193 protein-coding genes and 6 pseudogenes (2 of these 199 only partly in view) are annotated in these 230,686 nt (G+C 62.5%); 109 read left to right on the forward strand and 90 right to left on the reverse strand.

Annotated features, from left to right (window positions below):
• Window positions 1-8,582: the 3' portion of an AIDA repeat-containing protein gene (locus tag P0D84_RS26365; RefSeq protein ID WP_408341591.1), read on the forward strand. Its footprint begins 4,009 nt before the window's first position; 8,582 of the gene's 12,591 nt are visible here — the last part of the coding sequence; its start codon lies beyond the left edge, outside the window; it ends in the stop codon at window positions 8,580-8,582.
• Window positions 8,583-8,619: 37 nt separating this feature from the next.
• On the opposite strand, the gene P0D84_RS26370 is transcribed toward P0D84_RS26365, so the two are convergent.
• Window positions 8,620-9,186 (reverse strand): helix-turn-helix domain-containing protein, encoded by a 567-nt coding sequence (locus P0D84_RS26370; protein ID WP_408341592.1) that lies wholly within the window; start codon window positions 9,184-9,186, stop codon window positions 8,620-8,622.
• 225 nt (window positions 9,187-9,411) lie between these two features.
• Here P0D84_RS26370 and P0D84_RS26375 point away from each other — a divergent pair, with 225 nt between their 5' ends.
• The 6 genes from P0D84_RS26375 to P0D84_RS26400 all read left to right on the forward strand — a co-directional run bounded on the left by P0D84_RS26375 (window position 9,412) and on the right by P0D84_RS26400 (window position 15,397).
• On the forward strand, window positions 9,412-10,782 hold the full coding sequence (locus P0D84_RS26375; protein ID WP_408341593.1) for an LLM class flavin-dependent oxidoreductase: 1,371 nt from the start codon (window positions 9,412-9,414) through the stop codon (window positions 10,780-10,782).
• A gap of 111 nt (window positions 10,783-10,893) precedes the next feature.
• Window positions 10,894-11,397, forward strand: a complete 504-nt coding sequence (locus P0D84_RS26380) for a flavin reductase (RefSeq protein ID WP_408346016.1) — start codon at window positions 10,894-10,896, stop codon at window positions 11,395-11,397.
• 13 nt (window positions 11,398-11,410) lie between these two features.
• Window positions 11,411-12,673 (forward strand): MFS transporter, encoded by a 1,263-nt coding sequence (locus P0D84_RS26385; protein WP_408341594.1) that lies wholly within the window; start codon window positions 11,411-11,413, stop codon window positions 12,671-12,673.
• A 191-nt stretch (window positions 12,674-12,864) separates the two neighbouring features.
• On the forward strand, window positions 12,865-14,199 hold the full coding sequence (locus P0D84_RS26390) for an amidohydrolase (RefSeq protein WP_408341595.1): 1,335 nt from the start codon (window positions 12,865-12,867) through the stop codon (window positions 14,197-14,199).
• Window positions 14,200-14,282: 83 nt separating this feature from the next.
• Entirely contained in the window at window positions 14,283-15,053 is a 771-nt protein-coding gene (locus P0D84_RS26395) for an AraC family transcriptional regulator (RefSeq protein WP_408341596.1), read from the forward strand.
• A 14-nt stretch (window positions 15,054-15,067) separates the two neighbouring features.
• Window positions 15,068-15,397 (forward strand): hypothetical protein, encoded by a 330-nt coding sequence (locus tag P0D84_RS26400; RefSeq protein ID WP_179740848.1) that lies wholly within the window; start codon window positions 15,068-15,070, stop codon window positions 15,395-15,397.
• A gap of 44 nt (window positions 15,398-15,441) precedes the next feature.
• Here the strand turns inward: P0D84_RS26400 and P0D84_RS26405 are convergent, their stop codons facing one another.
• The 3 genes from P0D84_RS26405 to P0D84_RS26415 form a co-directional block, all read right to left on the reverse strand.
• Window positions 15,442-15,702, reverse strand: a complete 261-nt coding sequence (locus P0D84_RS26405) for a hypothetical protein (RefSeq protein ID WP_408341597.1) — start codon at window positions 15,700-15,702, stop codon at window positions 15,442-15,444.
• A gap of 157 nt (window positions 15,703-15,859) precedes the next feature.
• Window positions 15,860-16,192, reverse strand: a complete 333-nt coding sequence (locus P0D84_RS26410) for a hypothetical protein (protein WP_408341598.1) — start codon at window positions 16,190-16,192, stop codon at window positions 15,860-15,862.
• A gap of 523 nt (window positions 16,193-16,715) precedes the next feature.
• Window positions 16,716-18,599, reverse strand: coding sequence for a bifunctional sugar phosphate isomerase/epimerase/4-hydroxyphenylpyruvate dioxygenase family protein (locus P0D84_RS26415; protein ID WP_408341599.1), 1,884 nt, complete (start codon window positions 18,597-18,599; stop codon window positions 16,716-16,718).
• 326 nt (window positions 18,600-18,925) lie between these two features.
• Here P0D84_RS26415 and aroQ point away from each other — a divergent pair, with 326 nt between their 5' ends.
• From aroQ to P0D84_RS26430, 3 genes are all read left to right on the forward strand, one after another.
• Window positions 18,926-19,381 (forward strand): type II 3-dehydroquinate dehydratase, encoded by a 456-nt coding sequence (gene aroQ / locus P0D84_RS26420; protein WP_408341600.1) that lies wholly within the window; start codon window positions 18,926-18,928, stop codon window positions 19,379-19,381.
• A complete protein-coding gene (locus tag P0D84_RS26425; protein ID WP_408341601.1) occupies window positions 19,378-20,283 on the forward strand; it encodes a shikimate dehydrogenase in 906 nt (301 codons plus the stop codon). The genes aroQ and P0D84_RS26425 overlap by 4 nt, the downstream gene beginning before the upstream one ends.
• A gap of 62 nt (window positions 20,284-20,345) precedes the next feature.
• Window positions 20,346-21,752, forward strand: a complete 1,407-nt coding sequence (locus P0D84_RS26430; protein ID WP_408341602.1) for an MFS transporter — start codon at window positions 20,346-20,348, stop codon at window positions 21,750-21,752.
• A gap of 114 nt (window positions 21,753-21,866) precedes the next feature.
• Here the strand turns inward: P0D84_RS26430 and P0D84_RS26435 are convergent, their stop codons facing one another.
• The 5 genes from P0D84_RS26435 to P0D84_RS26455 all read right to left on the reverse strand — a co-directional run bounded on the left by P0D84_RS26435 (window position 21,867) and on the right by P0D84_RS26455 (window position 26,563).
• Window positions 21,867-22,562 carry a TetR/AcrR family transcriptional regulator gene (locus P0D84_RS26435; RefSeq protein WP_408341603.1) on the reverse strand — a complete coding sequence of 232 codons (696 nt, stop codon included), beginning with the start codon at window positions 22,560-22,562 and terminating at the stop codon, window positions 21,867-21,869.
• A gap of 118 nt (window positions 22,563-22,680) precedes the next feature.
• The gene (locus tag P0D84_RS26440) at window positions 22,681-24,012 is read right to left on the reverse strand and encodes an NAD(P)/FAD-dependent oxidoreductase (RefSeq protein WP_408341604.1); all 1,332 of its coding nucleotides are present in this window, start codon (window positions 24,010-24,012) and stop codon (window positions 22,681-22,683) included.
• 186 nt (window positions 24,013-24,198) lie between these two features.
• Entirely contained in the window at window positions 24,199-24,987 is a 789-nt protein-coding gene (locus P0D84_RS26445; protein WP_408341605.1) for an anti-sigma factor, read from the reverse strand.
• Entirely contained in the window at window positions 24,987-25,556 is a 570-nt protein-coding gene (locus P0D84_RS26450) for an RNA polymerase sigma factor (protein WP_408341606.1), read from the reverse strand. Before P0D84_RS26450 ends, P0D84_RS26445 begins: the two co-directional genes overlap by 1 nt.
• A 74-nt stretch (window positions 25,557-25,630) precedes the next feature.
• Window positions 25,631-26,563 (reverse strand): dihydrodipicolinate synthase family protein, encoded by a 933-nt coding sequence (locus P0D84_RS26455; RefSeq protein ID WP_408341607.1) that lies wholly within the window; start codon window positions 26,561-26,563, stop codon window positions 25,631-25,633.
• A 154-nt stretch (window positions 26,564-26,717) separates the two neighbouring features.
• Between P0D84_RS26455 and P0D84_RS26460 the strand changes: the two genes are divergently transcribed.
• Together P0D84_RS26460 and P0D84_RS26465 are read left to right on the forward strand one after the other, a co-directional pair.
• Window positions 26,718-27,701, forward strand: a complete 984-nt coding sequence (locus P0D84_RS26460) for a LysR family transcriptional regulator (RefSeq protein ID WP_408341608.1) — start codon at window positions 26,718-26,720, stop codon at window positions 27,699-27,701.
• 195 nt (window positions 27,702-27,896) lie between these two features.
• Entirely contained in the window at window positions 27,897-30,977 is a 3,081-nt protein-coding gene (locus P0D84_RS26465) for a transglycosylase domain-containing protein (RefSeq protein WP_408341609.1), read from the forward strand.
• A 10-nt stretch (window positions 30,978-30,987) separates the two neighbouring features.
• Here the strand turns inward: P0D84_RS26465 and P0D84_RS26470 are convergent, their stop codons facing one another.
• The 8 genes from P0D84_RS26470 to P0D84_RS26505 all read right to left on the reverse strand — a co-directional run bounded on the left by P0D84_RS26470 (window position 30,988) and on the right by P0D84_RS26505 (window position 38,009).
• On the reverse strand, window positions 30,988-32,214 hold the full coding sequence (locus tag P0D84_RS26470) for an ROK family transcriptional regulator (RefSeq protein WP_408341610.1): 1,227 nt from the start codon (window positions 32,212-32,214) through the stop codon (window positions 30,988-30,990).
• Window positions 32,215-32,244: 30 nt separating this feature from the next.
• Entirely contained in the window at window positions 32,245-33,042 is a 798-nt protein-coding gene (locus P0D84_RS26475; RefSeq protein ID WP_408341611.1) for an ATP-binding cassette domain-containing protein, read from the reverse strand.
• Between the two features lie 77 nt (window positions 33,043-33,119).
• Window positions 33,120-34,106, reverse strand: coding sequence for an ABC transporter permease (locus P0D84_RS26480; RefSeq protein WP_408341612.1), 987 nt, complete (start codon window positions 34,104-34,106; stop codon window positions 33,120-33,122).
• 166 nt (window positions 34,107-34,272) lie between these two features.
• Window positions 34,273-35,277 carry a sugar ABC transporter substrate-binding protein gene (locus P0D84_RS26485; protein WP_408341613.1) on the reverse strand — a complete coding sequence of 335 codons (1,005 nt, stop codon included), beginning with the start codon at window positions 35,275-35,277 and terminating at the stop codon, window positions 34,273-34,275.
• Between the two features lie 539 nt (window positions 35,278-35,816).
• Entirely contained in the window at window positions 35,817-36,611 is a 795-nt protein-coding gene (locus P0D84_RS26490) for an alpha/beta hydrolase (protein WP_408341614.1), read from the reverse strand.
• Between the two features lie 111 nt (window positions 36,612-36,722).
• Complete coding sequence (locus P0D84_RS26495) at window positions 36,723-37,073, reverse strand: DUF4148 domain-containing protein (protein ID WP_408341615.1); 351 nt, start codon at window positions 37,071-37,073, stop codon at window positions 36,723-36,725.
• Window positions 37,074-37,137: 64 nt separating this feature from the next.
• Window positions 37,138-37,488 (reverse strand): DUF4148 domain-containing protein, encoded by a 351-nt coding sequence (locus P0D84_RS26500; protein WP_408341616.1) that lies wholly within the window; start codon window positions 37,486-37,488, stop codon window positions 37,138-37,140.
• Between the two features lie 377 nt (window positions 37,489-37,865).
• The gene (locus P0D84_RS26505) at window positions 37,866-38,009 is read right to left on the reverse strand and encodes a hypothetical protein (RefSeq protein WP_408341617.1); all 144 of its coding nucleotides are present in this window, start codon (window positions 38,007-38,009) and stop codon (window positions 37,866-37,868) included.
• 107 nt (window positions 38,010-38,116) lie between these two features.
• Here P0D84_RS26505 and acs point away from each other — a divergent pair, with 107 nt between their 5' ends.
• Both acs and P0D84_RS26515 read left to right on the forward strand, forming a co-directional pair.
• Window positions 38,117-40,090 (forward strand): acetate--CoA ligase, encoded by a 1,974-nt coding sequence (acs, locus tag P0D84_RS26510; RefSeq protein ID WP_408341618.1) that lies wholly within the window; start codon window positions 38,117-38,119, stop codon window positions 40,088-40,090.
• A 54-nt stretch (window positions 40,091-40,144) separates the two neighbouring features.
• Window positions 40,145-40,744 carry an acetate uptake transporter gene (locus tag P0D84_RS26515; RefSeq protein WP_408341619.1) on the forward strand — a complete coding sequence of 200 codons (600 nt, stop codon included), beginning with the start codon at window positions 40,145-40,147 and terminating at the stop codon, window positions 40,742-40,744.
• 80 nt (window positions 40,745-40,824) lie between these two features.
• Here P0D84_RS26515 and P0D84_RS26520 read toward each other — a convergent pair whose 3' ends face one another.
• From P0D84_RS26520 to P0D84_RS26535, 4 genes are all read right to left on the reverse strand, one after another.
• Window positions 40,825-41,385: a universal stress protein gene (locus P0D84_RS26520; RefSeq protein ID WP_408341620.1), complete on the reverse strand. Its 561-nt coding sequence runs from the start codon at window positions 41,383-41,385 to the stop codon at window positions 40,825-40,827.
• Between the two features lie 65 nt (window positions 41,386-41,450).
• On the reverse strand, window positions 41,451-42,170 hold the full coding sequence (locus P0D84_RS26525) for a Crp/Fnr family transcriptional regulator (RefSeq protein ID WP_408341621.1): 720 nt from the start codon (window positions 42,168-42,170) through the stop codon (window positions 41,451-41,453).
• A 237-nt stretch (window positions 42,171-42,407) separates the two neighbouring features.
• A complete protein-coding gene (locus P0D84_RS26530; RefSeq protein ID WP_408341622.1) occupies window positions 42,408-43,292 on the reverse strand; it encodes a sensor histidine kinase in 885 nt (294 codons plus the stop codon).
• Window positions 43,293-43,703: 411 nt separating this feature from the next.
• Window positions 43,704-44,576 (reverse strand): LysR family transcriptional regulator, encoded by an 873-nt coding sequence (locus tag P0D84_RS26535; RefSeq protein WP_408341623.1) that lies wholly within the window; start codon window positions 44,574-44,576, stop codon window positions 43,704-43,706.
• A gap of 199 nt (window positions 44,577-44,775) precedes the next feature.
• On the opposite strand from P0D84_RS26535, the gene P0D84_RS26540 reads away from it, so the two are divergent.
• The 5 genes from P0D84_RS26540 to P0D84_RS26560 all read left to right on the forward strand — a co-directional run bounded on the left by P0D84_RS26540 (window position 44,776) and on the right by P0D84_RS26560 (window position 50,693).
• Window positions 44,776-45,738 carry a sugar ABC transporter substrate-binding protein gene (locus P0D84_RS26540; protein ID WP_408341624.1) on the forward strand — a complete coding sequence of 321 codons (963 nt, stop codon included), beginning with the start codon at window positions 44,776-44,778 and terminating at the stop codon, window positions 45,736-45,738.
• A gap of 73 nt (window positions 45,739-45,811) precedes the next feature.
• Window positions 45,812-47,467 (forward strand): sugar ABC transporter ATP-binding protein, encoded by a 1,656-nt coding sequence (locus P0D84_RS26545; protein ID WP_408341625.1) that lies wholly within the window; start codon window positions 45,812-45,814, stop codon window positions 47,465-47,467.
• A 3-nt stretch (window positions 47,468-47,470) separates the two neighbouring features.
• A complete protein-coding gene (locus tag P0D84_RS26550) occupies window positions 47,471-48,472 on the forward strand; it encodes an ABC transporter permease (RefSeq protein WP_408341626.1) in 1,002 nt (333 codons plus the stop codon).
• 47 nt (window positions 48,473-48,519) lie between these two features.
• Window positions 48,520-49,452, forward strand: a complete 933-nt coding sequence (rbsK, locus tag P0D84_RS26555) for a ribokinase (protein ID WP_408341627.1) — start codon at window positions 48,520-48,522, stop codon at window positions 49,450-49,452.
• 137 nt (window positions 49,453-49,589) lie between these two features.
• Window positions 49,590-50,693 carry a nucleoside hydrolase gene (locus P0D84_RS26560; RefSeq protein WP_408341628.1) on the forward strand — a complete coding sequence of 368 codons (1,104 nt, stop codon included), beginning with the start codon at window positions 49,590-49,592 and terminating at the stop codon, window positions 50,691-50,693.
• Window positions 50,694-50,743: 50 nt separating this feature from the next.
• Here the strand turns inward: P0D84_RS26560 and P0D84_RS26565 are convergent, their stop codons facing one another.
• Window positions 50,744-51,655, reverse strand: a complete 912-nt coding sequence (locus P0D84_RS26565) for a LysR family transcriptional regulator (protein ID WP_408341629.1) — start codon at window positions 51,653-51,655, stop codon at window positions 50,744-50,746.
• 115 nt (window positions 51,656-51,770) lie between these two features.
• Between P0D84_RS26565 and gltP the strand changes: the two genes are divergently transcribed.
• The 3 genes from gltP to P0D84_RS26580 all read left to right on the forward strand — a co-directional run bounded on the left by gltP (window position 51,771) and on the right by P0D84_RS26580 (window position 54,953).
• Window positions 51,771-53,168 (forward strand): glutamate/aspartate:proton symporter GltP, encoded by a 1,398-nt coding sequence (gene gltP, locus P0D84_RS26570; RefSeq protein ID WP_408341630.1) that lies wholly within the window; start codon window positions 51,771-51,773, stop codon window positions 53,166-53,168.
• A complete protein-coding gene (locus tag P0D84_RS26575; protein WP_408341631.1) occupies window positions 53,165-54,436 on the forward strand; it encodes an aminotransferase class V-fold PLP-dependent enzyme in 1,272 nt (423 codons plus the stop codon). The genes gltP and P0D84_RS26575 overlap by 4 nt, the downstream gene beginning before the upstream one ends.
• Before the next feature lie 313 nt (window positions 54,437-54,749).
• Complete coding sequence (locus tag P0D84_RS26580; RefSeq protein WP_408341632.1) at window positions 54,750-54,953, forward strand: hypothetical protein; 204 nt, start codon at window positions 54,750-54,752, stop codon at window positions 54,951-54,953.
• Between the two features lie 65 nt (window positions 54,954-55,018).
• Here P0D84_RS26580 and P0D84_RS26585 read toward each other — a convergent pair whose 3' ends face one another.
• The 5 genes from P0D84_RS26585 to P0D84_RS26605 form a co-directional block, all read right to left on the reverse strand.
• A complete protein-coding gene (locus P0D84_RS26585) occupies window positions 55,019-56,638 on the reverse strand; it encodes an efflux transporter outer membrane subunit (protein WP_408341633.1) in 1,620 nt (539 codons plus the stop codon).
• Entirely contained in the window at window positions 56,635-59,868 is a 3,234-nt protein-coding gene (locus tag P0D84_RS26590) for an efflux RND transporter permease subunit (RefSeq protein WP_408341634.1), read from the reverse strand. Before P0D84_RS26590 ends, P0D84_RS26585 begins: the two co-directional genes overlap by 4 nt.
• 4 nt (window positions 59,869-59,872) lie before the next feature.
• Window positions 59,873-62,938, reverse strand: coding sequence for an efflux RND transporter permease subunit (locus tag P0D84_RS26595; protein WP_408341635.1), 3,066 nt, complete (start codon window positions 62,936-62,938; stop codon window positions 59,873-59,875).
• Window positions 62,939-62,950: 12 nt separating this feature from the next.
• Window positions 62,951-64,303: an efflux RND transporter periplasmic adaptor subunit gene (locus P0D84_RS26600; protein WP_408341636.1), complete on the reverse strand. Its 1,353-nt coding sequence runs from the start codon at window positions 64,301-64,303 to the stop codon at window positions 62,951-62,953.
• 158 nt (window positions 64,304-64,461) lie between these two features.
• On the reverse strand, window positions 64,462-64,623 hold the full coding sequence (locus tag P0D84_RS26605; RefSeq protein ID WP_408341637.1) for a hypothetical protein: 162 nt from the start codon (window positions 64,621-64,623) through the stop codon (window positions 64,462-64,464).
• 341 nt (window positions 64,624-64,964) lie between these two features.
• Here P0D84_RS26605 and P0D84_RS26610 point away from each other — a divergent pair, with 341 nt between their 5' ends.
• From P0D84_RS26610 to P0D84_RS26685, 16 genes are all read left to right on the forward strand, one after another.
• Entirely contained in the window at window positions 64,965-66,386 is a 1,422-nt protein-coding gene (locus P0D84_RS26610; protein WP_408341638.1) for a sensor histidine kinase, read from the forward strand.
• Window positions 66,371-67,723 (forward strand): sigma-54-dependent transcriptional regulator, encoded by a 1,353-nt coding sequence (locus P0D84_RS26615; protein ID WP_408341639.1) that lies wholly within the window; start codon window positions 66,371-66,373, stop codon window positions 67,721-67,723. The genes P0D84_RS26610 and P0D84_RS26615 overlap by 16 nt, the downstream gene beginning before the upstream one ends.
• A 1,090-nt stretch (window positions 67,724-68,813) precedes the next feature.
• On the forward strand, window positions 68,814-68,987 hold the full coding sequence (locus P0D84_RS26620) for a Flp family type IVb pilin (protein WP_408341640.1): 174 nt from the start codon (window positions 68,814-68,816) through the stop codon (window positions 68,985-68,987).
• 121 nt (window positions 68,988-69,108) lie between these two features.
• Window positions 69,109-69,642 carry an A24 family peptidase gene (locus tag P0D84_RS26625; protein WP_408341641.1) on the forward strand — a complete coding sequence of 178 codons (534 nt, stop codon included), beginning with the start codon at window positions 69,109-69,111 and terminating at the stop codon, window positions 69,640-69,642.
• Between the two features lie 163 nt (window positions 69,643-69,805).
• Complete coding sequence (gene cpaB, locus P0D84_RS26630) at window positions 69,806-70,642, forward strand: Flp pilus assembly protein CpaB (RefSeq protein ID WP_408341642.1); 837 nt, start codon at window positions 69,806-69,808, stop codon at window positions 70,640-70,642.
• Between the two features lie 50 nt (window positions 70,643-70,692).
• Window positions 70,693-72,585 (forward strand): type II and III secretion system protein family protein, encoded by a 1,893-nt coding sequence (locus P0D84_RS26635; protein ID WP_408341643.1) that lies wholly within the window; start codon window positions 70,693-70,695, stop codon window positions 72,583-72,585.
• 36 nt (window positions 72,586-72,621) lie between these two features.
• A complete protein-coding gene (locus P0D84_RS26640; RefSeq protein WP_408341644.1) occupies window positions 72,622-72,915 on the forward strand; it encodes a hypothetical protein in 294 nt (97 codons plus the stop codon).
• Between the two features lie 45 nt (window positions 72,916-72,960).
• The gene (locus tag P0D84_RS26645) at window positions 72,961-74,163 is read left to right on the forward strand and encodes a CpaE/TadZ family protein (RefSeq protein ID WP_408341645.1); all 1,203 of its coding nucleotides are present in this window, start codon (window positions 72,961-72,963) and stop codon (window positions 74,161-74,163) included.
• Window positions 74,164-74,188: 25 nt separating this feature from the next.
• Window positions 74,189-75,565 (forward strand): TadA family conjugal transfer-associated ATPase, encoded by a 1,377-nt coding sequence (locus tag P0D84_RS26650; protein WP_408341646.1) that lies wholly within the window; start codon window positions 74,189-74,191, stop codon window positions 75,563-75,565.
• Window positions 75,566-75,611: 46 nt separating this feature from the next.
• Window positions 75,612-76,589 carry a type II secretion system F family protein gene (locus P0D84_RS26655; RefSeq protein ID WP_408341647.1) on the forward strand — a complete coding sequence of 326 codons (978 nt, stop codon included), beginning with the start codon at window positions 75,612-75,614 and terminating at the stop codon, window positions 76,587-76,589.
• Window positions 76,590-76,668: 79 nt separating this feature from the next.
• Window positions 76,669-77,625, forward strand: a complete 957-nt coding sequence (locus P0D84_RS26660; RefSeq protein WP_408341648.1) for a type II secretion system F family protein — start codon at window positions 76,669-76,671, stop codon at window positions 77,623-77,625.
• A 35-nt stretch (window positions 77,626-77,660) separates the two neighbouring features.
• Window positions 77,661-78,509: a sterol desaturase family protein gene (locus P0D84_RS26665; RefSeq protein WP_408341649.1), complete on the forward strand. Its 849-nt coding sequence runs from the start codon at window positions 77,661-77,663 to the stop codon at window positions 78,507-78,509.
• Window positions 78,510-78,553: 44 nt separating this feature from the next.
• Window positions 78,554-79,063, forward strand: coding sequence for a TadE/TadG family type IV pilus assembly protein (locus P0D84_RS26670; protein WP_408341650.1), 510 nt, complete (start codon window positions 78,554-78,556; stop codon window positions 79,061-79,063).
• A 1-nt stretch (window position 79,064) separates the two neighbouring features.
• Window positions 79,065-79,706, forward strand: a complete 642-nt coding sequence (locus P0D84_RS26675) for a TadE/TadG family type IV pilus assembly protein (RefSeq protein WP_408341651.1) — start codon at window positions 79,065-79,067, stop codon at window positions 79,704-79,706.
• Window positions 79,707-79,735: 29 nt separating this feature from the next.
• Window positions 79,736-81,088 carry a TadE/TadG family type IV pilus assembly protein gene (locus tag P0D84_RS26680; protein ID WP_408341652.1) on the forward strand — a complete coding sequence of 451 codons (1,353 nt, stop codon included), beginning with the start codon at window positions 79,736-79,738 and terminating at the stop codon, window positions 81,086-81,088.
• A 7-nt stretch (window positions 81,089-81,095) separates the two neighbouring features.
• Entirely contained in the window at window positions 81,096-81,803 is a 708-nt protein-coding gene (locus tag P0D84_RS26685) for a methyltransferase family protein (RefSeq protein ID WP_408341653.1), read from the forward strand.
• 138 nt (window positions 81,804-81,941) lie between these two features.
• On the opposite strand, the gene P0D84_RS26690 is transcribed toward P0D84_RS26685, so the two are convergent.
• The 6 genes and pseudogenes from P0D84_RS26690 to P0D84_RS26715 all read right to left on the reverse strand — a co-directional run bounded on the left by P0D84_RS26690 (window position 81,942) and on the right by P0D84_RS26715 (window position 89,281).
• The gene (locus P0D84_RS26690) at window positions 81,942-83,138 is read right to left on the reverse strand and encodes an MFS transporter (protein ID WP_408341654.1); all 1,197 of its coding nucleotides are present in this window, start codon (window positions 83,136-83,138) and stop codon (window positions 81,942-81,944) included.
• Window positions 83,135-83,905: a DeoR/GlpR family DNA-binding transcription regulator gene (locus P0D84_RS26695; protein ID WP_408341655.1), complete on the reverse strand. Its 771-nt coding sequence runs from the start codon at window positions 83,903-83,905 to the stop codon at window positions 83,135-83,137. Before P0D84_RS26695 ends, P0D84_RS26690 begins: the two co-directional genes overlap by 4 nt.
• 212 nt (window positions 83,906-84,117) lie before the next feature.
• Window positions 84,118-84,567 (reverse strand): copper chaperone PCu(A)C, encoded by a 450-nt coding sequence (locus P0D84_RS26700; RefSeq protein ID WP_408341656.1) that lies wholly within the window; start codon window positions 84,565-84,567, stop codon window positions 84,118-84,120.
• Between the two features lie 36 nt (window positions 84,568-84,603).
• Window positions 84,604-86,193, reverse strand: a pseudogene (locus P0D84_RS26705) (PepSY-associated TM helix domain-containing protein).
• 229 nt (window positions 86,194-86,422) lie between these two features.
• A complete protein-coding gene (locus tag P0D84_RS26710) occupies window positions 86,423-88,801 on the reverse strand; it encodes a TonB-dependent receptor (RefSeq protein ID WP_408341657.1) in 2,379 nt (792 codons plus the stop codon).
• 83 nt (window positions 88,802-88,884) lie between these two features.
• Window positions 88,885-89,281: pseudogene (locus tag P0D84_RS26715) on the reverse strand (DUF2946 domain-containing protein).
• Between the two features lie 672 nt (window positions 89,282-89,953).
• Here P0D84_RS26715 and P0D84_RS26720 point away from each other — a divergent pair.
• The 7 genes from P0D84_RS26720 to P0D84_RS26750 all read left to right on the forward strand — a co-directional run bounded on the left by P0D84_RS26720 (window position 89,954) and on the right by P0D84_RS26750 (window position 98,455).
• The gene (locus P0D84_RS26720) at window positions 89,954-91,033 is read left to right on the forward strand and encodes a sugar ABC transporter substrate-binding protein (protein WP_408341658.1); all 1,080 of its coding nucleotides are present in this window, start codon (window positions 89,954-89,956) and stop codon (window positions 91,031-91,033) included.
• The gene (locus P0D84_RS26725) at window positions 91,030-92,031 is read left to right on the forward strand and encodes an ABC transporter permease (RefSeq protein WP_408341659.1); all 1,002 of its coding nucleotides are present in this window, start codon (window positions 91,030-91,032) and stop codon (window positions 92,029-92,031) included. Before P0D84_RS26720 ends, P0D84_RS26725 begins: the two co-directional genes overlap by 4 nt.
• The gene (locus P0D84_RS26730) at window positions 92,031-92,801 is read left to right on the forward strand and encodes an ATP-binding cassette domain-containing protein (RefSeq protein ID WP_408341660.1); all 771 of its coding nucleotides are present in this window, start codon (window positions 92,031-92,033) and stop codon (window positions 92,799-92,801) included. Before P0D84_RS26725 ends, P0D84_RS26730 begins: the two co-directional genes overlap by 1 nt.
• A gap of 33 nt (window positions 92,802-92,834) precedes the next feature.
• The gene (locus tag P0D84_RS26735; protein WP_408341661.1) at window positions 92,835-93,650 is read left to right on the forward strand and encodes a DeoR/GlpR family DNA-binding transcription regulator; all 816 of its coding nucleotides are present in this window, start codon (window positions 92,835-92,837) and stop codon (window positions 93,648-93,650) included.
• Between the two features lie 151 nt (window positions 93,651-93,801).
• Entirely contained in the window at window positions 93,802-94,704 is a 903-nt protein-coding gene (locus P0D84_RS26740; protein ID WP_408341662.1) for a LysR family transcriptional regulator, read from the forward strand.
• Window positions 94,705-94,808: 104 nt separating this feature from the next.
• Window positions 94,809-96,821, forward strand: a complete 2,013-nt coding sequence (locus P0D84_RS26745) for an aconitase family protein (protein ID WP_408341663.1) — start codon at window positions 94,809-94,811, stop codon at window positions 96,819-96,821.
• A 152-nt stretch (window positions 96,822-96,973) separates the two neighbouring features.
• A complete protein-coding gene (locus P0D84_RS26750; RefSeq protein WP_408341664.1) occupies window positions 96,974-98,455 on the forward strand; it encodes an MFS transporter in 1,482 nt (493 codons plus the stop codon).
• A 162-nt stretch (window positions 98,456-98,617) separates the two neighbouring features.
• Here P0D84_RS26750 and P0D84_RS26755 read toward each other — a convergent pair whose 3' ends face one another.
• Window positions 98,618-100,984 (reverse strand): DNA polymerase II, encoded by a 2,367-nt coding sequence (locus P0D84_RS26755; protein WP_408341665.1) that lies wholly within the window; start codon window positions 100,982-100,984, stop codon window positions 98,618-98,620.
• 267 nt (window positions 100,985-101,251) lie between these two features.
• On the opposite strand from P0D84_RS26755, the gene P0D84_RS26760 reads away from it, so the two are divergent.
• Window positions 101,252-101,677, forward strand: a complete 426-nt coding sequence (locus P0D84_RS26760) for a PRC-barrel domain-containing protein (protein WP_408341666.1) — start codon at window positions 101,252-101,254, stop codon at window positions 101,675-101,677.
• Window positions 101,678-101,955: 278 nt separating this feature from the next.
• Here the strand turns inward: P0D84_RS26760 and P0D84_RS26765 are convergent, their stop codons facing one another.
• From P0D84_RS26765 to P0D84_RS26790, 6 genes are all read right to left on the reverse strand, one after another.
• The gene (locus P0D84_RS26765) at window positions 101,956-102,966 is read right to left on the reverse strand and encodes a DUF2891 domain-containing protein (protein ID WP_408341667.1); all 1,011 of its coding nucleotides are present in this window, start codon (window positions 102,964-102,966) and stop codon (window positions 101,956-101,958) included.
• A gap of 10 nt (window positions 102,967-102,976) precedes the next feature.
• The gene (locus tag P0D84_RS26770; RefSeq protein WP_408341668.1) at window positions 102,977-103,927 is read right to left on the reverse strand and encodes a DUF979 domain-containing protein; all 951 of its coding nucleotides are present in this window, start codon (window positions 103,925-103,927) and stop codon (window positions 102,977-102,979) included.
• Window positions 103,924-104,634 (reverse strand): DUF969 domain-containing protein, encoded by a 711-nt coding sequence (locus P0D84_RS26775; protein WP_408341669.1) that lies wholly within the window; start codon window positions 104,632-104,634, stop codon window positions 103,924-103,926. Before P0D84_RS26775 ends, P0D84_RS26770 begins: the two co-directional genes overlap by 4 nt.
• A gap of 330 nt (window positions 104,635-104,964) precedes the next feature.
• A complete protein-coding gene (locus P0D84_RS26780) occupies window positions 104,965-106,167 on the reverse strand; it encodes an amidohydrolase family protein (protein ID WP_408341670.1) in 1,203 nt (400 codons plus the stop codon).
• 180 nt (window positions 106,168-106,347) lie between these two features.
• Window positions 106,348-107,670, reverse strand: a complete 1,323-nt coding sequence (locus P0D84_RS26785; protein ID WP_408341671.1) for an NAD(P)/FAD-dependent oxidoreductase — start codon at window positions 107,668-107,670, stop codon at window positions 106,348-106,350.
• Window positions 107,670-108,962, reverse strand: a complete 1,293-nt coding sequence (locus tag P0D84_RS26790; RefSeq protein ID WP_408341672.1) for an NAD(P)/FAD-dependent oxidoreductase — start codon at window positions 108,960-108,962, stop codon at window positions 107,670-107,672. Before P0D84_RS26790 ends, P0D84_RS26785 begins: the two co-directional genes overlap by 1 nt.
• A gap of 74 nt (window positions 108,963-109,036) precedes the next feature.
• Between P0D84_RS26790 and P0D84_RS26795 the strand changes: the two are divergent.
• Window positions 109,037-109,129: pseudogene (locus P0D84_RS26795) on the forward strand (agmatinase); the annotation flags it as partial.
• 68 nt (window positions 109,130-109,197) lie between these two features.
• Here P0D84_RS26795 and P0D84_RS26800 read toward each other — a convergent pair.
• From P0D84_RS26800 to P0D84_RS26810, 3 genes are all read right to left on the reverse strand, one after another.
• The gene (locus P0D84_RS26800) at window positions 109,198-110,394 is read right to left on the reverse strand and encodes an MFS transporter (protein WP_408341673.1); all 1,197 of its coding nucleotides are present in this window, start codon (window positions 110,392-110,394) and stop codon (window positions 109,198-109,200) included.
• The gene (locus tag P0D84_RS26805) at window positions 110,391-110,924 is read right to left on the reverse strand and encodes a MarR family winged helix-turn-helix transcriptional regulator (RefSeq protein ID WP_408341674.1); all 534 of its coding nucleotides are present in this window, start codon (window positions 110,922-110,924) and stop codon (window positions 110,391-110,393) included. The genes P0D84_RS26800 and P0D84_RS26805 overlap by 4 nt, the downstream gene beginning before the upstream one ends.
• 124 nt (window positions 110,925-111,048) lie before the next feature.
• On the reverse strand, window positions 111,049-112,068 hold the full coding sequence (locus P0D84_RS26810) for a VTT domain-containing protein (protein WP_408346019.1): 1,020 nt from the start codon (window positions 112,066-112,068) through the stop codon (window positions 111,049-111,051).
• Window positions 112,069-112,330: 262 nt separating this feature from the next.
• On the opposite strand from P0D84_RS26810, the gene P0D84_RS26815 reads away from it, so the two are divergent.
• Complete coding sequence (locus P0D84_RS26815) at window positions 112,331-112,936, forward strand: peroxidase-related enzyme (protein WP_408341675.1); 606 nt, start codon at window positions 112,331-112,333, stop codon at window positions 112,934-112,936.
• Window positions 112,937-113,063: 127 nt separating this feature from the next.
• On the opposite strand, the gene P0D84_RS26820 is transcribed toward P0D84_RS26815, so the two are convergent.
• The 4 genes from P0D84_RS26820 to P0D84_RS26835 form a co-directional block, all read right to left on the reverse strand.
• Window positions 113,064-114,314 carry an MFS transporter gene (locus P0D84_RS26820; RefSeq protein WP_408341676.1) on the reverse strand — a complete coding sequence of 417 codons (1,251 nt, stop codon included), beginning with the start codon at window positions 114,312-114,314 and terminating at the stop codon, window positions 113,064-113,066.
• Between the two features lie 221 nt (window positions 114,315-114,535).
• Entirely contained in the window at window positions 114,536-115,168 is a 633-nt protein-coding gene (locus tag P0D84_RS26825; protein ID WP_408341677.1) for a flagellar biosynthesis sigma factor, read from the reverse strand.
• Entirely contained in the window at window positions 115,165-116,178 is a 1,014-nt protein-coding gene (locus P0D84_RS26830) for a DUF2515 family protein (protein ID WP_408341678.1), read from the reverse strand. Before P0D84_RS26830 ends, P0D84_RS26825 begins: the two co-directional genes overlap by 4 nt.
• Before the next feature lie 226 nt (window positions 116,179-116,404).
• Window positions 116,405-117,340, reverse strand: coding sequence for a LysR substrate-binding domain-containing protein (locus tag P0D84_RS26835; protein WP_408341679.1), 936 nt, complete (start codon window positions 117,338-117,340; stop codon window positions 116,405-116,407).
• A gap of 403 nt (window positions 117,341-117,743) precedes the next feature.
• Here P0D84_RS26835 and P0D84_RS26840 point away from each other — a divergent pair, with 403 nt between their 5' ends.
• Complete coding sequence (locus tag P0D84_RS26840; protein ID WP_408341680.1) at window positions 117,744-118,472, forward strand: DUF899 family protein; 729 nt, start codon at window positions 117,744-117,746, stop codon at window positions 118,470-118,472.
• Window positions 118,473-118,565: 93 nt separating this feature from the next.
• Here P0D84_RS26840 and P0D84_RS26845 read toward each other — a convergent pair whose 3' ends face one another.
• Window positions 118,566-120,533, reverse strand: coding sequence for a putative bifunctional diguanylate cyclase/phosphodiesterase (locus P0D84_RS26845; protein WP_408341681.1), 1,968 nt, complete (start codon window positions 120,531-120,533; stop codon window positions 118,566-118,568).
• Between the two features lie 266 nt (window positions 120,534-120,799).
• Window positions 120,800-121,183, reverse strand: a complete 384-nt coding sequence (locus P0D84_RS26850; RefSeq protein WP_408341682.1) for a hypothetical protein — start codon at window positions 121,181-121,183, stop codon at window positions 120,800-120,802.
• A gap of 351 nt (window positions 121,184-121,534) precedes the next feature.
• Here P0D84_RS26850 and P0D84_RS26855 point away from each other — a divergent pair, with 351 nt between their 5' ends.
• Window positions 121,535-121,813, forward strand: coding sequence for an HU family DNA-binding protein (locus P0D84_RS26855; RefSeq protein WP_006049832.1), 279 nt, complete (start codon window positions 121,535-121,537; stop codon window positions 121,811-121,813).
• 269 nt (window positions 121,814-122,082) lie between these two features.
• Here the strand turns inward: P0D84_RS26855 and P0D84_RS26860 are convergent, their stop codons facing one another.
• From P0D84_RS26860 to P0D84_RS26870, 3 genes are all read right to left on the reverse strand, one after another.
• A complete protein-coding gene (locus tag P0D84_RS26860; protein WP_408341683.1) occupies window positions 122,083-123,201 on the reverse strand; it encodes a 3-deoxy-7-phosphoheptulonate synthase in 1,119 nt (372 codons plus the stop codon).
• 122 nt (window positions 123,202-123,323) lie between these two features.
• Window positions 123,324-124,130, reverse strand: coding sequence for a DUF72 domain-containing protein (locus P0D84_RS26865; protein WP_408341684.1), 807 nt, complete (start codon window positions 124,128-124,130; stop codon window positions 123,324-123,326).
• 1,239 nt (window positions 124,131-125,369) lie between these two features.
• Window positions 125,370-126,113, reverse strand: coding sequence for a TetR/AcrR family transcriptional regulator (locus P0D84_RS26870; protein ID WP_408346022.1), 744 nt, complete (start codon window positions 126,111-126,113; stop codon window positions 125,370-125,372).
• A 281-nt stretch (window positions 126,114-126,394) separates the two neighbouring features.
• Here P0D84_RS26870 and P0D84_RS26875 point away from each other — a divergent pair, with 281 nt between their 5' ends.
• From P0D84_RS26875 to P0D84_RS26890, 4 genes are all read left to right on the forward strand, one after another.
• The gene (locus tag P0D84_RS26875; RefSeq protein ID WP_408341685.1) at window positions 126,395-127,576 is read left to right on the forward strand and encodes an isovaleryl-CoA dehydrogenase; all 1,182 of its coding nucleotides are present in this window, start codon (window positions 126,395-126,397) and stop codon (window positions 127,574-127,576) included.
• A gap of 278 nt (window positions 127,577-127,854) precedes the next feature.
• Window positions 127,855-129,462 (forward strand): carboxyl transferase domain-containing protein, encoded by a 1,608-nt coding sequence (locus P0D84_RS26880; protein WP_408341686.1) that lies wholly within the window; start codon window positions 127,855-127,857, stop codon window positions 129,460-129,462.
• 29 nt (window positions 129,463-129,491) lie between these two features.
• A complete protein-coding gene (locus tag P0D84_RS26885; protein WP_408341687.1) occupies window positions 129,492-130,277 on the forward strand; it encodes an enoyl-CoA hydratase/isomerase family protein in 786 nt (261 codons plus the stop codon).
• Window positions 130,278-130,388: 111 nt separating this feature from the next.
• Window positions 130,389-132,425, forward strand: a complete 2,037-nt coding sequence (locus P0D84_RS26890; RefSeq protein WP_408341688.1) for an acetyl/propionyl/methylcrotonyl-CoA carboxylase subunit alpha — start codon at window positions 130,389-130,391, stop codon at window positions 132,423-132,425.
• Between the two features lie 124 nt (window positions 132,426-132,549).
• On the opposite strand, the gene P0D84_RS26895 is transcribed toward P0D84_RS26890, so the two are convergent.
• Together P0D84_RS26895 and P0D84_RS26900 are read right to left on the reverse strand one after the other, a co-directional pair.
• Window positions 132,550-133,341 carry a phosphate/phosphite/phosphonate ABC transporter substrate-binding protein gene (locus tag P0D84_RS26895; RefSeq protein WP_408341689.1) on the reverse strand — a complete coding sequence of 264 codons (792 nt, stop codon included), beginning with the start codon at window positions 133,339-133,341 and terminating at the stop codon, window positions 132,550-132,552.
• Window positions 133,342-133,359: 18 nt separating this feature from the next.
• Window positions 133,360-133,638, reverse strand: a complete 279-nt coding sequence (locus tag P0D84_RS26900; protein ID WP_408341690.1) for a hypothetical protein — start codon at window positions 133,636-133,638, stop codon at window positions 133,360-133,362.
• A gap of 248 nt (window positions 133,639-133,886) precedes the next feature.
• Between P0D84_RS26900 and P0D84_RS26905 the strand changes: the two genes are divergently transcribed.
• The 8 genes from P0D84_RS26905 to P0D84_RS26940 all read left to right on the forward strand — a co-directional run bounded on the left by P0D84_RS26905 (window position 133,887) and on the right by P0D84_RS26940 (window position 145,935).
• A complete protein-coding gene (locus tag P0D84_RS26905; RefSeq protein ID WP_408341691.1) occupies window positions 133,887-134,498 on the forward strand; it encodes a glutathione S-transferase family protein in 612 nt (203 codons plus the stop codon).
• Window positions 134,499-134,553: 55 nt separating this feature from the next.
• A complete protein-coding gene (locus P0D84_RS26910; RefSeq protein WP_408341692.1) occupies window positions 134,554-136,629 on the forward strand; it encodes a 2Fe-2S iron-sulfur cluster-binding protein in 2,076 nt (691 codons plus the stop codon).
• 127 nt (window positions 136,630-136,756) lie between these two features.
• Entirely contained in the window at window positions 136,757-137,653 is an 897-nt protein-coding gene (locus P0D84_RS26915) for a LysR family transcriptional regulator (protein WP_408341693.1), read from the forward strand.
• A gap of 165 nt (window positions 137,654-137,818) precedes the next feature.
• The gene (locus P0D84_RS26920; RefSeq protein ID WP_408341694.1) at window positions 137,819-138,994 is read left to right on the forward strand and encodes a GGDEF domain-containing protein; all 1,176 of its coding nucleotides are present in this window, start codon (window positions 137,819-137,821) and stop codon (window positions 138,992-138,994) included.
• Window positions 138,995-139,043: 49 nt separating this feature from the next.
• Complete coding sequence (locus tag P0D84_RS26925) at window positions 139,044-139,406, forward strand: translation initiation factor Sui1 (protein ID WP_408341695.1); 363 nt, start codon at window positions 139,044-139,046, stop codon at window positions 139,404-139,406.
• Window positions 139,407-140,095: 689 nt separating this feature from the next.
• Window positions 140,096-143,287 (forward strand): efflux RND transporter permease subunit, encoded by a 3,192-nt coding sequence (locus P0D84_RS26930; protein WP_408341696.1) that lies wholly within the window; start codon window positions 140,096-140,098, stop codon window positions 143,285-143,287.
• A complete protein-coding gene (locus P0D84_RS26935; protein WP_408341697.1) occupies window positions 143,277-144,470 on the forward strand; it encodes an efflux RND transporter periplasmic adaptor subunit in 1,194 nt (397 codons plus the stop codon). The genes P0D84_RS26930 and P0D84_RS26935 overlap by 11 nt, the downstream gene beginning before the upstream one ends.
• Before the next feature lies 1 nt (window position 144,471).
• Window positions 144,472-145,935: an efflux transporter outer membrane subunit gene (locus P0D84_RS26940; RefSeq protein WP_408346025.1), complete on the forward strand. Its 1,464-nt coding sequence runs from the start codon at window positions 144,472-144,474 to the stop codon at window positions 145,933-145,935.
• A gap of 28 nt (window positions 145,936-145,963) precedes the next feature.
• Here P0D84_RS26940 and P0D84_RS26945 read toward each other — a convergent pair whose 3' ends face one another.
• On the reverse strand, window positions 145,964-147,091 hold the full coding sequence (locus P0D84_RS26945; protein WP_408341698.1) for a porin: 1,128 nt from the start codon (window positions 147,089-147,091) through the stop codon (window positions 145,964-145,966).
• Between the two features lie 528 nt (window positions 147,092-147,619).
• On the opposite strand from P0D84_RS26945, the gene P0D84_RS26950 reads away from it, so the two are divergent.
• From P0D84_RS26950 to P0D84_RS27005, 12 genes are all read left to right on the forward strand, one after another.
• On the forward strand, window positions 147,620-148,651 hold the full coding sequence (locus P0D84_RS26950) for an ABC transporter substrate-binding protein (protein WP_408341699.1): 1,032 nt from the start codon (window positions 147,620-147,622) through the stop codon (window positions 148,649-148,651).
• Window positions 148,652-148,654: 3 nt separating this feature from the next.
• Window positions 148,655-149,488 (forward strand): ABC transporter ATP-binding protein, encoded by an 834-nt coding sequence (locus tag P0D84_RS26955; RefSeq protein WP_408341700.1) that lies wholly within the window; start codon window positions 148,655-148,657, stop codon window positions 149,486-149,488.
• On the forward strand, window positions 149,488-150,327 hold the full coding sequence (locus P0D84_RS26960; RefSeq protein WP_408341701.1) for an ABC transporter permease: 840 nt from the start codon (window positions 149,488-149,490) through the stop codon (window positions 150,325-150,327). The genes P0D84_RS26955 and P0D84_RS26960 overlap by 1 nt, the downstream gene beginning before the upstream one ends.
• Before the next feature lie 61 nt (window positions 150,328-150,388).
• Window positions 150,389-151,774 (forward strand): FAD-dependent oxidoreductase, encoded by a 1,386-nt coding sequence (locus tag P0D84_RS26965; RefSeq protein WP_408341702.1) that lies wholly within the window; start codon window positions 150,389-150,391, stop codon window positions 151,772-151,774.
• The gene (locus tag P0D84_RS26970) at window positions 151,771-152,952 is read left to right on the forward strand and encodes a CaiB/BaiF CoA transferase family protein (RefSeq protein ID WP_408341703.1); all 1,182 of its coding nucleotides are present in this window, start codon (window positions 151,771-151,773) and stop codon (window positions 152,950-152,952) included. The genes P0D84_RS26965 and P0D84_RS26970 overlap by 4 nt, the downstream gene beginning before the upstream one ends.
• On the forward strand, window positions 152,949-153,722 hold the full coding sequence (locus tag P0D84_RS26975) for an enoyl-CoA hydratase-related protein (protein ID WP_408341704.1): 774 nt from the start codon (window positions 152,949-152,951) through the stop codon (window positions 153,720-153,722). The genes P0D84_RS26970 and P0D84_RS26975 overlap by 4 nt, the downstream gene beginning before the upstream one ends.
• Complete coding sequence (gene fdxA, locus P0D84_RS26980; protein ID WP_408341705.1) at window positions 153,722-154,057, forward strand: ferredoxin; 336 nt, start codon at window positions 153,722-153,724, stop codon at window positions 154,055-154,057. The genes P0D84_RS26975 and fdxA overlap by 1 nt, the downstream gene beginning before the upstream one ends.
• Before the next feature lie 20 nt (window positions 154,058-154,077).
• On the forward strand, window positions 154,078-154,995 hold the full coding sequence (locus tag P0D84_RS26985; RefSeq protein ID WP_408341706.1) for a LysR family transcriptional regulator: 918 nt from the start codon (window positions 154,078-154,080) through the stop codon (window positions 154,993-154,995).
• A gap of 346 nt (window positions 154,996-155,341) precedes the next feature.
• Window positions 155,342-156,061 carry a FadR/GntR family transcriptional regulator gene (locus P0D84_RS26990; RefSeq protein WP_408341707.1) on the forward strand — a complete coding sequence of 240 codons (720 nt, stop codon included), beginning with the start codon at window positions 155,342-155,344 and terminating at the stop codon, window positions 156,059-156,061.
• A 109-nt stretch (window positions 156,062-156,170) separates the two neighbouring features.
• Complete coding sequence (locus tag P0D84_RS26995) at window positions 156,171-156,938, forward strand: SDR family oxidoreductase (RefSeq protein WP_408341708.1); 768 nt, start codon at window positions 156,171-156,173, stop codon at window positions 156,936-156,938.
• A 96-nt stretch (window positions 156,939-157,034) separates the two neighbouring features.
• Window positions 157,035-158,327, forward strand: a complete 1,293-nt coding sequence (locus P0D84_RS27000) for an MFS transporter (RefSeq protein ID WP_408341709.1) — start codon at window positions 157,035-157,037, stop codon at window positions 158,325-158,327.
• A gap of 52 nt (window positions 158,328-158,379) precedes the next feature.
• Window positions 158,380-159,627, forward strand: coding sequence for an enolase C-terminal domain-like protein (locus P0D84_RS27005; protein ID WP_408341710.1), 1,248 nt, complete (start codon window positions 158,380-158,382; stop codon window positions 159,625-159,627).
• Between the two features lie 90 nt (window positions 159,628-159,717).
• On the opposite strand, the gene P0D84_RS27010 is transcribed toward P0D84_RS27005, so the two are convergent.
• The 5 genes from P0D84_RS27010 to P0D84_RS27030 all read right to left on the reverse strand — a co-directional run bounded on the left by P0D84_RS27010 (window position 159,718) and on the right by P0D84_RS27030 (window position 164,770).
• Window positions 159,718-160,725 carry a fatty acid desaturase gene (locus tag P0D84_RS27010; RefSeq protein ID WP_408341711.1) on the reverse strand — a complete coding sequence of 336 codons (1,008 nt, stop codon included), beginning with the start codon at window positions 160,723-160,725 and terminating at the stop codon, window positions 159,718-159,720.
• Window positions 160,726-160,940: 215 nt separating this feature from the next.
• Window positions 160,941-161,717, reverse strand: a complete 777-nt coding sequence (locus P0D84_RS27015) for a CDP-diacylglycerol diphosphatase (protein ID WP_408341712.1) — start codon at window positions 161,715-161,717, stop codon at window positions 160,941-160,943.
• A 169-nt stretch (window positions 161,718-161,886) separates the two neighbouring features.
• On the reverse strand, window positions 161,887-163,341 hold the full coding sequence (iaaH, locus tag P0D84_RS27020; RefSeq protein ID WP_408341713.1) for an indoleacetamide hydrolase: 1,455 nt from the start codon (window positions 163,339-163,341) through the stop codon (window positions 161,887-161,889).
• A gap of 192 nt (window positions 163,342-163,533) precedes the next feature.
• The gene (locus tag P0D84_RS27025; protein WP_408341714.1) at window positions 163,534-163,749 is read right to left on the reverse strand and encodes a DUF6566 family protein; all 216 of its coding nucleotides are present in this window, start codon (window positions 163,747-163,749) and stop codon (window positions 163,534-163,536) included.
• A gap of 361 nt (window positions 163,750-164,110) precedes the next feature.
• A complete protein-coding gene (locus tag P0D84_RS27030; protein ID WP_408341715.1) occupies window positions 164,111-164,770 on the reverse strand; it encodes an NADPH-dependent FMN reductase in 660 nt (219 codons plus the stop codon).
• Window positions 164,771-165,236: 466 nt separating this feature from the next.
• Between P0D84_RS27030 and P0D84_RS27035 the strand changes: the two genes are divergently transcribed.
• Together P0D84_RS27035 and P0D84_RS27040 are read left to right on the forward strand one after the other, a co-directional pair.
• Window positions 165,237-165,917, forward strand: a complete 681-nt coding sequence (locus P0D84_RS27035; RefSeq protein ID WP_408341716.1) for a J domain-containing protein — start codon at window positions 165,237-165,239, stop codon at window positions 165,915-165,917.
• 300 nt (window positions 165,918-166,217) lie between these two features.
• Window positions 166,218-166,418, forward strand: coding sequence for a hypothetical protein (locus tag P0D84_RS27040; RefSeq protein ID WP_408341717.1), 201 nt, complete (start codon window positions 166,218-166,220; stop codon window positions 166,416-166,418).
• Window positions 166,419-166,628: 210 nt separating this feature from the next.
• On the opposite strand, the gene P0D84_RS27045 is transcribed toward P0D84_RS27040, so the two are convergent.
• Complete coding sequence (locus P0D84_RS27045; RefSeq protein ID WP_408341718.1) at window positions 166,629-167,933, reverse strand: MFS transporter; 1,305 nt, start codon at window positions 167,931-167,933, stop codon at window positions 166,629-166,631.
• 268 nt (window positions 167,934-168,201) lie between these two features.
• Here P0D84_RS27045 and P0D84_RS27050 point away from each other — a divergent pair, with 268 nt between their 5' ends.
• Window positions 168,202-168,702: an arsenate-mycothiol transferase ArsC gene (locus tag P0D84_RS27050; RefSeq protein ID WP_408341719.1), complete on the forward strand. Its 501-nt coding sequence runs from the start codon at window positions 168,202-168,204 to the stop codon at window positions 168,700-168,702.
• A gap of 106 nt (window positions 168,703-168,808) precedes the next feature.
• On the opposite strand, the gene P0D84_RS27055 is transcribed toward P0D84_RS27050, so the two are convergent.
• Window positions 168,809-169,135, reverse strand: a complete 327-nt coding sequence (locus P0D84_RS27055) for an H-NS histone family protein (protein ID WP_179741007.1) — start codon at window positions 169,133-169,135, stop codon at window positions 168,809-168,811.
• Between the two features lie 806 nt (window positions 169,136-169,941).
• On the opposite strand from P0D84_RS27055, the gene P0D84_RS27060 reads away from it, so the two are divergent.
• Entirely contained in the window at window positions 169,942-170,250 is a 309-nt protein-coding gene (locus tag P0D84_RS27060) for a hypothetical protein (RefSeq protein WP_408341720.1), read from the forward strand.
• Between the two features lie 418 nt (window positions 170,251-170,668).
• Window positions 170,669-171,916, forward strand: coding sequence for an MFS transporter (locus P0D84_RS27065; RefSeq protein ID WP_408341721.1), 1,248 nt, complete (start codon window positions 170,669-170,671; stop codon window positions 171,914-171,916).
• A gap of 30 nt (window positions 171,917-171,946) precedes the next feature.
• Here the strand turns inward: P0D84_RS27065 and P0D84_RS27070 are convergent, their stop codons facing one another.
• Both P0D84_RS27070 and P0D84_RS27075 read right to left on the reverse strand, forming a co-directional pair.
• A complete protein-coding gene (locus tag P0D84_RS27070) occupies window positions 171,947-172,363 on the reverse strand; it encodes a DUF4279 domain-containing protein (protein WP_408341722.1) in 417 nt (138 codons plus the stop codon).
• Between the two features lie 67 nt (window positions 172,364-172,430).
• Window positions 172,431-172,625: a hypothetical protein gene (locus P0D84_RS27075; RefSeq protein ID WP_408341723.1), complete on the reverse strand. Its 195-nt coding sequence runs from the start codon at window positions 172,623-172,625 to the stop codon at window positions 172,431-172,433.
• Between the two features lie 518 nt (window positions 172,626-173,143).
• On the opposite strand from P0D84_RS27075, the pseudogene P0D84_RS27080 reads away from it, so the two are divergent.
• Window positions 173,144-173,188 (forward strand): annotated as a pseudogene (locus tag P0D84_RS27080) (hypothetical protein); the annotation flags it as partial.
• On the opposite strand, the gene P0D84_RS27085 reads toward P0D84_RS27080, so the two are convergent.
• On the reverse strand, window positions 173,175-173,972 hold the full coding sequence (locus tag P0D84_RS27085) for a TetR/AcrR family transcriptional regulator (protein WP_408341724.1): 798 nt from the start codon (window positions 173,970-173,972) through the stop codon (window positions 173,175-173,177). The pseudogene P0D84_RS27080 and the gene P0D84_RS27085 overlap by 14 nt on opposite strands.
• Between P0D84_RS27085 and P0D84_RS27090 the strand changes: the two genes are divergently transcribed.
• Together P0D84_RS27090 and P0D84_RS27095 are read left to right on the forward strand one after the other, a co-directional pair.
• Window positions 173,911-174,492: a hydrolase gene (locus P0D84_RS27090; protein WP_408341725.1), complete on the forward strand. Its 582-nt coding sequence runs from the start codon at window positions 173,911-173,913 to the stop codon at window positions 174,490-174,492. The genes P0D84_RS27085 and P0D84_RS27090 overlap by 62 nt on opposite strands.
• A gap of 191 nt (window positions 174,493-174,683) precedes the next feature.
• Window positions 174,684-175,880: an FUSC family protein gene (locus P0D84_RS27095; RefSeq protein ID WP_408341726.1), complete on the forward strand. Its 1,197-nt coding sequence runs from the start codon at window positions 174,684-174,686 to the stop codon at window positions 175,878-175,880.
• A gap of 542 nt (window positions 175,881-176,422) precedes the next feature.
• Here the strand turns inward: P0D84_RS27095 and nudC are convergent.
• The 3 genes from nudC to P0D84_RS27110 form a co-directional block, all read right to left on the reverse strand.
• Window positions 176,423-177,382 carry an NAD(+) diphosphatase gene (gene nudC, locus P0D84_RS27100; RefSeq protein ID WP_408341727.1) on the reverse strand — a complete coding sequence of 320 codons (960 nt, stop codon included), beginning with the start codon at window positions 177,380-177,382 and terminating at the stop codon, window positions 176,423-176,425.
• 517 nt (window positions 177,383-177,899) lie between these two features.
• Window positions 177,900-178,766 (reverse strand): transporter substrate-binding domain-containing protein, encoded by an 867-nt coding sequence (locus P0D84_RS27105; RefSeq protein ID WP_408341728.1) that lies wholly within the window; start codon window positions 178,764-178,766, stop codon window positions 177,900-177,902.
• Between the two features lie 113 nt (window positions 178,767-178,879).
• Complete coding sequence (locus P0D84_RS27110; protein ID WP_408341729.1) at window positions 178,880-180,424, reverse strand: HAL/PAL/TAL family ammonia-lyase; 1,545 nt, start codon at window positions 180,422-180,424, stop codon at window positions 178,880-178,882.
• Between the two features lie 155 nt (window positions 180,425-180,579).
• Between P0D84_RS27110 and P0D84_RS27115 the strand changes: the two genes are divergently transcribed.
• The 3 genes from P0D84_RS27115 to P0D84_RS27125 all read left to right on the forward strand — a co-directional run bounded on the left by P0D84_RS27115 (window position 180,580) and on the right by P0D84_RS27125 (window position 182,288).
• Window positions 180,580-181,482, forward strand: coding sequence for a LysR family transcriptional regulator ArgP (locus tag P0D84_RS27115; protein WP_408341730.1), 903 nt, complete (start codon window positions 180,580-180,582; stop codon window positions 181,480-181,482).
• A gap of 147 nt (window positions 181,483-181,629) precedes the next feature.
• The gene (locus tag P0D84_RS27120; protein ID WP_408341731.1) at window positions 181,630-181,920 is read left to right on the forward strand and encodes a hypothetical protein; all 291 of its coding nucleotides are present in this window, start codon (window positions 181,630-181,632) and stop codon (window positions 181,918-181,920) included.
• A 221-nt stretch (window positions 181,921-182,141) separates the two neighbouring features.
• Window positions 182,142-182,288 (forward strand): Tar ligand binding domain-containing protein, encoded by a 147-nt coding sequence (locus P0D84_RS27125; protein WP_408341732.1) that lies wholly within the window; start codon window positions 182,142-182,144, stop codon window positions 182,286-182,288.
• Between the two features lie 94 nt (window positions 182,289-182,382).
• On the opposite strand, the gene P0D84_RS27130 is transcribed toward P0D84_RS27125, so the two are convergent.
• From P0D84_RS27130 to P0D84_RS27140, 3 genes and pseudogenes are all read right to left on the reverse strand, one after another.
• Entirely contained in the window at window positions 182,383-183,018 is a 636-nt protein-coding gene (locus P0D84_RS27130; protein WP_408346028.1) for a TQO small subunit DoxA domain-containing protein, read from the reverse strand.
• Window positions 182,998-183,476: pseudogene (locus tag P0D84_RS27135) on the reverse strand (TQO small subunit DoxD); the annotation flags it as partial. The pseudogene P0D84_RS27135 and the gene P0D84_RS27130, both read right to left, overlap by 21 nt.
• 20 nt (window positions 183,477-183,496) lie before the next feature.
• Window positions 183,497-184,057, reverse strand: a complete 561-nt coding sequence (locus P0D84_RS27140; protein WP_408341733.1) for a DsrE family protein — start codon at window positions 184,055-184,057, stop codon at window positions 183,497-183,499.
• A 554-nt stretch (window positions 184,058-184,611) separates the two neighbouring features.
• Here P0D84_RS27140 and P0D84_RS27145 point away from each other — a divergent pair.
• Window positions 184,612-184,890: a DUF4148 domain-containing protein gene (locus P0D84_RS27145; RefSeq protein ID WP_408341734.1), complete on the forward strand. Its 279-nt coding sequence runs from the start codon at window positions 184,612-184,614 to the stop codon at window positions 184,888-184,890.
• A gap of 373 nt (window positions 184,891-185,263) precedes the next feature.
• On the opposite strand, the pseudogene P0D84_RS27150 reads toward P0D84_RS27145, so the two are convergent.
• The 5 genes and pseudogenes from P0D84_RS27150 to P0D84_RS27170 form a co-directional block, all read right to left on the reverse strand.
• Window positions 185,264-185,686, reverse strand: a pseudogene (locus P0D84_RS27150) (cupin); the annotation flags it as partial.
• Between the two features lie 145 nt (window positions 185,687-185,831).
• Window positions 185,832-187,349, reverse strand: a complete 1,518-nt coding sequence (locus tag P0D84_RS27155; protein WP_408341735.1) for an efflux transporter outer membrane subunit — start codon at window positions 187,347-187,349, stop codon at window positions 185,832-185,834.
• Window positions 187,346-188,623, reverse strand: coding sequence for an efflux RND transporter periplasmic adaptor subunit (locus P0D84_RS27160; RefSeq protein ID WP_408341736.1), 1,278 nt, complete (start codon window positions 188,621-188,623; stop codon window positions 187,346-187,348). Before P0D84_RS27160 ends, P0D84_RS27155 begins: the two co-directional genes overlap by 4 nt.
• A complete protein-coding gene (locus tag P0D84_RS27165; RefSeq protein ID WP_408341737.1) occupies window positions 188,620-191,784 on the reverse strand; it encodes an efflux RND transporter permease subunit in 3,165 nt (1,054 codons plus the stop codon). Before P0D84_RS27165 ends, P0D84_RS27160 begins: the two co-directional genes overlap by 4 nt.
• A 365-nt stretch (window positions 191,785-192,149) precedes the next feature.
• Entirely contained in the window at window positions 192,150-193,220 is a 1,071-nt protein-coding gene (locus tag P0D84_RS27170; protein WP_408341738.1) for a DUF3300 domain-containing protein, read from the reverse strand.
• A 451-nt stretch (window positions 193,221-193,671) separates the two neighbouring features.
• On the opposite strand from P0D84_RS27170, the gene P0D84_RS27175 reads away from it, so the two are divergent.
• The 4 genes from P0D84_RS27175 (at window position 193,672) to lra1 (ending at window position 197,960) form a co-directional block, all read left to right on the forward strand.
• Window positions 193,672-194,424: an SDR family NAD(P)-dependent oxidoreductase gene (locus tag P0D84_RS27175; RefSeq protein ID WP_408341739.1), complete on the forward strand. Its 753-nt coding sequence runs from the start codon at window positions 193,672-193,674 to the stop codon at window positions 194,422-194,424.
• A 97-nt stretch (window positions 194,425-194,521) separates the two neighbouring features.
• On the forward strand, window positions 194,522-195,850 hold the full coding sequence (locus P0D84_RS27180) for an MFS transporter (RefSeq protein ID WP_408341740.1): 1,329 nt from the start codon (window positions 194,522-194,524) through the stop codon (window positions 195,848-195,850).
• Between the two features lie 48 nt (window positions 195,851-195,898).
• On the forward strand, window positions 195,899-197,077 hold the full coding sequence (rhmD, locus tag P0D84_RS27185; RefSeq protein WP_408341741.1) for an L-rhamnonate dehydratase: 1,179 nt from the start codon (window positions 195,899-195,901) through the stop codon (window positions 197,075-197,077).
• 100 nt (window positions 197,078-197,177) lie between these two features.
• Window positions 197,178-197,960, forward strand: coding sequence for an L-rhamnose 1-dehydrogenase Lra1 (gene lra1, locus P0D84_RS27190; RefSeq protein WP_408341742.1), 783 nt, complete (start codon window positions 197,178-197,180; stop codon window positions 197,958-197,960).
• A gap of 15 nt (window positions 197,961-197,975) precedes the next feature.
• Here the strand turns inward: lra1 and P0D84_RS27195 are convergent, their stop codons facing one another.
• Window positions 197,976-198,974, reverse strand: a complete 999-nt coding sequence (locus P0D84_RS27195) for a LysR family transcriptional regulator (protein ID WP_408341743.1) — start codon at window positions 198,972-198,974, stop codon at window positions 197,976-197,978.
• 132 nt (window positions 198,975-199,106) lie between these two features.
• Here P0D84_RS27195 and rhaM point away from each other — a divergent pair, with 132 nt between their 5' ends.
• The 7 genes from rhaM (at window position 199,107) to P0D84_RS27230 (ending at window position 206,048) form a co-directional block, all read left to right on the forward strand.
• Window positions 199,107-199,430 carry an L-rhamnose mutarotase gene (gene rhaM, locus P0D84_RS27200; RefSeq protein WP_408341744.1) on the forward strand — a complete coding sequence of 108 codons (324 nt, stop codon included), beginning with the start codon at window positions 199,107-199,109 and terminating at the stop codon, window positions 199,428-199,430.
• A gap of 42 nt (window positions 199,431-199,472) precedes the next feature.
• Entirely contained in the window at window positions 199,473-200,366 is an 894-nt protein-coding gene (locus P0D84_RS27205; RefSeq protein WP_408341745.1) for an amidohydrolase family protein, read from the forward strand.
• Window positions 200,367-200,499: 133 nt separating this feature from the next.
• Window positions 200,500-202,029, forward strand: coding sequence for a sugar ABC transporter ATP-binding protein (locus tag P0D84_RS27210; RefSeq protein ID WP_408341746.1), 1,530 nt, complete (start codon window positions 200,500-200,502; stop codon window positions 202,027-202,029).
• Window positions 202,026-203,084, forward strand: coding sequence for an ABC transporter permease (locus tag P0D84_RS27215; protein WP_408341747.1), 1,059 nt, complete (start codon window positions 202,026-202,028; stop codon window positions 203,082-203,084). Before P0D84_RS27210 ends, P0D84_RS27215 begins: the two co-directional genes overlap by 4 nt.
• Window positions 203,077-204,093 (forward strand): ABC transporter permease, encoded by a 1,017-nt coding sequence (locus tag P0D84_RS27220; protein ID WP_408341748.1) that lies wholly within the window; start codon window positions 203,077-203,079, stop codon window positions 204,091-204,093. Before P0D84_RS27215 ends, P0D84_RS27220 begins: the two co-directional genes overlap by 8 nt.
• A gap of 102 nt (window positions 204,094-204,195) precedes the next feature.
• Window positions 204,196-205,203: a rhamnose ABC transporter substrate-binding protein gene (gene rhaS / locus P0D84_RS27225; protein WP_408341749.1), complete on the forward strand. Its 1,008-nt coding sequence runs from the start codon at window positions 204,196-204,198 to the stop codon at window positions 205,201-205,203.
• 485 nt (window positions 205,204-205,688) lie between these two features.
• Entirely contained in the window at window positions 205,689-206,048 is a 360-nt protein-coding gene (locus P0D84_RS27230) for a host attachment protein (protein WP_408341750.1), read from the forward strand.
• A 23-nt stretch (window positions 206,049-206,071) separates the two neighbouring features.
• Here the strand turns inward: P0D84_RS27230 and P0D84_RS27235 are convergent, their stop codons facing one another.
• A complete protein-coding gene (locus tag P0D84_RS27235; RefSeq protein ID WP_408341751.1) occupies window positions 206,072-206,536 on the reverse strand; it encodes a DUF6566 family protein in 465 nt (154 codons plus the stop codon).
• Between the two features lie 96 nt (window positions 206,537-206,632).
• Here P0D84_RS27235 and P0D84_RS27240 point away from each other — a divergent pair, with 96 nt between their 5' ends.
• The 3 genes from P0D84_RS27240 to P0D84_RS27250 are packed head-to-tail and all read left to right on the forward strand — an operon-like array spanning window position 206,633 to window position 207,546.
• Entirely contained in the window at window positions 206,633-206,884 is a 252-nt protein-coding gene (locus P0D84_RS27240; protein WP_408341752.1) for a hypothetical protein, read from the forward strand.
• Window positions 206,885-206,928: 44 nt separating this feature from the next.
• Complete coding sequence (locus P0D84_RS27245) at window positions 206,929-207,126, forward strand: hypothetical protein (protein ID WP_408341753.1); 198 nt, start codon at window positions 206,929-206,931, stop codon at window positions 207,124-207,126.
• Window positions 207,127-207,165: 39 nt separating this feature from the next.
• Entirely contained in the window at window positions 207,166-207,546 is a 381-nt protein-coding gene (locus P0D84_RS27250; protein WP_408341754.1) for a TraR/DksA family transcriptional regulator, read from the forward strand.
• Window positions 207,547-207,615: 69 nt separating this feature from the next.
• Here P0D84_RS27250 and P0D84_RS27255 read toward each other — a convergent pair whose 3' ends face one another.
• A complete protein-coding gene (locus P0D84_RS27255; protein WP_408341755.1) occupies window positions 207,616-208,290 on the reverse strand; it encodes an HAD family hydrolase in 675 nt (224 codons plus the stop codon).
• Between the two features lie 221 nt (window positions 208,291-208,511).
• Here P0D84_RS27255 and P0D84_RS27260 point away from each other — a divergent pair, with 221 nt between their 5' ends.
• From P0D84_RS27260 to cydB, 3 genes are all read left to right on the forward strand, one after another.
• Window positions 208,512-211,319 carry an ATP-dependent Clp protease ATP-binding subunit gene (locus P0D84_RS27260; protein WP_408341756.1) on the forward strand — a complete coding sequence of 936 codons (2,808 nt, stop codon included), beginning with the start codon at window positions 208,512-208,514 and terminating at the stop codon, window positions 211,317-211,319.
• 399 nt (window positions 211,320-211,718) lie between these two features.
• Window positions 211,719-213,125 (forward strand): cytochrome ubiquinol oxidase subunit I, encoded by a 1,407-nt coding sequence (locus tag P0D84_RS27265; RefSeq protein WP_408341757.1) that lies wholly within the window; start codon window positions 211,719-211,721, stop codon window positions 213,123-213,125.
• A gap of 4 nt (window positions 213,126-213,129) precedes the next feature.
• The gene (gene cydB, locus P0D84_RS27270; protein WP_408341758.1) at window positions 213,130-214,137 is read left to right on the forward strand and encodes a cytochrome d ubiquinol oxidase subunit II; all 1,008 of its coding nucleotides are present in this window, start codon (window positions 213,130-213,132) and stop codon (window positions 214,135-214,137) included.
• A gap of 15 nt (window positions 214,138-214,152) precedes the next feature.
• On the opposite strand, the gene P0D84_RS27275 is transcribed toward cydB, so the two are convergent.
• Both P0D84_RS27275 and P0D84_RS27280 read right to left on the reverse strand, forming a co-directional pair.
• Window positions 214,153-214,956 (reverse strand): family 1 encapsulin nanocompartment shell protein, encoded by an 804-nt coding sequence (locus tag P0D84_RS27275; RefSeq protein WP_408341759.1) that lies wholly within the window; start codon window positions 214,954-214,956, stop codon window positions 214,153-214,155.
• On the reverse strand, window positions 214,949-216,025 hold the full coding sequence (locus P0D84_RS27280; protein ID WP_408341760.1) for a Dyp-type peroxidase: 1,077 nt from the start codon (window positions 216,023-216,025) through the stop codon (window positions 214,949-214,951). Before P0D84_RS27280 ends, P0D84_RS27275 begins: the two co-directional genes overlap by 8 nt.
• A 538-nt stretch (window positions 216,026-216,563) precedes the next feature.
• On the opposite strand from P0D84_RS27280, the gene P0D84_RS27285 reads away from it, so the two are divergent.
• The gene (locus tag P0D84_RS27285) at window positions 216,564-217,016 is read left to right on the forward strand and encodes a DUF1269 domain-containing protein (protein WP_408341761.1); all 453 of its coding nucleotides are present in this window, start codon (window positions 216,564-216,566) and stop codon (window positions 217,014-217,016) included.
• 157 nt (window positions 217,017-217,173) lie between these two features.
• The gene (locus tag P0D84_RS27290; protein WP_408341762.1) at window positions 217,174-217,614 is read left to right on the forward strand and encodes an ester cyclase; all 441 of its coding nucleotides are present in this window, start codon (window positions 217,174-217,176) and stop codon (window positions 217,612-217,614) included.
• Between the two features lie 140 nt (window positions 217,615-217,754).
• On the opposite strand, the gene P0D84_RS27295 is transcribed toward P0D84_RS27290, so the two are convergent.
• The 5 genes from P0D84_RS27295 to P0D84_RS27315 form a co-directional block, all read right to left on the reverse strand.
• Window positions 217,755-218,906, reverse strand: a complete 1,152-nt coding sequence (locus P0D84_RS27295; protein ID WP_408341763.1) for a CmpA/NrtA family ABC transporter substrate-binding protein — start codon at window positions 218,904-218,906, stop codon at window positions 217,755-217,757.
• Window positions 218,907-218,916: 10 nt separating this feature from the next.
• Window positions 218,917-219,492 carry an ANTAR domain-containing response regulator gene (locus tag P0D84_RS27300; protein ID WP_408341764.1) on the reverse strand — a complete coding sequence of 192 codons (576 nt, stop codon included), beginning with the start codon at window positions 219,490-219,492 and terminating at the stop codon, window positions 218,917-218,919.
• 375 nt (window positions 219,493-219,867) lie between these two features.
• Complete coding sequence (locus tag P0D84_RS27305) at window positions 219,868-221,703, reverse strand: tetratricopeptide repeat protein (RefSeq protein ID WP_408341765.1); 1,836 nt, start codon at window positions 221,701-221,703, stop codon at window positions 219,868-219,870.
• Window positions 221,704-221,796: 93 nt separating this feature from the next.
• Complete coding sequence (locus tag P0D84_RS27310; RefSeq protein ID WP_408346031.1) at window positions 221,797-223,911, reverse strand: S8 family serine peptidase; 2,115 nt, start codon at window positions 223,909-223,911, stop codon at window positions 221,797-221,799.
• Between the two features lie 524 nt (window positions 223,912-224,435).
• Entirely contained in the window at window positions 224,436-225,686 is a 1,251-nt protein-coding gene (locus tag P0D84_RS27315) for a cyanate transporter (protein WP_408341766.1), read from the reverse strand.
• Between the two features lie 260 nt (window positions 225,687-225,946).
• On the opposite strand from P0D84_RS27315, the gene P0D84_RS27320 reads away from it, so the two are divergent.
• Entirely contained in the window at window positions 225,947-226,690 is a 744-nt protein-coding gene (locus P0D84_RS27320) for a GntR family transcriptional regulator (protein ID WP_408346034.1), read from the forward strand.
• Between the two features lie 186 nt (window positions 226,691-226,876).
• Here the strand turns inward: P0D84_RS27320 and infA are convergent, their stop codons facing one another.
• The 3 genes from infA to P0D84_RS27335 form a co-directional block, all read right to left on the reverse strand.
• Window positions 226,877-227,149 carry a translation initiation factor IF-1 gene (infA, locus tag P0D84_RS27325; RefSeq protein ID WP_012427521.1) on the reverse strand — a complete coding sequence of 91 codons (273 nt, stop codon included), beginning with the start codon at window positions 227,147-227,149 and terminating at the stop codon, window positions 226,877-226,879.
• 136 nt (window positions 227,150-227,285) lie between these two features.
• Window positions 227,286-227,567, reverse strand: a complete 282-nt coding sequence (locus tag P0D84_RS27330; RefSeq protein ID WP_035557986.1) for a hypothetical protein — start codon at window positions 227,565-227,567, stop codon at window positions 227,286-227,288.
• A gap of 649 nt (window positions 227,568-228,216) precedes the next feature.
• Window positions 228,217-228,435, reverse strand: a complete 219-nt coding sequence (locus P0D84_RS27335) for a hypothetical protein (RefSeq protein ID WP_408341767.1) — start codon at window positions 228,433-228,435, stop codon at window positions 228,217-228,219.
• A gap of 371 nt (window positions 228,436-228,806) precedes the next feature.
• Between P0D84_RS27335 and P0D84_RS27340 the strand changes: the two genes are divergently transcribed.
• Window positions 228,807-229,451 carry a helix-turn-helix transcriptional regulator gene (locus P0D84_RS27340; RefSeq protein ID WP_323045117.1) on the forward strand — a complete coding sequence of 215 codons (645 nt, stop codon included), beginning with the start codon at window positions 228,807-228,809 and terminating at the stop codon, window positions 229,449-229,451.
• A 41-nt stretch (window positions 229,452-229,492) separates the two neighbouring features.
• Here P0D84_RS27340 and P0D84_RS27345 read toward each other — a convergent pair whose 3' ends face one another.
• On the reverse strand, window positions 229,493-229,930 hold the full coding sequence (locus P0D84_RS27345; protein ID WP_408341768.1) for a YciI family protein: 438 nt from the start codon (window positions 229,928-229,930) through the stop codon (window positions 229,493-229,495).
• Window positions 229,931-230,322: 392 nt separating this feature from the next.
• Between P0D84_RS27345 and P0D84_RS27350 the strand changes: the two genes are divergently transcribed.
• The gene (locus P0D84_RS27350; RefSeq protein ID WP_408341769.1) at window positions 230,323-230,517 is read left to right on the forward strand and encodes a DUF1653 domain-containing protein; all 195 of its coding nucleotides are present in this window, start codon (window positions 230,323-230,325) and stop codon (window positions 230,515-230,517) included.
• An 81-nt stretch (window positions 230,518-230,598) separates the two neighbouring features.
• Window positions 230,599-230,686, forward strand: the start of a protein-coding gene (locus tag P0D84_RS27355) for a YqaE/Pmp3 family membrane protein (RefSeq protein WP_028194701.1). Its footprint extends 107 nt past the window's final position; the window shows 88 of its 195 coding nt (coding positions 1-88); its start codon is at window positions 230,599-230,601; its stop codon lies beyond the right edge, outside the window.

Below are 230,686 nucleotides of genomic sequence, written 5' to 3' on the forward strand. Positions count from 1 at the left end.
CCGTGCTCGCGGGCGGCTCATCGATCGGTACCGTGGTGGGCAGTGCAGGTCAGGAAACCGTGCAGACGGGCGCCGTGACGAGCGGCGCGACCGTGCAGGCAGCCGGCCTGCAGAGCGTGGCGGCCGGCGCGCAGTCCGTCTCGGCGACGATCGCGGGCGAACAGGATGTCGACGGCAGCGCGATCGGCACGGTGGTCGCCGCGGGCGGCAATCAGTATGTGAACGCGGACGGCGTGGCGTCGGGCACGGTCGTCCAGGCGGCCGGTTCGATGACGATCTCGGCGGGCGGCTCGGCTGCCGACGCCGTGATCTCGGGCGGCACGCAAACCGTCCAGGCAGGCGCGACGGCGGCTGGCACGGTGATCCAGACGGGCGAGCAGGACGTAAACGGCTCGGCGACCGGGACGGTCGTGAGTGGCGGCGCGCAGAACGTGAACGTGAGTGGCACGGCGGCCGGCACGCAGATCTACGCGAGCGGCGCGCAGAACGTTGCAGGCGGCACGGCTACCTCGGCGGTCGTCTACTCGGGCGGCACGCAACTCGTCAGCGACAACGGCGAGGCGGGCAGTACTCAGGTGCTCTCGGGCGGCGTCGTGAGCGCGGTCGCGGGCGGCACGCTCGATGGCGCGGTGATCTCGGGCGGCGGCGTGGCGATTCTCGACGACGGTGGCGTGTCGGATTCGGCGTCGGTCCTTTCGGGAGGTACGCAGTCCGTGTTTTCGGGAGGCCAGGCCAACACGACGACCGTTGCGGGCGGCGGGCGGCTGGACGTCCAGGCGGGCGGCAGCGCAGGCTCGGCTTCGGTGGCGAGCGGCGGCACGCTGGCGGTGTCGGCGGGCGCGACGGCTGCGGACGTCAATCAGTCGGCGGGCGCAGCGCTCATCACGGACACGGGTGCGAGCGTCAGCGGTCAGAACGCCAACGGTCAGTTCTCGATTGCGAACAACGTCGCGAGCAACGTGCTCGTCGAGAACGGCGGCTCGCTGAACGTCGCTTCGGGCGGCGCGGCGAGTGGCACGCAGGTGCTTTCGGGCGGCGCGGAAAACGTCGCGCAAGGCGGCAGCACGAGCGGCACGACGGTGTTCTCGGGCGGCTCGCAAACGGTCGATGCGGGCGCTGTCGCGAGCGGCTCGGTCCTCTCGGGCGGCACGCAAAATCTTTCGGGCAGCGCGGCGGGCACCGTCGTCGCGGACGGCGGCCAGCAGACGCTGTATGCCGGCGCGAGCGCGACCAGCACGAGCGTGGGCGCGGGTGGCCAGCAGGTACTGTCCGGCGGCGTGGCGAGCGGCACCACGGTGGCCAGCGGTGGGGTGCAGGTCGTGTCGGCGGGCAGTGCGCTGGGAACGGTGCTGAGCGGCGGCATCCAGGGCGTCGGCCTTGGCGGCACGGCGAGCGGCACGCTGGTCGGCGACGGCAGCATGCAGTACGTCGTATCCGGTGGTACGGCCTCGGATACCGACGTGCAGTCGGGCGGTGGCCAGTATGTCGGCGCGGACGGCGTGGTCTCCGGTGCGCACATCGAAAGCGGCGCGGCGCAGGCTGTCGAGGTGGGCGGCGTCGCCTCGGCCAGCACGGTCGACGCGGGCGCGACCCAGGTGGTCTCGGGCGCGGTCTACGGCACGGTGCTCTCAGGCACGCAGACGCTCTACGGTTCGGCGTCGGGCACGACCGTCGCGGGCCCGGGCGCGCTGCAAACGGTGATGGCGGGCGGCTCGGCGACGGGCGGCAGCGTCGACGGCGGCGGCGTGCAGAGCATCGCAGCCGGTGGCCGCGCCGACGGCGCGACAATCGGCGCGAGCGGTACGCAGAACGTCTCCGGCGTGGCATCGGGCACGGTCGTTTCGGGCGGCGCGCAGAACATCGCGGCGGGCGGCTCGGCGAGTGGCGCGAGCTTTAATGGCGGCACGCAGACGGTGCTCGGCACGGCGACGGGCACGACGCTCGTTAGCGCGACGCAGAACGTCAGCGCGGGCGGCGCAGCGGATGCGACGGGCGTCGGCAGCGGCTCGCTGCAGACGGTCGCGAGCGCGGCCTCGGCGAGCGGCACGAACGTCGCCGCCGGCGGTCAGCAAAGTGTGCAGTCGGGCGGCTATGCGGCCACCACGACGCTTGCCTCCGGCGCGCAGCTCACGCTGCAGGGCGGCGGCACGGTCGACGGCCTCGACCAGCAGGCGGGCGCGACGCTGGTCGCGGATACGTCGGGCACGATTCTCCACGGCAGCAACACGTCGGGTGCGTTCTCGGTGCAGAACAACGTCGCCTCGGGCGTGCTGGCGGAGAACGGCGGCAGCTTCACGGTGCTTTCGGGCGGCAGCGCGTTCGGTGACTTTGTCGGCAGCGGCGGCGCGGAAACTGTCGCGGCGGGCGGCATGGCGAGCGGCACCTCGGTCAGCGGCGGCACGCAGACGGTGGCCGGCACGGCCAGCGGCACGCTCGTCGGCGCGAGCGGCACGCAGACCGTGGCGGCGGGCGGCATAGCCGATGCCACCTCGGTTGGCAACGGCGGCGCAATGCAGGTCGCGGGCGTGGCGAGCGGTACACAGATCGGCAACGGCGGAGCGCTGACAGTTGCGGCAGGTGGCGCGGCTTCGGGCAGCGTCCTCACGAGCGGCGCCACGCAGACAGTATCCTCGGGTGGCGCGGCGAGCGGTACACAGATCGGCGCGGGCGCGCTCGAAACGGTCGCCTCGGGCGGTGTTTCGCAGGACGCCACGGTGTCGAGCGGCGGCAGCCAGAGCGTCGCCTCGGGCGGCATGGCGAGCGGCACGGCCGTGTCCGGCGGCGGCATGCAAAGCGTGCAGTCGGGTGGCGTCGCGGCGGGCACGCAGGTGCTCTCGGGCGGCATCCAGGACGTCGCGGCCGGCGGCAGCGCGGTCTCGACGCTGGTCTCGGGCGGCGGCCTGCAGACCGTGCAGACAGGCGGCACGGCCATCGACACGACGGTGGCAAGCGGCGGCGTCCAGAACGTCGCGTCAGGCGGCACGGTGACCGGTACGGTGGTGAGCGCGGGCGGCGTTCAGAACGTTTCGTCGGGTGGCAACGCGGGCTCGGTGACGCTCGGCAGTGGCGGCACGCAGTATGTGTCGTCGGGCGGCGTGGCGAACAGCGCGAGCGTCACCGGCGGCGGCACGCAGATCGTCCTCGATAACGGTTCAACGAGTGGTACGGCGGTCTCCAGCGGCGGCAGCCAGCTAGTGTCGTCGGGCGGCAGTGCGACGGCTTCGGTCGTGTCGAGCGGCGGTACGCAGTCCGTGTTTTCGGGAGGCCAGGCCAACACGACGACCGTTGCGGGCGGCGGGCGGCTGGATGTCCAGACGGGCGGCAGCGCGGGCTCGGCTTCGGTGGCGAGCGGCGGCACGCTGGCGGTGTCGGCGGGCGCGACGGCCACGGACGTCAATCAGTCGGCGGGCGCAGCGCTCGTCATGGACACGGGCGCGAGCGTCAGCGGTCAGAACGCCAACGGTCAGTTCTCGATTGCGAACAACGTTGCAAGCAACGTGCTCGTCGAGAACGGCGGCTCGCTGAACGTCGCTTCGGGCGGCGCGGCGAGCGGCACGCAGGTGCTCTCGGGCGGCGCGGAAAACGTCGCGCTTGGCGGCAGCACGAGCGGCACGACAGTGTTCTCGGGCGGCTCGCAAACGGTCGATGCGGGCGCTGTCGCGAGCGGCTCGGTCCTCTCGGGCGGCATGCAAAATCTTTCGGGCAGCGCGGCGGGCACGCTCGTCGCGGGCGGCGGCCAGCAGACGCTGTATGCCGGCGCGAGCGCGACCAGCACGAGCGTGGGCGCGGGTGGCCAGCAGGTACTGTCCGGCGGCGTGGCGAGCGGCACCACGGTGGCCAGCGGTGGGGTGCAGGTCGTGTCGGCGGGCAGTGCGCTGGGAACGGTGCTGAGCGGCGGCATCCAGGGCGTCGGCCTTGGCGGCACGGCGAGCGGCACGCTGGTCGGCGACGGCAGCATGCAGTACGTCGTATCCGGTGGTACGGCCTCGGATACCGACGTGCAGTCGGGCGGTGGCCAGTATGTCGGCGCGGACGGCGTGGTCTCCGGTGCGCACATCGAAAGCGGCGCGGCGCAGGCTGTCGAGGTGGGCGGCGTCGCCTCGGCCAGCACGGTCGACGCGGGCGCGACCCAGGTGGTCTCGGGCGCGGTCTACGGCACGGTGCTCTCAGGCACGCAGACGCTCTACGGTTCGGCGTCGGGCACGACCGTCGCGGGCCCGGGCGCGCTGCAAACGGTGATGGCGGGCGGCTCGGCGACGGGCGGCAGCGTCGACGGCGGCGGCGTGCAGAGCATCGCAGCCGGTGGCCGCGCCGACGGCGCGACAATCGGCGCGAGCGGTACGCAGAACGTCTCCGGCGTGGCATCGGGCACGGTCGTTTCGGGCGGCGCGCAGAACATCGCGGCGGGCGGCTCGGCGAGTGGCGCGAGCTTTAATGGCGGCACGCAGACGGTGCTCGGCACGGCGACGGGCACGACGCTCGTTAGCGCGACGCAGAACGTCAGCGCGGGCGGCGCAGCGGATGCGACGGGCGTCGGCAGCGGCTCGCTGCAGACGGTCGCGAGCGCGGCCTCGGCGAGCGGCACGAACGTCGCCGCCGGCGGTCAGCAAAGTGTGCAGTCGGGCGGCTATGCGGCCACCACGACGCTTGCCTCCGGCGCGCAGCTCACGCTGCAGGGCGGCGGCACGGTCGACGGCCTCGACCAGCAGGCGGGCGCGACGCTGGTCGCGGATACGTCGGGCACGATTCTCCACGGCAGCAACACGTCGGGTGCGTTCTCGGTGCAGAACAACGTCGCCTCGGGCGTGCTGGCGGAGAACGGCGGCAGCTTCACGGTGCTTTCGGGCGGCAGCGCGTTCGGTGACTTTGTCGGCAGCGGCGGCGCGGAAACTGTCGCGGCGGGCGGCATGGCGAGCGGCACCTCGGTCAGCGGCGGCACGCAGACGGTGGCCGGCACGGCCAGCGGCACGCTCGTCGGCGCGAGCGGCACGCAGACCGTGGCGGCGGGCGGCATAGCCGATGCCACCTCGGTCAGCAACGGCGGTGCGCTGAACGTAGCGGGCATGGCGAGCGGCACGCTGGTCGGATCGGCGGGCACAGTCGCGGTCGGCTCAGGTGGCCAGGCACTCGCCACGGAGATCGGCAACGGCGGAGCGCTGACAGTTGCGGCAGGTGGCGCGGCTTCGGGCAGCGTCCTCACGAGCGGCGCCACGCAGACAGTATCCTCGGGTGGCGCGGCGAGCGGCACGCAGATCGGCGCGGGCGCGCTCGAAACGGTTGCCTCGGGCGGTGTTTCGCAGGACGCCACGGTGTCGAGCGGCGGCAGCCAGAGCGTCGCCTCGGGCGGCATGGCGAGCGGCACGGCCGTGTCCGGCGGCGGCTTGCAAAGCGTGCAGTCGGGTGGCGTCGCGGCGGGCACGCAGGTGCTCTCGGGCGGCACCCAGGACGTCGCGGCCGGCGGCAGCGCGGTCTCGACGCTGGTCTCGGGCGGCGGCCTGCAGACCGTGCAGACAGGCGGCACGGCCATCGACACGACGGTGGCGAGCGGCGGTGTCCAGAACGTCGCGTCAGGCGGCACGGCGACCGGCACGGTGGTGAGCGCGGGCGGCGTGCAGCACGTTTCGTCGGGCGGCAACGCGGGCTCGGTGACGCTGGGCAGCGGCGGCACGCAGTATGTGTCGTCGGGCGGCGTGGCGAGCAGTGCGAGCGTCATCGGAAGCGGCACGCAAGTCGTCCTCGATGGCGGTTCGGCGAGCGGCACGGCGGTCTCCAGCGGCGGCAGCCAGGCGGTGTCGTCGGGCGGCAGCGCGACGAGTTCGGTCGTGTCGAGCGGCGGTACGCAAACCGTAGTGTCGGGAGGCCAGGCCAGCGGCACGCAGGTGCTGAGCGGTGGCCAGATCACGGTGTCGAGCGGCGGCTCGGCGGGCAGCATCACGGTGTCGAGCGGCGGCTCGGCGACGGTCACGAGCGCGGGCAGCGCGACCATCGCGCAAGACGGGGGCGCGGCCTTCATCGGCAACACCTCGGCGACGGTGAGCGGCAGCAATGCCAACGGCGCGTTCCAGGTGTCGGGCAGCACGGCGTCGAATGTGCTGGCCGAGAACGGCGGCGCGTTCACGGTGCTTTCGGGCGGCGTCGCGAGCGGCACGCACGTGAGCGCGGGCGGCGCGGAAGTCGTCTCCTCGGGCGGTCTCGCGCGCGGTTCGCTGGTCGCGGGCGGCGCGCAGACGGTGTCGTCGGGCGGTTCGGCGGTGAGCGCGACGGTCAGCGGCACCGGCGTCCAGCAGGTCGCGGCAGGCGGGAGCGCGCAGAACACGCTGGTGTCGTCGGGCGGCACGCAAACAGTGGCGGGCACGGCGAGCGGCACGACTGTCGCGGGCGGCGCGCAGAATCTGTCGTCGGGCGGCGTGGCGCAGAACACCGTGGTTTCCAGCGGCGGTGCGCAGCATGTGAGCGCGGGCGGCCTCGCCAACTCGACGACGCTCGCCACCGGCGGCACGCAGACGCTGAATGAAGGCGGGGTCGCGAGCACGACCGTCGTCAACAGCGGCGGCACGCAGAACGTGCTGGGCGGCGGCACGGCTAACGACACCACCGTCAACGCCGGCGGCCTCCAATATGTGGACGGCGTGGTCGAAGGCTTCGCCAACAACACCGTGGTCAACAGCGGCGGCGTGCAGCAGGTCGCGTTCGGCGGCACGGCCACCGGCACGACGGTGAGCGGCGGCGGTCTGCAGGAGGTGCAGGCCGACGCCATCGCCAACCAGACGCTGCTGGCGGGCGGCACGCAAGTGGTGAGCTCGGGCGGCACGGCGAGCGCCACCACCGTCGATGCGGGCGGCGAGCAGCTCGTGCATTCGGGCAGCACGGTCTCGAACACGGTGGTCAACAGCGGCGGCACGCTGACCGGCGACGGCGACGTGGCCGGCGTGACGGTCTCGACCGGCGGTCTGGTGAAGAACCTCGCGAGCGCGAGCCTCGGTATCGTCGACAACGGCGGCACCGTACAGGTCGACACGGCCACGGCGGCCAACCTCGCCGTGAACGCGAACGGCACGCTGTTCGGTAGCGGCACGCTTACCGGCAACGCCGCGATCAACGCGGGCGGCACGCTCGCGGCGACGACGCCGGGCAGCACGCTGCACATCGCGGGCAAGCTCGCGATGAACGACGGCTCGACCTTCGTGGTCAGCGCGAACGCCGCGGGCCAGGCGGGCAGCGTGGCCGTGACGGGCGATGTCGATCTGGTTTCGAGCGGCGTCAATGGTGGCGCGAAGGTCGTCGTCAACGCCGGCCCCGACGCGTGGAAACCGAACACGACGGTCGCGATCCTGACTTACACGGGCACGCGCACCGGCGAATTCGCGGGCGTCTCTACCGACTACGCGTATCTCGCGCCGACGCTCAGCTACGCGGGCCAGGAGGTGGACCTCACGCTGAACATCGCGTCGATGTTCTGGCAGACGGGGCAGTTCTCAGGCTTCGGCCTCGTGGGCCAGAACCAGAATCAGCTGCAGGTGGCGAGCGCGCTCAACCGCATCTACGCGGCGGGCGCCGGCGGCAACGCGATCACCGACAAGCTGCTGATGGAATCGACGTCCGGCGCGCGCGCCGCGCTCTCGGAAATGGCCGGCGACGAAGCGGCGAACCTGCTGCGCGTTGCACGCCAGAACACCGAGGCGTTCCAGAACGCCGTCGGCGACCGCCTCACGTCCACCTCGATGACGCGTCCGTCGAACGATCTGTGGGCGCAGGTGCGTTATGGCCAGGCGCACAACTCGGGCGACGCCTCGCAGGGCAGCTCACCGCTCGACGTGCGCACGAGTTCGCTGACGATCGGGTACGACCGCGTGGTGCTGCGCGACGTACGCGTGGGTGTCGCCGTCGACACGGACTATAGCGACCTCGGTTTCAACGAGCCGGGTGCGAGCGGTCATGCGAACGGCTGGCAGGCGCTCATCTACGGTGCGTGGACGCCCGCGGCCCAACCGTTCTACGCGCGGGCGATGCTCGGCACGGGACGCTGGAGCAACGCGGTCAGCCGCGCGGTGGCCTTCAGCGATCTGTCCGGCGCTCCGCAGGGCAGCGTGCAGACGCAATCGACGACGGGCTATGCCGAAGGCGGCCTGAGCCTGCATCTGCGTGACGACATGACATTGCAGCCTTATCTCGGCGTGCGCTTCGGCCACTATGGCCAGGCGGGCTACGGCGAGAGCGGCGGCAACCTGTTCGACCTCGTCTATCAGGGCACGGGCCAGGCGGCGACCACCGGCGTGGCGGGCGTGCGCTATCTGTTCACGCAGCAGCGCGGCGACGGCGGCACCAACACGTGGGAAGTCGACGCGAACGTGCAGCAGCGCTTCGGCAGCGTAAGCCAGACGGTGAACGCGGCCTTCGCGAGCGCGCCGGACTACGTCTATCAGGCAGGCGGCACGCCGATCGCGCGCACGATTGGCCACTTGGGGACGGGCGGCGAATGGGCGATCGGCCGTCACGCGTCGGTGTTCGCGCGCGTCTCGGTGGACCTCGGCAATCACGAGCAGGACTACACCGGGGTCGCTGGGCTGAACTGGAAGTGGTAAGTGGGGCGCCGAGCCCCTGGAGCTGACGTGTGATCGCTCATCGCCGCACGAGGGCGATCACATAAACACAGGGCTCAGTACCCGGATTAAAAAACGTACACGGGGCGGGCAGGCCGAGTTGGAGGCAATCTCCAACCGCCAACGCGTGGATGAGTTCGCCTTCCTGGAAGGTCAGCGTGCCTTGCCGGACCCAGATCTGCTGATGCTGGAACGCAAAGGCCGACGACGGGTAAGACACGCGCACGCCCGGCGGCAGCGTCACCTCCAGCAGTTCCAGCATTCCGCCGTTGCGCGGCGATATCGCCCGCCGCAGGTAACCGGTTTCGGGATCCTGCCAGACCGGTTGATCCGCCTCACGGCTCAGTCGCTCGCCGGCTTGCTCTGCCAGCGACAGCAGCATCGACAGCTGCAACCCGAACGCACCGGAAAGCCGCCCCAGCAATGTTGCTGTCGGGCTGGCTTCGCCGCGCTCGATCTTGCTGATCATGGCCTTCGATACGCCTGAACGCTCCGCCAGGTCGCCGAGCGACCACCCGCGCGATTCGCGCTCGAGGCGTACGCGGTTGGCAATGGCGGTGGTGGGATCGGTCAGCTCGCGGTTCATGCGCAATTCACAGAGTTCGGGTTCGCAAAATTATACAGACCGGTAGTTTTATGCTTTTCAGCATGAATCGGTGCATCCAGATCTCATCGAAACGGTCCACACGCTCCGTGAAGCATGCGTGTTAACACTGACATCTCTTTTCTTTTATCGTAGTCTATCGTCCACTATATTAAACGGCATTCGCGAGATGGACTCGCACCCTTTTGCCGCTGATCAGGAGTCGACATGCCACGTGAAATCCGTCTGAACGCCTTTGACATGAATTGCGTGGGCCACATCCAGCAGGGAATGTGGACTCACCCGCGCGACCAGTCGAGCCGCTATAACGAACTGAAGTACTGGGTCGACTACGCAAAAACGCTCGAAAAAGGCCTGTTCGACGGCATTTTCTTTGCAGATGTGGTGGGCGTGTACGACGTGTACGGCGGCAATGCGGACGCCGCGCTGCGTGGCGGCGTGCAAGTGCCGGTCAACGACCCGACGCTGGTGATTCCGGCCATGGCCGCCGTGACGGAACACCTGGGCTTCGGCGTGACGGCGAACCTCATCTATGAACAGCCGTTCCTGTTTGCCCGCCGCATGTCCACGCTCGATCACCTGACGGGCGGCCGGATCGGCTGGAACATCGTCACCGGCTACCTGGACAGCGCCGCACGCGCCATCGGCATCGAAGGGCAGGTCGCGCATGACGATCGCTATGACCTGGCCGATGAATACATGTCGCTGGTTTACAAGCTTTGGGAAGGTAGTTGGGATGACGAAGCAGTGCGCGCCGACCGCGCCGGTGGCGTGTACGCCGACCCGTCGAAGGTGCGTGTGATTCACCATCAGGGCCCCCAGTACAAGGTGGACGCCATGCATCTGTGCGCGCCGTCGCCGCAACGCACGCCGGTGCTCTATCAGGCGGGTTCTTCCACACGCGGGCGCCGTTTCGCCGCGACGCACGCCGAGTGTGTCTTCGTGAACGGCCAGAAAAAAGAGGCCGTGAAAGAGATCGTCGGCGACATCCGCGCACAAGCCGTGAAATTCGGCCGTCGTGGTGAGGACGTGAAGGTATTCCTCGGCGCCACGCTAATCGTCGGACGCACCGATGCCGAGGCGCAGGCGAAGTTCGAAGAATACCGCCGCTACGTGAGCTCGGAAGGGGCACTCGCGCACGCCGCCGCGTCGCTCGGGATCGACTTCGCGAAATACGACATCGACGAGCCGATCGAGACGGGCAAGAGCCAGGCGATCGTCTCGAACGTCGAGGCGATGACCCGCGCGGCCGGGCCGCAATGGACGCGCCGCAAACTGCTCGAACAGATGGTGCTCGGCAGCCGCCAGACGCCGTGGGTCGGCTCGGCCGAGCGCATCGCCGAGCTGATGATGGCGTGGAGCGAAGAGACCGGTGTGGACGGCTTCAACCTGTCGCGCACGGTTGTGCCTGAGTGCTTCGAGGACGTCATCGATTTGCTGGTCCCGGTTCTGCAGGCACGCGGCGCTTACAAGACCGCGTATGGCGACGGCACTTATCGCGAGAAGCTGTTCGGCCGCGCTCGCCTGCCAGAGACGCACACCGCGGCGCAGTATCGCTTACCTGGCGCGCGGGGTTGATACGCGGCGAGTCAGCAATAATCAGTAATGAGTCAGCAATCAATCAGCAATGAATCAGCAATGCCAGGCGAACGGCAGCAACCGATGAAATCCCAGCGAACGGGCACCACTATGGTAGATAAAGCGATTTTCCGTGACGCGATGGCGGGTCTGGGTGCCGCCGTCAACATCATCACGACCGATGGCGCGAGCGGCCTCGCGGGCTGTACCGCGTCGGCGGTATGTGCCGTCACAGACGAACCGCCCACGCTGCTGGTCTGCATCAATCGCGCGAGCCGGAACAACACAGTGATCCGCGAGAACGGCACCCTATGCGTGAACGTGCTCTCGGCCGATCAGCGCGACATCGCCATGCAGTTTGCGACGAAAGACGTGCCCATCGAAACCCGCTTCGCAAGCGCCGCCTGGGATCGTCTGGAAACGGGCGCCCCCGTCTTGCGTGGCGCTGTCAGCGCGCTCGATTGCGAAATTGCTTCAGTCAAGGAAGTCGGCACGCATACGGTGTTCTTCTGCGAAATCAAGGCGGCGCGCACCACCGAGGATCGCGACGGCCTGATCTATTTCGGTCGCGGATTTCATCGGGTCGGCACGGTTGAGCCGTCGGTCACGGCGTGAGCACGCATCGTTCATGAGACGCTCTTCAGTGATCCGCGCGGCCAGAACGAAACCGTTGCCTGAGCACGAGACGCAACGCGGCAAGACGGTGTCGCTCATCATCGTCCTGCTCGCGCAGGTGGCGGCAATGGGTGTCTGGTTTTCGTCGACGACCGCGATTGCCGTGATCAAGCTCTCGCACACGATCGCGCCGTTCGAGGAAGCGTTGCTGACGAGCGCCGTGCAACTGGGCTTTGTCGCGGGCACCATCGCCTCGGCCTTGCTCTCGTTGCCGGATCGCTACGATCTACGGCGCCTGTTCATGGGCTCGGCGCTCACGGCCGCCGTCGCGACGGGGGTGCTGGCGTTGTTGCCGCCCACGGGCGGTGCCGTTATCGGGTTGCGTTTTCTGACCGGGATGTGCATGGCCGGCGTTTATCCGGTCGGCATGCGGCTCGTCGCGACATGGGCCAAGGCTGACCTCGGTCTGCTGATCGGCTTGCTGGTGGGGGCGCTGACACTCGGTTCGGCAAGTCCGCATCTGATCGCCGGCATGCCCGGGCTCGACTGGCATCTGATTTATCTCGTGGCAGCGGGATTCGCCGCCGTAGCGGCAGCCGCGATCGGCTTCGCGGAGGTCGGCCCCAACATCAAGCGCGCTACCCACATCGACCTGCGCAAGGTCGCCCAGGCATGGCGCGACCCCGCCGTGCGGCTCGTCAACCTCGGGTATCTCGGCCACATGTGGGAACTCTATGCGATGTGGGCGTGGCTCGGCCTGTTCCTGCAGCAAACGCTCGCCTCGCACGGCGTGGTCGATGTGCGTCCCCACGCGGAAGCCCTGACGTTTTGCGTGATTGCGTTCGGCGCGCTCGGTGCATGGGCCGGCGGCTGGCTCGCGGACCGCGTGGGCCGCACCGTCGTCACTATCGGCGCGATGGCGGTGAGCGCGTCATGCGCGGCGCTGATCGGCTGGCTGTCGAATGCGCCCATGCCGGTGCTGATCGCCGTGGCGTTCGTGTGGGGATTCTCGGTCATCGCCGACTCCGCGCAATTCTCCGCCAGCGTGGCGGAGCTTGCCGAGCCGTCTTCGGTGGGCACCTTGCTGACGGCACAGACGTGTGCGGGATTCCTGCTGACGCTCGTGAGTATTCATCTGGTGCCGGACGTTGTCGCGCATCTTGGCTGGAAGGCCGGGCTGGGCATGCTGGCCATCGGCCCGGCGCTCGGCTGTGTCGCCATGTGGCGGCTGCGCGCCCATCCGGACGCGCGCCGGCTGGCGGGCGGCAAGCGCTAGTCGTCTCTGCTTCTCTCGTGGGTGTCGTTGACGAAGAAGTCGGTGGCTTCACTGCTCGCGTTCTTGCCGGATGCGGGCGAACGCTTCGGCGATCTGATCGCGGCGCTCGCGCAAGTCAGCGACGAGTTGCGACGAGTTGCGACGAGTTAGTCAAGGATCTGAACGGTGCACGCGACGCTTTCCTTGCCCGCATGCTCGAACTGGGTGTGCTGGTGGAACGCATCGAAACGTTCGATGTGCCGGGCGCATTCGAGATGCCGCCGTTCGCGCGACGTCTGGCGCTCACGGGCAAGTATGATGCTGTGCTTGGCGCCGTTGGGGCGCGACGAACAGGGTCAACGGAGATAGACGTGAACGATATTGATGAACTTCTCGATGCCTGCAAGACCGAGCTGCACGCGTTGCGGCGGGACTTGCATGCGCATCCGGAATTGCGCTTTGAAGAGCACCGTACGGCTGGTGTGGTGGCGCGTGAGCTCGAACGGCTTGGCTACGCGGTGGATCGCGGCATGGGCGGCACCGGGGTGGTGGCGAGTCTGCCGGGCAAGGACCCGTCTCGTGCGATCGTTCTGCGCGCGGACATGGATGCCTTGCCGATCCAGGAGGCCAACACGTTTTCGCATACGTCTTGCCACCATGGGGTGATGCATGCGTGTGGACATGACGGTCACACGACCATGCTGCTCGGTGCGGCACGCGTGCTGAAGCAACTTCCGCAATTGCCCGGCACGGTGCATTTTGTTTTTCAGCCGGGGGAAGAGGGCGGAGCGGGCGCACGGAAAATGATCGACGACGGCTTGTTCGAGCGTTTTCCGGCAGAAGCCGTGTTCGGAATGCATAACTGGCCCGGGTTGCCCGCGGGGCAGTTCGGTCTGCGGGTGGGGCCGATCATGGCGGCGGGGGTGCGGTTCCGGATTGTCGTGACGGGCAAGGGCGCGCATGCCGCGCAGCCCGATCGCGGACTCGATCCGATTCCGTTGGCGTGCTCGGTCGTGGCGCAGTGTCAGACGATAGCGGCGCGTCACAAGGATCCGGTGGTGCCTGCGGTGATCTCCGTGTGCATGATGCGTGCGGGCGACACGGACAATGTGATTCCGGATTCCGCCGAATTGCGCGGCACGATCCGCACGTTGTCCTCCGCGGTGATGACTGAGTTACAGCGTCAAATGAAGCAGATGTGCGACGGGTTGGCGGCGGCCTATGGCGCGTCGATCGAGGTGGAGTTTTTTCAATACTATCCGGCGACGGTGAATTCACCCGCCGAAACGGCGCTATGCGAAACGGTGATTCGCGAGTTGTTCGGGGATGCCGCCACGCATGCGAACGTCGCGCCGAACATGACGTCGGAGGACTTCGGCTTCATGCTGGAGGCACGGCCGGGAACCTACGTGCTGATTGGCAATGCGCCGCACGCGGGCACGGCGGCCGGCTTGCATCATCCGTCGTATGACTTCAATGACGAGATCACGCCGGCCGGGGTGCGGTATTGGGTCGGGTTGGCTCAGGCGTATTTTTCGCGGCGGTGAAGACCCGGCGCGAACCCGAATCGGATACTGTCGGCACCGGCGTGGCCCTATAATCGAGCGCACCGACCACGGGAATCCGCACGATGAACACGCTGGCTCATCCGCTCGAACCGGACGACGCAACGCTGTCCTGCATGCTGTCGCATTTCACGCTGCTCGAGCCGGTGTTCGACGCGATGCCGGACGTCGTGTTCTTCGTCAAGGACACGCACGCGCGCTACGCGTTGGTCAATCGCACGCTGGCCTCGCGCTGCGGCTTCAAGGAAAAGGCCGCGCTACTCGGCAAGACCGCCGAGGACGTGTTCCCGCGCCGCTTCGGCCGGATCTACACGGCGCAGGACAAAGCGATCATCAACGTCGGCAGCCAGATGATCGACCAACTGGAGCTGCACCTGTACCCCGGCCGCCAGCCGGGCTGGTGCCTGACCTGCAAGCAGCCGTTGCGCGATCCGGCGGGCAAGGTGGTCGGGCTCGCCGGCATCTCACGCGACCTGAGAGCGGACGAAAGCAGCCATCCTGCGTACAGCCGGCTCGCCGCGGTGGTGCAGTCCATCCAGGAAAACTACGTGCAGCCGTTGAATCTGAAGCAGCTTGCTGCCATGGCGGACATGTCGGTGGCGCAACTGGAACGCTACTTTCACAAAGTGTTTCATTTAACGCCGCGCCAACTGTTGCTGAAAACACGGCTGGATGCGGCCACCGCGCTGCTGGTCTCGCACGACAAAGTCACCGACGTCGCCGCGCTCTGCGGCTACACCGACCACAGTGCCTTTACGCGTCAATTCAAGGCGACCGTCGGCGTCACGCCGACCGAGTACCGCATGCTGCTGCACGGCACCGCCTCGCGCAGCTAGGCGGTCTGCCGCACATGGTTCGCCGCAGGCATCATTACTACGTCTATGTCGTCGCGCTCGACGACAAGGTCTGGAACGAGGCGCGCTTTCGCCGCGCGAATCCGGATTACCGGTTCGACAAGCCTTGCGTGTACGTGGGGATGACGGGACTGGACCCGGATCTGAGATTCGACCGGCACAAAGCCGGCATTCAGGCAAATCGCTATGTGCGCGATTACGGCCTGCGTCTCGTGCCCGAGTTGTATGAAGTGTTCAATCCAATGCCTTACCGCGGCGCACAGGATATGGAAGTGGAACTGGCGATAGGACTACGCGAGGCGGGGTACGGCGTATGGCAAGCGTAAGCGGCGTGCCGGGTGATGCGTTGAGTGATGCGGTAAGTGATGCGTTATTTCACACCAAGCCCGCGCAGCACGGCGTTGCCTTCAGGCGTCAGACGAATATGCGAGTCGCCTGCGTCGCCTGAAACCGTTTCGATCAAGCCGGCTTCATGAAGCTGCGGAATCTCAGGTTTTGCGGAGGCATCGATGGGTGCGTGCAGCAATACCAGCAGCGTGGCCAGCTCGTGGTGGCTCAAGAGACGCCGCAGAATCGTCGGCCGCTTCGCCGGTACCGGCGTGTCGCTCGTGTTTTGATCGGGCTGGTTCATGGGTCGCACCTTGTGCCGGGGTTGTGTCGGACGGATGATGCAGATGAAGACTTAAACGATTCTTAAGACTCATTGTCCTGTAACACCGTGACACGAAGATGGCAGGGAAACCCGTTATCTACCGTTACATCTCGCCCGATCATTCGTTTGATTTACCTTACGGCGCGCAGGTCTTGCTCGCCGCTTCGATCCACAGATTGCCCACGTGACGCGTGCCCGCGTAGAAGCGGTAGGTGGTCGCGCCGTTGTCGCTGCGCACCTTGACGATATTCGAATCGCCGAAGTCGAGCATCTGGCCTTGCGGGATCGCGGTGGATTTGAACGCGGCGTTGTGGCTGGTCGCCACTTGTGTCAGGCAGGCGATCACGTCGTTGACCGAGCGCTGCGTCGTGGTGTCCGTGACGGGCTCGCCGGCATCCGGATTCTTCTGGAAATACGCGCAAGCGCTGAGAAGGAGGGGAACTGACAGGACTACGGCAAACTTCTTCATATCTCTCCTGGCGTTTCATTCGGCCGGCGGAACGTGTGCCGCCCGCATGGGCAGCGTGCGCGCCGCACGGGCCGTGGATCAGCCGCCATTATATCGATGCGGCGCGGCATGCCTGAGCCGGTGCAGCATGGGTTGTGCCCGATGCGCGGGGAATTGCCGACCGCGGAGCACTGATCGCGGAGGATGTCGCAGCTCGCAGCTCGCAGCTCGCAGCTCGTAGCTCGTAGCTCGTAGCTCGCAGCTCGCAGCTCGCAGCTCGCAGCTCGCAGCTTGCAGCTCGTAGCTCGCAGCTCGCAGCTCGCAGCTCGCAGTCCGCAGCTCGTAGCTCGTAGCTCGCAGCCGTAGCCCACAGCCGTAGCCGACAGCCGTAGCCCACAGCCGTAGCCCACAGTCGCAGCCGTAGCCGTAGCCCCCAGCCGTAGTCGTAGCCGTAGCCGTAGCCCGCAGCCCGCAGCCGCAGCCGCAGCCCGCGCCGCCGCAGCAGCTGCTTGCAGCCACAGCCCCCAGCGTAGTGGGCCAACCCCTACTTGCGGCGCTGGGCCTGCGCCGCAAGCCGCACAGCCGCATTGGCCGCGCCATACCCTTCGTAACCGCCGCGCCGCTCGACAATTTCCAGGAAAAAGCGCTGATCCAGTTGTTCGGTGTAAGCGTGGAAGAACTCGCCGCCGCGTTCGTCGCGGTCGTACAGGATGTTGTGCGCGCGCAGCGCCTCCAGCGTCTCGTCGGGCAGCGCGTAGCGCGCGGCCAGGTCCTCGTAATAATTACGCGGGATGCGCAACACCGGCAGACCGTCGGCAACGAATTCGGGAATCGCGCTGAAAATATCGCCGGTGCTGAACGCGACGTGATTCAAGCCCGAGCCGTGGTAGGTGTGCAATGCCTCGGCCACCGCCGTGTGATGATCCACCGACGCATTCAATACGATGCGCACCGATCCGTCCCGGCTGCGCAGCGCGCGGCTGCGCACCAGCCCGTACGGGTCGGGCACCAGCACGCCTGGCTCGGCCTGAAAGCCGAACGCGGTGCGCAGAAACAGAACCCACGTATCCAGCGAAGGGGCCGGCACCGACAGGCAGACGTGGTCGATGCGCGAAAGCGGCCCTACTTCGGTCGGACCATTGACGTCGGTCAGGACGAAATCGGCTTCGAACAACGTGGGCTGGTCCGGCGTTTCGTCGACGAAATAGTTCAGGCTGCCGTCGGGCGCCTGCACGGCGGGCAGCACGCGTTCGTTCGGGCCGATCTGACCGGAAAACGGCGCGTAGCCGAACCCGGCGGCGCGCTCGAACGCCTGCTTGGCGTCGTCCACGCGAAACGCCGACGCGCACAGCGACAAACCATGCTGCTGGAAGAAGGCATTGGCGAAGGAATCCGGCTCGGCGTTCAGCACGATCGACGCCGCACCGTGCTGAAACAGCGTCACATCTTTCGAACGATGCTGGCCGGCCTGGCGAAAGCGCAGCTTGCCGAGCCAGTCGACCAATTGCGCGCGGGTGCTGTGGTCGACCGCGAACTCGAGAAACTGGTAGCCGACGTGCGCGGGCGCGGCGGGCGATTGATAGAGATCGCCGACCGGCTGCCGCGTGGCGTCAAGCAGCGCGCGAGTCTGTTCCTCGAGGAACAGCAATGAGCGATGGCCGTCCGCCGCGGTGATGGTGGTCGGTGCGGCGCGGAAACCGTCGTTGAAAATTTCGAGCGAAAGCGGCCCGCTGTAGCCGGTTTTCACGACCTGCGCGGTGAAACCGGCCAGATCGAAATCGCCCTGGCCCGGGAAACAGCGGTAATGACGGCTCCATTCGAGCACGTCCATGGCGAGCTTCGGCGCGTCGGCGATTTGCACGAAGGCGATGCGCTCGCCCGGAATCCCGGCGATGCCGTCCACCGTATCGTTGAGCGACAGCGTATGAAAACTGTCGAGCACGAGCCCGAGATTCGGATGATTGACCGCGTTGACGAGCTTCCACGCATGGCGGTAGGTCTTCACGTGCTTGCCCCACGCAAGCGCTTCATAACCGGCGATCACGCCGGCCGCTTCGGCCGCGCGGGCCAGTGCGCCCAACTGGTCGGTCATCAGCGAATCGTCGCCGATGGTGTCGGGCGAGACGTTGCTGCACACCAGAATCCGGTCCGTGCCCAGTTCGTGCATCACGTCGAACTTGCGCCTCGCCCGGTCCAGATTGCGCTCGAGACGCTCCGGACTCACTCCGTCGAAATCGCGGAACGGCTGGAACAGCATGATCTTCAGCCCAAGATCCTCGGCGATGCGCCGCACATCGGCGGGCGAACCATCGAAATACAGCAGGTCGTTCTCGAAGATTTCGACGCCTTCGAAGCCCGCCGCCTGAATGGCGGTCAGCTTCTCGACGAGGGTCCCGCTGATCGACACGGTGGCAATCGAACGTTGCATGAACGGCTCCTGCAAAACGGTGAAACGGCTGTTGGGACGGCGGGGCAGCGGGCGCGATGCCGCGTCCGCATGCTTTCTGCCCGCCATGCTGCAATGCGGGAAATGGTCTAGCTGGTTACCTGAAACTATCTGGACGCCGGCGACCAGCGCCCACATGCACCCACAGTAACCGAAATTTCCGACAGTTTATACAAACTAACTAGATGGTACAAATTCGTAAAAACCCCGAATGACGATTGCGGCCAATGCGTGCACACTGCATTCACATTGCAGAGCCCCGGCGCGTGGCTCGCTTTATGCCTTACCTTTTTGCAGGAGTGGTCGTCATGAGTTTTGCATCAGTGCTGGTCCTTAATGGACCGAATCTCAACCTGCTCGGCACGCGTGAGCCGGCTTTTTATGGCTCGGAAACACTCGACGACGTCGCGAAGCTTTGCCGCGACGCGGGCGAGCGGCTGGATCTGTCGGTCGACTTCTGCCAATCGAACGCTGAGCATCAACTCATCGACTGGCTGCATGCGGCGCGCACCAAGGTCGACGGCATCGTGATCAATCCGGCGGCTTACACGCATACCTCGGTGGCGATTGCCGACGCGCTTACCGCGATCGAAAAGCCCGTCATCGAAGTGCATATTTCAAACGTGCATCGCCGCGAAGCGTTCCGGCATCACTCGTACGTGTCGGCGGTGGCCGAGGCGATCATCATCGGTTGCGGTACGCAAGGCTATGTGCTCGCTCTGGAGCGGATGGCGACCATCCTTAAGAATAGGGTAGCTAAATGAACGCACAAGCGCACACCCAGGCGAGCACACGCTCCTGGCTCGTCGGTCTGATCGGCTCGGGCATCGGCGGATCGCTCAGCCCCGCAATGCATGAGGAAGAGGGCAGCAAGCTCGGCCTGCACTACGTGTATCGGCGGATCGATCTGGAAGCGTTGAAGCTCGACATCACGGCGCTCGCCGATTTGCTGGTTGCCGCCGAACGCATGGGCTACAACGGACTGAACATCACGTATCCGTGCAAGCAGGCCGTCATTGCGCTGCTCGACGAATTGTCCGATGACGCACGTGCACTCGGCGCGGTCAACACGGTGCTGTTCAAGGACGGCAAACGTATCGGCCACAACACCGATTGGTCCGGTTTCGCGCGTGCGTTTCAACGCGGCCTTCCGGACGTATCACTGGAGCGCGTCGTGCAACTGGGCGCGGGCGGCGCGGGCGCGGCGGTCGCGCATGCCGCGCTGACGATGGGCGCGCAAACGCTCACGCTCTTCGACGTGGATGCCGCGCGCGCCGCCTCGCTCGCCGCGGAATTGCAGAAGCGTTTCCCTGCCGCCACCGTCAGCGCCGGCAATTCGCTGAATGAGTCGCTCGCCGACGCCAACGGCCTGATTCACGCGACGCCTACCGGCATGGCGAAACTGCCGGGCTTGCCGTTGCCGGTCGAATTGCTGCATCGCGATCTGTGGGTAGCGGACATCGTTTATTTTCCGATCCGCACCGCGCTGCTTCAAGCCGCCGAAGCGCTCGGCTGCCGCACGCTGAGCGGCGGCGGCATGGCGGTGTATCAGGCCGTCGACGCGATGCGCATTTTCACAGGGCTCGAACCCGACGCCGAGCGGGTTTACACACATTTCCAGTCCTTGTTGCAACGCCCCGAAGAAAGTCCCGCTGCGGGACGCTAAGCCGGTTGCACACGCACCCCTACCTATCCGGTACGAAACCCGACCGAGGAGACAGAACCTCAATGCAGCAACCGATCCAATCCACGCTCGCCGACCCGGCAGGCCAAACGAATGCCACGGCGAGCACCGCGCGCCGCTCGAAGGCCCGCTACCAGATTCTCTCGCTGCTGGCGGTCGGCACCATGATCAACTATCTGGACCGCACGGTGCTCGGTATCGCGGCGCCGCAGTTGACCAGGGAACTCGGCATCAATGCCGCGCTAATGGGACTGCTGTTCTCCGTGTTCTCGTGGAGCTATGTGGCGGCGCAGATTCCGGGCGGCCTGTTTCTCGACCGCTTCGGCAGCAAACTCACGTATTTCCTGTCGATGACGTTCTGGTCGCTGTGCACGCTGGCGCAAGGGCTCGTGCATGGCATCGGCGCATTGTTCGTGTTCCGGCTCGGCCTCGGCGTGTCGGAAGCGCCGTGCTTTCCGACCAATAGCCGTGTGGTGGCCACCTGGTTTCCGCAGAGCGAACGCGCGATGGCGACCGGCACGTACACGGTGGGCGAATATATCGGCCTCGCGTTTTTCAGCCCGTTCATGTTCATGCTGATGGGCGCGTTCGGCTGGCGCTCGCTGTTCTACGTGGTGGGCGGCGTGGGCCTCGTGTTCGGTGTGATCTGGTGGATGTTCTATCGCGAGCCGCAGGATCATCCGAGCGTCAATCAGGCGGAGCTCGACTATATCGAGGCAGGCGGTGGCCTGACGCATCGGAAGAAGGACGCTGATTCCGCCGCCGTACCGGCTGCAAAGGTGGCAACGGCGGCGCCGGCCGCACCGGCTGCAAAGGCCAGCAGCGGCTTCGAATGGCGCACGATTGGACGCCTCCTCAAGCATCGTCAGTTGACCGGGATCTGCCTCGGCCAGTTCGCCGGCAATTCGACGCTGGTGTTCTTCCTCACCTGGTTCCCCACCTATCTCGCCACCGAACGTCATATGGCATGGCTGAAGATCGGCTTCTTCGCGATCATGCCGTTCATTGCCGCGTCGATCGGTGTAATGTTCGGCGGCATCTTCTCCGATTGGCTGCTGCGTCGAGGCAAGTCGCCGAACGTGGCGCGCAAGCTGCCGATCATCGCCGGCCTCCTGCTCGCGTCGACGATCATTCTCGCCAACTATGTCGAGAGCAACGTGGTGGTGATCGCGATTCTGTCGGTGGCGTTTTTCGCCCAGGGGATGGCGGCGCTGGGCTGGACGCTGGTGTCGGACATCGCGCCCGACGGCCTGCTCGGCGTGACCGGCGGCATCTTCAACTTTGCCGCCAATCTGGCCGGCATCGTCACGCCGCTGGTGGTGGGTTTCATCGTGGCGGCAACCGGCTCGTTTGTCGGTGCGCTGGTGTTCATCGGCGCGGTCGCGTTGATCGGTGCGCTGTCGTACATTTTTATCGTCGGCGATATCAAGCGGATCGTGCTGGCGGATTGAGCGGTTCAGCGCGCGAATGACTTGAGCAAATGAAAAGCGGGAAGTGGCCAGGCCACGTCCCGCTTTTCTGCTTCAGGCCTCGCTGACTCGAGCTTGCCTTGATCCGGCCTCGCTTCAGTCTTCCTTGCGCACGAAACGCAGCACGGCGTCGACGATCATCGCGCGATGCCGCGCGCGCAGACGCGGGTGCGACGGATCGCGGCCGAAGGCGGTACCGAAGGTATGACGATTGCCGACGCGGTGAAAGCACAGTGAACTGATCATCAGGTGCAGGTCGATCGCATCGACGTCGCTGCGAAATTGCCCCGAGGCAATACCGCGCGAGAGCAGATCTTCGATCGTATGAATGACGGTGACGTTGCGGCCTTTGAAGCTTTTCACCTGCTCGACGTACTTGGCGCCGTGAATATTCTCGATCGTCACGAGCCGCACGAAGTCGCGCTGGCGGTCGTGATAGTCGAACGTGAATTCGACCAGCGCGCGCATACCCTCGATCGGATCGAGTTCGCTGATGTGCAGATCCTGTTCGAGCGCGCGAATGTCGCCGTACACTTTTTCCAGCACGGCCTGGTACAACCCTTCTTTACTGCCGAAGTAGTAGTACAGCATGCGCTTGGTGGTGTTCGTGCGCTCCGCGATCGCGTCGACGCGCGCACCGGTCAATCCCATCGCGGAGAACTCCTGGGTCGCGACGTCGAGGATGTTGCGCTTGGTCTGTTCGGGATCGTACTTGCGCCGGACGTCGGTACGCGGAGCCTCGGACGCGATGCCGTTGGTATCAGGCTCGGCGGCCTTGCTTCCCTTTTTCATTGTGTATTCGAGCGGCAGTGACGGCGCATTCTAGCACGGCGAAACCGGCCTCTGGCGCGGGTTTCGGGCAGCAGCGGCCGGGTATTGCGTCGCGTATCGCATAGCGCCACGGCGTGAGTCACGGCGCTCGCCGGGTCGAGGGGCGCCGGGCGGCGAGTGCGTCGCGCGTCTGCATGGCGGTGTAGGTGAGTTGCGCGGCAGCGAGACCGAGTGCGCCATAGGCGGGCGTCAGACCGAAGGCCGCGAATGCATCGGGCACCGGCCGTTCGCCGGAGATGGCCGCCGCCAGCAATTCGCCCGAGACGGTAGTGGGCGCCATGCCGTGTCCGCCGAAGCCGACCGCGTACCAGACGCCGTCCGCGCTGCGGCCGATTTGCGGCATCTTGTGCCGCGCGTAGCTCATCAGGCCGCCCCAGGCGTGTTCGATCCGCACGTCGTGCAACTGCGGATAGACCTTCAGCAGATCGCGCCGCAACAGCCGCGCGATCACCTCGGGGGCGCGATCGCGCACCGAGATGCGGCCGCCCCACAGGATGCGGGTGTCGGGCAGCGGGCGATAGTAGTCGAAGGCGAAGCGGGTGTCGTAGACGGCGGCGCGGGTGTCCATCGCCTCTTTCAGGCGTACGCCGAGCGGTTCGGTGGCCATCGCGTAGGTGGCGATCGGCAGCACCGCGCGCTCGACCCGTGCGTAGACGTTGCGCGCGTAGCCGCCGCCGGCCATCACCACGTGGCGCGCTTCGAGCGCGCCGTGCGGCGTATGGACCACGAAACCGGCACCCTCGCGCCGGGCGTCGTCGCGTCGGGCGCCGTCGCGCTCCAGGCGCACAACCGGTGACTTCTCGTGAATCTGCACCCCCGCATGGGCCGCAGCGCCGGCGACACCGAGTACATATTTCAGCGGATGAAAGTGGAACGCGTTGCGCTCGAACAGACCGCCGTGATAACGGCTCGTCTTCAGTTGTGAAGCGAGCGCCGTGGCCGACAGCGGTTCCCAATCGACGCCGAACGAATCGCGCATCAAGCGCCGCTGCGTGTCGAGCCTCGCCGGTTCGTCGAACCAGTTGGCGAGGATCACGCCGGCATCGGTCACGTCGCAATCGATACGGTAGCGCTGGATACGCTTGCGCATCAGATCGACGGCGTCGGTTGTCAGCGTATAGAGTTCGCGCGGGCGGACCGGGCCGAGGGTTTTTAGCAGATCCGCGCAATCGAGGCTGTAGCCGCCGAACACGAAGCCGCCGTTGCGGCCGGAGGCACCGAAGCCTACCTGCTCGGCTTCCAGCACGACGACGTCGGCGACGCCGCGCTCGGCGAGTCCCAACGCCCTGGACAACCCCGCGAGGCCGCCGCCAATGATGCAGACGTTGGCGCTGCGCCGGCCGGTTAGCGGCGCGTAAGTGGACGAGTGGCCGGCGCAGCGGGCGACAGTGGCTTCGTAAAAGCTTTGCATGGGGTCAAGAGTAGCGGCAATCTCACGCTCGCGTCCAGCCGTCTAACTATCTCCGCATGTCGAACCCTGAAACAGAAGGCCGGCACCCGCATGCAGCGAACGCCGGCCTTGCCAGCCGGGTCTCAAACAGAAGGCCGGCACCCGCACGCAGCGAACACTGGCCTTGCCAGCCAAGTCTCAAACAGTTCAGGACACCGGCAGCAGCTTGCCGCTGAATACCACCGGACCCGTAGGCGCGTTGTGATTGGGCGAGCCGCCCGGCGCTTCGATCGAGACCGCCAGCGCCGCGTAGCTTTCCGGCTTTTGCTGACCGGCCGTCACCTTGCCGCTGGCGCTGTCCGGCAGCAAGCCGAGCGACACCGGATGGCCATTGGCCGGAATGCCCCACAGCTCCATCGCCCGGCCGGCCGGCAAATCGACCTTGCCGAGCGGATGCAGCGTCATGGTGGAATGGGCTTCGTCCCACGCGACCAGCATGACCGGATGCGTGTCCTTGTCATTCAACACCGCGACGTGCGAAACGGCCGTTTCCGCTTGTTGCGCGACAGTCGGCGCGGTGGAAGGTGAAGGCGTCACGCCGGACGGCAACAGCGAGCGTATGGCGACCACGACCGCGACCGCGGCCAGCCCGGTGACGCCGAGTGCCCAGCCACGCCAGAACGCGAGATTTTCGAAGATGCTGCCGGACGGACGCGCGGGTTTTTCGACCACGGTGCGTGGCCGTGCCGCCTCACGCGCGGCGCTTAAGCCGAGACGCCCTTCGATGGCATCCCACACGGCGGCCGGCGGCATGCGCGGCTCCGCGAGTTCGGCCAACGGCGAGATGCGCCGCTGCCATTCCTCGACGGCCTGACGGACGACGGTGTCGCCGTCCACATAGCGTTGGAAGCGGCGCCGGGCCCCACCGCGCAAGGTGCCGAGCACATACTCGGCGGCCAGCATATCGACCAGCTGAGGATAGCGATGGAGATTCATCACTCACCTCCCAGACAGGTTTTCAGCTTGGCAAGGCCGCGCCGGATCCAGGATTTGACGGTGCCGAGCGGCACCGTCAACACTTCGGCGATCTCGCTATGGCTTTGATCGCGCAGGTAGGCAAGGGCAACCGCCTGGCGCTGCGCCGGCTCCAGTTGCTGCATGCAGCCGGCCAGCAAACGTGCCCGCAGGCTGACTGCGGTCAACGCTTCGGGATCCGGATCGCCGGTCGCCACGAGATCGTCCAACGCATCGCTCCATTCTGTCTCCTGCGTGTTGACCCGCCGCAGGTGATCGAGAGCACGGTTTCGGACGATCGCCGACATCCACGTCATCGGCGCGGACAGTGCGCGGCGGTAGTCGCCGGCAAAGCGCCAGATATTGACGAAGCTGTCCTGCAGGACTTCTTCGGCCCACTCATGCCTGCTCAATATACGGAGCGCAAGGCCAAACAGTTTCGGGGCGGCGAGATCATATAGCTCGCGCAGTGCCTCGGCGTCTTCCCTGGCAATGCGTTCGAGCAGCTCGGCGAGGGTTTCCGGCGTCAGTTCTCGAGGATTGGCGGTCATGGAAAGTGGAGTGGTGGGCTTGCCGGCCTATGTTACTCAATTTCCTCCTGGTCTAATTCAATTTCCTGCTGGTCTTATCTATCCCACCGCAACACCAGCGGATCGAGCCGGCGCGCGACCTTCAGCAAGCCCGCACGGGTCGCCGGATGCATGGGCGGCAATGGATGGCGCACCGCGTCCGATCGAATCACTCCGCCTTCTTTCATCAAGGCCTTGCACGATGCGAGACCGCCCTGGCGATTTTCGTAGTTGATGAGCGGCAGCCACTGCTGATAGTGGGCGGCCGCCGCTTCAGTGTCGCCCGCCGCATAGGCGTCGACGATCAGGCGGATGCCGTCCGCGTAGCCGCCGCCGGTCATCGAACCCGTTGCGCCCGCATCGAGGTCGGCCATCAGCGTGATCGCCTCTTCGCCATCCCAGGGACCCACCACGGCGTCGCCGCCCAGTTCGATCAGCTCGCGCAGCTTGTTCGCTGCCTGCGGCACTTCGATCTTGAAGTACGACACATTCTGCAGTTCACGTGCCATGCGCGCGAGAAACGGCGCGGACAACGCCGTGCCGCTGACCGGCGCGTCCTGGATCATGATCGGAATCCCGATTGCATCGGACACCGTGCGGTAGAACTCATAGATGCCGCGCTCGCCGATGCGGATCGTCGCGCCGTGATACGGCGGCATGATCATCACCATCGTGGCGCCCGCGGCTTGCGCGCTGCGGCTGCGTTCGGCGCACTGATGCGAGCTGAAATGCGTGGTTGTGACGATCACCGGCACGCGGCCGGCGACGTGTTCGAGCACCACGTGCATCAGCGTGTTGCGTTCGTCGTCGGACAGCGCGAACTGCTCGGAGAAGTTGGCCAGAATGCACAGGCCGTTGGCACCCGCATCGATCATGAAATCGATGCAGCGTTTCTGCCCTTCCAGGTCGAGACGGCCGGCCTCGTCGAAGATGGTCGGCACGACGGGGAACACGCCGCGCAATGGAACAGGGAGGTGGGTTTGGGTCATGGCGATGTGCGTTGCAGGTTGTACCGAGGTGGTCAGGCGTGGGTCTTTGAATGTCTCCGTTGCCGACTATACGGCTGTGGGCCTGGCGGGTATATTGAATTGTTTCCATCTTGTGATCGCTTTTGCGACTCACCCCGCAGCTGCTCGCCAATCCATGAAAGACACCCTGAACGTTCTGTTGTCCAGACTGCGCATGAAGCAGCTGCAACTGCTGATCGCGCTCGACGACCACACCTCGCTGCACAAGGCCGCGAGCGCGATGTCGATGACACAATCGGCCGCCAGCAAGGCGTTGCAGGAACTGGAGTCGATGCTCGAGGCGCCGCTCTTCGAGCGCTCGAAGAGCGGCATGATTCCGAACCAGCTCGGCCATTGCGTGATCCGCTACGCGCGGCTCATGGCGACGGACCTCACCGCGTTGTGCCAGGACGTCGCCGAGATACGTTCCGGGCGCGGCGGGCGTCTCGCGATCGGGGCGATCATGGGCGCGATTCCCGAAAGCGTGGTGCCGGCGCTGAATGAACTGCATGCCGGGCAGCCCAGCCTGTCGATCCAAGTGATGGAAGACACGAGCGCGCGCATGCTGCTGCAACTCGACGAAGGCCGGCTCGATCTGGTGATCGGGCGTGCAACGGTGGCCGCCGATCCGTCGAAGTACCACTATCGTCCGCTGGGTGACGAGCCGTTATCCGTGGTGGTGGGTTATGGCCATCCGCCTTTGCCCAGGCGGGAAGTGAAATTGCGCGACCTGGCCGGCCACCGCTGGGTGATGTATCCGTCGCATATGCCGTTGCACGCGTTGCTCGAACGGGAAATGGACCTGGCGGGTCTCGAGATGCCGGATAACCCGATCTCGACGGCCTCCACCTTCGTGACGGTGGCGCTCCTGCAAAGCAGTTCCGATCTGGTTTCGCTTTTGCCAACAGCGATCGCGGAGTTGTTCGTGCGGCAGAAAATGTTGCGCTTCGTGCCCGTCAAACTGAAGTCGCCTTCGCAAACTTTCGGCATTGTGACGCGCAAAGGCGGCGTGCTGTCGCCGCCGGCCGAGCAATTCATCGAGTTGCTGCGCGGCCGGAAGGTGGGACAGGTGGCGGCGCCGGTGGGAAATCGCGTGACGCAGAAGCAAAAAGCCGCCTGAAACGGCGGCTTTTTCGACTCGCGGAAGTCGTCCAATATCTCACGCCAATCGGCGCTCCGCCATGTCTTACGGTGAGGTGTTGTTGCGGCGACACTGTCGGGTAAATCCGAACCGACGGCGCGCTTGGGTTCCGCGCTACACTTGACCGAAGGTGCGCCTGATCCAAGAGCCGGCGCACGCTCGGGGAGAGCAGCCATGAATCGGCCACTGGTTCGGTTACCGCTTCGCGCGACAGGCACGGCGCCCGTCAGGAAGTGGCTCAAATGGGGGCTGGCGGCGGCATTTCTGTTCGCGCTGGCGGTGGCGGCCCGCTTTATCCAGGCCGAGATCGAAACGTCGCGGCTGCAGGCGCGCTATCTCTCCGAACTCACGCGCGACGTGGGTTTTTCCGTCGCCGACGGTTCAAGCCATTCCATCCGGTTTCCTCAAACTGACAAAGGCCCCTACGACAGCCGCCTCGGCTACGCGTTGCTGCCGTCGTTCCAGCAGCGCTTGCTCGAACACGGGTTTGAAGTCAGCGCGCAATCGCGTGATTCCGAGCGGATGCTGTCGCTGGCGGATAACGGTCTATTTATTCCCTACGCGGAAAAAGATCAGGCGGGGCTGCAACTCTTCGACGGTACCGGCGAGCCCCTCTTTGGTGCGCAGTTTCCAGGCCGCGTTTATGACAGCTTCGATTCGATCCCGCCGCTGGTAGTCAATTCGCTGCTGTTTATCGAAGACCGTTATCTGCTCGATCCGGATCAGCCAAACCGCAATCCGGCGATCGATTGGGGGCGTTTTAGCCGTGCGCTAGTGGATCAGGGTGCGCGTGTATTCAACCGTCATCAGTCGACGCCTGGCGGCAGCACCCTTGCGACCCAGATCGAGAAATTCCGCCACTCGGCGGGCGGGCGCACCGCGACGCCGCCGGAAAAATTGCGGCAAATCGCTTCGGCCTCAGTGCGTGCTTATCTGAATGGTCCGCAGACCATGCCCGCGCGCCAGCAGATCGTCGTCCACTATCTCAACTCGGTGCCGCTTGCCGCGCAACCGGGCCTCGGCGAAATCAACGGGATGGGCGACGGACTCGCCGCCTGGTACGGTCGCGATTTCAACGACATCAACCGCATCCTGAAAGCGCCGTCGACCGAAGAGAATCTCGCGGAGCAGGGCGTGGCATTTCGCCAGGTACTCTCGCTGATGACCGCGCAACGTGCGCCGTCGTATTTCCTGCATCACGGCTATGCCGAACTCGAACGTCTGACGGATAGTTATCTCCGGCTGCTGGCGAACGGCGGCGTCATCTCGATCCCGCTGCGCGATGCCGCGCTGTCCGCGCAAGTGGCGTTGCGCCACGCACCGAATAAAACGCAGAACGCGGACTCGTTCGTGTCGCGCAAGGCCGTGACGTCGATGCGCTCGCATCTATTGGCGGCGCTCGGCATCCCAAGTTTCTATGAACTCGACCGGCTCGATTTGCAGGCGAAGGGCACGCTCAACAACGCCGTGCAGCAGGCCGTGAGTGAACGGCTTGCCGCAGCCGCAACACGGGACGGCGCGAAAACCGCCGGTCTGGTCGGCTATGAAATGCTGCGCGCCTCCGACGATCCGTCGAGAATCGCCTATAGCTTCACGCTGTTCGAACGGCGCGATGGCGCCAACCTCGTGCGGGTGCAAACCGATAGCGTGAACCAGCCGTTCGACATCAACTCGGGCGCACGCCTGAATCTCGGTTCGACCGCGAAACTGCGTACCGTGGTGACCTATTTGCAGATCGTCTCCGACCTGCATGCGCGTTATGCACCGCTGAGCACCGCGGAGCTGAAAGCCGTGAAGCCCGATCCGAACGATCAGCTCACGCGCTGGGCGCTCGATTATCTGACGCATACCTCGGACCGCTCGCTGCAAGCCATGCTCGATGCGGCCGTCGAGCGCAAATACTCGGCAAGCGCCGGTGAAACCTTCTACACGGGCGGCGGCGCGCAAACCTTCAACAACTTCGAAGCCGACGACAACGGCCGCATTCTCACCGTGCACCGCGCATTCCAGCATTCGGTGAATCTGGTGTTCGTGCGGCTGATGCGCGATATCGTCCACTACGAGATGGTGCAGACCACCGGAGCGTCGTCGCAATGGCTGGGCGATCCGGCGATTCGCAAGATGTATCTCACGCGTTTCGCCGATCAGGAAAGCCGTGTGTACATGAATCGTTTCTACACCAGGTACCACGGCAAAACACCCGATCAGGCGCTCGCCTTGCTGTTGCTCGGCGTACGCAAATCGCCGCCTAAAGTGGCGACCGTGTTGCGCAGCGTCGCGCCGGATGAATCCAATGCATGGTTCAACGCGAAGATGCGTGCCGCGCTGAAGAACACACCGGCTGCCTCCGTGCTGGACGATGAGGATCTGGCCAATCTGTACGCCAAATACGCAATCGACCGTTTCAATCTGAACGACCGCGGCTACATTTCGAGCGTGCATCCGCTGGAATTGTGGACGCTCAACTATCTGCGCGCCCATCCCGAGGCGACGCTCGATCAGGTACAGAAAGCCAGCAGCGAGGTGCGTCTGTCGACGTATTCGTGGCTCTTCAAGACGCGCTATCACGCCACCCAGGACCGCCGCATCAAGCGGATGGTCGAACTGCGCGCCTACGATGCGATCGGCAAATCGTGGCAGGCGCTTGGCTATCCGTTCGCGACGCTCACGCCCTCGTATGCAGCGGCGATTGGCGCATCCGGTGACCGGCCGGCCGCGCTCGCGCAGCTGATCGGCGTGATTGCCAACGGCGGCAACAAGGTGCCGACCGAAAGCCTCACGCAACTCGATTTCGCGAAAGACACGCCATACGAAACACATTTTCAACGGGCTGCGGTGGCGCCGCAACAGCAGTTGTCGCCGGAGATCGCCGGGGTGGTCAGAGTGCTGTTGCGCGATGTCGTATTGGGCGGCACGGCCAAGCGTCTCGCGCAGGGCATGACGTTCCCCGATGGTCAGACACTCGAGATTTACGGCAAGACCGGCACCGGCGATCAGCGCTTCAATGTGTGGGCCAAAGGCGCGCGGCTGATCGAGTCGCGTAAGGTGAATCGCAGCGCGACGTTCGTGTTCGTGATGGGAGACCGCTTCTACGGCACGCTGACTGCCTACGTGCATGAACCGTATGCGGCGCGTTACGAGTTCACCAGCGCGCTCTCGGTGCAGTTGCTGAAGTCGCTCGCGCCGGTGTTGCAGCAGTTGCTTCAAAACCCGCCCGCTAAAACCGCATCCATAGCGAAGGTAGCCGCGCAATAAGCAACGGCGGCTAGTAACCCGCGTCCGTCGCAGGCTTGAGGAATAGCTCGTGCACGGGCGCGAAATGCGCGTACAACGGCAGAATCGCACCACCCATCGCGCGTGCGTCGGCACCGATGGTGCCTTCCAATAGTTGCGGGCGCACCATCCCCTCCCATTCAAAGCGATCGAGCACGCGCTCGGTCCGTCGGATGATTTCGCGGACCAGTTGCCGGTCGAGCTCGCCGTCGATCACCACCGCTTCCAGATCGAGCAGGGCGGCTGCATTGGTCAACGCACTGGCGATCGCGGGGCAGGCGGTGTCGAGCCATTGTTCGGTCTGCCGCCACAATTCCGGCGACAACGCGCGATGATCGTGCGCGGCAGCGGACGGCGCCCCCGCATTGCTCAACAACTGTTCCAGAACGAAACCCGATGCCGCGTGCAGCAGTTGCCGCGCCGGTTTGCGCGCGCTGCCGTCTTTCAACGGAATCGAGCCCACCGCGCCTGCGTTGTCGTGCGGTCCGCCATGCAAACGGCCGTCGATCACCAGCCCGCCGCCGATAAACGTGCCGACGAACAGGTAGAGGAAGTTATGAATCCCGCGGCCCTGGCCCATCACGAGTTCGGCGGCGCAGGCGGCGGTGGTGTCCTTGGCGAATTCGACGGGCAAGCCTGTCATCGTCGCGACGCGGCTGCGCAAGTCGATCTGATGCCACGCTTCCAGCGCGTCCGGCGGCGCGCCGAGAAAGTCGCGCCAGCCGCCAAGCCACAACGGCGCCGCGACGCCTACGCCCACCACTTTGTTCGCCTTCGCGCCGAGCGTCTGATTCATGCGCGCCAGTTTGCTTTCGAGCGCGGGGAACAGCGTGTGGGGATCGGGATAGGCATACTCGAATACCTCGCGGCATACCACGTGGCCCGCGAAATCCATCGCCAGCACGTCGAGACTGCGTCGCCCCACCTTGATGCCGATGGTGTACGCGCCATCCGCATGCAACGCGATCGGCACCGACGGCTGACCGATCCTGCCGCGCACACGCGCTTGCTTCTCGAGCAGGCCGTCGTCGATCAGACGGTCGACGATCATCGACACCGTCTGCATCGACAGACGCGTGAGGCGGCCCACGTCGGCTTTTGGCAGCGGCCCATGCAAGCGGATCGCCTGCAGGACGATCCGTTCGTTGAACTGCCGCATGCCGACCTGATTCGAGCCGACCGTGCGTTTGAGCGGCGAGCGGGTGCCGGTAGTGTCCATCGTCGCGCGCCGCTCAGATGAGTGCGGGCATCATGCAATCGCCTTGACGTCCGCTTCCTTCGCGCCCGTCATGATCGCCACGGCCTCCGACATGTGGATGTCTTTCGTGTTCACCACCGCCGCACGCCGGCCGAGCCGTTGGATATGAATGCGGTCCGCGACTTCGAACACGTGCGGCATGTTGTGGCTGATCAGGATCACCGGCAAGCCGCGTTCGCGCACGCGGCGGATCAGTTCGAGCACCATGTTGCCTTCCTTCACGCCGAGTGCGGCGGTGGGCTCGTCGAGAATCACCACATGCCGCGCAAACGCAGCGCTGCGCGCCACGGCGACACCTTGACGCTGACCGCCGGAGAGCGTTTCGACCGCCTGGCGCATCGAACGGATGCCGATTTGCAGATCCTTCATGTGCGCGGTGGCTTCCTCGAGCATGCGGCGCTTGTCGATCATCTTGAAGATCGAACCGCGCCAGCCCGGTTTAACAAGCTCACGGGCGAGAAACAGGTTTTCGGCGATGCTCATGGCTGGCGCCACCGCCAGTTCCTGGTACACGGTTTCGATGCCTTGAGCGCGTGCATCCAAAGGGCTGCGGAATTTGACCGGTTTGCCGTCGAGCAGGATTTCGCCTTCATCGGGGACGGTGGCGCCCGAGAGTGCCTTGATCAACGACGACTTACCCGCGCCGTTGTCCCCGATCACGGCGAGAATCTCGCCGGGCAAGACTTCGAAATCGCAACCGTCGAGCGCGGTGACGTTGCCGTAGCGTTTGACGAGTCCGCGCGCCTGGAGAACGGGCATCACGGCGGAAGCGGTAGTAGGTGTCGACATGACAGGCTCCGGTGTCGACCAGAGTTCGCGCTTCAGCGCGTTACTCTGGTCCCATGCAAGATACTTGCGACGAATACTCAACCGCGACGATGGGAAAGTTTATCCGCGGCAACCGCGAGAATCACCAGCATGCCGGTGATCAACACCTGGTAGACCGAAGAGACGCCGATCAGCGTCAAGCCATTGCGAAACACACCGACGATCAACGCGCCGAGCAGCGTGCCGACAATCGAGCCGCGTCCGCCGAACAGACTGGTGCCGCCCAGCACGACGGCCGTGATGCTGTCGAGGTTCTCGGTTTGCCCGGCCTGCGGATCGCCGACGCCGGTGCGCGAGACCGACAACAGCGCGGCAATCCCGTAGATCGCGCCGGCCAGCGAATACACGATGAGCAGAATCTTCTGCGACGAGAGGCCCATCAGGCGGGCCGCTTCGGGGTTGTTGCCGAGCGCGTACAGGTGCCGGCCGGGCACCGTGTCGCGCAAGACGAACCATGTGGCGAGATACATCAGCAGCGTGAGCACCGTGCCATAGGTGACATCGGCAGGGCCGAGCTTGAATGTGTTGCCGAAGAACATGATCGCGTCCGGCAGGTTCGAGACGCTCTCCGCGTTCGAATAGATCTGCGTGAGCGCGAACGCGATGTTCAGCGTACCCAGCGTGACGATAAAGGCCGGCAGTTTGATGCGTGTGATCAGCACGCCGTTGAGCGCGCCGAACAGGGTGCTCGCGGCGATGCCGCACAGAATCGCGAGAATGGGCGGCACGCCGAGTGTGACCGCGAATTTGGTCATGATGATCGAGCCGAACGCCATCACCATCCCGCACGACAGATCGATCCCGCCGGTCAGCACGATCAGCGTCTGGCCGATGGCGATGACGGCGACCACCATCGTCTGTTGCAGGATCAGCGAGAGATTCTGGAACGACAGGAACCGGTTGCTCTGCGAAATGAAGAAGCCGCACGCCAGCACCAGCGCGATCAGCGGTCCGATTTCTGCGAGGGACGGCAAGCGCTCGGCGAAGGTGCGCGAGTGGCCGGCGGGCACGGAAGGAGTCGACATGATAGGTATCCTCGATGCATGAGCGTGGCGGGCCTCGCCACGTGACGAATACGGCGGCCGGCGATCGGGCACCCGGCGATCCGGAGGCCGGCTGTCCGGCGGCCGGCGATCCGGCACCCGGCGATCCAAAGGCGGCCCAGAGCAGCGGGCCGCCACTCAACACGCGTTACTTATTGCCCCAACAGTTGTCCAGGCCGAACTTCGTATCCCTGCTGTCGACGCCCGACATCGGCTTGTCCGTGATCAGCGTCACGCCCGTGTCCTGATAGCCGGAGACTTTCTTGCCGGTCTTCGCATACTCGACACCCGCCGTCACGCCGAGCGAGGCCATCTTCAACGGATACTGCTGCGAGGTCGCGGCAATCGCGCTGGCCTTCACATTGCGTACACCTTCACAGCCGCCGTCGATGGAAACGATCATCACGCTCTTATCCTTGCCCGCCGCTTTGAGCGCGCGATACGCACCCGCCGCGGCCGGTTCGTTGATCGTGTAGACCACGTTGATATCCGGTGACTTCTGCAGGCAGTTCTCCATCGCCGTCTGACCCTTGGCCTGATCGCCGCGGGTGTCCTGGCTGCAGACAATCGACGGATCGCCTTCCTTCACCCCGAAGCCTTCCAGGAAGCCGTTATGACGCAGTACGCCGACCGATACGCCCGGCGCGAGATCGAGCGTGGCGATCTTCGCAGGCTTGCCGTTCATGGCGGCTTTCGCGTATTTGCCGATCAGCACGCCGGCTTTGAAGTTGTCGGTGGCGAAGAGGGCGTCGGTGGCGTCTTGCGGGTCGGTCGGCGTATCGAGCGCGACCACCATCACACCGGCGGCGCGCGCTTTCTTGATGCTCGGCACGATCGCCTTGGTGTCGCTCGGCGTGATCAGAATCGCTTTCGCGCCGGCCGTCATCATGTTTTCAATGGCGGTGACCTGGCTCGCGTTATCGCCGTCGAACTTGCCGGCCGCGGTGATCAGCTTGGCGCCGTCTTTCGAGGCGGCCGCTTCGGCGCCCTGTTTCATCTTCACGAAGAACGGGTTCGTGTCGGTCTTGGTGATGAGGCCGACGACGGGCTGGTCGGCCGCCTGGCTCGCACTCGCACACCACACGGCCGATGCCGCCACGCACATCGAGACGATTTTTCTGGCGACAGGATGCCTGCGGGAATTCAGATTCATGGGACGCTCCTCCGGTTATTGGCCACGACGTTGTGAACTGCGGGCGATGACGCACGCGAACGCTGCGCGCTTGCTATCTGTTTGCGATCCGGTTTGGAATCTGAGGCGATTCCGAGGCAATCCGAAACGAACCGCCTAAATCACTTGGATTGATTTAGTACAGCAGGCTCGTGGACGCTCGTCAAGGAAACGATCGGCGAGGAGGTCGACGCGCCGAAGCGGTCGCGAGGACGTCAGGACTTACGGGGCGGGGCTTGGCGGGCGTGATGCGGTGCAAGATGGAACGTGGAAGCTTCGGGAAAGTCCTGGCTCGGCTGAAAGCGAATTGAAGCCTTAAGTGATCACGTTCTGATATGACGACTGTGCGCTTACCGGCCCCCCGATCTTGACGCCCAAGTGGAAACCCGGATTCGGGCCGCCGGAATCAGTCGGCACGGTGTGCGTGCCGTGATCGTGCCTGGATCCGATGACGGCACAAGGCGGGCCGTCATCGAATGCACAACCGGGTTGCTCCGCGAGCGTACTGCTCATCGGCCCGCTCACAACTGAGCGTGCCTGGCCGCGTCTTCGATCACTGCGGCGACTTCTTTCGGACGCGATTCATAGACCGAATGACTCGCGCCGGCGAGTACCGTCGTGTGACTATGCGCACGTGCGTAGTACCAGCGTTCGAGGTCGGGGTTGATGATCTTGTCATCGGCCGCGACGATGCCCCAGCTCGGCTTGCTGGTCCACGCGGCCACCGTCATCGGCGTCGAGAAGACCTTCGCCGCGGTCAGGATTTGCGCGTGCGATTCGAACCGGGCTTCTTTGAGCGGCAGATCGGCGGCGAAATCCGCCGGGAAATCCGCGGGGTTCAGGTACGTGTAGCCGTCGCCGGTCTTCATGATGGCGCCTGCCTGCTTCGAGGTGTAGCTCGGCATGCCTTTACCAAGGGTGCTTTCATCTTCGCCGACGGCTGGCGCGTGCGCAGCCACGTACACCAGGCCGACCACGTTCGGATGCACGCCGGCTTCAGTGATGACGGAGCCACCGTAACTATGGGCCACGAGGATCGTCGGGCCATTCTGCTGGTCAAGGACGCGTTTGGTTGCGGCGACGTCGTCTTCGAGTGAGCTCAGCGGCTCCTGCACGATGGTGACGTGGTAGCCGTCTTTCGTCAGTCTGTCGTAGACCGGCTGCCAGCCCGATCCGTCCACCCATGCGCCGTGCACGAGAACGATATTGTGGACCGGGACAGTTTGCGGCTGGACATCTTGTGCCATCGCTCCGGTTGACGCGAAAAGACAAGCCGACAATGACAAGGCCGAGGCGACGAGAGGCAAGACTTTCATGACACACTCCGTTTGTAGTTAGAAAACGTTGCAATAGTTCTGTTGGACAAGAGGAAAATAGTAGTAGTACTGTGCATATTGAAGACGGCACGGAACTTCATTACGCACCAGTCAGCTACCGAAGAAAACGTTGCAGAAGCTGACCGGACCCACGCAGGAAGAGGGCGCCGACATGTGCCTGGACGTGCCCGACGAAGCGCTGCCATTCTGCGCAACGCCACCATAGGATTGCTGCGCCATCTGCTGATCGCTGTGCGCGGCGATCTTCGCTTCAGCGGCCTGAACGTCGGCCGGATAGTTGGCCTGGTCGCCGCTCGACGGGGTGTAACCCGCCTGTTCGACGCGCACCAGATCGGCGCGGACTTCGGCGCGTGTCACCGGCGCATTCGATTGCGCGAAGCTCAGAGCGGGAGCGGCCAACGTGCCGACGGCGAGAGCGAAACAAACAAGAGCGTTCTTCATGATTGATACTCCTTCTGCGAATGGACGAATTGAGGGAAAACGATTGCCGTAAAAAAGCGCTTCTTTAGCTACCGAAGTACGGTGTGCAGAATCCTGCAGGGCCGACACATGCTGTCATCGCCGCGCTGGATGCATGGACGGGCGAGGAGGAAGCGCGATGGCCCGCCGCCGTCGAACCGGACATCGCCGGACCCTCGCCACTCGTGCTCATCTTCAGGCGCGCGGCCTGTTGCGAGAAGATCGGGTTGATCGCGGGGTACGACGTGTCAGTCACGAAGCGTGAACCGTTAGCTTCAGCCTGAATCAGTTCCTGGCGCACTTCCGTGCGGGTTTTTTCCTGCGCCGATGCCTGGGTGACTGCGCCAGCCGATGCAAGGAGAATCATCGAAAGAGTCATTGCAAGTTTGAGTTTCATTGTGGATACCTAATTGATGGTGATTGAATCTAACTGACTATGTGATTGGGAAACTACGTCGCTACTTGTCCATCTATGAGGTCTACGCGCTGCTGGCGTTGCCCGGAAGCGCTGCTGCTTTCCCTCGTGGACCGTCTTGTTGTCGTCTATGCATGGGCAAACACAGCGAGGTGCCGCTTATTCCCATTTTTTTTACAGCGCCGGAAAAGGGCGCGGACTTTGGTGAATATATCGGCATACAAACGGCTGACAACCGGTCGGACCGGGTTGCCGCACAACGTCAGTGTGAATTTTCCCGCTTCGTCCCGCTGGGCGCTTCCTATTGGCCCCCGTTTGCGCCGGCCAGGCCTGTACGCCACCGTACCGACTTCCTTCCCTCACGCGAGCACCGTCATTACAAGCCTTTCGGTTTTCTCCGTCACCGCGATCGAAACAGTTCGCGTGACAAGGCTTCCCTGACCGATTTGTGCGCCATCCCCATTCCGCCCAGAGCGGCCAAACGCGGGGATCGCGCCGATCATGCGGATCGCCTTGCTGCGCCCGCTCGACACCCGGCGCGCTGCAAGGGGTTCGTGATTCGCCGCACCGCACTCATCAAGCACGCGCGAAAGCGTGCAAGGGACATAACATGTCAACCAGTGATTCGATTCTGGAGGAGCCGCAGGCCTTCCTTCCTCACGCCAGTGTGGCGGCTTACGCCGCGATCTCCGGCATGGACGCCTATCGCGCGCTGGTCGCCGAGGCCGAACGCGATTACGAAGGATTCTGGGCCCGGCTCGCACGCGAAACGCTGCAATGGAAAACACCGTTCTCCAAAGTGCTGGACGAATCGCGCGCGCCGTTCTACGAGTGGTTCAACGACGGCACCCTCAACGCGTCGTACAACTGCCTCGATCGCCACGTCGAAGCCGGCAACGGTGAGCACGTTGCGGTGATTTTCGAAGCCGATGACGGCAGCGTCACGCACGTCACCTTCCGGCAGTTGCTCGAACGGGTGAGCCGCTTTGCCAATGCCTTGCGCACCCGCGGCGTGAAGAAAGGCCACCGCGTAGTGATCTATATGCCGATGTCGATTGAAGGCATCGTGGCCATGCAGGCGTGCGCGCGCATCGGCGCGACGCATTCGGTCGTATTCGGCGGCTTTTCATCGAAGTCGCTCAACGAGCGGATCGTCAACGTGGGTGCGATCGCGTTGGTCACCTGCGACGAACAGATGCGCGGCGGCAAAGCGCTGCCGCTGAAAAACATCGCGGACGAAGCCCTTGCGATGGGCGGCTGCGAAGGAGTGAAAAGCGTTATCGTCTATCGCCGCACGGGCGGCAAGGTTGCGTGGCAGGAAGGCCGCGACCTGTGGATGCACGAGCTCACACAAGCTGAAGCAGACACGTGCGAGCCGGAATGGGTCGGCGCGGAACATCCGCTCTTCATTCTCTATACGTCTGGTTCGACGGGTGTGCCCAAGGGTGTGCAGCACAGCACGGGCGGTTTCCTGATGTGGGCCGCTCAGACCATGAAGTGGACCTTCGACGCGAAGCGCAGCGACGTATTCTGGTGTACCGCCGACATCGGCTGGATAACTGGCCACAGCTATATCGCGTACGGCCCGACAGCGATCGGTGCGACCCAGGTCGTGTTCGAAGGCGTGCCCACCTATCCGAACGCCGGCCGCTTCTGGGAAATGATCGCGAAACATCGGGTGACGGTGTTCTACACCGCGCCGACCGCGATCCGTTCGCTGATCAAGCTGGCCGAGTCCGATCCCGCAGTTCATCCGGACCGTTACGATCTGTCGAGCTTGCGTCTGCTCGGCACGGTCGGTGAACCGATCAACCCGGCTGCGTGGACATGGTTCTACGAACACGTCGGCCATAGCCACTGTCCTGTCATCGACACCTGGTGGCAAACCGAAACGGGCGGCCACATGATCGCGCCGATGCCGGGCGCGACGCCGCTGGTACCGGGTTCGTGCACGTTGCCGCTGCCGGGCATCATGGCCGCGGTAGTCGACGAGACCGGGCAGGACGTGCCGAACGGGCAGGGCGGCATTCTGGTCATCAAACGGCCGTGGCCGTCGATGCTGCGCGGCGTCTGGGGCGATCCGCAGCGCTACAGGAAGAGTTACTTCCCTGAGGAACTCGGCGGCAAGCTGTACCTTGCCGGTGACGGCGCGATGCGTGACGAGGACACCGGCTACTTCACGATCACCGGGCGTATCGACGACGTGCTCAACGTATCGGGCCATCGGCTCGGCACGATGGAGATCGAGTCGGCGCTCGTAGCGAACCCGCTGGTGGCGGAAGCCGCGGTGGTCGGCCGTGCCGACGAGACGACCGGCGAAGTCGTGGTCGCGTTCGTCGTGTTGAAAGGCGAGCGTCCAACCGGCGATCAGGCGATCAGGATCGCGACGGAATTGCGCAACTGGGTCGGCAAGGAGATCGGGCCGATTGCGAAGCCCAAGGAAATCCGCTTCGGCGAGAATCTGCCGAAAACCCGCTCAGGCAAGATCATGCGCCGCTTGTTGCGCTCGCTGGCGGCCGGCGAAGAGATCACGCAAGACATATCCACGCTGGAAAACCCGGCGATTCTCGATCAGCTCGGGTGATGGCTCGCGAAGGGCGAGAGGTTGCCGGAACTTTTTTATCTTCAGGAGCAGGCCATGGCCAGCGCACCGATCCGAACTACACTTGCGAACCCTGCGCCACTAGGTCTCGCCGGCTTTGCATTGACAACGTGGCTGCTCAGCATGATCAACGCCGGCTGGTTTTCGGGCGAGTCGATGGGCCTCGTGCTCGCCTGCGCGCTCGCCTACGGCGGGACCGCGCAGGCCATAGCGGGGATGATGGAGCTGCCGCGCGGCAATACCTTCGGCGCGACGGCCTTTCTGAGTTATGGCGCGTTCTGGTGGTCGTTTGCACTGTTCGTGCTCTTTTTACACGACAAGGTGCCGCCCGCGTTCGTCGGCTGGTATCTGTTCCTTTGGGGCGTCTTCACGTTTTATATGTGGCTGGCGACCTTTCGCTCGCCTCGCGTGCTGCAGTTCATTTTTCTGGCGCTCTGGATCACCTTCGGCCTGTTGGCTGGAGGAGAGTGGACGGGTTCAGGTCTGGTGCGGATGGCGGGCGGTTACATGGGACTTGTCACGGCGGCGCTCGCGTTCTACCTCTCCGCAGCCGACGTGATCAACGAGGTGCACGGCCGCGTGATTCTGCCGGTTGGCGATCCGCGGATATTCAGCCGGCATGCCGTGGCACTCTGATCGATCGTCCAGAACGGGCGGCGGCTGCGGATATTGCGCCTGCCCGCCGACGCACACCCGCTGAAGGTGATCATCGCGACCTAGTCGCTGGTCTCGACAGGATTGGTACCGCGCTCACGCGGCGGCATCTCGTACATTGCAGCCGCAACATCGGCGTGCCCCGGTTTGGTGGACTCCACTTGTGTGGTCTGCGCCTGCCGGCTCGGCACCAGTAACACCGGACAGCTCGCACTGCGCAGCACGCGCTCGGCGACGCTGCCGAGAAACAGACGCCTGAAGCCACGCCGGCCGTGCGTGCCGAGCACCAGCAGATCCGCATTGAATTCGTTCGCCGTCGTGCGGATACGCTCTGAAATGTCCTCGCCGATCGGCGCGACGTCCACCATCCGCGGCGTACCGGCCACGTTTTCGTGCTTCATGCGGGCCAGTGCGTCCGCCAGCAACCGATGGCCTTCTTCCACGAACGCTTCACGCAGGATCGTCGGATCGTAGCCGGATGCGTCATACGCCATCAGCGGGTTGTCGATGACATAGAGGGGTTGCAATTGCGCGCCGCTCTCGTGCGCGAGCTGTAGAGCGGCGTCGAACGCGTGCTCGGAGGTGTCGCTGCCGTCGATCGCTACCAGAATGCGTGTGTACATGTGGACCTCGGTGAGTTCAATGGCGGCGTCAGAAAAGCGGCTAAGCCGGATGCTGTGCGCAGCGTCTAGACGGCTTTCAGCTCGGGCAACAGGCGGTCGAATTCCCGCCTCACCACCCCGTAACATTCGCACACCCGTGCTTCCAGACCCGGGCGGTCGATCACTTCGATATGGCCATAGCTGTAGCGGATCAACCCCGCGTCCTGCAGCTTCATGGCCGCTTCGGTGACGCCCGAACGGCGCACGCCCAGCATGTTGGCAATCAACTCCTGGGTCATGCGCAGTTCGTTGGACGGCAAACGGTCGACGCTCAACAGCAGCCAGCGGCACAGTTGCTGGTCGATCGAATGATGCCGGTTGCACACGGCCGTTTGCGCCATCTGCGTGATGAGTGCCTGCGTGTAACGCAGCAGTAGCCGCTGTACGGGTCCGGCACGATGAAACTCTTCTTTCAGAATGTGTGCGCCGAGCCGGTACGCCAGTCCGGCGCTTTGCACGACCGCGCGGCTCGGTGTGGTTTCGCCGCCCATGAAGAGCGCGATGCCGATCAGCCCCTCGTTGCCGACAATCGCGATCTCGGCGGAGGCGCCGTCTTCCATCACGTACAGCAGCGAGACAATCGCGGTGGTGGGGAAGTAGACATAGTCCAGCCGGTCGCCCGATTCGTACACGACCTCGCCGAGCGGCATATCGAGCTCGACGAGGTGCGGTGCAATGCGCTCCCATTCCGCTTTCGGCAGTACGGAAAGCAGATGATTATCTTTCGGTTGATGTGTGGTCAACATGAACCGCCTCCCAATGTCCTGCTGAAAAACGGCTGCGTGTTTCGTATTCGGAAAATTGATCTGAAGAGTTTGCTTGCCGGCCGCGCGGTGCCGTTTTGAAATCGACCGGCTGGACGGCACGGCAAGCAAGCGCCCGTCAATGCCGAAGGCGCCCGTAGCGTGCTTAAAGTATAGTTCGCGCCACCGTGAGATTCACGGCGGTGTGTTGCGCGGCTACGCGGGGATTCCCCGCCATCGTCAACGCCATCTGAAATCGGGCAGCGCGCCTCGTGCTCTGGTCTGTGCGACGACAATAGGCATTCTCAGCACAAACGCACTGCCGCAACCGGGCCCGTCGCTCTTTGCCGTCGCGGATCCTCCGTGCGCTTCGGCTACGGCCTTGACGACCGAGAGGCCGATACCCATTCCGCCGGCACTTGCCCCGATGGTCCGGCTCGACTGCGAGAAAAGTTCGAACACGTGTGGCAGCAAGGCGGCGGAGATGCCGAGCCCATTGTCGTTGACCGATATGACAAGTTCGGCTCCCTCGGCGTGCACATTCAGGTCGATGCAGCCGCCCGGCGGCGTGTATTTCTCCGCATTGTGCAGAAGGTTGTGCAGCGCCTGCGCAAGCCGGCCCGGGTCGGCATCGATCTGTACCGGCTGCTCGGGGCTCGTTACCCGCAGCGACTGTCCCTTCTTCGCGGCGGCGAGTCTGGCGGCGTCGACCGCGTCCGTCATGACGTCGGCGACGCAGGTGCGTATTTTCACGAGGCGCAGCGCGTGATGGTCCACGCGCGCGGCGTCCATCAGATCTTCGGCCAGTTGCGCAATCTGCGTGATCTGGCGTTCGATCATACCGAGCGTGCGCAGCGTCTCGGGCTGGCCGGCGCAGGTGCGCCGCAGCAATTCGGCGGCAAGACGCAATGGCGCTAACGGGCCGCGCAGCTCATGCGCGACCATGGCGAGAACGGCGTCGTTCGGGCGCAGCGATTCGCGAGGCGAGGCGGCGGCCGGAGAGGCCAGCCGGGACTGGCATTGGGCGAGCTGGCCGTAGGACCGCTCGAGGCGGTCTTCAGAAGGTGCTTGCGGGGCGTAAGCGCCTGTGGCGAGCGGCCTTGTGGCGAGGGGGAGTGCAGACATGTTGGACTTTCCGAGAGCAACTTTCGGCGAGCGGGGCACGCTGGCGCGATAGGCAGCGCCGCTTGTATTAACGCGGAATTTCCCTGTGTCTCGTTGCACACGCCGCGTCCGGGACCGACAAACCTGTCGCGCGAAAGCGGTTTGGAAATCGCTGGTGCATACAGGGCCAGCACCACTCTGGCACGCATCGTGAAGGGCGTCTGTACGGTGGCGTTCAAGATGACTTCTGGGTTCGGTCGTTGCCGGCGTGGCGCGTGACGAGCCTGGCGTGCTTCTATTCGGCTACGCAGTCGGTACGCTCCACGCGCCCATGCCCCATGCCCCATGCCCCATGCCCCATGCCCCATGCCCCCATGCCCCCATGCCCCCATGCCCCCACGCCCCCACGCCCCCACGACTCCGACCCCCAGCCTAGCGAAAGATCTCGGCGATGAGATTGGCCACCGTCCGGATCCGCTCGCTATCGCGCAAGGCGGGGTGCAGCACCATCCACACGTCCTGGTCGAGCGCCTTGATGTGCTTCTCGATGCAGACGAGGTCGCTCGTCGTGTCGCCCGCGAGCTGCGCGAGCACGCCGAGCCCGGAGCCGCCCAGCACGCCGTCGAATACGCCCATGCCATAGCTGCTTCGAAGCGAAGGCGCGGGCGCGCCGGGCAGGGTTTTCAGCCATTGCGTGGCCGGGTGATCCGGTTGCCGGTCGTCATAACCGACGAACGACAGCTTGTCCCATTCCTTGCGCGTGATGGCGGCCTTGTGGCGCAGATAGTAGTCGCGCGAACCGAACAGCCCGAAGCGGACCTTGCCGATTCGCCGCACGTACAGATCGCCCTCGTCGGGGCATTCGGACCACAGCGCGATGTCCGCTTCACGGCGCGCCAGGCTATAGGGCCGACGCGAGGTCAGCACTTCGATGGCGAGGCCGGGCAGCCGGTCCTGGAACGAGCCGAGCAGCTTAAGCAAAATGTAAGACGGCCATTCGACGGCGTTGATCCGCACCGTGCCGTGCGCCCCAGCGCCGCCGGTCACGTCCGCGGCGCGCTCGATCTGATGCGCCAGGTCCTCCATCTGCTCGGCCCACGCCAGCACGCGCGCGCCGAATGCCGTCACCGTACAGCCTGACGGCACCCGGTCGATGAGCGGCTCGCCCAGCCGCCGTTCAAGCTCGGTGAGACGGCGCGACAGGGTCGGCGCGCTCAGATCGCAGGCTGCGGCAGCCGCTCGCATGGTTCCGCCTCGCGCGATCGCTACCAGAATCCGCAAGTCGTCCCAGTCCACGTGTTCCATATTTGAAACGCCCGATTTTGAAATTAGGCATAGCATAACGTGGATCGCGAGGATAGCATTGGATCTGGTCATACTCGTCCCAGCATCTGACAAAGAAGCCTCAAGGTTTCAGCGGCGGGCGGCAAGTGTGGCGAACCTGCCCATCACACGACTCAACGGCTATCAGTACGTAGACCGAACGAGCGATACGGAGACATCAATGATTCGTCAATTCCAACCGGCGCGGCGTCGCGCTATCGTAGCCAGTGCAGCCTTCCTCGCAGTGTCGATCTTGCCGGGCGCAGCGTTCGCTCAGGCCGCTCACAAGCCGAAAGTCGCGCTGGTGATGAAATCATTGGCGAACGAGTTTTTCCTGACCATGGAAACCGGCGCGAAAGACTATCAGAAGCAGAATCCCACCAGGTTCGATCTGGTCACGAACGGCATCAAGGACGAAACCGATACGGCTAACCAGATTCGCATCGTCGAACAGATGATCGTCTCGAAGGTCGACGCGCTCGTGATCGCTCCGGCCGATTCCAAGGCGCTGGTGCCGGTTCTCAAGAAGGCGGTCGACGCCGGCGTCATCGTGGTCAATATCGACAACAAGCTGGATACGGACGTGCTCAAGTCGAAAGACCTGAACATCCCGTTCGTCGGCCCGGATAACGCGAAGGGCGCCTTGAAGGTGGGTGACTACCTGGCCAAACATCTGAAGGCGGGCGACAACGTCGCCATTATTGAAGGCGTGTCGACCACCACCAACGCGCAGCAACGCTCGGCCGGCTTCAAGCAGGCCATGGCGACGGGCGGCATGAAGGTCGTTTCGCTGCAATCGGGCGAGTGGGAAATCGACAAGGGCAACGCCGTGGCGAGCCAGATTCTCAATGCGAACCCGGACGTCAAGGCGCTGCTGTGCGGTAATGACAACATGGCGATCGGCGCGGTATCGGCTGTGCGCGCGGCGGGCAAGGCCGGCAAGGTGCAAGTGGTGGGCTACGACGACATCAACGCGATCAAGCCGATGCTCGCTGACGGCCGCGTCCTCGCCACCGCCAATCAATACGCCGCCAGACAGGCCGCGTTCGGTATCGATACGGCTTTGAAAGCGCTCTCCGAACACAAGAAGCAGTCGGAATTGTCGGGCGTCGTCGAAACGCCTGTCGATCTGGTCACCAAGTAAGACCGGCACGACGCATGGCCCGCGCCGCATGGCGGGCCACGTTGCCTGATCTTCGTCTGGCTTTATCAATCTGATGTCTACTCCCATCCAATCCCTTACTGACGCTGCGCCTGTGCTGTGTGTTCGCGGCATCGGCAAGACCTACGCCGGGCCCGTGCTCGGCGATATCTCGCTGGATCTGTACGCGGGCGAGGTGCTGGCGCTGACCGGCGAGAACGGTGCGGGCAAGAGCACCTTGTCCAAGATCGTCGGCGGTCTCGTCACGCCGACTACCGGCTCGATGACGCTGGGCGGCGCGGCCTACACGCCGGCCAGCCGCAAGGACGCCGAGGCGCTCGGCGTGCGCATGGTCATGCAGGAGCTGAACCTGCTGCCGACGCTCTCCGTGGCCGAGAACCTGTTCCTGAACCGTTTGCCGCAGCGCGGCAGGTTCGGCTGGATCGATCGCGTCAAACTGCGCGAGAACGCCCGGCACGCCATGGCGCAAGTCGGGCTCGACGCGATCCACCCTGACACGCTGGTGGGCACGCTGGGCATCGGGCATCAGCAGATGGTCGAGATCGCGCGCAATCTGATCGACGATTGCCGCGTGCTGATCCTCGACGAACCCACCGCCATGCTGACCGCCCGCGAGGTGGACCTGCTGTTCGAGCAGGTCGATCGGCTCAAGGCGCGCGGTGTCGCGCTGGTGTACATCTCTCACCGACTCGAAGAATTGCAGCGTATCGCGCGGCGTGCTGCCGTGCTGCGCGACGGCCGGCTCGTGCATGTCGACGAGATGGCCAATCTCCCGGCCGAGCGGCTCGTCACATTGATGGTCGGCCGCGATATCGGCGAGCGGATCGATCTGGGCGAGCGGCGCATCGGCGACGTGGCGTTCAAGGTGGCGGGGATGACCCGCGAGCCGGTCGTGCGCGATGTGTCGTTCGAAGTGAAGGCAGGCGAGATTTTCGGCATCAGCGGTCTGATCGGCGCGGGCCGCACGGAATTGATGCGGCTGATCTACGGCGCCGATCGCGCGGACGCCGGCACGGTGTCGATCGCTCATGGCGGGGGCCCGCTCGAAGCCGTGAAGATCTCGTCGCCATCGGACGCCGTGACGAACGGCATCGCGCTGATTACCGAGGACCGTAAAGGCGAGGGCCTCCTGCTGACGCAACCCATTGCCGCCAATATCTCGCTCGGCCAACTGCACGCGGTGTCGAAGCACGGCGTGGTGGACGGCCGGCGCGAGGCGGCGCTGGCGCGCAAACAGATCGACGCGATGAGTATCCGCAGCGCGGGGCCGTCGCAGCCGGTGTCCGAGCTATCGGGCGGCAACCAGCAGAAGGTGGTGATCGGCCGCTGGCTCGCGCGCGATTGCAGGGTGTTGCTGTTCGACGAGCCTACCCGCGGCATCGACGTCGGCGCGAAGTTCGATATCTATGCGTTGATGGGCGCGCTCGCGCGCGAAGGCCGTGCGTTGGTGGTGGTGTCGAGCGATCTGCGCGAGTTGATGTCGATTTGCGACCGGATCGGCGTGATGTCGGCGGGACGGATGACAGGCCTGTTCGAGCGCGGAAGCTGGACCCAGGACGCGCTGCTGGCAGCGGCGTTCGCGGGCTACACGAAACGCGATGAACTGCTGCACGAGCCGATCGAACCCGACGCCAAAGCGCCCGACACCATGGCACCCGGCGCCATGGCACCCCACACAGCGGCGCCCGACTCAAAATCTGTGGAGTATTGAAGCATGACCGTCCCAACCAGCCTGCCAACGGTGCAGAACGAACCGCCCAAGGACGCGAAGCCGATCGGCACGCGCCTTGGATTCTCCAATTACCTCGGCCTGCTCGGCGCGTTGCTCGGGATGATCATCCTGTTCTCGCTGCTGAGCTCGCACTTCCTGAGCTACGACACCTTCAGCACGATCGCAAACCAGATTCCCGATCTGGTCGTGATGTCGGTCGGCATGACCTTTGTGCTCATCATCGCCGGCATCGATCTGTCGGTCGGCTCCGTGCTGGCGCTCGGCGCGGCGCTCACGAGCGTGGCGGCCTTGCAGTGGCACTGGCCGGCGTTGCCCGCCGCCCTGCTCGGCATGGCTGGGGCGGCCTTGACCGGCTGCGTGACCGGCGCGATTACCGTGGCCTGGCGGATTCCGTCGTTTATCGTGTCGCTCGGCGTGCTCGAGGCGGCCCGCGGTCTCGCGTATCAGATGACCAACTCCCGCACGGCCTATATCGGCGATGCGTTCGATTTCCTGTCCAATCCGATTGCGTTCGGCATTTCGCCGGCGTTCCTGATTGCGATCGTCGTGATGGTCGCGGCGCAACTGGTGCTGACCCGCACGGTGTTCGGGCGCTATCTGGTCGGCATCGGCACGAACGAGGAAGCGGTGCGCCTCGCGGGCGTCAATCCGCGGCCCTACAAGGTTGCCGTATTCGCGATGATGGGCCTGCTCTCCGGCCTCGCGTCCCTGTTCCAGATTTCGCGGCTCGAGGCTGCGGACCCGAATGCCGGCTCGGGCATCGAATTGCAGGTGATCGCGGCCGTCGTGATCGGCGGAACGAGCTTGATGGGTGGACGCGGCTCGGTGATCAGCACGTTCTTCGGCGTGTTGATCATCTCGGTGCTGGCCGCGGGCCTCGCGCAGATCGGCGCGACCGAGCCGACCAAGCGGATCATCACGGGGGCCGTGATTGTGGTGGCCGTCGTGCTGGATACTTATAGAAGCCGGCGTCGCGCCGGCTGAATGGATCATGAGCGGCCATGCGTGCACGGTCAGCAGGAGAGTGAAAAGTGTCGAAGGAAGCAAAGCAGGGCCGCGTGCTCGTGGTGGGCAGCATCAATACCGACCTGGTTGCGCGGTCGCCGCATTTGCCGCGGCCGGGCGAGACGATCAGCGGCCATGAGTTCTCGCAGGTGGCCGGTGGCAAGGGCGGTAACCAGGCGGTGGCGGCCGCCCGCATCGGCGCGCGGGTGGCGATGGTCGGACGCGTGGGGAAGGATGTGAATGGCGCCCAGCGGGTCAAGGATCTGGAAGCCGAGGGTATCGACTGCGCGGGCATCGAGGTCGACCCGGCCCAGCCCACCGGCGTCGCGATGGTGACCGTGTCGGACGACGGGCAGAACACGATCGTGGTGGTCGCGGGCAGTAACGGCGAACTGACACCGGAGAGCGTTGCCCGTCACGAAGCGGCGATCAAAGCCAGCGATGTCGTGGTCTGCCAGCTGGAAACACCTTGGGATTCCGTTCACGCCACGCTTGCCCTAGCGCGGCGCCTGGGCAAGGTCACCGTGCTGAACCCCGCGCCGGCCACCGGCCCGCTGCCCGCGGAATGGCTGCCTCTGGTCGACTATCTGGTGCCGAACGAGGTCGAGGCCGCCATACTCGCCGGGCTGCCGGTCGAATCGCAAAGCGGCGCGAGAAGGGCGGCGCTGGAACTGCAACGCGGCGGTGCCCGCAACGTGATCGTCACACTCGGTGCGCAAGGGGCTTATCTGTTGCCGGAAGGCGGCGAAGGCACGCATTTTCCCGCGCCGCAGGTGAAAGCCGTGGACACGACTGCGGCCGGCGACACCTTCATCGGCGTATTCGCCGCGCAACTCGCGGGCCGCCAGCCGCTGGAAGGCGCCATCAGTCTCGCGCAACGGGCGGCCTCGATTTCCGTCACGCGCGCGGGTGCGCAACCGTCGATCCCGACGCGTGCGGAAGTCGATCGCGCAGCTTGAAACGGACGCCTGTTGTGACATGAGGTCGTCCGACCTGTAACGCTGAGTGATTCGACGTTGAATGGCCGGCGCCATCTCGCGATGGTGTCTGCTGGTTTGATCGCGATCTCTACTAGACGAAACGAAACGGACGACACATGAAATCACAATACGTAGGCATCCTGATGATGACGCTGCTCCTCGGTGCATGTGGAGGCGGCGTATCGACCACCGATCCGCTTGTCACCGCGCCGAAGCTCATCATCGATTCAGACTTCAACACAATGGGCGACGACGGCCAGCTCTTCGCCATGACCACGCAGTTGATGGGGCAGGGCAAGGTCAATCTGCTCGGGCTCACCGTCGTGACCGGCAACGACTGGCTGCTCCAGGAAGAGTCCGATGCGCTCAAGGCGGTGGAGCGCATGGGCGTGCAAAAGGTGGTGGGTGTGTACGGTGGCGCCGACTACCCGTTGCAGTACGACGTGGCGAGCATTCGTGCCCAGCAGGCCGCCAATCCGCAAGGCTATTTCGGCGCCTGGAACCGGCCGGAACCGACCCAGCAGTCCCAGCTGGTTGCGCCGCCGGACGGCTTCGCGGTGTCGACGAAACTGCAGACGCAAGGCGCCGCGGATTTCATGATCCAGACCATCAAGCGCTATCCGAATCAGGTCACCATTCTCGAGGTGGGGCCGCCCACCAATCTCGCCACGGCCATCATGAAGGCGCCGGAGATCGTGCCGCTGATCAAGCAGATCGTCTATATGGGCGGAGCGATGGCTGTGCCAGGCAATGCGAATGCCGTGGGGGAACTCAACTGGTGGTTTGATCCGCTTGCCGTGCGCACGGTTTTGCAAACGACGATCCCCCAAACCGTCATTCCGCTCGACGTCACGAATACGGTCCCGCTCACGCAAAGCGTGTACGACCAGATCGTCAATAATCCGAACAAGCAGACGGCGGTGACGAGAGCGTATGGCATCGCGAATGCAGGCGCGTTCGCGAGCAACACCGATCTGTTCGACACGCTGACCATCGCGTATTTCACGGACCCGACTTACGCCACGCAAACGAAAAGCGCTTACCTCGATATCGACATCGCCAGTGGCGAGGACCAGGGGCACGTGATGGTCTATCCCGATCAGCCCGCGCCGGGTGCGTCACCGAAGAAGATCACCTACGTCACGCAGTTCGACAACAATCGCTTCTTTAGTCTGTATATCGATCTGCTGACGCGTCCTGTGCCGATTACGTTGCCTTGATGGCGCACTGCCGGGCGAATCAAGACCTCGCAAGCCAGGGCCGCGCTCGCTCAGATGCGGCCCGGATCGAGCAGGTTCGAGCTGAAGTCGCAACACTGCGCCGCGAGTCGCGCGATTTCCGCATTGAGCGAGTGCGGCCGATCCGCCCGGTGCATTGCAACGTAAGCGACCGGCGGCAGCGCGGGGCGCGTCTGAATCAGACCGAGCGCACCGCGGGCGACCATGTGGTTCAGGCATGCCTTGGGCAAATAGCTGACGCCGAGGCCTGAGAGCGTCAGTCCGATCTGGGCGATCAGACTGTTGCTCGCGAGGATTCTTTGCATGCTGATCCCGTGCTCCTGTAGAAAGCGGCTATAGATAAAGCCGGTTCCCGACAGGCCGCCCTGCAGGATCAGCGGGTACTGCGCAATCTCAGCGAGTGGCATGGCGGCTTTCTTCGGCGCCAGTGCCGGGGCGCACATCCACGCGTTGTCCACTTCGCCGACCTTCGTCATCGCAAAGGGCTCGGTGCTGTGAATCTGCGGCACGACGATGATGTCGATCGTGTCGTCGGCGAGCCGGTCGCGCAGCGTCGCGTTCAAATCCACCTCGGCTTCGACCAGCACCTTCGGATACGCCGCCTGGATCGCTCCAATCAGGCGGGGCAGCCACGTCAGCGCCGTCAATTCGGTCACGCCGATACGGACTTGCCGCACCAGCGCCTCTTTCGAGCTGATCCGCTCGACGATCTGGTCGCGCCGTTCGAGCAGTTCCTTCGCGTAGGCGAAGAACTCGGCGCCTTTCTGGGTCAGCCTGGCGCTCCGATGCGCGCGGTCGAACACGGTCAGGTCGAAGGCGCGCTCGAGCTCCTGAATCCGCTTCGACACGGCCGACTGCGTGGTATTGAGGCGACTCGCCGCCGCTTCGAACGAACCGAGCTGAACGATCCAGTAGAGCGCTTCCATCTGCTTGAACGTCAGCATCGCGCCCTCCTTGTATGAAATAAAGCGATAGTTTCTCATACATAAAAATCGCTTTTTTTACTTATTTTCGCTACTTAAGGTTCTTCCATTGCCCCGCCCAATCTCTGGAGAAAGCATGGATACCGTCGTCGAAAGCCCACCCGCCAATCCCCCAGCGCGCAAACCGCGTATGGGCCTCGCATGGCAGATATTGATTGGCCTGATCATTGGCGTTGCGATGGGGCTCGTGCTGAACCGCTTTCCGCAGATGCGGGAAGCGACCGTTTCAGGTCTGCTTCAGCCCGCCGGCGACATCTTCATCAAACTGATCAAGATGATCGTCGTGCCGATCGTTTTCACGAGCATGGTGGTCGGAATTGCCGGCGTTGGCGACGGCAAGTCGCTCGGGCGCATCGGCCTGAAGACGCTGGTGTACTTCGAGGTGATCACCACGATCGCGATCCTGCTCGGCCTCGTGCTCGGCAACGTGCTGCAGCCGGGCGTGGGCACCGATATGTCGCAACTCGGCCATACCGACATTTCCCGCTATCAGCAAGTGACCCAGCAGGTGCAGGGGCATCACGGACTGATGACCCTGCTGCTCGGCGTGATTCCCGACAACATCCTCGCTTCGATGGCCAAGGGTGACCTGCTGCCGGTGATCTTCTTTTCCGTGCTGTTCGGCCTCGGCCTGCAGTCGGTGCCGGACGAATTTCGCAAGCCGGTCATTGCCACGCTCAAGGGTGTCGCGGAAGCCATGTTCAAGGTGACGAACATGGTGATGCATTACGCGCCGATCGGTGTGTGCGCACTGATCGCGGTGACGGTTGCGAGCTTCGGCTTCGGTTCGCTGCTGCCGCTGCTCAAGCTGGTGGCGGTGACGTATCTCGCGATCGTCCTGTTCGTGCTGATCGTGCTCGGCATCACGGCCCGGCTATTCGGCTTCCGGATTTTCACGCTGCTGCGCATCATCAAGGACGAGCTGATCATTGCGTTCTCGACCTGCAGCTCGGCGACCGTACTGCCGCAGTTGATGAAGAAGATGGAGGACTATGGCGTGCCCAAGAGCATCGCCACCTTCGTCGTGCCGACCGGCTATACGTTAAATCTCGACGGCGCGTCGATCTATCTCGGCATCGGCACGCTGTTCGTCGCGCAGCTCTACGGCATCCACCTCGGCTGGCAGGAGCAGATGGTCCTCGTCCTGACGATGGTCGTGACGTCCAAGGGTGCGGCCGGTGTGCCGGGCTTCATGTTCGTGATTCTTCTCGCCACGCTCGCGAGCGCGGGTTTGCCACTCGAAGGGCTTGCGTTCATCGCCGGCGTGGACCGGGTGATGGACATGGGACGTACCGCGCTGAACGTGGTGGGCAACGCGCTTGCGCCGCTCGTCATCGCCAGATGGGAGGGCCAGTACGACGCGGAAAAGGGCAGGGCGTATCTCGCCTCGCTGGACGCACGAGCACGCACGATTCGCGGCGCCACGATCAGGCACGACAGTCATTCAGCAGAAAAATCAGGAGCATTCAGATGAGCAGTCAAGGCGAGCTTTTTTCCGCGTCGTTGACGCAGGAGATCAAGGCACGGTTTCACCATGTCGATCACGACATCGACGGCAGCGAGCGACTCTTCTTCGACAACGCGGGTGGCTCGTTCCGTCTCAAGGCGGCCGTCGAAGCGTTCGCGCGAGTCGACGCGCTGCCTGACTGCCCGGAGCGCATCCACGCGCGCGCACGTCATCTTCAGGACATTCAGGCGCGCGGCGAGGCGGACATCCGCACGATCCTGAACGCGCGCGACGGTAGCATTTACCCGTCGTTGACCGCCTCGGGCGCGATGTTCGAGATGGTGCGCGCGATCATGGAGAACGTGCCGGGCACCAACGCCGTCACAACGATCCTCGAACATCCGTCGTCTTTCGACGCCATGACGTACTACGCGCAACGCACCGGCAAGTCGTTGCGGGTGGCGCCCAGCAATCCGGAGACCGGCGGGGTGGACGTGGACCGGATTGTGTCGTTGATCGACGCGGACACGGCGCTGCTGAGCGTGATGGTCGCATCGAATATTTCCGGCGCCAAATTCGACATTGCGACGCTCGTCGAGCGGGCGAGAGAGAAGAAGCCTGGGCTCTTCATCGTCGTGGACGCGGTGCAGCACGCGCCGCACGGCGTGATCGATCTGCAGAAAACACCTGTGGACGGCATCAATTTCGCGCCCTACAAGTTCTTTGGCTGCCGCGGCTCCGGCATCTCCTGGCTGTCGCCGCGCGCGGCCGCGCTGCCGCATCACCGGCTCGACGCGAAGCAGGAAGACGTGTGGGAACTCGGTAGCCCTGCACCCGGGCAGTTTGCGGTCGTGACCGAGATCGTCGAGTACGTGACGTGGCTTGGTAGCCAGTTCAACGCTACGGATAATCGCCGTGAGCAGTTCGTCGAGGGAATGGAACGCATCGAGTTGCATGAACGCGCGCTGCTTGCCGCCATGCTCGACGGTTGCGGCGGCCGGCGCGGCTTGCGACGGCTCGATGGCGTGAACGTGTTCTGGGATCATGCCGATCTGAAGAGGCGCGACCTGATACTCGGTATTGGTTTCACGAACCTGAGTCCCACCGACGCCGTGCGCGAATACGAGAAACGCGGCGTGATCGTCTATGAACGCATTGCTTCGAGCCTGTACTCCGGGCGAATGCTGAAGTCGTTCAATCTCGCGGGCGCAGTGCGGATTTCGCCGCTGCATTGTCATGCGCCCAGCGACGTCGAGCGCTTTCTTGCGACTACCGAAGAACTGACGACGCTGTGAAGCGACGGTCCGGGTCTTGATGCCCAGCATGCAAGCACAGGTGAAAAACCGAACGGGTGCATGACCGGCGGCAGACCTGATTCGCCAATGACCGCGGCCCGTGCGCAGACCCTCATTACGGCGCGCACGGAAACTGTTGCATGCCTTTACTCCCGCGGTTCGCCCATCGCCTCTGCCGCGCGCCGCACCAACGGATTGCCGCCGACGCTTACGGTTTCGGAGGTAAGCCACCGAAACACAACCGTAGCGAAACTGTCGCGTGAGGTGTCTAGGATGACCCCATTGCCCATGTATCGATCAATGGAGGTGCCGGATGCTCAGTCATCACGAACTCGCGACACTCATGCTGCTTGGTGACGCGGACAGGCGGCTGGAAGCTTTCGATCCGGACGTGCTGGCGTTGCGCCGTTACGAGCTTGTGGAACTACGGCAGCGTGATCCGCACGGATCGACGCTGCAATTGACCCGTCAGGGCCGTGAATTGCTGGAACGCCTGCGTACCGGGGCAAGGGCATAAGCGACGCGCCGGGTCGAAGGCGCCCCGGCCTTACCACGCGGGACCGCGCGCGCAGCGCGGGGGCGTTAATGCGCTGGAGTAGCATCCGGCGCGGCTCGTTCCGTATTGACCGCGGTATCGACCGCGGTATTGCCTGCGGCGTTGCCCGCGGTATTGACCGCCGCCTGCCGGCTTTCATCCCATTGCCAGCCGCCGCCCAGATTCCTGATCAGCGCGACGCTGCCTTGCGTCAGCAGCGACTGACTATCCTTGAGCGACTGCCCGGCCTGCAGCAAGGTGAGCTGCTGCGTCAGGACATTTTCCTCGCTCGCCGTGCCGGCCAGCAATTGCGCGCGTTCGCTGGCAAACAGCTGCTGATTACGCTGAAGAATGCTTTCGAAAGACTGCGTTTGCCGCTCGAGATGATTAATGGACGACAGCGTGTCCTCGACATTCTGAAACGCCGACAGCACCGCGCCACGATAAGTGGCCACGTCCTCTTCATAGGTCGCGCGTGCTTCGCTGACCGCCGCGCTGCGTGCGCCGCCGTCGAAGATCGTCGCCGCCAGGTCGGGGCCTAGCGTCCAGACGCGGCTCGGCAGCGAGAACAGATGCGCGAACGTGTTGTGCTCAAAACCCCCTTGCGCCGACAGATCCAGCACCGGGAAGAAAGCCGCTTCGGCCGCGCCGATTTTCGCGTTTGCCGAAGCCGCCGCGCGTTCCGCGCTGACCACGTCGTAGCGCCGCAGCAGCAACTGCGACGGCAAGGCGAGCGGCACCTGCGGATTGACGAACACATAGTCGGCCTTCGGCGTCACCGAGAAGCCGGCTGGCGGCACACCGGTCAGCACGGCGATCGCGTGCTCGTCCTGCTCGCGCGACGTTTCGGTGCTCTGCAGATCGGCGATCACGACCTCCAGAGTGTCCTGAGCGACCAGCACCTCGTCGTTCGAGGCGGTGCCATTCAGCAATGCCGTCCGCGTGATCTCGAGAATGCGCTCGTCGATGGTCTGCTGCTGTTTGAGCGAAGCGATATCCAGATCGGCCTGGCGTAGCGCGAAATAATCGGTGGCGACGCTCGCGGCGATCGAGAGCCGTTCGCCCGCAAGCTGGGCATCGCTCGCCTGGGCGCCGGCTTTCGCCGATTCGATCTCGCGGCGGATTTCGCCCCACAAATCGGGCTCCCAACTCGCCGCCGCAGTCGCATTGACCGAATTGCGGATGCCCGCGGTCGTGCTGCCTGTCGTACTGCTGATGCCCGAGCTGGCCGCTCCCGTGCCGGTGCCGCTGCGCGTGGCGGACAGGCCTGCGGTGATGACCGGAAAGAGGCTCGCGCGATTGGCGTCGACGGTGGCCTGCGCGAGACGGTAAGCGGCTTCTGCCGCGGCGATCGACTGATTCGCCTTGAGCGACTGCCCGATCAGCTGCGACAGGGTGTCGTCCTGATAGACCTGCCACCACGTGCTGGAGAGCGATGCTTGCGGATCGGCCTGCGCGCGTTGCCAGTCCACGCCTTCCTTGAAGGTGGCGGGAATCGTCACGGTGGGTTTGCTGTAATCCGGCCCGACGGCGCAGCCCGCCACGCACAACGTGGACAGCGCAGCCAGCGCGATACAGACGCCACGCCACGCAGGCGGTGGTGTGAGTCTCGCACGGCGAGGCGTCGAAACAGCATAGGTGGGCTTGGGCAATGGCCTCGTCCTCATGATCGTGCCTCCTTCTTGTGGCGCCGCAGACGCTGACAGGCCCGGTCGAGCCACAGATAGATGACCGGCGTCGTGTAGAGCGTGAGCATCTGGCTGAAAATCAGGCCGCCGATAATCGAAATGCCGAGCGGCTTGCGGAATTCGGACCCGTAGCCGGAGCCGAACACCAGCGGCATCGCGCCGAGAATGGCCGCGCTGGTGGTCATCATGATCGGGCGGAAACGGATCAGGCAGGCGCGCGTAATCGCCTGCTCAGGCGGCAGGTTGGACTGGCGCTCTTCGGTGATGGCAAAGTCGATCATCATGATCGCGTTCTTCTTGACGATACCGATCAGCAGAATCACGCCCACCAGCGCGATGATCGACAGCTGCGTGTTCGTCACGAGCAGCGCGATCAATGCACCCACGCCCGCCGAGGGCAGCGTGGAGAGAATCGTCAGCGGATGCATCAGGTTCTCGTAGAGCATGCCGAGCACGATATACACGGTCAGCATTGCGGCGACGATCAGGATCGGTTCGCTCGCCACCGATTGCTGAAACACCTGCGCGGTGCCCGCAAAACTGCCGACGATGCTGGCCGGCATGCGCAACTGGGCGACCGCTTCGTCGACCTGCTGGGTGGCCTCGCCGATCGAGGCGCCCGGACCGAGATTGAACGAAGCGGTGACGGCCGGAAAGGTGCCCTGGTGGTTGATCGAGATCGCGGTCTGACTGGTCGAGAAATGCGCGATCGCCGACAGCGGCACCAGCGCGTTGCCGTTCGACAGCACAGCGGTAGAAGGCGTGTCCGTGCGGCTGCCGGGACCGGCCACAGCCGCCGCGCTCGCCGCGGCAGCGGCCGCCGAGGCCGCGCTGGCCGACGTCGCGACACTCGCCGCGCTCGAGGTGCCGCTGCCGGTCGAACCGCTGCTCGACGTAGCCGGCGCACCGGCCGGCACATAGATGCCCTTCAATGCCGCGGGGTCGGTCCAGTACTCGGGGGCGAGCTCCATCACCACGTGATACTGATTCGCCGACTTGTAGATGGTCGACACCTGGCGTTGGCCGAAGGCGTCGTACAGTCCCTGGTCGATCGAATCGAAGTTCACGCCGAGGCGCCCGGCCGTGTCGCGATTCACGTCGACACTGGCCTGCATGCTGTTGTCTTGTTGATCCGTGTTGATGTCCTGCAGCATCGGCAGTTTATGCATGACGGCGACCACCTTGGGCACCCACTTGTCGAGGTCGGTCTGCTCGTCGGCGGTCATGGTGAACTGGTATTGCGCGCCGCTTTGCCGGCCGCCCACGGTGATGTCCTGTGCCGATTGCAGGTACAGCCGCGCACCGGGAATATTGCCCAGGGTGCGGCGCAGTTGAGCGATCACCTGATCGGCCGTCGCCTTGCGTGGGCCGAGCGGTTTGAGCGTGATGAACATCATGGCGCTATTGACCGCGTTGGAGCCGCCCACGAAACCGCCCACCGCCTCCACATTCGGATTCTTCAACACCAGCTGATTGATCTTGAGGAATTTCTGCTGCATGGCGTGGTACGAAATGCTTTGCGAGGCCTGCACCTGGCCGACCAGGCGACCGGTATCCTCCTGCGGGAAAAAGCCCTTAGGGATGACGATATAAAGCAGCACGTTGAGCGCCAGCACCAGAATCGTGACGATGCCCATCAACACCGGATGGCGGATCACCCAGCCGAGCGTGCGGCCGTAGAAGCGGTGAAAGCGCGAGTCCGGGTATTCGTTGTCTTCGTGAGTCGTGCCGCTGCTGCGCAACGCGATGCTCGAGAGCATCGGCGTGACGGTGAGCGAGATGAACATCGACATGATGATGGCCACCGAGAGCGACACTGAGAACTCGCGAAATAGCCGCCCAACGATACCGCCCATCAACAGCAGCGGAATGAACACCGCAATCAGCGAGACGCTGATCGTCAGCACCGTGAAGCCGACTTCGCGCGTGCCGTTCAGGGCCGCGAGCATCGGCGGCTCGCCGCGTTCCATGTGGCGCATGATGTTTTCGACCACCACGATCGCGTCGTCGACCACGAAGCCCGTCGAGATGGTGAGCGCCATCAGCGAAAGATTGTTCAGGCTGAAGCCGAGAAAGTACATTACGCCGAAGGTGCCGAGCAGCGAGAGCGGCACGACGATCGCCGGCACGAGCGTGGTGCGCCAGTTGCGGAAAAACGCGAACGTGACGGCGGTGACGAGCAGCACGGAGATCGCCAGTGTGATCTCCACATCCAGCAGCGAGGCGCGGATCGTCGAGGTGCGATCCATCAGAATGTTCAACTTGATGGTCGGCGGGATCGATGCTTCGAGAAACGGCAGCGCGGCCTTCACGTTGTTGACGGTGTCGATCACGTTCGCGCCAGGCTGCTTGTAGACGATCAGCAGCACGGCCGGTTTGCCGTTCGACAAACCATAGTTCTCCAGATTCTCGACGTCCTGGCGTACATAGCCGAGATCGGAGATGTGCACCACGTCGTTGCCGCTCTGCTTGACGATCAACGGTGCGTAATCCTGCGGGTTGTACAGCATGTCGTTGGCGCCGATGTTGTACTTCACGCCGCCCACGGCCGCCGAGCCCTTCGGCAGATCGACGTTCGAATTGGCGATGGCGGCGCGGATCTGTTCGAGACTGATGCCGTAGTGATTCACGCGATCCGGGTTCAGTTCGATTCGCACCGCGGGCAGGGCGCCGCCGCCCACGGTGACGTCGCCCACCCCCGGCGTTTGCAGCAGCTTCTGTTGCAGCACGGTGGACGCGGCATCGTAGAGCTGGCCACGGGTCGCCGAATCGGAGGTCAGGCTGACGATCAGGATCGGCGCATCGGCGGGATTCACCTTGCGGTAGGTCGGATTGCCGTCGAGGTTCGCCGGCAAATTGGTGCGCGCCGCGCTGATGGCGGCCTGCACGTCGCGCGCCGCGCCGTCGATGTTGCGGTTCAGGTCGAACTGGATGGTGATGCGCGTGGCGCCCAGCGAACTGACCGAGGTCATCTGCGTGATGCCGGAAATCTGCCCGAACTGGCGTTCCAGCGGCGTGGCGACCGAGGTGGCGACGGTATTCGGATCGGCGCCGGGTAACGTCGCCCGCACGCTGATGGTCGGGAAATCGATTTCGGGCAGCGGCGCGACCGGCAGCAGCTTAAACGCGAGCGCACCGAACAGTGCAATGCCGATCGCCAGCAGCGTGGTCGCGACGGGGCGCCGGATGAACGGTTCGGAGAGGTTCATCGCGTTACTCCGCGGTGGCCGGTTTGCGCTTGCTGAAGCGGTCTTCGACGCGATGCATCGCGAGATACATGACCGGCGTGGAGAACAGCGTGAGCAATTGACTGATCACGAGACCGCCGATAATCGCGATGCCGAGCGGATGCCGCAACTCCGAGCCCATGCCGGTGCCGAACGCGAGCGGCACCGCGCCGAACAGCGAGGCCATGGTGGTCATCAGGATTGGGCGGAAGCGCAGTTCGGCGGCGCGGCGAATCGCTTCGAGGGCAGGCAGTTTTTCGTTGCGTTCGAGTTCGAGCGCGAAGTCGATCATCATGATCGCGTTCTTCATCACGATGCCGATCAGCAGCACGATCCCGATCAGGCCGATGATGTCGAACTGCGTGCCGGTGATGACCAGCGCCAGCAGTGCGCCGAGTGCCGCGGAGGGCAAAGTCGAGAGGATCGTCACGGGGTGGATGAAGCTTTCGTACAGCACGCCGAGCATCAGATACACGACAATGATCGCGGCGCCCACCAGAAATGCTTCGTTCGAAAGAGATGACTGGAACGTTGCCGCTGTCCCTTCCAGCGAGGCCTGCACGGTCAAGGGCAGGCCGATCTGCTTCTCGATGTCGGCGAGCCGTGAGACCGCGGTGCCGAGCGTATAACCAGGTTGCAGGTTGAAGGAGACATCGGCGTAAGGGAATTGGCCTTGGCGGTTGATCGTCACCGGCGCGTGGATCACCTTCATCGTCGCCATGCTCGCGAGCGGCGCGACGCCGCCCGACGCCGTGTCGACATAAAGGCCGGAGAGCAGATCCGACAGATCGCCCGAAGTTTTGTCAGCCACCAACACGACGTGATACTGGTTGAGCTGCGTGTAGATGGTCGACACCTGGCGCTGGCCGAAGGCGTCGTACAGCACATCGTCGATAGCTTGCGGCGTGACGCCGAGACGCGAGGCAGTGGCGCGGTCGAAAGTCAGCTGGATCTGGTTGCCTTGCTGCAGCGCCTGGCTTTGCACGTCGGCGAACGCCGGGTTTTGCCGCAGCGCGGCGATCAGCTTGCCGGTCCATTGATCGAGCACCGCCGGGTCGGTGGCCTGCAGGCCGACGCGATAGCTGGTGGTCGAGATGGTGTCGTCGAGCGTCAGATCCTGCACCGGATGCAGAAACAGCCGCATACCGGCGAGATTGCCGGTGGCGTCCGAGAGGCGCCGGATCACCGCGGCGCTGCTATCGCGATCGCCTTTGTCCTTCAGGTTGATCAGCACGGTGCCCTGGTTGAGCGTCGGGCTGGTCTGGTTGATCCCGACAAACGACGACAGACTCGCCACCGCCGGATCCTTCAGCAGATCGCTGACCAGTTGCTGCTGCTTCTGGACCATGTACGGAAACGAGATGGTCGGCGCGGCTTGCGAGATGCCTTCGATCAACCCCGTGTCCTGTTCCGGGAAGAAGCCCTTGGGCATCAGTATCAGCACCAGAAAGGTCAACGCGGCGGTCAGCGCCACGGAGAGCAACGTTAACCCCCGATGCTCCAGCACCCAGCCGAGACCTTGCACATAGCGCTGATTCACGCGGTCGAAGAAGTCAACGCGCTTTTCTTCTTCATGTTCCTTGAACATGCGCGAGCACATCATCGGCGTGAGCGTGAGCGACACGAAAGCCGAAATGACGATCGCGATCGCGAGCGTCAGCGCGAATTCGCGGAACAGCCGGCCCACCACGTCGCCCATGAACAGCAGCGGAATCATCACCGCGATCAGCGAGACCGACAGCGAGATGATCGTGAAGCCGATCTGCTTCGAGCCTTTCAAGGCGGCTTCGAGCGGCTTGTCGCCTGCCTCGATATAGCGGGTGATGTTTTCGATCATCACGATGGCGTCGTCCACCACGAAGCCCGTCGCAATGGTGAGCGACATCAGCGTCAGATTGTTCAGCGAAAAGCCGAGCCCATAAGCGACCGCGAGCGTGCCGATCAGCGACAACGGCACCGTCACGGCGGGAATGACGGTCGCGGCCACTTTGCGCAGGAAGATGAAAATGACCATCACGACCAGCGCGACGGCCACCGCGAGTTCGTATTCGACATCGGTGACGGAAGCACGGATGGTTTGCGTGCGGTCGGTCAGCACGGCGACTTTCAGTGTGGCGGGTAAGCTCGCGCGCAACTGCGGCAGCAGTTTCTGCACGCGGTCCACCACGTCGATCACATTGGCGCCCGGTTGCCGCTGAATATTCAGGACGATCGACGGCGTGCTGTTGGTCCATGCGGCCTGCTGCACGTCTTCGGCGGCCTCGACCGATTTCGCGATCTGCGCGAGCCGGATCGGCGCGCCGTTCTTGTACGCGAGGATCACGTCCGGGTACTGATCGGCGGACTGCAACTGGTCGTTCGCACCGATCGAATAGGCCTGGTATTTGCCGTCCAGATTGCCCTTTGCCTGGTTGACGTTGGCGTTGCCGAGGGCCGTGCGCACATCGTCGAGAGACAGTCCCAGCGAATTGAGCGCGCCCGAATTGGCTTCGATACGCACGGCCGGCCGCTGGCCGCCGCTGATTGTCACGAGACCCACGCCGGTGATTTGCGAGATTTTCTGCGCGAGCCGGGTATCGGCGAGATCTTCGATTTTGGTGAGCGGCAGCACGTCCGAGGTGAGCGACAAGGTCACGACCGGCGCGTCCGCCGGATTGACCTTGCTGTAGACCGGCGGATAGGGCAGGTTGGTCGGCAGGAAGCTGGCGGACGCGTTGATGGCGGCCTGCACTTCCTGTTCGGCGACGTCGAGGGAGAGCGCGAGATCGAACTCGAGCGTAATGACCGATACGCCGTTCGAACTCGTCGAGTTCATGGTTTTCAGTCCCGCCATTTCGCCGAGCTGGACTTCGAGCGGCGCCGTGATCGACGAGCTGACCACGTCAGGACTCGCCCCCGGATACTGCGTGTAGACCTGGATCGTCGGGTAATCCACCTCGGGCAGCGCGGAGACGGGCAACAGGTGATAACCGAGCAGGCCGGCGAGCAGCACGGCGACCATCAGCAGCGACGTCGCGATCGGCCGCTCGATGAAGGGGCGGGAAATGTTCATGACGGCGGCCGGTTAATTGGACGCGGCCGAAGCGGACGCGGCCGGGGACGCCGATGACGCATCTGTCGTGGACGGCGCCGCTGCGGTAGACGAACCCGACGCGGACGAGGCCGATGACGGCGCTGTCGTGGACGGCGCCGCTGCGGTAGACCAACCCGACGCGGACGAGGCCGATGACGCCGCTGTCGTGGACGCCGCCGCTACGGTAGACGAGCCCGACGCAGCCGAGGCCCCCACCGGCGCCGCCGCCACCACGCGCACCACCGAGCCGTTATCGAGTTTGTCGGCGCCATCGGTCACCACCTGCTCGCCGGCCTTGACACCGCCATCGAGAATCGCCGTATCGTCGCCACTCACCGGACCCGCCTTCACGTTGCGCAGCGCGACCTTGCCGCCCGCGCCGACCACGAACACGAAGTCGCCATTGATGCCGTGCTGGATCGCGGCAGTGGGAATCACCGGAATCTGCTTTAACGTGTCCGCCTGCATGCGTGCATTGACGAACTGATTCGGAAACAACGTATTGCCCGACTGCGGAAACTCCGCCTTGACCTTGATCGTGCCGGTCGACGTATCCACCTGGTTGTCGAGCGCCATCAGCGTGCCTTGCGTCAGCAACGTTTTCTTGTCGCGGTCATACGCGAGCACCGCGACCGTACCGCGCGACATCGCCTGACGGATCTGGCCGAGATAGTCTTCGGGCACCGCGTACACCACGGTGGCCGGCTGCAACTGCGTGATCACCGCGACGCCGGTGGTGCTCGCGGTCGTCACGTAGTTGCCCGGATCGACGAGGCGCAGACCGACCACGCCGTCCACCGGCGAGGTGATCGTGCAGTAGCTCACCTGCACCTGGAGGTTCTGCACGTTGCCGGTGTCCGAGACGACCGTGCCCTGGTCTTCGTTGACGGTGGCGAGCTGGGTATCCAGCGTCTGCTGCGTGATCGAGCCGACCTTGATCAACTGACGATAGCGCTGCAAATCGAGTTGCGCGTTGGCAAGCGCGGCCTTGTCATGGGTCAGCATGCCTTGCGCCTGCACGAGTTGCGCTTCCAGGGCGCGCGAATCGATGCGCGCGATCACCTGGCCTCGATGGACCAACTGGCCTTCCTTGAAGTCGACTGAATCGAGAATGCCGTTGACCTGGGTGATCACCGTGACGGTTCGCGTCGGCGTCACGGTGCCGAGTGAATCGATGTAGACGGGCACATCTGCCAGTTTGGCCGCGACGGCCGAAACGGGCGTGCCGCGCGGCGCCGCCGGCGCTTTTCGCGCGGGATGCCGGAAGTGGAAAAACCAGACCGCTGCTATGGCCAGCAACAGGATCACTACGGCCGCGGTCCAGTTCAGGTGTTTTCTTTGCATCTGTGCCTCGTTCGGGAAAGCGGGGGTGTGCCGCCATCGAGAGGCTGCGGGCCAGAGTTTGCAACGACTATGCCAAGTGGGGTGTGCCGATGCGCCGGGGCCTTGGGTGCGTGGGACGACGCCGCTGTGTCATGATTTGCGACGAACGCTGTCATGAATCACGACAACCTGCGCACGACGACCCACGCGACAACCCGCACGACAACCCTCACGACAACCCTCACGACAACCCTCACGACAACCCTCACGACAACCCTCACGACAACCCTCACGACAACCCTCACGACAACCCTCACGACAACCCTCACGACAACCCTCACGACGACCTGCGCACGACGACCCCGGCACGACGACCCCGGCACGACAACCCCGGCACGACAACCCCGGCACGACAACCCCGGCTCGACAACCCGGCACAACAACCCGGCACAACAACCCGGCACAACAACCCGGCACGCGGTTCCACCGAGCGTGCGCCTCGCGTCAACGCGGCGGCCATGGCCGCGTCAGCGCCTGCCGCCCGCCGGTCTCATGCCTGCCGGGTTCAGCCTGGCATACCATTCGCATCAGATAAGCTTGTCGATGTGCAACGCCGGAACACACCAGGATCCCCATGCTTCGCTCGTTACGCGGTCGTCTTGTCTTACTGCTCGTCCTGCTGGTGGTCGCCGCGGGCGCGACGGCCACCTTGATGATCGGGCTGTTCCACCAGTCGGCTGCGGCGCGGGTCGGCCAGGCGGCGGCTGAGAACAGCCGCGCCTGCGAATCGATTGCCGCGGCGTACCGTGTGCAAGGCGGCGAACTGGCGGACCTCTCGTCCTCGCCGGACAACGCCGCCCTGCGCAAACGCCTGACCGCGCTCGTGCAAGACGCGCTGCGCAACCGGCCGGGCGTGCAAGGCGGCATCTGGCAGGGCGGCACAGGCTCGCTGGCCTATGCCTTTCCGACCTACGACGGCGCCGCCATGCGCACCGATCCGCCCGGTGGCGAATTGCCGCGCATTCGCGCCACCAATGCCACCGCATTAAGCGACGACCGCGCGGCCAGCAACCGTTACGACGTGCGTTCGCAAACCCTGCTGATCGCAGCGTGTCCGCTGCCCGGGCCGCTCCCCGGTCTGACCGCGTGGACGATGACGTGGGCCTTCACCTTCGCGGGCAGCAGTTACTACCAGATGATGGCGGGCCAAGCCGTGCTGCTCGTCACCGTGCTGATTGCCGCGGCCTTGCTGACGCAGCTGACCATGACGTGGTCGCGCCACGTCTCGCAGATCGAGGCGGCGCTCAATACCTACGACGTCGCCGATATGCCGGTGCTGCCGGCCACCCGCGAACGCGAACTGGATCGCATCGTGCTGGCGTTGAACGAGGCGGGGCGGCGGCTCTCCGCCGCGCGGCTGCGTGGCGACCAGCTCGCACGGCAGATGGCGACCGCCGAGCGGCTAGCTGCGATTGGCCGGGTCGCAGCGGGCGTCGCCCATGAGATACGCAACCCCATCGCGGCGATGCGTCTGAAAGCCGAGAGCGCGGTGGCCGGCGGGGCCGAGCGTCAGCCCCAGGCGTTGCGCGTGATCCTCGGCGAGATCGAGCGGCTCGATGCGCTGGTGCGCCGGCTGCTGAGCATCACCGAACATGACGCGCCCAAGCGCGAACGGATCGATGTCAGGGCGTTTCTCGACGCATGTATCGCGCAGCACACCGAGCGCGCGGCGGCGAAGCAGGTGACGATTGCCTGCACGGCTGAACCCGGCGAGGCGCGTTTCGATCCGGACCAGCTTCAGCGCGCGCTGGACAATCTGATTCTGAATGCGATCAACGCGGCGCCCGAAGGCAGCCCGATCCATGTCGCCGCGATGCGTGATGCGGATGCGCTCGTCATCTCCGTTCACGATCGCGGCGTCGGCCCGCCCGAGGGCATCCGGGATCACCTGTTCGAGCCGTTCGTGACCGGGCGACCGGATGGAACGGGTTTAGGCCTGTCGATCGTGCGCGAAGTCGCCGAAGCGCACGGCGGCTCGGTGCGGTTTGTAATGACGGACAACGGAACTTCTTTCGAAATTATCTTGCCATGGCCCACATCCTGATCGTCGACGATGACGCGACCATGCGCGATGCGCTTGCCGAAGTGGTCATCGACCTCGGCCACAGCGCGTGCATGGCCGCCAATGGCATGCTTGCGCTCGAGTTGCTCGGCACCGAGTCCGTCAACGCCATGTTCCTCGACCTGCGCATGCCCGGCATCGACGGGCTCGAGGTGCTGCGCCGCATGCGCGAGCGCGGCGGTGCGCCGCCGGTGACCGTGCTGACCGCGCACGCCACCGCATCCAATACGATCGAGGCCATGCGTCTGGGCGCCTTCGATCATCTGACCAAGCCGATCGGCCGCGCCGATCTCGCCCAGGTGTTGCAGCGCATGCTGGCGAGCGTCGTGGAATCCAGCGGGGGTGTCCGCGCTGAGGAGCCCGAGGCGCTGATCGGCTCGAGCGAGGCGATGCGCACCGTGCAGAAGACTATCGGCGTGCTCGCCGATAGCGACGCCACGGTGTTGATCACGGGCGAAACGGGCACCGGCAAGGAGGTGGTCGCGCGCGCGATTCACGACCACGGGCAGCGCAAGCGCGGGCCATTCGTCGCGGTCAATTGCGCGGCGATTCCGGCCGATCTGCTGGAGAGCGAACTCTTCGGCCACGTGCGTGGCGCATTCACCGGCGCGAGCGCCGATCGCGAAGGGGCGTTCCGCCAGGCCGAAGGCGGCACCCTGTTTCTCGACGAGATCGGCGACATGGACATTGCCATGCAGGCCAAGATCCTGCGCGCATTGCAGGAGCGCGTCGTGGTGCCGGTTGGCGGCAAGCCGGTTCCGATCAATGCGCGGGTGATCGCGGCGACTCACCGCGATCTGGTTCGCAGCGTGCGGGACGGCACGTTTCGCGAGGATCTGTTCTACCGGCTGCATGTGGTGCCGATCCACTTGCCGCCGCTGTCGGAAAGGATCGCTGACATCGTCCCGCTCGCCGAATATTTTCTGAACCGCGCGACGGCGGGCAAGCGCCTGTCCGCGGATGCGGCGGCGCATCTGATCCGCTATGGCTGGCCCGGCAACGTGCGTGAACTCAAGAATACGATGGAGCGCGCCGCCGTGATGGTGCGCGGCGAATACATTCACGCGACCGATCTGGCGTTCCTCGAGGATACGGGATCGACGCAGGACCCGATCTTCGACTGGCCGGACGAGGACCTGCCCTCGGCGCTCGCGCGGCTCGAGGAAATGCTGATTCGCCGCGCGTTGCGGCACAGCGGCAATAACCGCACCGATGCCGCGCGGCGGCTCAATGTGAACCGCCAGCTGCTTTACGCGAAGCTCAAGCGCTATGGGATCGAGGTGGCCGACTCGTCGCGGGAGGGTGGCGAAGGAGGGTAGTCGTCAAGGCGAATGGCTTGCTAAACGTTTGCGCGCTCGCGGCTGATGTTTAGCGGTGCATCTCTCTTTTCGGTCCACAGGAATCCAAAGCAGTCGGTTCGCGCGGCTTATTACGCAGGGCTGAATTAAGCCGGACATCGTCTGCTTCGAAGGCATTCGACGTGACTTGCGGCGCGCGAATCGTGATGTTTTTTGATCGGCCGCTCGTTGAGCAAATGCCGTTCGAATCATCCTGTTTCGCCGCGTGACGCGGAACCAGTAAGGCTCTCCACTTCGTCCGAGTCGAAGCGAACGCACCGCTTGCGTCACACAAAAAAAAGCGTCGGGCGCGTTCCCTGTCCCACGTCCAGGCGATTTATAAATCCTCCGTCAATCCCGGTAATGCGGGCCAGCGCACATAGCGATGCATGAGCCGGTCATCTCAATCCCGCGACAGATCCGCCTCTACGCCGGCTTTTCGTCTCATGGTTGCGACATGTCGGTCCACAGCCCGCAAAAGCTACTTCTTCGCATGAGGTCGCGGCATGTTTGACCGGAGTATTCGTCAAACCATTGCCAGTCAGCGAGGCTTAGGGTTTTCCTTCATTCACGGGTGATCCGCGGCACATCGCGCCGGCCCGCGGCGACCGCCATCCGCGGCGTCTCAAACACGAAACATCGCACGATGCGAATCCCCATTCGCAAGGTCCGCCAGATCTCAAATCACCGTCCGGCAAGGCTTTGAGGGCGCATGGCATAGCGCGTGCAATAAGCGAGTCACACAGCGAAACACGTTGCGGCCGGGAAGCAGCAAACGAACAAGCGGCAAGAAGAAATCCCGGTAGCAACAACAGTCTTCGTAAAGACGCGTCGGGGAAGTCAACGCGCTTTACGGGGTGCGGCGGGGCCAACGAAAAGCGGATGTCGGGAAAGCACGGCGCGAATGATCGATACGGGGTATCGGCCATTCGCGACCGGGACGACGTGAAGCGCTGACCTCGCCACTTTTTCCGTCTCTATAGACGGACCTGAACACCGCTCCGGTGAGCCTGTTTTCAGGCAACTGTGGCGGCACAAACCGAAGTCAACTTTCACTCTTACGGGGGTTAGCATGAAGAACACGATCCAACAATTTCTGCGCGAAGAAGACGGTGTTGCAGCGATCGAATATGCGCTGCTGGCTGGGCTCATCGCGGTCGCGATCATCGTGACCGTGCAAGCGATGACCACCGGTCTCGAAGGCGTTTTTACCCGCGTCACGACTGCTTTGACGGCCGCAGCCTGACGCGTAGCGCATTCCGCAGAGGCAAGCCCGATCGCTTGCCCTGTCTCATGCATCTGCTTGAGGCGGGGCAGCGACGGACCTCACCCCCGGGTACATGTCAATCCGCAGAACGGAGCGTGCAATGAACGGTGTTCCTTTCCCGATCGGGCCTTGTGTGATGGCGCTGGTGATTGTCGCGGCGCTGTGGGATATGCAGACAAGGCGCATTCCGAACTGGCTGGTCGTAGTGGGGTTGGCTGCAGCGGTGCCCGCGCAGTGGCTGGCGCATGGCGGCATCGAAGGCATGCAGTTGTGGTTGGGCGGTGCTCTGACAGGTGCCCTGATCTTCCTGCCGGGCTACGCAATGCGTTTGATGGGTGCGGGCGACGTGAAGCTGATGGCAGCCATCGGCGCGTTCTGCGGCGCATCCGGCGCATTCGCAATTGGACTGGCGACCTTTGCGATTGGTGGTGCGTGGTCGCTGGCGGTGTTGCTCCGGCGGCGCCAGATGTTGACCGGATTGAGCGGGGCCGCTTCGCTGCTGGTCGAGACTACTGTGCCCGGTGGCGGCACAGCGCAGCGACGCAGCGGTCTCGCAGACGGTTCGATCGGAACCATACCGTACGGCGTAGCGATAGCGATGGGCAGCACGGTCGTGTTATTCGCGAGCGTGTGACGAGGTAGACCCCTCGCATCTCGATAGCGCGGTAGCGGCCGAACACGATGGCGTTGCGCCGCCGACGCTGCGCCTGGTCGAATTCAACTGATACGCCGTCATCGGCTGTGGTAGCTCCATTCTCATAGCGTCGTCGACCGACGACAGGATGCAGGAGAACGAAATGAAAAACGCCCGCGCTTTAATCATGCTGCTGATCGCGACGATGGCCGGCCTGACCGCGGTGGTCTTCGCGGCGCGCTGGATGACGTCGCAGACCTCCAGCGCGACGACGAAAGTCGTCGTGGCCGTGTCGGACATCAATCTGGGTCAACGCATCTCGCCTGATTTCCTCAAGGTCGCGGACTGGCCGTCGAACAGTGTGCCGCCGGGTTCGTTCTCCGACATGCAGAAGCTCGACGGCCGCGTGCTGAAGGAAAGCCTGTTGCACGGCGAGCCGATCCTCGAGGCGAAGCTCTCGCCAGTCGGCACGCTCGGCGGTTTGTCGGCGGTGATCAACGAAGGCAAGCGCGCGATCACGGTGCGGGTGAACGATGTGATCGGCGTCGCCGGCTTCGCGTTGCCGGGCAACTACGTCGACATCATCGTCAATACGCAGAAAGACAGCAAAGACCCGGGCACGCAGCGCGATCAGAACATTTCGAAGATCGTGCTCGAAAAGATTCTCGTGCTGGCGGTCGCGCAGGAAGTCGGGCGTGACGAGACCAAACCGAAAGTCGTCGACGCGGTGACGCTCGAAGTGTCACCCGAGCAGGCCGAGAAGATCGATCTCGCGCGCAGCATCGGCACGCTTTCTCTGGTGTTGCGCAATCAGGTCGATCCACAAGCTACCGACACGAGTGGCGCCACCAAGGCATCGCTGCTGAAGATTCCGGTGGCCGTACCGGCGGCGCCTGCGCCGGCACCGGCAGCGCACATCGTACGGAAAGTAGTAGCACGGGCGCCAGGCAACTGCGTGCGGGTGTTGGACGGTGCGGATTCAAGACAAGAATGCTTTTGACAGGCTCAGCCTGCAAGCCGTGACAAACGGCGCCATTACGGGGGTAGGACATGAACGCCAGACCGAACCATCGCGCGCATGCGGCGAGTGCTCCGCACGTCACGCAACTCAGGACCCGGTTGCGGATCGCCCAGGCGAGCGCATGCGGATTGATCGGCACCTGCCTGTGGGCGCTGCCCGCGACGCAGGCCGCCGCGCAGAACGTGCCGGCGCTGCCGGACACGCCGCTCACCGTCGCGGCCAACGGGCCAGTGCATCTGACCATCGGCATGAGCGGCAGTGGCGCGCCAACCAACGGCTCGTCGCAAGCCGGCAAAGGCCCGAGCTGCACGGGGCCGGTCGCTGACCATACGTCGGTACAGATTCCGGTCGGCAAGTCGACCATGGTCGATCTGCGCGAGCCGGTGCGTACCCGCACGGTCGGCAACCCGTCGATCGTGCAGGCGATGCTGGTGTCGCCGACCACCCTCTATCTGCTCGGCTCGGACGTCGGCACGACCAACATGATCGTGCAGGGCAAGAGCGGCTCGTGCACGATCATCGACGTGAACGTCGGCGCGGACCCGGCAGGCCTGCAACAGACACTCGCGGTACTGATGCCCGAAGAAACCGGCGTGCGCGTGAAAGCCGCCGCCGACACCCTGGTGCTGACCGGCGTGGTGTCGGATTCGGTGAAGGCTGAACGCATCGTCGAGCTCGCGCACGCGTTCGTGGCGCGGCCTACCGCGGCCGTGCCGATCGCCGCGCCGGCTGCGGGGCCGCTGCCGATCGGCGGCGTGCGTGTCGCCATGCCGCCGCCGCCGTCGTTGGGAAGCGGCAATTCGGAACGCGTTATCAATATGATGCATATCGCCGCGCCTCAGCAGGTGATGCTCGAGGTGAAGGTTGCCGAAGTGTCGAAGACACTGATCGACCAGTTGGGCATGGCTGCCAACCTCAACGGCGGGATCGGCAGCTGGAGCTTTGGCTTGCTGGCGAACTATCTGTCCGGCGGGCTCAGCGCGATCACAGCGTCGAAGGCCAATAACTCGCCGCTCAATCTTGCGTTCGACGCCCAGAAAACCGACCAGCTTGTGAAGATCCTCGCCGAGCCGAACCTGATGGCGATCAGCGGCCAGGAAGCCAGCTTCCTCGCGGGCGGCAAGGTCTACATTCCGGTGCCGCAAAGCAACGGCGCGAACGGCACGACGATCGTGCTGCAGGAAGAGCAGTACGGCGTTGGCCTGACCTTTACGCCGACCGTGCTCGAAGGCGGCCGCATCAACCTGAAGGTCGCACCGGAAGTGTCCGAGCTGTCGTCGACCGGCGTGGTGGTGAGCGCCGGCAACTCGAATAACACGACGATCCTGCCGCTGATCACAACCCGCCGCGCCTCGACCACGCTGCAGGTGTACGACGGGCAGAGCTTCGCGATTGGCGGTCTGATCAAAAACAACGTGACCGGTACGCTCAAGGGCTTGCCGGGAGTGGGCGAACTTCCCGTGCTCGGCGCGCTGTTCCGCAGCACGAACTACGAACAGGACAAGACCGAACTGGTGTTCGTGGTCACGCCGCGCCTGGCGAAGCCCCTGCCGCAAAACTATCCGCTGCCGACCGACGGTTTCGTCGACGCGGCCGAAGGCAACGTCTATCTGACCGGCAACATGGAAGGCAAGAAGCATGCGGCGCCTGCTGCAGGAGCCTCATCGGGCGCTACAGCGGCGTCGCCCGTGCTGGCTGCGCCCACGCTGCCGCCGCAACCGGCACCTGCCCCTGATCGCAACCCGGTACCGGTCTCTGGGCCCGCCCGGGTACCCGCGCCGGACGACAACCACGGCACGCCCGAGTCGCAGCCGCTCACGTCGACCAAACCCAATGACGCGCCGCATAGCGAACCGGTCCCCGCCGCGGCAGTCGTCAGCGCGGCGCTTGCGGCGGACGCCGACTCACACGCGGCGCGATGAGCCAGGCGCGCATCTAACGGTTATTCGGAGAACGACATGAAAGCCATTCCCACACTGATCCGCCTCGCGCTATGCGCAGGCGTGACTGCGACGCTCGCCGGGTGCCTCACCTCGACACCCCACTGGGACGCGACCTTCGGCGATTCGGTCAATCAGCTCAAGGCAATGCAGATACTCAATCCAGAAGCCTCGGCCAATACCGATCCGGTTTTGGGGATCGACGGCACGGCGGCCGCCGCGGCGCAAAAGGGCTACGCCAAATCATTCACGGCGCCGACCCCGCCAACCAATATGTTCACGATCGGCGTCGGCTCGGGCAGTAGTTACTGATACAGGTCCTGGCAACAGCACCTTGCAGGTCAGCGGAGACTTGAAATGATTGACATCCTCATGATTTCGTCCAGCGCGGAACGCTCGACGCATATCGGCGCGCGGCTCGAAGCAAGCGGCGTCGCCTACCGGCTGCGCACCGTGCACGGCGAGGCGCGACAATTGCGCGCGCACGCCGCGGCGATCAAGACCGCGGATCTGTTGATCGTCGACGACGTCGATCTGTCGGAGCGCGAACTGAGCGGCATCGAGGAGGCGCTCGTCCAGACGCCGCATCTGCATTGCATGCTGATCACGCCCGCACCGTCGACCAACCTCCTGATGGCTGCGATGCGCGTCGGCGTGCGTCACGTGTTGTCATGGCCGCTGGATGAACGCGAGATCGTCGACGCGCTCACGCATGTCGCCAACAAGAAAAACGCAGGATTGCGCCGCGAAGGGCGCGTGGTATCGGTGAGTTCGTGCAAGGGCGGCAGCGGGGCCACGCTGATCGCCGTGAACCTCGCTTACACCCTCGCTGCGCAGCGCGACAAGCGCGTGCTGTTGATCGATCTGAACCAGCAGTTCGCCGACGCGAGCCTGCTGGTGGCCGACAAGGCGCCGCGCGCGACGCTTACCGATCTGTGTTCGCAGATCGACCGGCTCGATGCCGCTTTCTTCGAGGCCTGCGTGATGCACATTCACGCAAACCTGGACGTGCTGGCCGGCGCGGGTGATCCGGTCAAGGCAGCCGAACTGCGTCCCGCGCATCTCGAACGGATGCTCACGCTGGTGCGGGAACAATACGACGCGGTCATCGTCGACGTCGGCCAGAGTATCAACCCGCTCGCGATTCATGTGCTCGATCACAGCGACTCGATTTGCATGGTGATACGGCAGAACATTCTCTATCTGCACTCCGGGCGCCGCATGCTCGATATCTTCAAGGAACTCGGTTATTCGGCGAGCAAGGTGCGGCTGATCGTGAACCAGTACGACAAGAACGCCCGCATCAGCCTCGCGACACTCGAGGAAACGCTTGGCGCCAAGGTCGCGCATCAGTTGCCGCGCGACGAAAAACACGCGAACGACGCGCTCAATCACGGCATACCGGTTGTCACAGCGGCCAAGGGCAGTGCGCTCGCCCAAGGCATCGGCGCGCTCGCCGAGATGTTGTGGCCGATCGCCGCCGCACCACGCAAAGGCGTGCTGAGCCGCTTCTTCGCGGCTCGGCCGAATTCCCTTCAAACGTTGAAGACTGAACACTGACCTGCGAACGGCAACGGAGACCATCATGTCACTGCGCGAACAGATGTCGATCCAGAACGGATTTATGCCGGCAGAAACGGCGGGCGCCGCTGCGGCAGGTGTCGCCGCCGAGAGCCTTGCGGCACGGCGCGCATACCAGCAGCTCAAGATGACTATTCATCAAACGATCATCGAGCGCGTCGAACTGGACAAGCTGCAACGCCTTTCACCTGAGCAGGTCAAGCGCGAACTGGCGCAACTCGTCGAACGTATTGTCGAGGAAGACAAGATTCCAATGAACGAGCTGGAGCGCCGCCGGCTCGCGCAGGACGTGCATGACGAGATGGTCGGACTCGGGCCGCTCGAACCGCTGCTCAACGATCCGACCATTTCCGACATTCTGGTCAACACGTCACAACACGTGTACGTCGAACGGCGCGGCCGCCTTGAACACACCGACGTGACCTTCTACGACGATGCGCATCTGATGAAGATCATCGAGCGGATCGTCTCGCGGGTGGGCCGCCGCATCGACGAATCGACGCCGATGGTCGACGCGCGCCTGCCTGACGGCTCGCGCGTCAACGCGATCATTCCGCCGTCGGCGATCGACGGTCCGCTGGTGTCGATACGCCGCTTCGCGGTGAATCCGCTGACCGTGACCGACATGGTGAACAACCAGAGCTTCACGCCGGCAATGGCGCAGCTGCTCGAAGCGCTGATCAAGTCGAAGCTGAACGTGCTGATTTCGGGCGGCACGGGCAGCGGCAAAACGACCTTGCTGAATCTGCTGTCCGGTTTCATTCCCGACGACGAGCGGGTCGTCACGATCGAAGACGCGGCGGAACTGCAACTGCGTCAGCAACATGTGCTGCGCCTCGAAACGCGCCCGCCGAATATCGAAGGCAAGGGCGAGATCTCGCAGCGCTCGCTGGTGCGCAACGCGCTGCGGATGCGGCCCGATCGGATTGTGCTCGGCGAAGTGCGGGGCGCCGAAGCGCTCGACATGCTGCACGCGATGAACACCGGCCACGAAGGCTCGATGGCGACGCTGCATGCGAATACGCCGCGCGATGGTTTGACGCGATTGGAAAACATGGTCGGCATGGCTGGCCTGACGATGCCGATCAAGGCGATTCGCCAGCAGATCGCCTCGGCGATCACGGTGGTCGTGCAGGCGTCGCGGCTCACGGACGGTCGCCGCAAGTTGATGAGCATTCAGGAAATCACCGGCATGGAGGGCGACATCATCAACATGCAGGAGATCTTTACGTTCAAGCGCACCGGCGTCGACGAGAACGGCATGATCAAAGGTTATTTCTGCGCAACCGGTGTGCGTCCGAAGTTCTGCGACCGGCTGGCCGGCTTCGGTATCACGCTGCCTGATCAGATGTTCGATCCCACGCGGCGTCTGGACGTGTAAGCACACGACGCGAACCACAAGGTCCGCGTCGTCCAAGGAGTCGAGCATGAACACATCGTTTATCGGTTTCGCGGTTCTGGCGTTCCTGGCGATCGTGCTGCTGATCGAGAGCATCTATCTGTTCTGGAGCAGTCATCACAGCCCCGTCGTCAAGCGCATGGACGAGCGCATCCGCGCGTTGTCCGCGGGCGGCAACGTGAGCGCGGAGCAACTGTCGATTCTGAAGCAGCGCATGCTGAGCGAATCGCCGCTGGTCACGCGGCTGCTGCTGGTTTTGCCGCGCGTGCATACGCTCGACCGGCAACTGCAACAGTCGGGATTGACGTGGTCCGTCGCGCGTTTTGTGACCTATACGCTGCTGTCCGCGCTCATTGGGGTGTTCATCGGATTCGTGCTGCATGCGCCATGGACCGTGATGCTCGGGTTCGCCGGCGCGGGTGCGCTGCTGCCGCTGATGATCCTGCGCCGCAAGCGCGGCAAGCGTGTATTGCAGCTTGAACGGCAACTGCCGGATGCGGCCGATCTGATCAGCCGTGCGCTGCGTGCTGGTCACTCGTTTCCGGCTGCACTCGGGATGGTCGGCGAAGAGCTGCCCAATCCGCTCGGCGGGGAATTCGCACTGGCGTTCGACGAGATCAACTACGGCGTGTCGATGAACGATGCGCTGCTGAACATGGTGAACCGCGTGCCGGTGGACGATCTGCGCTATTTCGTGATCGCCGTGCTGATTCAGCGCGAGGCGGGCGGCAACCTTGCAGAGATTCTTGGCAGCATCAGCAGCATTATTCGGGAGCGCCTGAAGCTGCTCGGCAAGGTGCGCGTGCTGTCGGCGGAGGGGCGGCTGTCGGCGTGGATTCTCGCCTTGCTGCCGTTCGTCATCATGGGACTGCTGTCCCTGCTGAATCCTGGATACATCAAGGTGTTCTGGACCGACCCGGCAGGCGTCAATCTTGCCGCCATTTCACTCACGATGATGCTATTCGGCATCTTATGGATGCGCAAGGTGATACGCATCCGGGTGTAGTCGTGAGACCGGATGGAACGATTTCAAGCCGGCACACCAGGCAACAACGAATCGAGGAGGGCGGGGCAACCCGCAGACCATGAAAGCCGAACAGATCGTCGTGCTGAGCCTGATGTTTCTCATTGTATTCGGCGCCATGCTGAAGGCGATGATGCTGCTGCGACCCGACCCGTTGCAACGGCGTATCGATCACGTCGGCGTGCCCGCGTCGCCCGACGGGTCCGACTCGGGCGAACAGAAAACCTGGGTCGAAGCCGTCACGAAGGTGTCCCACCACGTCGCGAAACTTTCCTTACCAAAAGAGGATTGGGACAAGTCGACGCTCCGGCTTCGGTTTGCCAACGCAGGCATCCGCAATCCGTCCGCCCCAGCGTTCTATTTCGCCGCGAAGACATTGTTGGCGCTCGCGTTGCCGGCGATCACCCTGATTTTCTGCGGCAACCTCTTCACCCCTGACAGGCGCATGTGGCTGCTGCTCGCGGTGCTCGCAGCGTCGGCACTCGGCTTCTATCTGCCGAATCTGGTCCTTTCACGCTTGATCGAACGTCGGCAGCGCAAGCTGTTCGAAGATCTGCCCGACGCGCTCGATCTGATGACCGTCTGTGTGGAGGCTGGCCTTGGCCTCGACGCGGCCATGATGCGCGTCACACAGGAAATCGGTGTAAGGAGCCACGCGCTGAAGGACGAATTCGAGTTGGTGTTGCTCGAACTGCGTGCAGGTTCGGGGCGCGCCAAGGCGCTGCGCAACTTGTCGCTGCGCACCGGCGTCGAAGACATCGACACGCTCGCTGCGATGCTGATTCAGGCCGACCGCTTCGGCACCAGCGTCGGCGATTCGCTGCGCGTCTATACAGACAACCTGCGTACCAAACGTCGCATGCGCGCCGAAGAGAAGGCCGCCAAGATCGCGCTCAAATTACTTTTCCCGCTGATGTTCTTTATCTTTCCCGCATTGATTACCGTGTTGATCGGTCCGTCAGCGATCCAGGTGATGCGTCAGTTGATGCCGGCGATGAGCGGCATTTCGGGAGGCTAGACACCATGCCGGCCTTGTCTCTACCGGGGAAACACATGTTTGAGTCCAATCCGCTTCCTGTTCTATGGCACTTCGTGCACGAATGGTGGTTCGCCTATGAGATCGTGCTAGCGCTGTTCATCGTAGGCGCGTTGCTCGAGCGGCGCTGGCCTGTGGAGCGTCTGCAGTCGCGGACGGCTACCCGTCTGAACCTCGCTTACTCGGCCGTCTCTACGGCTATCGGCCGGGCGACCCAGCCGCTGACGGCGGCCGCGTCGGTCTGGGTCGTCAATCTGCTGGGCGGCGGCCTGATTGCGTTGCCTGCTCACGGCTGGGGCGTACTGGTATCGATTCTTGCGGTAGTGCTCACAATCGACCTGCTCGAATACTGGTTTCATCGTCTGCAGCATGCGTGGCCGCTGCTGTGGCGCATGCATTCGTTCCATCACAGCGCGGAGTCCTTCAACGTCACTGTGACTACGCGTCACTACTGGTTTGAAGCGCTGCTCAAGGGCTGCATGATGTATCCGCTGGTAGGCGTGCTATTCAAGGTCGAGCCGTCGATCGTTGGCGTGGCCACCCTGATTTTTTTGCCGGGTAATTTTTTTGCCCACCTGAACCTGCGCATCGACCTCGGCCGCTTCATCACGTGGGTCAACAACCCGCAATATCACCGGCTGCATCACTCTCGCCGGACTGAACACTTCGACAAAAACTTCACGCAACTGCTGCCGCTGTGGGACCGCCTGTTCGGCACGATGTGGGTACCGGCGCCGCACGAGTGGCCGCAAACCGGCCTCGATGACGATGCCGAGCCCGCATCGGTACTGGTAGCGCTGTATTGGCCACTGCGCAAGCGCACCGCAGGCGAACCCGCCGCCGTGACGCAGCGCGCGGCCGAGTGACGGTCCGTTAGAGGCGGCCTGGTGACACTTAACGAGGAGGCGATATGAAAGCTGCTCGCCCGCAATTGAAGCAAGCGCCGAAGCGAACGCTCAAACAGCGTGGCGTCGTCACGGTCGAGTTTGCGCTGCTGGCACCGCTGCTGTTTCTGCTGCTGTTCATTGTGATGGATATGGGTATTGCGCTGTGGGTCAACCTGACGATGCAATACGCGGTGCGCGAAGGCGCGCGTTACGCGGTGACCGGGCAAAGCAATCTTGATCCGAACGCGACCAATCAGCAGCGTTATCTGGCCATCGTGCAGGAGATCAAGAACAGTTCGATGGGTCTCTACACGCTCGTTTCGCCGAGTTACGTGATCACCATCAACGGCGCGACTCAAACCTACAACACCCAGGCGAGCTACGGAACCGGCATGTTCGGCAACCCGGGCGACATTGTGGTGCTGCAGATCAATTGCATCTGGCCGCTCCTGACGCCACTGGTCAGCCCGTTCTTCGCGGGCGGCAAATATACCTTCAGCGTCGCGACGACGATGCGCAACGAGGGCTTCTAACATGAAGACAAAACCATGGGGGAAGAGCCGCCGCAAGGCCGCCGGTATCGTCAGCGTAGAACTGGCGCTGTTGCTCCCGATACTCGTTGCGCTGGCGCTGCCGGTTGTCGACATCGCGCGCAATATCCAGGCGCAGATGATTTTGATCAACGTGAGCCGCGAAGGGGCAAACCTGTCGTCGCGCGCGTCGCTGACGTATCCGATGCAGACGATCATGTCGTCGCTCACTGCGACGACGCCACCGCTCGATATGAACGCGAACGGCATGATCTACATCACCGAGATCATGGGCAACAACAACTGCGACGCCAACGGCAACAACTGCACGGGGGTGGTGGTTGCGCAGTATCGCTGGAACGGCGGCAACTACTCTCCGGCGAGCAAACTGTGGACCTGCGGCGGCAGCGGCGGCACGATCACGAGTTGGGCCACCGACGGCACGGGGAGTTGCAGCGGCTTGCCCGCGCCAGGCAGCAAGTCGCCGGTGGTGAATCTGTTGCAAGGCAAGCTATCGACCGGGCAGATTGCGTTTGCGGTCGAAGCGTTCTATCTGCAAACACCGCTGATCGGATCGTTGAAACTGGGCGGCGGTATCACGACACCGGCGCTGTCGCCGAATCTGTATGCGATGACGGTGTTCTGATTCAAAATAAAAGCAGGTCGGGGGATGCAATGAAAACAGCAGCACACAAACATCAGAAAGGCTCGATCAGCATCATTGTCGCGGTGTCGCTGGTCGCGCTGCTGGGCATTCTTGGCCTCGCGATCGATTCGGGGCTCGGCTACATGATTCGGGCGCGGCTCGATGCCGCCACGGACGGCGCGGTAGTCGCCGCGGGCCAGGCCGTTACGCGCGGCAACAATCAGTCGGAGCAGACCACGAACGCGACGCAGGCCGCCAACGCGTTTTTCACGGCCAACTATCCGGCCGGCTTTCTCGGCTCGACGGCAACGGCTGGCACGCCCTCAGTCGTGTTCGATAACAAGGGGACCGTGACGATCAACATGTCGGCGCAGGCACAGGTGCCGGTCACCTTCATGCAGACGCTTGGCTTCAAGGTGTTGAACGTCGGCGCATCTTCGCAGGCGATCCGCAAGACGCTCGATATGGCGTTTGTGATCGATACGACTGGGTCGATGGCAACGGATCCGACCGAACCCCCTGTGGTGCAAGCGAACGCCACCTCGTTCCTGAACAGCTTTGACATCACGAACGACCGCGTCGCCCTGATGCATTTCGCTTACGGCACGATCATCGACACGCCGTTCAAGAAGGATAGTTCCCGGGGTTTCGACCGCGCGACGATGACGGCGCAAATCCAGAAATATAATTTCTCCGGCAGCACCAATTCGTCGGAAGCGTTCTGGAATGCGCGCAATCAGATGAACCAGTTGCAAAATCCGTCGAGTCTACGCGTGATCGTTTTCTTTTCCGATGGTGCGCCGAATAGCTTTGCGTCGGCATTTACGTTTGCGAAACAGGCCAAGGCATGCAATAACCTCGTCGGCACGATAGCGTCGCCCGACAGTAACGGCAAGATGACTGGGCTTTGGCACTACGATCAGTTGCAGACAGCGTTCAGTTCGCCGTGCTACGACTCGGATCTGCGAGCCGATTCGAGCAAATTCATCCCGTCACTGCCCGCCTTCTACAACGCGCACAATCCGACAGACACGACCTTTCCGATCATCACGAATAGTCCACGCGTCGTCACGGCGGCCGTCACCTATCAGAATGTCAATCGAGCTTCACGCAACCTGCTCGAAGCGATGGCGGCGGACGCACGCAACAACAATATCTACGTGTTCACGCTCGGCCTGGGCCAGCCGCTAGTACAACCCGCGGGCCCGGACAACGAGTTGGGCCAGGACGTTCTCAAGTGCATGGCCAATACGCCCGATTCGCTACCGCGCTGCTACAACCCGAAGCAACCGGTCGGCGTGTATTGTCACGCGGCGACCCCCGCTGACCTTGCGCCGTGCTTTTCGCAGCTAGCCTCGCAAATCCTCCGCATTTCCCAGTGAGCGCACCATGACAACGACTAGACCACTGAGTGACCCCATCATGCCGGGTAACGCTGCGCAAACTGCCGCGGCGCCACACGCTGCCGGACAAGCCGCAGCAGGCTGGCGCGAGGCGCTGGTCGAAGTCTCGTCGCGCGTCGCGGCGGTACTGATGCTTAGCGTGTTCGCTTACGCCGCGGTGACGCAATGGCGCGCGGCGCCCACCCGGATCACGTTGCTGCTGCTCGTGGTGGCCGCGCTCGTGACAGTGGGCCTGTCGCTGGTCACGCGCGTGCCGGTCAGGCGCGACTGGCGGCCGTTGGCGTTCATCTGTGCAATGGGCGGTACTTACTATTTCCTCGCAATACGGCTCGCACCGGGTACGCACCTGATCCCTGAGACCGTTGGCGCGTGCCTGCAGGTCCTGGGGATTTTCTGGCAACTGTTCGCGAAGGCATCGCTGCGGCGCTCATTCGGCATCCTGCCGGCCAATCGCGGCGTCGTATCGCGCGGTGCGTACCGGTTCGTCCGTCACCCGATGTATCTCGGCTACTTCATCACGGACGTCGGCTTCCTGCTGACGAACTTCGGCTTGCAGAATGTGATCGTGTACGCTTGCCAGTTCGCGCTGCAGGTCGCGCGCATCGTGCGCGAGGAGCAACTGCTGTCGGACGACGAACGCTATCGCACGTACAAGGGAAAGGTGCACTACCGGGTGATTCCCGGCGTGTTCTGAGCGGGGACCCACAATGGTTTGCAGCACCTGAGCGACGGCGCGCAAGCGCATTCGCTCACGTGCGCTGAGCTGGCCGCAGCGCTCGCAAGCCGGGCCTTTTCCAGGCAAGGCTCGCGTTGCGCACCGCTGTGCCGCTCGTCAGGCAGACAGGGTGTTCTGCGCAAGGCTCGCATTGCGCACCGCCTTACCCCCGGTCAAACAAACAATCAACGTCGCCACGACGAGCACACCCAACGCCAGGCGCAGCCCGAACAAGCCCGCGCCGAATCCAATCAACGGCGGCCCGACCAGAAAGCCCGCATACCCCGCCGTGGCCGCCATCGAGACGCCGACCGCAGGCGTGACGGTCGAGCGTCCCGCCGCGCTGAAAATAACCGGCACGATATTCGCCAGACCGACGCCGACCATAGCGAAGCCCACGCAAGCCGTGAACACGCTCGGCAGACTCAGCACCAGCGCGAGCCCGGCCGCCGCCAGAAGTCCGCCGAAGCCGATCACCTTGCTCGACCCGAAGCGGCGCACGGAGACATCGCCGACGATCCGGCAAGCCGCCATCGACAATGCAAACGCGGAATAACCGACCGCGGCGACGCTGGCTTCTTCGCTCAAGGTGGCGCGTAAATACACCGCGCTCCAGTCGGCCACCGCGCCTTCCACCAGCATGCAAAGGAACGCCAGCAGCGCAAGTTTCATCACCGCGGCATTAGGCAACGCAAAGCCGCTGGAGGGCGCGGCCGCGCGCGGACCGAGGTCGCGCAACGCAAGCACCGCGGCGGCGACGATGAGGATGGCGATGACCACGCCCGGCAGCGCGAGACCGCCAATCACGCCGACGCCGCCTTTCTCGATCATCGCGCCCGTCGCCGCGCCGAGCAGGCCGCCGGCACTCCACGCCGCGTGAAACGACGACATGATCGGCGACTTCCATTGCGTTTCGATCGTGCTGGCGTGGCCGTTCATGGAGACGTCGAGCGCGCCGTTCGCAGCGCCGAGCACGAGGAGCACGATACACAGCGTTGCCAGGTTCGGTGCGAACGCGGGGAGCGGCAGCGCCACGACAAACGCCGCGCCGAGCAGCGCGGTGGCCCGGCCGCTGCCGAAGCGCGGCGCCAACTGTCCCGCCAGCGGCATCGCCACGATGGCGCCCAGCGCAAAGGCGAACAACGCGATGCCCAACGAGGCGTCGCTGAGCGCCAGGCTTTCCTTGATGCGCGGCACTTCGACTGCCCAGGCGCCGATCCCGAAGCCGTTGGCGAGGAACACGCCGAGCGTGGCCACACGTTCCTTGAGCGGCTTGGTGACCGGCTGAACAAACGGCTTGGCGAATGATTTCATGAGCGCGCCACCATCACGTTGTCGCAGACTGTCTGGAGGAGGGCACGCCGCTCGGCCGTCACGTCCGCTTCGACAAACAGATAGTCGACGGCGGATGCCGGCGCCAACGAAAACGGAGCAGCCGTCATCAGCTTTTCCGACGTCATGGCAATGGCCACCTGGCTGCTTGCCTTGACCATCGCCCGTTTGAGTTCGGCCTCTTCGGCGTCGAACGCGGCGACGCCTTCGTCAGGATCGAACGCGCACGCGCCCAGGAAACAAAGGTCGGCCTTGATCTGCTGAACCTGCAGCAAGGCGGTCGCGCCGGTCGAGCCGGCTGCGTGCCGGACGATGCGCCCGCCGATGAGAATGATGTCGAACCCCGGCCGGTTCAGGAGGCGTGCGCAAGCCTCCGGCGAGTTCGTCACGACGGTGAGATCCGCGTTGTCCGGAAGCGCCGCGGCGATGGCGGCGTTGGTCGAACCGGTGTCCAGCAGAACGATCTGCTTCGGCCGGACGATGGAGGCAGCGGCAACGGCGAGACAGGCCTTGCGGTCTACCGCTTCGCGCAGGCGGACAGCCGCGCTCTCGCCGGAGGGCGAGATCAGCAGGGCGCCGCCGTAGACGCGCTTGCAATGACCCTGCTCGGCCAGTTCGCGCAAATGGCGGCGGACCGTGTGTTCGGAGGTCTGGAATTCAGCCGCGAGTTCGGACGCGAGGACGCGGCCCTGCGCCCGCAGCCGTTCCAGAATCAGCTGCTCCCGTTCCTCGGGCAGAAGCCCCTCCATTGCATCCTGTCGCGTTCGTTGCATGACTTGACCTCGCTCGATTGCAAAACAAAACGATCACAATCGAGCAAAATTTATCGTAAACGAGCAGGTAGTGCAAGGATTGGCCGAACCGCACGAATCAAAGCTCACAGCGCAGATTGCCCGCATCCGGTTGTCCGCGCTCGCGCCCGACCCGACGGCCTCGCAGCCGTTCGGTGGCGCCGGGAGCATTACGGAGCCATCGTGCCCGCGCTTTTCACCGTGCAAGCGGCGGTGACTTTCTCGCCGTCGCTGAACGAGAACGTCAGCGGGATCGTCGTGCCGATTTTGAGCGGCTGCTTCGGATGCTCCAGCATCACGTGATAGTTACCCGGTCCAAACACGAGCGAGCCGTGCGCGGGCACCGCCACCTGGTCGACCATCACCATCGATGAGGTGCTGCCCTGGCTTTGCGTTTGATGCAGCATGGCCATGCCGAACGCGTCGGAGCCGACGCCAACGAGATTGACCGGTTGGTCGCCGCTATTGCTTGCCTTGAAATAGCCGCCCGATGGCAGATCGCCCGGCAAGGCGCGAATCCAGCAGTCCGAAACGCTCGCGGTTGCCGCGGCACCCGCGAAGGCCTGCATCGAGGAACCGCACAGTAAGGCGGCGAGTAGAAGTTTGCGTGGTGTCGTCATGATGTGCTCCTTGGTTTTGACAGCGGGAATGAAGCTTCAGGCAGCTTGCCGCGTGGCGCGGTCGAAAATCGTGCGATCGGCGAGCCACACCGCGAGCAGCGTGGCGCCCATCAATGGGAAGACGATGCCGAGCAGAACGAGACCGGCTTTCCAGCCGCGCATCGGCGGCGCGGCGCGCTCGCGCGACGGTGCGCCGAGCGCGCGCTGCGGGCGTCGCTTCCACCACATCACGCAGCCGGTCACGGCCATGCCCGCCAGACCGAGCGAAATCGCGGCGCAGAGAATCTGATTGGCGAGGCCGAAATAGCGGCCCATATGCAACGACGTACCGTACGACACGGCCTTCGACACCGCGCCGTAGTCGCCGTAACGGATATCTTTCAGCACCGCGCCGCTGTATTGGTCGATGTACAGCGTGCGCTAGTCTTTCGGGTCGGCTGGGAAGTACGAGACGGTGTAGACACCTGTGGCGGAGGCCGGAAGCACGATGTCGTAACTGTTCGGGACACCGAGCGATGCGACCAGGCTGACGATGCGTCCGAGCGGCAGCGCTTGCGCCGCATGTGTATCGCCGGATGCCGGCACCGGCGTATTGCCGACGGCCCATGGCGTGAGCGGCAACGGCAGGTCGTCCATCACCATGCCGGGCATCGAGTCCATGTTCGCTGCGTGCGCGCTGTGCTCGGCGTGCTCATCGCCGGTTGCGTGCGCTGGGCGTTCATCGTGCGATGCGCCGACGCCGACGCCGACGCCGACGCCGACGCCGACGCCGACGCCGACGCCGTGCGCTGATTGCGTCTCGGCACTTGTAGCCACCGTGTCCGCATGGTCACCGGTGCGCATACCTGGCAGTGCGGAGCGCAACGGCAAGCCGCCCCACGATCCCGGCGGCGCACCAAGATTGGCGGCGGTCGCGAGCGCCTTGAACTGCTTACCCCATGAACCCGACCACGGCAGACCGCTCAGCACGAACGCGAGCGCGCCGAGTGCGAGCCAGATGCCCATCACGGCGTGAAGGTTCTTCCACAGCGCGCGTCCTTGTAGCGAGAAACGTGGCACGAGCGCCGCGCGTGCCGTGGTTTCCCCGCGCGGCCACCAGAGTGCGACGCCGGTGCCGATCATCACCAGGGTCCAGCACGCGGCCAGCTCCATCAGCAGCTCGCCGGGTTTGCCGAGCAGCAGCTTGCGGTGAAGCATGCGGTCCACCTGCATGAAGCGGCGCTCGACGCTCAGCGTGCCCAATACTTCACCGCTGTACGGGTTCAGATAGACGCTGTGCTTTTCGCCGTTGGCGAGACGGAAGATGAACTCGGTGCTGCGATCCGGGGCGTTCGCGATGGGCGCGGTCACTGCGCGTGCATTGGCGGGCATCGCCGCGCGGGCTTTCGCGAGTAATGCATCTTCGGTCAGCCTGGGCGAAGCTTGCGGATCGACGATCAAGCGATGCGGATAAAGCAGCGGCTCGATTTGCGGCTGGAAGCAATACACAGTGCCGGTAATCGCAAGCACGACCAGAAACGGCATCACAAAGAGACCTGCATAAAAGTGCCAGCGCCAGAGCGTCCGGTAGCCGGCGCTCGCCGTGCCGATTGCCGTGGTCGCGCGTTGAGCGGTGGTGGTGGACATTCATTCTCCTGAAGCAATGAGTAGGTCGATCGGTTTGCGCAGCGATGCATAGGTGGGTTTGCAACTCGCTAGTGTCTCGAGGACGAGGCGAGTGCTAAACGAGTACCAAGCACGCACAAGGCAGGCACCGGGCAGGCATTGGGCAGGCATTAGGCAAGCACACGGCAAGCACAAGCCAAGCGCAAGGCAAACACAGGGCAAGCGCAAACCGCGTACACAACCCGCGTGTTCACATGCGCAGCTTCGCTTCGACATAGAACGTGCGGCCCGGATACGGGTGATAGACGAAGTAACGCGCATCGAACAGGTTGTCCACGCCAATGCCGACTTCACTCAGCCTGGTCGGCTTGAACGTGAACTTCGCGTCCGCCACCGTGTACGAACTGGTGCCGCCGAATACATCGGGATTCGTATCGGTATTGGTGAGCGTGTTGTATTGGCGGCCGGAGTAGCGCGCGGCGAGCGTCACCGCCGCGCGTTCGTCGATGTGATACGTCGCGGCAAGATTGGCGCGCCACAGCGGAATCCGGTAGAAGTACTTGCCGACAGTCGCCGGGTTCTGCGCATTCGCGATGATCCTGGACTGCGTGTATGCCACGCTCGCCAGCAGATCCAGGCCGCGCACGAAAACATCCTGTCCCGAGTAGCTCGTTTCGACGCCACGCGAGCGCACCTTGCCGATGTTCTGGAAGTTCGTCACATTCGGAATCACGGTCGTATCGGTCTGACTGAAGATCGTGTTCTTCACGTCGTCCTGAAACAGCGAGAAGCGGAACACGCCGTTCCAGTGCGCCCATTCGGCGGTGAGCTCTTTGGAGAGATCGTCTTCGGGCTTCAGGTTCGGATTGTTGTTGATGATCGACGAGCCGTTGATTTGCCCCTGGAACATCTCACCCACGGTCGGAAACCGATAGGCGCGGCCAATGGATGCGCGCAAGCTCAAATCGTCGGTGACATCGAACGACAGTGAGGCTTTCGGCGAGAAGTGATGCTGATTCACGTCGCTGTATGGCATGGCTGTGCCGGGCAGCGACTGCGAACCGCTATAGGCTTGCCAGTCTTCATACCGTACGCCATAGACCAACTTCCAGCGCGGCAGGAAACGCCATGCATCCTGCGCGTACAACGCCTGGGTCTGCGTCTTGCCGGCGAATGCATTGGCAAACGAGGTGGCCGCGCCGTCACGCCAGTTCAGCGTGTTGTAACTCTCGTTGTCGAGGAAGTAGTTGTCATAGTGATAGCCGAAGCTCAGCGCATGGTTCGTCCATCCCGCTTGCGGCGTCACGGGGGTGTACGTGGTGCGCAGATCGAGCGTTTTCCAGCCGGTGCCGTCGCCGAAAATCACCGTGCCGGCACCGTTGCCCGGCGCACCTGAATTCGCGGTGCGCGCCACGCTATTGCCGATGTCGTAGTACGAAGCGATGGCTTCGCCGTTCCAGCCGGTGGCGTTGCGGGTCTTCAGCGTGAGCCCGTAGAGCCAGTTCTCGCTGTGGCCGAGACTCGGGGCAAGGGCGGCCGCCGGAATCGTGTACTCGTAGCCGCCGATCGCGACCTTGCCGCTGTATACGGGGTTGCCGTTCGCGTCGCGCAGGAAGCTCGACGTCTCGCTGTTATAGGTCTGGTGCCAGTAGCCCAGTGTGAAGGCAGCCTGCAGTGTCGGCGTGAAGTCGTACTGCATCTTCAGCTTGAACTGGTCCTGCACCGTATGCTCGATCCCTTCGCCGTTCACGCCGAGCACCGCGGTCGGCGTATTGGTCTGGTTGTTGTAGAAGTACGCGCCGGTAACCGGCGTGTCGCCGGCTTTCGCGGGCGTGCTGGACCTGGCGAGCGTGGCGAATTGCAGAGGCTGGCTCGTGTTCTCCAGGTGATTCACGCCGAGAAAATACGAGAACTTCCCGATCCGGTCGCCAAGCGACGCGCTCGCTTCGCTGCCGTTGAAATTCTGATTCACACCGAACAGGCTGAAGTGCTGGGTGAAGGCTTTGACGTCGGCGTCGGCTTCGAATTTCGTCGGCATGCGCGTGCTGATGAGGACCGTGGCGCCCAGTGAATTGCCTGGATAGAGCGCGGAAAACGGTCCGTAGATCACGTCGACCTGCTGGATTTCGTCGGGGAACACCATCGACCAGCGTGGTGGAAACGCGTAGCTGTTGCCGAGCAGATTGCTGAGCAGCAGACCGTCCGCGTAGACGAGGCCGCGGGCACTCTGCGTGTTGCTGGTGCCGCGCACGGCGATGATCGAATTCAGATCGCCGATAAAGCGCTTGCGCACGGCGAGGTTCGGCATGTACTTCAACACGTCTTCGGTGTTGACGACGTTCCAGTTGTCGAACTGTTCGCGCGTCACGGTTTCGACCGAGGCCGGCAGGTTGGGGTCGACGGGGTGGCGGCCGATGACGGCATTGGCGGTGACGCTGACAGCGGGCAGCGTGGCATCGGCGGGCGCGCTATCCGCGTGGGCCGGGGCTGCAATGAAGGCCGGCGCGAACGCAGGAACCAGCGCGGGCCAATACGACGGAAAATTCGACTGCGACGGCCGGCCGGTGGCAATGCGCCGGGCGCGACGGCGGGCGCAAAAGGGCAACCTTCGCAGGGCGAAGTTGAACATGAACGTTTCCTTGATGCATTGAACAGGCGATCGCGCGCCCCCTCAACGGGTGCGACGAGATGCGCGATCAGGAACAACAGCGATCAGGAAACGGCGGGCGGGTCTCTTGGGCGTCCCGACGGGAACGCGCCGAGCGGCGTGAAGCGGGTGGAGAGGGCGGGCGGCGCGGTGCCGGCCAGCGCGAGTGCGGCCGGCGGTTCGGCAGTCGCGACGCTTGGCATGGCGACGTGATGTTGGAGCAGGTGGCAGTAGCCGCATGCGCCGAAAGCGTCGTCGTGGCTGAGATGGACGGGCGCCGGGCTGGGTCGGCTGGCTCACCAGGCTCTGGCTGGCCGGTTGCAGCGCCGAACAGAGCGCCGCGAAAGGCTCGTGCGCGCGGTTCGATACCAGCATCTGACTCACGATCGGCGCGAACACGACGAGCCACATGGCGATCAGGCCAAGCCATGCGGTCATGCGGTTGTGGGAGCGTTGAGTCATGGTGATGAGCGTAAAGACGCCGGCCATTCTAGCATTGCCTCGCGCTCTTTTCTCGTGTGATTCTGTTTATAGCGTCGGATGAGAAGCCTGAAACCGGCTTGTTTCCGGGCGCCCGTCACGGTAGAGCGTGTGAGGCAGGCGTGTGTGGAGCGTTTTCCCGTCGGTAGGCTACCGAACTCCGCGGCGCTAAAAGAATGATCTTGTAGCCCTCGTGACTCGCAACGAACAGGCCGACGATGGCGGGAAGCTGATGTGAGCCTGCTCAAGCCACGCAAGCCACGCAAGCCGACGCGAGCCGACGCGAGCCGACGCGAGCCGACGCGAGCCGACGCGAGCCGACGCGAGCCGACGCGAGCCGAATACCTTTGGATTCCTCACTTGACCCGCTGAACCCGCCATCGAATCGAATCAGCCCGCCATTGCATTGCGAAAAAAACCGCTAATTGGGATTACAAAAAGCTTCACTGCGGCACCGCAATTAACGAGTCCGACTAGTTAAGGGTATACATCGATTAGTAGGCAAAGTGCCGTGATATAGCATTTTCTGAGGGTCGTCATGTGTACGCGCGTGCTCGCGGGTTTCATGGGGTAGCGATACCCGCCTCCGGGGCTTTTCCGGTCTGCGCCGTCACGCACAGTGAAGTGTCTAATAACTGAGAGACGGAGACTAAGATGGCGCACGAAGGGGAAGACCAGGATGAAGTGCAGGGCATGCGCCGCGGCTTGCTCCAGGGCGCCGGCCTCGCCGCCGCGCTGGCGCTAATGGGCGGCGTGATCACGTCGGCCCAGGCGGCGGAAGCAGGTTCTTTTCCGGCGCACAAGCGCTGGAAGATCGTATTCGTCAACCATGTCACGACGAATCCGTTCTTCGTTCCCACGCAATACGGTATTCAGGACGCCACCGCTTTGCTGGGCATGGACTATCAATGGACCGGCTCGGCGAATGCCGACATCGCCGAAATGGTGAATGCGGTGAATGCCGCGATTGCCGGCAAGGCGGACGCCATCGCGGTACCGATCGTCGACCCGAAGGCGTTCGACAAACCGATCCAGGCCGCGCTCGACGCCGGCATTCCGGTGTTCGCCTATAACGCCGATGCGCCCTCGGGATCGACCAATCCGCGCCTCGCCTATATCGGCCAGGATCTGTACCTGTCCGGCTACCAGATGGGCGAACGCATCGCGAGCCTCGTCGACAGCGGCCTCGTCGCGCTCTTTATCGCCACGCCCGGCCAGCTCAACATACAGCCGCGGCTCGACGGCGCGGTTGCTGCAATCAAGAAATCGGGCAAGAAGATCGACGTGCAAACCATCGCGACCGGCGCGACTGTCAACGAAGAGCTATCGAAGATCAAATCGTTCTTTCTCGGCCACCAGGATCTCAAGGGCATGTTCGCGGTCGACGCGGGCAGCACCCAGGGCGTCGCGACGGTGATGAAGGAGTCCAACCTGCCTGCCAAGGGCGTGCATGGCGGCGGTTTCGATCTGTTGCCGCGCACGGTCGATCTGATTCATGAAGGCTTCCTCGACTTCACGATCGACCAGCAGCCGTACGTTCAGGGCTTCTATACCGTGGTCGAAGCGTTCATCTTTCTCGCCTCCGGCGGGCTCGTTGGACCGGGCAATATCAACACGGGCCTGAAGTTCGTCACCAAGGACTCGGTCGATCCGTATCTGACCACGTCGACGCGCTATGAGGGCAAGAGCACGAAGGCGCAGATCGTGCCGCGCACGGGTGCGATCAAAGGGTGACGTCTTCCGTGACGGACAGCGAGAAAGCCGCGCAACGCCCGAGGCGCTGGTCAGGCGCGCTCGGGCGTTCCAGCGAGATGCGCATCTTTGCGGTCGCGCTCATCCTCTGCATTTACTTCGAGACGGTCAATCGCGATTTCCTGCTGACCAGCGCGAGTCTGCAGAATCTCTCGCAGTTCATCGCGCCCGTGGCGATCATCGCCTTCGGCGAAATCATGCTGATGATCGGCGGCGAGATCGATCTTTCCGCGGGGATGGTCTTTGCGTTTGCGCCCTTCATCATGCATTTCGCCATCGAGGCAGGTTTGCCGGCATGGCTTGCGATGTTCACCGGCGTGATTGCGGCGGGCCTCGTCGGACTGATCAATGGCGCGGTGACGGTGTATCTGCGCATCCCCTCCTTCGTGACGACACTGGGTACGTTGTTCTTCGTGAACGGCCTGACGCTGACGATCTCACGCGGCACCCCGGTTTCGCCGCCGGAGGATTCGGTGTTTGCGGCGTTCATGGGCGGCTGGGGCTACAGCGAGATCATCTGGACGCTCGTCATTGCAGCCGTGATGCACGTACTGCTTCGCCATACCCGCTGGGGTTTGCATACGATCGCGTCGGGGGCGAATCCGCTTGGAGCTAGCGAAGCGGGCATCCAGGTCAGGCGCCTGAAACTCGGTAACTTCATTCTTGCCGCGTTCCTTGCCGGCCTGACCGGCATCCTGGAGGGTTTCCGTATCACCTCGATCGATCCGCAAGCGGGCGGCAACCAGATCATGTTTCTCGCGGTTGCCGCAGCCGTGATCGGCGGCACACCGCTGGCAGGCGGGTCCGGCACGATCATTGGCGGGTTGATCGGCGCGGCGGTGCTCGGCATTCTCAACGACGGCTTCACGCTGATCGGCATCAACGCCTTCACCTTCAACATGATTCTCGGCGCGGCCATTCTCGGGGCCATGATCTTCAACATCCACGTAGTTCGTCTCGCGCGCAAGGGAGAGTTGTGATGGCCGAGGTGGCGGACGCGCTGCGCGGCGAAGATATTGTCAAGCGTTTCGGCCCGGTGACCGCGCTCGATGGCGTGTCGCTGACGCTCAGGCAGGGCGAGATTCTCGGCGTGCTTGGCGACAATGGCGCGGGCAAGTCGACGCTGATCAAGATTCTCACCGGGTTCCATCAGCAGACCAGCGGCAAGCTTTTTGTCGGCGGCGAGGAGACGCTGCTTCGCTCCGTCGATCACGCCCGCTCGCTCGGCATTGAATGCGTCTACCAGGATCTGGCGCTGGCCAATTCGCTGAGCATTTATCACAACATGTTCCTGAACCGCGAAATCATCCGCCGGGGACCGTTCCGGTTGTTGAACAATCGCGCGATGCGTACTCGCGCCGCGGAGTGTCTCGAGGAAATCGGCGTGCACGTGCCTTCGGTGGACCTGCCGGTCGAGCAGCTCTCCGGCGGACAGCGGCAGGCTATCGCGGTTGCTCGCGCGGTCAATTCGAATGCGCGGATACTTCTGCTCGACGAACCGCTCGCTGCCATGGGCGCCCGTGAGGCCGCGCTGATCATCGACCTGATCCTTCGGCTCAAGGAGAAAGGTGGACTGTCTATCGTGATGATCATGCACAACTACGCCCAGACGCTCGACATCGCGGATCGTGTGATGCTGATGCAACGTGGACGGGTGACTTATCAGCGGGAGGCAGCCAGCACGTCGGTGGAGGAGTTGATGGAGATCGTGCGACGCGAATATCGGGCAATGCGGACGGCGCCGCATTGAGTGGCGGTAAAAATCCTATTACATGAGAGGTAATTGGCGAGCCGCACGCTCACGCCTGATCTTCGGCCATCCCGCCCACTGATTCCGGATCAACGGCGCGAATCGATGTTGCGTCAGTTGCGACGCCACAAAGTGTTGAGCGTCCATCAACTCACCGTCATGTTCGACTGCTCGCACATGACGGTGCGGCGCGATATTGCCGTGCTCGAACAGGCCGGGCTGGTCTATTCGGTGCCGGGCGGGGTACGGATTGCAAGCCAGTTGAACAGCGAGCCGAGTCACCAGTCGAAAGCGCTGATCGAGCAACCGCTGAAACAGGCGATAGCCGTGTGCGCGGCAGCGTTCCTGCGTGCTGGCATGACGGCGTATCTCGATGCGGGCACGACCACGCTCACGCTCGTGCCGCACATTCTTGCCTTGAGCGATATGACCGTCGTCACCAACGACTTTCCGATCGTGCAGGAGCTGGCCGAGGCGACCCATGTGAACGTGATCCATACTGGCGGCATGCTCGACCACGCGAATCGCTCGGGCGTGGGCGGTCTCGCGGCCGCTACGCTGCGCCACATCGCGGTCGACGTGGCGTTTATCTCCGCCAGTTCGTGGGATTTGCGGCGCGGTGTGACAACGCCGTCCGCCCCGAAAGTCGAAGTCAAACAGGCCGCCATGGCGGCTGCGACGCAAACGGTATTGCTCGCGACCAGTTCCAAATACGGCACGTTCGGCTTGTACAAGGTCGCCGGGCTCGAACAATTCGACCACGTGATCAGCGACGAAGGACTGACTGAAGCTGCCGCGGTGGGGATCCGTGAAGCCGGCGTCGATCTGACGGTCGCCAAGGGCGAGTGAGCGTGCGGCGCAGTTTTTTCCGCGCGCATGCAGTCCGCTCCTTAGAAAACGGAGCAGATTGCGTGAAGCGGGGGAAGGCTTTGCATGGATCAGTGCTTTTGCGTTTCGCGCAAGACGCGTCACAATTGGGGCTTCACCGTGAAGCGACCCCATGGAAAACCTCCTCAAGAAACTCGACCTCACCTCGCTGCGCCTGTTCGTCGCCGTCTGCCAGGAGCAGAACATCGCCCGCGCGGCGGAGCGCGAGTTCATCGCGTCTTCGGCGGTGAGCCGGCGCATTGCCGAGATCGAGGCCGTGATCGGCCTGCCTGTCATCCAGCGCCAGTCGCGCGGCATTACCGTGACGCCGGTCGGCGAGACCGTGCTGCGCTATGCGCTCGCGATCATCGGCAACATCGAGCAGATGAGCGCCGAGTTGTCGCGTTTTTCGTCCGGAGCGAAGGGGCGGGTGCGGGTGGTGGCGAATCTGTCGTCGATCGTGCAGTTTCTGCCGGAAGACTTGGCCGCATTCGGGCGCATGTTTCCGGAGGTGTCGATCGAGCTGGAAGAGGAGAACAGCACGGACGTGCTGCGTATCGTCGACGAACACGGCGCCGACTTCGGCATCTGCAACCCAGTCGCGGGCAGCGAAGCCTTCGAACAGGTGCCGTATCGGGAGGACCGGCTGGCGGTGCTGGTGCCCGGCGGTCATCGTCTTGCTGGTGTTCCTCGCGTGGCGTTCGAGGAGCTGCTCGACGAGAGCTTCGTCGGCCTGCGCAGCGAGAGCGCGCTGACGAAGCTGCTTGCGCAGCAGGCGGCCAGCGCGGGGCGGCAGCTTGATGTGAAGATTCGCGTCAGCAGCCTCGACGCGTTGTGCCGGATGGTTCACGCCGGGCTCGGCATCGCGATCGTGCCGGAACAGGTGGGACTGCTGTATGTGAATGCGCTCGACGTGCGGTTGCTGTCCCTGAGCGATATCTGGGCCGTGCGGCATCTCATCATGATCTTCAAGTCGCGCGATCAGCTAAGCGCGAGTACCGCGGCTTTGGTGGGCTTTCTAGGCAGCAAGCCCTAGCCTGAGACGCCTCGCATCATTCTCCGGGCGAGACGTCTGCGTTGCCGGACCGGCACTTCGGCATCGCGCACGCGCGCCGTATAGTGGGCGCAAGGAGAATGCATATGAGCGATACGATTCGTCTGGACGGCCGCGTGCTGTACTTGTCCCAGGACCCCACGGTGATCGAGGCGCAACTCGCGGGTGAAAATTTCACGCGTGCGAGCGCCGGCCCGCTGCGCGATAACGTCTCCACCGACGAAATCACGCCGGTCACCGTCATGCTCACCTATGACGAGCGCCTCGGCCAGTATCCCTACGTCGGCTTCAAGGCGGGCGAGCGCATGCCGATCGGCCGCAACGCGATCAAGGACGGCGGCTTTCAGGTGACAGTAGCGGGCAAGCGCTACGGCAAGGGTTCGTCGCGTGAATCGAGCCCGTTGGCGGAGTTGTCGGCGGGCATTCGGTTGATCGTCGCCGAGAGTTTCGAGCGGATCTATCAGCAGAACTGCGACAACATCGGCATTCTCACGACCACTGATTTCTCCGTGCTCGACCGTCTGATCGCGGGCGAGGCAGTGCCGATCGATGAGTTCCTCAAAGGCCGCGATGCACTCACGCAGCAGATCATTCGCAGCGGCGGGCTGCTTGCGTACAGCAAGTTCGCGGACTGGCCAGCGCCGCGTGTGCGCGAGACGGCAAACCGGGCACCCACGGCAGCTTCGGCAAACGCCACAAACGCCACAAACGCCACAAACGCCACAAACGCGACAAACACCCCCGAGCCGAAGACACTCGTCGAGAAGATCATCGAGCGTCATCTTCATCCCGGCATTGAAAGCGCGCAGCGCGGCGACGGCGTGTTCATCGCCGCCGACTGGCGCTTCAGCCACGACTACTTCACCGGCATGTGCGCGCATCTGATGCATCGGGCGTTCGGCAAGCCCGCGCCGCTGCATGCGCCGGATCGCATCATCGCGTTTCAGGATCACCTGGTGCTCGCTTCGCAAAGCATTCCACACGTACGTGACGGATTGCTGCCGGGTGTCGCCAATCTGATGGAAGGGCATACGTCCTTCTCGCGCGACTATCCGGTGCGCTCGCACGGCGCCCTCGACAACTTACCTGGTTCCGAAGGTATTTGTCATGCGTTGATGGCCGAGCAATACGCATTGCCGGGGCAGGTGGCGTGCGGCACCGATTCGCACACGCCGCATTCGGGCGCGCTCGGCTGCCTCGCATTCGGTGCGGGCGCAACGGAAATCGCCAATAGCTGGGTGACGGGTTATGTGCGCTGCAAAGTGCCGGAGACCTTGCGGATCGAAATCGACGGCGCGTTGCGTGACGGCGTCACCGCGAAGGACGTCGTGCTGCATCTGTTGCAGATGGACGCGATCCGCTCGGGCGGCGCGATCGGCCTCGTGTTCGAATACGGCGGCGCGGCGGTGCGCGCGATGTCGATCGACGAACGCGCCACGCTCACCAACATGGTCGCGGAGCTGGGCGGCTTCACCGGCATCGTGGAACCGGACGAACGCACGGTGGCGTTTCTGAAGGAACGCCGCGGCCTCGATTTCACCCTTGAAAGCTGGATGAAAAGCGATTCCGGCGCCACGTATCGCGACATGATCCGCATCGACGCTAGCGCCATCGAACCGATGCTCGCGCGTCCGGGCGATCCGGGCAACGGCGTGCCGGCGCCGCAACTGGAACAGGACGTCGCGATCGATATCGCGTATGGCGGCTCCTGTACGGCGGGCAAGCGCGAAGACTTCGATTTCTATCACGAGGTATTGCGCTGGGGCGTGGAGCAGGGTCTGCGTGTCCCTGACGGGACGCGTCTGTTCCTGCAATTCGGCACCATGGCGGTGCGCGCGTATTGCGAGAGCCAGGGCTATTTGCCGGTCTTCGAGCGCGCCGGCGTGACGCTCGTGATGCCGGGCTGCGGGTCGTGTGCGAATTGCGGACCGGGGCAATCGGCCGAGGCGAACGAGGTGACGATCAGCGCGATCAACCGCAATTTCCCGGGCCGTTCAGGTCCGGGCAATGTGTGGCTGGCGAGCCCATACACCGTCGCGGCGAGCGCGCTGGCCGGAAAAATCACCACCTTCGAACAATTGAAGCGCACACACGGCTAGAATGCTGGCCGGACCTTGTGGCCCGGCATCGTGGTGCGCGTGACGCGCGAAAGTACGAAAGTACGACTATACGAAAGGCCGGCACAAGACTGGCCCCGGCGAGCATCATCGTGCAACGCCAGCATGACCCGCATCACGAGGAGACAAACAACATGGCAATCCCCGATCAGACCGGGTCCGTCGCGCGCAGCGCCGGCGGCGCGGCTTTTTCCACCACCGGCGCCTCTGCCGCGGCGTCTGCGGCGTCCCCGGCGTCCGCCACGCTCGACGCCGGCAGCATCTCCGCGCGGCTCGACCGGCTGCCTGCCACGCGCTCCATCTGGAAGCTGGTGGTGCTGCTGAGCCTCGGTTTCTTCTTTGAGCTTTACGACCTGCTGTACTCGGGCTACGTCGCGCCCGGCCTCGTCAAAAGCGGTTTGCTGACGGCGACTACGCACGGCCTGTTCGGCTCGACCGGCGTCGCGAGTTTTATCGCGGCGTTGTTCAGCGGGCTGTTCATCGGCACGATCGCATGCGGCTTTCTGGCGGATCGGTTCGGACGCCGCGCCGTGTTTACGTATTCGTTGCTGTGGTACACGGCGGCCAATGTCGTGATGGCGTTTCAGGAAACGGCGACGGGTTTGAATTTCTGGCGCTTCGTGGCGGGCATCGGCATCGGCGTCGAGCTGGTGACGATCGGCACGTATATCTCGGAACTGGTGCCTAAACAGATTCGCGGCCGCGCTTTCGCGTGCGAGCAGGCCGTCGGTTTTACCGCGGTGCCGGTGGTCGCGTTTCTGTCCTATCTGCTGGTGCCGCGCACGCTGTTCGGACTCGACGGCTGGCGCTGGGTGGTGCTGATCGGCGCACATGGTGCGCTGTTCGTGTGGTGGATCCGGCGCGCCTTGCCGGAAAGCCCGCGTTGGCTTGCGCAACAAGGCCGTCTTGCGGAAGCCGATCGCGTGATGAGCGAGCTTGAAGCGAAAGTGCGCCGCGAATCTGGCCGCGAATTGCCGCCGCCCGCGCCGCCGGTGCCGGTCGCGCCGCGCGGCAGCTTCCGCGATATGTGGGTGCCGCCGTACCGCAGCCGCACGCTGATGATGACGATTTTCAATATCTTCCAGACGGTTGGCTTCTACGGCTTTGCGAACTGGGTGCCGACGCTCCTGATCAAGCAAGGCATTACGATCACCACGAGCCTGATGTATTCGAGCGTGATCGCGCTGGCCGCGCCCATCGGCCCGGTGATCGGCCTTTTCATCGGCGACCGCTTCGAGCGTAAGACGGTGATCGTGGTGATGGCGGCGGCGAATATCGTGTGTGGCCTGTGGTTCAGCCAGGCGTCCGGCGCCGTGTTGCTGGTGAGCCTCGGCGTGTGTCTGACGCTGGCCGGCAACATCATTTCGTATAGCTTTCACGCCTATCAGAGCGAGCTCTTTCCGACCAGCATCCGTGCGCGCGCGGTGGGCTTCGTTTACTCATGGAGCCGGTTTTCGGCGATTTTCACGGCCTTTCTGATTGCCTCGGTGTTGAAGGAGTTCGGCACGTCGGGCGTATTCGTGTTCATCGCCGGTGCGATGCTGATCGTGATGCTGGCGATCGGCCTGATGGGGCCGCGTACGAAGGGGCTCGAGTTGGAGAAGATTTCGAAGTAGTCGCCGGGGCGTGCCTCTGTGTCGTGCGTTCGGGATGGTTCGGTTGTTCGCCTGCGATTGCCAGCGTTCAAGTCCTTCGCGCCCGGCTGTTGTCACGGCAATTGCAAGTTACAGGGCGGCGCTGGTTTATCGGTTAACGATGAGCGCGATGCTGACACCGGCTCAGAACAGCTGCTTCTGCCCCGACATCAGTGTCGTGAAATCGTCGCGCAATAACGGCAGAATCGCATCGGCGACAGGCTGCAACTGCCGTGTCAGATAGTGCTCGTAGTCGATCGCCGAGCGCAGCGTTTCGAGCGGTTCCGGTCCGGCGGTCGTCATCACGTAACTGATCCAGCCGCCGTTCTGATATTGCAACGGGCGCCCCTGTTGCCGGTAGAACTCGTCGGCCACGCGTGCCGCGCGCACATGCGGCGGCACGTTGCGCTCGTAATCGCCGAGCGGCCTGCGCAGCCGCTTGCGGTACACCAGCTGATCGTCCAGTTTTCCTGCCAGCGTATCGCGCACATAGTCGCGCACATAATCCTGATAGGGCTGCTGCTTGAAGATTCGCCGATACAGTTCCTGCTGAAACTGCTGGGCGAGCGGCGTCCAATCGGTACGCACTGTTTCGAGCCCTTTGTAGACGATGTCCTCGCTGCCGTCCGGCAAAATAGTCAGCCCGGCATAGCGTTTCTTGCTGCCTTCCTCGGCACCGCGAATCGTCGGCATGAAAAAGCGCTTGTAGTGCCGCTCGAATTGCAATTCGAGCGCGCTGTCGAGGCCGAAACGCGTTTGCAGATTCTCCCGCCACTGCGCGTTGATATGCTCGACAAGCGCGCGGCCGATGCGGCTCGCTTCTTCCTCACTGTGCGCGTGCTTCAGCCAGACGAAAGTCGAATCCGTATCGCCGTAAATGACCTCGTAGCCTTGCGCCTGGATCAGCTCGCGCGTGGTGTGCATGATTTCATGGCCGCGCATGGTGATCGACGACGCGAGACGCGGGTCGAAGAACCGGCAGCCGGTGGATCCGAGCACGCCGTAAAACGCGTTCATGATGATCTTCAGTGCCTGCGAAAGCGGTTTGTTCTGCTCGCGTTTGGCGGTTTCGCGCCCCTGCCACACCTGGCCGACGATCGACGGCAAACAATGGCGTGTGCGCGAAAAGCGTGCGCCGAGAAAGCCCGGCACCGATTGGTCGTCGCCGGGATTCAGCATGCCTTCCACGAGACCCACCGGGTCGATCAGAAACGTGCGGATGATCGACGGGTACAGACTCTTGTAGTCGAGCACGAGTACGGAATCGTAGAGACCGGGCCGTGAGTCCATCACGAAGCCACCGGGGCTCGCGGCACCGGCTACATCGCCGAGATTCGGCGCGACGTAGCCTTGCCGATGCATCCGCGGCATATACAGATGCGTGAACGCCGCGACCGAGCCACCGCTGCGATCCGCGGGCAAACCGGTGACCGTCGCGCGTTCCAGCAGAAACGGCAGCAACTCGGTCTTCGCAAAGATACGGGTGACCAGCTCGCAATCTTTCAGGTTGTAGCGCGCGAGCGCGGGCTTATCCTCGTCGAAACGGCGCTGGATTTCGTCCATGCGCTGGTACGGATTGTCGATCGCCTTGCCTTCGCCCAATACCGAGCGCGATACGTGTTCGAGGCTGAACGAAGGGAAACTCCACGTTGCCGAGCGCAACGCTTCAATGCCGTCGATGATCCATCTTCCCGCGGCGCCTGCAAAGAAATGATTCTGCTGGCGGCCGTGCTCACGCCATTCCATCACCGCGCCGCCGCGGCCGAGCCGCAACGGCACGCGATATTGTTCGGCGTGCTGTTGCAGCACACGCAGATCGAACTGCACAAGGTTCCAGCCGATGATCGCGTCGGGGTCGTGCCGTTCCAGCCACGTGTTTAACTTTTCGAGCAGCTGTGCACGGGTTTCGCAGTATTCGAGGTCGAAGTCGACATCGCCGGCGTCGCCGTTCGGCGGTCCCAGCATATAGACCTGACGCTGTCCGCAACCTTCGAGCGCGATCGAATAGAGCTCCGCATGCGCGCTGGTTTCGATATCGAGCGAGGCCAGCTTCAATGGCGGCCGGTAGTTCGTGGCCGGCTTCAATTCGCTGTTCAGAAGCGGGCCGCTTTGTTGCATGTCGCCGCTGAACCACACCGGCGCGGTAATGAACCGCTCCATCATGTAGCGCTCGGGCGGGAAGATGTCGGCCTCGTAGACGTCGACGCCGCCTTGTTTCAGGCGTTTCTCGAAGCCCGTCAATTGCCGGTACTGCGGGCAGTAAAGCCCCATCACCGGCCGATGCTGGAAGTCGCACAGATCGAGCGGGCGCAGATCGAGCGGTGCTTCACGGCGCAGGACTGTTTCCGCGCGCTCGCGCTGCCCGGCGGGAATGAAGGCTACCGAAGGCTGAGGACGCAGGCGGATGTGCCGGGGCCCGCCGTCTGTTGCCAGCCAGAAATCGACTTCCGTGCCGGCGGGCGTATCCCGCCAATGTCGGGTCAAAATGAAACCCTGTTCAAGCTCAGTCAAACTGCCACCTCTAAACGGGCGTCATCGCCTGACGTGATTTTACCGTTATGTGGTTGTTACAGCGGCTGTATACGCGCGATCGCAACCGGGTTGGCGGGTCACTGATGCAACCTTGCCGCGCGGGACGGTAGGACTGCGCAGAGTCCGGGCATTTGCAGAAAGCAGTCTGGATGCAGACGCGCAGCGTAGTCTGTATGATCGTTTTGCAGCGATTCCTTCGGTGCAGTGCACGTGCCGGTCAAGTCTACCAGGAACGGAGTGAGCGATATGAACTTGAGCAAACTTGTTGTTGTGGTCGCGGTAGCTGCAAGCAGTTTTGGTGCACAGGCGCAAGTCGCCGGCACGCAACCTTTGAGCGTCACCGTCGCGCAGTCGAACGCCCTGCTGAGCGGCTGGAGTGTGAAGAAGAGCATTCTCGGCAAGGCCGTGTACAACGACCAGAACGAAAAGATCGGTTCGATCCGCGATCTGGTGGTCGCGCCGGACGGTTCGCTCTCCGCTGCAATCGTCGCGGCGGGCGGATTCCTCGGCGTGGCGTCGCATGACGTAGCGGTTCCTGTCGCTGCGCTCGATATTCGTTCAGGCAATTTCTATCTGGCAGGCGCAACCAAAGATGCGTTGAAGGCGACGCCCGAGTTCCAGTACAACAAGGTTCAATCGCCGCCGAAGCCTAAAAAGCTGACCGCTCAGTAACGCCGGGAATTGTGCCTGGAACTATGCCTGGAACCGCTCGAATTTGCGGATCGGCTTTTTGCTCATCAACCGCAGCGCGTCTATCTCGCGAACCGGGTGCGGAAACGATGAACCTCGCACGGCCGCATTCTCAAGCGACGCCGCTGTAACAGTTAGCGCCTGAATCACGCGGCAAAAGAAAACGGCGCTTGCGGCGCGAATCGGTAGTGTGCCAAAACCGTTTCACGCTCGCAGCGCCGTTTTTGCCTTCAGTGAGGAGGGCACTGTCAGCCCATCGTTTACGCTTCCAAAGCTAACGTGGCGAACGTGCCCAACCAGTGTTCGCCCATATAGTCGCCGGCCACGTGCGGCAGGGCGCTTTGAAGATGGCGCTCGGCCGAATCGAACAATACCGTCCGGCGCACGTCACCGGCGGGCAACGCGCGGGCCAGCGACCGCTGGCACCATGCGCGGCTCAGATTCAGGCCATCCAGGTGGGCGATCTTGCCATCGCTGCGGTCGGTCACCGTAACCGGCTCGAACAGCGTGGCGGGCTTTTTCGCGCCAATGTCCGGCAAAAAGCGCCGGAACCATTCGACGAATTGCGCGGGCGGCAAGACGCGCCGCATCAACTCCGCTTCCATCAGCGAAGGCGACAAAAACTCGTCGCCGGCGGGCTCCCAGGCCTGACAGGCGACATCGTTCAGAAACCAGCGCTCCGCCGTATTCACCAGTAGCGCCTCAAGCGGTTCACGCGAAGTTTGCCGCGCGAAATCGAGTGTGAGCGCCAGCGCGAATGCCATGTTGAAGTGCGTGCCGACGCGCAACGGGTAGGTCGCTTTCGGCAGGAATTCCTCGAAGCGCTCGACAAAGAACTCGGTAAGCGGCGCAAACGTCTTGGACCAGCGCGCGGCTTCCGAGCGTTTCAGCGAATGGAGTTGCGCGCTCAGCGCGAGTAGCCACGCCCACCCGTACGGACGCTCGAAGCCGCCGTTATGCGGCAGGTTGAGATAGGCAAGCTCGCCCGCCACATTCGCGTCGGTGAAGTGCTCGTCGACCACCGCGACGATGCGCGCCGCTTCAGGCAGATCGGGAAAGCGCTCGAGCAGATGCAGGACCAGCCAGTAGCCGTGCACGCACGAATGCCAGTCGTAGCTGCCGTAAAAAATCGGATGCAATGCGCGCGGGCCCTGCACGTCTTGCGGACCGGCAAGCGAGTGCGTCAGCTTGTTCGGATACTCGCGCGTGAGGTGGGCGAGTGCGAGATTAGCGAATTTGGACGCGAATTCGGGGGTAAGTTGAATAGTCATCGGCGCCTCCTCAAAAGCGGAATACGAACAGATACAACAGTATGGTATTGACGATCAGCAATAGTAAAGCGGTCGGCCATTGCGCCTTGATCACGCCGTTCTGGTCTTTCAGTTCCAGCAGCGCAGCCGGCACGATATTGAAGTTGGCCGCCATTGGCGTCATCAAAGTGCCGCAGAAGCCGCACAGCATGCCGATGGCGCCGAGAATCGCCGGGTTGCCATGGAATTGATGCACGATCAACGGCAAGCCGATGCCTGCTGTCATGACCGGAAAGGCGGCGAACGCATTACCCATGATCATGGTGAAGATCGCCATGCCGAATGTATAGGCGGCGACCACGGCGAAAGCGGAGTCGACTGGAATCCAGGTCTTCACGAGATCCGACACCACGTGGCCCACGCCGGCGATCGCAAACAGCGCGCCGAGGGCAGCCAACATCTGCGGCAGGATGGCGGCCCAACCCACGGTATCCATGGTGTGCCGCGCGTCTTTCAACGCGTGCACCGGCGAGTCGCGCAACATGACAAGCGCCGTGCCAAAAGCGACAAGCGTGCCTAGCACCAGCGAAATCAGCGTGACGTTCTTCGGGTCGACGAACGGGACGTATTTCAGCGTCAACGTGCCGAGCAAGGTGATGATCGGAATCAGCAGCGCCGGGATGAAAAGCTTATTGCCGAAGCGCTGTGCTTTGGCTTCGCGGCGCGCGCCGGCCGCTTCGCTGTTGGCGTCCGTTTTGCCTTTGCCCAGCTTGCCGGAACCGGCGATCAAGGCGAGTGCGATGGCGAGGCAACCGGTCACGAAATGCGGCAGTTCTCCGCCGAACATAAAGGTGATCGCATAGATGCCCCAGAACAGAAAGTTGACGACGCGTCGCGGATTCGAGCGGTCCTGCAGATTGAAGAGCGCGAACGCGGCAAACATCAAACCGGCCAGCACGTAGAGGGATTCGAGCTTGATCATGATTGTGCGATGCCTCGTGCCTGTGCCCGTTCCATGCCCAACGTAGTCATCTTGTGCGACAGATTGCGGTCGAGCAGCATCAGGCGCACCACGTGAATCACGAGTGCGGCGATCGCAGTGGGAATGGCCCACACCGACACCTGCAGCGGTTCGACCATGATGCCGTTCTGTTCCAGGAAACCCTTGATCAGCAGGATCGACTGGATCGCAATGAAAATGTCTTCGCCGAAGAACACGGCAATGTTGTCGACCGCCGACGCATTCGCGCGAATCTGCTGCCGCACGGCATCGGGCAGTTCACCGTAGCGATTCGCGGCGGCAGCCTCGGCCATCGGCGCGATCAGCGGCCGCACCATCTGCGCATGGCCGCCGAGCGACGTGAGTCCGAGCGCGGCGGTGATCTGGCGAATCACGAAATACAGCATCAGCACGCGCCCGGTGGTGGCGGCGTGCAAACGTGAAATCAGGTGTTTGGCCTGTTCTTTCAGGCCGTTGCGTTCGAGCAGCGCGATCACCGGCAGCGTGAGCCAGATCAGGCCCATGTAGCGGTTATCCGCGAACGCCTTGCCGAATGCGCTGACGATCTCCACGGGTTGCAAGCCACCGGCCACGCCGGTGGCGATCCCCGCGATCGTCACCACCAGTAGCGCGTTGAAGCGCAATGCAAAGCCGAGTACGACGATTGGCACGCCAATCAAAACCCACATCGTGATTCTCCTGTGTCGCTGCTATGTCGTTGTTTTGCCGCTGCGCGCGCCGCTTTGGGCGCTTGGCGAGAGCCGGTTGCATTTGGGTGTGTGGCGGGTTGCGCCAGGTTGCAACGGCTCGCGGGCGACGAAATCTAACACGATAATTTATCGATAAATAGTCAACAAAATGGGTTCCCCGGGTAAACGCCAGGGGCGACGAGTGGCCGTGCTTGCAGAACGCGCGTGGGGGGGGGGGCGAGTGTGATGACGCAGCTGTGCTCGATCAGCGCATCGACACGTTGCTCATTGCTCTGGATGAAGACTCTTCACGTGCGGTACGCACGCGTCTTATGCCGCATGGACGTCGATCAGCGCGCCGTCGCGCACGACGATACGTCCGTTCGCCACAACCAGCTTGCGTCTGGGCCGCGCAACCACGGCATGCGCGACGGATTCCGCATCGACCAGCACGAGGTCCGCGCGTGCGCCGACGCGCAGACCGTAGTCGCTGAAACCGCAACCTAGAGCGGCAGCATCGCTCACGCAGTGGAATGCCATCTCGAGGTCGTCGTCGCGCCGCAAGTCGTAGCGCATGCCGATCAGCATCGCGCGCTCGAGCATGTCCGGCACGCCATACGGCGACCAGGTGTCGCGAATACCATCGTTGCCGCCGAAGATCGTGACGCCTTTGTCCCTGCAAATTTTGAGCGGCGGAACCGGGCGAGACGGCGGCGCGCTGGTCAGAAGCGCCACGCGTAAATGCGCGATCCGTTCGAGCAGTACGTCGCGTTCACGTTCCGGTAAGGCGCCGAGACAAAACGCGTGACTGACCACAACCCGGCCCTGCATGCCCATTGCCTCGACGCGATCGAGCAGCAGTTTCAATGTGAAAGCGCCGACTTCGCCGGGCTCGTGCAGATGGATATCGATCGGCTTGCGGTAGCGTTCCGCGAGCTCAAAGGTCGCGTTCAGCGACGCAACGGGATCGCCGTCGATCAAGGCGGGATCGAGCGCGCCGAGTACGTCGGCGCCTTCGGCGAGCGCGTTGCCGAGCAGCTCGACCGTGCCGGGACGGATCAACATGCCCGACTGCGGAAACGCGACGATCTGCATGTCGAGCACATTACGCAGTGTCTGCCGTGTGCTGAGCACGCCGTCGACATAACGCAGCTGCGCATCGGTATCGACGTCGACGTGGGTGCGCAGGCGCGTCGTGCCGGCCTGCACGAATGCCCGCGCGAGCGCGAGCGACTGGACAGCCGCGTCGTGCCCCGACGCCTTGCGCCATTCGCGCTCGTTGCTGATGCGGTGGACTAGCGTGGGTCCGACTTCGTTGCGATACCACGGACGGCCCCAGTGGCTTTTGTCGAGGTGCGTGTGCCCTTCGACGAAACCCGGCAGCAGCAACGCGCCGCCGCCGTCTTCGACTAAAGCACCGGCTTGCGGCTCGACATGCGGCCCGAGCGCCGTGATGCGACCGTCGGCGACCGCTACGGAAACCGTCTGGCCGTCAGCCAGCCGCACGTTGGTGAGGAGAAGAGCGTGAGTCATGTTGGTCATACCGATTCGACGGAGGGGGCGATACGGGCCCGCAACGCGCGCTGCTTTATCGGGCGACGGCCGATGCCGTCGTCAAGGAACTTGCGCGTGCGTTGTCACGTATGTTCGGGCCGCAGCGGCGGTGAAGCGCTTGCGCATTGGCATGCATGAACAATAACGCCGGACAAGCGCCTAAAACAACTCCAGCATCCGGTGATACATCATCCCGAGTTCAAGCGCCGGACCACGCAACGCCGGCCCGCCTGGAAAGCGTGCATGCCGCAACTGCGCGAATAGATCGAAAGCCGCCGTTTCACCCGCCATGGCCTTTGCAATCACGCGTCCGGCAATTCCCGTCAACGCCACACCATGCCCGGAAAAGCCCTGCACGTAGAAGTAGTTCGGATCGATCGAGCCAAAATCGGGCGCGCGATTGCGCGTCACGTCGACGAAACCGCCCCACGCATAGTCGATTCGCACATCGGCGAGTTGCGGAAACACGCCGATCATGCGCTTGCGAATCTCTTCGCCGAGTTGCACAGGCGAGGCGCCGGTCGAACTTGCGCGTCCGCCGAACAGCACGCGATGATCAGCCGACAGACGGAAATAATCGAGGAAGAAGTTATTGTCGCAAATCGCTTCGCGCCCTTTGATCAACGCATCGGCACGTGCCTGGCCGAGCGGCTCCGTGGCGACGATGTAAGACGCGATCGGCGCGATGCGCGCGGCGACCGGCGCGGGCAACACGTCGCCAATCGTCGCATTGCCGCACGCCGCGACGAAGCGGCAGCGTACTTCGCCGTCAGCGGTACGCACAACAGGCCGCGCACCGCGCACCACTTCGATCACCGGCGAATGCGCGAACAGTTGCGCACCTTCACGACGTGCCGCATCGGCGAGGCCGAGGCAGTATTTGAGCGGATGCAGGTGACCCGAAAACGGATCGTAGACGCCGGCCAGATAGCGTTGCGAAGCGACGCGTGAACGCACTTCGTCGGTATCGAGCCACGAGAGCTTCGTATAACCCCAGCGTTGCGAGGCCGATTCCATCCACGAACGCAAATCCGGCACACGTTTCGGTTTGGTCGCTACCGTCAGATAACCGGAGGTGAAATCGCAATCGATCCCATAGCGTTCGATGCGCTCGCGCACGAGCGCCACGCCTTCCACCGACATCGCCCATGCGGCGCGGGCGCCGTCGAGTCCGAGTTGGCGCTCGATGATCTCGTCCTTGGCGAAGCCGACCAGCGTCTGACCGCCGTTACGGCCTGACGCGCCCCAGCCAGGGCGGTGCGCATCGAGCACCACCACCGACAAGCCGCGGGCCCGGCATTCCAGCGCCACCGATAAACCGGAGAAACCCGCGCCGATCACGCAGACATCGGCCTCCAGCGTGCCGTCGAGCACGGGATCGTCGGTCAGCGGACGGGCGGCGCTCGCCTCGTAATAAGAGTTGGCGATTAGCGCGTCGGCGCGCCGGTCGAGGGTATTGAAGCCAGGCGTCGGAGCATTCATCAGAGCAGGTCCTTCATTCGATACCAGGCCATCGCGAGGACGAGGGCAGGGGTCCGCAGTGTAGCGCCGCCCGGGAAGTCACGGTGACGAATCTTGCCGAACAGATCGAAACGCGACGCCTGGCCGTCGATCGCTTCGGCGATCAGTTTGCCCGCGAGCCCGGTGGTGTTGACGCCATGTCCGGAGAAGCCCTGCGCGAAATACACGGTAGGCGAAAGCCGGCCGAAATGCGGCGCGCGATTCATCGTGATGTCGACGAAACCGCCCCACGCATAGTCGATTTTGACATCGTCGAGTTGCGGGAAGGTCTTCAGCATATCGCGGCGCATCGCTTCGCCCAGATTGCGCGGCGCGAGCTTCGAGTAGCTGACTTTACCGCCCCACAGCAAACGGTTGTCGGGAGCAGGCCGGAAATAGTCCAGCACGAAGCGGCTGTCGCATACGGCCGCTTTGGCCGGCATCAGCGCTTCGGCGCGATCGGGGTCGAGCGGTTCGGTGGCGATCACGTAGGTGCCGACCGGCATGATCTTGCTGGCGACCTCCGGCGCGAGTTGGCCAAGATAGGTATTGCAGGCGAGCACGACGAATTGCGCGTTCACCTTGCCGCGCGCGGTTTCGGCCACATGCCGGCCGCTTTCCTGGCGCAACGCGACGACGCAACTGTCTTCGAAAATCTGTACGCCGGCGGCGCGTGCGGCGCGCGCCAGCCCGAGCGTGTAATTCAGCGGATGCAGATGGCCGCTGTCCGCATCGAACAATCCGCCGAGGTAGCGCTGCGATTGAACATAGTTGCCGATGCCATCGGCGTCGACATAACTGAAGCGGTCATAGCCGAAGCGCCGTTGCGCTTCGTCGCGCCATTTTTGCAAAGCATCCGTATCGCGTGGCTTGTTCGCCGCGGTCAGGTAACCGATGGTCAGGTCACAATCGATCTGATGCTTCGCGACGCGCTCCTTGACGATGTCCAGGGTTTCGAGCCCCATGTCCCAAACACGCTTCACGTCATCCGCGGGCATGAACGTCGCGAATGTATCGATATCGCAGGCAAAGCCGCCGATCAACTGGCCACCGTTGCGGCCGCTCGCGGCCCATCCAACTTTCGATGCTTCGAGCACCGCGACCGAGTGACCGCGCTCAGCGAGATTCAACGCGGTCGAGATGCCGGTGAGGCCCGCGCCGATCACACAGACGTCGACGTTGAGCGTCTCTTCGAGCGGGGGATGGCGCGTGGTGTCGTTGGCCGTGGCTGCGTAATACGAGGCGACGTGAGACTGGTTAGAGAATTGGAGCATAGGCAGGGCAGGCAGAAGAGGCCGTGGCGCGTGACCCGCCGTCAAGCCGGGCCACGCGATGAGGCGGGTCGTTTTATGATCAGAGCGAGATCACGGCGATTGCCGCCGCGCATATCGCGTGCGATCTGTTGTGTCTGTGGCGGCAGCGGAAAGTGGCTGAACGTTAGGCTCGTTCCAGACACATCAAGCGGCTTGAAACACAAGCGGCTTGAAACACAAGCGGCTTGATCCAGGCTCAGCCCATCGACGACGATCGATCGGGTTGACGCCGGCCTTCGCGCAAGCCGAGCGTGTAGGCCACGAGCGCGCCGCTCATGATCGCCAGTTGCCACATCAGCATATCGGGGCCGCGTGCGTTCATCGCGAAGCCGGCGATAAGCGGCCCCACGATCGAACTCGCGGTGAAGGTCAGCGACACCAGCCGCATGTTGCGCGTCAGCGCGGCTTTGTCGCTGCATGCAGCCGCGACCATGCCGAGTGTGATGTACGCGCTGTTCATGCCGCCGAGCAGCAGGGCGCTCGCCGAGGCGAGCCATGAGGCGGGCGCGGCGAGCGCGAAACCGCAGATTGCCAGCGTGCTAAGCGCCGCGCAGGCGATAACCGTGGCGGCGAGGCCCGCGCGATCGCCGAACCAGCCGACCGGAAATTGCAGCGCCATGCCACCGACGCCGAACAGCGTGAGCAGTGTGGCCGTCTGCGTCGTAGTGAGGCCGTGGGCGTCGGCGAACAGCGGGAAGAGGCCGTAGAGCGCGCCATCGCCGATACCGCCTGCCGCGACCACCACCATGCCGAGGCTGACCAATGGGCCGATCGGGGCGTTTTTCCCAGCCTTGGTTCGTCGCGCTGGGTGTGCTGCTTCGGCAGCAGGGCGCCCGTCGTCCGACGCGGTCAGCCACAGCGGAACGGCGGCAGCAAACGTGAAGGCCGCGCCGGCCGCGAACGTGATGCTTCCGTCGACCGCGCACCACACCGCCAACGCCGGACCGATTACGCCTGCGCTAGCGATCAGCGCTTCGTGCACACCCACAACACGTCCGCTCGATTCAGCCGGCACAAGCCGATAGAGCCACGTTTCGTTGGCGATCCAGCGCAAACCGATGCCGAGGCCGGTCAACAAGCCAGGCACGAGCCATAACGGCCACCACAACGCGTTCATCGTCGCGAACGCAACTAGTGTGGCGGCGAGTCCCAGCGACACCGTGCGCTTCGCACCGACACGCGCCACCAGCCACGGCGCGATCAGCAAGCCGGCCAGCATGCCGGTCCATTGCGACGCGGAGAAAAGGCCGGCGCGCGGTGCGTCGAGACCGCGATGGGCTAGCCACACCGGCAGCACCATGAAGCCGATGCCGAACTGGCCGATCTGCGAGAGCGCCGACACCGCGGTCAACGCGGCGATCGCCGGCCAGCGCACCGGCGCGGCGGCATTCATGTGCCGCTCCGCGCAGGCATCGGCAGCCCCTGTTCGCGGCATTCGACCGGACAGCCGGCTTTCAGGCAGGGACCATCGTCGCAAAGGCGGCACAGTTGCATGGCATGTGCCGGATCGCGGGTTTCACTCCATAGGATCTTGATCAGCAGGCTTTCGAGCACGGCGCGCTCGTGCTCGTCAAGCTGGCCGACAATGCGTTGGAGCATCCGCTCACGTGCCGTTTGCAGGCGTTTGGCCTCACGCTTGCCGGAAGCGGTCAAAGCCAGCGCGACGGAACGTTTGTCCGTGCCCGATTTCTTTACGACAAGGCCGGCGTCCACCAGACCCGCGACGGCGCGGACCGCAGCCGGATGCGAAAGATCGACCGCCTCGCGCAGTACTTCAATGGATGAATCGGGATATTGGCCGACGGCGTTGAGCATGGCGCGGGCAGTGGGGCCCGCGAGCGCGGCCACGGTAGGCTGCGCATTCATCTCGTCCGTGACCAGCAGGGCTAGCACGCCAAGCAGGTTCTCTGTGCGCTGCGTCATGGAAATGCCTCAATGTGTGCAACGTGCATATATGCATGTTGCACACATTGATGGCCAGGTGCAAGCGGTTTTTTGCAGCGGCGTTGTGTTGAGGCGCGAGTTCAACCGCCTGCGGCGCCCGCTGTCATTTCGCCAGTCTCGCCCGCACGGTGTATTCGCCCTCGTCGCCTGCGTCTTCCGACATATGGGCCATCGCCGTCTCGAAGTCGGGCGGCAGGGGCTCGACCGGATAGCCGCGCTTTTCCCATGCGTCGAGGCCGCCCTTGAGCGCTTTCACTTGGTGGATATTCTTTCGATGCAACTGATTGACGATCCGCTTGGCGGTCGCTTCGTTAGGACAGACGCAATAGACGACAATTGGCCGCTTCAGTAGCTCGGGATGCAGCGGCTCGGGCGAATCGAGATCCAGCACCTGCGCGCCGGCAATCCGGTGCGATTCTTTCGCGCGTATGCTGCGCGGCCGCGCATCGAGAATCAGCGGTGGCTCGTTGGAGTTCATCATTTCGTCGAGCTGTTCCGGCGAGATGCGCACATGCGCGAGCCAGCGGCGAAACTGCCAGCGGCGTACGCAGCGATAGAGGAGCGCGGCAACGAAGATTGCCGCGAACGCATCGAAAATCGTGCCGCCGTTATGGCGCACGAGCAGAACGAGTTGCACGATCTGATCGTGAAGAGCCGCGCCGCCGATCACCCACACGCTGGCCCATAGCACCGCGCCGACAAAATCCCACAGCAGAAACACGCCGACGTTGATTGGCGTCGTGCCGAGCAGCGGCGCCGAGATCAGGCCGAGGCCGGGCAGGAATTTCGCAACGGTGAGAATCGGGGCACCGTACCGTTCGTAGGTGTTGCGCGCGACGCGCACAGTGGTGTCGAGCGAGAGCGAGAAGCGCACCAGCTGATTCAGCAAGCGCCGGCCGTACGCGCGCCCGGTGAAGAACCATAACGCGTCCGCAATCATCGTCGCACCGACAGCGGCGGCCACCACACTGGCGTAAGAGGTCTGTCCCGTTGCCGCCATCGTTCCGCCGAGGATCAGCATGGGCGCCGCCGGAATCGGCATGCCGAGCTGCGTGATCAGCACGCTCATGAAGACGGCCCACACGCCCAGCGAGGGTGGAATAGCAACCGGAAAATGCCACACAACCGCGCTCCTCTTGATGCAATGATTGGATTTGAATTTGTTCGCGTCCAGTTGGCGCCCGATCGACACCGGCACGAACGCGGACCGCATGTTCCGTTCCTGCCGGTTACTGGGCGGACGCGCACCCGCTCCGCGAGGCGGCACGAATGCAGCAGGCCGACATGGGATTTAAGCACAGGTTGGCAAAACGGCGCTGCCGGGAAGGCTGAAAGCCTGCATTGCTACAATCGTCGTGCACATACAGACATAACGGAGACACCGCATGGCAAACCTTCAGCCGATCAGCCGCTATCCCGTGCCTGAGCCGAGCGAATGGCCGGACGACATCCGCGCCCGCATTCTCGAGGTCCAGCAGAAGGCCGGCTTTGTGCCGAACGTATTCCTGACGCTGGCGCACCGGCCGGACGAATTCCGCGCCTTTTTTGCGTACCACGACGCGTTGATGTTGAAAGAGGGCGGCTTGACCAAAGGCGAACGCGAGATGATCGTCGTTGCCACGAGCGCGGTGAATCAGTGCCTGTATTGCGTGGTCGCGCACGGCGCGATTCTACGTATTTACGAAAAGGCGCCGTTGCTTGCGGATCAGGTGGCCGTCAATCATCGCAAGGCGGATATCACGGCGCGCCAGAAGGCGATGCTCGATTTCGCGCTGAAGGTCTGCCGCGAATCCGGCACGGTCGACGATGCCGATTTTCAGACCCTGCGCGAGCATGGTTTTTCGGATGAAGACGTGTGGGATATCGCGGCAATCACGGCATTTTTCGGCTTGTCGAACCGGATGGCCAATGTCATTTCGATGCGTCCGAACGACGAGTTCTATTTGATGGGGCGCGTGCCGAAGGCGGCGGTGGACGCGTCGCAGAAATAGCATTGGAGCGCGGGGTGGGGATTCGCGGCGCGCGTGCGGATGCGTGCTTGCGCATAAGCACACGCTCGCGATCGGGCCCTCACGCTGTGAGGCTCACAAGCCACAAGCACGCAAGCGCCCGAGGTCCTCAAGCGCTCACCGCCTCGGACCGCATCGCAGGCGAACTCACCGCCTTGTCGTCGATCGGAAAATGCAGCATCGCGGCGATGAGTCCGGCGGCGACGGTTGCTTCCCAGAGCAGCGAATACGAACCGGTCAGATCGAACACCAGCCCGCCGAGCCACGCACCCAGAAACGAGCCGATCTGATGGCTCAGAAAGCAGACCCCGAACAGACTGCCGAGGTGCCGCGTGCCGAACACCTTCGCGACGAGCCCGCTCGTCAAAGGCACGGTGCCGAGCCAGGTCAGTCCCATCACGGCCGCGAAGATGACAACGGAAACGGAGGACTTCGGCAGGAGAAAGAAGGCGCCGATCGTCAAGCTTCGAATGAGGTAGAGCCAGCCAAGTACGTGCTGCTGCCGGAACCGTCCGCCGAGCCAGCCGCATCCCCAACTGCCTGCCATGTTGAACAGGCCGATCAGCGCGAGCGCCGTTGCGCCCAACCCGACAGGCATGTGACAGAGCGTCAGATATTCAGGCAAATGGGTGGCGATGAACGCGAGTTGAAATCCACAGGTGAAGAAGCCGAGCGTCAGGAGTCGATATCCGCGATGCCGGGCCGCTTGAGCAACGACTTGGCGAAGCGGCACGGCAGGCGTCTCCCCGACCTGCATGCCGACACCCGCGCGCCGGTCCAGCACGATGCCGAGCGGCGCGATCAGTAGCATCATGAAGGCCAGCACGAAGAGCGACGTGGCGATCCCCGAGTTGAGTCGAATGCTCTGCGCGAGCGGGATCATCAATACCTGCCCCGCCGAGCCGCCCGCGCTGACAAGCCCCATCGCCATGCTGCGTTGTTCCGGGGAGGCGATGCGGCCGACCGCCGGCAACACCACGCCGAAGGTCGTGCAACTCACGCCGATGCCGACCAGCAGACCCATGCCGACGATCAGCATCGGGCCCGACGGCGCCACCGCCGCGACGCCCAGGCCCGCTGCGAAGGTCGTCGCGCCGAATGCGACCACCGGCGCTGAGCCGTAGCGGTCCGCGGCGGCGCCCGCGAACGGCTGCGCGAAACCCCACACCAGGTTGTGCAGCGCGATGGCGAAAGCGATCAGCGTGACGGGCAGGCCGCGGTCGAACGAGAACGGCCCGATGAAGAGGCCGAAGGTCTGCCGGATGCCCATCGCGGCGCTCAGAATCAGCGCACCGGCGAGCACCACGAGCATGGTTTGACTGAACGGGAAGGCGAAGCGTTTGCTATCGGTGGTGGACATGTTCTGATCTCCTTGGACACCATGGTCGCAGCGAGCGTCAGAAGCGGCAAAAGAAAAGATTTTGACGACAGGTGAGCGTGGCTCACCTGTTGGGGGATGAGTGCGTGATTAAGTGGAGGGACATACAAGCGAAGCGGGGGAGCGGATAGCGGTAGGGGGTACGGCTCTTTCGCTTTCATCCGTTGCCGGGAATGATCCAGATACCGGCCTTCAAGTTCAATTCATTCCTGGTCGTTTGGCAGTTCGCCAAACACAGGCAGTCCAAGGTCCAAAGTGATCAGGTACCGCTCGTCGTTCGGACGATCATCGGAGCGAAAGCAACGGATATTGAGGGAGATTTGATAGGTGTTGCCGGCCTGCCAATAGCTCGTGGGAGCGACACAACGTCGTATTTGTGCACGTGTATCCCGAGTGTCTTCAATAGGCGGATTTCTATTTACGCGAAACGGTTTCCATCCCCCGCGCCGGAACTGATCCTGCAAACCAATGAAGACAGCCATCGCCTCGTCGAGCGGTAGAGTGTCAAGCTGCGGCGATAGAGTAACCGCCACGACCTTGCCGCTGTCATCGGCATAAAGGCTCAAGAATTTCGCTGCAGGCGTCGAAAATCCATATTGCGGGTCGCTAAACCGTAGGACGGCTGGCCGCTGGATATGGAGGTTGATCCTGTTGTCACCGGTAAGCACAGGTAGCGTCGAACGGGATTGTTGGCGTACCTGCTTATAAGGTTCTCCGATGGTCAGTACAACTTCGTCCGCCGGCCTGGCTTTCACATAGACTCCCCACACAGCGGCAATGCCAAGAATCAGGCCGGCAATCCGCCATCGCCATTTGCTGGTTCCCGGTTCTGTCATTGCCCACCGCCTCCTGCAAGCAGGAACAGGGAGTTCTCGACAGAATGGCGCTCGATCGGATGGCGCAACAAATCGTCAAACCGCTGCGCCGCTCGTAGCACGAACGCCATTCGTTGGTCCGCCTTGGCCAGATTCGCCAGAGGCTCCTTGCTGAATAGCTCGAATTTTGCGTTGGCACCCGTGACCGTGCATTGATTCGCCAGCGTCAACTGGATTTCCCGCGCCGATCCCGTTGGGATGTTCAACGCCCACGCGAACTGGTTAGCTCGCATCAATATGGCAAAACCCGGATCGTCGTACATGGCGGGTTGCAGGATATTGAGTTGCTCGTGGCGAGCCAGCTGCGCGACTCCTTCAGTAAGATTGCCGGCGTCGATCCCGCCGAACCCTCTCAGTATCTCGGGTCGCTCTTCGCCAAACAACACCTTATCTGCGATCGGCCATACCACGGACCCGCGCAGCTTTTTCCGCTCCGGCAGGCACCGTCTGAAACGCGACAGTCCGAATTTCTTGTAAAACATGTGCAGCGGCCAGATATCGAGAAACAACGCGGTGTTGCCTTTCGCCAGCATCTCATAGACCTTGCGTGCGCCTCCGCCGGACGCCTGATCGCGTACCGGCATACGCGGCGAGGCATAAGGCGACAGGTGTTCAAGCGGTGAACTGGCTTTGTCCCATTGCTGGTAGGCGTCCCGCTGTCGGTTTGACTTGCCGATCATCTCTGCGGCGTTGAGCAGGCCGCAGCCAACCTGTTTGGATGCAAATGCAGCGAGCCCAGCCCATTGGAACCGATGGTCGTCCAGCCACAATTGCGCGTAAGCAGCGTTGATGCGCCGGTTGCGCGCGATTGGATCGTCAACGGATACGATAGCCTCTGCTTTCCTCTGATAGAAGCGCCAGCAGTTGATGCAGTCTTGCCTGTCATCTTCCGCCCGCTTTTTGGCGGCTGCCTCTTCCTCTTTCCAGTTCGGGTAACAAGTCGGACACCTTGGGTTGTCGCACTTCGGCATGAAACTTACTCGTTATTGGTTTTTTGTTTTCACCACGCACCGCGACGTTCGTTTGCGGCGCATGCCCACTTGAGGTTAGCCACATCGAACGTTGATGCAGTCATTTTCAGCGCGAATAAATCTAGCAGATCGCCGAGCGCCCATGTTTATGGGATATACGACGCTTTTTTGTGCGCGGAAGATTGTCAGCCGCGTGAGCGCGGCTTCAAGGAATGGCTAATCTGCGCTAGTCGCACGATTTTGTTACCGGCGGTCGGAGATTCTCGAATGGCGCAGCCTCGCTGAGCAACCATCGCTTGAAATCGGACAGCTCCGGGCGATGCTCCGCGCTATCCCCGTTTTGCGCGCACACCAGCCAATAGGCCGTGGAGGAGGCGACCGTCTGCGAGCAGGCTTCGACGAGCGCGCCGTTGGCGAGATCGCGGTCCACCAGCGGCCGTCTGCCGAGTGCGACGCCGAGGCCCATGCTCGCGGCTTCGAACGCTAGCTGAATCGTGTCGACACGCAAGCCATCGTTCAAGTCGATACCGTCCAGGGCGACCCCGTCCAACCACGCCTGCCAGTCCTCGCTCGCCGAGTTCACATGAATGAGCGTCGCGCGACACAGATCGAGGTTGCCGTGCGCATCGCGCAGACTCTCCAGGTAAGCAGGGCTGCACACCGGCACCAATTGTTCACCGAACAGACGCGTCCATGCAGTCCCGGCGACCGGAGCACGGCTCAGGCGAATCGCGAAATCGAAACCGTCGACGGGAAAGCCGACCTGACGATGCGACGTGTCGACGGTGACGTTGGCATCCGGCCAGCGCGTGCGAAAAGCGGCGAGGCGCGGCAGCAGCCAGCGCGAGGCGAGCGTGGGCGCGCAACTCAGCGCGATCGGGCGATTCGCGCGGTGATTCGGCAGGCGCTGCGTGCCGATCGCGATCAGCGAAAACGCTTCGGATACGTACGACAGATAGTCGGCACCTGCTGGCGTGAGCGAAATTCCACGCGGCTCGCGTACGAACAGTTCGACGCCGAGCGACTGCTCCAGACCGACAATGCCGTGACTGATCGCACTCGGCGTGACGTTCAGTTCGGCGGCGGCGAGCTTGAAACTCTGATGTCTGCCGGCGGCCTCGAAGAAGCGCAGCGCGGGCAGGGGTGGCAGACGAAGCGGCATGGTGCATCCCCAGAGGCGGCGCAGTGGGCGCCGTGACGGTGTCATAGCGCGCCGATGCGCGCGTGCTGTTTCGGGGAAGGATACCTTGCAATGAGGTTTCGATCGGTGTCGGCATGGCGCCGTGACTCGTACGCATTTCGTCCACGGGACGTCCGCGTGTCGTACGCGGGACAACGCCATCTCGTACGCGTGTCGTCCGCGGGACATCGGCACGTCGAGCGCGTACCAAAAGGACGCGCTCGAATGCCGTTGCGGACGATTCAAAAAAATCCACCGGCCCTGTCGATTTACCGTCACGCTGTTCGTCGTGGCTGTATAGGGGCAAAAAAGCGCTCGCGAATCGGTTGCGCCGCACCACGCCGCTATCGCGCCCTTTATCGTTTCCCGCAAAAGGAGGTGGCTGATGACTGACGTAGACCCATCCGCACAAACGCTGAAACCGGCCCGGCTGCTGGCCGAATCGCCTAGCCGTTTTCCCGGCGAGAGCGCGGCATATCGTAGCGCGCGCAACGATCTGCTGGGTGAGGAAATCGAATTGCGCCGCCATATCGAACGTGTGGCTGCTCAGCGCCGTGCGCTGCCGCCCGGCGGCCTCGTGCCGCAGGACTATCGCTTCGAGAGCGAAGCGGGCCCGGTGACGCTTGCGGAGATGTTCGGCGCGCATGACACCCTCGTTACCTACAACTGGATGTTCGGCCCGCAGCGCGCGCGGCCCTGTCCGATGTGCACCTCGCTTTTGAGCGCCTACGACGGCGAAATGCCTGACATATTGCAGCGCGTGGCGTTTGCGGTGATCGGCCGCTCGCCGATCGAGAAGCTCGTGGCGTTCAAGAAGGAGCGCGGCTGGCGGCATCTGCGGCTGTATTCGTCGGGTGGCAACACTTTCAACCGCGACTACGCCGCCGAAGATCCGGACGGCGACGATCATCCCGCCTTCAATGTGTTCACACGCTCAGGCGGCACGGTGCGGCACTTCTGGGCCGAGGAAATGGGGCCGTCGACTGCGGACCCGGGCCAGGACCCGCGCGGCGCGCCTGATGTGATGCCGATCTGGACGGTGCTCGACATGACACCCGGCGGCCGAGGCACCGACTGGTATCCGAAACTGGAATACGGGGCGACGCCGGGTTAGCCATGCACTCGCGTCACGCGCGTGTGTCATGCGTGGCTGCGCTGGACCTGCCGCGCTGATTCGTGTGCCGTGAGAGGCATGAGACGAGAGCGCCTACGCCTGGACGACGTGCCGCTCGTCGAGCATCGTTTGCAAGTAGGTCGAGACCGCGCTCGCCCGCATCGGCCGGCCGAACAGATAGCCCTGTACCGCGCGAGCGCCAAGCGCCTTGACGACGTCGGCTTGCGATGACGTTTCGAGTCCTTCCACGATGCATTCGAGTCCGAGGTTTCTGCACAGATCGAGCACCGACTTGACGATCTTCGTCGACGCGCTACTGCAATCCACGTCGGTCATGAAGCTGCGGTCGATCTTGATCGTATCGAAGGGCAGGCGATGCACGTAGCTGAGGCTCGAATAACCGGTGCCGAAATCGTCGAGTGAAACGCGGCAGCCGGCCTGCTTGATCATCGTAAGCGAGCAGTGGGCCTGCTCGAAATCGCGCGTGACCGCGGTTTCCGTGATCTCGAAGTTGACGTGATGCGCGGGCACGCCGCTGCCCGATACGATATCGACCAGGCGGCGAGCGCGCGGCGAAGTCGAAATATCGATCGCGGAGAGATTGAACGACAGATAGAGATCGGACGGCCAGCGCGAGACTTCGGCGAGCGCTTTGCGCAGCAGCACTTCAGTGACACGCAGAATCAGATCGGTACGCTCGGCAATCCGAATGAATTCCTCCGGCTGGACTGCGCCCAGCCGTGCGTTGTGCCATCGCCCAAGTGCCTCCATGCCGATGATGCGTTGCGTGAGCACGTCATGAATCGGCTGAAACTCGAGAAACAGTTCGGACTCCAGGTCCGCGTGGCGAAGCTCCTGGGCGACGAGACTCGAGCGCCGGATCCGCGTCTCATGTTCGGTCGAGAAGATCACCGGCGTGCCGCGGCGGCTTTCCTTGCCGGCGTACAAGGCGGCGTCCGCGCGTTCGAACACTTGCTGAACGGTCGTGCCGGCTTCCGGAAACGCTGCCCAGCCGATCGTGCCTGTCAGTTCGGCGACATTGCCGGCCACCCGATAGGGCTGGCAAAGCGATTCGCAAATGCGCCCACCCAACTCGACGAGCGTTTCGTTGGCCAGTTTGCGCTGGGCCAGCACGCCGAATTCGTCGCCGCCCAGGCGCGCGAAGAAAATGCCGGGCTCGGCGAGCGCCAGCAGCCGCGCGCCGACCTCCTGCAGCACGAGGTCGCCGCTTGCATGGCCGTAGATATCGTTGACCTGTTTGAAGCCGTCGAGATCGATCAACCCGACATTGAAGCCGCCGCCGGTACTGGGCGCCTGTTCCGATAGCGCGCGCAGCGAGGCGAAGAAGCTGCGCCGGTTGGGCAGGTCGGTCAGACTGTCGATGCTCGCGAGCCGGAAGTTGTCGTCGCTGAGTCGTTGCGTGTTCTGCTGGCTCATCTGCAATTCGCGCTGCGCATGCACGACGCCGGCGAAAGTCCGGTAATACAGTTCGATGATGAAGGCGAGTGCGGCACCCACCAGCGTCATGTCGATGGCCATCGCAATGAAAACAGGCGAGTGTGTGAAAACCAGAAACGTCGCGAAGCTTAGGATGACGATGGACAACAGAAGCAGGGCGGCCGCTCGCAGATGCATGAGGCAGAACACGCAGCCGACCAACGTCGTCGCCATGTAAAACGCGACCTGGGCCTGCTCGTAGGCGCTCCCGTACGGAAACAGCAAGAGTGACCAACTGCAGAAGGCGATACCGAAGATGCCCGCGAGCCAGATCAGCTTGCGCAGTTCGGGCACGGCTTTATCGTGCGTCAGGACACGGTGCCGCGCGCGCCACCAGCGCACGCAGCGGATGACGCACAGCGTGCAGAGCGCGGCGGGGAAGTAGATGGACAACCATGCGGGCGCCGACCTGAGATGCGTGACGGCCACGGCCATCGTGTTCACCATCAGGATGAAGTAAAGCAGCGGGATCTGCCGGCCGAATGCCTGGAGTTGCGAACGCACGAGCTCTGGGTCGCCTTCCGCGACCGACAGCGCTTCCCTCAATCTGCCTAACCGAACCATCCCCGTCCCTGTAACGTTTGCGCTGTACGCGCAGCTTTATATCGGCAGCGGCGGTGAGACCTTGAGGCGATTTCGATGAAAATACAGCGCGCGTCGAAGGGTGAGCGGTAAATACGCCCTTCGAGGGATTGCCGATAGGTCATTTATGCCGTGTCGAACTTCGCGCGGTGTGATGTCAGGAACGTGGAAGCGCGGATGGCTTCTTCGGACTCGCCTACGGAGACAGTCCTACGTGGGCTCGCCAGCGTCCCGCGAGCGCTGCCGTGCTACAGCGCTGGACACGACAGCACCCTTTGCGGTGCGAGGGTCGTTCCCGGTGCGCCGTTTTGAGCCGGCGTGCCTTGCGGAGGTGTCGAAACAAGCCGGACGCTATTCTCGCCGGCATTGGCCAGCACATATTTTTCCGAGCTGTTTTCCGGTTGCCAGTAAGCGCGATAGACGCCGCCGTCGCCGAAAACCAGCAGCTTTCCGTGTACGGTTTTCGCGCCGCTGACGAGGTCGACCGGTTCGCCGTCGCGCATCTGAAAGCTCTGCGAAGTGGTCGGGTTCGCCGTGCCGATCAGCGTCGCGCAAGGCGTGTCGTCCGCCGCCGTGGCTGCGCAACACCACGCGAAGAGCATGCCGCATGTTGCAATATGGAGAATTTTCATTGTTTTATGTTCGGTGAATTCTTTAATTGCTGAGCGCGGCGCAAAGGTGAATTACGAATTTTCCGATCCACCATAACATAGTAAAAAAGCCTGACAGCAACCGGTTTGCCGCCGCTAACACACTGAAATTGCAACGGATTGTGATACGCCGCGCAGCGCCGTAATGCACGAGAAACGCGTAAGCGCGCGATTCTTATGGCACTTTGGCACAAAAAAACGTCAAATTGCCGCTGGGCGGGTGATACAAGGCTTACACCCAAGGTTTGCGCGAATACGCGCCTATGCGTTAGTGTGTCGGTCCCGGCGCAACAGATGTGGCGCCGGTTCCATGATTACCATACGGGAAGTGCTATGAACAAACAGGAACTGATTGATGCAGTCGCCGCAGCGACGGGTGAAAGCAAAGCGGCCACCGGCCAAACCATCGACGCTATCGTCGAAGCGGTGACGAAAGCCGTGGTGGGTGGTGATACGGTGCAACTGGTCGGTTTCGGTTCTTTCTCGACTGGCGCGCGCGCAGCTCGCGTGGGCCGCAATCCGTCGACCGGTGCCGAGATCCAGATCGCTGCTGCCAAGACGGTGAAGTTCACCGCCGGCAAGGCGTTCAAGGAAGCCGTCAACGCGTCGTAATGCAACGCGCCTCGCGCCGGAGCATCCACGCGCGCAGTTGATGCGCGCGGCGCCGGATGCATCGGGTGTGAGGAATCGCGCGCTGCCCAACCCTCGTAAGGATGTTTGATCGATGGTTGGTGCGGCGCGTGTGGCGTGCGTTAATGCGCGTTGGCGTTTATGCCGCCGTTGTTTGCTTCTGCTTCTGCTTTTGCGTCATGCACGCTCGCCTGCCGGCCGTTGATTTCGGTTGTTGGTTGCGCGAGCTCGTGCAGGCCGCGTTGGCGAGTTCAGCCTGCGCGTCGTTTCCGCGTCGCTGCGGCCAGCGTTTCCAGCACCGGTTCGGTTTGCGCCCAGCTCACGCAGGCGTCCGTAATCGATACGCCGTAACGCAGCGGCACACCGGCCTTCAGATCCTGACGGCCTTCTTCCAGGTGACTTTCGAGCATGACGCCGATAATGCGGCGCTCGCGCTGCGACAGTTGCTGCGCCAGATCCTGCACCACCTCCAGTTGACGCAAATGCGATTTGCCTGAGTTCGCATGTGAACAGTCGATCATGACCTGCTCGCGCAGTCCGGCCGATTTGAGCGCCGCGCAGGTTGCTGCGACGGATGCGCTGTCGTAGTTCGGACCTTGTTTGCCGCCACGCAAGATGACATGTGCATCGTCATTGCCGCGCGTCTCGAAGATCGCCGCCATACCCATCTTGGTCATCCCCATGAACGCATGGCTCGCGCGCGCCGCGACGATCGCGTCCGCGGCGATTTGCACACCGCCGTCCGTGCCGTTCTTGAAGCCGATCGGGCAGCTCAGCCCCGATGCAAGCTGCCGGTGACTCTGGCTCTCCGTCGTGCGCGCGCCGATCGCCCCCCACGCGATCAGATCCGCGATGTATTGCGGACTGAGCAAGTCGAGAAATTCGGTGGCCGTGGGCAGGCCGAGACCGTTGATGTCGAGCAGCAGTTGCCGTGCGAGACGCAAGCCCTCGTTGATGTGGAAGCTGCCGTCGAGACGCGGGTCGTTGATATAGCCTTTCCAGCCGACCGTGGTGCGCGGCTTCTCGAAGTACACGCGCATGACGATCAGCAGATCGTCCTTGTAGGTCTGCGCCGCGACCTTGAGCTTGCGTGCGTATTCGATTGCCTGGTCGTGGTCGTGGATCGAACACGGGCCGACGATCAACACGAGCCGGTCGTCGCGGCCGTGCAGAATGTCGGCGATTTCCGCGCGGGTTTTCTCGACGAGCGTCTGCACCGCGGGCGGCACGGGTAATTCGTCCTGCAGCAGGGCGGGGGAAATCAGCGGACGTACCGCGCCGATACGAACGTCGTCGATGCGCGTGGTGTCCTGGGTGGCGTCGGCCGAGCCGACCTCCTGATCGTGCAAAGGATTGTCGATGGCGCTCAAAATATTCTCCCGGACCTTGGATGTTGAGGTGGCCTCACCGCTTGAATGCGTGAGTGTCGGTGCGTTGGTGTGCTGGTTAGCTGCCGGGATTATGACACTCGCGCGTGCGGGCGGGATGACCGTTATTCGAGGCGTTTGATCAGCGCCATGGCGGCAGCCGGATTGCGTTCCTTGAAGCCGCTGATGACATAGAGATAGACGTCGCGCGCCGTGGTTTTCGCGGGGGGCGCGGCCGAGGTTTCCAGCTCGTCCGGTGTCGTGCCGACGGCAAGTTGGCGGGCGCGTTCGGCCCAACTGTCGAGGGCTTTGGTCGAATAGCCTTTGGCCTGTTTGTCGCTGGTGCCCATGATGCGGGCGTAGACGAATGGCGCGGTGATGTCGGCGATTTGCGGGTAGTCGCTGTCGGCTGCCAGTACGATGGCGACTTTGTATTTTCTGGCTAGCGCGATGAATTCGGGGGTCTTGAAGGTGTCGTTGCGGACTTCGATTGCGTGTCTTAGCTTTTGGCCTTCTATGCTCGCGGGCAGCAGTTTCAGAAAGGCCTCGAAGTCTTCTGGGTCGAACTTTTTGGTGGGTGCGAATTGCCAGTTGATCGGGCCGAGCTTCTGTTTTAGCAGCAGTACGCCGCTGGCGAAGAAGCGTTCGATGGTTTCGTTGGCGTCCGCCAGGATTTTTCTATTTGTTGCGTAGCGGGGGGCTTTTAGGGAGAAGACGAAATCTTCCGGGGTTTCCTGATACCACTTTTCGTAGCTGGCGGGTTTTTGCAAGCCGTAGAAAGTGCCGTTGATTTCGATCGATGTGAGGTTTTGGCTCGCGTATTCGAGTTCGCGGGTTTGGGTCAGGTCTGAGGGGTAGAAGGTGCCCCGCCAGGGGGCGTAGGTCCAGCCGCCTATGCCGATGCGGATTTTGCCGGGTTTTGTTGATGGCATTTTGAGGTCTCTTTTGGTGGCTTCGCCGAGGAGGGTAGATTAGCGTATTTGGATGGTTTGGTTTTTTTGCCTGCGCGGCGCTTTTTGTCTGTGCTTTTATGGTGTTGGGCTTTTCTTGATCTGTTTGCCCGCGTGGCGCTTGTTTGTCTGTTGCCTTGCGGTGTTGGCCTTTCCTTGATTTGGTATTGGTCTATTAGCGTTGCCCCTGTGCGGGGCGGCACTTACTTCTCTTTGCCGCCGCAAAGAGAAGTAAGCAAGAGAAAGCGGCTCAAACCGCCAATTCTTAAGCGGGTTCCTCGCACAGTCGCGGTAGTGGTGCATCTGGAATCCGTGCCCTCGCACATTCGACGCGAGTGACCAGGCAGTCATACTTCCCGCCTCGCACGGGCGTGCTCGCCGGAAGGGCGATCATGCAAACCAGTGGCTCCGTTTGGCGCGGCGGGGGCCATCGGCTTCGCCTCGGCGAGACGCTAAATAACTTGGTGACAAAGCCGCAAGCGAATGAACGTGGCAAAGAATGACGTGGAAACACGAACCAAACGAAACGGGCACATCGCGGCTGCGGAGACGACATTCGCGCTAACGGTAGCAACGCCGTGACGATTCGATGCGAGTCACGGTACTGAGCATAAACGCGCGTGTGAAAGCGCGGCGATCGGTTTGTGAGGTACCCTTCGGCGCGCGCAGCGCTGCCGGAAGTACGACGGCGTTGCGAAGAGAAGAAGATGACTGCCACGGGTCCGGAGCGAAGCCGCTGATTCCCATCACGCGCCAAGGAAGCCGAGAACTCGATGAACCCTTCCGGCGAGCACGCAGTGCGAGGCGGGAAGTATGAGCCCTTTGTCACCAACGCGGAATGTGCGAGAACACAGATTCCAGATGCACCACTACCGTAACTGTGCGAGGGCCCCGCTTATGCGCTAGCGGGGTGAGCCGCTTTCTTTGCTTATCTTTCTTTGCGGCGGCAAAGAAAGTAAGTGCCGCCCCGCACAGGGGCAACGCTAATAGACCAATATCAATTCAAGGAAAGGCCAAAGAGTCAGACCAAGGAAAGCCCAAAGAGTCAGATCAAGGAAAGCCCAAAGAGTCAGATCAAGGAAAGCCCAAAGAGTCAGATCAAGGAAAGTCCAACCTCACAGGCGAACAACCAAAACGCGCCGAGCAGGCAAAAAACGAGAGAAAAGCCCAACACCGTAGAAACAGACAACAGACGCCGAGCAAGAAAAAAAACCAAAACCACTACTCGCCGCCAGGCGCCCCACCTGCCCCACCTGCCGCCTCCTCAAACCGCCGGTTCGCCTCAGCAACCTCAACTCTAAACTGCTGCAAAGCATTAACCGCCAAATCCGGCGGCATCAGCGCAGCCCACAAAACATCAATCAACTGATCCGCGGTAGCGTCGATATCGATATGCCGATTAGCCAGCGTCGCATCCCAAAGCACATGTTCCATCGGCCCGAACACCATCGACCGTAGCAACCTCAATGGCATATCACCCCGAATCTGCCCCGTCTCCTGGCCCCGCGCCAACACCCGCATTAGCGGCGCCGTGTACCGCCGCTGCAACTCAGTCAGCGCCTCACTCAACTCATGATGCCGAGCCCGGCCCTCCGACAACACCAAAGCACACAGGTCAGTGCCATTAACCAGCATCAACCGCAAATGCGTGCGAACAATAAAAGCAAACTGCTGCCGCACATTGCCATCTCGCGGCAACCCGGACTCGATCGCTTCAATGATCTCGTCGTACCAGTCACCGATCACCCGCGCGCACAACTCGCGCTTGCCGCGAAAATAACTGAACACGGTCGCCTCGGAAATGCCCAGGCGCTGCGCAATCTCCGCCGTCGTCGCGCGCTCGTAACCCTTTTCGGCGAACACGTCGCGGCCCGCCTGCAAGATCTCCCTCACGCGCTGCTGTGACTTGCGCCCAGCCGGCTCGCGGCGCGAGGCAGGTAACTCAGCCTTCATGGCAACCGTCATATGAGTCCAGTTCAGATTTGTGAGGCCAATCGCCTCGATCATACCGATCCCATCACTGTATAGCGGCTCCAGACACGTGCCAACCGGTTTCTGAGTGACACTCAAAAATACCTATTGACGCTTACGTAAATCTGGCGTGAAATGCGCCTTGAACGTTTCGCGCCTCGTGCGGGACGAGGAGGGCGGCCCACAAGGCCACCGTCGTCCGCTGAGCCGCACTCAGACGGGCCGGCGCCCACCCAGGCTGACCCGGTCCGCCAACGAACTCTGGAGACACAGCAATGAGCAACCTGCCCGGTTTGCAATTCCCGCTCGGCGAAGAAATCGAAATGCTGCGTGACAGCATCGCTGGCTTCGCTGCGAAAGAAATCGCCCCGCGTGCCGCGGAAATCGATCGCTCGGATCAGTTCCCCATGGACCTGTGGCGCAAGTTCGGCGATCTGGGCGTGCTGGGTATGACGGTCTCGGAGGAATACGGCGGCGCGAATATGGGCTACACGGCCCACATGATCGCGATGGAAGAAATCTCGCGCGCCTCGGCATCGGTCGGTCTCTCGTACGGCGCCCACTCGAATCTGTGCGTCAACCAGATTCATCGCAACGGCACGGCTGCGCAAAAGGAAAAATATCTGCCCAAGCTGGTCTCGGGTGAACACATCGGCGCACTCGCCATGAGCGAGCCGAACGCGGGCTCGGACGTCGTCAGCATGAAACTGCGTGCGGACAAGAAGGGCGATCACTATGTGCTGAACGGCACGAAAATGTGGATCACCAACGGCCCGGATTGCGACACGCTGGTGGTCTACGCAAAAACCGATCCCGAAGCGAATTCGCGCGGCATCACGGCGTTTATCGTCGAGAAGGGCATGAAGGGTTTCTCGGTCGCGCAGAAGCTCGACAAGCTTGGCATGCGCGGTTCACATACCGGTGAACTGGTGTTCGAAAACGTGGAAGTGCCGGAAGAAAATATTCTCGGCCAGCTGAACGGCGGCGCCAAGGTGCTGATGAGCGGCCTCGATTACGAACGCGCCGTGCTCGCCGGCGGCCCGACCGGCATCATGGTCGCGGTCATGGACGCAGTCGTGCCGTATATCCACGACCGCAAGCAGTTCGGTCAGTCGATCGGTGAATTCCAGCTGATTCAAGGCAAGGTCGCCGATTTGTACACCACGCTGCAAGCGTGTCGCGCGTATCTCTACGCAGTGGGCCGGCAACTCGATACGCTCGGCACGCAACACGTGCGCCAGGTGCGTAAGGACTGCGCGGGCGTAATTCTCTACACCGCCGAAAAAGCGACGTGGATGGCCGGCGAGGCGATCCAGATTCTCGGCGGTAACGGCTATATCAACGAGTATCCGGTCGGCCGTTTGTGGCGAGATGCGAAGCTCTATGAAATTGGCGCGGGTACCAGCGAAATCCGCCGCATGCTGATTGGCCGCGAATTGTTCGCTGAGACGGCCTGAGCCAGAGTACTGCAACGCAGGCCTACAAGAAGCGGCGAGAGCAACCACGTTGCATGGGACCAGAGTGCTCTGCATGGGACTGGAGTAAATGCTAAAGCGCCAACTCCGATCGACAGCTCTGCATGGGACCGGAGTAAGCGCTAAAGCGCTAACTCCGATCGACAGCTTTGCATGGGATCGGAGTAAGTGCTAAAGCACTAACTCCGATCGACAGCTCTGCATGGGATCGGAGTAAGTGCTAAAGCACTAACTCCGATCGACAAAGGACAAGCCACACAATGCCGATCATCGAATCAAAGCTGAATCCGCGCTCGGACGACTTCCGCACCAATGCGGCGGCGCTCGAAGCGCTGGTCGCCGATCTTCGCGCGAAGGTCGAAAAACTCGCGCTAGGCGGCGGCCAGGCGGCGCGCGACAAACACACGGGCCGCGGCAAGCTGCTGCCGCGCGATCGCATCGAGAAACTGCTCGATCCGGGCACGCCGTTTCTCGAGTTCTCGCAACTTGCGGCCTATGGCATGTATCACAACGATGCGCCCGGCGCGGGCGTGATCACCGGCATTGGCCGCATCGCGGGGCAGGAGTGCGTGATCGTCTGCAATGACGCGACGGTCAAAGGCGGCACCTACTATCCCGTCACCGTGAAGAAGCACGTCCGCGCGCAGGAAATCGCCGCGGAAAACCATCTGCCGTGCGTGTACCTGGTCGACTCCGGCGGCGCCAATCTGCCGAATCAGGACGACGTGTTCCCCGATCGCGATCACTTCGGCCGTATCTTCTTCAACCAGGCGAATCTGTCCGCGGCAGGCATTCCGCAAATCGCCGTCGTGATGGGTTCGTGCACGGCAGGCGGCGCGTATGTGCCGGCCATGAGCGATGAATCGATCATCGTCAAGAACCAGGGGACGATTTTTCTCGGCGGCCCGCCGCTCGTCAAAGCCGCAACCGGTGAAGTGGTGAGCGCGGAAGACCTCGGCGGCGGTGACGTGCATACGCGGCTCTCTGGCGTGGTCGATCATCTGGCGCAGAACGACGCGCATGCGTTGGGGATCGCGCGCAGCATCGTCGGCAATCTGAATCGTACGAAGCAGGTGCCGGTGGCGTTGCAGGAGCCGAAGCCGCCGCGCTACGACGTGAAGAGCATGTACGGGGTGATTCCCGTCGATACGCGCAAGCCGTTCGATATCCGCGAGGTGATCGCGCGCATCGTCGACGATTCCGCTTTCGACGAATTCAAAGCGCGCTACGGCACCACACTCGTCTGCGGCTTCGCGCATATCTGGGGGCATCCGGTCGGCATCATCGCGAACAACGGCATTCTGTTTTCGGAGTCGGCGCTCAAGGGCGCGCACTTCATCGAACTGTGTTGCCAGCGCAAGATTCCGCTCGTGTTCCTGCAGAACATCACCGGTTTCATGGTCGGCCGCAAGTACGAAAACGAAGGCATCGCGCGTAACGGCGCGAAGATGGTGACGGCTGTAGCCACGGCGAAAGTGCCGAAGTTCACGGTGATCATCGGCGGCTCGTTCGGCGCGGGCAACTACGGCATGTGTGGCCGCGCGTATTCACCGCGCTTCCTGTGGATGTGGCCGAATGCACGCATTTCGGTGATGGGCGGCGAACAGGCGGCCTCAGTGCTTGCCACGGTCAAGCGCGACGGCATCGAAGGCAACGGCGGTTCGTGGAGCGCCGAAGAGGAAGAGGCGTTCAAGCAACCGATCCGCGACCAATACGAGCATCAGGGCCACCCGTACTACGCGAGCGCGCGCTTGTGGGACGACGGCGTGATCGATCCGGCGCAAACGCGCGACGTGCTCGGTCTCGGCCTCTCGGCGACAATGAACGCGCCGATCGAAGACACGCACTTCGGCGTGTTCAGAATGTGACGGAGCGCTACGCGAGAGGAGCTGCAACGATGCAATACGAAACGCTGAATGTCGCTTTTGCTGGTCGGATCGCCACGGTCACGCTGAATCGGCCGGAGGTGCGCAACGCGTTCAACGAAACGATGATCGCCGAAGTGACCTCGGCCTTCACGGCCCTGAACGCGCGCGACGACGTGCGCGCGGTGGTGCTGGCCGCGAACGGCAAGGCGTTCTGCGCGGGCGCCGATCTGAACTGGATGAAGAAGATGGCCGGCTACTCGGACGACGAGAACCGTGCCGACGCGATGCTGCTGGCGAACATGCTGGCGTCGATCTATCGCTGCAACAAGCCGGTGATCGCGCGCGTGAATGGCGACGCGTACGCGGGCGGCATGGGCTTGATCTCGGCGTGCGATATCGTCGTCGCGGTGGAGAGCGCGCGTTTTTGCCTCTCGGAAGCGCGTCTCGGTCTGATCCCGGCCACCATCGCGCCCTATGTGATCCGCGCGTTGGGCGAGCAGGCGTCGCGCCGCTACTTCACGAGCGCCGAGCAGTTCGATTGCGCGACGGCGTTGCGCCTCGGCCTCGTCAGTGAAGCGGTGAGCGCGGAGCAACTCGACGCCACCGTGCAGCAGATCGCTGAAACGCTTTGCGCGAACGGCCCGCAAGCGGTGCGTGCCTGCAAGCAACTCGTGCAGGACATCGCCGGCCACGAACTGAACGAAGCCATGATCGAGGACACGGCGGCGCGCATCGCGCGCACGCGCGCGGGTGCGGAAGGCCGTGAAGGCGTCGCATCGTTCCTCGAAAAACGCACACCGTCCTGGCGCGATTGACGCTTCAATTGAAGCTTCAATTGAAGTGCCACGCAGGCATCCATTCCAGGGCGCATGCGCGCCTTGACCAGAACAACACAGCCCCGAACGGGACAATCACCGAGACACCTCATGTTCAACAAGATCCTGATTGCGAACCGCGGCGAGATTGCGTGCCGCGTCGCCGCGACCTGCAAGCGGCTCGGTATCGCGAGCGTGGCCGTGTATTCCGACGCGGATGCCAACGCGAAACACGTGGCCGCGTGCGACGAGGCAGTGCATATCGGCGGCTCGACCGCGGCAGAAAGCTATCTGCGTGTCGAGCGCATTATCGAAGCCGCGCGCGCCACCGGTGCGCAAGCAGTGCATCCGGGCTACGGCTTCCTGTCGGAAAACGAAGACTTCGCGCATGCTTGCGAAGCGGCCGGCATCGTCTTCATCGGACCGCCGGTCGAGGCGATCGCCGCAATGGGTTCGAAGGCGGCCGCGAAGGCGCTGATGCATGCGGCCGCGGTGCCGCTCGTGCCGGGTTATCACGGCGACGATCAGGATCCGCAGTTGCTGCATCGCGAAGCGGATGCGATCGACTATCCGGTCTTGCTGAAGGCGAGCGCGGGCGGCGGCGGCAAAGGTATGCGCGTGGTCGAGCGCACGGAAGACTTCGCGGCGGCCCTGGCGTCGTGCAAACGCGAAGCGGCGAGCAGCTTCGGCAATGACCGCGTGCTGATCGAAAAGTATCTGACGCGGCCACGTCACGTGGAAGTGCAGGTGTTCGCGGACCGTCACGGCGGTGCGGTGTATCTGTTCGACCGCGACTGCTCGGTGCAGCGGCGTCACCAGAAAGTGCTGGAAGAAGCGCCGGCGCCGGGGTTGTCCGTGGAGATCAAGCGCGAGATGGGGGAAGCGGCCGTGGCCGCCGCGCGTGCGGTGAATTATGTCGGCGCGGGCACGGTCGAGTTCATCATGACCGCCACGGGCGATTTCTACTTCATGGAGATGAACACGCGCCTGCAGGTCGAGCATCCGGTCACGGAAATGGTGACCGGGCAGGACCTGGTGGAATGGCAACTGCGCGTCGCCGCGGACGAACCGCTGCCGCTCACGCAGCAACAGCTGAAAATCGACGGCCACGCGATTGAAGCGCGCATTTACGCCGAGCATCCGGCACGCGGCTTCCTGCCGTCCACTGGGACGTTGAAGCATCTGCGCATGCCGGAAGGCGTCGAATTCACCGTCGGCGCGGCCGGCCTGGGCGAGGGCAGCAAAGCGCCGGTACGCATCGACAGCGGCGTGCGCGAAGGCGACACCATCACGCCCTTCTACGATCCAATGATCGCCAAGCTGATCGTCCACGGCGCGACGCGTGAAGAGGCGCTGGCGCGTCTGAATCGCGCGCTGCGTGCCTGCGAAGTGGTGGGTCCGCACACCAACGTCGAGTTCCTGCAACGCATCGTCACGAGCGAGCCATTCGCGAGCGGCGATCTCGATACGGGTTTGATCGAGCGTCATCACGATGCCTTGTTCGCGCCGGTGAAGAAGCCCTTCAAGGAAGCGCTGGCGCTCGCCTGCGCCGCGTTGCTGACGCGCGAAGGCGGCACCGCGCACGGCGCGTCGCCGTGGGACGCGCTATCGCACTGGCGTCTGAACAGCGGCTATACGCAGACGCTCGGCTGGCGCACTGTCGACGACAACAGCGACCACGAAAGCACCTTCACCGTCACGTTCGCCCGTGACGGCGGCACGCAAACGCTCGAGCATGACGGCGTGCGTGATGGCTTCACCTGGTCGGACGGCACGGACCGGCACGAATACCGTGCGACGATCGGCGATGCGCGGGTAACAGGCCGCGTTTTCATCGACGGCGATACGTTCCACGTGTTCTGTCTCGGCGAGGCGCTGGCGTTCGAGTGGCAAAACCTGCTCGCGCATGCCGCGGATGCCGAAGGCGGCGAAGGCCGTTTGACCGCGCCGATGCCGGGCAAGGTGATCGCGGTGCTGGTCGAACCGGGCACGGTAGTGGAGAAGGGCACGCCGCTGATCGTGATGGAAGCGATGAAGATGGAGCACACGATCGGCGCACCGGCGGCCGGCACGGTGTCGGAAGTGCTGTATGCAGTCGGCGATCAGGTCGCCGATGGGGCGCAGCTGCTCGTGCTGGATGTGGGCTAAGTGCGAGTGCGAGGTTCAAACGAACCGTAAACGAGGTCCAGACGAAACCTGAATGAAACCTGAACGAGACGGAACGAGGGCTAAGCGACGCCTAAGCGAGACTCAAACGAGACCTAAGCAAGACTCAAACAAGGCGCGCATAGCCTAACGCCCGCGCTTCGTTTTCGAGTCGCTCGATCCGTTCGTACTCAGTGAGCGGCAACGCGGAAAAGCCCTTCAAACGCAGGCGTTTCGCGCGTTCGGGCTGTGCCAGGTGCGCTTCGTTCAGTGCCTCGCGCAGCGTTTCGATGGTCGCGTGCGGCACGTTATTGGAGGCGATCAAAGGCAAACCCGGCGACGCCGCCGTCACGCCGATCTGCCGAACCTTTCGCGCCAGTTCCGGCAATTCATCGCAGACAAACGCGAACGTCACACAGTCGATGGCGGCGACGTCCGCGCGATCGTCGACCACCGCCCGCAACGATCCAAGATGCGAACCGGTGCGCAGGACCGCGCTGAAAAACGCGCGGTCGCGCGCAAGCGGCGCCACTGCGTGGCGAAACACATTCATGCCGCTGTTCGAATCGTCCTGATTGTAGGCGGCACGGCCGCCACGGCACGCCGCAAGCGAGTCGAACGGCGCCTGGGCCCTTGTGACCAGCACACTCGAATAATCCGCGCCGTCGCAGCCCGGCGCATCGAATCGCGGCGTGGCGATCACCTGCACCTGCTCGTGTAAACCGTGCATCAAGGGATAGCCGCAGGTTTGCGAGAGCAGGACGTTAGGGCGCCGCCAGAAGCCATGCAATTCCTCGTCGGGCTCGACGATGCGGCACGCCGGCTTCGCCATGCGCAAGACCTCGTTCAGCCACTCGCGCCACGCGCTGGCGAGCGCGGGCGTCACGTTGTACATCGGCAGGGCGGCGATCCAGGTCATGACGCGATTCTGTCATACCTACTGTCTGACCATTCGGAATTCGTCGAGCCCTAATCGCACGGGCTCGCTCTGCTTGAACGGCCATTTGCATTCCACCACCTTGAGGATCTCCATCTGCGCGCCTTCGAACGCGACGAGGAGGTCGCTGCGCCGTTTGCTCGCGGCGCCGCAATAGGTCATCAGTGCCTCGGCGCTGACCTCGAAGACCGTCACCCGATCGTCAAAACAGACTCGGAATGCGACGGTCGCGCATTCCGTGACACAGGGCCTGAATCCTTCATCGACATATACCGACATAGCCATCTCCTGCCGCCTTCCCGAGTCATCAGGATGAGCGGCCGTAAGCTTTCAGTATGTTGGAAAACCGGCATTGGGCGCAAGAAACCGCAGTGCCCGGCCGGGTACGGATCAGGGCGCCAGCACTGTTCTCGTTACGAGAATAGTGATTTGACCTCGCGACGTATTCTGGAAAGTGGATGGCCTCCCTAGACTTCCTCCCAGTGGTTCGGATTTCCCAGCCACACCGCCAACCAAGGAAGTTCGCCATGAAGCTCTATTACCACGCGCTGTCCGGTCACTCGCATCGCGCCCGCCTGTTCCTGTCGTTGCTCGGCGTCGAACATGAACTCATCGAGGTCGATCTGATGAAGGGCGCGCACAAGTCACCCGAATTTCTCAAACTGAACCGTTTCGGCCAGGTCCCCGTGCTGGTCGACGGCGCTACCGTGGTGCCGGACTCGAACGCGATTCTCGTGTATCTCGCCGGCAAGCTGAAGCAGACGGATTGGCTGCCGCAGACGCCGGCCGGGCAAGCGGCGATCCAGCGCTGGCTCTCGGCGGCCGCGGGGGAAATCGCCCACGGGCCGGCGGCGGCGCGCCTGATCACGGTGTTCGGCGCGGCTCGCAATGCGGAGGAAGTGATTGGCCGTGCCCACGGCATTCTCGGCATCGTCGACCAGGAATTGAGCGGACGCGAGTTTATTGTCGGCGCTCATCCGACCATCGCGGACGTCGCGCTGTATAGCTACATCGCGCGTGCGCCGGAGGGGAATGTCGATCTTTCCGGTTACGCGAACGTCAATGCGTGGCTGCGGCGCATCGAAGCGTTGCCTGGTTTTGTCGAGTTCCGGAAAACCCCCGTGGGCCTCGCGGCGTAACTGGGGCCGTTTCTCCGATTTTTCGCTTGATCCTCATCCGGACAGGAGTTCCGCCGTGAGCCCAACTTCGACAGACAACGCGCGTTCGCCCTGGCATGCGGGCGAACTGAAGCTGCAACGTGCAGTGGGGGTCGCTGAGCGGATGGAGGATGTCGGGCGACGGGTGCTGCGCCGCTTCATGCCGGATCAGCATCGGACGTTTTTCCCGCAGCTTCCGTTTGTCGCGCTCGGCGCGGTGGATCACGACGGCGACGTGTGGGCCACGCTGGTTGCCGGTACGCCCGGATTTCTGCACGCCCCCACCGAGCACACGCTGCGGGTGGAGCTGGTGCGGGACCCGCACGATCCCGCCTCCGCCGGTCTGGACGATGGCGAGGCGGTCGGCTTGCTAGGCATTGAGTTGCATACGCGCCGGCGTAATCGCCTGAATGGCGTGGTGAGTCATAGCACCGGGGTGGGTTTCAACGTCGAGGTGGCGCAGAGTTTCGGCAACTGCCCCCAATACATCCAGCTGCGCGACGCCGAGTTCGTTCGTGATCCGGCGAGCCCGTCGCCCGTCGAGCCGGTGCAACTCGAACACCTGTCCGAACGGGCGCGCGCGATGATCAATACCGCCGATACGTTCTTCGTGGCCTCCTATGTCGACGACCCCGCCGGCCGGCAGGTCGACGTCTCGCACCGGGGTGGCAAAGCCGGGTTCGTGCGCCTCGGCGAAGATGGCGTGCTGACGATTCCGGACTTCGCGGGCAACCTGTTTTTCGCGACACTGGGCAACTTCCTTATTAATCCGCGAGCGGGGCTCGTCTTCGCCGACTTCGAAAGCGGCGATCTGTTGCAACTCACGGGGGAAGCGCAAGTCGATCTCGACTCACCCGAGATCGCCGCGTTTCAGGGTGCCGAGCGTCTGTGGCGTTTCAGACCGCGCCGGATCGTTTACCGCGCGGGCGCATTGCCGCTGCGCTGGACGTTTCGCGCCAACGGCTGGTCGCCGAACGCGTTGATGACGGGGAACTGGGACGAGGTGGCGAGCCGCATGAGCGCGCAAGCGCTGGCCGATACCTGGCGGCCCTTCAAGGTCACGAAGATCGTCGACGAAAGCTCGGTGATCCGTTCGTTTCATCTTGAACCGCTCGATGGCGCCGGGCTCATCCCGCATGCGGCGGGGCAGCATCTGCCGATCCGCGTCACGTTGCCCGGATGCGCGAAACCAACGATCCGGACCTACACGCTGTCGACGGCGCCGGCGGACCGGTTGTGGCGGATCAGCGTCAAGCGCCAGGGCCTGCTTTCCTCGCATCTGCACGCAGCGCTGCAGGTGGGCAGTGTCATCGAGGCGCGCGCGCCTGCCGGCCAATTCACCGTCGACGCCGCCGAACGCCGGCCGGCGGTGCTGCTTGCCGCGGGTGTCGGCGTGACGCCCATGCTGGCGATGTTGCGGCATATCGTCTACGAAGGTTTGCGCACGCGCCGGGTCCGTCCGACGTGGTTTTTTCACTCGGCACGCACGCTCGCCGAGCGGGCCTTCACGAGAGAAATAGACGAACTGGCGGCGCAGGCCAATGGCGCGGTGCACGTGGTGCGCACGCTGACCGATAGCGAGGGCGCGCAAATGGGCAAGGATTTCGATGCTGCCGGCCGGCTCGATATCAAGCTTCTGAGCGAAAAACTGCCGTTCAACGACTACGACTTTTATCTATGCGGACCGGCGGGGTTCATGCAGTCGCTATACGACGGACTGCGCAAGCTGAATATTGCCGACAGCCGGATTCACGCCGAAGCGTTCGGACCCGCGGGCTTGCAGCGTCAGACGGACGCCGGCGGCGACGCGGGCCCCGTGCATTTGCCGGCAGATAAGCCGACACCGGTTGCATTTGTGAAGTCCGGCAAGGAAGCGCGTTGGAATCCAGGGGGTGGTTCGTTGCTGGAGCTGGCCGAGTCGCGCGGGCTGGCGCCGGCGTACGGTTGCCGTGGCGGGAGTTGCGGGACTTGCCGCACCCGCATCGTGGAAGGGGCGGTGGCTTATCCCGTCGCGCCCGAGTTCAAGGTCGCAAACGACGAAGCGCTGATTTGTTGCGCGGTGCCGGCGCAAGCCGAGGCGGGGAGCGCCGGGCACTTGCTACTGGACCTTTGATGTGACCTCGCCCCTATCTGAGGCCGGTCGGCGCGCCTGCTATGCTTGGCGAACCCGCACCGCTGATCGAAGTCTTTTGCCGATCAGCGCGTGCGCATCGATCGCCTACGCGCACACCCAGACAGATATGGACCGACTTCAAGCAATGACGACGTTTGTGACCGTCGTCGAAACGGAGGGTTTTGCCTCAGCGGCGCGTAAGTTGAACGTGTCGCCCTCGGTAGTGAGCCGGATGGTGACTGAACTCGAAGAACGGCTCGGCGTCAGGTTGCTCACGCGTACCACACGTATCGTCAGGCTGACGGACGCCGGGGCGACGTATTTCGAAGACTGCCGCCGCATACTCGGTGAAATCGATGCGGCGGAAGTCTCGGCAACAGGCGCGCATGCAGCGCCGCGAGGCCAGTTGACCGTGACTGCGCCCCTGATGTTCGGCAAGCTGCATCTCATGCCGATTGTGCTCGACTATCTGACGCGCTTTCCGGCGGTCAACGTCAGCTGCTGGTTTCTCGACCGCATTGTGAATCTGGTCGACGAAGGCGCGGACGTCGCGGTGCGGATCGGCGAGCTGCCGAATTCTTCCCTGCAGGCGATCACGGTGGGCAAGGTTCGGCGCGTTTTGTGCGCGGCCCCGGCTTATCTCGAGCAGTACGGTGTGCCGCAGTGCCCCGAGGATCTGGCCGGGCACACCACCATTCAGGCAAGCGGTGTTTCGCCTGCGCCCGAATGGCGCTTTTCTGCCGACCAGCAGTTGCTTACCGTGCCGATTCAACCACGCCTGATCACCACCACGAATGATTCGGCTATCGCGGCAGCCGTCGCAGGACTGGGAGTCGCACGGGTTTTGTCGTATCAGGTGGCCGGTGAAATCCAGGCGGGCACGCTGAAAATCGTGCTGGCCGACTATGAACCCGCGGCGATTCCTGTGCACGTCGTCCACCGCGAAGGCCGGCACGTCAATCAGAAGGTCCGCTCATTCCTCGACCTCGCCATCGAGACGTTGCGGGCACAGGCGTGGATTTGACGGGGAAGGCGGTCGTTTGAATACCCCATTTTATTTAGCGCAGCCCCAATGCAAGTCGCTAATGGCAGATCTGCCGCCGGAGCCCGGCAATCATCTGTTGTATTAATTTCAGCGTAGAATGCGGCTGCCGCCGTGATGTATCGGCGTAGAGCCCTTACGTCAGCGATGCATGTCGATCTTATTACCCTCTATCTCCTTGCAATCGGAACGCTTCTCGCCAGTGCCGGACTGACTCTCTGGGAACATCGAACGCATCCCAGGCGCAGTAAAGAACTGAGAATACTGGCAGCGGGATACGCCACACTGGCAATCGGCTGTGCTGCTATAGCATTTCGTCGCCAGCTGCCTGGCGCGACGGGCTCGGGTTTGAGCAACTTCATCATTATGGTGGGGTATCTGTTGATCCTGCACGGTGTCGCTTCCCTGAATAGCCGCAAATACGTGGCGAGTTCGATCGGCATGCTCTTCCTCGTGGCGCTCATGTGGGCGATTTGGGGCGCACGGTGGGAGGACCGCTTGTGGAACTATGTGAGTGCGATTCCAATCGCGGTGGTGTCCGGCATGACGTCTCTAGAGCTACTGCGAAGCGACGGGATGAAATCGCTGAAGTCACGCTACGTCGCTGTGACGGTGCCGGGCGGCCATGCGCTCTTTTATGCCGCCAGGGCATTTGTCTTGCCCTGCTTGGCGACGTTGTATGGGCAGAATCTGTTGTCCGCTGTCAGCAAGATCACGATGTACGAGGGCGTCCTGTATTCGGTGATTCTGCCGATGACCTTGCTGGCGCTCTTCCGTGAGGAAACCCATGGCCGGCTTTTGCAGGAATCGCAAACGGACTATCTGACCGGTCTTGGCAATCGCCGATGGTTTTTCGAAGAGGGCGCGCGCGTTATCCACGAAGGTGGAGTCTCCGGGGCGGTTTCACTTCTCGCGTTCGATCTCGACCACTTCAAGACGATCAATGATCGGTACGGGCACGAGACGGGGGACGCGGTTCTCAAGTCGTTCGCGAAAATTACCCGCAGCGTGGTGGGCCCCGAGGCGATGCTCGCGCGGATCGGCGGAGAAGAGTTCGTTGCTTTGCTGCCTGGCTATGACAGCGTCCGTGCCGCGGAAGTCGGTGAGGCCGTGGTTGGACGTTTCGCTGAGACGATCTCTCACAGGATTAACAACGTCGACATACGCGCCACGGTCAGCATCGGCCTCGCGCAGTCTGGAAGTGAAGCGCCCACGCTTGGCGACCTGCTGGCCGTCGCCGACCAGGCGTTATACAGCGCGAAATCACTTGGCGGGAACCGGCTTGAATGGGCGCGGACCGGCGCGCGCCGCTCGGTCGCCTGAGGTTGGCGTTGGCTGATGCCCGCCCAAGCGTCTTTGAGTCAATCCAATCATGAAAAGTCATTCAAAAGGCGGTCTTGTCTATTCCACCGATGGCGGGCGGATGTGTCCCGAATGTGGTCAGGTGCTTGCGCAATGTGTCTGCAAGACGCTCGCGAGGACCCGGCCGGCAGGTGATGGCGTGGTGCGGGTGAGTCGCGAGACCAAGGGCCGAGGCGGTAAGAGCGTGACGCTCGTTAGAGGGTTGGCGCTCGATCCCCTTGCCTTGGCCTTGCTAGGCAAGCAATTGCGCACGGCCTGCGGTTCTGGTGGAACGGTCAAGGATGGCGTGATTGAGGTGCAGGGTGATCATTGCGAGCGGGTCATCGAAACGCTAAAAAAGTACGGCCACAGCGCGAAGCGGGCCGGTGGCTAATTGCTCTGGTGAGCGGCAACGTCGACGCACGTTCCTCCGCTTCTTCGTCACCCTTTACACGCCCGGTTGAGTCGTCTGTCAGTCTTCGAATCGCGGCGCCCGCTTCTCGATAAAAGCCGTCACCGCCTCACGGCCGGCTGGTCGACCGTTCACTTCGCCGTGCCCTGGACGTCCGGCGAACGAAACCAATGAGTAGTCAAATTCACTTCATTATCGTTGTGGTTTAAATAGAACTATTGTGGGAAACAACCACAAATGCGATTTCCCCTCGCGAAACGCCCATCGTAAATATTGGTAATAAAAAAATGGATGCGCTGCCGGACGACCTTCGATGGGGATCTCGCCAGTGCATTCGAGGCGAAGGATTGGCCGGAAAACGCGATCCCGTATAGGGAAGCGCTGATCAGCCGGGCTTCGTGCAGCGTCGAAAGTTGGCGGGGATGGCGGCGTTCGGCTAAGCGAATGCGCATCAAGCGGCTGCAAAATTAATTCCGGTTGTGTACATTCCCGCATTGTCCCAGCGCGGCGCCAGCGCGGGCCTCGTGGTGCCTCGTTTTTCAAATCGCTTTTCCTGCAGAAAATTTGAAAGGAACCCGGAAAATTGACTCCGGCCGACGCGCTCGCCTGGGTCGTGCTTTCGTCGCTTTTTCGCCATACATGACAGTTCAACCCCAAGTGCTGGAATTCTCATGCTCGCCCTAGTACGTGTCGCGCTCCGGCGGCCATACACCTTCGTCGTCCTGGCGATCCTTATCCTGATCATAGGACCGCTGTCGGCGCTCAAAACGCCGACCGACATCTTTCCCGACATCCGCATCCCCGTGATCAGCGTGGTGTGGCAATACACGGGTTTGCCGCCGGATCAGATGGTGGGACGGATCACCTCGCCGTTCGAACGCTCGCTGACCACCACCGTCAACGACATCCAGCACATGGAAGCCGAATCGGTGAGCGGCTTCGGGATCATCAAGATCTTCTTTCAGCCGGGCGTGAACATCAGTAACGCAAACGCGCAGGTCACCGCGGTCGCGCAAACGCAATTGCGTCAATTGCCGCCGGGCACCACGCCGCCGCTGATCCTGAACTACAACGCGTCGACGGTACCGATCATCCAGCTCGCGTTATCGGGCAAAGGACTTTCAGAGCAGAGGCTGGGCGACCTCGGCTTGAACCAGTTGCGCCCGGCGCTCGTCACCGTGGCCGGCGCGTCGATTCCGTATCCGTTCGGCGGTAAGTCGCGCCAGGTGCAGATCGACGTCAACCCGGCCGCCATGCAGGCGCGCGGCCTGTCCGCGCAAGACGTCGCGAACGCGCTCGCGAGTCAGAACCTGTTGACGCCGATCGGCACGGAGAAGATCGGCGATCACGAATACACGCTGCAACTGAACAACGCCCCGTCCGCGCTCAAGGCGCTCGGCGACCTGCCGATCAAGGCGGTCAACGGCACCACCGTGTATATCCATGACGTCGCCAATGTGCGCGACGGCAGTCCGCCGCAAACGAATATCGTCCACGTGGACGGCAAACGTTCGGTGCTGATGTCCGTATTGAAGAACGGCTCGGTGTCGACCCTCGGCATCATCTCCGGGATCAAGCAGCACGTGCTCGATGCGAAAGCGTCGTTGCCCGACGAGTTGCAGATCGCGCCGATCGGCGACCAGTCGTTGTTCGTGCGGGCGGCGATCAGCGGCGTCGCGCGCGAAGGCGTGATCGCGGCGGCGCTGACCAGCCTGATGATCCTGCTGTTCCTCGGCAGCTGGCGTTCCACGGTGATTATCGCGACCTCGATTCCGCTGGCGATTCTCGGCTCGATTGCGACCTTGTCGGCGCTCGGCGAGACGCTCAACATCATGACGCTCGGCGGCCTCGCGCTCGCGGTGGGGATTCTGGTCGACGATGCGACGGTCACCATCGAGAACATCAACTGGCATCTGGAGCAGGGCAAGCAGGTTGAAGAGGCGATTCTCGACGGCGCCGCGCAGATCGTCACGCCGGCCTTCGTCGCGCTGTTATGTATCTGTATCGTGTTCGTGCCGATGTTCTTCCTCGATGGCGTGGCGCGCTTCCTGTTCGTGCCGATGGCCGAGGCCGTGATCTTCGCGATGGTCTCTTCGTTCATCCTGTCGCGCACGCTCGTGCCGACCATGGCGAAGTATCTGCTGCATCCGCACAATCTGAATGAAGAGGAGCATGAAAAGAAGCGTCCCGGTCCACTGGGCCGGTTCCAGCAGGGCTTCGAGCGGCGCTTCGAAAAAGTCCGCGCCGGCTATCACGGCATTCTCGAACTGGCGCTGAATCATCGCAAGCCGTTCGTGAGCTGCTTCCTCGGTTTCGTGCTGTTGTCGTTCGCGCTGGTGCCTTTGCTGGGCCGCAACTTTTTCCCGGACGTGGACGCCGGTCAGATCTTGCTGCACGTGCGCGCGCCGGTCGGCGTGCGGGTCGAAAAGACCGCACAGATCTTCGCGGACGTGGAAAACTCGATTCGCCAGATCATTCCGCCCGCCGAGCTCGGCACGATGGTCGACAACATCGGCTTGCCGGTCAGCGGTATCAATCTCGCTTACAACAACACCGGGACTATCGGCTCGCAGGACGGCGACATCCAGATCGCGTTGAACGAAGATCACCGCCCGACCGCCGATTACGTGCGGCAGATGCGCGAGAAGTTGCCGCGTCTCTTTCCGGGCGTGACCTTCTCGTTCCCGCCGGCGGACATCATCAGCCAGATTCTGAATTTCGGTTCACCCGCGCCGGTCGATCTGCAAGTGCGCGGCAACAACCTGCCGGCGAACTTCGCTTATGCGGACCGCCTGCTGCGCGAAGTCCGCGCGATTCCGGGCGTGGTCGACGCGCGCATCCAGCAGGCGCAAAATTCGCCGACCTTCAACGTCGACGTGGATCGCACGCGCGCGCAACTGCTCGGCATCAACGAGCGCGACGTGACCAACAGCCTGGTGGTGAACCTCGCCGGCTCGAGTCAGGTCGCACCGACGTACTGGCTGAACAGCGCGAATGGCGTGTCGTATCCGATCGTGATGCAGACGCCGCAATACAACCTCGATACGCTCGCTGCGCTGCAGAATCTGCCGATCACGTCGACCCTGCAGAGCAGCGGCCAGATCCTCGGCGGCCTCGCGACCGTCCAGCGGGCGAATACCAACGCGATTGTCAGCCAGTACAACATCCAGCCGATGGTCGAGATTTTCGCCACCACCCAGGATCGCGATCTCGGCGCGGTCTCGGCCGACATCCAGCGCGTGGTGCAGGAGAACGCCGGCACGCTGCCGAAGGGCTCCTCGGTCGCGTTGCTCGGCCAGGTGCAGACCATGAACAGCGCGTTCGCCGGCATGCTGTTCGGGCTGCTGGGCGCGGTGGTGCTGATCTATCTGATCGTGGTGGTCAACTTCCAGTCGTGGGCCGATCCGTTCGTGATCGTCATGGCGTTGCCGGCGGCGCTCGCCGGCATCATCTGGATGCTGTTCGCCACTCACACCACGCTGTCGGTGCCCGCGCTGACGGGCGCGATCATGTGCATGGGGGTGGCAACCGCCAACTCCATTCTAGTGGTCAGCTTCTGCCGCGAGCGTCTCGCCGAGCACGGCGATCCGTTCAAGGCCGCGCTCGAAGCCGGCTTCACCCGCTTCCGCCCCGTGCTGATGACTGCCTTGTCGATGATCATCGGCATGGCGCCGATGGCACTGGCAATGGGCGAGGGCGGTGAACAGAACGCACCGCTTGGCCGCGCCGTCATCGGCGGCCTGATTTTCGCTACCACCGCGTCACTGCTCCTCGTGCCGGTGATTTTCTGCATCATTCACTCGCGCCCTGGCCGTGCGATTGCCCCGACACCCGCTACGGGAGGTCCCGCTCATGTCGTCTGAACCTATTGTTACCAGCCAGCCGGTGCCGCGCCGCCGACTCGTCTTCATCGGCGTGACCGCTATTGCCGTCGCTGTCATCGTAGTCGCGGCAGGCGTGACGCTGCGCGCCGTCGATGCCCGTAATCTCAAGTCGTGGACCAATGCACAGCTCATCCCCACGGTTACCGTGATCAGCCCGGCGAGCGCGGCCAACGGGCCGACGCTCGATCTGCCTTCGCATCTCGAAGCGTATTCGCGTGCGCCGATCTTCGCGCGCGTGAGCGGTTATCTGAAGTCGTGGAGCGCCGAAATCGGCACGCCGGTGAAAGCCGGGCAATTGCTCGCAGTGATCGAATCGCCCGAGCTCGACCAGCAATTGCTGCAGGCGCGCGCGGACCTGGCGAGCGCGCAGGCTAACGCGGCGCTGGCCGGGACCACCGCGAAGCGCTGGCAGGCGCTGCTCGGCACCGATTCAGTCGCGCAGCAGGAAGTCGACGACCGCACCGGCGATTACACCGCGAAGAAAGCGGCCGTGGCGGCCGCCCAGGCCAATGTCGACCGCCTGCTCGCCACCAAGGGCTTCGAGCGTATCGTCGCCCCGTTCGACGGTGTGGTGACCGCGCGCGATACGGACGTCGGCGCGCTGATCAATGCCGGCAGCGGCGGCGTCGGCCAGGAGCTGTTCGTGGTCTCCGATGTGAAGCGACTGCGCGTGTACGTGCAGGTGCCGCAGAGTTACGCGCCCGATGTGCGTAACGGCACGACCGCGACGCTGAGCGTGCCGGAATACCCGGGCCAGCACTTCACCGCGCGCGTGGTCGCGGCGGCGGATTCGGTCAACGCGGCGTCCGGCACGACGCTGGTTCAGCTACTGGTCGACAACACCGACGGCAAGCTGTTGCCGGGCGGTTTCGCGAGCCTGCAATTCAAGCTGCCGGTCCAGCAGAACGCGGTGCGCGTTCCAGCCAGCGCACTCATATTCGACGCGCACGGCCTGCGGGTCGCCACGCTCGGGGCGAACGGCCGCGTCGTGTTCAAGACGGTCACGATCAACCGCGATTTCGGCGACTCGGTCGAGATCGGCTCGGGACTCACAGCGACGGACCGCGTGATCGATACGCCGCCGGACGGTCTGGTCGCCGGCGATCGCGTGCAGGTCGCCAGCGGCGCCAGCGCCGCCGGGAAAGGAGGCGCGAATGGTTAGGATGGCTACGCTGAAGGTTCCGGCGCTGCTGGCCGGCACCTTCGCGCTTGCGGCGTGTTCGCTCGCGCCGGACTACCATGTGCCGCCGACGCCGGTCGCCGCCCAATACCGCACGCTCGGCCCTTGGGTCAGCGCGCAGCCCGCGGATCAGCTGAGCCGTACCGACTGGTGGAAGATCTATAACGACCCGCAACTCGACGACCTCGAACAGCGGCTGCTGGCGAACAATACCGACCTTGCCGCGGCCTATGCGCATTACCGGCAGGCCAAGGCGTTCGTCGATCAGGTTTCGTCCGCCCTGTATCCGAGGGTCAGCATGAGCGCGGTTCCGCAGCGCGACCGGCAGTCGGATACGCGGCCGTTGCGTGCCGGCGGCCCTGACTATTACAACTCCGCCACCCTCGGCGGCGAGGTCGATTACGACCTCGATCTGTGGGGGCGCGTGCGCGATTCCGTGGTGGCGGGCAAGGACGAAGCGCAGGCCACCAAGGCCGATCTCGCCTCCGTGCAACTGAGCTTGCAGATTGAGCTCGCCGACAGTTTTATCCGCCTGCGCGGGCTTGATCAGCAGACCCAATTGCTGACCGATACCGTGGCGGCATACGCGCGCGCCTTGGAGCTTACGCAGACGCTGCATGGCGGAGGGATTGTGTCGGGGCTCGACGTATCGCGGGCGAAGACGCAGTTGTCGTCGGCGAAATCGCAGCTGTCGCAGAACCTTGCTCAGCGTGCGTTGATCGAGCACGCGATCGCCGAGCTGATCGGTGCGTCCGCATCGGAGTTCAGTCTACCGTCGAGCACGGCGTTGATCCCGTTGCCGGTCATTCCAATGGGCCTGCCGTCGACACTCTTGCAGCGGCGTCCCGACATCGCGGCGGCCGAGCGTCGCGTGGCCGAGGCGAACGCGAAGATCGGCGTTGCGCGCGCCGCTTATTTCCCGTCGATCGTACTCAGCTTGCAGGGCGGCGTGCAGAGCTCCGTGTATGCCGGGCTGGTCAGCGCGCCGAACATTTTCTGGGCCATCGGGCCGCAACTTGCGCAGTATGTTTTCGACGGCGGCTTGCGCCGCGCGCAACTCGATTCCGCGAAAGCGGCGACCGATGAAGCGGGGGCCCGTTATCGCGGCGTCGTGTTGTCGGCGTTCCGGCAAATCGAGGACAATCTTTCGCTGCTGCAGGACCTCGGCACGGCGCTCGGCGAGCAGCGCGATGCCGACGATGCAGCCCAGCATGCCGTCGATCTGGCGTTGAACCGCTACCGGCAGGGCGCGGTCGGCTATCTCGACGTTGTCCAGGCGCAGACAGCAGCGCTCGATGCACAAAGCGGCGTGCTGGATATCCAGACCCGATTGCTGAGTGCAAACGTGCAACTGATCAAGGCGCTCGGCGGCGGCTGGTCGAGCGCGGAACTCGCAACCGCCGCGCAAGCTCCGGCGCTGCCCGCCGCCGGCACTCCCAAGGGGTGATGCCTGTCGATCGAGGCGGGTAAAGCGCTTACCACTTATGCCGCATGCCGATCACCGCCGAGACTTGCGACTTGGTGGTGGACGGCGAAAGCGAATAGATCTGCGCGTACTGTGCGTCGCCCGCCGCTCTCTGAAAGATCCCCACGAGGAAGAGATCGGTGTTCTTGCTCAGGAAGTAGTCCGCGCCGGCATTCACCTGATGCCATTTCGGACTGCTGTCCTGCGGGTGGTATTGTCCCGTGGTGAAGATATACGCGGCGCCAAGCATGAGTTGCGGCGTCACATAGTCCGTCAGCGACACCTCAAGATTCTGCAGCGTCAGCCGCGACGTGTCGACATAGTCGAATCGCGCGTTGGTATAAAGCAGCGACACGCTCGCGGTTCCGAACGCGTAGGCACCGCCGGCTCCGAACATCCTCTGCTTGCTGACACCCGCGTTGGTCGCCGGATTCGTGATGAACGGCGAGGTGAAGCCGTAGTCGTTCACCACCGCGCCGTTTGTATTATTGGCGTCGTTCGGCGAGTTGACCTGAAGGAACGCCAGGCCGGCTGTGACCGGCCCGTTGCGATATTGCACGGCGGCGCTATAGGCATTGTTGTCGGAGAAGCCACCCGGCTGATTCGAAAAGCCGTAGAGCCCTTCAAACTGGAGACCCTTGTAGTCGATACTTTTGTACTGGACCGCGTTGTTGATCCGGAACGTGTCGAACACGTTGTCACTGTCGCCAATGTGCGCAGCGAACGCCGCGAACTGACACGCCGACGAGAACACACACAGTGTGACGGCCTCGTCGTATTGACGGCCAAACGTCACCGTTCCGAGGGTATCCGACGACAAGCCGACAAAGGCCTGCCGGCCGAACTCCCGCCCGCCTTGCGACAATGAGCCGGTCGCGAGGCTATAGCCGCTTTCCAGCGTGAATATGGCTTTCACGCCTCCGCCGAGATCCTCCACACCCTTCATCCCCCAGCGAGGCGTCTGCATGGGGCCGCTCGCGAATTGCCACGTCGCGTGGCCTTGCTTGTCGGCGCCTTTCTGGCTATTCGCATAGACGATCCCCGTGGAGATCAGACCGTAGAGGGTCACGCTGCTTTGGGCGGATGCCGTCTGGCAGCACAAAGCCATGGCGGCGAGAGCAAAGATGCGTCGATTCATGATTTCCTTTGAAGACTTGTTTTGGGAAAGTGAAGGCGAATGCCTGAAGCTGGTTTGAGGTCGAGTTGTGATTAGGATCACGAACAAAAGACCTTGTGCAACGAAATATTTATTCCACCGATGACGGTCCCCGCATGCCGCAGTGACTGAGCAGCCCAGCACTGAGGTGCCGCATCGGAATTGCCCGTTACTACCACTGCCTTTCGGTGATCGCCATGCAACTGATGTGAATCTGGTGCGATTGCTGGCGATTCTTGCGGAACAAAATTCACGGTAGCTAGCACTGAATTTGACTACCAGTGATCGAATTTTTAGCGCACCGAGGCCGAACTGGTGCACGAATCGCGCACGCTTATTGACACTTTCCCAAAAAACCCGCACCACGTGGGTGCTCTAATTTCGGCATCGCTCATCTTCAAAATTGATGCTTGCGGGGACACTTTTGGCTCTTAATAATCGATTTCACCGGCAGCACTGAGCGTTACAGGACCGGCCCCTTGTATCCAGAAGGCACCAACGGAGGAGATGATGTCAGTAATCGAAAATGCCGGACGTCGGCGTTTGCTGCGGATGACACTCGCGGCGGGCGGCATGGCTGCAACGGGCGCACTGCTTTCGGTGCGCGCCTTCGCGGGCGACAGGACAACCGTCAACATGCAGCTGGGCTGGATTCCGGGCGGCAACCAGGTCGGCGAGGTGACGGCGAAGCGGCTCGGTTATTACGAGCAGGAAGGAATCGATTTTCACATTCAGCCGGGCGGCCCGAACATGGACGGCGTGGCGATCGTCGCCTCGGGCCGGTCCGACGCCGGTGAGATTTCGTCGAGCCCGTCGATCATGCTTGCAGTCTCGGAAGGCTTGCCGATCAAATGCATCGCGGTCGGGTTGCAGCAGCATCCCTACAGTTTCTTTTCACTCAAGAAGAATCCGGTGCGCACGGCGCACGACATGATCGGCAAGCGTATCGGTATCCAGTCGACAGGCATGGTGCTGCTCAAGGCGCTGCTCGCGAAGAACAGGATTCCGGAAAGCCAGGTCAACATGGTGCCGATCGGCGCCGACATGATGCCGCTCATGAGCGGTCAGGTCGACGCGGTGACTGGCTGGCAAACCAACACCACCGCACTCAAGCCGCTCGGGGCTGAGCGCGTCGACCTGCGTCTGTGGGACACCGGCGTACGCCTTTACGCGCTGCCGTACTACGCGAACACCGCGACACTCAAGGACCATCCCGACACCGTTGCGCGTTTCCTGCGCGCCACCGCGCGTGGCTGGGTCTATGCGAATGCGCATCGCGACGAGGCGATCGATCTGCTCATCAAGGAATATCCGACTCTGAATCGCGCCGATGAGCGTGTCGCGATCGATTCGCTGATGAGCTACGCGTTCGATCAGACCACGCAGGCCCAAGGCTGGGGCACGATGGATGCGAAGGTCTGGGCAGAGCAGATCTCGATGTACGGGCAACTGGGCCAGTTCCGGGGACAGCAGCCCAAAGTCGACGACGTGATGACGATGGATGTCCTCAACGCTACCCGTTCCTCCCGCCTCAAGGTGTAATCCATGCATGCTGCCACTATCAATCCGCCGCGCGCGGAGGGGGTCGGCTCGTCTGTCGCCGGGCTGCAAGACACCCCTCTGTCTATTAGCTGCCGCAATATCAACGTGCGCTTCTTCACCGATCGGCGCAGCGTCACCGCGATCGAGGGGTTGAGCCTTGATGTCGCGGCCGGCGAATTTCTCACGCTCCTTGGCCCCTCGGGCTGCGGGAAGTCGACCTTCCTGCGCGTCGTCGCGGACCTGATCAAGCCGAGCCGCGGCGAGATCAGCGTGCTCGGTGGCGCACCCCGCGTCGCGCGTGAGCATCGGGACATTGGCTTCGTGTTTCAGGACGCGGCGTTGCTGCCGTGGCGCACGGCCATCCAGAACGTGCAGCTGCCGCTTGAGGTCGCGGGCGGCAAGGCGCGCGCGGGCCGGGCCACGCCGCGTGAATTGCTTGAACTCGTCGGCCTCAAGGGCCGCGAGGACGCTTACCCGCACGAGATGTCAGGCGGGATGCGCCAGCGTGTCGCGATTGCGCGCGCGCTCGTCAGCGACCCCAAAGTCCTGCTGATGGACGAGCCGTTTGGCGCGCTCGACGAAATCACCCGTGACCGTCTGAACGAAGAATTGCGCCGCGTCTGGAAAGAGATGGGCCTCACGACGCTCTTCGTCACACACAGCATCTATGAGGCGGCGTTTCTCGGCCAGCGGGTATTGATGCTCGCCGCCAACCCTGGGCGTGTGAAGGAGATCGTCCCGGTCGGGCTGCCGGAAGATCGGACGCTCGATATCCGCGAAACCCGCGAATTCGTCGAACTCGCGGCCTACCTGCGACGCGTACTGGAGACCTGCTAATGACCACGTCCGACATGCAATTGAGTCTCTCGTCGCCAGCTGCGGACCCCGAAGCGCAGGCCTGGCTCGCACGTCGCCGCCAGCGCCTGTGGCGGGCGCGCCTCTTGCCCGTGCTCGGCGTCGCAGGTCTGCTGTTCGCGTGGTGGGCGATTGTGGCGGGCTTTCATGTGAAGCCGTTTATCGCGCCGTCGCCGTTCCTGGTTCTGGAGACGCTTTACAGCAAGAGCGATGTGCTGCTGCAGAACCTGGTGCCGACTGCGATCGAGGCAGTGGGCGGTTTCCTGCTCGGCAATCTCGCGGCGATCCTGATCGCCACGGTCTTCGTGCACAACAAGACGCTGCAGAACATCTTCTATCCGGTCGCGGTGATGATCAACTCGATTCCGGTGGTCGCCAAGGCGCCGATCCTCGTTCTCATCATGGGTAGCGGTCTCGAGCCGAAGATCACGATCGCGGCGATCGTCTGTTTCTTCCCGACACTCGTGAACATGGTGCGCGGCTTGCAGGCGGTGAACCCTCAGGCGATGGAATTGATGCAGATCCTCTCGGCGAGCAAGCGCGAAATTTTCTTCAAGCTGCGCCTCTACGCTTCGCTGCCGTATCTCTTCTCCGCGTTGCGCATTGCCGCATCGATGTCGGTGATCGGCGCGGTGGTCGGTGAATGGATCGGCGCCACGCAAGGGATCGGCGCAATGATCATCCAGGCGACCTATAGCTTCGATTCGGCCTTGCTGTATACGGCAATCATCATGAGCGCCGTGCTGTCCGGCCTGTTTTTCCTGGTGATCGCGATCGTCGAGCGCCTGGTGGTCAGATGGCAGCCCGAAAGCGCGCATTGAAGGGCGATTGACGGGCGCATTGAACCGAACACGAAACACTCGAATTCTCAGAAGGAGACACGTGAACATGATCAGCGATTGGACTCAGGAAAGCGCACGCGATGTGCGCGTCGCGGCCAAGGCAAACGTCGTGGTGGTCGGCGGCGGTCCCGCAGGCCTGTCGGCCGCGATTGGCGCGGCGCGCAATGGCGCCGAAGTGATTCTGCTGGAGCGTTACAACCACCTGGGCGGCCTTGCATCCGGCGGCATGGTGCTGGTACTCGACGACATGTGGGACAACCATCTCCACGAAATTTCGGTGCGCGGCGTCTGCATGACCTTCATCGAACGGATGGCGGCGCGCAAGCTAGCGATGTTCCCGCGCGCCGACGAATGGGGCGAGGATCCCGCGGCGTATCGCAAGTGGGGGCGCTGGGGCACCTTCGACTTTCACAGCCAGAAGACGCCTCACCCGGTGTGTTTTGCCGCCGCGTTCGATCCGGACGCGATGAAGCGCGTCGCGCTGGAGATGGTGGAGTCGCTCGGCATCAAGTTGCGCCTGCATTCGTGGTTCTCTCGCACGCTGGTCGAAGACGGTCAGGTGAAGGGCGTGATCTGCGAGACGAAAAGCGGCCGTGAAGCGATCCTCGCCGACGTGGTGATCGACGCGACGGGAGACCTGGATGTCGCGGCGTCGGCCGGTGTGCCGCACGTGGGCGGCACCTATATCACGACGACGGTATTCCGGCTCGGCGGCGTCGATACGGAAGCGGCCGAGCGTTTCGAAGCCGAAGAGCCCGAGGCGTTCGCGGCGCTGGATCGTCAGATCAAGCGCATTCTCGGCGGCTCGTGGGGCTACTGGTGGCTGAAGACACCGTTGCCCGGCGTGGTGTGGTGCAACTGCCCGCACATGGCCGGTCTCGACGGTCTCAAGCCCGAGGACCTGACGCGCGCGGAAGTGCAGGGCCGGCAGCACATTCACGCGGTGGTCGATTTCGTGCGCGAAAAGCTGCCTGGATTCGAGCAGTGTTACGTGATCGATGTCGCGCCGCAAACGGGCGTGCGCCAGACACGCCTGCTCGAAGGCGAGTATGTGATGACGAAGGATGACCTCGCGCAGCGTACCCGTTTCGAGGACAGCATCGCGCGTGGCCGTGACTACTACATGCCGTATCGCGTGCTGCTGCCCAGGCAGATCGACAACCTGCTGGTCGCCGGCCGCCACTACTCGGCGACCTCGCAGGCGCAGAAGATGTCGCGCGAAATTCCGCCTTGCATGGCCATGGGCGAAGCCGCCGGTGTGGCTGCCGCGCTCGCGCTCGGTGCGGGCGTGCGGGTGCGCGACGTCGACGTGTACACACTGCAGAAGACCTTGCGTGCGCAAGGCGCCGATCCGGGCGATCAGACCGGCCGCAACGCCGACGTTCCGCCGCTTGCCGTGCACATCAATACGCGGGAGGCCGCATGAACGCCGCCGACAACGTTGCAAAAACGCCTGACCTGCCGCTTGCCGGCGTGCGCGTGGTCGATCTCACGCAGGTCATGATGGGCCCGGTCTGCACACAGATGCTCGCCGATTACGGCGCCGACGTGATCAAGGTCGAGAGAAAGGGCGCGGGCGATCTGAGCCGTTCGACGTTCGAACCGGTAGCCGGCGCGGACAATCCGATTTTCTGCAGTCTGAATCGCAACAAGCGCAGCGTGGCACTCGATCTGCGCGACGCGCAGCAACTGGCTGATCTGAAGGCGTTGATCGCGGACGCGGATGTGGTCGTCAGCAATTTCCGCGCGGGTGTGATGGACCGCATGGGCGTGGGCTATGAAGACTGCCGCCGCTTGAATCCGCGGATCATCTACGCGCTGGGCACGGGCTTCGGCGAAACCGGACCCTATGCGCACAAGGGCGGCCAGGACGTGCTCGCTCAGGCGATGAGCGGCGTGATGGCGCGCCGCGCGGATGAATCGCTGCCGATCTCCGTGTACCCGACCGCGCTCGCTGATTATTCGGCCGGCATGCACATGGTGCAGGGCATCCTGCTCGCGTTGCTGCATCGTGAACGCACGGGCGAGGGGCAGAAGGTCAACGTGTCGCTGTATAACTCGATGCTCGCGATGCAGATGCAGGAAGCCGCCATGATCATGATGGCCGACTCGGAAGTGAACTGGGCCGCGATGCCCCTCTCGGGTGTGTTCGATACCGAGGACGGTGCACTGGTACTGGTGGGTGCGTTCAAGGCGAATCCGCTGCGCGACATCTGCGCCGCGCTGCAGATCGAAGACCTTTCGCTTGACGCGCGCTTTTGCAATCTCAACCAGCAATTCGCTCACAAGGCCGAATTGCAGCGCATCTTCCGGGAGCGCTTCGCGAGCAACACGCGCGAGTTCTGGCTTGCCCGGCTCGAGGAACAGGACCTGTTGTGCGCACCGGTACGTGATCTGCGTGAAGCGCTGGTCGATCCTCAGACGCTGCATAACCGGCTGATTCTGGAAGGCGAGGGCGAAGGCCAGCCGCTGCGTTTCATCGGCAGTCCGATCGAGTTGTCGCTCGCGCCGGTTAGCTTGCGGCGCGGGCCGCCGCGCCTCGGCCAGCATACCGAAGAGGTTCTGCAGCAACTACGCGGCAAGGTCGCCACGGAGGCGGTATGAGCGTACGTCTTGTGATCGACCAGCACGTTGCCACGGTGACCCTGGCGCGGCCGGAAGCGCTCAACGCCGTGGACCTGGCCACTGAAGCCGAACTGCAACGTGTATGGACAGAACTCGAACATGACCGCGACGTGCGCGTCGTGGTCTTGACCGGTGAGGGCGAGCGCGCGTTCTGCGTCGGCGCGGACCTGAAAAATCCCTCAGTGAGCGGGGTCGAATACTGGACGGCGCCGCGCCCGGGCGGCTTCGGCGGCATCGCGCTGCGGGAAACGCTGAACGTCCCGGTGATCGCGCGAGTCAACGGCTATGCGCTCGGCGGCGGTTTCGAAATGGTGCTCGGGTGTGATCTGGTGGTTGCCTGCGACGAGGCGAGTTTTGGCCTGCCGGAGGCGCTCGTCGGGCGCATGCCGCTCGACGGCGGAATGACCCTGCTGCAACGCCAGATTCCGTACCGCCAGGCGATGGCCATGCTGATGACCGGCCGCCGGATTTCAGCACGCGAGGGGCTCGAGATGGGCCTCGTCAACGAAGTCGTGCCGCGTACCGAACTGGATGCCGCGGTTGAGCGTTGGGTTCAGGCGCTGCTCGCGTGTGCCCCGCTGTCGCTGCAGGCGATCAAGCAGGTGGTCAAACGCACGTCCACACTCTCGCCGGCGGATGCTCAGGCGTTGCGACTGCCTGCTCTCGTGGCCGCGCTGCAATCCGAGGACGCAAACGAGGGCGTGCGCGCCTTCCAGGAGAAACGCAAACCGGTCTGGAGCGGACGCTGATGGCCTACGTCATCACTTCGCCCTGCATCGACGTCAAAGACGGTGCGTGCGTGCAATGTTGTCCGGTTGACTGTATCTACGAGGGCGGCCGCACGCTCTACATCCATCCCGACGAATGCATCAACTGTGGGGTGTGTGTCTCAGTGTGTCCGACCGAGGCGATCTTTCACGATGAAGAACTCCCGCAAGCGGAGGCTATATTCGCCGCCGTGAACCGGGATTTCTTCGGGCCGCACGCCAGTGCGCTCGGTTCCCCGGGTGGCGCATGCGAGGTCGGCAAGGTAGCCTGCGATCATCCAGTGGTCGCGGGCTGGACGGTGCGGCCGACGAATTGAGACCGATGAACTGAGGCAGTATGATGCACGCGAACGTCCTGAAATATTTTGTCGAAGTAGCCCGGTGCAGTTCGATTCGCAAGGCCGCGCAAAACCTGTATGTCGCGTCGAGCGCGGTCAACCGGCAGATCCTGAAGCTCGAAGCCGAGATGGGAACGGAACTGTTCGACCGGCTGCCGAACGGCATCCGGCTGAACGCGGCCGGCGAGCGCATGCTGCAGCACATTCGCGCGACGCTGAACGACTTCCACTTGATGCGCAGTGAACTTGACGACCTCAAAGGCGAACGCAAGGGACACGTGTCGGTGACGGCGATGGATTCGCTGTTCGTCGATTTTCTGCCGGCCACCGTCGAGGAGTTTTCAGACGCTTATCCGGCCGTCACTTATTCGATCGCCGCAGTGCCGCCGCACGACGTGCCGGCGCGGCTCGTCAGTGGTGAGTATGACGTCGGCATTTCGTACATTACGAAGCTGCCTGCCGGTCTCGACGTGGTGACTGAGGTCTCGTTGCCGCCGGGTGTCGTCATGGCATCGTCGCATCCGTTGGCGAAGACCGAGCGCATCAGCTTCGACGAATGCCGCAATCACGCGTTTCTGCGGCTGGAGGGACGATCGCCGATCCAGGGCGTCGTCACGACCGACTTTCCCGCGTTCTGGGAGTCGCTGCGGCCGAGCGTCACCTGCAATTCGACGACGCTGCTCAAGCGATTGATTGCGTCAGGGCGCGGTATTTCGTTTTTCTCCAAACTGGCTTTTCTCGACGAACTGGCGCGCGGCGAAGTGGTGTGGAGACCGCTCGACGACGAGAACGTCAACGCGCTCACCGTCGGCGTCATCACACCTAACCAGCGGGCGCTGCCTCATGTCACGCTGGAGTTCGTCGAACGTATTGTGCGACGCCTCAAACATGTCGAACTGGCGCTGCGCGACGTTTGACGTTGGCGCTGCCGATGGTCCGTGTTTGATCCAGAAGGGAGAGGACGCCACTCCGCATGAAGCAGGCTAAGTCGATCGAAGCAAGCGTCGATGGAGTAGGGCTGTGAGATCCATGCGGAGATCGCAAACTATGTGGACATAGACCATGTTGTCTGCAACCTGGTAGATGACCCTGTTCGCGCCGGAGATTGTCTGTCGAAATTCGATCATGTTCAGCTCACGCAACTCGTCGACCTGTCCACCAGAATCAGGCGCTCGTCCTCGAGGGAGAAGGGTGAACCCTGGTTGCGCAAGTGCGCCTTCACATCTATCTTCTACATCATACGTATGACCTAGAGGGTGAATTGTGGCGACACTACATAGACAGGTCCTGAATCAGGTGGGCGAGCAGATCTGTTCAGGCAAATTCCTGCCCGGCGACATTCTCCCGTCTGAGGACGTGCTCGCCGAACAGATGCAGGTGAGCCGCATCACCATCCGCGAAACGATGAAGTCGCTCTCGGCCAAGGGCATGCTGCAGGTGCGCCGCCGCTATGGCACGATCGTGCTGCCGCGCGCGCAATGGCAACTCTTCGATCCCGACGTGATTACCTGGCGTGCGCGCGCCGGCGCGATCGAGCCGGGTCTTATCGAAGATCTCATGGAGTTGCGCCTGATCATCGAGCCGAACGCGGCCAGACTCGCCGCGAAACGCGCGACGCCGGAAGATCGCATCGCCGTGCGGCGAGCCTTCAAGGCAATGGAGCGCGCGGTGGCCGGCCACGGCGAATATGTTCCCGCCGACCTCGCGTTTCACGGCGCCATTCTTGCAGCCTGTCACAACCAGTTCGTCCAGCAGATGCAAAACGCGCTGTCGGCGATCCTGCGTACCAGCTTCGAACTCAGTTCAGAAATCGCCGGCGGCCCAGCGCGTTCGCTGCCGATGCATGAGGCACTGTGCGTGGCGATCGAGCAGGGCGACGAGGTAGCGGCCGAACAGGCAGTACTGACACTGATCAAGCGCGCCGAGCAGGATTTCGAGGACCGGGCGGCATTGAACAACACCGCCAACGATCAACCGGCCTGACGTAGTCCTGCCAGGCCAATAGCAAACCTAACCGACTTGTAACGCGATGCGGAAAACCATCGCGATGGGCGCACTCGCGCCTTTTTCCTGAACACATAAAGGATCCAGCATGACTCATCTATTCGATCTGAGCGGCCGTACGGCGCTTGTCACCGGCTCGGCACGCGGTATTGGCTACGCGCTGGCCGAGGGACTGGCGGCGGCGGGAGCCAGCGTCGTCCTCAACGGCACGCGTGCGGATACGGTTGCTGAATCGGTCAGCAAACTCGTGGGCAACGGATACCAGGCGCAGGGCCGTGCTTTCGACGTCACCGATGAAGGCGCTGTCGCCGAGGCCTTCGCGCAGTGGGACAAGGACGGCGTGCAGATCGACATCGTCGTGAACAACGCTGGCATCCAGTTCCGCAAGCCGCTCGTCGATCTTGAGCTGAGCGACTGGCAGCGCGTGATCGACACCAATCTGACGAGCGCGTTCATCGTCGCGAAGCAGGCGGCGCGACGCATGATCGCGCGGGGCACGGGCGGCAAGATCATCAACATCGGCTCGCTCACCAGCGAAGCAGGCCGCGCGACGGTCGGCGCGTACACGGCGGCGAAGGGCGGCATCAAGATGCTGACCCGCGCAATGAGCGCCGAGTGGGCGGCCTCGGACATCCAGGCGAACGCGATCGGCCCGGGCTACATCCTGACCGACATGAACAAGCCGCTGATCGAGAACGCGACGTTCGACGCATGGGTCAGGAGCAGCAATCCGTCACAACGCTGGGGCAAACCGGAGGAACTCGTCGGCACGGCGGTGTATCTCGCGTCGCCCGCGTCCAGCTATGTGAACGGTCAGATCATTTACGTGGACGGCGGCTGGCTCGCCGTACTTTGAAGTCGCTTTAAAAGCAGGTCCACGCGAGTACAGCAGAACAATAAAACGACTTGCGCCAGTCAATCGTTGTATACGCCGTACCGATCCGGAGACATCATGGAAAGCGTCAAGCCTGTAGCACCCCAAAGATGGTGGTATCTGATGCCCATCATCTTCATCACATACAGCCTCGCCTATCTCGACCGCGCGAACTACGGCTTTGCCGCGGCGGCCGGGATCGACAAGGATCTCGGCATCACCCACGGCACGTCGTCGCTGATCGGCTCCCTGTTCTTTCTCGGCTACTGCCTGTTTCAGGTGCCCGGCGCAATCTACGCGCAGCGCAACAGCGTGAAGAAACTGATCTTCTTCAGCCTGATTCTGTGGGGACTGTGCGCAGCCGCAACCGGCATGGTCAGCAATATTCCGATGCTGATGGTGTTGCGCTTCACGCTCGGCGTGGTGGAAGCGGCGGTGATGCCGTCGATGCTGATGTACATCAGCCGCTGGTTCACCAGGACCGAGCGCTCGCGAGCCAACACCTTCCTGATTCTCGGCAATCCGGTGACCGTGTTGTGGATGTCGGTGGTGTCGGGCTATCTGGTGCGCAGCTTCGGCTGGCGCGAAATGTTTGTCTTCGAAGGTGCGCCGGCGCTCATCTGGGCCGTAGTGTGGTGGTTCACCGTCAAGGATCGTCCGGCCGACGCGCCGTGGATGAGCGAAGCCGAAAAGTCCGAACTCATCGCGCGTCTGAAAGCCGAGCAGGCCGACATCGCGCCGGTGCGCGACTACAAGTCGGCGTTCCGTTCGTCGATCGTGATGAAGTTCTGCGCGATTCATGCGCTCTGGAGCATCGGCGTGTACGGCTTCATCATGTGGTTGCCGTCGATCCTCAAGGCCGCGTCCACGATCGATATCGTCTCGGTCGGCTGGCTCGCCGCCGTGCCGTATCTCGCCGCGATCGTCCTCATGCTGCTCGCCTCGTGGCTTTCGGACAAGACACGCAATCGCAAGCTGTTCGTGTGGCCGTTGCTGCTGGTGGGCACGGTTGCGTTCGTCGCCTCGTATCTGATCGGCGGCTCGCATTTCTGGATCTCGTTCGCGCTGCTGGTCGTGGCGGGCGCAACGATGTACGCGCCGTACGGCCCGTTCTTCGCGCTGGTGCCGGAGTTGATTCCGAGCAACGTGCTGGGCGGCGCGATCGGTCTCATCAACGCATGCGGCGCCCTCGGTGCTTTTGCGGGTTCATGGGTGGTGGGTTATCTGAACGGCGCGACCGGCAGCCCGGCGGCTTCATACATTTTCATGGCGGGCGGCTTACTGCTCTCCGTGATTCTCATGATGACCGTGCCCGCTCATTCCGATCAGCGTGCGAAGCGTGAAGCGCCGCTGTCGCTGAATCGCACGTAAAGCACTGATCGAGCCACTTGGCTCTCTTTGATTCGTTTTTGGCAGGCTCAAAATGGCAACCCTGATTACCGATGTAAAGGTCATCCTGACCGCGCCGGAAGGCATCAACCTGATCGTCGTGAAGGTGGAGACGAATCAGCCGGGTCTGGTCGGCCTCGGCTGCGCGACGTTCGCTTACCGGCACGTCGCCGTGAAGTGCCTCATCGAGGAGTATCTGCGGCCGCTGCTGATCGGCCGCGATGCTGAGGCGATCGAGGAGCTATGGCAACTGATGCACCAGAACGCGTACTGGCGTAACGGGCCGATCGAGAACAATGCAATTTCCGGCGTCGACATGGCGCTGTGGGATATCAAGGGCAAGCAGGCGAACATGCCGTTGTATCAGTTGTTCGGCGGCAAATGCCGTGAAGGTGTGCCGATTTACCGGCATGCCGATGGCCGCGACCTCAACGAGCTCTGCGAGAACATCCAGAAGTATCGCGAGCAGGGGATCACGCATATTCGTTGTCAGAGCGGCGGTTATGGCGGGGGTGGCTATGGCAAGGCGCCGTCGGGCGCGCCGTCAGGTTCGGCGCACGGGGTGTATCTCGACAGCAGGAAGTACATGCGCGAAACGCTCAAGCTGTTCGACGGCATTCGCAGCAAGCTCGGCTTTGACGTCGCTTTGTGTCACGACGTGCACGAACGTCTGAAACCGGTCGAAGCGATCCGCTTTGCGTGCGAGCTGGAACAGTACGACCTGTTCTTTCTCGAAGACGCAATCCCGCTGGAGGAGGGCGAATGGATGCGGCAACTGCGCGCGAAGACGACCACACCGTTGGCTCAGGGCGAGCTCTTCAACAATCCGTATGAATGGCGCTTCCTGATTACCGAACGGCTGGTTGACTATATCCGCGTGCATCTGAGTCAGATCGGCGGCATCACCGCAGGTCGCAAGCTGCAGATATTTGCCGAGCAGTTCGGTGTGAGGACGGCGTGGCATGGACCGGGCGACATGTCGCCGATGGCGCATGCGGCCAACATCCACATCGATCTGGCTTCGCGCAATTTCGGCGTCCAGGAATGGTCCGGCACCGAGCCGCCAAACTTCGTGATCCAGGAACTCAAAGGTCCGGGAGCCGCACTGCTCGACGTATTCCCGGGGCTTCCCGAGTTCCGGGACGGTTACGTCTACGCCAATGACAAGCCCGGGCTCGGCGTGGACATCAACGAAGCCGAGGCGGCGAAGTATCCGTGCGAGAACACTGTCACGACGTGGACACAGACGAGATTGAAAGACGGCACGTTGCAAACACCGTGATTTCCTCCCATCAGATACAGAAAGGTCTAGCGGGTAGTTCGGGATGAAAGCGCCCATCGGTGTGGACGCGGAATTGGGACCGGATAACCATCATGAATTTACCGGCAATTTGCCTGCAAAATTGTCGGTAGCAGGCGGATTCTCCTGGATCGCGTCGGATGGATCCCCATAGACCGGATAGGCCACTGAAGCAAATGCGTAAAGCCTCAGCCATTCGCTGTAACCTTTTACCAGAAAGTCCCCCGAGCGTTCTATGTACTGCTGGCGAGACATTTCAAAGACCCGTCGAAGCGCGAACCACGGCACATGCGGCAAGTCATGGTGCACCAGATGGTAGTTATTGTTCAGGAACAGCAACCGCCAGAACCAGGCCGCCTCGTTGATGACGGTGCGATGCTCGTGAGCCTGTGCCGCCCGATGTTCCTGAAACGAGCGGATCGAGCCCAACGACAACGAGCCATAACCCGCGCCGACGATAAACACCCACGCAGGGATTCCGCAGGCGCGTTGAAGCCACACCGTCAGCGCGGCTAGCACGGCCAGATGCGCGAGCCATGTCGGCACGTCGCGCCAATCGCCGTGTTTGATTTTGTCGAGCGCGTCCGCGCCCGTTGCCGCAATGGCAAAAGCGGGTCCGACCAGCAAGCGGCCGACGAACGTATTGCGGAAGGTCAGCAGCGCGCGAATCGCGAAACCCGCACGTTGCCACACATGCTGGCTGACGAAATAACTTTCGGGATCGCGCTCAGGGCGCGTCAGATGCGGATCGTCGTGATGCTGCAGATGCGAATCACGATAGACGCCATATGGAAACCACACCGCGAGCGGCGCGAACCCGAGCAGTGCGTTGAAGAGCGGTGAGCGGGTCGGGTGACCGTGGAGCAATTCATGTTGCAGGGACATGTACCACGTGCCGAGCAACGCCAGCAGCACGGTGGTTAGCGGCAGGCCGAGCGCGCGCGCATGCGTCGCCACGCCGAACCATCCGCCGTAGATCGTGACGATCAGCAGCCACGTCGGCCATTGCGTGCGCCATGTCCAGCTTGCAGCCTGGCGGGCGAGTGCTTTGCGTTGCGGGTCGTCGAGGTAAATCGCCATCGGCTGGATCGGTCGGAATGCAGGTTTAGACCGATCCTACGGACCAATTCACGCGGCTAGAACCATTTTGTTCAGCAATGCATCTGCAAAAACGTGCATAGAGCGGAGGGACATATCGCTGTGCCTTGGCCGGCGCCCTGGTCGGTGTCAGTCAGCCGTCGCCGGGCGACAGGCAGGCCTTGCAAGGCACTCGTCAATTTTCCGCAGAGGAGTCGTCAACCACCGTCCGCCACCCGGCAGGCGTGATCGAGCAAACTTTCCGCCGTGCCGCTGCCGTTGTCTGCATCGAGGCCGCTATTCACGATGAGCCAGCCGTCCTTCTGCGCCGATGGCCCCGCGCCCGTCACGAGGATGGTTTGCATCGCCATTGCTGCGGCGTTCCTGTTGTCACGCGCGACGATGCGAAACGGATTGTTCGCCTGAGTGAGCGAGGTGACGCGCATGATCCGGTAGCGTTGGCCGTCGAGCGTGTCCCAATGCCACTCGCCTGGCGCGTCCTTCGCGTGACGCGCGAGGGCGTCGCTCACATTGCCGTGCAGGCAATCGATATGGATATGCAACTGGTTTTGCGAGCGGCGGTATTGCGAGTTGATTTCGAGGCCGAGTTGATTGTCGGGCAAGGACCGCTTGACGGACTTCTCGACATAAAGCCGCGACGCCCATGCATCGTCCCAGTAGTCCTGTGCGTGCGGCGCCAATATGAATGGGCTTTCTATCCCGGTGACGCGGTCGGTCGGAATCAGCAGATGCTGTGAGCGGCCGACGATATCCTTCAGGATCACGTAGCGTTTGTCGAGATCGACGGTCGTGCATTGGCCCGGTGTACCGGTGGCCTGTTGCGACGGCACGCAGCGCAGATCGACGATTTTCCAGAGCGCGTCTGGATCGACGGCGGCAAGGCGCGCGCAGGCGGTGGCGGTGAAGGCGACCGCCAGGGCGGCGGCGATGCGCAGAATGGTTAGCCGTTGGCGGATGGGTTTTCGCAGTGTCATCGGCAGGCGGATTGATACTTTTTTATTGGAGGTTTCAACAGCATTTGCAATGGCAACTTCAATGGCAACTTCGGCGGCGTATCGAAAACCGCTGCCACGGGTTTTCGTGCACTCGAAAACATCAGTCTGACAATCACCCGCGGCGAAACCAAAGGCATCTTTAAGGCCGTCAAAGCACAGGGGCCGGCAACGCACCGAGCACTTGTTCGACTGCGACGCCGATTGCCAGCAGCCGCCGGTCGTCGCCGAGCGGCCCGTCCAGCTCCAGGCCGACCGGCAAGCCGCTGGCGCTCATCCCCGCCGCCAGCGACAAACCCGGAATGCCGGACGTGCTGGCCGGATCCGTATTGCGCAGGAACGCGTCCATCGTATCGATCGACGCGGCGCCATCGATCGATACCGTCGACGAGCCGTTCAGGTCGTCGATCGGCACCGCGACGAGACGCGTGGTCGGGAACAGCAGCGCGTCGAGCCGTTCATCGGCGAAAGTCGCCGCGACATACTGCTGCAAGCGCGGCCGCCATTGCTTCAGCGCCGCGTCGTAATGGGCGCCGAGCACGTCGGCGAGCACGCCGTCGTAGATCGCGCGCACGTCCGGGCTGGCGATACGGGCCGCCAGTTCGGCGACGGTCCTGACGGGCGCATCGTTGGCGACGAGCCAGGCGAGCACGTCCTCGCGCGGCTCATGAATCGCGAGCGGCCCGCTTACCTGGCCGTTCAGGGTTTCCAGCTCGCTCATCGCGACGGGCACGAAGGTGACGCCCGCTGCTTCGAGCCGGCGCAAGGCGGCGCGCGCGACGTCTTCCACCTGCCTTTCGAGTCCTTCCCAGAGCGGTGCGGGTAAGCCGATACGCAAGCCGCTCAGCGTGAGCGCGGGCAGCGGACCCGCGCCGGTGATCACGCCGTCGAGCAAGGCAATATCGGCGACCGTGCGCGCCATCGGACCTACCGTGTCGCGTGTGTGGCTGATCGGCACGACAGCATTCGGGTCGTGATAGCGCCGCTCGGCGCCGCCGTTGCCCACCGACGGACGAAACCCCACGGTGCCCGTCAACGCGGCCGGGATGCGGGTGGAGCCGCCGGTGTCGGTGCCGAGACCGGCGGGCACGATGCGCGCGGCGATCGCCACGGCGGTGCCCCCCGACGAGCCGCCGGGGATCAGCGAGGGGTCGTACGGATTGCGCACCGGCCCGGCGTGCACGGCCAGGTTCGTGCTGGTGATGCCGAACGCCAGCTCGTGCATGTTGGCTTTGCCGAGCACGACCGCGCCGGCGTCGAGCAGCCGTTGTACCGAGGGCGCGCTTGTCTTCGGCACGAAGCCCTCGAGAGCGGGCGTGCCCGCCGAGGTTTGCAAGCCGGCCGTATTGATGTTGTCCTTTACCACGATGGGCAAACCGGCGAGCGGTAAGCGTGCTTTCGCTTCGGGCGGTAACGCGTCGATGCGCTGCGCGGCGGCGAGCGCGCCGTCGAGATCGAGCGTGGTGAGCGCATTGAGGCTCGAGAGAGCTGCGGCGCGCGCCAGCAGCGTGGCCATATAGTCGGCGGCCTTGAGACGCCCCGACTGGATTGCGGCGACCGCCTCCGTGGCGGTTAGTGCCAACTGTTCATCGACGGTCCATGTCATTGCCGGCGTCTCCTCGAACGGAAGTGTCGCCTATTCTGGCACAGCCGCTTAAAAATCGACGTCAGGTGAGGAAAGATGGCCTACGGTTGCAGGGGTGCCCGTCGCCGCTGCGCAGGGCAACCGGTTGGGTGGGTTGTGCGCGGCTGACCGGCGCGAGCGGCCGCCAAAGTGCTTCGGGCGGCCCTGTTGCCGTTACTGCCGGTTGTCGATCCACATGCGTCCCCAGCGGAACGCATAGGCAAGCGCGTGCTCTTCGTCGAAGAAGTAGTCTAGCGCGTCGAACGAGTAGGCCTGGCCCGGGCTTGTGGTGGTTTTCTCGATGGTCAGGTTGGCGGCGAACAGGCCGTTGGGCAGCCGTTGCGCAGCCGGTGCGACTTCGTAACCTTTGTAGCGGATATTTGAATTCATGATCGTGGCAGTAAGTGTGCCCGCGTGTGTTGCCAGGAGCCGGCACGCGGGACGCAACCCTGTGCGTCAGGCAACCGGTGGTGAGCGGGCAGATCAAGCGTAAGCCGCGCCGCGCAGCGGGTGAACCAATCTTTCGTCGTAAGCAAATCAGCGAAGTTCGGGAACGGTCTTCAGGAGGCCTGGTCGGAGCATAGTCGCTGGATGTGACAACACTATCCAGCCTTGTCGACGGATGGTCTGTTATGTGGCGCACGGTTTGGAGCGGGGCGGCGCGGCCGCGTCGACGAAAACGGCGGGTAAGGAAGGTTGTGGAGCGTTCGTGGACCGCAAGCCGCGGTCCACGATGTCGTGCGGTTCGCGCTTACACGGCGTGCAGCAGGCGGGCAGGTTGTGCTTCCTTGACTGCGGGGGCGAGCGGCGCGGCGCTCGGCGTGCGATGCGCGTTGAACGCCAGGGCGAATTGGGCGGCCTGCTGGCCGACCGTGGCGAGCTGATCGACCACCTTGGCGTCGGAACAGGTGTCGACGGTGTCGAAACGCGTTTCCAGCGTATTGATCCCGGCGCCGAATGGCGTAGGCCAGCCGCGCAGCGCGTGAACGATCGAGCGCAGCGATGTCAGCACCGAGCCCGCAGCCTGCCAGCCATAAGCGGTAACGATACAGCCGACTGCGCGGCCATCCAGATACGGGCGCTCGTCGGCGCGCAGTTCTTCGAGCGTGTCGAGCGCGTTCTTGACGAGGCCCGAGACGCCGCCGTGATAGCCGGGCGTCGCGATGATCAGCGCGTCCGCGTGGCGCACGGCTTCGATCAGTTCGAGCTGTTCGGCAGTGCGTTGCGGGTTTTCCGGCGCGTAGTGGGGCAGGCTATGCAGGAAGGTCCCGCCGAACAGGCGGGTCTCCGCGCCCGCGGCTTGCGCGCCGCGCAACGCAAAGCCGAGCGCGCGCTCGGTCGACGACGCCGCGCGTGTCGTGCCGCCGATGCCGATAACGAGCGGCCGGCGGAGATGATCGAAACTGGTCAACGAAATGCTCCTTCGGTAGCGGCTCACGGGACGCTGGCGCGGGGCTGCGCGCAGACGCACCGGGGCGAACCGGACTTTGAAGTGTCATCTTAATGACCGCCGCGACCCCGGCGAAGCGACTTTTTGTTCTAACGATATAACCGCGCGGGGTTATCGGCGCCCCAACGGGCTGTCTGGCGGCGGTTTCGAAGCAGATCCCCGGCCCTGTGCAATGCAGTTGAAGCCACGCGGGATAAGCATATGGCGAACCATTGTTTGGGGGCGCGATGACGCGCGGCTATGATTGAGCTGTCTCCTCCATGACATCTCCTTGACATGGGACTCGGCCTCGCTACGCCAGTGGTGAGGCTTTTTTTGGGTCTTTGTCCGGTCTTTCAGTCGCCTCAGCGCTTGCCGCTTCACGATAAAGCCGTTTTTTGCATGCTACGATGGTCCGCCAGTGATTCCCGGCGAGGTCGAGCAAGCGATGGCAACCCTATATGACACGCTCGGTGTGCACGCGCACGCCACGGACGAAGAAATCAAGCGGGCCTATCGCAAGGCCGCGATGAAATGGCATCCGGACCGTAACAGCGGCGCCGAAGAAGTGGCGCGCGCCACCTTCCAGGAAATCAAGGACGCGTACGCGATTCTCTCCGACGCCGCGCAGCGCAAAGTGTACGACGCGGTCTATAGCGAGCAGATGCGCGGCTGGGAAGCGCAGCGGACGCGTCAGCAAAAAGCGCAAGCCGAACGCGAGGCGGCGGCGCGTGCCGCGGACCAAGCGGCCTATGCCGAGATGGTGTCGCTCGCCATGCGTTTCTCCGATGAGGGCCACAATCGCGATGTGTTATTCGGCGTGCTGCTGGGACGTCGATGCGAGGCGCGGCGGGCCGCGCAGATCGCCGACAGTGTGTCGGCATTGCAGGCGTCGCGGCGCGAGGCCGAGAAGGCGGAGGCTGCCGCCGAGGCGGTGGCGAAAGCGGCGGACGTGCCTGACGTTTCAGCCAGCACGGAGGCAGCTACGGTCAACGGCGATACCGCCAATCGTGGCACACCAGGTAACCACGGCAACCCGGGCAAGCGCGAAGAAAATGCCAGTGATGCTCATCCTGCCGGCGTATTGAGTGGTCTCTGGTTTCAGTTCCTGAATGGCTTGCGGTTTTGATGAGATGGTTTTGGCCGTTAGACCCGAGACGTAGACCGAATTGATATGGAGCGCGGCCTTTAGCGTTCCAATATCCGCTTCTAGAATCAAAGACATGTCCGTGACATGTGTCGTTCTATTGCCGAATGAAGAGCGGCGGTTCCTCATTGCCACGCATGCGGGTGGCGGACTCATCGGTATGCCGGGCACAAGGTGGCACGCGTGCCCGCTGCTCATCTCCCTGTCGCTGGCTCGACTTCCTTCGCGAAAGACCCGCTTCGCTCGACCTCCATGTTGCAGATCCCGAGAGGCACGACGGCCATGATTACCTTTATTTTTGTCGTTGCAGCGGCGGCGTTCATCCCCTACGTCGCGGCGCCTGGCATCGTGAACGGGGTCAAGGCGATCAGCGCACAGCCCGCGGCGATGCTGTTCGAAACTTCACCGGCGGCGTCTGATGGCGCAAGTGACGCCGCAAATCGGATCGTGTCTGAACGGCGCGAAAGTGGGGCTTCTGTCTGAAGGGATGCCGCCACGAGAGAAGCGGCGGCATTAGAGCGGTATTGACGCGGCACGCAGGCGGCACACAGGCGGCCACTCAGAGGCGGCCACTCAGAGGTGGCACTCAGGCGGCACGGCAAACGGCACTCAGGCGTGCGGCATCCAGGCGGCACATCCAGGCGACACATCCAGGCGACACATCCAGGCGGCACTGAGGCCGCCTCCAGGCGCTTACTTGCCGACCTTCTCGCGCGGTTGGAAAAAGGCGAGACATGCGCCGGCGAAGAGCGCGGCTGCAATCACATACATGCCCGCATTGGTGCTGTTCGTGACGTCCTTCATCCACCCGACGACGGTCGGGCTGACGAACCCCGCCAGATTGCCAACCGAGTTGATCAGACCGATGCCGGCGGCGGCCGCGGTGCCGCCGAGCATCGCGCCAGGCCACGCCCAGAAAACGGGCATCGTGGCGAGCACGCCCGCCGTGCCGACTGAAAGCGCGATCATCGCAAGGACGACGTTCGAACTGAAAACAGTAGCGGCCAGCAGTCCCAGGCTCGCCATCAGACCCGCGGCAGCGAAATGCCAGCGTCGCTCGCGCAAGCGGTCGGCGCTGCGGGCAATCAATAGCATGGCGACGATCGCACACCCATAAGGGATCGCAGTGAGCATGCCGACGTTCAAGGCATCCTTCACGCCCGCGGTCTTGATGAGCGTTGGCAGATAAAAGCTCACGCCGTAGAGACCCATCATGCAGCAGAAGTAAATCCCGGCCATGAACCACACCCGGCCGTTGCTCAACACACTCGACAACGATGCGTGCAGCTTGCCGGCGCCATCTTCCGCGACGCGTTGTTCGAGCAATGTCTTTTCTTCTTCGGTCAACCATTTTGCCGAGCGGATTCCGTTAGGCAGGTACTTCAGCGTGAGGACACCGAGCGCGATCGAAGGAATGCCTTCCAGCACGAAAAGCCACTGCCAGTTCGCGAGACCATGCACGCCATTGAATGCTTGCATGATCCAGCCTGACAACGGACCGCCGAGCACGCCGGCGACAGGAATCCCCATCATGAACAGCGCGTTGACGCGGCTACGACGCGCACCCGGATACCAGTACGTGAGGTACAGCACAATGCCTGGGAAGAAGCCGGCCTCGGCGATACCGAGCAGGAATCGCAACGCGTAGAACTGGGTTGGCGTGGTCACGAACAAGGTGGCGGCTGAGATGAGCGCCCACGTGATCATGATGCGGCTGATCCACACCCGTGCGCCAAAACGGTGCATCAGAACATTGCTGGGCACTTCGAAAAAGAAATAGCCGATGAAGAAAATACCCGCGCCCAGTCCGTAAACCGTGTCGCTGAAGTGCAGGTCGTTGAGCATTTGCAGCTTCGCAAAACCGACGTTGACGCGGTCGAGATAGGCCGCGACGTAGCAGAGAAACAAAAACGGCAAGAGGCGCCAGGTGACTTTGGCGTAAGCGAGGGACTCCAGTTTGTCCCGGTCGGCGGCAGGGTTCAGCGTTGTAGCGTTCATGTGTCTCTAGTTGCTGTGGGATTTTTCAATGCACGCCTGCGGTTACCGCGGAGGTCGCCTGACGGGCGCGCGGCTGCCAGCATACTGAAAGATGCGACTTTGCGCTGCTACACTTCGTCGCAAATGCCACCCGCGATACCCGCGAATTGACCGTCCTGGTACAAATTCTCGTAGCGCAGCAATTTAGGTCATCGTAGTGTCACGAGAGCGCAAGACTGGACCAGCAGACTGCGTAGAGAGATAAAAAAAACATAAGGACGGGGTGAGCGTGAGCAGAAAATACAAGGTGCTGTTTCTCTGTCGCGAGAATTCGGCACGCAGCATCATGGCCGAAGCTTTACTGCGCGAACTGGCAGGCCACCGGTTCGACGCATTCAGCGCGGGGCCGGAGCCCGCCGCGCGCGTTCATCCCATTGCGATCGCGCAATTGCGGCCGGGCGTTTCAGATCTCGGCGTGCTCAGTCCGAAAAGCTGGCTGGAATTCACAGGCGAATGGGCGCCGCGAATGGATCTCGTCATTGCCATGGACGCGAGTGTCGCCGGGCATCGTGCGCCGCTCTTTCCGGGTGAACCTTCAATGTGTCTCTGGACGTTTGCCGATCCGCTCGCCGATGAAATGCCCGAGCCGGAACGAGTCCGTTTGTTCGAAAAGGTCTTCTGGCAAATCGTGCGGCAGCTCAGCACATTCATTGAACTGCCGCAGTACGCGGTGGCGCGAGACGCTGCCGCGAGCATCGGATCGCCGGCTTGTGCTGGCCACGCGCAGTGAATATCCGCCCGCGCTTTGACAGCGTCGACGAACGTGCCGACCTCCTGTTGCCGTCAGGAAAGTGCGGTTATATGTCTTCGCGCTGGCGCTTCAACAGCCTGACGGTTTAGCGATTGTTCGGGCGCGCGAGCGGGCTGCCGGCGAACGGGTCGTTTAACCAATCCACCTGCTTTCTCGGCTGCGGAGCGGGGGCTGGCGCGGCCGTTAATTCGAAATGGTCAATTGATTGACCTGCACTGATTGCCTGTTTAAGCCATTGGGGCATTTCGCCCTGGCCGTCCCAGCTATCTCCCGTTGCGCTGCGGTAGCGCTCAGCCTTTTGCCCCTTCGGTTCGGCCGCCAGCACCGCGGCGAGGTCTTCTGGTTTGATACCAAACTCTTCCATGCGGTGGCGGAGATACGCAATCATGCTATCTCGCTTCCTTTCGTCCATAAGATATTCGTCCTTCTAAAGCGTCCGGCGTTCTGTCAATTACAGATTGCGAGGGGAACCCGCGAAAGCATTGAGCCCAAGTGAATGGAGTCCGCTCGCGGTAAAGTTATTGATCGAAGGAAATCCCAGTGGCAACGCCAAAAACGGTGTTCCATAAATGCGTTGTTGCATATACCTGACCACGCCGCCTATACGGCTGGCCGTGCCGATCGGTATCAATCGCTACCAATCGGTGACAATCAGTGAATATTCAAGCACTCCGCCGCGCGGCAAGGTACGGCTGGATAAGCCTGATAGCCGCTATGGAAAAGACGGTGATGACGATGCACTGATCGCGAATGGCCTGTCTCATGCCCACGCTCCGTCTCTCGCCGGTGCCTCGCGCGGGCTGATTGTGTGTGTTATTCCAGCATCATAGCGCACTGTTCGGGTAAAGCATGCGCTGACCCCACTGATTTTGTTGTCGAATGCCCCTGAATGTCCCCAATAGGGCTCCCGCCGACGCCGCTAACCCAGTCCGCATCGCCGGGATTGAAATCCCGGGCGGCCGACCTATAACGAAACAGCGGAGCGACAATCCGCGTTTCCAGCCTGGTGGCGACCGGTTCCGGCAAGCCATGCGCGGCCGCCCGACATCGGTTTCAGGTCTGGCAACTATTTACTCGTTTAGTTCGGTGACTCGCGGCAGCAGTCCCGCATAGGCATTCGCCCGTCCGTCAGTTCGATTTGGTGACGTGGCGTTTTTCGCGGATCGATTCTTTTTGAGGGGGATGAGCGCTGCTGCGCCGGATTCGAGGAGTCTGGACATGAAACTACGTTTATTGATGGCGCTGGCAAGCATCGCGCTCTTTCTGGCGCCGAACCCAGCCGGCGCGCTGGATGGTCCGCAGGACGAAGCTGTGCCGAGCCGGGCGTTCATGCAGAACGCGAACGAATCAGCACAGGCCACCACCGACATGTCGTTTGGTGAAACCGGGCGGGCCATGATGCCCGGTGCGCAAGCGGTGCAGAACGTCTCTTATGGCGGTGTTGCCGCCGGCACGGAGGAAGCGGGAGGCCGGCAGGAGCGGCCATGCTCTTCCGGGCCGCAATGCAGGATCTATTTTGGTCAATGACAGACCGGCAGTTCAGGAGGCGGTGAGGGAGCAGCACGTACCGCCTCCAGCACTTCGATACGCGAACCAACCCTGTCTCCACGCGCGCCGCATGATCGAAACGATGCGCGAACCAATCATGTGGTCCGCCCGCGCCGCGTGATCTGAACGACGCGCGAAATAACCGTGTCATCCGCGCCCGCCATACTGATAGAAATACCCCCACGCCCAACTGCGATTTTACGGAGTGGCCAGCGGGCGATTTAATACGATGTTATGGTGTGTTCCGTTCAGGTCTCCACCCACCGGTTTTCGGGCGCAAATCACAAGCAGGCAAATATCGCCTGCTTTTTTAATCGTGGTGCGCTGCCCGTGAATTGATTAGCTCGGTGCGACTGCTCCAATCCCACCCGTTGTTTAGTGACTCGCAAAAAATACTATGTTGATGGAAAATAATCTGCCGGCGGGCGCTGCCTCGCCGGACGATAGCGCCTCGTCGTCTCTGCGTTCCTGGCTCGCTGTCGGAGCCGTGGCAATCGGTGCGTTCGCATTCGTGACCACGGAGTTTTTACCCGTTGGACTGCTGCCGCGTGTAGCCGCCGATCTGGACGTGCTGCCCGGCACCGCAGGATTGATGGTGACTGTGCCGGGTGTGATTGCCGCCATCTCCGCGCCTGGTTCGATGCTGGTGGCCGGACGGATGGATCGCCGGCGTGTGTTTCTGCTGCTCACAGCATTGTTGCTGGCGTCGAATCTGATCTCGGCCCTCGCGCCCAATTTTCTGCTCCTGCTGCTCGGGCGCGCGTTGCTCGGCGCGGCGCTGGGCGGATTCTGGACTCTGGCGACGGCGGCATCGGGGCGCCTCGTGCAGCCGAAAGATTCGGCCAAAGCCATGGCGACCATCCTGACCGGCGTGACCTGCGCAACGGTAATCGGTGTGCCGCTCGGTACTTTCATCGCGAGCTTCGCGTCGTGGCGTGCTTCGTTCATGGCCACCAGCGTACTTGTCGCGATCGCGCTCGTGGCCCAGTTCGTCTTCGTGCCGTCGTTGCCGTCAAACGCCGCATTGCGGATGCGCGATCTGGTGTCATTGATGCGCCGCCCGCATCCGCGTAGAAGCATGCTGATGGTGGCGCTCGTATTCGGCGCGCATTTCTCCTCGTACACGTACATCACGCCGTTCCTGCTGCGCAACGCGAATTTCACCATGTCGACGATTACGTGGCTATTGCTTGGCTTCGGCATTATTGGCTTCGTGTCGAACTTCGCCGTTTCATCGACAGTGGCTCGTAACCTGAAAACGTCCGTGGCCGTGATGGTTTCCCTGCTCATGTTCGCGCTGCTGGCGATGCCGCTGTTGCAGCATTCGTCGATCGGTGTTGCGGCGCTCGTCCTCGCGTGGGGTGTTTCGTTCGGGGCGCTGCCGCTCTGTTTCAGCGTCTGGATTCAACGCGCTGCGCCGGATTCGCCGGAAGCGGGTTCGGCGCTGTTTGTCAGCATCATCCAGGTGGCGATCGCGTTGGGTTCGCTCATTGGCGGCGTGGTGGTCGACCACGTTGGCATTTCCGCCGACTTTCTTTTCGGCAGCGGTTTGGCGCTGCTGGGGCTCGCAGCGCTCGCGAGTTTTGGGCGCAGCGAGCAGGGGGTGGTGGACGAGGCGATTGTGGGTCCGGTGTGTAGTGATTAAAGCTGTCAACCAAAACACGAAAGTAACCCGCTACCGATATTCGTCGATCTCTATGATGCCGCCGAGAGACTCCATCATTGCGCGGATATCGTCGGGTACATCGGGTACACGGTCGCCTGTGTAATTGGCCCAGTAGCAAAAGGAGCGGATTCGCGCGGCCTGTTTGTTCAGTAAGTCGCGAAGGTCGGCGCGAGGCAGCTCAAGGTACTCGACGAGATACCGCAAATGGGGTGTGAGGAGGTCGTTCCGAACAGCGGATTTGCTGCGCACGCCCCACACGCTGGTCCGTCCGGGCATGCGGCTGGTTCGGCCAGATGGGGTGATGAACGGCTCGCCTTTGACAATCGCCGTGTCAGGTTTAACGCCGAAATAGTTAGTCCAGAACTCGGGTATTACCTGATCTCCTGCAATTGAAAATGATGCATGTGCAAGTTGATGTGATTCCATATCGACCTTTGGTAATTGTGCATGTTGCCGATATCTTGCCGTCGAATTCGATATCGCCGTTGTCGTGCTAGATGACGTTATCGTCTCCGCCCAGGTCAAGACCATCTTTCATCGTGTGGATCATGTCGCCAAAAGTCTTACGCTCGTACCCAAGCATTTTCGCGGCGTAGTTGGGGTTTCTCGTGCTAGCCGCCAGTTCCTCTATGTCGCCGCTGACGTCCGCCTCGCGGTATTCGAATGGTTGCGCATCGCCGAGTGGCATAGCGTGCGGCCGCTAATTCACCAGATACCGAGCGGGTACTGCCGGCCATAAAAAGCCCTTCGAATTGCGTTCACGAACGTCCGGATGTGAGGGGCAGATCTGCCGTTGGACCCGGGTCTTGCCAACCGGCTAATGCCAGAGCGGCGCTCTGTTGCGCAGAAAAACATCAATGGTATGGCTCATGGTGCGGAGCCTGAAAATTGACTACATGGCACACAAGCGCGAACCGTTTCAGGCAGTGTGCAAACGTCACACCGCTATCGCCCCTTCGGGCCACATCGGCCAGTTGCGCTTGAGAACCTGATAGCGCGCGCGGCGATTATCTGGGCGATGCCGCGAACGGCGCGTGGCAGGATCTGCCGGACGTTTTTTCGGAGTTCGGACGCATGCATGCACCGTCTGTCGCGGCGGTATCCAATGGCAATGTCGTTAGTCCGCCGCCCGTGGCCGTAATCCGTGACGACGTACAACGCGCTCTGGAATAACACGGCGGTAACCGCGCCGCGGCGAGCCGTGCGCTCGGGATTGGACGTACCACGCTTTGGAGACTTATGAAGACGTGAGGGTATCCAGGTTCGCACGCTGGATCGCGTCCTGCAGGTAATGACGCATAAGGCCCTCCAGTTCGTCCATGACAGCTTTACGACTGGCTATGGAGGCATCGCCATTAACCGCGACGGCCGCCTTCATGATCTGCTGGATCACGGCGGCACGGACGGCGATCTCTGCCGGTGCCAGATGCGGCGCCACTTCAGCCAGCACGGATTCGATCTCTCTACGCAGACTTTCGCGGATGCTCATGGTGCGCGGCAGAGCGTAACTGTAGGTCTCGACCAGGACCGCAAACGCCGGATGGGTCGCGCGGAACTTCACGAACGTTCTCGTCAACCGGCTCGCAAGCAGCGATACGTCCAGAGACGGCGCAGCCTCGCGCAGCTCGTGGAACGTCTCTGCGAGTACGTTCAGATAGCTTTCGAGCAACGCACCCGCGATCCGGTCCTTGGTGGGAAAAAATTGATACAGCGAGCCAATCGATGCGCCCGCGCGGGAGGCAATCGCCGTCATGGTTGCTGCGTCGTATCCCTTGTCTGCGAATTCGGTACCCGCTGCCTCCAGCAGCGCTGCGACCCGTGCGTGACCGCGTGCACGCTGTGGGGCTTTCGCTTGCCCGCTTTCGGCACGCAATGTTGCGTTTGACTTTTGTGAGGACATGCTCATAAAATAGAAATGTGAGACGAGCCTCACAATACACCTTTGGCTCACTAACTTCAACGGAAGGCAAAAGATGCTGCAGAAACTTGACTCCAAAACTACGGCACTCGTTCTGATCGACCTCCAACAGGGCATCCTTGGTTTTGGGAAGGCCCCTCGCAGCGCCGAGTCCGTGCTGACGACCTCAGCGAAGCTCGCGAAGCGCTTTCGGGAACTCAGTGCGCCAGTCGTGCTGGTGCGCGTAGGCTGGAGCGACGATTTCGGCGACGGGCTGAAGCAACCCGTCGACCAGCCCGCGGCGCTTCCTGCCGCCGGACTTCCGTCGGCGTGGTGGGATTTCCCCGAAGCGCTCGAAGCCGCCGAGCATGACCTCAAGATCACGAAGCGGCAGTGGAACGCATTTCACGGCACGGAACTCGATCTGCAATTGCGCCGCCGTGGCATCAAGACCATTGTGCTCGGCGGAATTTCGACGAATATCGGTGTGGAGTCGACGGCACGAGCTGCCTATGAACTTGGCTACACACTCGTGCTCGCCGAGGATGCGATGAGTTGCGCCACGGCTGAGCATCATCACGCGTCGGTTAATTACATTTTTCCGAGACTCGGCCTGGTGCGTCAGTCCGGGGACGTGATCCAGGCACTCGCGGACTGACACTGGTCCACGAAAGGGGCATGAGGGCCCGAATGCGCAGCCGCTGACAGGCCGGAAAGTGCGTCGGTCGGTACGCCTTTCACCTGGAACGACCGATCGGATCGAGTCAACTCGCGGATTTGCACATCGACCTGTCCGCACACGCGAGAGGGCAGCAGCAGAGTACGAAGATTCAGTGCAGGAGTTCCGGGATGGCCAAATCAAGGTCCGACGAACAATCAGTTATCCGTATAACCGACGCTTCGCCGACGCAAAAAAGTCGTTACGAGGTTGTCGGGTCGGCCGTGTCGCGCATCGGGGCTGCTATCGATAGCAAGGCGCTTGTTCGCACGTTGACGGCCCTTTTCCCGTTAATCGTCCTCGCGCTGGTTTCCGGTCAGACAAAGTGGTTGCTCGTTTCGCTGGTGACGGTGTCGACCGCTATCGCAGTGGATCGCTCGCATCTCGCTCCGCTCGGGGTTATTTCCCACGGGATAACCATCGCAGCGGGCTTCCTGGTATTGATGGCCTCGCTTGCATATCCACCACTGTTTGTCGTAGCCACTGCCCTAATGGCAATGGGGTCGATTTTGGTGACCGCACGGGGAAGCGAGTTGCGCTCACTCGGTAGCTATACGTTCATTCCGGTGCTTTACCTCGCCTGCGAGAGCGCCGAAGGAGTGAGGCAATCGGCACTCATTCATCGCGGGTTCGAGCTTCTTCCCTTCGTATTGACTGCTTTCTTGCCGGTTCTGCTGATTTCCTCGATCAATCATTACCGCGAACGCCGTCCAGAGGTTTCATATTTAGCGCACTATGCGAAATGGTCGAAGCGTTCTGAGCGTGGCGATCGTGCTCCGTACGTCGAGGCGATGATCGCAATAGCACTCGCCGTAGGCCTCGCAGCAGCGCTCGTGGAGTGGAGGCATATGGAGCGCGGACAATGGATGATCTGGTCAGCGGCGAGCGTGGTGACGGGCAGTGCGGCGAGCGCCCGAGTCAAGTTCCGGAATCGTATCGCGGGGGCCATCGTAGGCGTGCCGGCCGGTATCTTCGTCGGGTTGCTGGTCCCCCACGACTATTTCGTGCGAGACCTGGTTATCCTCGCTGCGTTGCTGACACTCGTCTGTATTCGGCCCTACGTTATGGCATTCGGCACGCGTTGCGCCTGCGCCGCGATGGCATTCGTGGTTGCCGGGCAGTCGTGGACTTTCGCTAGCGAGCGTCTGATCAACGTGGTGGCCGGCAGTGCGACCGGTCTCTTGATTACGCTGGCTGTGCACGTTATCGCGAGACGCATCGAATGCTCGCGCAAACCTGTCATCATTTTGATGATCGGCAAGATTCCGGTCGCCCCTGTTGACGGGTCCGATGTTGCGTCGCGCGCGGAAGCGAACGGCCGTTGTTGAACCGTCCTGAGACATTGGAGCATCCTTGCCGAGGGGCCGAAGTGGGTCGAAAGCATGCATTGGGAGCAGTCTAAGTTTGGTTGGACCTATCCGGACTCTCGACGACGGCGCGCGCACACCTCCGACGAAGTTGAAGCTCGTCACAGCCAGCGTGATCGCGAGGCCGGGTGCGGTCAACGACCGTCGGAAGGTAAGGCGGTGGTCGGACGGCGAACTGTGCATACATAACTCTGGCATATCCGGGCGAGTAAACGGGGCGTCGATACGATGTTGCGTCCGCCCTACGCCGAGCGACTGCACAACCGAGTATCTGACGTTACAGCGAACAGACGAGGGACCGCTGTACTCGAAAACTCGCCGATCACTTGGCACGACGAGCGTCCGTTGCACTTTGGAAGCGGTCACGAAGGTGTGAGGAATTCAACGGCAGTTCTGGGTCGTCGCGCCTCATTCGAATCGGGCTGACGGGATAAGCTTAGGGGGCGGCGAGAATCGGTCCCAGGTGATTCCGTGCAATTGCCAGCGCTTCTTTTGCGGGACGCTCAGCCGAGCAATACCGCGCCACCCTTCTCGACGTACGCCTGCAGCAAATGATGGGCAATGGCGAACGGCTTGGGCGTCGACAGCCCGTCCGCATACGTTCCCGCGAGCATCGCCGCAACCTCCTGGCGTGAGAACCAGCGGGCGTCTTCGAGTTCGTCTGTATCGACGACGATGTCGGTATCGCTCGCCTGCGCAAAGCAGCCGATCATCAGCGATGAAGGAAACGGCCACGGCTGCGACGCGAAGTAGACAACCTGTGCACACTTCACGCGAGCCTCCTCCATCACTTCGCGACGCACGGCGTCTTCCGCGGTCTCGCCCGGTTCAACGAAACCAGCAAGCGCCGAGTACATTCCAGGGGCGAAATGGTGCTGGCGTCCGAGCAGACACCGTTCGCCGTCTATCACCAGCATGATCACGACTGGATCCACCCGCGGGAAATGGCGTGCGCCGCAAACATCGCAGATGCGTTGCCAGCCGGCCATCGTGACGCGGCTTGCGGAGCCGCAGTTTGCGCAGAAGGAGTGGCGCCGATGCCAGTCGAGCATCGACTTCGCCTCGGCCAGTATTCCGAGCGCTCCCGCAGCGACGAGGTCTTGCAGCGCGAGCGAGCGGAGGTCGATGCGGTCATAGCCGGTGCCAGGCGATGGGTCCTCTGGCGCAAGGTTGAGCGCGAATCCGAGCGCGAAGCGTCCGCTGCCGTCGGTGTCTTCCCCGAGGAAGACGCTATGAAGCGGCTGGCCGAAGGCAGCGGTCTCGCTGGCGACGAACCACGGGTCATACTCGCTGCCTCGCTTGAGCAAGGGGACGTCGCCGTCGAAGACGAGAAAGCGCGCGGCCGGGTCGCTGCGTAGATGCTCGAAGAAGGCGTGGTCGTCCCGCTTGTCGGAGCGGCGGTCGAGCGGGTTGAAGTTAAAGCCGATGGACGCGGAAAGGGCGGTAATCACGGTCGTTGACATATGGGCGAGAGGATCCGCAAGTATGGCACGGGGTTCAGTCCCGTCGCTCGCCGCGGTTCAGTCGGCGTCGACACGAAGGACGCCAGCCGGCCAGAAGGCGTCCTCGACCGCATCGACGCTCGGACATTCAGACGTCGCTTCCGCACGAGGAAGCGGCCAGTCGACTCGCAATCCTGAACGCCGCTTGATCGGTGACTGCGGGCATCCGCAACTTGTCGTGTTGCGCGCTCAGCGAAGAACTGCTTCCGAACGAGGCTCGGGACCGCAAGTCGTCGACCCGTTCCCAGCACTCGACCAGGCGCCACCTGATCGGCATGCTTTAGAGCGCATCGATTATTCATTCTTTCGAGTCGCTCGCCGGTGATTGTTTAGCGGCCTCTCTGAGAGATTCGTTGCTTGACCCACTTGTCCCTTGGTCTCATGCGGGGAGAGTTTTGGCGAACTCGCCGCTCGCCACCTGCGAGCCGAGAAACAGCGGCGGTGTAACCGCCGCGTCAAAAGGTGACGATGCAATACTTTAGGGCGCTACGTCGACCTTAAACCATTTCTCAGAAAGGCTCTTGACCGTACCGTCCGCGAGTGCGGCGGCAATGCCGGCGTCGAATTTTGCTTTCAGATCAGAATCCGCCGTGCGGAAGCCAAGCCCTTCGCCAGGCCCCCAGATCGATCCGCCAATCTTCGGACCCGTAAATCCAAGCGACTTGTTGTCCGCCTTGGCGAGCGCCGAAACAAAATACGTGGCGTCGTCGAACGCAACGTCGATGCGACCGGCGACCAGGTCGAGGTCATGTTCAGGTGCGGTCTTGTACGCGCGAATCGTCGCGATGTCCTTGAAGTTATCGTATACAAACCCGGTATAAATAGTCCCGGACTGGATCCCGATCGTTTTACCTTTCAGATATTTTCGCAACTCGTCAACGGTCTGCTTGTCGGTCTTATTGTCGCCGGTGAGTTTCACGAGTGCGCCTTGGCCAACCGGCTTGGGCAAGATTTTCGAGTCAACCGACACGAACGCAGCTGGCGTTGACGCATAGGGTCGCGAGAACGCAATAACCTTCTGTCGCTCCGGCGTGATCGACAGTGCGTCCATCAACACGTCGAACTTGCCGGCACGCAGACCCGGAATCAGGCCGTCGAAGTCCTGCGTGACGAATTTGCATTCGATCTTGATGCGCGCGCAAATGTTCCGTATCAGCTGTGGTTCGAATCCATCGAGTTGACCGTCGGAACGGGTCAGGTTCCACGGTTCATACGAACCCTCAGTGGCAATCGTTACGCTCTTCCAGTCCTTCGCTTCGACCGTTGTAGAGAAAAGCGGTGAGACGGCGATCAGCAAGCTTGCAGACAGCAAGCCGAACGCGTTGCAGGTGTGTTTCATAACCATGTTCCCGTTGAGTGTTGAACGTCGCGGAAAAGCAGCGCCTCGCAGTACCCCATTCCGTGACGTAAGAAAGATGCGGCCATCCGGCAGATCGTCTATGGCTGGCACACGGACCATCAGAGGACAATGCCCGCAGCTTCGGATGCAACGGCCACGATCTCACCGCTGGTCACCTTCCGGTTGATGAACTCGATGTCTGGCTGGAAGAACCGATCCTCTGCAAAGAACTGGACTTCAGGGCGGATCAACTGGTGAACCGCTCGCGTCGAAAGTGACGCTCGTTGCACGCCATGGAAGTCAATGGCCTGTAATGCGGCCATCAGTTCGATGGCGATTACATAGCTGAGTTTGTTGGAAATCCGGTAGGCCTTAACTGCGGCGCCATAAGCAAAGCTGACCGGATCTTCCTGATTCGCGCAGGTTGAAACAGAGTCAACGCTCGCCGGGTGGGACAAAATCTTCATTTCACCCAGCAGGCCGGCTGCAGTGTATTGCGCGATCATGAAGCCACTATTGAGGCCCGGGTTGTCGACGAGGAATGCAGGGAGCTCACTGAAGTGCGAGTTCATCATCCGGTCGCACCTTCGCTCAGAAATCTTCGCGAGATTGGTCATTGCGATGCAGAGTGAGTCGCATGCGATGCCAACATACGTTCCATCGAAGTTGGCGCCGGAGATTGCAATGCCATCTTCTTCCAATGGATACACAACCGGGTTGTCGCCGCACGATGCCAGTTCGTTCAGAATGCTTGTCTGCGCGTCAAAAATCGTTTTCTTGCTTGCCCCGTGAACCTGAGGGACCGCGCGGAGACTGTACGTATCCTGGAGCCGGTAATCGATATTGGCCTTCGCGATGTCACTGCTTTCCAGGAGCGCGCTGATCACACGCGCGGTTTGCGCCTGCTCCGGATGGGCCTTGACCGCGTGATATCGCGCATCGAATGCTCGAACGGTTCCCCGTAGGGCTTCCAGGGATATCGAGGCAGTGACGTCTGCAACCCTCGATGCCTCCATGGCGTTGAAAAGGGACAACGTCGCGATCCCGGTAACAGAAGTTGTTCCATTGATGAGAGCCAGGCCCTCCTTACATTCCAGCTCCAATGGCTTGAGGCGGCGGCTTTCGAGCGCTTCCGCTCCACTCACCAGTTTGTCGTCGACGTACGCCTTCCCTTCGCCGATCAGCACCAATGCAAGGTGAGCCTCAGGAGCCAGATACCCGACAGATCCTTCTCCGGGTGCGTATGGGATGATGCCATTGTTCAACAGAGCCGCGATCTGTTCGAGAAGCTCAAGTCTGACGCCGGAAAACCCTTTGCCGAGACTGTTCAGAATGGCCAGCTGGATTGCGCGGACCAACTCAGGCTCGAGCGGAGCACCCACCGAAACGGCGTGCGAACGGATGATGTTTCTCTGCAATGTTCGCGCTTCCGCTGGTGACACCACTCGCGTGACGTTGTCTCCGAAACCTGTCGTTACCCCGTACACGCGTCTGTTCTCGCTGAGAAATGTCTCCACCCGGGCGCGCGATTCGTGAACGCGTTTCCTGTATGCATCGGAAAACACGACGGCTGCGTTGTAACGGGCGACGGCAACAAATTCGGCGACGGAAAGGTTCTGTTCCCCGAGTACTACCTCGCGAATTAACTTCGGATGCTTGTGCATAACATGGCTCATGGTGGGTCAACGGTCCAAACGATGTTGCAGTGAAGGTGAGCGGTGTCAGCCGCGTCAACTCACCGTCGAAAGTGCCATTGAAGTTTGAGCGCGCAGGTAGAATAAATAAAATGAAATTATCGAATCGTCCATAAAGGAAATTTATGCTCGACTATGCACTGCTGGAGGCCTTGCGGACTGTCATCCGATGCGGTTCATTTGACCGCGCGGCGAAGGAATTGAACCTGACGCAGCCCGCAATCTCCCATCGCATCAAGCTGCTTGAAGAACGGATTGGAACTGTTCTTGTGCAGCGAGGGCAGCCGTGCATTCCAACCTTGGCTGGGGCTGCTTTATGCGGCCATGCTGAACGCGTTCAGTGGCTGGAAGCGGAGTTGCGACAACAGCTGCCGATCATTGCAGGTGTCGTTGCAGCGACTCGGCCAGTTCTGCGTATTGCCGTAAATGAAGACAGTCTCGCCACGTGGTTCGTCGACGTGATCGGTTCATTTTGCAAGGAGCGGGGAGCGCTGCTCGACCTTGTCGTCGAAGACCAGGATCACACGGTTGAGACGCTGCGAAGCGGAGGTGTGCAAGGGGCAATTACCACGATGGCCGAGCCTGTGCAGGGATGCCGGTCGGTCGAGCTTGGGCGCATGCTTTACGTTGCCGCCTGTTCGCCGGATTTCTTTGAAACCCACTTCCGGGGCGGCGCGAATCGGAATTCGCTAGGAGACGCTCCCTGTCTCTCGTACTACAGGAATGACGCGCTTCAGTATCGATTTCTGAAACGCGTCACAGGGGTCGAACTCAGGCCGCCCATGCATTGGATACCTAATGTGGCGGGCTATCTACGAATGTGCGAAGCCGGTTTGGGATGGGGCATGTTTCCCCTGCCGATGGTCGACGAATGCATAAAGACGGGGCGGCTGATCGAAGTGATGCCGGGCGAACGCCTCGATTCGGTTCTCTACTGGCAAAGCTGGCGACTGTCGGTTCCGCTGCTCGACGATCTGCTCGCGGAAATCAAGTTAAAGACTCGTGCACATCTCGTTACGGGCGATTGACAGAAGTCCGCTCATGGTCAACGGTGAGGATAAGGACCGGGCAGATCATATGCATAGGGCGTTGCACGCCCGAATGGTCGACCTCTTGACGAATCCAGACGGATGGCCAGAATGGCCGGGAGCTCGCTGGCCAAGATGGCTGCTCGAATGCTGTCAACCGCTGCAAGAGGCGAACTTCAGGACGTCTCGGCGTACGATGCCTTGCGTGCCGAGCTGCGCAGCATGCTCGACAACGTCAACGACACGCTTGAAGATCACGAGAAACTCGCCTTCGCCGTGGTCGTCGCGGATACCTGGACGTCCGACAATGGCTTGCTCACGCCAACCATGAAGATCAGGCGCGGCGCGATCAAGGATCGTTATCTGCCGATGGCCCAGGCGTGGACTGAACTCGGACAACACGTCATATTCGAAGCGCAGGCCGTCGAGACGCAATGATCCGTTAGCAAAGAGGGTATCCCCTATGGCGGATACCCGATATTTCCGGTTTGATCGCGCGCGCCGATCCGAGCACACGGGACGGATCGAGGCCCTCGAAACGGCTCAAGTTCAAATCTCCCCCTTCATATTTCCGCTCAATTTCGGTAAAGCCCAGTGACCACACGTGCTTTCCCGGCGCGACATTTTTCCCGTTCCACTTGTTGTGCCTTGAGGCATCTATGTTCTCGAACATTTCGATCCGCGCCCGTCTTGCCTTTGCGATGGGCTTCCTCGGCCTGCTCATGACGGTTGGCGCCGTGCTCGGCGTGACTGGCATTGCCTTGAGCAATGCGCACCGTTTCCACACAATTCTCGCCATGGCCTGACCATACTCCGCAACTGTGATGGATACAGTTGGCTGGGGTTCCACCAAAGACATCGTCAGCACGGGCTTTACCTGAAAATTCAGTGCCAAATTGCTCAAGAAATACTTTGGAGCTGGGCCGTAAACGACCGTCCATCCACGTCGGTCAGCCTCAAAGTGACGCGCGTCCCAGGCGACACATTGCTGTGAGGAACAGGGGGCAAAGTGATCGTTGCGGCTGCACCCATCGACGCACGAATGCCGTATGGGCCTGCGGCAAACTGGTTATAGGCGAAATCATTGGAGAACGCGCCCTTAGGCAACTTCGACAGAACGGAAGCATCCCAGTGCTCGATGACCGTCCGGTCCGGGCCCAGCAATGCCGCTTCGACGACATGCACCGGCGCTTCGGGTGTGCCCGCGTCCAGATACACGTGGAATCTGACTTGACCGTCCGCCAGCAATTTTCCGTCTCGCATCGTCAGGTGGTGAACGGTCGGGCTAACCGGACCGCTGTGAAAGGGCGTCACCACCGAACCGCGGAAGTAACTGTAGGTGCCAATGTTGTACGCCGCGACAAAGACGAACAACGCCAACGCGAGAGTGCGAAACGCACGATCGCTCTGCGGTAGCGGCAGACTGCCGCCCATCCATTGAAACCAGGTCTTGCCGGAAAGAGCCGGCCTGATACGAAGCAGCACGTTGTCTATCGAATACGCGCTGCCGCCAGCCAGCAACAAGGTCGTGCCCATTGCGAGATTGCAGGCGGCCATGGTCCACTCATCGATGCAGGTCGCCCCTGCCAGCCGAACAGTGCCATCAGCACCACAGACAGCAACATGGAAACGAGCGCCCCCAGACGCGTGAGCAGCCCAACCATCAACATGAGCCCGAACACCAGCTCTACCGCGCTGAACACTATTACGCCCACGTAAAGCAGGTAGAAATGCTGGAGCATGAATGCGATCAGATGATCGAGCCCGAACAGTGCACCTGGCATCGCCGTCTGAAACTTGTAGGCCATCCAGTGCGGTGCGTGCGGATCCAGTTTGCCTGGCCCATAAATGAAGCGTCGTGAGCCACCGCCCCAATAGATGAACCCTTGTATGAAGCGTGTGACAGTCAGAGCGACACCGGCCAGTCGCCAGCTTCGAAGTGCGTCGTCACGTCGGGTGTCGACAGTCGTCGATTCCAATGGGAGCGTAGCCATATTGATGTATTCGCAGATTACTAGAGCGGCATAAACGCGTAACCCGCTTGCTGCAGGGTGGTCACGGTGGTCAGCGCGGACAGCGACAGCGTCACTCTGGGGTCGATCCAGTTGTACTCGAAGTGGTGTTCTGCCATCGCCTGGCCACACACTGCGATTGTGATGCCGTCCTTCTTCAGTGCATCAATCAACGGCAGATTGGGATTGGGCACACCGAATTGCGCGCGATAGTGCGCATCGTCGAGCACCAGTGACGTGGCCGAACCGGAAGCGACCGCGACGAATTTAAGCTTGCTCAACGGCACGCCCGACGCCACGTAGAGATTCACCGCGCGTGCCACGTGATCGAGCGCCGGGCTCACCTGATCGGGATTTTTGGCCCCCTGCGTCAGAGAGAAGACCACCTTATACGTGTGCCCCGGCTGAGGCTTGAACGCGCCGTTCGGCAGAAAGTGCATCTTGCCGTAGTCGTGAACGGTTGGCGTGGTCCAGAAGCCGGGCGAATCCATCGTGCCTGCGTGAGCGGATAGTGAAGCAGCAGCAAGGGCGGCGGTAGCAACGAAAGTTTTGACTTTGGACATGGCTGGTTGCGGGTTCAATTAGGTCGGAGTCCGCTTTAAGGATACCTGTTGGTCGTTACCGAAAAGCTGACGAACACATGAGGAATTTGTAATGAATTTTTTCACTTTGGCGGTTTTCCGCGAAGTGCTGGAATGAGCATTCAGTTCGCGATCTGGCACTGCTCAACACCGCAATCCATCGAGATCATCCTCACCGCATAGCTAATCACACGCTCAATCCCTCTTCGGCATCTGACGATGTAGCGGGCATCGATTCACCGCGCGACCACCCGTCCAATTCAATTTTTCGATGGGCATCCAGTCGCAGTGGACGTGGAACACGAAATGATCGCTATACAGCGTAGAAGGGTGGAATTCGCAGAACGGCCTTAGAGAGATGAAGGTTGTTTTAGACGACGTCGTGCATGCAGACGGGAAAATCGCCAGAAGGCCGGATGACTTTTATTTCACGTTCGGATGGCCGGGGCGTTAACGCGCTGCTCGTATTGTTGGTTCAGGCGAGACGTACTCATCGCCACCAATTCGCAATGCGATCCACCGTCTGGAGAGGCTTTATGAAAAGGCAACTGATCTTCTTTATCACCGCGTCCACGATCGTCATGTCGTCGGGTACTGTGTTCGCGCAGACGCAACCGGCCACGTCTGAGCAACCATCATTGCCTGCCAATACCGGCATGACACTGCAGTCGGTTGCGAGCCAGGGAACAGCATGGGTCTCGCCGGATGACAACCGGCAGGGAAAGACCCGCGCACAAGTCGAGCAGGAGCTGATTCAGGCTCAGCAGGACGGCCAGCTCGCCTATCTGAACAAGACAGTCTATGCACATCACTGATGCGTGATGGGCAACGGGTGTTCTGCCCGTTGCCCGCACTCCGTTGCGCAACCCGGCCTGGGCCACCGCGCAAGGGCGGTCTTCGCGAGGCGGACGATCTTCAGCATCGGGCAAGGAGCACGATCGCGCCGTCAAACAGCGGATGCTTTCCGGTGTACCAGCACGGATCGACTTCGACCATGTGACGATGCCGGCGCGACACCTCGGGGCGCATCCGCGCGCGCAACAGCTCAAGGTGTTCGATCAACGCGTCGAGGTCGGATACGTCGAGCAGCGCGGCGCTGCGGCTGCCGGAAAGCGATCACCGTTGTCAAGCGATTTTGTTTTCTCCATCGCGCAGTCTTCCGTGATCACCTCGCGAACCTGACAGAGCCTTTCCGTCCATCATGATCGCCCACTTGGCCTGCTGGTGCCAGTGCATCTCGCGCACGCCGTTGGCCGCGAGACGCATGCTGACGCCCGAGATGTCTTCCGAAATCGCAAAGTCGTCCTGCGTCATTTCACCTGCCCATCCGCCGTTCTGACAGCGCGTGTGCGCGTTGTTGAACGAAATCCAGAAGAGCGGCATGCCATTCACGTCGGCCGGCGGATTCTGGAACGATGGGAACTGGTCCGCGAGCGTCGGGTTTTGCGCGCACGGGTCGCTCAGGCTGGTAGGGCGCTTCGCGTTGATCTGGCCTTCGGGCGGCCGGTCCGGGTTGCCGGACGAAACTGCTTTGCCGGTGGCGGCCACGCCGAGGGCGGCCCCCGATGCAGTAGCGCCGACCAGAACTTTGCGTTTAGACAGATCAGTCATCGTGAATCCTTTACCTGTGATTAAAGCGCGATCGATAAGTTGATTTGAGTTACTGCGTAGTGTGTATAGATAATCAGGATGCTTAATCTATATAAATCGGGAGCGCGGTTTTTACGGACCGGTCAAAGCCGGTCAGGCCGCATCCTCAATTCGGTTCGCGAACGTCACCTGGCGCCTGGTGAAGCGCAAGCGGATTGAAGGGAATCGTCTGTTTCGAGGTCGGCAGATCCGCCGTGCTCCAGCCCCCGCCCACTGCGCCAATCAGCCCGACAGCTGCCTGTAGTTGACGGGTCTGCACCTGAACGCTCGCAAGCTCGCTGCTCAGTGCGGCAGCCTGCGCGACCGTCACACTGAGGTAGTTGTCCAGACCGTTGGTATAGAGGCGCAGCGCGAGATCCTGCACCTTGAGCGCAGCCGTGAGCGCATCGTGCTGCTGGGTGTTCTCCGAGACAAGACTGTTCGTCAGCACGAGCTGGTCTTCGACCTCGCGAAACGCCTCCAGCGCGGTCGCGCGGTAATTGTCTACGGCCTGCGTGAACGCCGACTTGCTCTGCTGTTCCTCGGCTCTGCGCAGCCCGCCCTCGAACAGCGGCAGCACGGCCGATGCGCCAACCGACCAGAGGCTGTTGGGCAGGGAAGCGAGGCCGCCGAAGGCGTCGTCCTCGAATCCCGCATTGGCGCTCAACTGAATGTTCGGATAGAACGCCGCGCGCGCCACGCCGATCGCCGCGTTTTCTGCCGCCATTTGCCGCTCGGACTGTGCGATATCGGGGCGCCGTTGCAGCAGGGCGGAGGGCACGCCCACCGGAATCTTGGGAGTCGCCAGGGATGCCAGTCCTTCGGCGGGCAGGCTGAAGGTCGACGGGTTTTCGCCGGCGAGCACGGCGATCGCGTGTTCGAGCACGCCGCGCTGTGCCTCTATGTCGGTATCGGCCGCCTGTGCCGTGGAGAGCTGGTTCTGAGCCCGCTCGACGTCGAGGCCGGCCGCAATCTTCCCGGCAAAACGCAGCTTCGTGATCTTGAGCGCTTCGTCGTAATAGGCGAGCGTTTTCGTATAGACCGCATGCTCCGAGTCGAGCCCCCGCAGCGCCATATAGTCATTGGCCAGTTCGATTTCGAGGCTCAACCGTGCTGATGCAACCATCGCGGCAGTGGCCTGGGCGTTGGCCTTCGCATAGTTGGTCCGATTCCGGATCTCGCCCCAGAAATCCGGCTCCCACGACAGGGCCGCCTGGTAGCCGAGCGAAGCTTCCTCACTCGTCCCGGCTCCGACGGCGCGGAACAGTCGGTGCTCGGATTGGCGGTTCCGCGATCCATCCGCTTGGGCGCTCAACTGCGGAAACAACTGCGAGCGGGCCTCGCCCACGATATCCCGCGCCTGAGTGTAGGTTTCCTCCGCTGCCTGAAGATTGGGGTTGGCGGCATTCAGGCTCGCTTCCAGATGATTGAGTTGTTCATCGCCGAACATGTTCCACCAGTCACCCTGCGTGAGCTGCGCTTCCGGACGCGCGAGCGCGAAGGGCCCCGTTCCTTTGTAACTGGCGGGCAGCGCCATGTGCGGCGGCGTATAGGTCGGCGCAAGACTGCATCCGGCAAGCGGACCGAGCAGCATCACGAGCGTGGCGACGGCAAGACGGCGACGAGGATTGAAGTAACGCATCATTTCGGCTCGCTCGTGGCAGCTGCGACGTTGCCTTGCGGATTCCCGCTTGAATGCGCCGGCTCGGATGCCACAGTTCGGACTTCCGCTTGCGGCGCGACGCCCGGTACGCCGCTGACGATTTGCACTTTCTCGCCCTCAAGGGTGCCCGCGGAAGGATTGGCGACGAAGCGGTCGGTGGGTTTCAGACCAGAGAGCACCTGAACGTTCTGGCCAAGATTCAGCCCGAGCTTGACGTTCTGGAGGTGCACCCTGTTATCCGAATCGATGACCGCCAGCTGCATGCCCTGGTCGCGGAACAGCAGCGCCTGTTCGGGCACGACGAGCACGCTCTGGTTGGTGGGCACGACAAACCGAACCGTCGCATAGGTGCCTGGCCAGATCAGATGATCCGGGTTTTCAGCCACCAGTTCCGTGACGACGGTTCGCGTCTGCGGGTTGAACGCATTGGCGGTGGTCTGGAGCGTCGCCTTGAACTCGCGGCCCGGATACTGGGCCAGCGTGAAGGTCGCCTCGAGGCCCGGCTTCAGCATGTCCGCATAGTCCTGCGGCACGGAAACGAAGAGCCGCATCTTGTGTATATCCGCTACCGAGAACAGCTCATCCGCCGTCCCCCGGGAACCGACGTCACCGCCCGCGGCGTTCACATAGTTGCCTACGTCCGTGTCGCGCGAGGTGACGACGCCGTCGAAAGGCGCCACGATATTCTTGAACCCCTCCAGCGCGTGGTAGCGCGCGAGGTCATGCTGGGCTGCCAGCACTTGAGCCTTCTTCGCCGCGGCATCCGCGACTTTCACGTCCACCTCCTCCTGCGCGACGGCTTCCGTACCCGCAAGCGCCTTCCAGCGCTGCGCCGTCACATCGGCAAGCGTGCCGTTGGTTTTCGCCACGTCAAGATTCGCGACCGCCGTCTGGTATTGCTCGTCGACGGTAGGCGCGTCAATTGTGGCGAGTAAGGTGCCGGCCTTGACGGACGCGCCGTAATCCACGTACCACTTGTGCACGTAGCCGGAAACCTGCGCATAGATCGGGGCGGTGTACCAGGCCTTGATGTTGCCAGGCAGCGTGACCGTTCGCGTAGCGGGCCCTGACATAGGCGACATCACCTGAACCTGCGGTACGGACTCCTCGTCGGAGACCGATTCAAGATCGGTGACATTGTCGTGGCGTTCGACGATGCCGTAGACAACAAGGCCGGCAAGAACAAGCGCGGCGATCGCGGCGGACCATTTGGGTCGGAATCGGCTCGGGGCCGCAACTTCGCGATTTACGTTCATACAAGGGACTCCGTGGCTTTTTTGTCGTTGCGATGCATCATCGCGAATACGCAGGGAACAAAGAGCAAAGTGGCGAACGTCGCGACGAGAAGTCCACCAATGACTGCGCGTCCGAGCGGTGCGTTTTGAGTATTGCTCATGGACATCGGCAGCATCCCGATGATCATGGCGAGGGCCGTCATCAGAACCGGGCGGATACGGGCGTATCCGGCTTCGATGGCCGCGGCGATCGCATCACCGTGTTCCGCGAGGCGCTCACGGGCATACGACACGACAAGGATCGAGTTGGCCGTCGCCGTGCCCATGCACATGATTGCGCCCGTCAGCGCAGGTACTGAACCGGTCGTATGTGTGAGGAAGAGGCTCCAGACAATGCCGGCGAGCGCCCCTGGCAATGCCGTGATGATGATGAAAGGGTCGAGCCATGACTGGAAATTGACGACGATCACGAGATAAACCAGCAGCACGGAAAGCGCCAGTCCCCCCAGAAGTTGCACGTACGCGCTGTTCATCGTCGTAGCCTGGCCGCGCAGGTGCACGCTCGCGCCATGCGGCACCTGCGAATTCATCTCCTTCACGACCTGTTCGACCTGATCGTAGACAGCGCCGAGGTCGCGCCCCTGGTTGCTAACGTAGATATCAATCGAGGGCAGGATGCTGTAGTGGGACACCAGCAAAGGCGTGCCCGTTTGCGTTACGGTGCCGAGTGCACCCAGCAACTGCGGCTGCGGTCCTCCTGCATTGCCGCCGTTGCCTTGATTGATCGGAATTGTCTCGAGGTCGTTCATCGACGCGAGCTGGTCTTGCGGCGTCTGCATGTTGACGAGATGCGAGACACCGTTGGTCGTGTCGAGCCAGTACGTCGGCGCCGTCTGCCCGCTGCCGGACAGTGTCGCAAGCGTGTTATTCGCGATGTTGGCTTCGGTCAGGTTCATACCGGAGGCAAGCGAGCGGTCCGCGGCAATCCTCAGCGTCGGTTCGTTGAACGCCTGTTGAATGTTGACGTCGGCGGCGCCCGGAATCTTGCGGATGCGTGCAGCAAGCGTCTGGGCGAAGGCCATGTTCTGCGCTTGTCCGCGGCCCGAGATCTGCACATCGATTGGCGCGGGCAGGCCGAAGTTCAGGATCTTGGCCGTGATGTCGCCGGGCAGGAAGGTAAATATCGTGCCGGGAAACAGCTTTGGCAGTTCGCGGCGCAGCTTGAACCGGTAGTCGTCCACGGGCGACTGCTCGTTCTTCAGACTGATCGTGATGTCGCAGTCCTGCGGACCGATCGTGCCGTCGGAGGTATAGGCCAGGTTGAGGCTGCTGGAGGGCAGGCCGCAGTTATCGACCAGATTGGCGACCTGGCCCGGCAGAATCTTCCGGATTTGGGCATTGGCGAGCACCGCGATCTTCGATGCATCTTCAAGCCGCGTACCGATCGGAGCGCGCATGTGCATATCGATTTCGCCCGACTTGATGCTTGGGAAAAAGTCACGGCCGAGGAAAGCGACCAGACTCATCGACGCAACCGCAAAGGCAACGAAGCCTATGATGAAGCGCTTGCGATGAAGCACGGCGGCGGTCAGCACGTCCCGGTATTGATCGCGAAAGCGCAGGAAACCCTGCTCGAAGCGTCGCTGAAACCGGGTGAAAAAACCCGCATTGGCGTTGTGTTCATGCCCGTGCGCTTTCACCTGGCCGCGCAGCAGCCATGCGGCCATCGTCGGCACCAGCGTGCGCGAGAGGATGAACGAGGCGATCATCGCAAAGATGATGGCTTCGGCAAGCGGACGGAACAGATACCCTGAGATGCCGTCCAGCTGGAACAACGGCAGCCAGACGATGCAGATGCACAGCGTCGCGACGAGCGTCGGCACAACGATCTGGTTTGCCGCCGTAATGATTCCCTGCTCCAGCTCGGCGCCCCCTTCGAGGTGGGAATCGATGTTTTCGATCATGACGGTCGCATCGTCGACCAGAATACCGACCGCGAGCGCCAATCCGCCAAGCGTCATGACATTGATCGTCTGCCCGGTATAGTGCAGTACCAGGATCGAAGACAGGATCGCGAGCGGAATCGATGTCGCGACGATCAACGTCGAACGCCAACTGCCGAGAAAGAGCAGCACAGTCAGCCCTGTCAGGATCGCTGCCGTGATCATCTCCTGAACCACCTCTGCCACCGAATCGCGCACGAACCCCGAGGCATCGTTGAGCGGCGTGATCTTCACGCCCGCTGGCAGCGTCCGGATAATGCCGGGCAGCGCCTGCTTGATACCCGCCACCACGGCGAGTGTCGAAGCGTTGCCGCTCTTGAAGATCTGGATCAGCACCGACTGCTTGCCTTTCACCAGCACCGCGTTCGTCTGCGGTGGCGCCCCGCGATGCACGTAGGCGACATCGCGCAGATAGACCGTCGCGCCGTTGACCGTCTTGATCGGCATGTTGTTGAACGTCGGCACATTGAGAGGCGTCGAATTCGTTTCAACCATAAAGTCGAGTCCGCCAATCTTCTGGTCGCCCGCGGGAAGTACCACGTTCTGCGACCTGAGCGCCGCCGCTACATCGGCGGCCGAGAGGCCGTGCGCCAGCAGCTTCGTCTGGTCCAGATCGATTTCGACGTTCAAAGCAGCGCCGCCATACGGATTCGGAATCGAGACGCCCGGCACGCCCACCAGTTGTGGCCGCACCAGGTTAGACGCCATGTCGTACACCTGCGCGGCCGTCATGTTCGGTGCGGAGACCTGAAGATCCAGCACCGGGACCGAGGACGCGTTGTACACCAGCACTTGAGGCGGCGTGATGCCCGCCGGCATTTGCTTCAGCACGGTCTGCGAGATAGATGCGACCTGGGCCTGGGCAGCAGCGATGTCGGTGCCCGGCTGAAAGAAGATCTTCACGATGCCGGCACCGTACAGGGACTGGCTCTCGATATGCTCGACGTTAGCCACCGTCGCGGTCAAGGCTCGCTCGTAGTAGTAGACCACGCGGCCGGACATATCCTGCGGGGACAGGCCGTTGTAGTTCCACACGACCGCGATCACCGGGATGCGGATGGCGGGAAAGATGTCCGTCGGCGTCTTCAGTACGGCCATCGCGCCGAACAGGATAATGAGGATGCTCATCACCACGAAGGTGAGGGGGCGGCGCAAGGCAACCAGGACAATGGCGTTCATGTAAAGGTGTCTGTGTCGGATGAGCATTGCGTCGGCGCCCTGGTCCTGCGGGAACCGACGAGGTGTGTAAGCAGAGGCCATGATCGCGGGCGCAGCATAAGCGAACGACACCACGCAGATTAACTTTTATTTAGGTAGTGTTTTGCGCAGTGCTGTTGCATGCCATCAGACGGCAAACTGGCGTCACGCGATGGAGCGCTGCGGCGGTGGTCAGCGCAAGAGAAGCTGGCGATGGTGCGAGAGAGATTCGAGCCGGGCAACAGCCCGCGAACTCGGAAGCCAATGCGGCGAGACTTTGGGCGTCGCCGAATAGCCGCCAGGAACCGGCGCGGTGACAGTGACCGCGGGCGACGCTCGCACTGCGCCTAACCGCGTCCGCTTCCGCCGTGGGCACCTGCGCTCACGTGTCCTACCCCGGCGCGTCCCATCGCGCCGAAGCCCGGACGCCCGCTACTGAACTCTGCGCGACCGAAGCCTTCAGGGCCGATTCCGCCGAACCGGTTCAATCCGATGCCCGGAGCCGGATGCGATCCGACGAATTGTCGCGGCGACACCGCAGGCAGATGCGCGTACGCCGCGCCGTACATGCCGCGCATGCCGTAAGCGCCGTGGGGAGGATTGAAACCTTCGTTGTCGTGAAAGTGATTGGCGTCGATGAGACTGCGGTTGTGCCACACATACCGGCCGCCATTGAACCATACCGCCTGATGATGCCAGTCGGTTCTCCAGTGTCGCCAGCCCCATCCGTAGCCGCCGAAATATCCCAAATCGAATCCAACGCCGAACACGATTCCCGGCCCATCAAGGTAGAGGTCCGGATCGCCATACCAGCCTGGCCAGAGCGCCACCGGCACGCCATACACGAGCGACGGATCGTATTCGGGCACGTACACGACTGCGGGATCGGTGGGCAGGATGCTGATCAATCCACCATCGTTCGTGACCGTTTCCTGTTGGTTGATTTTCAGGTTACCCGCTGTGCTGGCCTGCTGCCGCATCGTCTGGATGGCCGCCATCAATTGCTGTGGCTGGCTCAGGTACGCGTCGCCAAGCGAGGATGTCCAGACCACATTCTGGTCCATGTTCGCGAGCACGGCGGGAAATCCTGTAAGCGCCTTGACGCTGGCATCCCAGACCTGCTGATCGACTTGAGCGGCCAGCGCGTCCCCCGTCAATTGGGAATTCGATTGCATCCAGCGGTCCGCTGCGACGATTTCCGCCACATGTGTGGCCGCCGCGAGAATTTGTGCGACCAATGGGTCCGGATACAGCGCGATGGGAGCAACAAGTTGCTGCAGCTCTTCAGGCGTGCGCTGAATCGTCGCGGACTGCGGGACTAGTGCCTGATTATCCTGATCGGCGAACGCATGGGCCGCCATCCCGAATGCGATGCATAACGGCACAACGATTGAGAAGACCCGTTTCATCAACTTCATGGAATCTGTTCCGATTTTGCAATCTGAGATCCCTACTGTAGGCAAATGAAGTGGCCTGGAACTGACTCGATGATGAAGTTTTTGTTATTTTCTTTCAAGCATTGATGTCGTACACCTCAAGCCAGGCAACGGATAGACGGTTGCTAGGCCATATCTATTTGCGAACGCCAACCTTGCGCCCGTGGAGTCTGGCCAGTTGTAATTGCAAAATATCGCCAGGACAGGTTTATTTACTTAGGACAGGTTTGATTTACGAGCAACCACAAAGCGCCTTTCCAGATACCTTGCATCTGGAAAGGCGATCCATTTTTGTTATCACCCCCTCCAATACACGGATTGTTAGCGCATCGCACCGCTCGTATATTTGCTGAACCAAAGCAGAAGCCTCACGGACAGCAGAAATACAACAACTGAAAGGCAAGCCGCCGAGGCCTGCCACAGGAGCACAGCGATGAATCGAATCGATCTGGAAGGAAGGGTTGTCGCCATTACCGGCGGCGCGCGCGGCATTGGCTACGCAGTGGCTCAACGGGCGCTGAACTCAGGCGCGTCGGTTGCGCTATGGGACATCGACGCCGAGCGCCTCGCGCGCAGCCTGCGCGAACTCAGCGGACTGGGCAAAGTAACGGCCGTCACGGTCGAACTCACCCAGGAAGTCTCAGTGGATCAGGCGGTGGCGCAAACCGTTGCCGCCCATGGCGCGATCGACGTGTTGATCAACTGCGCCGGCATCACCGGCGGTAACGGCACGACGTGGGAACTCGACCCCGAGGTCTGGCGCCGCGTGATCGACGTGAATCTGATCGGCCCCTATCTCACCTGCCGCGCCGTCGTACCGCAAATGCTCAAGCAGGGCTACGGACGGATCGTCAATATTGCTTCGGTGGCCGGTAAGGAGGGCAACCCGAACGCCTCGCACTACAGCGCGTCCAAAGCCGGGCTCATCGGCTTGACCAAATCGCTCGGCAAAGAGCTTGCGACGAAGAACATCCTCGTCAATGCGGTCACGCCCGCAGCGGCCAAAACGGAGATCTTCGATTCGATGTCGCAGCAGCATATCGACTACATGCTCTCGAAGATCCCAATGAACCGGTTCCTGTTGCCGGAAGAGGCGGCCTCGCTGATTCTCTGGCTCTCTTCTGAAGACTGCGCGTTCAGCACCGGCGCGGTGTTCGATCTGTCAGGCGGTCGCGCTACTTACTGAGTCGTCACCGCGTCACCTGGACCGTGGCGGTAGCAGTAGCCATGCAGAAGGTAGAAAAATGCAGAGCGCGACCCGCATGCTCTGCGAAGGAGACGACATGAATCCGCATTCGCCCACGTCACTGGAGGCGATCAACAGAAAGGTCATGCGCCGGCTGTTGCCGTTCCTGCTGCTGATGTACGTGTTGGCGTTTCTCGACCGTGCCAATATCGGCTTCGCGCAGAAAGCGTTGCAGCACGATACGGGTTTGTCCAATGCGGCTTTTGCCTTCGGTGCGGGCGTGTTCTTCGTCGGCTATGCTTTGTTCGAAGTACCGAGCAATCTTCTACTGCATAAGGTCGGCGCGCGTGCGTGGATGTGCCGGATCATGGTGACATGGGGGCTCGTCTCGGCGGCGATGTGTCTTGCGCATACGCCGACGGCGTTCTACTCACTGCGTTTTCTGCTTGGTGTCGCCGAAGCAGGTTTCTTCCCCGGCGTGATCTATTACCTGACCCATTGGTTTCCACAAGCGGCGCGAGCGCGCGCGGTGGGCGTGTTTTATTTCGGCGCGCCGCTGGCGTTCATCTTCGGCAGTCCGCTGTCGGGTTCGCTGCTCGAATTGCACGGCACGATGGGTTTGGCCGGCTGGCAGTGGCTGTTTCTGATCGAGGGAACGTTGGCCTCGCTGGTCGGCGTATGGGCGTTCTGGTATCTCGACAACCGCCCCGAAGACGCGCGCTGGCTCGACGCAGAGGAGCGCACCCTGTTGCGCAGCGCACTGGACGACGATGCGCGCGCCGCCTCCTCTCATGGACCGCATCATATTCTCGCCGCGCTGGTGGACCGCCGTGTGTTGCTGCTCTCGGCGATCTATCTGCTGATTCAGATGAGCGTCTACGGCGTGATCTTCTATTTGCCGCAGCAAGTGGCCGCTTTGCTCGGCACGACCGTCGGCTTGCGCGTGGGCCTCGTGGCCGCGTTGCCCTGGCTGTGTGCGTTGGCCGTGACGTGGTACGTGCCGCGTCGTGCGGATCGCACGGGTGGTCACCGGCGCTGGGCGGTGGCGCTGCTGGTGCTGGCAGGCCTTGGCATTGGCGCCTCGGGGCTCGCGCATAACCCGTCGATCGGTTTGATCGCGCTGTGCTGCGCGGCCAGTGGTTTCATCGCGGCGCAACCGCTGTTCTGGACATTTCCGACGCGCTACCTCACGGGGGCCGCGGCGGCAGGCGGGATCGCGTTGATCAATTCGCTCGGCGGCCTTGGCGGATTCATTGCGCCGAGCCTGCGCACCGCGGCGGAACGGGCGTTTTCGTCGACCTCGGCAGGGCTGATCGTATTGGGCGTGTCGAGTCTGCTGGCGGCGCTGATGATCGGCACGTTGTTGCGCCGTGACGGTACAGATTCAAGCTGGTCTTCCCAACACTTACTGCACCGCGCCCGCTAGGCGCATTTTCGGCTGTACGTTCTGCGCACCAACAACGGAGCCCTTTCCATGGCCATGCCTACTATCCGGCACGTGCGTGCCTTTATCGTCCGCGGCGGCGGTGCGGACTATCACGATCAACCCGGCGGACACTGGATCGACGATCACATTTCCACGCCGATGGCGCGCTATCCGGAGTATCGCCAGAGCCGCCAGTCGTTCGGTATCAATGTGCTCGGCACGCTGGTCGTCGAGATTGAAGCGAGCGACGGCACAGTCGGTTTCGCGGTCACGACGGGCGGTGAGATCGGCGCATTCATCGTCGAAAAACATCTCGCGCGCTTTCTCGAAGGCCAGCTTGTTACCGACATCGAGAAGATGTGGGATCAGATGTATTTCTCGACACTGTATTACGGCCGAAAAGGCGTGGTGCTGAATACGATCTCGGGCGTCGATCTCGCGTTGTGGGATTTGCTCGCGAAGGTCCGCAAGGAACCGGTGTACCAACTATTGGGCGGCCCGGTGCGCGACGAACTCGTGTTCTACGCGACTGGCGCGCGTCCGGATCTGGCGAAAGAGATGGGTTTCATCGGCGGTAAATTGCCGTTGCAGCATGGTCCCGCGGAAGGCGAGGCCGGTCTCAGGAAGAACCTGGAGAAGCTCGCCGAGATGCGTAGCCGCGTCGGCGACGACTTCTGGCTGATGTACGACTGCTGGATGAGCCTGGACGTGCCGTATGCCACGCGGCTCGCGCAGGCGGCGCACGAATACGGTCTGAAATGGCTCGAAGAATGTCTGCCGCCGGACGACTACTGGGGTTACGCCGAACTGCGCCGCAACGTGCCACGCGGCATGATGGTGTCGACCGGCGAGCATGAAGCGACGCGCTGGGGTTTTCGCATGCTGCTGGAGATGGAGTGCTGCGATCTGATTCAGCCAGATGTGGGCTGGTGCGGCGGCATGACCGAACTCATCAAGATCTCCGCGCTTGCCGATGCCCACAATGTGATGGTGGTGCCGCACGGTTCATCGGTGTATAGCTATCACTTCGTCGTCACGCGGCACAACTCGCCGTTCGCCGAGTTTCTGATGATGGCGCCGAAGGCCGATGAAGTGGTGCCGATGTTTACGCCGCTGCTGCTCGATGAACCGGTCCCTGTGAACGGACGGATGAAAGTGCCGGACACGCCGGGCTTCGGTGTGCGATTGAATCCGGAATGCGCGCTGGTGCGCCCTTATCCGCGATGAATGCTCGATGATTGCGTGGTGAATGCGCTTTGATGAATGCGCGGTGAACTCAGGCCCAACCTGCAAGACCGAGTATTGACCCAGCCAACAGGAGAATGACGTGTTGCTCAAGGACAAGGTCGTGATCGTCACCGGCGGCTCGCGTGGCATTGGCCGCGCGATAGCGGTTGCGTGCGCAACCGAAGGCGCGGATGTGGCGATCAACTACTGGGGCGATAACGACGCATCTTACGGGCGCCGCTCGGCCGTTGCGGAAGTAGTCGGCGAAATTGAAGCGTTGGGGCGACGTGTGATCGCGATCGAAGGCAACGTAGCCGCGCGCGAAACCGGTCACGAACTCGTTCGCCAGACCGTCGAGGCCTTCGGCAAAGTGGACGTGCTCGCGAGCAATGCCGGCATCTGCCCATTCCATGCCTTTCTCGACATGCCGCCTGAAATATTGGAGTCGACGGTGGCAGTCAATCTGAACGGCGCGTTCTACGTCACGCAGGCCGCCGCGCAGCAGATGAAAGCGCAGGGTACGGGCGGCGCGATCGTGGCGACGAGTTCGATCAGCGCGCTGGTAGGCGGGGGCATGCAAACCCACTACACGCCGACCAAGGCGGGTGTGCATTCGTTGATGCAGTCGTGCGCGGTGGCATTGGGGCCATACGGCATTCGCTGCAATTCGGTGATGCCCGGCACGATCGCCACCGATCTGAACGCGGAAGATCTCGCCGACGAAGCGAAAAAAGCCTACTTCGAAAAGCGCATTCCATTGGGCAGACTGGGCCGCCCGGAGGATGTGGCCGACTGCGTGGTATTCCTCGCTTCTGAGCGCGCGCGTTACGTAACAGGCGCCGCGCTGCTGGTGGACGGCGGCCTGTTCGTCAACTTGCAGTAACGCGCGATGCCGACGTCAATGAACCGGTGCGGAGACGATCACAGGCGTGGCTTCAGTTACGGCGGAATCGTCGCGAGCGAGCTTGCGCGAGAAGCCGCGCAGCAAATCGATAAAGCGCAGCGCCGGTTCGGCAAGGGCTTCTTCCTTGCGCGTGAGAATGCCGAAGCCGGCGAGGCTCTTGCCGATTTCGAGCGGCAACGCGACCAGCAGTTTGCCGCGCACATGATCGCGCACCACCGACTCGGGCAGCATGGCCACGGCGTCGTAGTTCTCGAGCAATTGCAACGTGGCGAAGATCGACGCGCACTCGGTCAGATTGACTGGCGTCGCAAGGCCGGCACGCGCGAGTTCCTCTTCGAACAGCACGCGCGCCGGGCTCGTTACCGGTTGCGCCACCCACGGCCAGTCGATCAGCTCCCGCAACGTGATGCGCGAGCGCTGCGCCAGCGGATGCACCGAACGCACCACCAGCAGCAACGTCTCGCGGGCGAGCGGCTCGAAACTGAAATCGTTGTGTTGCAACGGATTGGTCAGGCGTCCCAATGCCAGATCGACTTCGCGGCGATGCAGCAATTGCACGACCTGGTCACTGGTTTCGCCAAGAATGCGCACGTTCAGCAAGGGGCTTTCGGTTTTCAGGGCGCCAACCGCCATGGCCAGCAGATCGGGCGCGGCGCCCATGATGGCGCCGACGGTCAATTGTCCATGCCCGCCGCGGCGTTTGACGTCGAGGTCTTCGGCAAAGCGGGTCAACTCGGCCAACGCCCGCCGCGCATACGCCAGCGTGACCACGCCGAGCGGCGTGGGTGTCATGCCGCGCGCGTTGCGCTCGAACAGCAGGAAGCCGAACGCTTCCTCGATGTCGCCGAGCATGCGGCTCGCGCTGGGTTGCGCGACGTTGATCGCCTCGGCGGCTTGATGGAGATTGCGCGCGTCGTCGAGCGCGACGAGCAGTGCGAGGTGCTTGAACTTGAGCCGATTGACGAGTGCGATGGCAGCTGAGTGTTGGCTCATGGTTCCCGGTGCGATTCGGTTTGTGGATCGCTCAATCCCAACAACGGATTGAGATGCTATCGACGCAGGAATTATAGTCGTATCAGTCGCTTCTCATAGAAAGCGCCCGGATACGACGGGAGACAGGCCGCAATGGAAACAATCGCTTTCCGGATGGTGCTCAACCCCGGCATGCGCGAGGAATACGAACGACGTCATGCGCAAATCTGGCCCGAGCTGGTTGATGCGTTGCACAACGCCGGTGTGCGCGACTATCGGATCTTCTTCGACGCGGACTCGGATCACCTTTTCGCCATTCTGACGCGCACCACGAATCACACCATGAATGCGCTGCCGCAACTTGACGTGATGCGCAAATGGTGGGATTACATGGCCGACATCATGCAGACAGCCCCTGACCATACACCGCTTCAGCAACCACTCGAGCCGGTCTTTCATCTGAATTCACTTAGCTGACATTGCAGACTTTGCTTGGGCCTTATGGGCGGAGGGTGTCGCATGCAGGTTGTCGATTCGCATATCCACTTGTGGGATCTGAAGACGCATCGCTATCCGTGGCTGGAAAATCCGGGTGTGTCGTTCGTGGGGGACGCGCGCGAGCTCAAGCACGACTATCTGCTCGACGACCTGCTCGCTGAGGCCGGCGATATCGACGTGCTGAAACTGGTGCACGTCGAAGCGAATCACGATCCCGCCGATCCGGTCGAGGAGACCCGCTGGCTGCAATCCATTGCGGATCGTCCGGCGTCGCGCGGCATGCCGAATGCGCTTGTCGCCGCCGTGGATCTGTCCGCGGCGAACGCACCTGAAATACTTGAAGCGCATGCGTCGTTCGCCAATACGCGTGGCATCAGGCAGATCCTGAACGTGCACGAGAACAAGCTGTTCGATTACGTCGGCCGCCATTTCATGCGCGAGCCGCAGTGGCGCGACCATTTTGCGTTGCTGCGCCGTTACGACATGTCGTTCGATCTGCAACTGTATCCGTCGCAGATGGAAGAAGCGGCTGCGTTGGCGCGCGCGCATGGCGAGACGATTTTTATCATCAACCATGCGGGCATGTTCGTGGAGCGCAGCAGCATTGCCGGTTATCGCGCCTGGCGTGACGGGTTGCGACTGCTCGCGGGTTGCAGGAACGTCGCGGTGAAGATCAGCGGACTCGCAATGTTCGATCATCAGTGGACGATCGAAAGCCTGCGGCCTTATGTGCTTGAAACGATCGACACCTTCGGCGTGGAGCGCGCGATGTTCGCGTCTAACTTTCCGGTCGACCGGTTGTTCGGCTCTTATGCGGATTTGTGGCACGCGTATGCGTCGATTGTGGATGGCGCGAGCGTTGCTGAAAAAGAAGCGCTGTTTTGCCGTAACGCGGAGCGCTTTTATCGTATCTGACCTGGCGGACCGGACTCAAACGTCCTGACCCAGCGGACCTGACTCAGCGAACCTGACCTAGCGAACCTGACTCAGCTCACCCGACACAGCGCATCCGACGCACACTCGAAAGCGAACAGGAAGGAGACACGTAGTGCAGCAATCCCCAACCGCGGCGCCCAGGCTCGAACTCCGGAACGCCAGCAAATCCTTCGGCCGGGTCCGTGCGTTATCCGACGGCGATCTCGCGTTGTGGCCGGGCGAAGTGCATGCGCTGCTCGGCGAAAACGGCGCGGGCAAATCGACGGTCGTCAAGATTCTCGCGGGCGTGCATCAGCCGGATACCGGCGAGCTGCTGGTTGACGGCGTGGCGCGCCGTTTCGCCACGCCCGCGGAAGCGCGCGACGCGGGCCTCGCGGTGATCTATCAGGAGCCGACGCTGTTCTTCGATCTCTCGATCGCAGAGAACATCTTCATGGGACGGCAACCCGTCGACCGGATCGGCCGTATTCAATACGACGCCATGCGCCGCGAGGTGGATGGCTTGCTGGCCTCGCTCGGGGTCGATCTGCGCGCGGATCAACTGGTGCGCGGTTTGTCGATCGCCGATCAGCAGGTGATCGAAATTGCCAAGGCGTTGTCGTTGAACGCGAACGTGCTGATCATGGACGAGCCGACCGCCGCCTTGTCGCTGCCCGAAGTGGCGCGGCTCTTTGCGATCGTACGCAAGCTGCGCGAGCGCGAGGTGGCGATTCTGTTCATTACGCACCGGCTCGATGAAGTCTTCACGCTAACGCAACGCGTAACGATCATGCGCGACGGTGCGAAGGTATTCGACGGCCTTACCGCCGATCTCACCACCGAAGCCATCGTGGCAAAGATGGTGGGCCGTGATCTGGAAACGTTCTATCCCAAGGCCGACCGGCCGCCGGGTGAAGTGCGCCTGTCAGTGCGTGGACTCACGCGCGTGGGCGTCTTCAAGGACATTTCCTTCGACGTCCGCGCCGGCGAGATCGTCGCGTTGGCGGGTCTCGTGGGTGCGGGCCGCAGCGAAGTGGCCCGCGCGATCTTCGGCATCGATCCCCTCGACTCGGGCGAAATTTTCATAGTTGGCAAGCGTCTCGCCGCGGGCAGTCCGGCCGCGGCGGTGCGTGCCGGCCTCGCGCTGGTACCGGAGGACCGTCGCCAGCAAGGGCTGGCATTGGAGCTGAGCATTGCGCGCAATGCCTCGATGACCGTGCTCGGACGGCTCGTCAAACATGGCCTGATTTCCACCCGCAGCGAAACGCAGCTGGCCAATCAGTGGGGCACACGCTTGCGTCTCAAAGCGGGCGATCCGAATGCGCCGGTCGGCACGCTTTCCGGCGGCAATCAGCAAAAAGTCGTGCTGGGCAAGTGGCTCGCCACCAACCCGAAAGTCCTGATCATCGACGAACCTACGCGCGGTATCGACGTCGGCGCCAAGGCGGAGGTGTATAGCGCGTTGGCGGAACTGGTGCGCGACGGCATGGCCGTGCTGATGATTTCGAGCGAACTGCCGGAAGTACTCGGCATGGCCGATCGCGTGCTGGTGATGCACGAGGGCCGTATTAGCGCCGATATAGCGCGCGCTGAAGCCGACGAAGAACGCATCATGGGCGCCGCGCTCGGCCAACCGATTCCCCCGTTGGGACACGCCGCATGATGCGCCATTCGCCAACTCATCCCGCGCCGGTTCGGGCACCCGTCCCCAAGCGTACCGGCAGCGCGCCAGGCGGCTTCGTCGCGAGCATTGCCAGGAGCCGCGAGACGACGCTTTTCGTCGTGCTGATCCTGTTGATCGTGGGCACCGGGCTCGCGAAGCCGCAGTTTCTGAATCTGCAGAATCTGCGTGACGTGCTGCTCAATGTGTCGATTATCAGCTTGCTGACAGCCGGCATGACGGTCGTGATCCTGATGCGGCATATCGATCTGTCGGTGGGGTCGACGGTCGGCGTGAGCGCCTATGCGGTCGGCAGTCTGTATGTGGCGTTTCCGCATATGCCGGTGATCGTCGCGTTGCTGGCCGGACTTGCGATCGGTCTGGTGGCGGGCGGGATCAATGCGTTGCTGGTCGCCGTGGGACGCGTGCCGTCGCTGGTGGCCACGCTCTCCACGCTCTACATCTTTCGCGGCGCGGATTACGCGTGGGTCCACGGCGGGCAGATCAATGCAACCAGTTTGCCCGATGCGTTTTCCCGTCTCGCCACCGGTACATTCTTCGGCATACCGACGCTCGCGCTCATCGCGATCGTCGTGCTGGCGGCGTTGGCTGTCTACCTGAAGCAGTTTCGCGGCGGACGCGAACACTACGCGATCGGCTCGAACCCGGAGGCGGCACGGCTTGCCGGCGTGAACGTCGAACGTCGCGTGATGGCGGGCTTTCTGCTGTCCGGCGCGATTGCCGGCTTTGCGGGCGCATTGTGGCTCGCGCGCTTCGGCACCGTCGATGCAAGCACGGCAAAGGGCATTGAGTTGCAGGTGGTTGCGGCTGCCGTGGTGGGCAGTGTCGCGATCACGGGTGGTGTGGGCACCATTCTCGGCGCCACGCTCGGCGCGCTCGTGCTGGGGGTGATCAGCATCGCGCTCGTCGTGCTGCACGTCTCGCCATTCTGGGAGCAGGCGATCCAGGGCGCGCTGATCGTCGCCGCGATTACCGCCGATACCTTGCTGGCCCGCTCCGTCGCCAAACGCATGATGAGGAAGCGCGATCATGGCTAAACCCGATTCCGCATTGCTCGCGCGTAAACGCGAAACGCCGTTGCAATGGGAAGTGTTGCTGGTCATCGTGCTGGCGCTATCGCTCGCACTCGGGCGCTGGTTGTCGCCGGTGTTTCTAACCAGTGCGAATGTCAGCAACATCCTCGCCGATCTGACCGAGATCGCGTTGATGGCGCTGCCCATGACGCTGATTATCGTCGCCGCGGAAATCGATCTTTCGGTGGCGTCGGTGCTGGGCGCGTCCAGTGCGCTAATGGGCGTGCTGTGGCATATGGGCTTGCCGATGCCGGTGGTGATCGTGCTGGTATTGATTGCCGGTGCGTTGGCGGGCTTGCTGAACGGGCTCGTGATCGTGAAGCTCAATCTGCCTTCGCTTGCGGTCACGATCGGCACGCTGGCACTGTTTCGCGGTCTCGCGTATGTGCTGCTCGGCGATCAGGCTGTCGCGGATTTTCCGGCGGGGTATACGGCGTTCGGCATGGATACGGTTGGCTCGACCTTCATTCCGTTGCCGTTTGCGATCGTGATCGTCGGCGCGGTGCTGTTTACGGTGTTGCTGCAGTCCACTGCATTCGGCCGCAGCCTCTACGCAATCGGCGCGAATCCCACCGCCGCGGCGTTCTCCGGCATCGAAGTCGCGAAGATCCGGCTGCGGCTGTTCGTGTTGTCCGGCGCGATGAGCGCGCTGGCCGGCGTCGTCTATACGCTGCGCTTCACCAGCGCGCGCGGCGATAACGGCGAAGGGTTCGAATTGTCGGTGATCGCGGCGGTGCTGTTCGGCGGCGTGAGTATTTTCGGTGGACGTGGTTCGATGTTCGGTGTCCTGCTGTCGCTGCTGATTATCGGCGTGTTGAAAAACGCGCTAACGCTAGATGATGTATCGAGCGAAACGCTGACGATCGTCACGGGCGTCCTGCTGTTGGCATCGGTGCTGATTCCCAATCTGGTTGCCCGCTGGCGGGCGGCGCGTGACCGGCGTTTCATTGCGAAGTCCGCTTCTTCTTTATAACGTTCTTCTTAAAACCGGCTCCAGAAGAAACACCAGACATCGAATACCAGATACCTACAACCCGGACAGGTTTTCGTCCAACAACAAAGCAGGAGACGCCTTATGTTCAATCCTCTACGTCACACCGGCAAAGCTGCGCTGTGCATTGCCTTGGTCGCGCTCAGTTGTGCCGCGTCGGCAGCGGGGCTGAAAAGCGGTCTGAAGATTGCTTTCGTGCCGAAGCAGATCAATAACCCATACGAAGTGATTGCCGACGACGGCGGCATGGCAGCGATCAAGGAGTTCGGCGGCGTGGGCAAGGTCGTGGGGCCCTCGGATGCCGGCGCGTCGTCGCAGGTGCAATACATCAACACGTTGATCACGCAGCGGCAGGACGCGATCGTGATCGCGGCCAACGACGCGAACGCCGTCGTGCCGTATCTGAAGAAAGCGATGTCGCAAGGCATCAAGGTCGTGACCTTCGACTCGGACACAGCGCCCGAAGGCCGTCAATTGTTCGTCAACCAGGCGAACGCGGAAGGTATCGGCCGGGGGCAGATCCAGCTGGTGGCGAAACTGATGGGCGGCGAGGGCGAATTCGCGGTGCTTTCGGCTACGCCTAATGCAACCAATCAGAACACGTGGATCAAGTGGATGCAGGAGGAGTTGAAAAAGCCCGAGTACTCGAAGATCAAACTCGTGAAGATCGCGTACGGCAACGACGACGACCAGAAGTCGTTCGTCGAAACGCAAGGCTTGCTGCAGGCGTATCCAAATCTGAAGGCGATCGTCGCGCCGACTACGGTCGGCATCGCGGCAGCGGCGCGTTACATCTCGTCGTCATCGAGCAAGGGTAAGGTGCAGGTGACCGGCTTGGGCACGCCGAACCAGATGCGTGCGTTCGTAAAGAACGGGACGGTTAAGGCGTTCCAGCTTTGGGATCCGAATCAGCTTGGCTATCTGGCGGGTTATGCCGCTGCGGCGCTGTCGTCGGGGACGATCAGCGGCAAGGAAGGCGAGTCGTTTGATGCGGGCAAACTCGGCAAGCGCACGATCGGACCGCAAGGCGAAATCATTCTCGGACCGCCGACCACGTTCGATTCGAGCAATATCGACAACTTCAATTTCTAGGCAGCGAGCCGGGCGCCGCGACGCCGGGCATTGCTACGCAAAGTGCGCGGCGCGAGGCAGAAGCTTTCGTATTGCAAGCCTTTGGAAATTTTGGTGTACCTCGACTACAGCGGCCCCGTCTGATCAATCGACGACGGGGCCGCTCGTTTCTCAATCGCGCCGTCGCAGATCGTGCGACGAGCCCGATCCTGGGCTGATCGGTTCCATCCGCCAGAATGCAGGTACAGGATATGCATGTGAAGCGACCGATCCGGAATTGCTTGCGATAGGCGAACGCGGCCCTTTCACACGACTTTGGACCGATACGATAAATTGGCAAATTGACCTTGGGCGTAGTTGGCCCGAACTGCTATCTTGAGTAAGAGTCGTTCGGACAGCGGATGGTCGTTGATACAGCAGTCGATGGTCGCGGTCTTCGGCGAGAACGAAAGCGACCCGTCGCGGCGAGCGCCGAACGAGCGGAAAAAATTCCTGCCAAGAGGTGCATGATGACCGAAGTTACCTGGCTTGTTGTGGCCGACGGAGGCCGCGGGCGTGTTTTCCAGGCGCCGGGACTCACACTCGACTTGCAGGAAATCGAAGATCTCATCAACAATGAATTTACCGGCACGATGCTGACGGAAAAGGACCGGCTAAAATTTGCAAAGCGGGTATCCGATTATCTGGAAGAAGGGCGGCTCCATCAGCGCTACGCTCGGCTGAGACTCGCCATGGAGTCGAAATTTCTCGGCATGGTCAAAGCAAATCTGAGTGAGCAGACCCGTCGATTGATATTCGAGCAACTAAGCGAGGATCTGTCGGCACTCAATACGAAAGAAATCGAGGCCCATCTGCGGCGGCACTGACTGGCCGCCTTCGGTCGCAAGACTTACGCGCTGGTTTCGGAGCCGGGCGGTTCTTCGACATCGCGAAACCAGCTTTCTGCGTGAGCGCGGTCGGCAACCCAGGAGCGGGACTGCGGCGTGTTGAACTCACGGTCGATGAACCGGCGCCCCCATTCGACCCCGTCTCTTGTCGCTTCTTCTTCAGTGAGCCACTCGGGTTGAACGGTCTCGGGGCGAACACTGACAACCGTGCGATCGCCGCGAGTCACGTTCACCCTTGCGATCCAGGCGCCGCGCTGGTTGCGCTCAGGGTGCACGGCGATCTCAAACTCGCCGTAAGAAGCAGTGCTTGCTGGCATCGTTTTCTCCTTTGCAGCGTTCGATGGGTATCCGTCCACAATCCGATGCGTGATCCTGAACACCATCATGCCGCAATTCCAGCATTCCGGGAGTGCGGATATCAAGGCGCAATGGCAATCCGATAGACGTATTTCACCAATATCCAGCATCGGAGAAAACCGGCGTTCACATCGTCGTGACTTGCTCGTAGACTTCCTGTGTGGCGGGCGCGCGAGGCTCCATATTCTCGATTGACGGGAGGCTGCATGGCACAGAATGAAATCTCATACCGGCGGTTTGTCATTTCCGCGACGATCTCCCCTCTGCAGGGTAACCGGGGAATCGTGACAGTCGACGTCTTGACCTCGGATCCGGAGCGTATTGCCGATCTCGGCACGGAACGCTTCCTCCACGTTGAGCGGTGGGTTGAAAGAAATGATCCTGCCTTTCTTCAGGTCGTTGTGGACGAATGTAAAGTGACTATCGACCATTACGCAAACAACGTCGACGATAGTTGATTCTTGCGTCTGGCCGCAAACGCTACCTTGCATGAGGTATTGAAATGCAGGAATTCGATTTCTACATCAACCTGAAGAAGCCGACACTCGGACTCTATGTGCGCAAGGGCGCCGGACTTCCCGACCTCGTTGACACAAGCCAGTGGCAATTCGACGGACACGTGTGGCAAAGCGAGCTGACACCCGACATCCTGAAGGGGCTCGAGGCCAACGGCCACGCATTTCAGGAGTTGGGTGGGTGATTGTTGAAATCACACGTCGGCCATGCCGAGGAGAGAATCATGTCGGAGCAACAGGGCAAATTGAGTGATGAGTTCATCGCGCAGCAACGCCAGCGCCTCGATGCGTTGCGCCAGCAACTGCTAGGCGGAGAGGAAAACACGATCGCGAATCAGCGGACGGCCGAAGAAGAGCACGGCGACGAGGCCGAAGAGTTCGAGGACGAGGCGCAGGGAATGGCGCAGAACGAGGTCAACCAGGCACTGCATGACGTGAACGACCAACGCATCAGCGATATCGGGCGCGCGCTTGAGAAGATCGACGAGGGGACTTACGGTCTCTCCGATGCCAGTGGCGAGCCGATACCGAAAGCACGGCTCGAATCCGTCCCGGAAGCTATTCTCACCGTTGCAGAGCAGAGTAGCCGCGAGGCCCGCAAATGACGGCTTGCAAAATGACGGCTTCCAATGTGTAGCGGCGCGTATCGAATCGCCTTCGACCATACTGGAGATTTACGGTCGCGAGGCAACCTCATCCAGGTGGACCAGCAGGTCGGCCGGGTCGTCATAAACGCGCAGCGCGCCTGCGCGCTCCAGTTCTTCAGTGCCGTATCCGCCTGACAACACGCCAACGCCCAGCGCGCGACATCGCTGGGCGGCGAGCATGTCCCAGATGCTGTCCCCCACGACCACCGCTTGCTCGATCGGTACGCCGAGCCGCATTGCCGCGGCAATAAACAGGTCCGGGTCCGGCTTCGCGTATTTGACGTCGTCGCGGGTGACGACCACGGCTTTTGCCGGATCCACGCCCAGCGCCTCCAGATTGAGCGCCGCGGTCTCCATCCGGCCGCTCGTTGCCACTGCCCACGGGGTGCCGGCTTGTGTCAGCGCGTCGAGCAGTTCGCGAGCGCCCGGCAATGGGCGCACTTGAGCACGTAATCGTTGGTAGGCGGCTGCATGAGCGCGACGAAGCCGCTCGCTGAGTTCAGCGCTAATTTCATCGTGCGTTTCCCGCAGAAGCTGGTTCGTAAAGAGGCCACCGCTCATGCCAATCTTGCGATGAATTCGCCAGACCGACAATGGAATGCTTTCCCCGTCGAGGGCCTCTTTCCAGGCGAGCACATGCTGATAGACGCTATCGACGAGTGTCCCGTCGAGGTCGAACAAAAATGATGTCTGGATTCGCATGATGGGCTCGATTGATAAGCACTTCTGGAAACACTCGCGCAGCGTACTACTATAAACCTGAGCTACGAGGTCTTGCGCGTTGACTAGATCGATCTCAGCACGCGCCCCGCATGTTTCAGACAAAGTTCACTCGACGTCCACGCATATACCGCGCCCGCCGCGCCACGCTATCAGAGTTCTTCTGTTATAGCCGGATGCCTTAACCGAAAAGGTGACTCTCGATGCCCGCCCTCTGCGAAATCTGTAACGCCCGTCCCGCTGTTGCTCGTGTGACCGTTGTGCAAAACGGCGAGCGGAAAACCTTATCGATTTGCGACTACGACTATCGGCAATTAATGCGGCACCAAAGCATGGTGAACCCATTCGATTCCCTGCTCGGAGGAGGCGGCTTGTCGCGCTTCTTCGGCGGCCTGGGAAGCGCAGGAGCCAATGACGAAGATGAAGACGAAGACGCGGGTTTCGAGGCCGAACTGCCACGTGAGTCGGTTGATGCAACCGATGCTTTCAGCGAGCAAACACTCGAGTTGTTGCAGCGCGCCGCGGAAAAAGCACACGAGCTCGGCCGCAACGAACTCGACACTGAGCACCTGCTTTACGTGCTCGCGGACGCCGACGTGTGCGCCGCGCTGCTGAAGGAGCTCAAGCTCTCACCGCAGGACATCAAGGCTTATATCGACCAGCATGCGCAAAAGGGCACCGTCTCACCTGACGCGCCGATCGAGAAGATGACGGTTTCGCCGCGCCTGAAAAAGGCGTTCCAATACGCGTTTCAGGCGTCGCGTGATCTGGGGCATTCCTATGTTGGCCCTGAGCATCTGCTTATCGGCCTCGCGGCGGTGCCGGACAGCATCGCGGGCGCACTGCTGAAGAAGTATGGCGTGACGCCGGAGGCGTTGCGGCAGAAGGTCGTGAAAGTCGTCGGCAAAGGCGCGGAGGACGGCCGCGTCGACACGCCAACCGGCACACCCACGCTCGACAAATTCGGGCGCGACCTCACGGCCATGGCGCGTCAGGGCAAGCTCGATCCGGTGCTCGGCCGCGCGCAGGAAATCGAGAGCACGATCGAAGTGCTCGCGCGGCGCAAGAAGAACAACCCTGTACTGATCGGCGAGCCGGGTGTCGGCAAGACCGCGATCGTCGAAGGGCTGGCACAGCGCATCATCAACGGCGACGTGCCCGAGGTTCTGCGCGGCAAGCGGCTTGTCGAGGTCAACATCAACTCGATGGTGGCCGGCGCGAAATATCGCGGCGAATTCGAGGAGCGCGCCAAGCAGCTGATCGATGAGGTCACGGCGAAGCAGGCCGAATTGATCCTGTTCATCGACGAACTGCACACGATCGTCGGCGCGGGACAAGGCGGTGGCGAAGGCGGCCTCGATATCGCGAACGTGCTGAAGCCCGCGCTTGCGCGTGGCGAGCTCAGTCTGATTGGCGCCACGACACTCAACGAATATCAGAAGTACATCGAAAAAGACGCCGCGCTCGAACGGCGCTTCCAACCGGTGTTAGTACCCGAACCCACGGTGGAGCAGACCATCGTCATTCTGCGTGGGCTTCGCGATAAGCTCGAGGCGCACCATCAGGTGACGTTTGCCGACGATGCGTTCGTTGCCGCCGCCGAACTTTCCGATCGCTACATCACGTCGCGCTTTTTGCCGGACAAGGCCATCGACCTGATCGACCAGGCGGCGGCACGCGTGCGTATCGGCGCGACCTCGCGACCGGCGGCCATTCAGGAGCTCGAAGCCGAAACCGCCCAGCTCAAGCGTGAGCAGGACTATGCGTCCTCGCGCAAGCGCTTCGATGAGGCGAAGAATTTCGAGGCGCGGATTGGCGAGAAGCAGGCGAAACTCGACGAGCAGATGGAGGCCTGGCAGCGCAAGACCGGCTCGGAAACACTCGAAGTGACCGTGGAGTCCATCGCCGAAGTCGTGTCGCGTCTCACCGGCATTCCGGTCACGGAACTCACGCAGGAAGAGCGGCAGAAACTACTGGATATGGAGAAGAAGCTGCGCGAGCGTGTGGTCGGCCAGGACGACGCGGTGATTGCCGTGAGCGATGCCGTGCGGCTGTCACGTGCGGGGCTGGGCCAGGCGAACCGGCCGATTGCAACGTTCCTGTTCCTCGGACCCACCGGCGTCGGCAAGACCGAACTCGCGAAGGCGCTGGCGGAGACGGTGTTCGGCGACGAGCAGGCGGTCATCCGTATCGACATGTCCGAATACATGGAGCGTCACGCGGTTGCACGGCTGATCGGCGCCCCGCCGGGCTACGTCGGTTACGACGAAGGCGGTCAGTTGACCGAACGCGTCCGGCGCCGCCCGTACAGCGTGATCCTGCTCGATGAGATCGAGAAGGCCCACCCCGACGTGAACAACGTGCTGCTGCAGGTGTTCGACGACGGGCGGCTGACCGACGGCAAGGGACGTGTAGTGGATTTCAGCAACACGATCATCATTGCGACGAGCAATCTCGGCGCATCGATCATCATGGACAACCTCGAGAAACCCGAAGCGGATCGCCAGGCCGAAAAAGCGATCCGCGAGGAATTGATGGGGGTGCTCAAGGGACACTTCCGCCCTGAATTCCTGAACCGGATCGACGAGATCATCGTCTTCCATGGGCTCTCGCGTGAGAACATCCATTCGATCGTGCAGATCCAGCTCGAACGGGTGGAGCGCACGGCGGCCGCCCAGGACATTACCCTCAAGATAGACGAATCCGTGATCGATCATCTCGCCGATGCCGGCTATCGGCCGGAATTCGGGGCACGCGAATTGAAGCGCCAGATTCGCCAGGAACTGGAAACACGGCTCGCGAAGGAGATTCTCGGTGACCGGCTGAAGTCGGGCGATACCGTCGACGTCAGTTACGACAAGGCAAGCGACGAAGTGAAGTTCAGCAAGAGCGAGGCGCCGCCGACACCCAAGGCGACAGGCGGAAAGGGTGGCAACGGACGCGCGAAGAAAAAGCCGTCTAAAGAAACCAGCAGCCCCGAGCCAGCTGAAAGCGCCGAGTCGAAGAAATGACGTATCCACCGAGCCGGGAGAAGCCGCAGCGTCATCGCTGACGATGTGCGGCCTCTGAAGACCGGTTGAAACAGGCAGCGGTCTCACTGTACTTGCACTGTGCACGTGGGCCGCTGTTTGCCTGTACCTTTCGCCATACATCAACTTCGGTGAGACCAGACTCCGGGACGAATCACGCGTGCATGACGGGGACACGCCGCGAAGGCTCGGGGCACCCCGAATCCGGGTTCGCGCTAATCGCGCACCCGCATGTGTGTTACATACGCGCGATTCCTGATTACCCCCGTTTTTATGCAGACCTCGCGTTATCGCGCTACGATGTGCCGCGTAGCCGTTCCGTCGCCACATGGTGTCCGTCTTTACGCACATGCCGTTGCTACTCGGAGCCGTTGATCGATCATGGAAATCTTCGATGCATTCCACCTTGCCAGGTTGCAGTTTGCGTTCACGGTTTCGTTTCATATCATTTTCCCCGCGATCAGCATCGGCACGGCAAGCTTCCTGGCCGTGCTGGAAGCGCGCTGGTTATTGACGGGTGACATCGCCTACAAGGACATGTTTCTGTTCTGGTCGAAGATCTTCGCGGTCGGCTTCGGCATGGGGGTGATTTCGGGTGTGGTGATGGCCTACGAGTTCGGCACCAACTGGAGTGCATTTTCCCGCATTGCCGGCAACATCACGGGCCCGCTCCTGACCTATGAAGTGCTGACGGCGTTCTTTCTCGAGGCTGGTTTTCTCGGCGTCATGCTGTTCGGCTGGCAACGAGTCAGTCCTCGCGCGCACTTCTTTGCAACGCTGATGGTCGCGGTGGGCACGCTCATTTCAACCTTCTGGATTCTCGCGTCGAATAGCTTCATGCAGACGCCGCAAGGATTTGCCATCCAGAATGGCCGTATCGTGCCGGTCGACTGGATGAAGGTGATTTTCAATCCGTCGTTTCCGTATCGCCTGGCGCATATGACGATCGCCGCATTCATCGTTGCGGGCTTCATCGTGGCCGCGTGCGGCGCCTGGCATCTGTTGCAGGGCCGGCGCGACAAACCTGTCACGCGTAGCTTTTCGATGGCGCTGTGGATCCTGCTTTTTCTGACGCCGATACAGATTTTCGTCGGTGACGCGCACGGCCTCAACACACGCAAATATCAGCCGGCCAAGATCGCTGCGATTGAAGGGCTCTGGGAAACCGAGAAGGGTGGCACCGCGCTCAATCTGGTCGGTCTGCCCGACATGAATGCAGAGGTGACGCGATACACGATCCAGATACCGCATCTGGGCAGCCTGATTCTGACCCACAGTTGGGATGGTGAGATTCGCGGCCTGAAAGACTTTCCGCCGGAAGATCGCCCGTATTCGCCAATCGTGTTCTGGACCTTCCGGATCATGGCGGGTCTTGGCATGTTGATGGTGTTGACTGCACTGCTTGGCCTGCTGCTCAGAGTGCGCGGCCGCCTGTACGAGACCCGGTGGTATCAGAGTCTCGTGCTGTGCATGGGGCCTTCTGGAATTGTGGCGCTATTGGCCGGGTGGGTCACGACGGAGGTCGGCCGCCAACCCTGGACGGTCTACGGTGTCCTGCGTACCGCCGATTCTCTCTCGCCGATCAGTGCCCAGCAAGCGGGCGTCTCATTGCTGATTTTTGTTCTGGTGTATTTCCTGGTGTTTGGCATGGGCGTCTACTACATGCTGAAGATGATGAAGCGCGGACCCGAGGAGCATATCGACCGGCGCGAGTCCCGCACGCATCCGGTGTTGCGCAATCGCCCGCTGGACGCACTAGACGCACCGGGCACGCCGAAAGGAGAGTGACGCCATGCAAATCGATCTTCCTGTCGTGTGGGCCGCGATCATCGGACTCGGCGTTTTCCTCTATGTGATGCTGGACGGTTTCGATCTCGGCGTCGGCCTGCTGTTTCCGTTCTTCGAGGCGAAGGGCGATCGGCAAGTGATGGTCAACACCATCGCGCCGGTCTGGGACGGTAACGAAACGTTCCTCGTGCTCGGCGGCGCCGGGCTTTACGGCGCGTTCCCAGGGGTCTATTCGACGCTGCTGCCCGCGAATTATCTTCCGCTGATCCTGATGGTGGTGGGTCTGATCTTTCGCGGGGCGGCCTTCGAACTGCGTGCAAAAGCCGTCAGGACCCAGCACGCGTGGGACCTCGCCTTCATTGGCGGTTCCGCGCTCGCGGGGTTTTGCCAGGGCATCGTGCTGGGATCGCTGCTGCAAGGCATCAAGATTGTGGATGGCCGTTTCGCCGGCGGCCCGTTCGATTGGCTCTCGCCGTTCAGCCTGTTCTGCGGAATCGGCGTGCTCTTCACCTATGCGACGCTCGGCTGCGGCTGGCTCATCCTGAAGACGGACGGCGAATTGCAGCGCAAGATGCGCGAGGTGATGCGCCCGCTCGTGAGTGTTCTGCTTGGGGTGATTGCCGTTGTGAGTCTGTGGACCGTGATCGGGTTGCCGGCGGTTGCCCATCGCTGGTTTGGCAGCGGCAATCTCGGCTGGTTTCTACCGGTGCCGATTCTGGTCATCGCGTGTGTGTGGGGCATCTTTCGCACTTTGCGCTTGCAGCACGAAGCGACCCCGTTCCTTCTCACGCTCGCGCTGAGCTTTCTTGGCTACAGCGGTTTGCTGATCAGCATCTGGCCGAACATCGTGCCGCCTTCGCTGACGATCTGGGAAGCATCGTCGAGCCACTCGAGCCAGCTGTTTACGTTGGTCGGCACCGTGATCGTGCTGCCGGTCATTCTCGTCTACAACTTCATGCAGTATCGCGTGTTCCGGGGCAAGGTGCGAGAAGGAGATGCCGGGTATCACTGAGGTGCGGTCTGCGCGCTATTCTGCTTGCGTCAGCGATACCGATGCTTCGCTGGTCAGCATCAGGAAGGTCAGCGTCTCGCGCAGATAAAGGCGTACTACCGTGTCGGTATGGCTCGTGTAACCAATCGACAACTCTTCGCCAAGATGCAACTCGAAGTCGCCGCCGCGCATGGATAGCACGCTGCCACCCGCAAGCGCGGGTGCCCAGACGATGTCGCCGTTCACGATCCGCTTGATGTGCCCGATAACCGGATAACCCTGCTCGCGTGCCTCGCCGAGCGCCGTGTACGCGTCGGCGCCGAGCAGCACCGAATAGGGCCCGTCGACGCCGGCAAGCCGCAGTTCCTCGAGCGCGTTACCGATCGCATTCGGATAAGCGCTGACATCGGCCGGCAGCGCGAGCGGCGGATTCGACGAGCCTTCGCGAAGGCCGCTTATGCCGGCAGCCTTATAGCCATCGAAGATCGCCCGATCTTCGGCATAAGCGAGCTGCTTTGCCGCTTCCTTGGCGGGCTGCCAGTCCGCATCTTTCGCGCCGCGCACGACGCTGTCGATCGCTTCGCGCTGCAACTCGAACGGCACGGTCAACTCGACAAGGCTCTTTACCTCGGACAGTTTCGCCACCACGCCTGGCTGTGGCGCGGGAATCGCGATCTGGTGCCCCGTGCCGACGCTGGACAGTTCCGGGCCGCCGGGACCCTTGACGTCAACCACACGACGGCCGGCTACGCTGCGCTTGAAGGTCCGCGCCACTTCGTCTTCGAGCTGCGACCAGGCGGCACGGGAGATGGGGGCAAGCTCGCGATGCAAGTTATTCATGTTGGGAGATTCCCTTGAGAGAGCCAATATTCAGCGAGCCGTCGTGACGCGGCTCGGTGGACGAAGACGGTTCGGGTAGTTGCGCGGCAGCGGGGGCGGCGGCTTGCGGATCGCGATCCGGGAGCGCCTCGAGCAGGGTGGCCGACGGAACGAAGAACAGGCTGCCCGTGACCGCGCGGCTATAGTCGAGCAGCCGGTCGTAGTTGCCCGGCGGCCGCCCGACGAACATGTTCTCCATCATCAGCTCGATCGGCTGGGGCGAACGGGCATAACCGATGAAGTACGTGCCGAACTCGCCCATGCCGGGGCGGCCGAACGGCATGTTGTCGCGGAGGATCTTCACTTCCTCGCCGTTCTCGGTGATCGTGGTGAGCGAGCTGTGCGAACACGACGGTTTGACCGCCTCGTCGAGTTCGATGTCGGCCAGCTTCGTGCGCCCGATGATGCGCTCCTGGGTCTCGACGGAAAGCGCGTTCCAGCCGGTCATGTCGTGCAGATACTTTTGCACGATGACATAGCTGCCGGCCTCGAACTCCGGATCCTCGTCACGGATGAGGGTCGACTCGACGGCCTTACGGCCCGACGGATTCTCCGTACCGTCGACAAAGCCCACCATGCTGCGCAGATCGAAGTTGCGAAAGCCGTGCACTTCGTCGACTACCGTGACCGCATCGCCGAGCCGTCCGATCAGTTGCGTGGCGAGCTCGAAACAAAGGTCCATATGATCCGCGCGGATATGCAGCAGGATATCTCCCGGCGTGCTCACGGCGCGGCGTTCGCCCGTACCGAATTCGCGAAACGGATGCAGGGACGCTGGGCGCGGAGTGCCGAACAGCGAGTCCCACACGTCGGAGCCGAAGCCGACCACGCACGAGAGGTGGCGGGAAGGGGAGCGCCTGCCGACCGAACGCACCAGGGCGGCAACGTCCCCGCACCACGCGCGCACCTTTTCAGCTGCGTCGCTGCCGGGCACGACCGTCGCGACGATGAAGATCGCGCTTGGAGTGACGTCATTACAGATGGCTTGCGATTCTGGGGCGTCAGGGGTCTCTGGGGTTTCTTTCGGCATCGGATTGGATATTGATAAACCGTTACTGATTTGTGGAATGGAACGAATGTCTTACCGCCTTCGTGATCATCTGCCTGAGACGGGCGCAAATACTCGTCCTAATGACGTGAAGCACGTTTGCAGTCGCGGTCGCCATAAGCACCCGCAGAGCGTTGCTTCGCCATAAGAGAAGCGCAAAACCATCTGACATTGTTGGCGTTCGCTACGTCAGGAGATGTTATACCGGCCGGCCACTTTATGGAAACTGTGCAAGGCTGTGGATGAGTGCGCATAGGGTATGCGAAGCGAGCTACCATCCGTTATGGTAGCCAGTAGACCAAAGATTCTTCTGTTCAGGTTCGTCTGTCGCAGCAAGAAAGGCGGTGCCAGACAATTCGCATTGCGAATGGAGGTTGGGTACTGTGAATCTGCTCGAAGCCATGCGTATCGAACCATTTGCATCGCCGCGCCCCGGCGCTTTTCGGAACTGAAAAATTGGCGCGCCCTGCGAAAGTCACTATCTTTGATAGATAAGGTCGGAGATACAAGGAGCTATCAAATGGCACAACAGTTGATCGTCGCGGTTTTCGACAGCGTCGACGTCGCCGAAAGAGCGGGTCGAGATTTCAGGAATTTTGAGGAAAAAGATCTTGGTTTCAAAATCGCGAGCGGCGTGCTGGTTCAAAAAGACGCCACAGGCAAACTGACCCTGCTCGACAAGCACACTCGACCGTTTTGGGGAACAGTGATCGGCGCACTAACGGGCGGTTTGATCGGGATGCTTGGCGGACCGGTGGGTGCGGTAGTTGGCTTCACGATAGGGGCGAGCGGTGGACTGGCTGAGCATGCGATCAAGGACACGCTTGACGCCGAACTGGTCGCCTCGATATCCAGCAAACTGACTCCCGGCCGCGTCGCGTTCATCCTCGAGGCGCAGGAGGCGTCACCGTTTGAAGTCGACAATATCGTGCTCGGTTATGGCGGGAGCGTTTTTCGCAAACCACTTGCCTGATCATGAGCGCGAAGCGCGCGAATGTTCGTCGATGTAGACTCCAGAATAAACCAGATGCGTACCGCCTCGAATGTCCGCAAGCAAAGGTGATGCCGGCACGCGTGCAGAATGGTTCGGTCCAGACTTTGGCGTCGGCGTTCTTCAGGAGTAACCGAACATGACCACAACTGCCAACGAAGATATCACCCGTCAGGCGATTGACGCGTTCTATCGCGCCATCGAGCAGAGAAACGTTGAGTCGTTACGAAAGATCGTCACGCCGGATTGGGAATATATTCCGGAGCCCGCCGGGGTCGCGCCGGGACCTGACCAGATGATTCCGGTGTTCGCCGACATCGCTGCCGCACTTCCCGATATGAAGGTCACCATTCTCGACTTGCTGGTTCATGGGGACCGGGTGGCCGTTCGCGCGGAGATCAGTGGCACTCAAACGGGGAAACTACTCGGCATTGCCGCCAGTTCCAAACACATTCATTTCGCGATCCACTCTTTCCACCAGATGCGCGGAAATCTGATTGCGAAAACATGGCACCTCGAGGACTGGCTATCGGTGTTCCGGCAACTTGGACAGTTACCGAAAACACTTGAGCAGCACTGAGCACGACGTGTCACGCCCGGACGCGTAGGCATCAGGTTGGTGTTGACGCTAGTGATGCATTGCTAACCGCAAGCGCAACCGCAACCGCAAGCGCAAGCGCAAGCGCAACTGCAAGCGCAAGCGCAAGCGCAACTGCAACGCTATGCGCGGATAGTGAAGCTCCGCGCGTAAGCCGTGGATACCGTGTCGTTGCCCCACACCTTGCCGTCGATCAGCACATGAGAACGCTCATCGCCTGGCACCGTCACCCCGATTTGCGCCGCGGCATCGCGATACAACTGCGTCTGATTGATTTGCGCCGCGATTTCCGCGTAATCCGCGCGGGCGTCGATCATGCCCCAGCGATCGAACTGCGTGAGGAACCAGGCACCGTCGGCGGCGCGCGGGTAGTTCACCGCACCGTTGTCGAAGAACCGCACGGGCTGCCCCTGCGGCACCGAGCCAGCGATTTCGTCGCCGAGCCGCGCGGCGATCAACGCTTCATCGATACCGATGAATTCGGGTCGCGCGAGCCAGCGCGCAATGTCCTCGCGATGTCCCGCACCGTCGAGCCAGCGGCACGCTTCGAGCATGGTCCGCACCAAAGCTCGCGCTGCATTGGGATTCGCGCCGACAAAATCGCGCCGGCACGCCAGCACTTTCTCGGGATGATCGGGCCACACCTCGCTCGTATAAGCGACCGTCCTGCCGACGCCTCGCACCTCTGCCATCGCATTCCACGGTTCGCCGACGCACAGGCCATCGAGTTTGTCTTCGGCGAGCGCGGCGACCATTTGCGGTGGCGGAATCACGACGCTCTCGATATCGCGCAACGGATGCACGCCTTGCGACGCGAGCCAGTAGTACAGCCACATTGCGTGGGTGCCGGTGGGAAAGGTCTGCGCGAATACCGGCTTGCGGCCGAGCGTCGCCAAAGCCTGGGGCAAGGTGCCGTGTTCGGCCAATGCGTCGGCAAGGCGATTCGATAGCGTGATCGCCTGGCCATTCCGATTGAGCACCATCAGCACGGCCATATCCGTTTGCGGACCGCCGAGGCCGAGTTGCACGCCGTAGACGAGACCGTAGAGCACATGCGCGGCATCGAGATCGCCCGACAGCAGTTTGTCGCGCACGGCAGCCCATGATGGCTGCCTGCACAACTCCAGCGTCAATCCATGGGCGTGGCCGAATTCGAGCAGCTTCGCGGCGACGAGCGGCGCGGCATCGGACAGCGCGACGAAGCCGAGCCGCAGATGCGTTTTCTCAAGGCGAGCAGGCGCGGACGATGGGGCGTGGGAGGCGGCAGAGTTCATAAGCGGCGCTTCATTTGAGCGAATCCGCCGACGCGATGACGGCACGCGCGACTTCGGCGAGCTTGACGCCCTGGTTCATTGCGCGCTTGCGCAGATTGGCGTAGGCGGCGGGTTCGGTGAGCTTCTGTTGATCCATCAGCAGGCGTTTGGCGCGATCGATCAGCTTGCGCTCAGTGAGTTCGTTCTCGACTTGCGCGAGGCGCTCTCGCAACTGCGACTCCTGCGCAAACCGTGCGAGCGCAACTTCGAGAATCGGCGCGAGCCGTTCCGTGGCGAGACCTTCGACGAGGTAGGCCGTGACGCCGGCACCCACCGCGTCGCGGATCAGCTGCTGGTTCGCATCGTGACTGAACATCAGGACCGGACGTGGCGCGGTGGCATTCATGACCGCGAGTTGTTCGAGCGTGTCACGCGACGGCGATTCCGTATCGATGATGATGACGTCCGGCCGTTCGCTCTCAACCACGCGGTGCAGCGCTTGCGGCGTCGCCGTGCCGGCCAGCATCTCGTAGCCAAGTCGTGCAAGGGCGTCGCGCAGATCGCCTATCGGCTTGTCGGTATCGGTTACGAGGAGAACGCGCAGCATGAGGTTGGGTTTATCGACGGCTGACTACTCATAAAGCAACGTGTATGCCAGTGCAGCACGATTGCATCGAGCGCAACGCAATCATGGGCTTACCCGTGGGCTTGGAAACAAGTGGGGCAGGCGAGGCACATGGGGCCGCACCCACACGGGGCATGCGTAAGACATGCACCGAAGCGGCGCATGAGAGGGTAAGCACCGGACAGGTGCAGCTCGCTGAGACTTGACGCGACTCGCCTCGGCAACGCTAGCTTGGCAACATAAGCATGGCACCGACGCGGCACCGGCAAGGCGCCGGCGCGGCAACGAGCGCGGCAACGAGCGTGGCAACACCGGGGCAGCGCCACGAGCCCGGCGCCATCACTGGTGAGACCAAATTCAATGAACGCAAAGCCCGGCTGCCGGGGCGTCACGCCACAGTTGCAGCGCGGCCCGCACGTCTTTGACAACGGGATCCCACTCACGCAGTTCCCGCTGCCGGAACAGGCGCATTGACGGATACCATGGGCTATCCGTTCTGTCGGTCAACCATCGCCACTCGGAATAGGCTGGGACCAGCACCCAAACGGGAAGCCCGGCCGCACCGGCGAGATGGGCGACCGACGTGTCGACGGTAATCAGAAGATCGAGCGTCTGCAGTATCGCCAGGGTGTCCGTGAAGTCGTTGATTGAGGGGCCCAGCGTGTGCAAGTCGTATTCATGCGCCAGACCTTCGCTTTCACGCTCGCGGTCGCCTTTTTGCACTGAATACCAGGTGATCCCGGCAAGCCCAAACAGGGGCTGTAGTGCAGCTAGCCGAACCGACCGGTAACGGTCGAGCACGTGGTTTGGGCTGCCTGCCCAAACCACGCCGACGCGTCTGTTTTCGGCATGTCTTCTGCCCGATGAAATCGCTTCGATACGCGCTTGCCATTGGCGCGGCTTTTCGGGCGTCGCCGTCAGATACGGCATGGCGACGGGGAGCATCGACACATCGAGTTTCATATGTTCCGGCATCCTTAGCATGGTGCACCAGTAGTCGTACGGTCCGGCCGGCATGGTGGTGAATGCGGCTCGCACGCCCGTCATATGGCTCGCCAGTGCCGCTACCGGTTCACTGACAAGTACATCGACGGTGGCCTGTTGCCGATGCAGCCATTCGGCGAATCTGATGAACTGTATTTGATCGCCGAGCCCTTGTTCGCCCACGAGCAGGAACCGGCAACCCACAACGGTTTCCCCTTGCCACTCGCGGAAGACGGGCCGGACTCGCTCCGTGCGCCTGTCCGGCAGGTCATGGAACCATTTGTATCGCTTCCAGCCTTCTTCGAATTCACCCAGCGCGAGCAGCACGCCTGCAAGATGGAATTGCATGTGTGGGTTATCGGGCAGCAGCCGCGCCGCTTCCATACTGTGCGGCCGGCTTTCGGCGGTTCTGCCGCTTATGCTGAGTGCGCGCGCCGCATTGTGATGCAGGAGTGCGTGGTGCGGATCGATAGCGAGACCTTGCCTTGCGACACTGAGCGCGTCGTTGAAACGATCGCTTGTGTTCAGTACGACGGCCAGCGCTTTCAAGGCCGTGGCGTCGCCGGCAAAATGGGTTCGCATCTGCGTGATCGCATCGGCAAGCTGGTGCGTATGGCCGGCTTTTGCGAGCACGGTAATCAGGCCGAGTCCATCATTCAGGCTGCCCGGATCGAGCGTCCATGCGCGGTGCCAGTAGTGCACGGCGCTATTGGGCTGTCCGAGTTGCGCATGGATACGGGCGAGAGCACGAATCGCATGGTGCAACCCCGGTTCGATATCAATCGACTTCTCGTAGTGAGTGATCGCCTCCGTGAGGCGGCCGGCTTGCCGCAGACAGTCTCCCAGGTTCCTGTGGGCACTGGCCGTACTGCCCGCAAGGCGGATTGCGCGCCGATAGAACGCTTCAGCCGATGTGTGATTGCCCATCGACGCGGCAAGCAGGCCCGCGTGCTCCCATAATTCAGCCCGGTCCGGGGCGACGTGCAGTGCCTGCTCCAGGTAGCCGCGAGCCTGCTCCATGTCGTTGGTATGAACGCAGGCGAGTCCCAGGCGATGCAGCGCGTGAGCGTCGCGTGGGCGCACGCTGAGCACCTTCTGGTAAGCGACGATCGCCTCTGTCATACGCAGGGCGGAAAAGTGTGCGTCCGCGCGCGCGACTAGAGCCTCGACGTCTTTGTCATCGTTATTGAAACGGGGGATTCTGAACATCGAAAGGAGGTCCTGATGCAAGCTTATCGTGCGCGGGAAGCCGCCCCTGCGGTGCGCGGCAGGGGCGGGGGATATCATTCCGCTGTCGCGGTCTTATTGTGTATAGGACGCCAGAACGGAAGCGCCGCGGACGGTTGCGTTAGTGGCACTCACGATGCCGTAGTAGGTCCCTGACGCCGGGTTGGCGAGCGTGCAGGTCGCATTCGCACCTTTGGTCCACGCGGACCCGCAGTCAGGATGAAGCACGGAAGGCGTGCCCGCTCTGAGATACAGGGTTCCGGTTTCGCCGTTGGCGCCAGGTGAAAGCCTGAAAGTGAGGCTCTTTACGCCCGCGGGAACGTCCAGTGCGAAATACAGCATATCGCCTGAGTTTGCTGAGAACGTTGTCGGAACATTGGGGCTGATGTCTGTAATGGCCGGTGGTATGACCCGGAACGGGCGCGTCAGGCGGCTAACGGCCCCCGTGTTATCCGTCACGGTGAGCGCGATTTCGTAAATGCCGGGATAGTCATAGTTCACGGTTGGATTGACCGATTGCGCACGCGTCTGATCAGCGCCACCCATGCCGAAATTCCACGCCCATGACTTGATGGGCACACCCCTCGCGGTAGAGAGGTCGGTACATGACACTTGCATGATCGTCGTACTCTGCACGCACCTGAAGTCCGCCGCGGCGGGAATCTTGCCGGATCTCGCGGCAACGACAGTTGCGTTCGCATCCAGAATGCCGCGCCCGAGTGCCTGATCCGGCTGACCGGTGGGAAAGGGCTGTGCATTCTGCGTGAGCAGGGTTCGCATTTCCGCAGCGCTCAGGGGCGTGGGAGCCACAGACTGGGCGAGCGCGATAACGGCGCTGACCATGGGTGTCGCCATCGACGTGCCGTTCATGAAGGCATAGGCTTCAGCCCGCGGCGAAATTGTCCCGCTGTTGTACGTGGACCAGATCGAGTCGCCCGGCGCAGCGATATCGACCACCGCCCCGAAGTTCGAACCGATCCACCTTGCGCCATAGCGATTGCTACCGCCGACATTGATGACGTTGCGGCAATTAGCCGGCTCAAAATTCGTTGCGCTGGTCTGATCGTTGCCCGCTGCCGCGGTAACCACGGCGCCCTGACTGACTGCATAGTCGATCGCGTTCTGAAATGTCGTCTCGCAGATTCCGTTACCGCCAAGGCTCACATTGATGATCCTGGCCGGGTGGGCGTTGGCGGGCACGCCCGGAATACTGCCGCCCGCGGCCCATACGATGCCGTCGGCGATATCGGACGTATAGCCTTTCCCGCACCCGTTCATCACCCGGACTGGCACGACCTTCGCCGCGGAAGCAATGCCGGCGATACCGAGGCCGTTGTTGGCCGGCGCGGCCATGATGCCCGCGACGTGCGTGCCGTGCCACTGGACCGAACACGTCTCTGTCGTGATGCCCGGATTGCTGCCGTTGCCGCCGCGGTTGTTAGCGGTGAAATCGTAGCCGGGCAGGATGTTGGCATCCAGGTCGCCATGACTCGTTACGCCGTTATCCACTAACGCGATCACGGAGCCGGAACCGTTGGCAATATCCCACGCACCCTCAGCCCGGATTCCCGGATAGGGCGTAGAAGGTTTCAGGTTCGAGGCCAAACTCCACTGCCTGAAATACTCCGGATCGGTTGGAACCATGGTTGTCGACATTTCCGTATCGGGTTCGACATATTCGACGTTAGGGTCCGATGCGATAGCGCGCATGAATGCCCTGGTCTCCTTCGCCGTCAGCTTGCGTTCCGTCGTCAACACGTCGGCGCCGGTGCCCATGCGGCGCATGTGGCGCGCCTTCGACGGGAAGGCATTGGCCAGCCGGTCAAGTTTTGACTGGACCGCCGATGCCGCTCCGCGCTCGGCGGTGCCGGTTTTGTACTTGACAATAAAGCGGTCGCTGGACGCATCTGGCGACAGGCTGGTCGTATTCATCTTCAGCGCCGTTTGCAGCGAAACGTTGCCTGAACTGGCGCTGCTTGCCGCCGCCGCGACTGCCTCTTGAGCTCCGGGAGCCTCCTGAGTTTCGGAAGCCGTATCGCTGGCGCTGCTCGCGCCGCATGCCGCGAGTGTCAGCGCAAGCGATATACCGACGGCGCCCGCTAACACACAGCGCGCGCCTGCTTTGGACCACAGCGCGCCGATGTAGGCCGTTGTTCTACGAGAGCCGTTCCGCACGCTCTCATCTCTCATCTGTTTCACGTTTATTCCTGGTACGACATACAGAAATGATTGCCCCTGTTTGATGAAGTAGTCGTACTGCGGTCATCAGCGGTGCTATAGCCCTGGGCCACCATCTGGTCGGACGGTGCGGACTGTTTCCAGGCGGGGTTAAGATTCCTAACTAATGACCGTTGGTGACGGCTGGGTGGTACGTGACCTTCTGCGGCTGTTAATCAGCCAGTCAGGTTCTTGTGTTTGGACGGGTGCAGTAAATAGCGTGAAAAGGATAATAAATAGCCTGATTGATATAAGCAATCAGGGGTTTCTATTTGTCCGTCAGATAACTTACCTGTCGCGTAGGACTATTGGCGTGTGCCCTCGCCAGCCAACGAATCAAATCAGTCCGACGACTAAGGTGGGAAGGGGGAAGGGCCGAGGGAATCGCGTGGAATTGCGCGTATTGCGCATTCGGTGGCACGCGCTGCGTGGGGGCCAAGCGATGGCTTGCTCGCTGCCGCGTCAGCGCACAAGCACGAGGGCAAAGTCCGCCCGAATCAATGCCATTTCGCGTAACTGCGTGGCGAGAAGAAAAGACTCACCATGATCATGGCGGCAATGCTAACGGCCAGCATGACCCAGGCGGCCCCGAACCCATCTGTCCAGCTCCGGACCATGCCGGCAAAAACGGGCGCAATGGCCGCAACAACAAAGCCGACCCCTTGTGTAAACGCGACGAGTTTTCCGGCCACGCTGTGGTGCGCCGAATGGTCCATGGCAGTCACAAGCGTCAGGGAGAAAGTGCCGCCAAGCCCGGCGCCGGCAACGCCAACCCACACCAACGGCGCGGTATCGGGCCAGAAGATCAAGCCAAGCAAGCCGAGCAGCTGCGCCGACAATCCGACGACTAACCAGGGGCGCCGATCGCGAAACGGTGCGGCGGCAAGCGGCAGCAATAAGGCGGCCGCGGCCTGAAACACCGTCATGCCAGCAAGTAGCGAACCACTATCGGCAACACTCGCGCCATGCTGTTGATAGAAAGCCGGCAACCACGCGACGAGCGTCGTATAGCCGCCGTTCACGATGCCGAAGTACAAGCCAAGCGTCCACGCGCGCCGCTTGCGCCAAAGCGAAAAAGCCATCGCGTCTGCCGGAACGGGCTGTGCCGCGGGGCCATGCAAAGATCGGCGGTTCAAACCCAGCCAGCACAGCAACGCCGCGACAGCGGGGAGTGCCCAGACCGCGAGCCCCGCATGCCACGACCCCATCGCTGCGCTCACCCACGGACTCAAGCGCGCCCCGAGGCCGCCACCTCCCATGATCGATGCCGAGAAAACCCCCATCGCCAGCGGCACGCGTGCAGGGAAGCGCTGTTTCATGACGGCGGGCAGCAGCGCCTGGATCGCCGCGACACCGACGCCTGCGAGCACAGCCGTCGCAAGGAGCGCTGCGCCGCTGGCGGTCGACCAGCGGGCGCCGCAGGCCAGCGCGATCGCCAGCAAGCCGAGCGCAATGCCACGCGTTTCACCGATTGACCGGCTTAGCGCGCCGGCGCCGAATGCACCGATGCCCATCGCGACGACCGGCAGGCTGGTCAGCAACGACGCGCCGTAAAAGCTCAGCCCGGTAGCGTCGCGGATCGTCGTCATCAAGGGGCTGATCGACGTCAGCAGGGGCCGCAGATTGACGCCGATCACCACAATCGCGCACAGCCATAACGCGTCCCGCCACGTGAGCGCGCGAGATGCGTCGTTGGCGTTGGCGTTGGCTTGGGCTTGGGTCGGGCTGGCGCTGGAGTGCGAATTCACAATGGTCCTGAAGGCGGGAGTGGGCGACGCCTTGCCAGTGGAAGAAGGACGCTGCGCGACCGGGACGGCAAAACGGGTAACGAGGCTCGGACAGAATGGGAAAAAGACTGTGCGAACCCATTTTGGTCAACAATAATAACCGGAAATGGTTAACTATTTTTATGATTCCCGGTATAAGTCCCGGCGCCCGCGGATGGCGTCCACTACCTCGCATCGCTACAATGCCGGGCAATATCTCCCTGTTCTTCATCACTGAATTCATGGCATCCCGTTCCTCGCGTACGTCGTCCGTCGACAGCGGCACCCCCATCCGCAGCGCGCCCGACGACGATCCGATCAGCGTGGAGGAGCGCATTTATGCGTCGATCACCGCGGCGTTGTTGCAAGGCCGTTTGCGGCCGGGCGCGCAACTGGTGGAGCGCGATCTCGCCGCAGCCTTCGGCTGCACACGCGGCGCATTGCGGAAAGTGCTGGCGCGGCTGGGCTTCGAGGGCAAGCTGGTGCTCGAGGCGAATCGCGGCGCGTTTGTGCCGTCGCCATCGGAAGAAGACATTCGCCACGTGTATCGCGCCCGGCAGATTGTCGAGGCGGGCATCGTCGCGGCTTTATGCGGGAGTTTGAGTGCGGCGCACAAGCGGCGCCTGCGCGCTCATGTGCGCAGCGAAGAGAAGGCGTCGCGCGCAGGCGCGCTCGAGGAATCGGTTCGGCTTGCGGGCCGGTTTCATGTGTTGTTGACGGAACTGGCAGGCGGCACGGAATTGCTTGGCCTCGTTGGGCAACTTGTCGCGAAGACCGAGTTGTACAAGGCGTTATTCGATCCGTCGAAGGGTTCGACCTGCTCCGCGGACGAGCACATGCAGATCATCGAAGCGCTCGATGCCGGGGACCTGCATGCGGCACTGGCGGCGATGCGCGAGCATCTGTCGGAGTTGGAGGAGCGGGTGGTCGCGCAGGTGCGCGGGCGTGCCGCCGAAGAGGATATCGGTGCGGTGTTCGGGGCGTAAAGAAGAGAGGCAGCGAAGAGCCGCGGCGCGCCGCTCAGGCTCGAGTCAACGAATCCAGCCGGAGGAGGCGCGCGAAAGGCTTCGCGAACAACAAAACCCGCAATGGGCCACGCAAAAACCGATCAAAAGTCAGCCAGATAAGCAGCTAGATCGGCAACTCAATGAACGGTCAGCGTGCCGCCAGCCTTAACGGCGACGGAATTGCGTATTGCGTGCGCCGCCGCCACCGGTGGCGCGCTCGTCTTTATGACGGAAATTGATCCGGCCTTTGGTCAGATCGTAAACCGACAGCTCCAGCGTTACGCGGTCGCCCGCGAGAATTCGGATATGGTTCTTGCGCATGCGTCCGGACGCGTAAGCGCCAACCACGACGCCGTTGTCGAGCGTCACGCGGTAACGGCTATCCGGAAGTACTTCGTCGACGATACCGTCAAGTTCAAGCAGTTCTTCTTTCGCCATGCATAACTCCTGGTCGATGGGATAAGGGGGTGTTGAGTCGTTCGGCGAGGCCGCCCGGCACAACATCTGATACGGTGGGCAGCTGGCTTTCAGGCCAGCTGCGTTGCGGTAACAGCCGATTCGCTGATAGTACCGCTCAAAGATCGGCAACGGACTGGCCGTCTACGCGACCGTCGATCAATTGCTCGGCGTGGGCCATGCACGCAATGCGCGCCTTGCCCGTGCCGTCGAACGGAAACAGATACTGCAGACGGAACACACGCCCGTCGGCTGCCGGATTGGCGCCCACCCGGCAGATGCGCACCGACGCGTCGTAACCTGCGTCCGGATTGCGGCTCGTCTGACCGTCCGCCGGGCGGCGCGGATAGACGAGCGGGTGAATTTCATAACCCTTGTACGTCTTGACAACTGAATTCATGAAGCATGTGTCCTGTATTACGTGGGCCCCGTGTCACGCGTGTTACGCGCGGCACAACGGGCCCGGCGGCGCAGCACCTTGGGGCGCGCCGCCATGGAAAAAGGTTGGCACAGGCCCGATGGCAAGGGCATGAGCGCGACCGCGCAAAGTCGCGGATTCGATGGAGAAGAAACACGCTGATGTCGCGCGGACATCGGGCGCGTAAAAGCTGAACAACTCAGCTGCACAACTCGCGACGGCGAATGCAGGCGGCGCATTGCCGGAGTGACGGGATCGCTGACAGGCAACGGTCGAACAGTCGGGGGTGGTGCGGAGACGCCGATCGATACTGTGCTTGGTACTGCCGCTTGTATTGCCGCTTTTACTGTCGATTACTGCGGATGCGGAATACAGCTATTCCAATATGATGCACTAAATAGGGCTAATTGGATAGCGAAAAGTTCGACGGGCGGGCAAATCGCCCAGCTGGCGGGCTTTGGGCAGGAAAGGGGCAGTGCGCACGGCACCCCGCGGTATGGCTGTCACGCCGCGTGGGAGGCCTCGCCGCGAATGGAAACGCGAACGCGAGGCACAAGTTCACCGGCAACGTGGGCGCTGACGTGCGGATCGAAGTGAGCTGCGCAGGTGGAGGCAACCGCGCAGGCGGGCTTCAGCGGGCGGTTTCGGCAACGCGCTTTTGCAGCTCGCGTGAAGCGGCGAGCGGAATGCGCGCATCGTCCCAGCCGGCCAGCCACTCGACTTCCTTCGACGTAAAAATCTGCCCGTGATTGCGCAGCGCGTATTGCAACGAATCAATGATGTGATTGCGGATGATTTCCGGCGTGCCTTTGTCATCGAGCACGGCGCGAAACGCTTCGAGCGTGGCCATCTGTTGCTCCGTGGAATGGTGGGTTCTTTTATCTCACGAAAAAAAATAGCTCGCCAAGCGGACAAAAATCGCCGGCGCAGACGCAACAACCGGAACGTTTTCAAGCAGCATGCCGTCGAGCACCCATCAAAGCCCCGCGCGCGATGCGGCCCCGCAATAAAATAGCCGCTGCGCATGTCAGCACGCCGTCGCGGACGCCGCCGCCGATTGGGGTCGTTACAATGGCGAGTTGCCGCGCTAAGGCGCGCGGCATCGTTATGCTTGTCCCGCTTGCCGGCCATGAGTTCGGCGCGCCGTTTGGACTGACTGGAGTTGATTTCGGCTCATCGGGTAAAACCAGCGCCGCATCCCTCGAACACTGCGATTTCTCAATGCGCAAGACAACCGTCCCTCCTGTGAAAGACCTGCTGCTGGACCGCTACGCACCCATCGCGGATGGCATCGCGGCGCTGTTCTATCCGTGCGCCGAAGTCGTGATTCACGACCTGCGCGATCAGACCATCGCGTATCTCGTGAACAATCTGTCGAAGCTCGAAGTCGGCGGTCCCTCGGTGCTCGATGAAGTCCACTACGCGGCGCGCGGCCGGACGATCGGGCCGTATGAGAAGCTCAACTGGGACGGCCGCCGCATGCGCTGCGTGAGCAACATCCTGTTCGACGACGACGGCAAGCCGGCCGGCATGTTGTGCATCAACTTCAACATCGCGGTGTTCGAGGATGTGCGCTCCACGCTCGATCTGTTCATCAAGGGCGGCAATCTGACGGACGCGCCCGCGGAGGAACTGTTCCGCGACGATTGGCAAGACCGCATCAACACCTTCCTGCATACGTGGCTGCGCGAGCGGCAAATCGGCATCAATGCGCTCACGCGCGAGCACAAGCGTGAAATCGTTGAGGCGCTGCACGGGCAAGGCGCGTTTCGCGGTCGCAGTTCCGCCAACTATGTGGCCGCCGTGCTGACCATGGGGCGTGCCACCGTCTACAAGATTCTGAAGCAGATGAAAGAGGGCGGCTGACGGCCCTCGCATCGCGGTGGCATGCTCCATTGCCCTGCGCATTATCGCGGCGGGTTCGCCCCGCCTTCGGTCTGAGCACGCAGACGCTCTTCCTGGGCCCGCAACTCCGGCGTCAGTTCGGAGCCGAAATCATCGGCTTCGAACACCGGTCGGATCTCGATCTCGCTTTCGCCTTCCATGGGATTGGGGCAGCGCCTGACCCAATCGACGGCTTCTTCCATCGACTTGACTTGCCACAGCCAGAACCCCGCGATGAGTTCCTTGGTCTCCGTGAACGGTCCATCGATCACGCTCCGCTGGCTGCCTGAGAAGCGCACCCGCTTGCCTCTCGCGCTCGGGTGCAAACCCTCGCCTGCGAGCATCACGCCGGCCTTGACGAGTTCTTCATTGAAATTGCCCATTGCCGTAAGCAGCGCCGTGCTGGGCATTTTGCCGGCCTCTGATTCGCTTGTAGCTTTCACGATCACCATGACGCGCATTGTCAATTCTCCTTGAGTGAGTTGTGGGAGCCGTACGACCCCGAAATCGATTCAGAATCATGCCGGCCCTTACTGCTACGACGAACCGGAACGTCTGAAATCGACGTCGTCCAGCCCACTACCTCTTATATCTTTTCAAACGCCGCGAGCCGAGGCAGTTGGGGCGTCGAAGATTGCGACGCCTGTATCCGCATTCCCGAATCGGATGGCGCTTTTCATCGCTCAAGCCGCCGTGCATCGCGACGGTGAATGGCGGCAGCACAAGGCCGCATCCGTGATCTTTCGCGCGCCGGCACCGGTTTAAAATGACGGTCCCAACAAAACCGCGTGCTCTGCTTCGGAGGACGTCGGTCCGTTTATGAAATTTCGTTGATCGGAACAGGAGTAGTTAAATGGTGCGTTATCGACACTACAAAGGCGGCATTTACGAGCTGGTTTGCGAGGCCACGCTGGAGTCCGATCCGACGGTCACGATGATCGTCTATAAAGCGGGCAATGGTACGATCTGGACGCGTCCGGCTTCGGTTTTTTTCGAGCTGGTCGAAGTCGAGGGCGTCAAGGTGCCGCGTTTTTCACCAATCAATTAGGCGGCCTCGTTCGAGCGATTTTCAAGTGCGATCGTAGCCGAAGAACGCGCGCCGTCAGGTCGATACAAACAGGAAATCTGAATGCGTCTATTGCTTGCCATCATTCTGCCGTGGTTTCAGTTCTTCACGATTGGCCGGCCGTTCGCCGGCATCATCTGCCTGATCTTGC

The sequence above is a fragment of the Paraburkholderia sp. RL17-337-BIB-A genome, assembly GCF_046025895.1.
GTDB classification, from domain to species: domain Bacteria; phylum Pseudomonadota; class Gammaproteobacteria; order Burkholderiales; family Burkholderiaceae; genus Paraburkholderia; species Paraburkholderia fungorum_C.

What these genes read in the sequence shown, in the direction of transcription:
- rhmD (WP_408341741.1), top strand. Translation starts at nt 195,899, where the DNA reads ATGGCCATGCCTACTATCCGGCACGTGCGTGCCTTTATCGTCCGCGGC.
- P0D84_RS26665 (WP_408341649.1), top strand. Translation starts at nt 77,661, where the DNA reads ATGTTTGAGTCCAATCCGCTTCCTGTTCTATGGCACTTCGTGCACGAA.
- P0D84_RS26415 (WP_408341599.1), bottom strand. Translation starts at nt 18,599, where the DNA reads ATGCAACGTTCGATTGCCACCGTGTCGATCAGCGGGACCCTCGTCGAG.
- P0D84_RS27130 (WP_408346028.1), bottom strand. Translation starts at nt 183,018, where the DNA reads ATGGGCACGACCTTGTTGCTGGCTGGCGGCAGCGCGTATTCGATAGAC.
- P0D84_RS26405 (WP_408341597.1), bottom strand. Translation starts at nt 15,702, where the DNA reads ATGAACCAGCCCGATCAAAACACGAGCGACACGCCGGTACCGGCGAAG.
- P0D84_RS27350 (WP_408341769.1), top strand. Translation starts at nt 230,323, where the DNA reads ATGGTGCGTTATCGACACTACAAAGGCGGCATTTACGAGCTGGTTTGC.
- P0D84_RS26565 (WP_408341629.1), bottom strand. Translation starts at nt 51,655, where the DNA reads ATGCTGACGTTCAAGCAGATGGAAGCGCTCTACTGGATCGTTCAGCTC.
- P0D84_RS26660 (WP_408341648.1), top strand. Translation starts at nt 76,669, where the DNA reads ATGAAAGCCGAACAGATCGTCGTGCTGAGCCTGATGTTTCTCATTGTA.
- P0D84_RS26835 (WP_408341679.1), bottom strand. Translation starts at nt 117,340, where the DNA reads ATGCCGCTTCGTCTGCCACCCCTGCCCGCGCTGCGCTTCTTCGAGGCC.
- P0D84_RS26865 (WP_408341684.1), bottom strand. Translation starts at nt 124,130, where the DNA reads ATGCCATCAACAAAACCCGGCAAAATCCGCATCGGCATAGGCGGCTGG.
- P0D84_RS27055 (WP_179741007.1), bottom strand. Translation starts at nt 169,135, where the DNA reads ATGGACGAAAGGAAGCGAGATAGCATGATTGCGTATCTCCGCCACCGC.
- P0D84_RS26655 (WP_408341647.1), top strand. Translation starts at nt 75,612, where the DNA reads ATGAACACATCGTTTATCGGTTTCGCGGTTCTGGCGTTCCTGGCGATC.
- P0D84_RS26780 (WP_408341670.1), bottom strand. Translation starts at nt 106,167, where the DNA reads ATGACTCACGCTCTTCTCCTCACCAACGTGCGGCTGGCTGACGGCCAG.
- P0D84_RS27265 (WP_408341757.1), top strand. Translation starts at nt 211,719, where the DNA reads ATGGAAATCTTCGATGCATTCCACCTTGCCAGGTTGCAGTTTGCGTTC.
- P0D84_RS27205 (WP_408341745.1), top strand. Translation starts at nt 199,473, where the DNA reads ATGCAGGTTGTCGATTCGCATATCCACTTGTGGGATCTGAAGACGCAT.
- P0D84_RS26750 (WP_408341664.1), top strand. Translation starts at nt 96,974, where the DNA reads ATGGCAATCCCCGATCAGACCGGGTCCGTCGCGCGCAGCGCCGGCGGC.
- P0D84_RS26590 (WP_408341634.1), bottom strand. Translation starts at nt 59,868, where the DNA reads ATGAACCTCTCCGAACCGTTCATCCGGCGCCCCGTCGCGACCACGCTG.
- P0D84_RS27230 (WP_408341750.1), top strand. Translation starts at nt 205,689, where the DNA reads ATGATGACCGAAGTTACCTGGCTTGTTGTGGCCGACGGAGGCCGCGGG.
- P0D84_RS26765 (WP_408341667.1), bottom strand. Translation starts at nt 102,966, where the DNA reads ATGACTATTCAACTTACCCCCGAATTCGCGTCCAAATTCGCTAATCTC.
- P0D84_RS26500 (WP_408341616.1), bottom strand. Translation starts at nt 37,488, where the DNA reads ATGAAACTCAAACTTGCAATGACTCTTTCGATGATTCTCCTTGCATCG.
- rhaM (WP_408341744.1), top strand. Translation starts at nt 199,107, where the DNA reads ATGGAAACAATCGCTTTCCGGATGGTGCTCAACCCCGGCATGCGCGAG.
- P0D84_RS26825 (WP_408341677.1), bottom strand. Translation starts at nt 115,168, where the DNA reads ATGACAGAACCGGGAACCAGCAAATGGCGATGGCGGATTGCCGGCCTG.
- P0D84_RS27010 (WP_408341711.1), bottom strand. Translation starts at nt 160,725, where the DNA reads ATGGCGATTTACCTCGACGACCCGCAACGCAAAGCACTCGCCCGCCAG.
- P0D84_RS26385 (WP_408341594.1), top strand. Translation starts at nt 11,411, where the DNA reads ATGAGACGCTCTTCAGTGATCCGCGCGGCCAGAACGAAACCGTTGCCT.
- P0D84_RS26800 (WP_408341673.1), bottom strand. Translation starts at nt 110,394, where the DNA reads ATGAATGCCGCCGCGCCGGTGCGCTGGCCGGCGATCGCCGCGTTGACC.
- P0D84_RS26730 (WP_408341660.1), top strand. Translation starts at nt 92,031, where the DNA reads ATGGCCGAGGTGGCGGACGCGCTGCGCGGCGAAGATATTGTCAAGCGT.
- P0D84_RS26635 (WP_408341643.1), top strand. Translation starts at nt 70,693, where the DNA reads ATGAACGCCAGACCGAACCATCGCGCGCATGCGGCGAGTGCTCCGCAC.
- P0D84_RS27180 (WP_408341740.1), top strand. Translation starts at nt 194,522, where the DNA reads ATGAATCCGCATTCGCCCACGTCACTGGAGGCGATCAACAGAAAGGTC.
- P0D84_RS27070 (WP_408341722.1), bottom strand. Translation starts at nt 172,363, where the DNA reads ATGGAATCACATCAACTTGCACATGCATCATTTTCAATTGCAGGAGAT.
- P0D84_RS26460 (WP_408341608.1), top strand. Translation starts at nt 26,718, where the DNA reads ATGAAAGACACCCTGAACGTTCTGTTGTCCAGACTGCGCATGAAGCAG.
- P0D84_RS27015 (WP_408341712.1), bottom strand. Translation starts at nt 161,717, where the DNA reads ATGACACTGCGAAAACCCATCCGCCAACGGCTAACCATTCTGCGCATC.
- P0D84_RS27295 (WP_408341763.1), bottom strand. Translation starts at nt 218,906, where the DNA reads ATGAACTCTGCCGCCTCCCACGCCCCATCGTCCGCGCCTGCTCGCCTT.
- P0D84_RS26370 (WP_408341592.1), bottom strand. Translation starts at nt 9,186, where the DNA reads ATGAACCGCGAGCTGACCGATCCCACCACCGCCATTGCCAACCGCGTA.
- P0D84_RS26390 (WP_408341595.1), top strand. Translation starts at nt 12,865, where the DNA reads ATGCTCGAACTGGGTGTGCTGGTGGAACGCATCGAAACGTTCGATGTG.
- P0D84_RS27035 (WP_408341716.1), top strand. Translation starts at nt 165,237, where the DNA reads ATGGCAACCCTATATGACACGCTCGGTGTGCACGCGCACGCCACGGAC.
- P0D84_RS26880 (WP_408341686.1), top strand. Translation starts at nt 127,855, where the DNA reads ATGCCGATCATCGAATCAAAGCTGAATCCGCGCTCGGACGACTTCCGC.
- P0D84_RS27290 (WP_408341762.1), top strand. Translation starts at nt 217,174, where the DNA reads ATGACCACAACTGCCAACGAAGATATCACCCGTCAGGCGATTGACGCG.
- P0D84_RS27335 (WP_408341767.1), bottom strand. Translation starts at nt 228,435, where the DNA reads ATGGCCACGCTCGAAGCGTTTCGCGCCGTGCTCGATGACAAAGGCACG.
- P0D84_RS27145 (WP_408341734.1), top strand. Translation starts at nt 184,612, where the DNA reads ATGAAAAGGCAACTGATCTTCTTTATCACCGCGTCCACGATCGTCATG.
- P0D84_RS26955 (WP_408341700.1), top strand. Translation starts at nt 148,655, where the DNA reads ATGCATGCTGCCACTATCAATCCGCCGCGCGCGGAGGGGGTCGGCTCG.
- P0D84_RS26645 (WP_408341645.1), top strand. Translation starts at nt 72,961, where the DNA reads ATGATTGACATCCTCATGATTTCGTCCAGCGCGGAACGCTCGACGCAT.
- P0D84_RS27155 (WP_408341735.1), bottom strand. Translation starts at nt 187,349, where the DNA reads ATGATGCGTTACTTCAATCCTCGTCGCCGTCTTGCCGTCGCCACGCTC.
- P0D84_RS26915 (WP_408341693.1), top strand. Translation starts at nt 136,757, where the DNA reads ATGGACCGACTTCAAGCAATGACGACGTTTGTGACCGTCGTCGAAACG.
- P0D84_RS27215 (WP_408341747.1), top strand. Translation starts at nt 202,026, where the DNA reads ATGATGCGCCATTCGCCAACTCATCCCGCGCCGGTTCGGGCACCCGTC.
- P0D84_RS26685 (WP_408341653.1), top strand. Translation starts at nt 81,096, where the DNA reads ATGACAACGACTAGACCACTGAGTGACCCCATCATGCCGGGTAACGCT.
- P0D84_RS26495 (WP_408341615.1), bottom strand. Translation starts at nt 37,073, where the DNA reads ATGAAGAACGCTCTTGTTTGTTTCGCTCTCGCCGTCGGCACGTTGGCC.
- P0D84_RS27240 (WP_408341752.1), top strand. Translation starts at nt 206,633, where the DNA reads ATGGCACAGAATGAAATCTCATACCGGCGGTTTGTCATTTCCGCGACG.
- P0D84_RS27260 (WP_408341756.1), top strand. Translation starts at nt 208,512, where the DNA reads ATGCCCGCCCTCTGCGAAATCTGTAACGCCCGTCCCGCTGTTGCTCGT.
- P0D84_RS26650 (WP_408341646.1), top strand. Translation starts at nt 74,189, where the DNA reads ATGTCACTGCGCGAACAGATGTCGATCCAGAACGGATTTATGCCGGCA.
- P0D84_RS26960 (WP_408341701.1), top strand. Translation starts at nt 149,488, where the DNA reads ATGACCACGTCCGACATGCAATTGAGTCTCTCGTCGCCAGCTGCGGAC.
- P0D84_RS26515 (WP_408341619.1), top strand. Translation starts at nt 40,145, where the DNA reads ATGGCCAGCGCACCGATCCGAACTACACTTGCGAACCCTGCGCCACTA.
- P0D84_RS26595 (WP_408341635.1), bottom strand. Translation starts at nt 62,938, where the DNA reads ATGAACATTTCCCGCCCCTTCATCGAGCGGCCGATCGCGACGTCGCTG.
- gltP (WP_408341630.1), top strand. Translation starts at nt 51,771, where the DNA reads ATGGATACCGTCGTCGAAAGCCCACCCGCCAATCCCCCAGCGCGCAAA.
- P0D84_RS26440 (WP_408341604.1), bottom strand. Translation starts at nt 24,012, where the DNA reads ATGCAAAGCTTTTACGAAGCCACTGTCGCCCGCTGCGCCGGCCACTCG.
- P0D84_RS26490 (WP_408341614.1), bottom strand. Translation starts at nt 36,611, where the DNA reads ATGAAAGTCTTGCCTCTCGTCGCCTCGGCCTTGTCATTGTCGGCTTGT.
- P0D84_RS26710 (WP_408341657.1), bottom strand. Translation starts at nt 88,801, where the DNA reads ATGTTCAACTTCGCCCTGCGAAGGTTGCCCTTTTGCGCCCGCCGTCGC.
- P0D84_RS26720 (WP_408341658.1), top strand. Translation starts at nt 89,954, where the DNA reads ATGGCGCACGAAGGGGAAGACCAGGATGAAGTGCAGGGCATGCGCCGC.
- P0D84_RS27115 (WP_408341730.1), top strand. Translation starts at nt 180,580, where the DNA reads ATGCTCGACTATGCACTGCTGGAGGCCTTGCGGACTGTCATCCGATGC.
- P0D84_RS26790 (WP_408341672.1), bottom strand. Translation starts at nt 108,962, where the DNA reads ATGCTCCAATTCTCTAACCAGTCTCACGTCGCCTCGTATTACGCAGCC.
- P0D84_RS27310 (WP_408346031.1), bottom strand. Translation starts at nt 223,911, where the DNA reads ATGAGAGATGAGAGCGTGCGGAACGGCTCTCGTAGAACAACGGCCTAC.
- P0D84_RS26530 (WP_408341622.1), bottom strand. Translation starts at nt 43,292, where the DNA reads ATGTCTGCACTCCCCCTCGCCACAAGGCCGCTCGCCACAGGCGCTTAC.
- P0D84_RS26400 (WP_179740848.1), top strand. Translation starts at nt 15,068, where the DNA reads ATGGTTCGCCGCAGGCATCATTACTACGTCTATGTCGTCGCGCTCGAC.
- P0D84_RS27250 (WP_408341754.1), top strand. Translation starts at nt 207,166, where the DNA reads ATGTCGGAGCAACAGGGCAAATTGAGTGATGAGTTCATCGCGCAGCAA.
- P0D84_RS27025 (WP_408341714.1), bottom strand. Translation starts at nt 163,749, where the DNA reads ATGAATTCAAATATCCGCTACAAAGGTTACGAAGTCGCACCGGCTGCG.
- P0D84_RS26850 (WP_408341682.1), bottom strand. Translation starts at nt 121,183, where the DNA reads ATGAAAATTCTCCATATTGCAACATGCGGCATGCTCTTCGCGTGGTGT.
- P0D84_RS26745 (WP_408341663.1), top strand. Translation starts at nt 94,809, where the DNA reads ATGAGCGATACGATTCGTCTGGACGGCCGCGTGCTGTACTTGTCCCAG.
- P0D84_RS26675 (WP_408341651.1), top strand. Translation starts at nt 79,065, where the DNA reads ATGAAGACAAAACCATGGGGGAAGAGCCGCCGCAAGGCCGCCGGTATC.
- P0D84_RS26820 (WP_408341676.1), bottom strand. Translation starts at nt 114,314, where the DNA reads ATGTCCACCACCGATAGCAAACGCTTCGCCTTCCCGTTCAGTCAAACC.
- P0D84_RS26640 (WP_408341644.1), top strand. Translation starts at nt 72,622, where the DNA reads ATGAAAGCCATTCCCACACTGATCCGCCTCGCGCTATGCGCAGGCGTG.
- P0D84_RS26620 (WP_408341640.1), top strand. Translation starts at nt 68,814, where the DNA reads ATGAAGAACACGATCCAACAATTTCTGCGCGAAGAAGACGGTGTTGCA.
- P0D84_RS27160 (WP_408341736.1), bottom strand. Translation starts at nt 188,623, where the DNA reads ATGAACGTAAATCGCGAAGTTGCGGCCCCGAGCCGATTCCGACCCAAA.
- P0D84_RS26875 (WP_408341685.1), top strand. Translation starts at nt 126,395, where the DNA reads ATGAGCAACCTGCCCGGTTTGCAATTCCCGCTCGGCGAAGAAATCGAA.
- P0D84_RS26625 (WP_408341641.1), top strand. Translation starts at nt 69,109, where the DNA reads ATGAACGGTGTTCCTTTCCCGATCGGGCCTTGTGTGATGGCGCTGGTG.
- P0D84_RS26760 (WP_408341666.1), top strand. Translation starts at nt 101,252, where the DNA reads ATGAACTTGAGCAAACTTGTTGTTGTGGTCGCGGTAGCTGCAAGCAGT.
- P0D84_RS26890 (WP_408341688.1), top strand. Translation starts at nt 130,389, where the DNA reads ATGTTCAACAAGATCCTGATTGCGAACCGCGGCGAGATTGCGTGCCGC.
- P0D84_RS26375 (WP_408341593.1), top strand. Translation starts at nt 9,412, where the DNA reads ATGCCACGTGAAATCCGTCTGAACGCCTTTGACATGAATTGCGTGGGC.
- P0D84_RS26525 (WP_408341621.1), bottom strand. Translation starts at nt 42,170, where the DNA reads ATGTTGACCACACATCAACCGAAAGATAATCATCTGCTTTCCGTACTG.
- P0D84_RS26535 (WP_408341623.1), bottom strand. Translation starts at nt 44,576, where the DNA reads ATGGAACACGTGGACTGGGACGACTTGCGGATTCTGGTAGCGATCGCG.
- P0D84_RS27330 (WP_035557986.1), bottom strand. Translation starts at nt 227,567, where the DNA reads ATGAATTCAGTTGTCAAGACGTACAAGGGTTATGAAATTCACCCGCTC.
- P0D84_RS27075 (WP_408341723.1), bottom strand. Translation starts at nt 172,625, where the DNA reads ATGCCACTCGGCGATGCGCAACCATTCGAATACCGCGAGGCGGACGTC.
- P0D84_RS26550 (WP_408341626.1), top strand. Translation starts at nt 47,471, where the DNA reads ATGACCGTCCCAACCAGCCTGCCAACGGTGCAGAACGAACCGCCCAAG.
- P0D84_RS27065 (WP_408341721.1), top strand. Translation starts at nt 170,669, where the DNA reads ATGTTGATGGAAAATAATCTGCCGGCGGGCGCTGCCTCGCCGGACGAT.
- P0D84_RS26925 (WP_408341695.1), top strand. Translation starts at nt 139,044, where the DNA reads ATGAAAAGTCATTCAAAAGGCGGTCTTGTCTATTCCACCGATGGCGGG.
- P0D84_RS26985 (WP_408341706.1), top strand. Translation starts at nt 154,078, where the DNA reads ATGATGCACGCGAACGTCCTGAAATATTTTGTCGAAGTAGCCCGGTGC.
- P0D84_RS27285 (WP_408341761.1), top strand. Translation starts at nt 216,564, where the DNA reads ATGGCACAACAGTTGATCGTCGCGGTTTTCGACAGCGTCGACGTCGCC.
- P0D84_RS27195 (WP_408341743.1), bottom strand. Translation starts at nt 198,974, where the DNA reads ATGAGCCAACACTCAGCTGCCATCGCACTCGTCAATCGGCTCAAGTTC.
- fdxA (WP_408341705.1), top strand. Translation starts at nt 153,722, where the DNA reads ATGGCCTACGTCATCACTTCGCCCTGCATCGACGTCAAAGACGGTGCG.
- P0D84_RS26455 (WP_408341607.1), bottom strand. Translation starts at nt 26,563, where the DNA reads ATGACCCAAACCCACCTCCCTGTTCCATTGCGCGGCGTGTTCCCCGTC.
- P0D84_RS27275 (WP_408341759.1), bottom strand. Translation starts at nt 214,956, where the DNA reads ATGAATAACTTGCATCGCGAGCTTGCCCCCATCTCCCGTGCCGCCTGG.
- P0D84_RS26575 (WP_408341631.1), top strand. Translation starts at nt 53,165, where the DNA reads ATGAGCAGTCAAGGCGAGCTTTTTTCCGCGTCGTTGACGCAGGAGATC.
- cpaB (WP_408341642.1), top strand. Translation starts at nt 69,806, where the DNA reads ATGAAAAACGCCCGCGCTTTAATCATGCTGCTGATCGCGACGATGGCC.
- P0D84_RS26475 (WP_408341611.1), bottom strand. Translation starts at nt 33,042, where the DNA reads ATGTCGACACCTACTACCGCTTCCGCCGTGATGCCCGTTCTCCAGGCG.
- aroQ (WP_408341600.1), top strand. Translation starts at nt 18,926, where the DNA reads ATGAGTTTTGCATCAGTGCTGGTCCTTAATGGACCGAATCTCAACCTG.
- infA (WP_012427521.1), bottom strand. Translation starts at nt 227,149, where the DNA reads ATGGCGAAAGAAGAACTGCTTGAACTTGACGGTATCGTCGACGAAGTA.
- P0D84_RS27090 (WP_408341725.1), top strand. Translation starts at nt 173,911, where the DNA reads ATGCTGCAGAAACTTGACTCCAAAACTACGGCACTCGTTCTGATCGAC.
- P0D84_RS27175 (WP_408341739.1), top strand. Translation starts at nt 193,672, where the DNA reads ATGAATCGAATCGATCTGGAAGGAAGGGTTGTCGCCATTACCGGCGGC.
- P0D84_RS26775 (WP_408341669.1), bottom strand. Translation starts at nt 104,634, where the DNA reads ATGTGGGTTTTGATTGGCGTGCCAATCGTCGTACTCGGCTTTGCATTG.
- P0D84_RS26450 (WP_408341606.1), bottom strand. Translation starts at nt 25,556, where the DNA reads ATGACCGCCAATCCTCGAGAACTGACGCCGGAAACCCTCGCCGAGCTG.
- P0D84_RS27170 (WP_408341738.1), bottom strand. Translation starts at nt 193,220, where the DNA reads ATGAAGTTGATGAAACGGGTCTTCTCAATCGTTGTGCCGTTATGCATC.
- P0D84_RS26380 (WP_408346016.1), top strand. Translation starts at nt 10,894, where the DNA reads ATGGTAGATAAAGCGATTTTCCGTGACGCGATGGCGGGTCTGGGTGCC.
- P0D84_RS26445 (WP_408341605.1), bottom strand. Translation starts at nt 24,987, where the DNA reads ATGAATCTCCATCGCTATCCTCAGCTGGTCGATATGCTGGCCGCCGAG.
- P0D84_RS26970 (WP_408341703.1), top strand. Translation starts at nt 151,771, where the DNA reads ATGAACGCCGCCGACAACGTTGCAAAAACGCCTGACCTGCCGCTTGCC.
- P0D84_RS27040 (WP_408341717.1), top strand. Translation starts at nt 166,218, where the DNA reads ATGATTACCTTTATTTTTGTCGTTGCAGCGGCGGCGTTCATCCCCTAC.
- P0D84_RS27305 (WP_408341765.1), bottom strand. Translation starts at nt 221,703, where the DNA reads ATGTTCAGAATCCCCCGTTTCAATAACGATGACAAAGACGTCGAGGCT.
- P0D84_RS26540 (WP_408341624.1), top strand. Translation starts at nt 44,776, where the DNA reads ATGATTCGTCAATTCCAACCGGCGCGGCGTCGCGCTATCGTAGCCAGT.
- P0D84_RS26425 (WP_408341601.1), top strand. Translation starts at nt 19,378, where the DNA reads ATGAACGCACAAGCGCACACCCAGGCGAGCACACGCTCCTGGCTCGTC.
- P0D84_RS27235 (WP_408341751.1), bottom strand. Translation starts at nt 206,536, where the DNA reads ATGCTGGATATTGGTGAAATACGTCTATCGGATTGCCATTGCGCCTTG.
- P0D84_RS27000 (WP_408341709.1), top strand. Translation starts at nt 157,035, where the DNA reads ATGGAAAGCGTCAAGCCTGTAGCACCCCAAAGATGGTGGTATCTGATG.
- P0D84_RS27005 (WP_408341710.1), top strand. Translation starts at nt 158,380, where the DNA reads ATGGCAACCCTGATTACCGATGTAAAGGTCATCCTGACCGCGCCGGAA.
- P0D84_RS27220 (WP_408341748.1), top strand. Translation starts at nt 203,077, where the DNA reads ATGGCTAAACCCGATTCCGCATTGCTCGCGCGTAAACGCGAAACGCCG.
- P0D84_RS27320 (WP_408346034.1), top strand. Translation starts at nt 225,947, where the DNA reads ATGGCATCCCGTTCCTCGCGTACGTCGTCCGTCGACAGCGGCACCCCC.
- P0D84_RS26770 (WP_408341668.1), bottom strand. Translation starts at nt 103,927, where the DNA reads ATGATCAAGCTCGAATCCCTCTACGTGCTGGCCGGTTTGATGTTTGCC.
- P0D84_RS26520 (WP_408341620.1), bottom strand. Translation starts at nt 41,385, where the DNA reads ATGTACACACGCATTCTGGTAGCGATCGACGGCAGCGACACCTCCGAG.
- P0D84_RS27120 (WP_408341731.1), top strand. Translation starts at nt 181,630, where the DNA reads ATGCTGTCAACCGCTGCAAGAGGCGAACTTCAGGACGTCTCGGCGTAC.
- P0D84_RS26895 (WP_408341689.1), bottom strand. Translation starts at nt 133,341, where the DNA reads ATGACCTGGATCGCCGCCCTGCCGATGTACAACGTGACGCCCGCGCTC.
- P0D84_RS26560 (WP_408341628.1), top strand. Translation starts at nt 49,590, where the DNA reads ATGAAATCACAATACGTAGGCATCCTGATGATGACGCTGCTCCTCGGT.
- P0D84_RS27095 (WP_408341726.1), top strand. Translation starts at nt 174,684, where the DNA reads ATGGCCAAATCAAGGTCCGACGAACAATCAGTTATCCGTATAACCGAC.
- nudC (WP_408341727.1), bottom strand. Translation starts at nt 177,382, where the DNA reads ATGTCAACGACCGTGATTACCGCCCTTTCCGCGTCCATCGGCTTTAAC.
- P0D84_RS26805 (WP_408341674.1), bottom strand. Translation starts at nt 110,924, where the DNA reads ATGACGCAGCGCACAGAGAACCTGCTTGGCGTGCTAGCCCTGCTGGTC.
- P0D84_RS27105 (WP_408341728.1), bottom strand. Translation starts at nt 178,766, where the DNA reads ATGGTTATGAAACACACCTGCAACGCGTTCGGCTTGCTGTCTGCAAGC.
- P0D84_RS26600 (WP_408341636.1), bottom strand. Translation starts at nt 64,303, where the DNA reads ATGCAAAGAAAACACCTGAACTGGACCGCGGCCGTAGTGATCCTGTTG.
- P0D84_RS26930 (WP_408341696.1), top strand. Translation starts at nt 140,096, where the DNA reads ATGCTCGCCCTAGTACGTGTCGCGCTCCGGCGGCCATACACCTTCGTC.
- P0D84_RS27140 (WP_408341733.1), bottom strand. Translation starts at nt 184,057, where the DNA reads ATGTCCAAAGTCAAAACTTTCGTTGCTACCGCCGCCCTTGCTGCTGCT.
- cydB (WP_408341758.1), top strand. Translation starts at nt 213,130, where the DNA reads ATGCAAATCGATCTTCCTGTCGTGTGGGCCGCGATCATCGGACTCGGC.
- P0D84_RS26485 (WP_408341613.1), bottom strand. Translation starts at nt 35,277, where the DNA reads ATGAATCTGAATTCCCGCAGGCATCCTGTCGCCAGAAAAATCGTCTCG.
- P0D84_RS26465 (WP_408341609.1), top strand. Translation starts at nt 27,897, where the DNA reads ATGAATCGGCCACTGGTTCGGTTACCGCTTCGCGCGACAGGCACGGCG.
- P0D84_RS27280 (WP_408341760.1), bottom strand. Translation starts at nt 216,025, where the DNA reads ATGCCGAAAGAAACCCCAGAGACCCCTGACGCCCCAGAATCGCAAGCC.
- P0D84_RS26435 (WP_408341603.1), bottom strand. Translation starts at nt 22,562, where the DNA reads ATGAAAAAGGGAAGCAAGGCCGCCGAGCCTGATACCAACGGCATCGCG.
- P0D84_RS27060 (WP_408341720.1), top strand. Translation starts at nt 169,942, where the DNA reads ATGAAACTACGTTTATTGATGGCGCTGGCAAGCATCGCGCTCTTTCTG.
- P0D84_RS26855 (WP_006049832.1), top strand. Translation starts at nt 121,535, where the DNA reads ATGAACAAACAGGAACTGATTGATGCAGTCGCCGCAGCGACGGGTGAA.
- P0D84_RS26670 (WP_408341650.1), top strand. Translation starts at nt 78,554, where the DNA reads ATGAAAGCTGCTCGCCCGCAATTGAAGCAAGCGCCGAAGCGAACGCTC.
- P0D84_RS27045 (WP_408341718.1), bottom strand. Translation starts at nt 167,933, where the DNA reads ATGAACGCTACAACGCTGAACCCTGCCGCCGACCGGGACAAACTGGAG.
- P0D84_RS26920 (WP_408341694.1), top strand. Translation starts at nt 137,819, where the DNA reads ATGCATGTCGATCTTATTACCCTCTATCTCCTTGCAATCGGAACGCTT.
- P0D84_RS26580 (WP_408341632.1), top strand. Translation starts at nt 54,750, where the DNA reads ATGCTCAGTCATCACGAACTCGCGACACTCATGCTGCTTGGTGACGCG.
- P0D84_RS27345 (WP_408341768.1), bottom strand. Translation starts at nt 229,930, where the DNA reads ATGCGCGTCATGGTGATCGTGAAAGCTACAAGCGAATCAGAGGCCGGC.
- P0D84_RS27255 (WP_408341755.1), bottom strand. Translation starts at nt 208,290, where the DNA reads ATGCGAATCCAGACATCATTTTTGTTCGACCTCGACGGGACACTCGTC.
- P0D84_RS26545 (WP_408341625.1), top strand. Translation starts at nt 45,812, where the DNA reads ATGTCTACTCCCATCCAATCCCTTACTGACGCTGCGCCTGTGCTGTGT.
- P0D84_RS26740 (WP_408341662.1), top strand. Translation starts at nt 93,802, where the DNA reads ATGGAAAACCTCCTCAAGAAACTCGACCTCACCTCGCTGCGCCTGTTC.
- P0D84_RS26470 (WP_408341610.1), bottom strand. Translation starts at nt 32,214, where the DNA reads ATGGACACTACCGGCACCCGCTCGCCGCTCAAACGCACGGTCGGCTCG.
- P0D84_RS26585 (WP_408341633.1), bottom strand. Translation starts at nt 56,638, where the DNA reads ATGAGGACGAGGCCATTGCCCAAGCCCACCTATGCTGTTTCGACGCCT.
- P0D84_RS26430 (WP_408341602.1), top strand. Translation starts at nt 20,346, where the DNA reads ATGCAGCAACCGATCCAATCCACGCTCGCCGACCCGGCAGGCCAAACG.
- P0D84_RS26815 (WP_408341675.1), top strand. Translation starts at nt 112,331, where the DNA reads ATGGCAAACCTTCAGCCGATCAGCCGCTATCCCGTGCCTGAGCCGAGC.
- P0D84_RS27125 (WP_408341732.1), top strand. Translation starts at nt 182,142, where the DNA reads ATGTTCTCGAACATTTCGATCCGCGCCCGTCTTGCCTTTGCGATGGGC.
- P0D84_RS26680 (WP_408341652.1), top strand. Translation starts at nt 79,736, where the DNA reads ATGAAAACAGCAGCACACAAACATCAGAAAGGCTCGATCAGCATCATT.
- P0D84_RS26885 (WP_408341687.1), top strand. Translation starts at nt 129,492, where the DNA reads ATGCAATACGAAACGCTGAATGTCGCTTTTGCTGGTCGGATCGCCACG.
- P0D84_RS26480 (WP_408341612.1), bottom strand. Translation starts at nt 34,106, where the DNA reads ATGTCGACTCCTTCCGTGCCCGCCGGCCACTCGCGCACCTTCGCCGAG.
- P0D84_RS26695 (WP_408341655.1), bottom strand. Translation starts at nt 83,905, where the DNA reads ATGGAGGGGCTTCTGCCCGAGGAACGGGAGCAGCTGATTCTGGAACGG.
- P0D84_RS27340 (WP_323045117.1), top strand. Translation starts at nt 228,807, where the DNA reads ATGCGCAAGACAACCGTCCCTCCTGTGAAAGACCTGCTGCTGGACCGC.
- P0D84_RS26945 (WP_408341698.1), bottom strand. Translation starts at nt 147,091, where the DNA reads ATGAATCGACGCATCTTTGCTCTCGCCGCCATGGCTTTGTGCTGCCAG.
- P0D84_RS26830 (WP_408341678.1), bottom strand. Translation starts at nt 116,178, where the DNA reads ATGCCGAAGTGCGACAACCCAAGGTGTCCGACTTGTTACCCGAACTGG.
- P0D84_RS26950 (WP_408341699.1), top strand. Translation starts at nt 147,620, where the DNA reads ATGTCAGTAATCGAAAATGCCGGACGTCGGCGTTTGCTGCGGATGACA.
- P0D84_RS27110 (WP_408341729.1), bottom strand. Translation starts at nt 180,424, where the DNA reads ATGCACAAGCATCCGAAGTTAATTCGCGAGGTAGTACTCGGGGAACAG.
- P0D84_RS26975 (WP_408341704.1), top strand. Translation starts at nt 152,949, where the DNA reads ATGAGCGTACGTCTTGTGATCGACCAGCACGTTGCCACGGTGACCCTG.
- P0D84_RS26410 (WP_408341598.1), bottom strand. Translation starts at nt 16,192, where the DNA reads ATGAAGAAGTTTGCCGTAGTCCTGTCAGTTCCCCTCCTTCTCAGCGCT.
- P0D84_RS26940 (WP_408346025.1), top strand. Translation starts at nt 144,472, where the DNA reads ATGGCTACGCTGAAGGTTCCGGCGCTGCTGGCCGGCACCTTCGCGCTT.
- P0D84_RS26690 (WP_408341654.1), bottom strand. Translation starts at nt 83,138, where the DNA reads ATGAAATCATTCGCCAAGCCGTTTGTTCAGCCGGTCACCAAGCCGCTC.
- P0D84_RS26840 (WP_408341680.1), top strand. Translation starts at nt 117,744, where the DNA reads ATGACTGACGTAGACCCATCCGCACAAACGCTGAAACCGGCCCGGCTG.
- P0D84_RS26905 (WP_408341691.1), top strand. Translation starts at nt 133,887, where the DNA reads ATGAAGCTCTATTACCACGCGCTGTCCGGTCACTCGCATCGCGCCCGC.
- P0D84_RS26700 (WP_408341656.1), bottom strand. Translation starts at nt 84,567, where the DNA reads ATGACGACACCACGCAAACTTCTACTCGCCGCCTTACTGTGCGGTTCC.
- P0D84_RS27300 (WP_408341764.1), bottom strand. Translation starts at nt 219,492, where the DNA reads ATGCTGCGCGTTCTCCTCGTAACCGATACCGACAAGCCGATAGGCGAT.
- acs (WP_408341618.1), top strand. Translation starts at nt 38,117, where the DNA reads ATGTCAACCAGTGATTCGATTCTGGAGGAGCCGCAGGCCTTCCTTCCT.
- P0D84_RS26845 (WP_408341681.1), bottom strand. Translation starts at nt 120,533, where the DNA reads ATGGTTCGGTTAGGCAGATTGAGGGAAGCGCTGTCGGTCGCGGAAGGC.
- P0D84_RS27245 (WP_408341753.1), top strand. Translation starts at nt 206,929, where the DNA reads ATGCAGGAATTCGATTTCTACATCAACCTGAAGAAGCCGACACTCGGA.
- rhaS (WP_408341749.1), top strand. Translation starts at nt 204,196, where the DNA reads ATGTTCAATCCTCTACGTCACACCGGCAAAGCTGCGCTGTGCATTGCC.
- P0D84_RS26395 (WP_408341596.1), top strand. Translation starts at nt 14,283, where the DNA reads ATGAACACGCTGGCTCATCCGCTCGAACCGGACGACGCAACGCTGTCC.
- P0D84_RS26785 (WP_408341671.1), bottom strand. Translation starts at nt 107,670, where the DNA reads ATGAATGCTCCGACGCCTGGCTTCAATACCCTCGACCGGCGCGCCGAC.
- P0D84_RS26900 (WP_408341690.1), bottom strand. Translation starts at nt 133,638, where the DNA reads ATGTCGGTATATGTCGATGAAGGATTCAGGCCCTGTGTCACGGAATGC.
- P0D84_RS27085 (WP_408341724.1), bottom strand. Translation starts at nt 173,972, where the DNA reads ATGCCCTGTTGGAGGTCGATCAGAACGAGTGCCGTAGTTTTGGAGTCA.
- iaaH (WP_408341713.1), bottom strand. Translation starts at nt 163,341, where the DNA reads ATGACATGGACCGTCGATGAACAGTTGGCACTAACCGCCACGGAGGCG.
- P0D84_RS26995 (WP_408341708.1), top strand. Translation starts at nt 156,171, where the DNA reads ATGACTCATCTATTCGATCTGAGCGGCCGTACGGCGCTTGTCACCGGC.
- P0D84_RS27165 (WP_408341737.1), bottom strand. Translation starts at nt 191,784, where the DNA reads ATGAACGCCATTGTCCTGGTTGCCTTGCGCCGCCCCCTCACCTTCGTG.
- P0D84_RS26615 (WP_408341639.1), top strand. Translation starts at nt 66,371, where the DNA reads ATGGCCCACATCCTGATCGTCGACGATGACGCGACCATGCGCGATGCG.
- P0D84_RS26935 (WP_408341697.1), top strand. Translation starts at nt 143,277, where the DNA reads ATGTCGTCTGAACCTATTGTTACCAGCCAGCCGGTGCCGCGCCGCCGA.
- P0D84_RS26505 (WP_408341617.1), bottom strand. Translation starts at nt 38,009, where the DNA reads ATGATCGGCGCGATCCCCGCGTTTGGCCGCTCTGGGCGGAATGGGGAT.
- P0D84_RS26870 (WP_408346022.1), bottom strand. Translation starts at nt 126,113, where the DNA reads ATGACGGTTGCCATGAAGGCTGAGTTACCTGCCTCGCGCCGCGAGCCG.